We start from the raw sequence: 218,958 nt of genomic DNA, 5'->3' as shown, positions 1-218,958 counted from the left end.
GTTTAGTAGCATGTTGCTCTACCTGGCTTTACTGGGTAGACAGGTTTCACGCAGTCGAGGAGAAAAATCAGACTTCGTTAGAAGTCCCACGTTAGTAACCCCCGGCTAACATCAAAGAAACCGACCTCGTAGAGGTCGCATGTAAGTAATTATTGAAAAATAATACCACCACCATGATCAAAGCAGCCGTCATCGACAACGGCATCGTCGGGCTCCGCGAGAGCTACCTCGATCAGCCGCACGTGCAGTACGATTTCCTGCCCACCCATCAGGCCACCGCGCCGGACTTCAGCCCCTACGACCTGCTCGTCGTGCCCAACGGCACCGATCAGGTGGCCATGTACCGCTGGCGGGAAGCTGTACAACGCTTTCTGAATCAGGGGAAAACCCTCTTTTGCTTCGACGGATGGTTTACCCACTGGCTGCCCGGCAGTCAGTGGGTGGCGGACAACAGCAAAAAGACCATCGATATCCGCTACACCCTGAAAGCCGACCGCTACGGGCTGTTTGAAGGCGTGGACCTCGACCACTTCATCTTCTCCAACGGCATCAGCGGCTGGTGGGCCTGCGGCTACATTCAGCCTGCTCCCCAGGCGGAAGTAGTGGTTGCCGATACCTGGGGGCGCTGCATTATGCTGCTCGATGAGCAGACCACGCCGGGCACGATCTTCGCCACCGCCAGCGGCCCGCTGGGCGATTACGCTTACGGTACCACCGACGATACAGGCTCTATGGAAGGCCTGACCCGGCTGTACCACAATTTACTCACCAAACTCATCAAAACACCAGTATTATGATAGGATTACTCTTCAACGGCGTCTGGTCACAGTACGCTTTCGCGAAAGCGGGAAAATACCAGCACCTGTACCGGCTGCTGTACATTCACGACCTCACGGAAGCCTCCCTGCAGGGCCTCAAAGCCATCGCCGTGCCCTTTCAGTCCAATCAGGCGGCGATTCGGGAGCGCAAAGGCCTCATTTACGACTTCCTGAAACAGGGCGGAAAGGTTTTCGTGGCAGGCGACAGCTCCGCCGACTGGCTCGATGCGCAGTGGGAGGACCGCCCGGTCAATAACTACTGGTGGGTAAAAGACCCTAACAATCCGCCCGTATCCCAAACCGACTACAGCCATCCGGTCTACGAAGGGTTGAGTGCCCGCCACGCCTGCTGGCACACCCACGGCGTATACACCCGCATACCGGAGCACGCCCGCATCGTACAGACCAATGGCAAGGGCGAGGTCATCTCCTGGGAAACGAACCACTACGGCGGAACCCTTTTCGTGACCACCCTCGACCCGATTGTGGAGCACGGTATTCAACAAATTACCCATCTCGATCATTACGTCGACAAGCTCACCGAATGGCTGTGCGGCGTGAAGCCGGTGGGTCGGTTTGAGATGCAGGCGGCGGATTATGGCGTAGCCTGGGAGAATTGAATTAATGGAAAATCAGGTCGTGGTGCAATTCGATATGCTTTTCGCCCCAGTCGAATAGTGCTTTAAGCAGCGGCAGTACGCTTTGGCCATACTCAGTGAGTTGGTATTTGGAAACCCCTTCGCTAGTCTTGTGGACAAGTTCGTGCAGTTCGAGTTCCCGCAAAGATCGGGTGAGCATTTTCTCGGAGATTTCCGGAATGCTGCGCTTGAGCTCGCTGTATCGGGAAGCCCCTTTTGCCAGCTCAGCCACGATCAGCAGTTTCCATTTTCCGCCAAGGACTTCCATAGCGCAGCGGATGCCGCAGTAGTTGAGCGGCCGGCCCTGATCATCGGTGATAGAGAGGTCGACCGGATATTTTGATTTGAATTGTTTTTTCATGACAGGAACGTTTGCAATAAAATTAATAAATCTGACTGGCAGCCCCCCTGTTGTATCACGGACTTTTTTGTCCGTGCGCATCGCTTGTCTGTTGATGCTACTGGCCCTAGCTTGCAGTTTTCAAACCAATCACAACAGCGTTATGAAAACCATAGCATTTTTTGGAGCTACAGGCATGTTAGGGCAGCCGGTAGCCAATGAACTCGCACTACAGGGATTTGAAGTCCGCGCCCTGTTGCGTGACCCTTCCAAGGCAGAAGGGCAATTACATCCTGACATTCGTATCCTAAAAGGCGACTTGAAAGACAAAGCTGCCGTAAACCGCACACTTGAAGGAAGCGACCTGGCCTACATTAGCCTGTCGGTAGACCCCGCCACCGGGCGCAAAGATTATCAGCCAGAGCGGGAAGGCGTACAAGCCCTGCTGCAGGCTGCTGGCAAGCATTCTATCAAGGGGGTCGGTTATTTGTCTTCCCTGGTACAGAGGTACCAAGGCATGCAAGGATTCGACTGGTGGGCATTTGAACTAAAAAACCAAACAGTCCGCCGTATCCGGGAGAGCGGCCTGCCGTATCTGTTGTTCTATCCTTCAACCTTCATGGAAAACTTCGACCAAGGCAATTATCGGCAGGGAAACCGGATCACCCTTGCGGGAAAATCAGAACATCCCATGCATTTCATCGCCGGGCGGGATTATGCCCGACAGGTGAGCCAGGCATTCCGACAGTTTGAGGGCCAAAGCAGGGAATACGTCATACAGGGCCCACAGGCCTACACCGCTGATGAAGCCGCAGCGATTTTCACCCAGTATTTTGAGCGGGAGCAGCTTAGTATTAGCAAGCTGCCTTACGGTTTACTCGGCTTCTTGGGTAATTTTACCAATACCTTTAACTACGGCGCGAAAATCGTAAAGGCATTGAACCGTTACCCGGAAAAATTTGAAGCAGCTGAAACCTGGAATGCGCTGGGCAAGCCGCAGATTACGCTGCGAGCGTATGCTCAGGCTGGTGGGGCAGCTGCATGGAACAAGCCGGCGGCAGTACCGGACCAAAAAACAGAATAATAAAATGATGTCCAGAACAATTACTTTTTGCGTAAGCCTATTGTTGCTATGGCTATTGGCTGGATGCACCGCAGAGCAGGCGGGGGAGCCGGAGCAAAACCTCTCCAAAATGAGCTGGGAAGCCATCGAAGCCGAAGCCAAAGGCGCCACCCTGACTCACATGATGTGGACCGGCGACCCCCTCATCAACGACTACATGCAGAACTACTTGAAGCCGGAGGTGAAGGAGCGCTACGGCATCGAGCTCAACATCGTAAGCGGGCAGGGTTCGACCATCGTACAGACGATGATGGCAGAGCTGCAGGCCGGCAAAACCGAGAGCGAAGTAGATATGATGTGGATCAACGGGGAGACCTTCTATCAGCTGCGGCAGATCAAAGGGCTGCATGGCCCATGGACGGAGCAACTGCCCAATGCGCAGTACATTGATCTGGACAATCCCTTTATTGGCGTCGACTTTCAGCAGCCGGTGGACGGGTACGAATGTCCCTGGGGCAACGTGCAGATGGCCATCATTTACGATACCCTGCGCACGCCCAATCCACCGCAGGACCGGCAGGAGTTGCTGGCTTATGCCAAAAAGCATCCCGGCACCTTTACTATCGACACCCGTTTTACGGGGCTGACCTTCCTCAAAGCCCTGCTGATTGATATTGCGGGCGGGGGGGAGGCGCTGGCTGGCGACTTCGACGAAACCAAATACGGTCAGTACGCCCCGCAGCTGTGGGACTACCTGCGCGAGCTCAAGCCTTACCTTTGGAAGGAAGGGCAGTCCTTCCCGGAAGGCGTAGCGCCCATGCATCAAATGTTTGCCAATGGCGAGCTGCACTTCACCATGAGCAATAACGACTGCGAAGTGGACAACAAAGTACTGCAGGGCGTCTTCCCGGAGAGCGCCCGCGGCTATGTCTGGGAGCCGGGTACCATTCAAAATTCCCATTACCTGGGCATTGTCAAACACTCGGGCAACAAAGCTGCTGCCATGGTGGTCGCTAATTTCATGATCTCTCCGGAGGCGCAGTACCGCAAGATGGACCCCGCCATCTGGGGCGACGGTACCGTGCTCAGCCTCGATAAACTGCCCGATGACTGGGCGGCCAAGTTCCGCAACCTCCCCAACCGGCAGTACGCGCCCGACCGGGAGGCTATTCAGGACAAAGCGCTGATGGAACTGGCACCCGAGTATATGATCCGCCTGGCAGAAGATTTTCGTAAGGAAATCATAGAAGGCTGATGCAGCAGCGGTGGGCAGCTTATGGAGGCAGAAGCCTGTTTGTCCTGCTTTCGGCCGTGCCGATTGTAGCGGGGGTGAGCTATGCCCTGCTCTACAGCCTCGGGCTGACGGGTGTCATGGCAGAAGGCTTCACCCTGGCCCACTGGCAGGAGATACTGGGCGATGCGGCATTCTGGCGCACCCTGGGCTTCAGCTTGTATGTGGCGGCAGTGAGTATCCTGATTGCGCTGGGGTTGTCTCTGGCGCTGGTGCTCCGCTCGCCTCAGGCTTTCACGAAGGGAGAGCTGTCGTTTTTCATCTACCTGCCGCTGAGCATACCGGCGATTGTGATGGCATTTTTCATCTTCCAGCTGCTGGGCAAAGGTGGCTGGCTGTCGCGGGTGTCGCATCAGCTGGGGCTCATCAGCGCGCTGGAGCAGTTTCCGGACTGGGTGAATGACAATTATGGCATCGGCATCATCGTGGCGCATGTGATCATGGCGACGCCCTTTTTTACTATTTTCTTCGCCAATCTGTACGAAAATGAGCGGCTGGGGGAGTACCTCCACCTGGCGGCTACGCTTGGCGCGAAAAAATGGCAGCGCGTCTTCCGGGTGGCGTTACCGGTACTGTTGCGGCGGGGGCTGGCTACGGTGTTTTTGTACTTTATGTTCGTCATGGGCAGCTACGAAATCCCACTGCTGGTCGGCAGCCAATCGGTGCAGATGGTATCGGTGCGGACCATTCAGCGGCTGCAGCGCTACAACCTGGGCGATATCCCGGAAGCCTATGCCATCAGCGTGGCTTACACTGTGCTGGTGGTGGCCCTGCTAAGCGGATTGCTTTGGTACAACCGGAAACAAATGGGCCGCGCATGAGCAGAATGACCAAAGTAGTGCTGATCGGGCTAATCCTGTTTCCCTTTGCTTTTCTGCTGATGCTGTCGGTAGGGCGGCAGTGGCTTTACCCGGCGGTCTTGCCGCAGCAGTGGTCGCTGAGCAACTGGCAGCTGGTACTGGGCGGCAGCGAAGGCTTAGGCAACAGTGTGCTGCTTTCTGTGTTATTATCGCTAAGTGTGGCTACGCTGTCCACGGGGCTGAGTTTTTGGGTGAGCCGGCACATCGCCTACCACCCGAAGCGGGAAGCCTGGCTGAGCCTGGCGTATTTCCCGTACGTCTTCGCGCCGGTCATCCTGGCGGCCTGCCTGCAGTTCTTTTTCATAGTGGCGGGGCTGTACGGGACCTTTTGGGGCGTGCTGCTGGCGCAATTATTCATCACCTTTCCCTACGGTGTGATCTTCTTCAGCAGTTTCTGGAATGAGCGGCTGCGCAGTATGGAAGAACTGGTAAAAACGCTCGGCGGCAGTACCCTTCAGGCTTACGCCAAAGTGCTGGTGCCGGTGGCAAGAGGTGCGCTGATGACCTGCTTTTTTCAGCTGTTTCTCATCTCCTGGTTCGAGTACGGGCTCACCAATCTGATCGGGGTGGGGAAGGTGCCAACGCTGACGCTGCGGGTCTTTCAGTACGTCAATGAAGCCAACATCTTCCTGGCGGCCCTGGCTAGCTGCCTGCTGATATTACCACCGGTGGCGCTATTGTGGCTGAACCGGGCGGTGGTCTTCCGGGAACGTATCGCGCCCTAGGTGCGAAACGTGGGTAGAACAAAATGCATATGCATATCGCGCCGTAGGTGCGAAATGTAGGTAAACGCGCCTTTAGGTGCGAAACGTGGGTAGAACAAAATGCACATGCATATCGCGCCGTAGGTGCGAAATGTAGGTAAAACAAAATGCAAAAAGCATATCGCGCCTTTAGGTGCGAAACATGGGTAAACAACAGCAAATGCTGAACATAAAAAACATCAACAAAAAATACAAAGGAGAAGCCGTCCTGCAAGACCTCAGCTTCACCCTGAGGGCGCACGAAATGCTCAGCATCCTCGGGCGCTCCGGCAGCGGCAAAACCACCCTGCTCAAGGTGCTGGCAGGCCTGGAAACCGCCGACCGCGGCCAGCTGCTGCTCGACGCACAGGACCTGTCGCCCGTGCCCGCCAATCAGCGGGGGATTGTGTACCTTTATCAGGAGGCGCTCCTGTTCCCGCACCTGAACGTGTTTGAGAACATCGCCTTCGGGCTGCGGCTGCGGCACCGCCCGGAAACCGAAATCAAGAAAAAAGTAAACGCACTGCTGGAACGGCTCGAACTGCCGGAGCAAGCCCGCAAAATGCCTGAACAACTGTCGGGTGGGCAGCGGCAGCGCGTAGCCTTCGGGCGGGCGCTGATCATCGAGCCGCGGGTGCTGCTGCTGGACGAGCCCTTCGGGGCCCTCGATACAGAGACCCGCCGCAGCATGCAGCAACTGCTTAAGCGGGTGGCTAAAGACCTCGGCCTGACCGCCATCTTCGTCACCCACGACCTGAAGGAAGCCATGCTCATGGGCGACCGTCTCGGCATGATGCAAGGCGGACAATTAAAAATATACGGCAGCCGCGCCGAATTTATCGCGGACGAATCCACCGGTGCCCGGGAAGAGGCCCGGTTTTGGACAGATCTCCATGATTTAAAACTGACAAAATGAAAGTAGACTTCAATCATTGCGAATCTTTATACTGGGTCTTTACCCAATTGTGCAACGACGAGTGCGACCATTGTTACAACGATTCCGGCCCCTACGGTGCCCGCATCAGCGAGGAAGAGTGCATGATGATCATCGATAACCTGCCGGAGCGCATCGACCGTATCATCCTTTCCGGTGGAGAGCCTATTGCGGACCGAAAAAAGCTGTACAACATCCTGGATGCTTTGCGCGAACGCTACACCGATCAGGGCACCCAAATCATGCTGCAAACCAACGGCGACCTGCTGACCGAAGAAATCCTGGACATCCTCATCGAAAAGGGCGTAACCCGCTTCGACATCGCGAGCATCGACCGTTTCCACAAAAAGGCCGGCGCCCGGCTGATGGAGTTGGCTGAGCTGTTCGAATCCCGGGGCGTCAACGGGGAGGACAAAGACCCGCTGGTGGATAAACAAAACTACCTGCACGGCCATCCGCTGAGCTGGGGTGCCTGGGGCGCTACCGATGACATGTGGCTGGGCGGTAACTGGGCCCGTGGCCGTGCAATGGAAAAAGACATCTGGAAGCGCGACCCGGAGCACAATTTCTGCACCATCCTCTCCGGTGCCCGCAACTTCCTGGGCGGCTACGAGGATATCCCGCAGGAAATCAGCATTCAGCTGTGGCGGATCAACCCCTGTTGCCCGGGAACGAAATTCCCCATGGGCGATGCCCGGAAGGAAAAAGTAGCCGATGTGCTGGCGCGCATGGCAGAGCACCCCGTTTTCAAAAAGCTTAACGAAGGCGACCCCTGGCGCATGGGCGAACACCTGGGCGTAACAGAGGCCGAAGCCAAAGCTCGTACCCGGGAGCTGGAAAACATCTGTCTGTACTGCGATGCCTTCTTCAATGACCACCTTCAGGATATGAACCCGGATACCTTCGTGGAGTTGCCGGTGGTAAAAGTGTAAACGAACATCTGCTGCTCGCCTGCCTTTCACCATTAAAAGCAATTATGAAAGTACTTATTATTGGAGCGAACGGGCAAATCGGCACACAGCTGGTAGATAAACTTAAAGACAGCCAACACGAGCCGGTGCCCATGGTGCGGAAAGAAGAAGATGTGAATACCTTTAAAGAAAAGGGGACGAATCCGGTACTAGCCGATCTGGAAAAAGACATTGGACACGCCTTTCAGGGTATAGACGCTGTGGTGTTTACTGCAGGCTCTGGTGCCGATACCGGGGAGGAAAAAACCGAACTGGTAGACAAGAAGGGTGCCGTCAAAGCCATTAACGAAGCCAAGTCCAAAGGCATCGACCGGTTCGTTATGGTCAGCGCCTTCGGTGCCGACTTTGAGCCGAAGGAATGGCCCGACTCCATGAAGCACTACTACGAAGCCAAGGCTGCCGCCGACAACCACCTCATATCCTCCGGGCTGAACTACACCATCCTCAAGCCGGGTCGCCTGACCAACGACAGCGGGAAGGGCAAGGTAGACATCGGCGAGCGTACGCAGGAGCGCATGGGTGAAATCCCCCGCGAAGATGTGGCTACCACCATACGGGAAATACTGGACCGCCCGAATACCTATCGGGGCTCTTATGAGATGCTGGAGGGAGAGCAGCCGATTGAGCAGGCGGTGGAGCGGATTTAGGGGCTTGCAGAGATTTTGGAAAAGTCCTTATCTTCGTGAAAAGTAATCAACGTTGATGCGGTACTTCAATACTTCAGGTCCGAATAACCCTCAACAACATTTCACTGTAGAAAGGAAAGCGACTATTCAAAAAGTCAGCACTATCACCGCTAATCAACCGGGTCTGGTTAATGGCTTCGCAGCTAAATTGGTGGAGTTTTTTCCGGATCGCCCGGTATTGGATGAGGCTGCTTATTTGGAGGTGGAAGATTGGTATCTCACCGAATCGATAGACAAGAACTTTGAAAATATTCACAACAAGGCAAAAGAAGAGCGCAGGCTTGTAGAGCGTTTACTATTTACTGAGGATAAAATCCCATTTAAAATTGACCGGCCGAGTATTAAGTACTTACACACTAACGGCTTGATAAGAAAAGATGAAGACGGATTCGTAACCTTTTGGGTGCCTTTTTACAAAAAGCGCCTGTACGATGCCTTCTATCCCTACACCAACGGGGAGCAAAAGCGTATCACCCGATCCATTATGCCCCGGAGTACTTCACCCCGGAGGGCGGATTGAACTTTGAAAAGCTAATCGCTGCCTACAAGGCCTACGTCAAACGCCGTGGTTTTGCCCCTTTCCGGGAAAAAGATGCCGACGGCAACTATAAATCCATCCGGGAAGCGGCATTGATTTACAGTTTTGAGACCTACATTCATGCTATCGTCGAGGAGCTGGGCGGTAAAATTTACCGGGAAGCCGATACCGGGCTTGGTAAAAGCGATATGATCATCAATATCCGGGGGCAGGAATTTGTCATTGAGACGAAGGTCTACTACAGCCCCGGAAAGTTTGAATCCGGCAAACGGCAGTTGGCCTACTACTTTCAAAGCCTCGGCCTCACTACCGGGCTGTACCTCGTCTTTTGCCCCAATAATATTGCCTACCCGGACATTGTGCGCGAGGGGCAGGAAGACTTTGACGGCACGACCATTCAGGCTTACATTATCCCGTACGATGAGGAGCGCTGGGATTGATTTATAATGAAAAACGGACCGCATATTGCTATACGGTCCGGGGGTTCAGTTGAAATAAGGGGGAGTAATCTCTTTACTGATCATTAACCTTTACCAGTCGTATCGTTCGGTCCCGGCCGCCATCGTTCAGGTGAAGGAAGTAGTAGCCGTTGGGCAAGTGGCTGAGGTTCAGGGACTCTTGTAGTGCCGCACTGTTGGTTTGAGGATAAATACGGGTCAACCGGACTTTTCCAATGACATCGACCACGGTTAGGGTACATGAAGCGCCGTTTTTGATATCCGCATTGACCGTTACCACATCATAAACGGGGTTCGGAAAAGCCTGGAATTGAACATCGGAAATTACAGGCGCTTCCTGCATTGGGCTAACTGCTGCAATCTGGCTTGTCGGCTCCGGCGTGTCAGGCGTGGTCAACGCCAGGTTCGGAATCGTAGCATTGGTGTTATTGAAGGCAACGAAAGCAACGGATTCGTCCATATGCCAGCGCTCGCTATCTGAAATCTGGTCTTCATCTACCGATAAGTCAAAAGCATGGTTGCCGAAAGGCGCTGCGCCGTAGAGGACCGGCCAGTGCCCGTCGCCTCCTTTAATGCCCGCTACACTGAGGACGGCTCCATTGGGGGCAGGTACGGAAGTGTTATAAGTGTCTCCGGCGTTTTGTCCACCGATGATTGCCGCTCCTACTCCAGCCTCAAGCATAATACCGCTAAGGTTGTACTGCCCGGCTTCCATAAGGATGTAGCCGATGGTCTCCACTGCCCGGTCCGTGATGGTATCGGCAGCGACATGCTTACCCAATGCATAATTGTCAGGTTCAGCTGGGTTGCTGGAATGGTTGCCCCTTGATGCCCAGAATACCGACCAACGGGTATCGTTTTCACTCATGACCTGCCCCAGCAGTACCGGCTGTGTATATTGCTGTTCCATTTCGCGCTCCTCTTTGGCTGACCACCAATTGCCGGAATGGGCGGTTTCCAGTGCGCTCGCGAACCCGGCTTCCATCGTAACGCCATCGTGCGCAGCCTGGTACTTGCCGGCCTGCACTGCCACAAAGTGGACATCGTAGAGGCTGTCGGTAGTGCCGCCTGGGTTCTGGACTTTCAGCTCAAAGGTGTTTCCGCTGGCGTTGCGTACCCGGGGTACGACAGGGGCGTAATCATAACCAGGTAGTTGTACGGTGGCGACTACGACCATATCCTCAAAACTCCGGTTGAGGGTAACCGTCTGCCAGGTATCTGAAACGCCAGTGATTAAGCCCGTTTCTATTGGCATCGTGGTGGCATCGCCTACATTTGGGTCGCAGGCATCAGGAATGCCATCGTTATCGGTGTCGATATTGTCATCTCCATTTTCGCAAATGTCATCCCAGTTGCAGACGCCATCGCCATCGCTGTCCATAGGGATGCCTGTACAGCCGCAGCCCTCAGTGTATACATCGAGGATCGTACAGGCAATGCCGTCGTCACAGGGCCGGCCAATCAGGTTGTCGTTACAGTCGTCGCAGGCATCGGGTAGGCCATCTTCATCTTCGTCAGCCAGATCGTCAAAGCCGGGGCACACATCTTCCGCATCGCAAATACCATCCATATCAGCATCGTATCGGCAAATGCGGTCTTCGAAGGCGAGGTAGGCAATCTGTTCGGTGGTATGTCCCCGCTCTGTATCATGGATTTGATCTTCATCGGCTACCATTCGGATCAGGCCGGGCTCTATGGGCTGTTCTCCAAAGAGGACCGGCCAATAGCCGTTGCCACCGTCCATGCCAGCAGCACTCAGCACCGCGCCCCGGATTTCAGGATTGTTCAGGTCATAGGTGTAGCCATTGTTGTTGGGGCCACGGACGATGTCACTGCCCAGCCCGGCTTCCAGTATCCGGTTGCGGACCTGATAGGAACCGGCTTCGATGATGAGGAAGCCGATCATTTCATCTGTTCGGGTGGTGTGGTAATCTTCTCCTTTGTGTTTGCCGGCGGACAGGTTATTCATTTCCGGAGGATGGGCGGAATGATTGCCCCTGGAGGACCAGAATACGGACCAGGCATCATTCTCGCTCGTCATCACCTGTCCCAGCACGACCGGATTTTCATAATACTGCCGGAAAGTCCGTTGCTCCCGGTTACTCCACCAGTTGGAAGCATCCGCTGTTTTCGTGGCGGGCTCCAGACGGGCTTCCATTTTGATGCCGTCGTGCTTAGTAGCGTAAGTACCAGCTTCCGCCACTACGTAGTAAACAGCATAGGAGGCAGGAGTCGTCCCTCCAGGGTTCTGAATCCTTAGCTCAAAACTGTTGCCCTGTGCATTCCGGATGCGGGTAACCACCGGCAAGTCGGTTTTCTGTATCAGGTGCGCGGTGGCAATGACTACCATAGAATCGTAAGTTTCGGTCAGGGTAATCGTCTGCCAGTTTTCCGTTACAGAAGGGGCGATGCCGGTTTCCAGGGGGAAATCAGCAGCAGTGCCTACGTGCGGGTCGCAAAGGTCAGGAATCTGATCTCCATCTTCATCAATCACCCGGCCACCGCAATTGCAGTCCCGGTCCAATACATCATCAAGGGTACAGGGATCGCCGTCATCACAAGGGGTGCCACTGTCGGCACAGCCATCACAAATGGAAACCACCATCCGGTCGAGGTTCGGGCCCCAGCCGTCTACCGGTCGCAGCGTGACTTCATGCATACCGGCTGATAAAGTCTGTGGAAGTGTTATTTCCTGCCAGTCTTCCCAATCGGCGGTTTCCGGGAACGAAAGAGCGGGGACAACGACTTCTCCATCTATGGCTAGCTGCAGGAACCGGTCGCGGTTGTTGGACGTGTACCGGAAGGTGAATTGGTATTCCCCAGTGGTACTGGTCTCGATTGGGAGGAGGATAAACTCAGCAGTATCGTTGGTGTAGTCGACAAACCCATCTCCGTAGAAATGCGGAATATGGTTGCGCACAGTAATATTGCCCTCCAGGAAACTTTCTGCTTCATAAGCCAGATTTCTGCAGGGATCTATGCCATCAGGTATGCCATCTCCATCCGAATCGAGTGCGACGCCTTTACAATTACAGTTATTGTCGAATTGGTCGTTGACGGTGTACACGTTTTGGTCATCGCACGCTGCTCCTGCACCGGGGCAGTCGCAGGCCAGGCTTCCTGTGCCCGATAAGACCGGCCAGGAGGAGATATGCAATGCTGCCGTACCATTATTAGCCTGCAGGCTGTTGAAAGCGGTGTGGCTTGCATCAAAGCTGATTGCCGGGGCGCTCCCCTGCTGTTTGACGTCAAAGCAAACCGTACCAATGGTGACTGAAGGAGCTTCGTCCATCTCCACACAGGGTGGCATGGCAGCGTTGAGCAGTAAGGTAAGGCTGAATTGGCCGGGGTGGGAATAGGCATCGTATTCGTGAGCGGACCAGGGGCTCATCGTACCATCCAGGCAGTCTTGTCCTCCGTTGTAAGCCAGAGGCTCATAGCTGTGGAAAGCCAGCGCTTCTGCATTATAAGTCATCAGTAGGGAAGAGGTGCCCATCCTGACCGGCGCTCCGCTATCGGATGCCAGGATAATATCGGTGCAATACCGGTAAAGGTTACAGTCTTTAGAAGCTTCGAGCTTCAGGGCAATACTTTGGGCAAGGAGCTGGCCACTGGTGAAAAGACTGAATACCAGCGGCAAAATATAGGTGATCGTTCTTTTCATCGTTCGGTTATTTTAATTGGCCCAGTTTGCTGCGGTTGCCGCGCCAGAGCTGGAAATCATTGGCATCAATCTGACCATCAGCATTCAGGTCATGGTTGTCGTAATGGGCGGGCTGTCCCTGTTGGGTTGTCCAGAGATTGTAGTCCTGATTGTTGATGACGTGATTGTGGTCGGCATCGCCACTGCGCATGGCCCATACCTGTCCGGTGATTTTGAGCTGCCGGTCACCGAGGGCTCGGTTTTCGCTAGTTGTGAAATCATACTGGAAGTTCGGGCTGTCTGTGGGAATAGGCTCGGCAGAAACCACCGCAAGATGGTTGCGGTGGAAAACAGCCAGGTGATAGGTGCCGTCGGGGACTTCGTCGAAGGAGATGCCTGGCGTACCGTTGGTTCCCATCAACTGCCCATCGGCGCGAAGGAGGAAAGCCTTCCGTGCTACGGTATAGGCCAGGTTATTGGCGCTGCGCAACTCAACCAGCACCCAGTCAACGGTATCTTCCGGCCAGGTTATTACGGTTTCGGTGCCTTCATAGTTAAAGGGAGCAGCGCTGTAGGGCTGAGTGGATGGCAATGCATTCTGATCCAGCAGTTGGGTATGCATTTGCTGTAGCTGCGGATCGTAGAAGCCTTCGAGGAAAAGGCGCACTCGTATGCAGGCGCAGGTCACCGGTGGCTGCGGACTATAGTAGCAGGAGTCAGGCACCAGATTGCTTTCATTGATCAAATTGGGCCGGTTGGAAATGTATTCCTGCCGCTTGAAGGTGCTGCTAAGTGAATCGTCATTGGCTCCAAGCCAGTCCTGAAGCACAGTAGAGAACACCTGCCTGTAGTCGTACTGAATCTGTTCGGGATTAGGCGCACCGGGATTGTCCTGATCGCTAAGGTTGATATTGTTGCCGATTACGCCACCGTCCACGCCCCGGCCGATGAGGAACATGGAACTAAGGGTACCGTGGTCGGTGCCTCGGCTGCCGTTTTGAATGATTTTGCGGCCAAATTCTGAGAAAATCACAGTCAGCACCTTGTTGTCGAGGCCCATGTTTTGGATATCTTCCTGGAACGCCGCTACGGATTCGCTCAGGTCACCGAGGAGGTTGGCGTGCGTGCCCTCTGTATTATTGTTGTACTGCACCATGTTATTGTGGTTGTCCCAGCCACCTTTGCTGGCCATATAGATTTTGGTGCGGCTGCCCCCAGCCATCATCCGGGCAATGGTTTTGAGCTGATTGCCCAGGGAGCTGTTGGGGTAGTCTGCCGAATTGGTGCCGTTGTTGAAGGTGTCTGAAATCCGGGAGGCGTAGACATTCACGCTGTTACTGATGGTCTGTATGTGGTTCAGTATGCCGCCGTGGTCTGTATCGGGAATGTCCATAATGGGTGCCCCGCCCAGGGAGGAAATCATGATGTAAAACCCGGAAGGATCCTGCCCGGAGAGGTTGATCTCCAGGCGGTGCTCAGCGGCAGAGTGGAAGCCGGTAGAGATGGTATTGCCAAATAGGAGGGCCAGGGGGTCCGGCTCACCGTCAAAGGGCGTACCGTTGTAGCCCGGGTAGCGATCTTCCAGGAACCGGGCCATCCAGCCGCTTTTTTCATTTTGCAGTGCGCCACCGCTGCCGGTCAGCCAGTTCTCTGTGGATTTGAAGTGGGAACGGTTGGGCTGATCATAGCCAACCCCCTGTACCATCGTCAGTAAGCCATCATCGTACAGGTTTTTAAAGGCCGAAAGGCGGGGGTGAAGCCCCAGAGCCTGATCGTCGCTGAGGCTGTCGTCCAGGGTGATCAGGCTTTGTTCCGGCAAGTGAATGGAGGGGCGGAATTGAGTATAGGCTGAAAATTGGGACAGGGGCACGGCTGTGTTGAAGATATCATTGGCACCGTTGAGGAATATGATGACGACACTGCGGTCAGTCACTTCACAGGGGTTCGGCAGAAAGGGCGTGGTCGAGGCGATTCCGCTCAGGGGCATCGCACCGGCCAGGAGAGGGTACATGCCCAGTGCTGCCGATTGTTGAAGGAAATTTCTTCTGTTCATGATTTCGGTGTTGGTCGGTTTTAGAAAGATTGGAATTCCGGTGAGCCCACGACGGCTTCAAAGAGGTCGGTGAGGGCCACTTTGACGGATTCTTCGTTGCCAGACTGCAGATAGCCCTGCCATTCAAACATCCAGTTGATGGGGCTGAGGTCGCCCAGCAGTTTTTGTAAGAAATAGTCAAACCGTTGGCCTTGTGGCATTTCGGGCAGCGTTAGCTCTAAAAATTGCCGGACCAGTTCCCCGGCATACTCCTGATTGGCGAAATTGTCCCGGAAGAAAGGGACGAGGTCGACCTGAAACGGAATATCCCGGTTGTTCTGAACCGTCTTGCCTTCCAGTAGCGCATAGGGCAGCCGAAACCGGTAGGCGATGGTGGACTGATCAAACCAGAATTTACTGTAATTGGGCGCTTTAAAGAAACCCGGATAGCCTTCTACAGAGAGGGGATAGAAGGTGAAACCGATGTGCTCCAGGTGGTTGTACAAAAAGCGCTGAGCGGTGGTGTCGTAATGCTCCACGTTTTCATTGAGCACTCCCATTTTATTGGCATCAAAGAGGTTGATGGCGCCGAGGACATAATCCAGCGGGCTTTTCAGTTTGCCACCGATCACTTCATCCTTTGCATTGCTATCATCTTCATCGTAGAAATGACGGCTGCAAAGTAGGGTTTTTAAGGTGTTTTCGATATGATAACCCTCATTGTAGAGTTGGTCTGCCAGTGGCGCTATGATGTCCTGCTCAGCTTCCTCATTGATGGTATCCTTTACAAAAAAGTGGTAGAGTCGGCGTACGTAAGCCCGTGCGGTCTCCGGTTGGTTGAAGACCATGTCCACGAAGTCCTGCAACTCCCGGAACATATCCGCCTCATCGGTTGCCCCGGTGATGGTTTGATTCCCAAAAGCAGCGGAAAAGGTTTTGAAGCCAGGGTGGTGGCGGTTGTAGATGGCCCGCCCGGTAGCCAGCCCCGTTTCCGGGTCTTTATTTTCGAAGCCTTCATCATCGAAACCGGTGAGGACACGGGCAGCCTGCTTGATATCTTCTTCAGTGTAGTTGGTGTAATCGCCGGTACCCTGCACAGGCCCTTTAAGGATGGTGAAAAGCTCCAGGAACTCCCGGGCGTAATTTTCGTTAGGGCTGTCGCGCCGGTTGTTGTTGTTATTGAGGTAGCGCAGCATTTTATTGTCGAGGGTGACCTTGTACGCCAGCGTTTTTACATTGCCTGTGGCGTACATTTGGAACAGCCTGAACAGGTCAAATTCAGACCAGTCGCGGTCCTGCTCTGTTACGAAAATACTGTGCCAGAACAGTGCCATTTTATGCCGCACTGATGGGTCATGGAGCATTTCATTAGCCACCCAAAGCCATACAGCACGCCGCTTTCTACCCATAAAGGTATCCGGTCCACTACTGTAGGGGCCTGTGGTTAGCCAGGGCGTTGTGCTGTCCATCCAGTTGATAGGCCCTTCGGGATGCACGAGGGGAGGGATAGCCAGGAGGGTTTCTACTGCTTCCGTTGCGGTCATGCTGGCAAAGGCGTTAATCCGCGCTTTGGAACTCGCAAAGGACGCCCGCCGGAGCAAATGGGCAGCAAGCCTGTTACCGAGAAGCCCCGGCCTGGGACTTAGATTCGCCATAGTTCAAATGGTTGTATAAGTATATAAATATGCTATCGTATTCATTGCATTGAAAAGGTCCCCCAACACGGGAATGGTCACAGTATAGATAGATACTGCGGGAGATGCCTGTAGAAGTAGGTTCAGGCATAACCCTCTCAACCGTATGATGGCAGAACTGTAAATAATTTTTGTAGTAGGATTGCGAAGTGCTTGCTTAACGCAGGTTGTTGAGCTTTTGGCAGGACGTGCTGAAGGGAAATAAAAGTCCGTTACCCCTTTCCATGTCAATATTAATGATATTTGAGTTTTTATTCAATTATCCCCGGAGGTTTTTCAGAATTAATTAATGCTTAGCTTTGTGAAAAAAAGGGTGTTATGTTCAGAAAGTCTGTTTTTTTGCTGTTCGCTATTGCTGCTTTCTTGGGGTGCGATACGGATGAACAAGCTGCTGCTGCTTATCAGCTCGGTGAGGTAGATATGAAGGTGACCGGGGCTCCTGAAGCTCTGCCGCACTTCGAAAAGGGGCTGCTGTTGCTGCATAGCTTCGAATACGAAGATGCCCGTGCGGCTTTTCAGAAAGCACAGGAAGCGGATGAGGATTTTGCGATGGCCTACTGGGGCGAAGCGATGACCTACAATCAGCCGATTTGGCACCGGCAACAAGCGGAAAAAGGGCGAAGTGCGATGGAACGGCTGGGCAAAAACCTGGATAAGCGACTGGCTAAAGCAGGGACTGACCTGGAAAAGGACCTGATCCGTTCCCTGAATGTGCTGTATGGAGAAGGGGAGAAGGCGGACCGCGATCAGGCTTACGCTGAATTTATGAGCGAACTGTACGAAAAGTACCCGGGGCAGCAGGAAGTGGCTGCATTTTACGCGTTGTCCCTGCTGGGCAGTGTGCAGGCTGGCCGGGATAAGGCGGTCTTTGAGAAAGGCGCCGGTATTGCGCAGAGCATTATCCGCGAAAACCCATCTCACCCGGGTGCGCTGCACTACCTTATTCATTCCTACGATGATCCGGCTCACGCCCGTCTGGCACTTGATGCCGCCAATAGCTATTCCAAGGTTGCCCCCGATGCTGCACACGCCCTGCATATGCCTTCTCATATTTATGTAGCAATGGGCATGTGGGACGAAGTTATTACCTCGAATATTGCCTCCTACGACGCGAGCGTGGAGCGTATGAAAGCAAAGGGGCTGGACAACGATGCCCGGAGTTACCATGCGTTCCACTGGTTGCAGTATGGTTATTTGCAAAAGGGGAATTTTGATAAAGCAGAAGAAATCCTGACGGAAATGGTTGGCTATACAACAGAGTTGCCTTCGGTTACGGCCCGGTCGTACCTGATTCGCATGCTGGGCAACTTTCTGGTAGAGACAGGCAATTGGGACCACCCGCTGGCCGCAACCGAAGTGGAACTGAACGACCTGAATGTTAGCCATCAGGCGGTCGGGTATTTTCTGAAGGGGTATCAGGCTTACCGGCAGAACGATGAAATGCTGTTGGCTGGCTTCATTGACACACTGGCGGACAAGCGGCAGCAGGCAACCATTATTATGGCTACCGGGGGAGCTCCTATGTGCAGCACGAGCAGCGCCTGGGGCAGTGCCAATAAAGTGGAGGTCAAACAGGCTGAGGTGATGGAGCTGGAGCTGAAGGCATTGCTTTGGCGTCTGAGGGGAGATGAGAAGAAAGCTGAAAAGTATATGGTCAGAGCGGTCAATACGCAGCACAATATTGACTACAGCTACGGACCACCGGAGATTGTATACCCCGCTTACGAATTTTTTGCCGATTACCTGATGGAGAAGAAATCCTATGCTAAAGCGCTGAAAATGTACGAAATGGCTCAGGAAAGAGGACCCGGCCGCGCGCTGGCCGTCAATGGCGCACAAAAAGCTAAGGCTGCCTTGTAAAAAAAAACAGCCGCCCACATCACGAATGATGCAGACGACCGGTTGGGGGGAATCAGTTCTTTGTTCTTATGGGTAGATACCCTGAGTTTAGGATTCGTTGCCTGACTTATAAATAGCATTAATCGGAGTGCTGGAATTAGGAAGATCGTCCTGATTCACAAGGAAAATACTTGTGCCCCTGAGGAAGGCATAAATGGCGGTCAGGTTGATCAGGTCCTCGCTGTCTTTCTGGCGGTTTTTGTGCAGTTCGACTTTACCGCTTTTAGGGTTGAAAGCACCCCATCGTTTTTGTCCTTCCGCTACAAATAAGGTTTCCACCTCGCCTTTGTAGGCACGGGGCAGGATTTCAAATACAGATGAAGAGGCGAGCTCTTTGTCGTCATAATCGCCAAAACCTTCCATTTTCCGATCTTTCTGGTTGTGGTGGAAGTCGCGAATGATTTCCAGTGCCTGCTTATGCATCTGCTGATGAGACAGCTGCTCCGGCGTACCGCTGATGTGGACCGGTGCGATGTCTGTATAGTCACTGGTTTCTTTATAGATAGGCGCTATTTGGTCGGTCGTTGCCAAAACGACAGGGGCGTTGGCCTCCTCCAATATAGCCTGCACGCCCTGGTCCACCTGATAACAGTACCTTTTGTACTGCTTAAGGCGATGGTCATGCCCCATTTCATCCCCTTCGAAAATGGTGGTATCAAAGGCAGCAGCGCCCCGGTTCATTTGTACGTTGCGCATTTCGGTATCCATTTCCAAAGCAGCTTCCATGTTTTCGGGGAGTTGCTCATCAGCAGGTACAGGTTGTATGGAGTTGGCGTCGCCGCGGTACAGACCAGCTTCTGATTCACCCAGCGCCAGGACGTAGAATTCGTTGGCCGTACTCATTTCGCTGATTAATGGCAACAGGTAAAACCGCTGGTCCACAATCAATCGGGGCGATACCTGGCGATTGAGTTCCAGCGCTTCGAAGGTTTCCGGACCGATGAACAGGGCATAGCTGGATTCAAGCTGCTGCCAGCGCTCTGCCTCATTGAGCAGTTCGTAGCCATTGAACAGGTGGGCCCGGGCATTTTTATCTGACATACCGTTTTGCATTAGCCGGTCGGCAGCATCGTTAAGCATTTTTTTCAGAAAAGAACGGCTTTCCACACCCTGCTCAGAAGGATACCCCGGTACATAGATGCTTACGCAGTGAGGAGTATTGACTTGAGCAAGTGTATGAAAGGTTTGTCGGTTTAGCATATCAAGATTTTTTTTACTGATTTCACTGTTAGAACATGGGGTTTGATTTCCATGTTCAGTAATTGACAGTTCAAAATTATTGGAAATCAATTGATTAACACGTCAATCGCTACATGCAGCCTAAAACACTCCTCCAGTCCATTACCGCGCCCTTTCGACAATTTATCCGTAATGATTCTTCAAGTGGAATTTTGCTTATTCTGTCCACGGTGGTCGCTTTGGTATGGGCCAACTCTCCTCTGGCTCCTGCCTACTTTGATTTATGGGACACGCCGGTAAGCATTTCCATTGGGGAAGACAGCTTCTCCAAGCCGTTGCTGCTATGGGTGAATGACGGGTTGATGGCCATTTTCTTCTTTACGATAGGGCTGGAAATAAAAAAGGAAGTGATTGACGGTGAATTGTCTACGCCACGTAAAGCCGCATTGCCGTTGCTGGCTGCTGTGGGCGGTATGGCCGTACCGGTCGGCCTGTTCTTTTTGCTTCAGGACGCTGGCCCGGGCATGAAAGGCTGGGGTATTCCTATGGCGACAGATATTGCCTTCTCTATTGGCATACTTTCTTTGCTGGGTAGCCGGGTACCTTTGGGTATGAAGGTATTTCTGACTGCCTTTGCTATTGTAGATGACCTGGGTGCTATTTTTGTCATTACCGTCTTTTATTCTCACGAAGTTCACTGGGGCGCGTTGGCAATGTCGGGCGGTATCCTGGCATTTTTGTTTTTGTGCAATCACACGTTTAGCATCAAACGCAACTGGGTATACCTGCTGGGCGGTCTGGGGGTATGGTACTACATGTTTAAGTCAGGTATCCATCCGACTATAGCCGGAGTGCTGGTAGCTATGGCAGTGCCTGCTACCAATAAGCTTCGTGCCCGCCGGTTTGCGAGCCGTATTGAAGATTTTCTGGATGAGTTCAGGATGGAGAAAGCCGATGGGGGAGGGCCATTTATACCCGACCCCGAGTTGCATCAGTTGCAGGACTTGAGAAACCGGGCCCGCTCTGTGCTCCCCCCTCTGCAGCGGCTGGAGTATCAGCTCAATGATTTTGTAGCCTTCTTTGTGATGCCACTTTTTGCGCTGGCTAATGCCGGAATAAAAATCGGTGGGAGCGGTGAGGTCTTCAGTCAGCCCCTGTTTGTGAATATTGCAGTCGCGCTGCTTTTTGGAAAAGTCATTGGTATTGTCCTCTTTTCATGGCTTGCCGTAAAGCTAAGGATTGCCGACTTGCCCCTGCGAACCGGATGGGTGCAGATGGTTGGGCTGGGCTTGCTGGGCGGAATTGGTTTCACAATGGCACTTTTTATAGCCAACCTCGCTCTTGATATGCCTGCACTGCTGGCTCAGTCTAAGCTGGGTATACTAATCGGCTCCTTTGTGGCAGGGACATCAGGCTATCTGCTCCTGCATTACACACTTCGGGAACCGCTTGAGGAAGAACTGGAGTCCGTTGCGGCATCAGATCAGGAGGAAACGGTCTGATCTGTTCCCGTTTTTTCCTTACATTTGGCGCGTTAACCAACCCGCCAAATACTAAGCCTATGCAAGCTGTACAAGACTATATTCAGGAAAACAAGGACCGCTTTCTGGACGAGCTTCTGGAACTATTGCGGATTCCTTCCGTAAGTGCAGATCCCGCCTATAAAGAGGAGGTACTGAAGACGGCAGATTTCGTAGCCGAAAGCCTTCGGAAGGCAGGTGCCGATAGCGTGGAGGTTTGCCCGACCGCCGGTTATCCTATCGTATATGCGGAGAAAACGATTGATCCCGCAAAACCCACTGTACTCATTTACGGGCACTACGATGTGCAACCGCCCGACCCCATGGAACTTTGGGAGTCCCCGCCCTTCGAGCCTGTCATCAAAAAGACGGAAGCACACCCGGACGGTGCCATTTACGCTCGGGGTGCCTGTGATGACAAAGGGCAGTTTTTTATGCATGTCAAAGCCTTTGAGGCGATGATGGCACAGGACGCTTTGCCTTGCAACATTAAGTTTATGATAGAGGGCGAAGAGGAAGTAGGCTCTGCTAATCTCGGAATCTTCTGCCGGGAAAACCAGGAAAAACTTAAGTGCGACACCATACTGATTTCAGACACCTCCATCATCGCTAACGATGTACCCTCGATTACAGTTGGGCTCCGTGGCCTGAGCTACCTCGAAGTGGAAGTAGTAGGCCCCAACCGAGACCTGCACTCTGGCGTCTACGGTGGTGGCGTAGCCAATCCTATCAATGTCCTCTGCGATATGGTCAGCTCCCTGATGGACGACCGTAAGCACATTACCATTCCCGGATTTTATGACGATGTAGTGGAACTGTCGGAGGCGGAGCGCAAAAAGCTCAATGAGGCTCCATTTGATTTGGAAAAATATAAGAAAGACCTGGCAATCGGGGATGTACAGGGCGAAGCGGGCTATACGCCATTGGAGCGCGTATCCATCCGCCCGACCCTGGATGTCAACGGCATTTGGGGCGGATACATCGGAGAAGGCGCCAAGACGGTACTGCCTTCCAAAGCCAATGCTAAAATCAGCATGCGCCTGGTGCCAAATCAGGACCCGGAAAAAATCACGCAGTTGTTCAAACAGCACTTTGAAAGCATCGCTCCGGCTTCCGTGAAAGTTACCGTAACACCCCACCACGGCGGCGAGCCAGCCGTGACGCCAACCGATACACCGGAGTATAAGGCGGCTTCCAAAGCAATGGAAGAAGCATTCGGCAAAACGCCAATCCCTACCCGGGAAGGCGGCAGTATCCCTATTGTAGCCTTGTTTGAGCAGGTGTTGGATGCAAAGAGTGTCCTGATGGGCTTTGGGCTCAACAGCGATGCCATTCACTCGCCCAATGAGCACTACGGGCTGTTTAATTTTTACAAGGGAATTGAGACGATTCCTTTATTTTTTGCGCACTACGCGGATTTGAAGTAGAGCGTTACGGCATAGACCAAACGGTGGAGTAATCCCAAAGGGTTACTCCACTTTTGTGATTTTAGCCTCCTTATCCTGTTCCTTCTTATAATCTTCAAGTTCTTTGAGATCGGTTTTTTCCCAGAACCCCACGCCGGTAATAACTGCGGCACGGGAAACGATATGAGCAGCCAGCGGAGAAATTAGGAAGATGAAAAAGAGAATGGCAAAAATCTCAATAAAGATCATCGTATCGTTGTAGTGGATGCCAACGCCCAGCAAAATCAGCAAAACGCCTAAAACCACGGCTTTCGTACTGGCAGAATTGCGGATGTAGAAGTCCGGGAATTTAACCATGCCAATACTGGCAATGAGCATAAAGATGGAGCCGGCAAGCATAAATGCGGCACTGAACAGATCATTGATCATAATTCTTAGATTTTTCCCGTTTTTGAACCAGGTAATAAGCAAAAGTCATAGTGCCCACGAAAGCAATCAGCGACATGATGAGGGCCACGTTCAAATAGGCTTTCTCCTCAGAGAGTACGGAATAAATTGCCAGCACGGCAAGAAGGTTGGCCGAGAATACATCAAGAGATATCACCCGGTCAGGTAGGCTCGGCCCTTTGAAAAACCGCACCAGCGTTAGTATTGTACTGATACTGATGATGGCGATGGCGATGTAAGCTGCAGTGGTGAAAAGGCTCATGCTTGGTTCGGATTTCTGGTGATTTTCAAGATTCTTTTCTCAAAACCCTCTTTAATCTGCCGCTTCACGCTTTCAGTATCTCCTGCCTTTACATAGACCTCATGTACATAGAGGGTTTTCCGGTCTTTGGAGACATCAATACTCAGGGTGCCCGGTGTCAGGGTAATGAAGTTGGCCAGCAAAGTGATTTCAAAATCGGTTTTAGCCTCCAGGGGGATGGCAATCACGGCAGGCTGCATATGGTCCTGTGGGGTGAGCACCTCGTAAGCGACGCGCAGGGAAGCGGTGAGAAGTTCTTTTAGGTAAAAGAGGACGAGGGAGCCGATTAGTCGTGACCTGTGGAAGGAATGCTCGCTTAAAAAATAGGTGAGCAGCCAAATCAAGGCATTCCAGCCGGCAAATAACAGCAGGGTTGCAAATCCATTGCCGGGAATAGCGGGATAGATGGCTTGGGTAAACCAGGTCATCAGAACAGCGACGAGTAGGTTGATGAGTATGACCATGCATTCTATTATTTGAGTACAGCATTAATGTAGGAATCCGGGTTGAGCAATTGCTCAGCGGTTTGCTCCGAAAAAGAGATCAAAAAATCAGGATAAAAGCTGATGCCCAGCGTACAAAGGGTCAGAAAAACCGAAGCCAGCAAGAGGCAGTAGTAACGGCGGAAGAGCGTTCGCCCATCAAGTTGAGGTGGATTGCTATCGGATTCAGGTGTTGCAGACCAGAATACGGATACCCAGATTTTACTCATGGAAAAGAGGGTCAACAGCCCAACCAGAAGAGATACCGCAACGATAAGGTATGCTTCAGACGCCAAGCCCGCCTTAGCCAGTATGAACTTACCCCAGAAACCGGAAAGGGGAGGAATGCCTGCCAGCGAAAAGGCAGAAACGGCAAACAGAACCGTAACAAAGGGGTAGCGGTCATACACCCCTCCCAGTTTCCTTAAAGCGTAATGGCCATTGGTGATTTTGACAATGCCGCTGATCAAAAACAAGTTGGTTTTGACCAAAATATGGTGGATAATGTAAAAGATGGAACCGGCAATAGCCAGCGGGGTGAACAGGGCCAGCCCCATAATCATATAACCGATTTGGCTGACAATATGGAAAGAAAGGATTTTTTTGAAATTGCGCTGCGCAATGGCCCCCAATACCCCAAAAAACATCGTAAGTCCGGCCAGGACGAGCAGTACGGAATGCGTGGCAGGCACATCGTAAGTGTAGAGCAGGGTGAAAAACCGAATCAGGGCGTACACCCCGACTTTGGTCAGCAATCCAGCCATCAGCCCAACCACTGAGATTGGAGGCGTGGGATAGGAGGCAGGCAGCCAGGAAAAAAACGGGAACAGAGCTGCTTTGATTCCAAACCCGGTAAGAAAAAACACGGCAGAGACCGTAATCAGCTCCTGATTGGGGTGCTGAGCAATCGCTACGGACAGATCAGCCATGTTTAGGGTGCCCGTCAATTTATACAGAATTGCCGACCCGGTAAGCAGGAAGCCCGAAGATATGAAGCTCAGGGTGACGTACTTGACGGCGCCCTCCAGCTGTTTTTTGCTGTTGCCCAAAACGATCAGTACGAAGGAAGCCACCAGCATGACTTCAAACCAAACATAGAGGTTGAAAATATCCCCTGTCAGAAAAGAGCCGCAAACGCCAAACATCATCACGAGCAAAACTGGATAAAAGCCCTTTTTTTTGCGCGCTGCCGATATGTCCTGCAATGAATACAAAATGATGGCAAAGGCGACCACGGCAGAAATAAGCACCATTCCCGCAGCCAGTAAGTCCGCAACGAGCGTAATACCAAAAGGAGCGGGCCAGTTGCCGATCTGTATGACCTGAATACCGTTTCGGTACACTTCCATAAACAGACCTGCCGCTGCTGCCAGGTACAGGAACCCTGCGACTATCGCAATAGCTGCCTGAACCTTCGCCCGATTCCAGGAGAAAATGCAAAAGATGAACGCCGCGAGCAGCACCCACAGCGGGAAGAGCAATAAGGTGGGGATGGTATCGGTCACTTTATTTTATCAGTTGTATTGAGTTCATCCAAATCTTCCGTCCCAACTTCCTCGTATACTTTTTTTAACAGCACAATCACGAACAATTGCACGCCAATACTTATCACAATGGCGGTCAGGGTTAATGCCTGTGGCAAAGGATCTGCAAGTTGGTCCACAGCTACTTTTGCTTCAGAAAGCAGTGGGGGCGCATTTTTGGTCACCCCTCCAACAGTGAAGAGGAAAAAAGTGGTGGCATAGCCAAACAGTATGACCCCGATGATCAGCTTGAAAAAGCTTTTCTGGAACATCAGAAACAGGCTCGCTGAAAATAAAACGCCAATAATCAGGGGTATAATCAGATTCATAAGTTGTTATTCCTCAGTGAGTAAAAAAGTAATTTGCAGGACTACGCCAAAGACAACCAGCAAAACGCCAAAGTCAAAAAAAATGGGTGTGCCAATTTTGCCCACCAGAGGCAATTTCTGGGTTACCCAGGCCGAAGTCAGGTAGGGCTCGCCCTTCAGCACAGCGAAAAACCCGCTGAGGAGCGCCATGAGCAGTCCAAGCGCCGCCAGCATTAAAGGTTTTACCCTAAATACCTGTCTGGTCCGCTCATACCCAAAGACCATAGCGTGCAGCATGAAGGGGATGGAAGCAATCAGCCCGGCTATGAATCCGCCGCCTGGTTTATCGTGGCCCCTGAAAAACATGTAGAGGGCAAAACTGATAAACAAAGGAGTCAGTGCGCGTAGTAGGGTCGCCAGAATCAGGGTCTTCATGCTTTTTTGTTATTGGGTTTGAACTTCAGCAGTGCAATAATTCCAATCATCGTTACTGTAAGCACCGTAATTTCGCCCAGGGTATCGAGGGCACGAAAATCCACCAGGATCACATTCACCGCATTCTGACCTTTACCCTTGGATATGCTTTGCTCAAGAAAATAGGCTTTTGAACCCGTATTTTTTTCCTGTAGTAGCATCACATAAGCCGTAATTGCCATCATCGCCCCAAACAAGATCGCCATAGGCAGGTATTTCAAGCGGGCAATGGATGTTTCGAGGGTATAGGAAGGCAGCCGGTGAATAATTAGGATCAGTAATATCAGCGTGAGGGTTTCGGCCAGGAATTGGGTGATGGCCACATCTGGTGCGCTGAACAAAGTATACGCCAACGCGATACTGTACCCAATAATGCCAAAAGTCGCCGTGACAATCAGTTTGGACCTGACCCGGAAAAGAAAGCCTGTAGCAAGAGCAATCAAAGCTAAAATGACAAGCTCGTAAATCTGCAAGCCCTCCAGTAGCGGGGCAGCCGATAAAGACTGGAAAACCTGACCATGAACCATTGCAGCTAAAAGCAGGATGGAGAAGGTGACGATAACGGTCGCAATATACTTTCTGAGGTAGCCATTTTGAATTTCGCCTGTTGTGTACTGCGCAACGGACTCACTGCCGGCAATGACCTGATCGTACAAAAAATCAGCGGAAGCCCAAGACGGTTTTCGGGCCCGCCTCAGCCAGTTGCGGAGGAAGTACAGACCTACACCCGTGAGCAAAGTGGCTAAGCTCAGGAGGAACACCAGATTGAACCCATGCCATAGTTTTAGTTTCATAGAGGGGGCAAAATCATGGATGCTGGCAGCCGACCATTTGAGCAGGGGCGCTATAGTCCATCCCGGAGCAATACCCGTCAGCAGGCTTATTGCTGCCAATAGGAGCGGAGGGAAAATAAGCATCAAATGACCCTCCCTTATAGTGTGATCCTGAAGCTTGCCGGTTTTGAAAAATGCGTTGTAGAGAATGTCTACGCTCACTGCAGTGAAGAGCGCACCGGCCAAAAACAATAGCACCAGGTAAACCATTGCAAAAGGATCGGCAGTGTGGTAAAGCGCATCGTACAAAAGTTCTTTTCCCACAAAACCCAGCAAAGGCAGCACGCCAGCCATTGAGGCCAGCGCCAGGGCTACCGTCGTTGCCGTTACCGGCATCTTCCGGCCCAGGTCTGATAGCTGCGAAATCCGCCTCGTGCCCGTTTGGTGGTCGATATTGCCGGCGGCCATAAACAGGGCGCACTTGTACATGGCGTGAGCCAGAACATACACCATCGCTGCATTAACCGCTGCTTCTCCACCCAGCCCGATCATCATAAACAGAATACCCAGGGCGCTGATGGTCGTGTAGGCAAGGATGCGCTTGAGATCATCCTCCTGAAAAGCTTTCAGTGCGCCCCAGATCATGGTCAGTGCCCCGGCAGCTCCAAGCAGATGGTGCCAGAGGGGGGCTTCCTGAAATAAGGGATTGAGCCGGAAAATGAGGTAAACGCCTGCTTTGACCATCGTTGCGGAATGCAGGTAGGCACTTACCGGGGTGGGCGCAGCCATGGCATTGGGCAACCAGAAATGAAAAGGGAACTGAGCGGACTTGGTGAGGGCTCCTACCGCGATGAGGATAATGGCAGCAGATTGCAATCCACTGCTAGCCACCACTTCAGGCTGGGATAGTATTTCCGTTAAATTATACCCGCTGCCGGTGGCGATTTCCAAGAGAATCAAACCCGCCATCAGGGCCAGTCCTCCACCGGCTGTAATCAGCAGCGCCTGCCTTGCGGACCTCCTGGAGTCTTCCTCTTTATGCTTGAAGCCAATGAGCAGGAAGGAGCTGAGGCTGGTGAGTTCCCAAAATACAAACAGCCCGATCAGGTTGGCGGAGAGGACAAGACCAAGCATGGAGCCGGAGAATAACAGCAGATAACCTGCAAACCGGTTGATTTGAGGGCTGTCTTTCATGTACCGGTGAGCGTACAAAAAGATCAGCAACCCAAAAACTGTGACCAGAAGGGCAAAAAACAGGCTAAGCCCATCAACGAGGAAAGTAAGTTGAATATTGAGGGTATCCACCCAGATTACTTCCTGCACGATGGTTGCTCCATCAAGCACCGGTCCTAACAGGGAGCCAAAGTAGGCGATGATCCCCAAAAAAAGCAAAGAGACGAAAGACAGCACAATATTTCGGTGCCTGTCATAAAAAAGAGCAGACAGGAAGCCAGCAATAATTACCGCCAGGATGCAAGATAGAATGGTCATATAGTTTGGTATACATAACTATAGCGCATGCTATGGGGCAGATGTTCTAATTGGAGCCTTGTTAATAGTTGCCGGGTTGCTTTTCGGATGCTTATGCTGCTGTCGGGGCGGCAACGGTGTTTTCGACAAAGTACATTTCGACCTCCCCAATCCCTTTAGCTGGAACTTTTCCACGAGGCGTACAGGAAAACGTATCGCTAATCCTGTCATAAGTCGCCTGAGAAATATTGACCCTTCCTGCTTCCCCTTTGGATTCCAGGCGGGCGGCCAGGTTGACGGTATCCCCCCAGATGTCGTAAGCGAATTTTCGGGCACCTACTACTCCTGCCACTACCGGTCCGGTATGCAAACCGATGCGCGCTCCGGAAAAGGGCAGGTCTTTTTGTTGCTTCAGCCATTCCTGCATAGCCAGAGCTGCCTTGACTGCCCGCTGGGCATCATCCGGGTTGGATTCCGGTACCCCGGCGGCGGCCATGTAAGCGTCACCAATGGTCTTAATTTTTTCGATGCCATGCGCCTCCGCTATTTCATCAAAGGCTTTGAAGCAACGGTCGAGGGCTTCCACCAATTCGGCAGGGGTGAGGTCCTTGGAAATCCGGCTGAAGTCCTTGAAGTCCGAGAAAAGTACCGTGGCCTCCTCATAATGCCGGGCTGTGGCCTGACCATCGGTTTTGAGTTCCTGGGCAACGGATGCCGGCAGGATGTTCAGCAGTAGCTCTTCTGAGCGCTTCCGTTCGGTATCGATGATGTGGTTTTTTCGGCGGGAGTTGAGGTACAGCCAGGTCAGAATAAGAGCAATGAGGATAATGGCTCCAGCTACAATGCGGCTGCGGTTGCGTTGGGTACGCTGAAGCTGTAGCTGGGCTTCCTGTGATTGCAGTTGTTGTTCCTGTCGGATGACCATTATGGAATCCTCTAGCCGGGCCAGGGAAATAGAGTCGATGGTTTGTTGCTGGCGGGCGAGTAGCAATTCCTGACGTGCCTGTTCATCGGTGAGGGTTTGCACCTCTTTTTCATAAGCCTCCCGTTCTTTTTTGAGGGAGAGGATGGAATCACCAACGGCACGCATGACATCGAGCCTGCGCTGTTTAAGCTGCTCCAGAGTGGGGCGCTGTTCTGCCACGCCACCGGGCTGTATGGGCATTTTCGGTTGGTTGTTCAGCCGGCGGGCCAATTGCTGGTATCGCAGCTGTAAGGTGTCATTGGGGGCTTTCTCGAGAAGCTGTTCAGCTGCCTTCATCGCCCTTTTGACCTTCATTTTGTCCCGCCAGTTGAGAGAACTGGCGGTCTGTTTGCCAAAAAAAGCCTCAGCCTGCAGCAGCCGGGCCTCGGTTTGAATCGCCAGATCGTCTGCTTTACGGCCACTGTGGAAGGCCTGTTCCGCAACTTTTGCAGCATCTTCGTAGCGTTCGCGCCCGAGCAATTCGCGTGATAATTCCAGTTGAGCGTTCCCCTGGCCAGTGACAGCCGATGAAAAAAGCGCCAATAGTCCTAGAGTTAGGAGTATCATTCTCATAATAAGGTACTTTTTGCCAAGGGAGGATCCGACTAAACCCAAATATAAGGTTTCTGTATGATTTAAGCACATTTTGATGCACAATGTCTTGCCCCATGAATATGGGGTTTAGATTTCGTGACAGGGGGGCTATATTTGTAATCGTTAGAGTTAGTCAGTAATTTGAACACAACCACCTGGTTATAAATCTTCCTTCCTTTTTAAACAAGAAGCGTGTTTAAATGAGGGCTTCCCTCGATCCTCTCTGGGAAGCCCTCTATTTTGGAAGGGAAACTAATCCTCAGTGCCCGTTTTCTTGGGCATTGGACCCAAAAGTTTCGAAGGGCTTTCGGCGTATGCTGAGAGCCCTTACTCTTTTTACCAACAATCGCAATGCAAAGATGGTGCATTTGCTGATTTTTGTTAAATTTGAGCTTGTCCCGAAACAAATTGTTAGTTCATGAATATGCCCGCCGCTCAGGATGCGCTCAAAAAATACTTTGGTTACGATACGTTCCGCCCTATGCAGGCCGATATCATTGAGCAGGTGTTTGCCGGTAAAGACAGCCTGGTGCTAATGCCTACGGGCGGGGGCAAGTCCATTTGCTATCAGGTGCCTGCAGTGACGCTCCCGGGGACCGCCGTAGTGGTCTCTCCCCTTATTTCTCTAATGAAGGATCAGGTGGAAGCACTACGGGCCAATGGTGTACAGGCGGCCTTTCTCAACAGTTCACTCGGTGAAGCGGATCAGCGGGCCGTGGAGGATCAGTTTTTTAACGGTGAACTACAGTTGCTTTACGTTTCTCCGGAAAAGCTGACTTCCCGGGATTTTCTGCCGCTGCTGAAACGCGCGAAAGTGAGCCTGTTTGCCATTGATGAGGCCCACTGTATCTCTTCCTGGGGGCATGACTTCCGGCCGGAGTACACCCGCATGAAGTTCCTCAAACAGGAGTTCCGGGAAACGCCTATACTTGCACTTACCGCAACCGCTGATAAACTCACCCGGAAAGACATTTTGCGGCAGCTCAATTTGCCAGACCCGCGGGTATTTATTTCATCTTTTGACCGACCTAATCTCAGCCTCGAGGTCCGCCCTGGGCAGCGCCGCCGCGAGCAAATCCTGCGTTTTATCGGCAAACGCCCGAATGAGTCTGGTATCATCTACTGCCTGAGCCGCAAGGGGACCGAACAACTGGCGGAAAAACTTCAGGCCGCCGGCATCACGGCTGATTATTACCACGCGGGCCTTTCCCCCGAGGAGCGGGATGCGGTGCAGGAGGCTTTTATCAACGACAATACACCGGTTATTTGTGCTACGGTGGCCTTTGGGATGGGCATTGATAAGTCCAATGTGCGATGGGTCATCCACTACAACCTGCCTAAAAATATCGAAAGTTACTATCAGGAGATCGGCCGGGCCGGGCGCGATGGCGCAAAGTCGGATACCGTGCTTTTCTACAGCTACAACGATGTCGCTCTGATGGAGGACATCCTCAAGCAAAACGACAGCGATCAGGTGGACCTTAAACTGGCGAAGCTGGACCGTATGCGGCAATTTGCGGAAGCGGTAGGCTGCCGGCGGCGTATCCTCCTCAGCTACTTTGGGGAGGAAACCACGGAGGACTGCGGGAACTGCGATATCTGCCGGAACCCGCCGAAGACCATAGATGGGACGGAGATTGCCCAAAAGGCACTGTCTGCAATCTACCGGTTGCGGCAACAGGTGGGCATGACGCTGGCAATTGACGTGCTGCGCGGCAGCGGGAAGAAGGAAATCTTTGAACGCGGCTACCAAAACATCAAAACCTACGGTGCCGGCCGTGATATCCCCTTTCTGGAATGGCAGCACTACATGTTGCAACTGCTGAATTATGGCTACATCGAGATTGCCCACGATGAGCATGGCGTGCTGAAACTGACCCCGGCGAGCAACCGGGTGCTCTTCGAAGGAGAAAAAGTGCCATTGGTGCGTTTCGCTACGGTTAAAGAACGGCAGGAAGCCGAAAAAGCACAAGCCAAAGCAAAAGCCACCGAGCGGCAGGGAGTACGGGATGAGCTGTTTGAAAAACTCCGGCAATTGCGGCGTCAGCTGGCGCAGGAACGGGGTGTGCCGCCCTACATCATCTTCAGCGATAAAACCCTGGAGGAGATGGCAGCCGTGCGGCCTATGACGGATGATGAAATGAAGCGCATCAGCGGGGTGGGGGAGCGCAAACTGCACCTCTACGGCAACTACTTTATTGATGCCATCATTGAGCATGTGGGGCCGGCGGCGAGCCGTGGCAAGTCCTCTACCTATCAAATCACCCACGATATGTACCAACGGGGGCTAAGCGTATCCGAAATTGCACAGAAACGGCAATTGACCGAAACGACGGTCTATTCCCATCTGGCCATCCTATTTGAGAAAGGGCAGGACATTAACCTGCACGAACTCGTGACGCCCTCAGAGGTCGATCAGGTGGTGAAATCTTTGCGGTACCTTCAGGAGCCTTATAAACTGAAGGATGTCTTTGAATATTTGGACGAACAAATTCCTTATCATAAAATCCGGCTGGCGCTGGCTTACGCAAAGCGGGAGGCTTAGCCCGGGGTTTTTAATTTTCGCGCAATGAAAAAAATATTTCTCTTTGCTGCCCTGTTGCTGACAGGGGTTTCTCTAACTAAGGCTCAGTCCGATTTCCGCCCGGGCATGGTTTGGATGGAAGAAGGTGACACTCTGTATGGCAGGATTGATTACCGGGGGGACCTCTCTCTGGGGCAAGCGTGCCACTTCAAAGGTAGTGCGGATGCCACCGAACAGGTCTTTTCACCCCTGGATATCAAAGGCTACCGGTTTGAGGACGACCGGTTGTTTGTTGCTGAACAACTGGAAGAGAAAAAGGCTTTTCTGGAGTGCCTGGTTAACGGGGCGATGGAAGTGTATTACCATCGGGATGAAGCCGACTCTAATCAGTATTATTTCCGCAAGACCGGTGATACACTTGTGCACTTGCCATATGTGGAGGAAATCCGGTATTTCGACCGAAATCAGATTGAGGGCGCACCGGAAATTAGAGCGGACTATCTTTTCCGTTCGAAGAAGCATATCGGGTTGCTGAAGTTTCATTTGCAGGATGCTCCGGAACTGCAGGAGCAGATCTCAAAAATAGAGAAGCCCAGCCACCAATCATTGGTACGGTTGGCCAAACGCTACCATCAGCTTACAGCGGAGCCGGGACAGCCCTTAATTATCTACAGAAATGTCCCGCCTTTTTTCAAGCCTTTGCTAGGGGCTGGGCTTGGACTGATGCAGTTTTCTAATACGCCGGCTGTCGCGGATCAGGGGCATTTGGTCTACGGTGCTGATCTGTTTTTGGTCATGCCCAGGGTGCACGAACGCATCTTTTTCCGCCTTGGGGTGCAGCAAGCCAACCGGCAGCTGGCGGATGAAAATGAAACGGACACTTTTACTTCCTATAATGTGGAAGTCGGCTATATGCTGCCGGAGACATTTCGGATACGTCCGTACGCTTCCATTAGTCTGCTAAAGCCGGCCTATTCGGCAGGGGCGTGGGCCCAAATTGCCGGGCCATTCTATGCCGGGCTGCACGGTAATGCCACGTTTTACTTTGGTAGCTTCCGGTGGTTCCCCACCGACTTGTTTTATTATTCCCTATCTGCTAGTGTAGGGTATCAGTTTTGAGTAACTGCTGAAATTTTGTTGGGATAATCAGTGATAATCCCATCCACGCCCAGGCCAATCAGCGCTTTCATGGCGGTGGTGTCGTTGACGGTCCACGGAATAATGGTCATACCCAGATCGTGCACGGTATCTACGACGTTGCCGGTGACCATTTTGTAATAGGGGCTGTAGATGTCCAGGGTGTAGCCCAGTGCGTCGAGGTTCACCTGAACGCCGTTGGGGTTTTCAACCAGCAGGGCCGTGGTGACGGCAGGGTCAAGCCGGTGCAATTCCTGTAGGGGGCGTACATCGAAAGATTGCACACAGGTTTGTGTTTTTATACCCAGGCCCTCTATTTCCTGCAAAACCAGGCGGGCAAAGGTCAGCGGGCGGGGCGCTTTGACGTTATCGTAAGCCGGGTCGTGCTTGATTTCGATGTTGTAGCGGGGCTTGTGGCGGTTGTGCTCAGCACAGTAAGCATTGACGGCTTGTACCACCTCGCTAAGCAGGGGCTTGTGTGCCGGCGTGGGGGTTTGCTCCGGAAAGCGTTCGTTCCCGCGGGTACCGCAATCGTAGGCTTTGATCTGAGCGTAGGGCATTTGAAAGAGCAGCAGCTCCTCTTCCTCCGCTTCCGTTACGGGGCGCCCGTCCGGATGGCTGCAAATGTGGTGGGACATCCACGGCTCATGGGTCACCACCAGCAGGCTGTCCTGACTTACCGCAAGGTCGAGCTCCAGCGTTTTCACCTGAGGAAATTCCAGTGCTTTGAGGAAGGCGGGCACTGTATTTTCCGGCAACAGCCCGCGGGCACCCCGGTGGCCCTGCCAGTCGAAATCAGCAGCTTGTTCAGCAGTCATATCTTGTTGAGTTGAAGGCGCTGAGCAGGCTGAAAGCCCGAGCAGCAGGAGAAGGAAATAAAATTGGCGCATGGTGCATAGGTTTGGGTCAAAGATAAGGAATCCAACTACACTGCTTAGGGTGTAGATCACATTGGAGCAGAACAATTATCTGAATCCGAATGATTCAACCTCAATCTCAATTTACTGGAAAGATCTACCATCGTTATGATGTTTTTCCTCGAAAAAATAATTTGATCTGGTTCAGCAATTTGTAGGTGAAGGCTTATCTTTAGCGCATTGTTAAACCAGGCGCTATAGTTCTGTATCTACCTGCTTTTGAAATTGAAATTTTCCGCATTTCTCAGAAAGTACTTAAGATAGAAGTAGAGCGCATATCTTCACTTAATTGAATAAGATGACGACTAGATTTTACCTATGCTTCGCGGTATGCTTTACCGCTACCGTTGCAATGGCGCAGCCTCAGTTGGTTGCAGATTTTAACCCCGGCACCGCAGATGGGATGACAGACTCCCTGGGCTATGAAGGGGTCTACCTGGATGACAACCGGATGATCCTTGCTGTGATTGACCCCGATTTCGGTACGGAATTAGGGATTCTGGAAAACGGAGAGCTGTCCCTGCTTAAAGACATAAACCCTGGTGATGAAAGCTCTGATCCCCAGTATTTTGTACGGTATAACGGCAAAGTTTACTTTTCAGTGGCGGATGATGGTCAGGTCCTTGCTTCGCTTTGGTCTACAGATGGGACGGAAGAAGGGACCGTTAAGGAATATTCTTTGTCGGGTAGTGCAGCGCCGATCTCTAATCTTGTAGTGACGGATGGAGGAGCGTTGCTTTTCAAGCGAGCTAGCAGACTTTATGCGACTTCCGATGGAGAAAATTTTGAAGAATTACTGACCAACGTCCCGTTTTTTGATGTTGATGGTGGTGGCGCTGGCAATGCGCAATACACCAAATACCAAAATGGATTTGCTTTTTTTGATAGCCCTACAGGTCCTCCTTACGAAGTTCATCTTTGGTATTATGAGTCTGGTAGTCTGGAAGTCTTATATACTTTCGAGGAGTCTGTCATAGGTGCTTTTTCAACTGCCTACGGGCTTGGAGTGATAGATGGAGGTTTAGTCTTTTCTATCGGTGGAGATAATAGAGGTACTTACGTTTATGAAGAAGGTTCAGGAGAGATAACCCAGGTTTTATCTTTTCCCTGTGACCGTTTTTTAAGAGCCGATGGTGTAAGTATGGTTGGGTTCCGTGAAGGCATTGCATTCTACCGCTTTTCCGCCAGCCCGGCCGAGGCCACGGTTTTATTTGATGAGCAGCCCCTTCTGCCTTTTCTGCTTAATGGAACCCCATACCCTCACATTGGAGCTAATGGAAAGCTTGTTTTTTTAGGGCAGTCTACATTTTTTACCGAAAAAGACCTTTACATGACGGATGGAACAGTACCAGGGACCGTTAAGCTGGGTGATCTTCCCTTGAACGGCATGATCTGGCAAATGCTGGCCAGAGGCCGTTATGTGTTTGTAGTGGTTTATAATAACGAAAATAACCCCGTATCCATTTACGTAGCAGATACCGAAGCTGTCACCGTTACAGAGCTTTATCAGTTTCCTGAAAGTACCGGGCTTGAAGGGTCGATTTTATTGACTGGTTTCCAGGATGGTAAGCTGTACTTTAACCTGAGCACTGATGAGACAGTAGGGCGGGAGCTTTATTCTCTTGAAACCGGTCTGGTGGTAGCTGAAGAGTCGGTCCCAGTCCCCTCAGCATCATTTGGACTGGAGTTTGCCGACCGTCAATTTGCCATCAAAGCAGAAGGCATGAAGCCCGCTCGCGTCAACGCCTACGATGTACAGGGGCGCTTGCTCCGCAGCTATGATACCCACACGAATGCCTGGCTGCCGGAGGTCATTCACGCTGGTATGGTGCTCTACGAGGTGGAAGTAGAGGGGCTGCGGCAGACCTGGAAGCGGATTGGCCTGCAATAGATGCATGACAGGGCTGTACTGTCTTTGGTGCAGCCCTTTACCTTTTGCTTTTCCCGGAAAAACGTATTTTCACCATCAAAAATGCGAACCTTCCTTTTGCCGCTTGTGCTCTTGTGCCCCTTACTGCTATTCGCACAGGCTTCCATTCCCCGCCTTTCCCAAATAGATGTACAGCATTACACCTTTCAGCTGGAGCTGAGTGATGAGCACGACACCATTCAGGGCAGTGCCTTGATGGATATCCGGTTTTTGCAGGCATTGGATACCCTGGTGCTGGACCTGGTTGCAGAGGAGGCCGGGCAGGGGGGCATGCAGGTCCTGGAAGTGAAGGAAGGAGGCGAGCCTTTGAGCTACCGGCATGAAGGGGCTCAGTTGCTTATTGCGCTGAGCAGCCCGGCAGCGGCAGGTTCCACCCGGCAATTTGCCGTTCGGTACAAAGGTGTTCCGGCTGACGGGCTTATCATCGCCCAAAACAAGTACGGTGACCGGACCTTCTTTGGCGACAACTGGCCGAATCGCGCCCATCACTACCTGCCTTGCGTGGACCACCCTTCAGATAAGGCGACGGTGGCTTTTGTGATTATCGCGCCGGACCATTATCAGGTGGTGGGTTCTGGTTTGCAGTTGGAAGAGCTTAACCTTGACCAGGAAACCAAGCTTACTTTCTGGCGGATAGACACGCCCATTCCTACTAAAGTGGCGGTCTTTGGAGCAGCGCAGTTTGCGGTGAGCCGGGCCGGTGAAGTTGCCGGTATACCCGTTAGCAGCTGGGTTTACCCCGAAAACCGGACGGAAGGCTACCAAGATTACGCGCAGGCTACAGATGTTTTACAGTTTTTTATCGACTCCATCGGGCCCTATTCCTACCCAAAACTGGCCAATGTACAGTCCAAAACCCGCTACGGAGGGATGGAGAATGCCAGTAATATCTTCTACTTTGAAAATTCCGTGACCGGTGGGCAGGACCACGAAGACCTCATCGCCCACGAAGTGGCCCATCAGTGGTTTGGCAACAGCGTGACGGAAGGCAACTGGCACCACATCTGGCTGAGCGAAGGCTTTGCGACCTACGGCGCTAACCTTTACATCGAACACAAGTACGGCCGGGATGCCATGGCCAAGCGGCTGATTACCGAGCGTCAGCAAGTCCTGCAGTTTGCCCGTCAGTCCAACCGCCCAGTAATTGATACCCTCATCACCAACTGGAACCGCCTGCTGAATGCCAATGCCTATCAGAAAGGCAACTGGGTGCTGCACATGCTGCGGCATAAGGTGGGCGAGCGGGCATTTTGGTCGGGCCTGCGCGCCTATTACAAAGCCTACCAAAACGGCAATGCCCTGACCCGCGATTTTCAGGAGGTGATGGAAATCGCCAGCGGGCAGGATTTAGACGGCTTCTTTTATGAGTGGCTTTATCAGCCCGGCGTGCCGGAAATTGGAGTGAGCTGGTCGTGGAGCAAAAAGGAAGGCCTGCAACTAGACATCGGGCAATTGCGCAGCGATGCAACCTATACTTTTCCCCTGGATATTGCGGCGGAAGCCCCCGATGGCACCCGTCAAACCTGGACCGTAAATATTGATCAGGAACAGCAGACGGTGACCCTGCCCTGCGACTTTGAGCCCAACCGGCTTTGGCTGGACCCGGATACCTGGCTGCTTTTTAGCGCTGAACTGAAGCGGATGAAAAATTAATTTGCATTTTTATGCCTCCAAAACGGGAACCATGAAAAAAACGGCCATCTTACTGATTCACTGCCCGGACCAAACCGGCCTTGTCGCGGCAGTCACCGACTTTCTGCACCGCAACAACGGGAACGTCATCTCTCTGGACCAGCACGTTGACCGGCAGGCGGGGCGCTTTTTTATGCGGGTAGAGTGGGAGCTGGAGGGTTTTAATATCCCTGCCGAAAAAATTGATGAGTATTTCGGCACCCTGATAGGGCAAAAATACCAAATGGAATGGCAGGTACACCTAAGCGCGCATAAACCACGAATGGCCATTTTCGTTTCCAAAATGTCGCACTGTTTGTATGATATCCTTCAGCGTTGCATGAGCGGGGAGTGGGAAGTGGAAATCCCGGTAATCGTCAGCAACCATGAGAACCTGCGCTACATTGCAGAGCGTTTTGAAATTCCCTTCGAGGTTTTCCCCATCACAAAAACCAATAAGGCGGAGCAGGAACAGCGGGAGATTGAGCTAATGCGTAAGCTGGATATTGACTTCATCGTCCTGGCCCGCTATATGCAAATTTTGTCCGACGACTTTGTGGCCGCTTTCCCGAATCAGGTTATTAATATCCACCATTCTTTTCTTCCTGCTTTCAAGGGTGCGAAGCCTTACCACTCTGCCTTCAACCGGGGGGTGAAAGTGATTGGGGCAACGAGCCATTATGTTACTGCAGATTTGGACGAGGGGCCGATTATCGAGCAAGATGTCCGCCGGATTTCTCATAAAGACACCATTCAGGACCTGATCCGTATCGGGAAGGACCTGGAGAAGGTCGTCCTGGCCCGGGCCATTTGGCTGGAGATTCAGCATAAGATTTTGCCGTATCAGAATAAGACGATTGTGTTTGATTAAAGGATTGATCTTACTGATGCCGCTAATCCTGGCAAAACGGTGCCGTCCCACAAGCATGCCCCGCTCTTATGCCCTTGCTCGAAATCCGTGCAAATCTGCGTAATCCGTCCAATCCGTGTTCCCAACCAAACTACTCAATCAAAGGTACCCCCAAATAAACCTTAATCTCCGGAGAAAGCCGCACCCGTATTTTCACCACAAGCGGGTCATTGAGGTTCGCCAGCGTCCGCCGGTGCAGGTTGTAAGTGGTACGAATGGTGGTAAAGACAGAGACAAGCGCCGCATTCTTACGTGTCTCCTGAATGATAGCTTCCAGGCGTTCCGGGCGGAAGTCCTCGTGCCGGCCTACCATTTCGACTTCCAGGGCAGGGCTCAGGGCCACGCTCAGGGCAAAGCTGCGGATTTCCAGACCGTAAATTTCCAGTTTAGGGAAGACCGTTAGCCATTCCTCAATCAGTTGAAAGCTTTTTTCTTTGGCGCCTTCCCCAAATTGTGCAGCTTGCTCGCGCAAGGCCTCCGTAGCATCATTTATCGCTTGCTTGAATTTATCGATCATGGCAGGTCGGACGGTTGGTGAAAGGGCAATTTAGAAATTAGAGCGTTCTTCCGGTCTGTTTTTCTCTGAACCTTACCGATTTTTAGATAAATCGTTGTTGTTGGCTTTCCGCAGTTGGCGATAGGCCAAGCCTAAGGCATCCGGGAGGTCTCCGGCGATCAGGGACTCCTCGCTTTCCCGCTGCAAGGCACAGTCGCCAGCCAGACCGTGCAAAAAGACGCCCAGCAGGGCCGCCGCTTCCGGTGTGTAGCTTTGAGCCAGCAGTCCGGTGAGTATACCCGCCAAAACATCTCCGGTGCCGCCGGTAGCCATGCCAGCGTTGCCAGTACTGTTGAAGTACGAACGTCCATCGGGGAGGGCGACACAAGTGTGCGCGCCTTTGAGCACAATGATAACGCCGAGCTCCCGGGCTTTTTGGATTTGGAGTTCGTGTCGTTTAAAGTGATTGGGGGTAGGGCCAAACAAGCGCTCGAATTCTTTGGGGTGGGGCGTGAGGATGCTCTGGGCAGGAAGTGCTTTCAGTAGGTCCGGCTGGGCACCGATAATATTAAGGGCATCTGCATCGAGGACGAGTGGCTGGTCAGCCTGGGCAACGAGTTGGGCCAATGCCTTTTGCGTAAGCGTGCCCTGCCCAAGCCCGCAGCCTACGCCTATCGCCTGATAAGGATGGAGTTCCGGGACTTCTGTGAATTGCAGCTCATGTTCATCCAGGCTGACCATGGCTTCCGGCAAGGCTGTTTGGACGATATTATAGCTGATTTTGGGCACGTGCAGCGTCACCAACCCTGCACCCGACCGCAATGCACCCCGCGCAGCCAACAAAGCAGCACCCATTTTGCCATAGCTGCCCATAATGAGCAGGGCATGGCCGTGGGTACCTTTGTGGGAAAATTTGGCTCTTGGGCGCAACAGCTTTTTGGCTATCTCTTCCGTCAGGTAAAAGTTAGGGGTCTCAGCCTGCGCGATGGCTTTGGGATGCAGCCCGATTGACCGGACCGTCCAGGCACCCACCCGCTCTGCATTTTCCGGGAAAAAGAACGCCAGCTTGGGCAGCTCAAAGGAAAAGGTACGGTGTGCTTGAAAGGCAACCCCTTCGGTTGATTGATCAGCATAGACGCCAGACGGAATATCAATGGCTACTCTTTCCACCTTTAGACCATTCAGGTGTTGGAGCAGATCGCCCCAGTACCCTTCCACCGGACGGTTGAGCCCCGAACCAAACAAGGCATCAATAATCAGTGCCCCTTCCGGCAATTCCGGCATTGGGTCCCCTTTGGTAATTGGATAAGCTTCGATAGCGCCATGACCGGGCAGCCGCTTCAGGTTGGCTTCGAAGTCCTCAGATCGGTTGGGGCTGATCTGGCAGGTATGCACCGTCACATCGTAGCCGGAGTGATGGAGCAGCCGTGCCGCCACAAGGCCGTCCCCGGCATTATTGCCAATACCGCAAATGATATTTACTGGCTGTTGTTGGTCCGGATAAGTTTGAATGAGCCATCGGGTAAAGCAGGCCGCCGCCCGCTCCATAAGCTCCAGGGAGGAAATCGGTTCGTGTTTTATGGTATATGCGTCGAGTTTCCGAATTTGAGCAGCAGAACAGATTTTCATAAAATGTATTTCATTTGGAAAAGCAACAGTTTTTCGAAGGGCTCAAAGTAATTGAGCTGGCAAGTGTGCTCGCGGGCCCTGCGGTCGGTATGTTTTTCGCCGAGCTGGGTGCAGAAGTTATCAAGGTCGAAAATGCCCGGACCGGTGGCGATGTCACCCGACACTGGAAGCTGCCCACAGAGCCAGCCGAAGCAGATTACTCCGCCTACTATTGTAGCGTAAATTACAAAAAAAATGTTCGAATGCTCGACCTGTCTGAACTGGAAGACCGGTCAGAAGTGCTACAGCTAATTGCGGGTGCTGATATCGTCGTAAGTAATTTTAAACGGGCCTCCGCTCAAAGGCTGGGCATGGATTATGAGACTTTGGCCCAGCACAATCCCCGGTTGATTTATGCGCAGTTGGATGCTTTTGGAGCAGATGAACCCCTGCCGGCTTTTGATGTGGTATTGCAGGCGGAGGCGGGTTTTTTGTATATGAATGGTGAGCCCGGACGCGACCCGGTCAAAATGCCCGTTGCCCTCATTGATATCCTGGCCGCCCATCAGCTTAAAGAAGCGGTGCTTATGGCACTGCTGCACCGCTACCGTACCGGAGAGGGGAGTTTTGTGTCCACTTCACTCCTCGATGCCGCCATTGCCTCGCTGGCCAATCAGGCTACCAACTGGCTCATGGAGGGGCACATTCCGCAACCTATGGGCATGCAGCACCCGAATATTGCACCCTATGGGGATATCTTCTACGGCAGTGATGGCAAACCTTTGGTCATCGCAGCCGGTACGGAAGGGCAGTTTTTGAAACTCTGCCAATGCCTTGGATGCCCCGAGCTGCCGGAAGATGAGCGCTTTGCCGACAACAAAAGCCGGGTCAGGTACCGCAGCGTGCTTTGCGATCGGCTGCGCCCCGCATTCGGACTAGAAGACCGGTCCACATGGATGGCAAAACTGGGGGAAGCCGGGGTGCCGGTGGGCAGCATACGCAACATGCAGGAAGTGTTTGGACGGGAACGGGCCAACAGTTTGGTCCTGGAAGAATCAATGGCAGATGGGCGTATCAGCCGGCGGGTAGCCACTGCGGCCTTTGAGTGGAAGCCTGCGGGCTGATCTCACAAGGATGAACATCTCGAGGCTGCCCCCGTTCAAAGACTGAACAAACCAAACTTGTACCTTGAACGACTTTAATGCCTCGCTGGAAGCTTTTTGGAACACTTTAGAAGGATGGCTGGAAGGGTTGATCGCTAATTTGCCTAACATCATTTTGGCTGTACTTGTACTGGTCGCCTCCATTTTTTTATCCCGTTTCGTAAAGAAATATGCTGGTAAGGTGGTGTCCAGGTTTTCCCGAAATCAGACCATCAATGGGCTTTTAGCCAACATCATCACCTCCGGTTTTTTAATTGTGATGCTCTTTATCGTCTTGGGGATTCTTGGGCTTGACCGGGCATTAACCTCCCTGCTGGCGGGTGCCGGCGTGGTAGGCCTTGCAGTTGGTTTAGCCGTTCAGGAACCACTTATGAACTTGTTTTCGGGTATCCTGATGTCAACCAAGTCTCTTTACAATGTGGGGGACCTGATTGAAACCAACGGTTACTTTGGCAAGATCAAGAAAGTAAACCTGCGCTCGACCATACTAGAGCAGTTGAGTGGAGAAGAGGTGCTCCTGCCTAATAAAAGCATCATTCAAAACCCTTTAACTAACTATACCGTATCTGGTCGTCGCCGGTTAGCGCTGAGCTGCGGCATTTCCTATGGGGAGGACCTCGAGAAAGTACGCTCGGTGACCGTGAAAGCGGTAGAAGATAACGTAGATTACGACGAGCGTTTCCCAGTAGAATTTTACTACGATGGTTACGGGGATAGTTCCATCAACTTCATTGTACGCTTTTGGCTGGCCGACATCACACAGAAAGGCTTACTGGCTGCACAGAGTGAATCTGTAATTGCCATTAAGAAAGCCTTTGACCAGAATGATATCATGATTCCATTCCCGATCCGGACACTGGATTTCGGTATCAAGGGAGGTGAAAAATTGAATACGATGCTGAAGGCATCCGCTATGAATGGTAAGGAATAACCTTACCGGACCTCTTCAGTGACTCGCTTTCTCCATCACAAAAAAAACAACAATCAAATTATGGCTAACAATCAAGATAAACCCTGGAATAAAAAACGATACGATGCCAATACGCATGCCTCAGGCATAGCTTTGGTTAACAACCTTATGATGCGCAATAAAGATGCGGAAGAACGCTACCGGGAAGCAGCCGCGGTAGCAACTGATGAGAGTCTGGTGCAATACCTGGAAAGCCTCGCTCGCTACCGGAACAGCCTCTATGAGCCGCTTTTTGAGTGGATGAATGCATTGCCACCCACGCCTATGCCCATCAGCAAGCAGTCCCGCTCCTACTTGTACGAGCACTGGGGCGATTTCCGGGAGGCTCTGCTGCTCAACAATAAATCTAAGGTTGTAGAATTCTGCGAGGATAGTGAAAAGAAAATTTCCAGAGCCTACCGCGAAGCCGTTGCCCAAACTGGCGTGCCAAAGGACATCAACGAATTTCTAAACAAACAGCTGCAGCACATCCTTGAAGTGCGCCGAAAAGTAGAACGCATGGAGACCGTACCTATGCTTCACGATAATGACTTTTAACCCCCTATTTCAGGTCTGACAGAAATAATTATCTTAGCCGGGAACAATTCCTGGTATGGAGAAGATCGTATATCCGCTGCTATACTACCCTATCAATGAAGACATCCTGCTTGGACAGCTGGTCGGCACGGATATAGAAGCGGTGGGCAGCAGCCTGACGGGCCTCAAAAAGACTTTGCTGTCTTACCTGCAAAAGCAGTACAAAAAATACGACGATTACCCGCCCTCTGAAATTCAATCGCCCCGTCTGAAAATGGTGGAGCTACAAGTACGCCCTTCCTACAGATCGAGGGGGGGCGTATTTCCATTGCCGGACACACTGAAAATCCGCCTGCCTATTGTCTACGGAGCCGTGGAAGACGGACATTACGAATGTCACATCCCTACTTTTCGCGAAAATTTTTTCTACTACGAGCCCAAACAGTTTGATGCGTTAGTACATCACGCGAGCCTAACCTTGCTCAATCAGGCCACCCCGGAAAAGCTCTACCGCCTGATGCGCTATCCTAAGCCCATCCTGGACCAGGTGGAGCTCCGGGTCAACTACGAAAGAGATTACTTCTGGGGAGGCTGGAGCCACGAGCGGACCTATGAGGTGCTCAACCGTCTGGCAGAACCTTATCCGCCTACGAAGAGTCAGCAGCGGAGCCTCAGCGCACTGCCCGATGCCGCATGGGAACGGGAAGAAGCGGTTACTCAGGCCATGGACAAAATCGTGGGTACCCGGTCCAATGTACTTGTTGTCGGCCGGTCCGGCACCGGAAAAAGCGCGGTGCTCACAGCGGCACTCAAACGCATCAGTAATCAGTCGCGCAAACAACAGCTTGGGTACACCTTCTGGCGCATTATGCCGCAACGCATTACCGCAAGCGCTAAATACCTTGGGGAATGGGAGGAAACGGTAGAAACCCTGGTGGAAGAGCTTAGCATGGCAAATGGCATCATCTGGGTGGAACAGATGGTGCAGTTGCTGCAAACCGGTGGCGAAGGGCCGGAGGACAGCGTAGCTGCATTTCTGATGAACTTCCTGCAACAGGGGAAGCTTCATATGGTAGGAGAAGCCACGCCTCAGGAGCTGGAAAGCATGCGCAGGCTGCTGCCAGGTTTTGCCGAAGCTTTTCAGGTTATTGAAATTGAGGAACTGAGTGAGCAGCAGGTCAGTAAAGTAATGGATGAGCTGGCTAATTATGCCGCGCAAAACCTGAAAGTGGACATTTTGCCAGAGGCCCGGGTGTTAGCTTACCGCCTGCTGTTACGCTATCACCCCTACGCCAGTTTTCCAGGCAAGGCCGTTAATTTCCTGGGGCAATCTCTGAATGAAGCCCGGTCAAGGCAGGAGCGGCAGATTGGAAAAGCCGAAGTCATACGGAATTTCATTCAGCAGACGGGCTTGCCGGAGCTGTTCCTTCGGGATGAGCTGCCACTCGATCTGGAAGCGCTCCGGAGCCATTTTGAAGCCCGGATTATCGGCCAGCCTCAAGCCGTGGACGCGCTGACCCGGGTAGTCAAAATCTTCAAAGCCGGTTTGAATAATCCCCACCGTCCTATTGCCTCCTTCCTGTTTGCCGGACCTACCGGCGTGGGAAAAACAGCAAGCGTTAAAGCTCTTTCTGAGTACTTCTTCGGCAAAGGCCAACGGAAATCACCTCTGATCCGTATTGATATGAGTGAATTCCAGCATCCGGAGCAGCTGGTGCGCTTAATTGGTGCCGGCCGGCAACCCGGTCAATTGGTTAAAGAGGTCCGGGAGCGCCCCTTCTCCGTACTGTTGCTGGATGAGGTGGAAAAAGCGGACCTTTCTATCTTTGATGCGCTGCTCGGGCTGCTCGATGAAGGGGTGCTCGTGGATGCCTACGGCCGGGAGACCAATTTCCGGAATACAATTGTCATCATGACCTCCAACCTCGGCACCAGCAACCGCTCGGTACCTGGCTTTGGGGATAAAAATCCCGACGCGGCAGCATACCGCTCAGCAGTAGAGCGCCACTTCCGTCCGGAATTCGTCAATCGTATCGATGAACTGGTGGTCTTTGAGTCACTGAAAGCCAATGATATTCTCAAAATCACTGAAAAGGAACTGGAAAGCCTTAAAAGCCGGGAAGGATTCCAAAAAACCGGACTGGAGGTGCAGTTTGAAGAGCAACTGGTCCGTCACCTCGCCAGTATTGGTTTTGATGAGCGCTATGGCGCACGGCCGCTGCAGCGGGCTTTGGAAGACCATGTGGTCATGCCGGTGGCCAGATGGATGCTTAAAAATCCTGTAAACAACCCCGGCCGGTTGATCATCGGCTGGTCTGATCGTCAGCAGCTTACCCTAAATTACCAGCCAAAAAAATAACTTATGCCCTGGATTTTGCTACAAGGTGCGATCTTGCTGGGGTTTCCTTTCCTGAGCCGCAGGCTTGTACGCCGTGGGCTGTTACCAGATTGGCTGAGCCCCGTGGTACTGTGCTATGCGGTTGGCATCCTCCTGAAGAATACTGGCCTTTTTCCGCTCAACGAGCCGTTCTCAACTACCGCTACGGAGGTCGGGATTTTGTTTGCTATTCCACTTTTGCTTTATGCCACCGACCTGAAGCGCTGGCTGTCCCATGCAGGCAGCAGTTTGCTGAGCTTTGGGCTTTGTGTGCTGAGTGGTGTTGTGGCGACGGTTGCCGCAGCCTACTGGTTTTTGGATGATCTACCGGATACCTGGCGGCTGGCGGGCATGCTGGCTGGGATTTATACCGGAGGCACTCCAAATATGCAGGCTATTGGACTAGCGCTGAATGCACCACAGGAAACCATTATTCTGGTTAACGCCGCAGACGTGCTGCTGGGAGGGGTGTACCTGTTGCTGCTGACTTCGGTGGTGCCCAAGTGGCTGAAAGCGGTACTGCCTGGTTTTCAGAACGCCATTACAGGAGCAGTTGATGAAACAGAAACAGACCCTTACTATTCGTTCAACTACAAGCATGCCATTCGTGCGATAGGCCTGACGATCCTGGTGATAGGCAGCGCTTTGGGGCTTACCTGGCTGGTGTATGGCCGATTAGATCAACTGGCGTTCCTCATCCTTATGCTGACGAGCCTAAGCCTGGCGGCGTCCTTTATACCCACCGTCAGGAACTTGGAAAACACCTTTGAGACCGGCGAATACTTTCTACTGATTTTTTGCGTGGCTCTGGGCATGCTGGCTGATTTCCAAAGTATCCTGGACAAGGGGCTTGGCATCGTGCAATTCACAGCAGTAGCCCTGATGGGCACCATCTTCTTGCATCTGCTCCTGGCCCGGCTTTTCCACATTGACCGGGATACCTTTCTTTTTACATCCGTAGCTGCCATCTATGGCCCTCCGTTTATCGGTCAGATCGCCAGTATCACCGGCAACCGGCAGCTGATCCTTTCCGGTATCGCTATGGGGTTGCTGGGCTACGCCATTGGCAATTACCTGGGCATCGGGCTGGCTTATCTTTTGCAGTGGCTATTGTAGCCTTACACATCGTAATTCAGCACCGGAGCCAGCCAGCGCTCGGCATCCTCTACGGACATTCCTTTGCGGCTTGCGTAGTCCTCCACCTGATCTTTGCTGATCTGTCCGAGGCCAAAGTACTTCGATTCAGGATGAGCGAAGTAGTAACCACTCACAGAGGCGGCCGGGTACATGGCGTAGGATTCGGTCAGTTGGATACCGATATTTTCCTCCACCTTCAGAAGTTCCCAAATGGTTCCCTTTTCAGTATGCTCCGGACAGGCCGGGTAGCCGGGGGCAGGGCGGATGCCTTTATATTTTTCTTCGATCAGGGCTTCATTATCCAGGTTCTCTGACTGATCATAGCCCCAGAATTCCTTGCGTACCCGCTGATGCAACCTCTCCGCCAGGGCCTCTGCAAGCCGGTCGGCCAGCGCTTTAAGCATGATGGCGTGGTAGTCATCGTGCTCCGCTTCGAAGCGTTTGATGTGGGGTTCGATCCCAAAGCCTGCCGTGACGGCAAAAGCACCGATGTAGTCGGGCCCGTCTTCCGCCTTTCGGATATAGTCTGAGAGGCTAAGATTGGGCTGGCCGGGCGCTTTTTGGCGCTGCTGTCGCAAAAAATGAAGTACGGTTTGCTGCGCTTTCCGGTCCTCATTAGTAAACACAGCTACAGATTCTTCACCCACCGCATTCGCAGGGAACAGCCCAAATACAGCTTTAGCAGTCAGCCACTTTTCGTCGATAATCTGGCGGAGCATGCTGCGGGCATCGTTGTACAGTTTTTGAGCTTCAGTACCGACCACCTCATCTTCCAAAATAGCCGGGAACTTGCCTTTGAGCTGCCAGCTGCTGAAGAATGGCGTCCAGTCGATATACTCAGTTAAATCTTCAAGATTGTAATCTTCGATCACCTGCAAGCCAGGCTGTGCAGGCTTAACGGCAGGTGTGGCGGTCCAATCCAGCTCCAACCGGTGCGCTCTCGCTTTTTTGAGGGTATGGTACTTTTTGTTGGATTTCCGGTTGCCGCGCAGTTCACGTACCCGTTCGTAGTCCTTGCGGATGTCCAGCACGTAGTTGCTGCGCTGACTTTCATTTTCGTTGAGCAAATTGCTCACTACTGATACGCTCCGGGATGCATCAAGCACGTGTACAACGGGGCCGGAGTACTGCGGTTCCACTTTTACGGCGGTGTGGGTTTTGGAAGTCGTCGCCCCGCCAATCAGTAGTGGTACGGTAAAGCCCTGCCGCTCCATCTCTTTGGCCACATGCACCATTTCATCAAGCGAAGGTGTAATCAGGCCGCTCAGACCGATAATGTCTGCGCCGATTTCTTTTGCTTTGGCGAGTATTTTGTCCGCCGGGACCATCACGCCCATGTCGATGATATCATAATTGTTGCAGCCTAGCACTACGCCGACGATATTTTTACCGATATCGTGTACATCGCCTTTGACGGTAGCGAGCAGGACTTTGCCTTTGCTGCTGTCTTCGCCCGCTGCTTTTTGAGCTTCGATATAGGGCGTAAGATAAGCCACGGCTTTCTTCATCACCCGGGCGCTTTTCACCACCTGCGGCAGAAACATCTTGCCTTCCCCAAAGAGGTCGCCCACTACATTCATGCCATCCATCAGCGGGCCTTCGATCACATCAAGAGGTGAAGGCAGTTGCTGCCGGGCTTCCTCGGCATCAGCTTCGATATGGTCTGTAATACCGCGCACGAGGGCATGTTTGATGCGCTCCTGCAAGGGGGCTTCCCGCCATGCGGTATCCTTTTTGAAGGTACGGCCTCCGTCCCCCTTAACGCTTTCAGCAAATTCAGTTAGGCGTTCGGTGGCGTCTTCCCGCCGGTTGAAGAGTACGTCTTCCACCCGTTCCAGCAAATCGCCGGGGATCTCATCATAGACTTCAATCATGCCGGCATTCACAATGCCCATATCCATGCCCGCCTTGATGGCGTGGTAGAGAAATGCGGCATGCATGGCTTCCCGGACAACGTTGTTGCCCCGGAAGGAGAAGCTGATGTTGCTGACACCGCCGCTAACCTTGGCGCCCGGGCATCGCTCCTTAATCTGCCGGGTCGCTTCGATAAAGTTGATGGCGTATTCGTTATGGGCTTCAATGCCTGTGGCTACTGCGAAAATATTTGGGTCGAAGATGATGTCCTGTGGACGGAAGCCTACCTGTTGGGTAAGGATGTTGTAGGCCCGCTCACAGATATCGACCTTACGCTTGATGGTGTCAGCCTGCCCTTCTTCATCAAAAGCCATGACGACCGTAGCCGCACCATAGCGCCGAACAGTTTTCGCCTGTTGAATAAAGGCTTCTTCTCCTTCCTTCAGGGAGATGGAATTGACCACGCACTTGCCCTGAACGCACTTAAGCCCTGCTTCGATGACAGAGAACTTGGAAGAGTCAATCATGATGGGCAGCTTGGCAATATCGGGCTCAGCCATCACCAGGTTGAGAAAGTCCGTCATCGCTTTTTCAGAATCCAGAAGCCCTTCATCCATATTGATGTCAATAATCTGTGCGCCTCCTTCCACCTGATGCTGGGCTACGGAAAGGGCTTCGTCGTAGGCACCTGACTTGATCAGGCGTGCGAATTTGCGGGAGCCGGTGACGTTGGTCCGTTCCCCCACATTGACGAAGTTGGTCTCGGGGCGGATGATGAGTGGCTCCAGCCCGCTAAGCAGGGTGTATTCCGGCGATGGGGAAACCTTACGCGGTTGTAAGCCTTCTACCGCTTCTGCCATCAATTGGATGTGTTCGGGCGTGGTCCCGCAGCACCCCCCAATGATGTTAACGAAGCCACTGTCTGCGAAATCCCGGATGTAGTTCCGCATTTCTTCGGGCTCCTGATCGTACTCTCCGAATTCATTAGGCAAACCAGCATTGGGATAAGCACTAATGTAGCAGTCTGCGATATCGGAAAGCGCCTCGATATGGGGGCGCATTTCCTGTGCACCCAGCGCACAGTTGAGCCCCACGCTGAGCAGTGGCATATGGCTGACGGAAATCCAGAACGCTTCAGCAGTTTGACCGGACAGGGTACGCCCGCTGGCATCAGTAATCGTGCCCGATACCATGATGGGCAGTTCCTTGCCCTGTTCCTCATGTAACAGGTCAATGGCAAAAAGCGCAGCTTTGGCATTGAGGGTGTCGAAGACGGTCTCAATCAGGAAGAGGTCGGCACCACCATCCATCAGGCCTTTGGCCTGTTCGTAGTAGTTGTCGCGCAGTTCGTCAAAGGTGACCGCCCGGTAGCCCGGGTCATTGACATCCGGCGACAGGGAGGCGGTCCGGTTGGTAGGGCCCATTGCACCAGCAACAAAGCGGGGGCGGTCTGGATTTTTGGCTGTGAATTCATCGGCCGCTCTTCGGGCAGCCTGCGCCGCCTTGAGGTTGATCTCGTAGGCGTATTCCTCCATGCCATAGTCAGCCTGTGCGATACGGGTGCCGCTGAAGGTGTTGGTTTCAATGATATCCGCCCCGGCTTCCAGGTAGGCTTTGTGGATAGCCTCCACGATTTGGGGCTGCGTGATGGATAGAATATCGTTGTTGCCCTGAATATCCTGAGGCCAGTCTGCAAACTCCTCACCACGGTAGTCCGCTTCACCGAGTTGGTATTGCTGAATCATAGTGCCCATGGCACCATCAATGACTAAAATTCTTTGCTTAAGTATATCGCGAATCGACATGGGTGCGTTGTGTTTTGATAGATTGGTCACAAAGAAGGATAACAAATACCCCAATTTGTGGTTGCCAAAGTTAGTATATATTGGAATTTGCCCAAAATTGATTAGTTTAGACATTGGGCATATTCAGGGCTGTCAGATTGGCACGATAAGGCCTTTAAGATGTACCTTTGCAGGTGCGCGTCAGACTCGGCCGCACGGCTACAGCAAAAAGCAGCAGATATGGAAATGGATATAGGCAATTATATCAGTTCACTTCTTTACAAAAATAAGACAGTAGCCCTGCCTGGGCTGGGGAGTTTCGAAGCGGCCTATCAGCCTGCTGTAATCGATCAGGTACAGGGCGAGCTGCATCCTCCGGGCAAGACCGTTGCCTTCAATGCCAACCTGGTAAGCGATGACGGCTTGCTGTCGGGCATGCTTCAGGAGCAGTACGGCTTGTCGCCAAAGGATGCCACTCAAACGCTGGAGGGTTACGTCAATGAAGTGAAAGAAGCCATCGGGCGCAGAGAAATCGTTGTTTTCCCTAAAGTGGGGCGTTTGTATCAGGATTATGAGAATAACCTGCAGTTCCTGCCGGATGGCAATAATTACGACGTGGATTCCTACGGCCTGCCTACGGTCAGCTTTTACCCCGTTGCCCGTTCCGCCCGACCGCAGCCGGTGAAAGAACGCCCGAAAAAATCCACTGTTAATGCCGGTCCTCCAAATGCAGCCCAGGCTACCAATAATGGCTTGATAGCGGCTATTGCGGCAGCAACTGTGGTGGTAAGCGTAGCGGTATATTTTCTGATTTTTGGAGCGGGGCAGGGACAGGAGCAGGCCATGCAGACGGTTCCTACTTCCCGCGTGAATGTGCGCCCGGGCGATGACACGGCTGCTAAGGCTATTCCGGAAGAGGAGGCTCCTGCAGAAACGGAAGCACAGGCAGAATCACCTGCTGATGATGCTGAAGGGGCTGATACTGAACGCCCGACGCCAGTGCCCGGACAGCAGTCATATGTCATCATCGTTGGGGTCTTTGGCAATCCCGATAACGTAAAGCAGCTCATAGACGATATCTACGATGCCGGGTACGAACCTTACACGGAGAAGGCGGGCAAGCTGACCAAAGTGGGCGTGCAGCGGACTTACCGATCCGAAGCTGAGATTGAAGCCGCAATTAAAGATGTGCGTAAGCGGTTTACGGAAGATGCCAAGCTTTATCGCTGGTAGATAAAAAACTGGATGCCAGCCTTTAATAGGCCACTGGCATCCAATTTTTTAATGCCCTGCCGGCGCAACAACTGCCGCGTCTCCGGTCTGTTCCTCTTTGACCATAAGCCAGGCCAGGGCAGAAATGCCAAGCGTCACGCCGCATACCACAAAGGTGATACTCTTGTTTTCGGCATTGCCAATCAGCTGGCCCACGCCCAGACTGGCGACTAGCTGCGGCAGAACCACCGACAGGTTGAACAGCCCCATGTAAAGCCCCATTTTAGCCTGGTCCACTTTTTGCGACATGATAGCAAAGGGCAGGCTCACGGTAGCTGCCCAGCCAACGCCCGCCACGCCCATCAGCACATAAATCAGGGTTGGGCTGATACCCGGCACCAAAAAGCTGAAGTACCCAACCGCCATCACAGCAATACAGGCAAAGTGTACTTTAACGCGCCCAAATTTGTCGGCCATGGGCTCCAGAACAGTTGCAGGCAGGATGGCAGCAACCGCATTAAGGACCAGGAAAGCAATTGAGACCACCCGACCCATTTCGATTTTAATATCTTCAGGAATCACATCGCCCGCTCTGAAGCCGTACACATCGTGCTGCACGTAGGAAAACATGTAGACAAACATGGTTTGCACCCCAATCCAGGTGAAGGAATGAGCTGCCAGTACTTTCTGAAAACCAATCAGCCCCGCCTCTGATTTACGCTTCCCGGTTTCACTCTTGAGCAGGGCTTGTATCATCACCACCGCAGTAAGCGCCAGGCAGAAGCCCTCCACAAAACCTGGCTCCCGGTCAATATCCATTATCCGTAAAGTCATGGCATAAATGGCATAGACCAGAAATCCCCAAAGGGGCCGTATGGCATTCAGCGTTTCCGAAAGGGAAAAGCCTGGTTTCTTTTCGTTTTCCTCTTCCGCTCCGGAACTCTTAAGTACCCGGGGCTCTTCTATAAAAAAGACGGGCAGTACCGAAAGGATGAGCACCAGGCCAGCTCCGAAATAGATGAGTACGAAGTTGTTCCAAATGGCACCTACGGCATAAGCCAGTACGCCGAATGTACCCGAAATGGTCTGCATCCAGGTGTAGCCTTTGGTGCGTTCTTTGCCCTCGGGGGTAACATCTGCAATGATGGAGCGTGTAGGATTAAAGCTCACATTGATGGCCAGATCAAGGGTTAGCGCTACAATAATAGCAATGCCCAGTATGGACTCCATCCCCATTGCATCTGAAATGACCCCGATATTAGGCAACGCCAGAAGCATAAGTGCCGCCAGTACACCGCCAATGAGAATAAACGGGCGCCGCCGCCCATTCAAAAACCACACATTATCACTGATTACACCGATGAGGACCTGTCCGATAATGCCCGCTATGGGGCCGGCAGCCCAAACCAGTCCAATGTCCTCTATTTCCAGGTGGTACTGAGTGCTGAGAATCCAGCTTAGGGCCGAAATCTGTACCGAAAGGGCAAAGCCCATCGCGGTGGCGGGGAGGCTGAGGTTGACATAGAAGAAGTTCGTCAACCGCTTTTGCATGTCCAGCATAGTTCGCTAGTTTTTTGTTTGTTATCAGAAGGTTACTGGTAAAGCACCATGGCGGTTCTGCCCGGGATCTGCAGCACACCTCCTTCAATGGTGCCGAGCCCTTCCGGGCTTACCTGTCCGCCATCCACGGCAATAGTCCAGGCTCCTTCCGGGATGTTGACACTCTGATAGTCTTCATTGCCGTTGAGGACGACAACAATATTGGACCAGTCGTCTCCATTAGCTCCGTCGGCAATCTGATAGGCGATCAGATTACTGCTTTCGCCTGTATCCAGAAAGGCCAAATGCTTCTTCACTTCAGCCGTGGTCCGCATCCGGAATGCCGGGTGGGCTTTACGCAGCGCTATGAGCCCTTTAACGTAGTCGTTGACGCCAGCGTACTGTGCTTTGCGCGGCCAATCCATCTGATTAATGCTGTCTGCAGATTCGAAGGAGTTTTCCACGCCATCCTTGGTGCGCAGAAATTCTGTGCCCGCGTGCAGAAAAGCTGTCCCCTGAGAAGTCAGTACCGTAGCGAGGGCAAGCTTGTGCATTTTGATGCGTTCTTCCTCGCTGGCATCAGGGCAGGACAATGCCAGCCGGTCCCAGAGGGTGTGGTTGTCGTGACAGGAGACATAAGTCATCGTCTGTGTGGGGTGAGCCGCCCAGGGGTTGTCCGAATAGGCCACTTTTTGATAATCCACCTGTGGGTGTGCCGTGGAGGCTACGATACCGAACTTGACGTCTTCTTCCCGTCCGGGCTTACCGCTGACAAAACCTTTTTCTTCATGTTCAAAAACGCTACCCTTTAGCCCGTCCCGGATATCATCGCTGAAAGCGGCTACATCCGGCATCTGAGCGACTTTAGCTTTTAAGGCCCGGCGGGATAACGGCAGGGGGCTGTCCCCGGCCGTCCAGCCTTCGCCGTAAACGATGATGCTGGGGTCGATATCGGCAAGGGCTTCCGTGACCTCGTTCATGGTTTCAATATCATGAATGGCCATAAGGTCGAACCGAAAACCGTCCATATGGTACTCTTCTGTCCAGTATTTTACACTTTCCACGATGAACTTCCGGACCATAGCCCGCTCGGAGGCAGTTTCGTTGCCGCAGCCGGAGGCATTGGAAAAGCTGCCATCTTCATTGTGGCGGTAGTAATAGCCGGGCACAAGTTCGTTGAACAGGGAATTCTCCGTGAAGCCGGTGTGGTTGTAGACAACATCCAGCACCACCCTTATGCCTTTATTATGGAGGGCTTGCACCATGGTTTTGAACTCCCGGATACGGGAAGCCCCATCGGCAGGGTCCATGGAATAGCTGCCTTCCGGCACGTTATAGTTTTGAGGGTCATAACCCCAGTTATAGCGTCGTTCTCCTTCCGGCTTGCTTTCATCAATAGATCGGAAGTCGAAAGCAGGGAGAATATGGACATGGGTAACCCCAAGATCAGCGATATGGTCCAGGCCGGTGGGCGTACCATCCGGCGTGGTGGCCCCAGTCTCCGCCAGCCCGAGAAACTTCCCTTTGTGGGTAATGCCGGACTCAGGGTGGATGGATACATCACGGATGTGCAGTTCGTAAACTACGGCATCGGTGATAGCATCAAAGGGCGGTCGTTTGTCTTGGCTCCAGCCTTCTGGGTTGGTGGCATTGAGGTCGATCACCTGCCCGCGTATGCCATTAGTGCCTACGGCTTTGGTATAAGGGCCGGGCACCGGCTCCCGCCAGTTGTCCTTTACCTTGACCTGGTAAGCGTAGAAGGTACCCAGGAGGTCCTCTTTGAATGAGGCCGTCCAGGTGCCTTGTTCTGCAGGCTCCATTTCGGTGGTACGGATGGGTTCTCCGCCCAGCGGCTGACTGTAAAAATGGAGGCGTACGGCCTGAGCAGCGGGCGACCACAATCGGAAGCCGGACGACTCAGGCGTGTAAGTCAGCCCAAGGTCATTACCGGTATAAACCGGGTAATCATCATAAGAATCGTACTGTGGGGGCTGATAGCCCTCGGATTGGCAGGAGGCCACGATCATACTGGTTGCAATTAGGATCAAAAATGAACGGAGCATGGATTCAGTTTTGTCCTAAAAATAGATAAACTTGGCTGATCAGGGCATAAGAAAATTAAGTCTTTAAGAAAATTCCTGGCCGGGCATTAATGCACCATCAGCAATAGGGGCCCATTCTCTACGGTGCCCAGTGCTGACCGCCTGGCCCAACCGGGCGTATCAGAAACAGGCTGGGGCAGCATTTTTTCGCTGGGTAACTGAGCAGTAGCGGTAGCAGCAACATCGGCTTCTCCTTCTTTAGGCGCTTTTAGCTGATCATCGGCTGTAAATACCGCCAGAGCGGTATCGGCTACGATCTGCGTTACTTTTTTGAACCATATGGAATCATGGGCTTCCCATGCCATAGCTGGTGTTTGAGCGTAAACCGGGCCAAAGCGGACGAACTGCCCCATGAGGACCATACAGGCGGCAATGGCTGCGGCTTGCCAAAAGGGCATGGTGATGGTATGCAGCGGGATGTTGCGGCGCTGATGCTTTTGCCGGAAGGCCTTCATCAGATTAGCTTTAAGGGATGGCGGCGGAGTAGGCGCCTCTCCCAGTGACTTGCCGGAAAGAACGACCTGACGGAGCTGTTCGTACTCCTGTTGCCCGCAGGATTGGGCAACCTGATCGCGCTCGGCTTTGGTCAGTTCCTCATAATTTTTTGCAGCCAGTAAGGCTTCGATATTGTTGGTCAATGGCTCCATAACTATGCGTTTGGGCCCAGCACGCAGCTGAGCAGTTCGTTCAATTTTTTAAGACTGTAGTGCAGGCGTGACTTGACGGTGCCAGGCGGGCAGTCCACAATTTCACTGATTTCCTGCACCGTTAAACCTTCCTGGTAGCGCAGCAAAAAGCACTCCCGATGGTGGGGGCGCAGGGACTGCACTGCTTTCTCAATATAGGTTTTGCGCACCTCCGCGTCAAGATCTGGCAGTACTGCCGTGGAAACTGGCGTATGATTGGCATCGTGCAGGGAGGCTTGCAGTGGCTGTTTAGCTTTTCTGCGGTACTCATTCTTAACCAGGTTGCCAGCCACGGCATAGAACCAGGTGGAAAACCGGCGCCCGGTGTCGAAAGCCTCCGGCTGTTCAATAATTTTGAGAAAAAGCTCCTGTGTGAAATCGTGTGCCATTTCTGCCGATTGCCCCAGCATGCGGTAAAAGTACCGGTACATGCGCTGACTGTAGCGGTCGTACAGGGCGTTGAAGGCAGACTCCTGCCCCTGCTGTATCCGTTGCATCAGCTGTTCATCGGTGGGTATAGCCTTAGATTGCTTCTGATCGGGCATTTCGTGCCTGTGTTTGGTAGGGAATACACGCCTTTTGTACAGGCGTTCAAAAAAATCGGAAAAAAATTGTTATATCGAACTTCCATCCGGGATCATCGAAAATATACTGTGGTTTTCCGGCAATTTCTTTTAATTTGTAGCAACAGTAAAAAACTTTCGACTAAATGCAAAAAGACCTGAAATCGCTTTTTGGCGATCACCATGGGCTGGATGAAAGAAGTGTAAGCGCTCTGACCCGCGCTTTGGCTAATGAAAACCTCCCAGGCTTCGATTATATTGAGTTCAAACAGGCACTAGCCCGGCTACGCGAAATGGACATGGATGAGCCGACGGCTTTCCGTTCCGCCTACGCAACGGCCTCCACCATGGGGCTGACCAAGGAAAAACTCCTGAAAACGGCCCTGCATTATAAAAAGGTGCTGGACAATGAAAACGAGCACTTTGAGGAGTCGCTTAAACGGCAAATGGAGCAGCGCGTCAAAGCCAAGATGCAGGAGGTGGAGAAGATGAAGAAGCAGGTGGCGGAGTTTCAGGGCAAAATTGAAGAGCTGGAAAACAAAATCAAGAGCCTGGAAGCTAAAATCAAACAGGGGGAGCAGACCATTGCCTCTGCAGATGAGGACATTCAGGCTGCCAAAGACAAATTGCTTTCTACCAAAGATGCTTTCCAGCATGCCCTTCAGAGTATTTCCAATGAGATACAGAAGGACATTGAAAGCATGGAGTCGTACCTTTAATTTTTTTGACAAAACCATACCGATATAACTATGGCAACATCATCGCCAAATTTTGATCAATCTGAATTCAAGCAGAAGTCCTTCTGGAAGCGTCCGGAAGGCGTAACCGGTGCGATTTTCCTGGGTGCCCTGATCCTGGGTGGCGGTTACTTGCTGGCCGTCAATATGGCTGCTATTCTGGCACTGGTCCAAAATACGCTTTACCTGGCTATCCTGCTGGCCGTGCTGGCAGCGGTCGTCTACATGGTCCTGGACCCCCGCATGCGCAACCTCATCTGGTACATGTACAAGAGCGTGATGCGCAAGGTCACTGGGGTTTTTGTACAGGTCGACCCCATTGGTATTTTGAAGAGCTACGTGGAGGATCTATCCAACAACCTGGTCAAAATGCGGAAGCAAATCGGCATACTCCGTGGCCAAATGCGTAAACTGCAAACCCTGGTGGAGGAGAATACCCGCACCATCGAGGAGCAGATGAAAATGGCAAGTGCTGCAAAGGAGAAAGGCATGGACAGTCAGGTCGTCCTGGCGACCCGAAAAGCAGCCCGTTTGAGGGACAGCAATGAAAAGTATACGTCCCTACTCAACCGTATGGATGTGATGTACCGCATCCTGAAAAAAATGCACCAGAATTCTGAGATTTTGCTGGAGGATACCAAAGATCAGGTGCAGCTTAAAGAGCAGGAGCGCAAAGCCATCCGTACTTCCCACTCGGCTATGAAGTCTGCCATGAGCGTCATGTCGGGCGATCCGGACAAGCGGGCGATGTTTGATGCGGCCATGGAGGCTATCACCGACGATGTGGCCAATAAGGTGGGCGAAATGGAGCGTTTCATGGAAATGTCCTCCAACGTAATGAACTCCATCGACCTGCAGCAGGGTATCTTCGAAGATGAAGGGCTGAAAATGCTCGAACAATGGGAAAAGGAAAGTACCCTTATGCTGATGGATGGCGATTCTTCCAGCTCTGATACGCTAAACCTTGATTTGCCTGTGGCGGAGCCGGAGCAGCAGAAGCGGAGCGGCAGCAGCAAGGAGGGATATGATACCTTTTTTGATTAGTTTGGATTAGGCGGGGCTTCTCATCGGCTGCCGTAGCTATCAACTCAGCGAAGGTATGCCCAGAACCGCCTGATTTGTACCGTTTAAAGTTAGGGCATGCTGGCCCGCTTTCGCTTAGCTGTAGCGGACAGGGCAAAGCCTACCCTAACTGTTTTTCACTTACCGAACCACCACCCGCTGCGCACTAAAGTGATGCCCGTCACTGAGCTGCAGCCAGTAAACGCCCGTGGGAAAATTGCCTACAGGTATACGGAGGCTGCCCATAGTGGAGTCATGCTGCCCACTCCATACTGGTTGCCCTTTCACATTATACAAGCGCAGTTCAAGCTGCATGGGCTGGCAATCACCAAAGCGGATGGTGAATTCTTCCTGTGCCGGATTGGGCGAAAGGAAGTAACTGCACGGGAGTTCATGCAGGTGCTCTGCATCCGTAATTATAACATTACTGGCAATGGCTTCACCACTATGCATGGGTTCTGCCATCACAGCAGCGGTAGCAATGACGGCTTTTACTGCATCCGCCATAAAAGCGAAGTTAAGGGTGCCAATCGTATCTGAAGGCTCATGGTAATGCGGGTTGCGGAAATCTGCACCATCGGTAAGCATTAGTGCAGGGATGTTGGCTTCCCAGAAAGAACCATGATCACTGCGCAGCAGGTCAGGCACAAGCAGTGGATTAACAACACTCAGCCCAATCACCCGTAGCTCCGGTACATAAGTTGCTGCTGCTGTGTTGAAGGCATTATACAAGGCATTCCCAAAACCTGGCCCCACATTGATTAGAAAATTGCCCCGGTTGGCATCAGACTGTACTTCGGCTGCCGCTTCCGGAAAGACCAGCTCAAAACCAGGCGGAAAATCCTGGCTGTCAGGTACATCGCTGTAGTAGCCGATCATTTCCATATTGAGTACGCCTTCGATGGCTTCGTTCCCGGACAGGTGCTCCACATAATACATACTGCCGTCCAGCCCGGTTTCCTCAAAGTCAAAGCCAATGAACCGAAGGCTTTTCCGAAAATGATAATGCGAAAGGATGCGGGCAGCTTCGAGTACGCCCACTGTGGCCGTCCCATTATCGTCAGCTCCAGGAGAGTCGCTGACGGTATCATAATGCCCGTCGATGATGATCACGTTGCTGCTCTGCGTTTGCCCCCAATGATCGCCTATGATATTCTGCCCGGTAGTACCAAGATTGGGGAAGTTTTGCTGGAAGGTCTCCAATCCGTACTCCAGAAAAGCCTGCTCCAGGGTATCGCGGCAGCGGTTCAGATTATCTGAATTCGTAATGTAGTGCCGGATGCCAGCAATATGCTCCATGCGGGTTCGCAAAAATTGGCTGTCTACCTGCGCGACCAGGTCTTGAATAGGGATGTCATAGCCATCATCGGCAATGATTTTAAAGTCATACGTATCGCTGTTGCCGATTTCACCTGCGTAGTTCCAGGTCATCTGCAAGCCCTCACCCGGAGCAACCGGAAAACCAATAGCACCGGACACATTCTCTGCATGGATACTGAAGTTAGAGCTACCTGCCGGAGCAGCGCGCAGGAAGACTTCGAGCTCGGTGTCTTCAGCGTCTGCCAAATCGTACGTAATGGTCAAAGTCTGTGTTTCCTGGTTGAGGTCTACGGACTGTATCGTAAGCTGAGGAGGCTGGTTTTGAGCGCCAATGCAGATACTGCCTAAGCTCAGTGCCAGAACGAGAAAGTACTTTCCTGTTATCATATTCGGGGTTAGATTGATAAAAAGATGAAAATACGGTATTTGTCCTCCACTCACAAGCGCGGGATTGATTGTGATGGGATTATTGGATTGGGTCGTCACTGATTTGTTTGGAGGGCAGGTACACGGATTGGACGGATTACACAGATTTGCACGGATTCCCGGGATGGCCCTCCAGCGGGGCGGGTCTCGTTGGCAGGTCAATGTTATCAGCCAGTCAACCTAAGAAAATAGTGCAGTGGCAGGAAGAAAAAAAGAGAGCCCCATGCAGAAGCTCCCTTAAATTTCTTTGAGCCTTATTCAAAGCGCATCACTGTACGACCAAATTTCTGGAAAAAACACCATTGCTATTCCCACCCTGTACCTGATAAACGCCGGAAGGAAGCCCTCGCAAAGGAATAGGGCGGGGAGCTGTGGTGGGCTCCAGCAGGGTAGGAGGGGCCTGCCAAATCACACGCCCGTATGCATCTACCAGCTTCAGGAAACGGAGTGAATGTGGGAGCTTTAGATAGCACTGTCCGCTTGCCGGGTTGGGGAATAGCCGGGCAGGGAGGGTTGACAATTGACGAACGCTGCTAAGTTTAGTGGTGTCATCCGCAATGATGATCGTAGCTGTATCCGGGACCATGGGTATACGCTTGAAGTTGTTGTCAATAAGCAACACACTGTCTATGCGCAAGCGGAAGGTGTCTACGGTCAGACCGACTATAATGTCTTCGATAATAATGCTAAACTCAGCCACCTGTCCGCTACCGCTGATGGTGGTTTGATTAGTACGGGTCAGGGCCAGTTCAGCGAGGCCGGACACTTCATCTTTGTCAAAAACATCCTCTATCTCCGCGCCATCTGCATTGATCCAGGAGTTGTCCAGGTCGTCATATTCAAAACCAGTGGTGGGCTCTACTAAATCGGAATCGTAGCTCATGGCAAGGGCAATGCCATAAAAGTTCTCCAGTGGCTGGCTCAAATTGCCGAGGCTAAGGCCAATGTCAATGGTAGCTCCGGCTTCTACGAGTGTGGCACTTGGCGTCAACGTGACTTCGGGGGCACCGATACCCGGTGCAGCATTGGAATAGCCATCAGCCGTGGTGGATGGCAGGGAAATGCCAAAGTTAGGGATGAGTGCGTTGGTGATATCATCATCTTCAATCTCACCGTCTCCATCCGCATCTGCGTACCCGTAATCGGTGCCATCTGCAAAAGTTTGCCCCCAAAGTTCAAAGGGCTGAGCTTCCCAGTTGGTGGTGGCATCGTCTCGTTCGGGGCCTAAAGCACCATGGGCAATGCCGATGTAAAGTACATCCACGGCATTCACCACACCGTTGTTGTTCGCATCGCCCGGCCACATTTCCTGGGCCGTCAGGGTAGAAAAGTAAGTGGCAAAAAATAGCGCGATCAAAGGGATTTGAGATTTCATATAGCTGTTTATTCGTTTCTTATGCTGCAAACTTAGGGGCAATTTGTTATTAGGTCAATTACAAAATTAGGAATTTGTCAACGCTGGGTGTGTGATGTAGTTCGCAAAGGTACCTGAAAGTACTGTTTTTGCAGTTTGTATGAGGGCTAAGTTTATCTGTTTTTGTATTTTGTCAAAAAAAGAGACTGGGTAAAATGCAAAAAAACAAGCTGATTATTGCGTTAAGGAAGCTTAAACCGGAAGAAATAGCCGCTTTTCGGGATTTTGTCGCTTCTCCGTTTTACAATAAAAGAACGGCATTGCTTGGCCTGCTGGACTACCTGATGGGCTTTGCACCGAGCTTTTCAGGAAGCGGGATCAGCAAGCAGAAAGTGTATCAGGCCATTTTCCCGGAGGAGCCCTACGACGATAAACAACTGCGCTACCACCTTAGCTGGTTGAACAAGTTGCTGGAACAATTTTGGCTCGTTCAGCAACAAGCTGCCGGGGAAGAGCGCAACCTTTCCACGCTCATGGAGATACTATCGGAGCGGGGCCTGGAAAAACACTACCGGCAGCAGGACCGCAAGCTACAGCAACTGCTCGATGGTGTGGAAGCCCCCGATGCTTCCCATTTCAGGCACCGGCAGGAGTGGGCGGAAACCCGGGAGCGGCATTTTCAGCGGCAACGCCTGCGCCGGTTCAATGAAGACTTACAGGAGGCTGCTGATGCGCTGGACCGGTACTACTTTCTGGAAAAAATGAAGTATGCCTGTGCGATGCTTGACCGGCAGGCGATTCTTCAGGGTGCTTACAACGTCAATATTACGCCGGAATGGCTGGAATATGTTAAAGACCAGGGTTACTTCGGGCTGCCACTGCTAAAGTTATATGTGGATATTTTCAGGGCACTATCGGATGAAGAACAGGAGTACCATTTTGATGCGCTTCTGGAAGAGCTCGACAGTATTTCAAAAGCCGTACCTGTTGACCGGCTGCGAGAGATTTATTTTATGGCCATCAACTACTGCGCCCGTAAAATCAGGCAGGGGCAGGAACGCTACGTGGAGCAGGCCCTCAACCTCTACACCAAAGGCATTGAGCGGCGAATTCTGATGGAACAGGACAATCTTTCGCCCTGGACGTTCACGAATGTCGTTAAGCTGGCACTGCGGCTCAAGCGCTACCAATGGATCGAGCAGTTTATTGCGCAGAAGGGAAAGCTCCTCCCGGAAGCTTTTCAGGAAAATGCCCTGCACTACAATTATGCCGAGCTTTATTACTATACCAAGTCTTACGGGCAGGCACAGGAGCACCTCATGCAGGTGGCCTATTCTGATCTTAACTACTACCTCGGCGCGCGCACGATGCTGGCTAAAATCTACTACGAACAAGATGAAGAGGAAGCCTTACTTTCCCTTATTGCCGCCTTCACCATTTTTCTAAAGCGGAACAGGCAGGTGTCCAATGCGATAAAAGAGACCTTCCTGAATTTTTGCGATTTGCTCTATCAGTTGGTGCGGCGGGAAGGCAAAAAGCTGGAAGGTTTGGAAAAGCGGATTGCCGATACAGCGCTGCTCACCGATCGGGCGTGGCTCCTGAAAGCCTGGCAGCAAAAAACAGGAAAAGCCCCGGAGCATTAGCGCCCCGGAGCTTTTCAAAGATTGTTGTAAAGTAAGTTACTGTACAGCTTGGGCTGCATTGATGGTTCCCCATCCAAAGTTGCCGTCCCGTGCAGGGTAATTGGACGAAGCATTCATCAGGCGCTGCATCACCTGGCTCCTGCTTTGGTTCGGGTTGGTGGCCCAAACCAAGGCTGCAATACCAGCCGTTGTTGCGGTAGCGGCTGAAGACCCACCGACATACGCCGGCTGACTGCCACTCATAGCCAGGGTGAGTGAAGTACGGCTGGTGTTGGAAGCGCGCTGCATGACCGCTACGAAGTCGACCTCGGGCCCTTCATGGCAGGTATGACACCGCTGATTCATATTGTCCCGAATTCCGGTAACGGCTACGGTCTGAGCCATATTTGCCGGGAAGATCACGCCCCACCAGCTCGTCCAGCTCAGCGAAGTGCCCGCTGCTGCGAAGATCAGCTTCCCGCGGTTGAAGGCATAAAAGATACCATCCGCAACGGTGCTGCTGTAGAATACATCACCGATCGACATGCTGATAATTTTTACGGCACCGTCATTGCCGGAGATCACCAGCGCATCCCGGACGCCATCCTTTTCGCTGCCGGAGTTGATGATGACATCGGTGGTGGCCCGGAAGGCTTTTAGGTTGCAGTTGTAAGCAGCACCGAGCGTAGAGCCTGTGGTACTGCGGGGGGCTGCGATCAGCCCGGCCATTTGGGTGCCGTGCCCGCAGGCATCATCAGGACCGTCATTGGAAGCCCACCACCACCAGCCACTGACGTGCGTGCCCAGGCGCTCCAGGCTGCGCCCGGAAGAGAAGCCGGAATTGAACTCATTGCCCAGCTTGCTTTGGTTGGGAGAGGTGCCTGTATCAATAAGGGCTACCTTAATTCCGGAACCAGTACTGGTAGACCATGCGCCAGGTACGTTCATGCTTGGGTGGCTGAAATTCCAGGGGACTTTGGCACTTGGCGATACTGTGCTGAAGTCAGCAGAGGGGAGGCTGCTGGCCGGGCTGTACCCACAGCCACTGTCGCTGCGGCGGTCAATCTCGCCCATGGTGTAGCTCATTGGCTCGATGTAGCGCACTTCCGGCATCTGGCGAAGCTTTTCGATGATTTCCTGGTTGAAAATGCGCACATCAAGTGTGGGCAGGTACGCTTCGTCCAGGTTGAGGAAAAGGTCTTCGGCTTTGGCGTTCAGATCAGGGTAGGCAGCGTTCGTTGCTTCGACTACAAATGTGATGAGCTGCTCTTTGACCGCCGACCATTCTTCCGATGCGAGGTCTATGTCATGGATGCGTTCCTCGATACGCTCAAATCCTGCAGGCTGATAACCGAGCGACATAACGGAGTCTGAGCGGACGGAAGCGCTCCAGATCATGCGGTCCGACGCATCCTTCCAGTAGTAAACGGTATTGGTGGCTAACAGGGTCTCCTCGATGATTTGGTCCATTTCAGCTTTGGTCATCGGGCCATCCTGATGGGCCTTCTCGGGCGTTGCGAGCTCCGTTTTGGAACAGGTCATCAAGGCGAAAGCGACAAGCGCCAGCAGTAATAGGTTGCTAAATTTCATAGGAATCGTAGATAGTTTGGTTAGTAATGGATGTTCGTTGCTATAAATAAAGCTAAACGGATAAGCAGTGCTTAACCGAACAGGTCTGTTCAGGAAATCTAGGTAGATACTATCCGAAGTGCCGGGTGGCTAATGTAAAATAAAAGTAAAGCGGCTTGGCTGTTGCTGAACTTTCATTCTTTTTCAGCGGAAAAATAGTGATAAAAATTTGTTGAGCAAAGGAAAAGAAATAATTCTTTCGCCAAGCTACAGGATGTTCACCCTGTCACTTATTTTGTGCAAAATTGTAACACTTACCAAAAAGCTTGCGTAAACATCAACAACATTCAAGCAAACGCCCTGTGACTTTGGGCAACATCATAAGTCTTAAAAACCAATTCCAAACACCATTTAAGTATGAGAAAAGTATTGTTCTGCCTGGGTCTGCTCTTCGTAGCATCTTTACAGCTGCAGGCGCAGACTGACCCCAACAAAAACGCCTTTTCGGCCAAAGTGCTGTTCCTGGATTACGGGACACCCAATGACGTTGACGACCAAAATATTACTAACGGCCTGGAACTGACCTATATCCGGGAGCTGCTCCCCTGGCTGAATTTTGCTATCCCGGCGAAGGTGGGGGTGATTGATGTGGACAACGATATCAACAACCGTACCTTTTTTAGTATTGATGGCGTGCTGCAGTTGCAGTACAAAAAATCAGATACCGCTTTTATTACCCCTTACCTGATGGGCGGCGGAGGTATTACCCTGGAGGAGGAACTGGGCAGCAATGTTCAGATTCCGGTGGGGGCTGGCTTCAATTTTAAAGTCGGCACGCGTTCCTATATCAACCTGCAGGGCGAATATCGGATTTCACAGGAAGAGAACCGAAACAACATTCAGCTTGGCGTAGGCTATTTGCATAAGCTCGGCCGGATGGATGCTGATGGCGATGGGGTTGTAGATAACCTGGATAAATGCCCGCGCGATGCCGGAAGCCCGGAAACCGATGGCTGTCCGGATACCGATCTGGACGGTGTGGCGGATATTGAGGACAAATGCCCCGCCCGGCCCGGCAAAAAGCGGTTCAAAGGCTGCCCGGATACTGATGATGACGGTATCATGGACGATGAGGACAAATGCCCCGAAGTGGCAGGGCTGGAAAGCCTGATGGGCTGCCCGGATTCAGATCAGGATGGTATCACAGATGCGGAAGACGATTGCCCGCAAGTGAAAGGTACGGCTTCTGCTAATGGTTGCCCGGACCGCGATGGTGATGGCGTGGCGGACGCTAAGGACCAATGCCCGGATCAGGCTGGCACTGCTGAGAACAATGGCTGTCCGTTCAAAGACCGGGATAATGATGGCGTGGCGGATAGTCTGGACGAATGCCCGGATGAGCCCGGTACAGAAGCGGCTAAGGGCTGCCCGGACCGCGATGGTGATGGTGTGGGCGATGCCAAAGACCGCTGCCCGGATGATGCCGGTGATATGGAAGGCTGCCCGGATACAGATGGCGATGGCGTACACGATGGCAAAGATGCTTGTATTGACCAGCCAGGCACTGCTGAAAACAAAGGCTGCCCTGAGCTCAATGAGGAGGAGCAGGAGGTGCTGAGTTTCGCTATGCGCGCCGTTCAGTTTGAAACCGGTAAGGCCCGCCTCAAGGAGGAATCCAAAGAAGTGCTGGATCAGATTGTGAAAATCATGCAGCGCTACCCGGGCTATGCCCTTGCCATTAATGGCCACACCGATAATGTAGGGGATGCCGAAAACAACAAGATCCTGTCTGAAGACCGGGCACGTGCCTGCTATGCTTACCTGGTCAGCGAAGGGATTTCACCAAAACGGATCTCCTTCCAGGGCTTTGGGGAGGAACAACCGATCGCAACCAATGATACGCGTTCGGGCCGGAGCCTGAACCGCCGGGTGGAATTCAATTTGTACATTGAGTAAGGGGACTTCTCCAAACGGCCTGGCCTAAAAAATGAAACGGGCTGTTACCAATCCGGTAGCAGCCCGTTTCTGTTCTCCCTCGCGGGAGGTCAAACCATTATTGCTTTATAAAGCGTACCGTCTTCTGCGCCCCGTCAGCAAAAAGGCGCAGGAAGTAGATGCCTGGCTGCAGGTCTTCTGTTGGGACATCAAAAGTATGGTCACCGGACGGGATCTGGCCGAAGTTCAGGCGCTGAATCGTTTGCCCGAGCGCATTGGTGACCTCGGCTTGCAGGTTTAGGCTTTCCTGAGCCTTAAAGCTCATTGTGGCCGTATTGCGTACCGGATTCGGGAAAAACCGGAAACTACCCAGCTGAAGTTCTTCTACATTGGAAAAAGGTGTACCAACGAGCTGAAACCAGAAGTCACCGGGCAGGTCGCCTCCGGTCAAACGGGTGGAAACGCGCATAAGGTATTCCGTAGGTTCGCCGGGGAAGTTTTCCAGAGGCACTTCGAGAAAAGTATTGTCAAAATCCTCTGTTTCAATACAGAAGTAAGGGCCATCCACAGGATCAGCTTGTACACCGCAGGTCTCGAACAGGTCGATGATAAACTCGGCGTTTGTCGTGGTCTTATTGAAGCGCAGGGTCAGCTCTGTATTCTCACCCGAATTAAAGGTATACCATACATCGCGGAAGTCGCCGTCATTATTGCAAATCGGTGTGGCAAACTGTGGCTGCCCGGTAGAGAGCTTATTGGTGCCCTCAAAGATAAAATCAAAGTTGTCGGCTTGCTCCTGAGAGATCACAAAGGCGTCCAATGCATTGGCGCAGTCGTCGTTCGCAGGCGGTACAACGGGCTCGATCCGCTTGATGAGCACTGAACCTGCACCTCGGTCACCGGAAGACCAGCCGCCCAGGCGGAACAGGTAGCTTTGTCCCTGCTCCACGTTGAATAAGGCACGGGAAGTGAAGCCTCCACAGGGAGCGCCACTATCGGCATTCTCATCGTCACCACACCCCACCAGAGAACTGGTATCCGGAGGGCAGGTGGTAGACTGGTAGACGGCAAGGCGGGAATCAAAGGTTGCGGTACCGCAGGTGGAAAACTCAAGCCCACCGGTATACGTCGCTGTCCAGGAGTACCAGATGTCATTGTAGACAAATTCTTCATTCGGCTCAAAACAAGACTGAGGGACCTCGTGCTGAGGCAGCCCCGTTGAAGCTTCCACGGTATTGAACTGAAGCACGATGGAGTCTTGTGGGCCCAGGTCAAGCGGTGTGGCGTTCTCGCACTCGTCGTTGGGCGGTCCGGTGACAGGCATGGTTTCCTCTATGGTGAAGGTGCCGGTGCCTTCCGCGCCCGGACTTTCCGAGCCCCAGCCACCGATTTGGATGATGTAAACCGAGCCTTCTTCAACTTCCCAGGTTACGGTCGACCCTAAATCTGAGCATGGCTCTCCATCCGGGGTTACGCCATCTTCATTGCAGGCAATTACATCATCGGGAGAAGGGGGACAGGATGTTCCCGCATAAATGACAACATTGGCATCATAATTTGCTGTGCCGCAATTATTAAATCCTGCCAGCCCGGTAAAGTCAGCGGTGTAGATGAACCAGACATCGTTGTAAAGCGAATCAGAACTGCTGCTGCCACCCGCAGGGCAGGTTGCAGGATAAGCTCCTGAGTCACCTGTTGTGGCATCAACGGTTGTGAAATCATGGGTGCCGCTGCTGATTGGAATGGCATTTTCGCACTCATCATTTACCGGTTGGGCAAATGCTGGAAGGCTGAAGGCTGTAAATGCTAACAGAGCCAGTAGTAAATGTAGACTTTTTTGCATTAGATAGACGATTTGGTGATTGAATGCTAATCTTGATTGCCACAAATTAAAAAAAATCAAAAAGAATCCACCGCTTTGTTCAAATCGATCTCTGGTTCATCCTACGATTTCCATCCTGCCGCCAAATAAAATATGTCGGCGGGGAGGTTACATTGAGTTCACAATTTGATAACAAAAGCCTTACTTCGATTTGACCTGTACTTAACACCCCGGGGTGATCTTTGCTGTCATTAAGCCAAATTTCGATCACTAAATCTTTTTCAAACATGAAGAAAGTAGTACTTTCTTTGCTGCTCAGCAGCATGTGTGCACTCTTTGTCAGTGCTCAGGAAACCATCTTTTCTGAAGAAATTGAAATCCCGGAAGGTTACGTTATTGACAACCTTCTGATGCCTCCTTCTCCACTCTCTCTTCAAGTCCTTTTTGTGGGCGGTGTTGACCTGGTACAAACTACCCCTACTTACGGTTACGAAGCGGGTGTGGCTTACGCCAAGGAGTGGCATGACTTTATCGGTTTTACGCCGGATGAGACTGGTGAATCACTGGGTTGGGTTTCTGTCAACCACGAAATGATCTACCAGGACAACCGCATCGGTGACGGTGGTGGTATGACCGTATTCCGTGTTGAGCGCGACCAGGTTTCCGGTCAGCTGGAAGTAGTGGAGCAGGAACTGGAAGACGGCCGTAAAGGTGAGTTCTTCAACGTAGACTTTGTTAACACAGTTGGTGAAACCGGTATGAACTGCGGTGGTATCAGCTCTATCGTTGACGGCCGTATCTGGACCGCTGAGGAGTGGTTCCGTAGCAACAACGGCTCTATTTACAACGGTGGATTCTCTTCTCCTACCAGCTCTGGTGGCTATCCTAAGTCTCCGGGCGGTTCGGAAAACCAGGGTGTACGTGACACTTCCACTTATCTGATCTCTTCTGACATTGAAGGTTTCGATGGGTTGGAAGTACCTAAGTACGAGAACTTCAACTGGATGGTTGAAATCGACCCACGTCAGGCGAAGGCTGTACGCAAGCAGTACAACTGGGGCCGTCAGGGCTTTGAAGGTGGCGTAGTTGCTGCTGACAATCAGACGGTTTACCTCGGTGTGGATGCAACGCCTGCTTTCTGGGCGAAGTTCGTAGCTGATGAGCCAGGTGACTTCACAAAAGGCAAGACTTACATTTACAAGCACGATGCTCCTGAAAAGTGGCTCGAAGTAGACAACACTGACCCTGAGAAAATGCTGAACTTTGCTGATCAGGCAGTTGAACTGGGTGGTACGATGTACAACCGCGTTGAGTGGGTAGCCATCGATGCAACCAGCGGTAAAATCTACTGGACTGAAACAGGCCGTGACCGTCCGGGCTCTCGCTGGGCTGACGAAAACGCAGCAGGTGCTGTGCACGACCCCTATCACATCAACCGTGCGATTGAGAAGGGCATCGACAGCCCTAACTCTTCTGAGTATCCTGACTACTACGGCCGCGTATGGGTTTATGACCCAGCTATCGATTCCAACTACGTATTCCTGGAAGGTGGACCGGACTGGGACGAAGAAACCAGCCCATCCGAAGCAGACTACTTCACCAAGCACCTGTCTAACCCTGATGGCCTGAACGTCATGATGATTGATGGCCAGCCATTCCTGGTAATCTGCGAAGACCTTAATGGTACTTCCTATGGCCGTATGCCTGCAGGTATCAGCAACCGTACCTGTGAACTGTGGCTGCTTGACCTTAGCATTGAGCAACCAACTGTTGACGACCTGATCCGTATCACAGCTGTGCCACGTGGTGCAGAAATCACTGGTGCAATGCCTACACCTGACGGTAAGTCACTGCTGGTGAACTCTCAGCACCCGAACTCTAACAACCCATTCCCATTCAACCACTCGCTGACTTTCGCGATCCATGGTTTTGATGAGGTAACGGTTACAAGCCTGGAGGAGCCTCAGTTTGAGTCTACCAGCCAGCTGCAGATCTTCCCGAACCCAACTACACGTACCGTATACCTGAGCGAAATGACTGACCTTGCTGTGTACAACGCAGAAGGCCAGCGCCTGAAGGTATTCCGCAACACCAATCAGATTGACGTTTCTAACCTGCCTGCGGGCATGTACTTCCTGCAAACTGCAGAAGGCGAAACGAAGAAGCTGATCGTTAAGTAATTATTGATCTCTCCTTTTTAATCCTCAAAGGTGGCATGCCCGAAAATTTGGGTGTGCCGCCTTTGCAGGTTTTGCATTAGTACCACAACACACCAACCATTTCAGACCATGAAAGCGACACTTACCGGCTTGCTCTACCTTACGCTTTTGCTAATGGCCACCCACTTCATCAGTTTCGTGCCCCCAAAGGCATACACTGCTGCTGAGGCACTGCGCAATGTACGTGCTGAATTTCAAACCGCTCTTACCAAACTAGACGAGACCGCGGCGGCGTATGAGGCCACTGCGAATGCCTTCGTGCGGGGGGAAGCCAACGCTGAAGCGCTTCAAAAAGTACATTCCCAGACCCGGCTTGCCTACAAGTCTCTTGAGTTTTTACTGGAATACAATGACCGGGAAGCCGTCAAAAAGTACCTCAACGGCCCGCCATTGCTTAGTGTGGAGCCCAAGGTACCGGAAGTCCGCATCATCGAACCGGTAGGCTTGCAGGTGCTGGACGAACTGGTCTACGGAGAAAATCCGCAAGCGGAGCAGGAAGAAATCCTGCGCCTGGTCCGCCAATTCAACAAAGATTTTAGCAAAGTGAAAGCCTTTCAGGAAGGCGTAGTGTTGCAACACCGCTTTGTTTTTGAAGCCTTTCGGTATCAGTTGGTCCGCATCTTTACGCTGGGGCTGACCGGATTTGACACGCCGGGCTCAGGGGCAGCCCTGCCGGAAGCCAGGCAGTCTCTGGAGGGCGCAGCAAAGGCGCTGATGGCTTATTTCCCGCTTTTAGAGCAGATTGATGCTCAACTGGCCACCGACTGCCGCCTGGAGCTCGGATCGGCTATCGCAGCCTTGTCTCAGCCTGCTGATTTCAATGACTTCCGCCGGCTACAATTTCTAAAAAAACACCTAAACCCACTGCTAAAGCTTTCCCTGGAAGCACAAAAAACCCTGGAGGTAGAACTCCTCAGCGAAATTACAGATCGTCCGCAGGCCTGGAATTACGAAGCAGATAACCTGTTCTCAGATGAATTTCTAAACCCCAGTTATTATACTAACCTGAGTGATGTGGCGCAAAGCGAAGAACGCATAGCCCTTGGGCGGATGTTGTTCTACGACCCCATCCTTTCTGCCAACAACGAGCGTTCCTGTGCCTCCTGCCACCATCCGGATAAAGCCTTTACCGATGGGCTGCCCCGGAGCATGGCCCTCAATGGCGAGGGCAGCATTCAGCGCAATGCCCCAACTTTGATCAACAGCGTCTACGCCGAACATTATTTCTACGATCTGCGGGAGCCGAACCTGGAACGTCAAGTCAAGCATGTGGTGCGGGACGAAAAGGAATTCAATACCGACTTCCTGGACATTGTAGAAAAGCTCAAGCAAAGCGGGGAGTATCGCTCGCTTTTTGCCAGTGCCTACCCGGAACATCCGCAGTATCAGATTTCAAAATGGTCGATCTCCAATGCCCTGGCTTGTTATGTTGCCGATTTGCGCTCTTTCAATAGCCCCTTCGATCAGTACGTACGGGGGGAGCGGGAAGCGATTGCAGCTGAAGTAGAGCGTGGGTTTGACCTGTTCATGGGCAAAGCCAACTGTGGAACTTGCCATTTTGCACCAGCATTCAACGGGACCGTTCCTCCATACTTTCAGGAAAGCGAGTCGGAAGTGCTGGGTGTGCCTGCCGCTGCGCATGGTCCGGACAGCCTTACTCTAGACCCCGACCCTGGACGTTTTGCCAGCTACAAGCCCATTGACCAAACGCCTTTTTACCTGCATTCCTTCAAAACGGTGACCGTGCGCAATGCCGCACTGACTGCGCCCTACATGCACAATGGTGTTTACCACAGCCTGGAAGAAGTCGTGGACTTTTATAATAAAGGAGGTGGTGCAGGCATGGGCATAGAAGTCCCGTATCAAACCCTGCCGGATACACCCCTGGAGCTTTCAGAGCAGGAAGTGCAGGATTTGGTTGCCTTTATGGAGGCACTGACCGATACTACCGGGATGACGGCTGTCCCAGCGCAGCTGCCCGCTTTTGAAACTCATCCTGAGTGGAACAAAAGACGGGTAGGAGGTACCTATTGATCTACTTCGGCGGGAATAATACCGGCAATCGGAAAGACCGGTCATGCTCCGGTAGGCCGCTGGCATTAGAGCGCTGGAACACCAGATAGCCCCGTTCGTCATCGGGCGCATCATCGTAGGTGAGCGTCAGCTCGAAGGGCACAAAGTCAGAAGTCATCCAACGGCCCTGGGCTTCGGCTACGCCCCGGGCAAGGATTTTCCCGTTCCTGTCCTCCAGGACGACCGGGAAATCGCCTTCGAAGTACCATTGCCCACGGGCTTCTCCCTCCACCTTGAGGGGAGAAGAAATATCCATATTGGGCAGTGGTTTTTCGATTTTTAACAGGTCGCCAATCGGCCGCTGATTGTCATTTGGAGGAGGGGAGGAAGAAGGTGGTGGAGTGGACCGCTCGCGTTCTCCGGGTATTGGAGCAGTGGCGGTATCCAGAGGCGCTTTTGTTGCTTCGTTCCTGGTTTCGATGTTGCCACAGCTGCTAAGCAAAAATAAGGGAAAGATCAGGGATAACAGACGTTTCATGTTTCCAATGGTTTTGGTTTTGATGTGTTGTGCATGCAGAATGTTCATTTTCGTAGCTTTACGCCATGGAAAAATGGCAGCAGTTGTGGAAAGTGCCGGGCTATCGCTGGCCGGTCTTGTTTTTTGCGGCTTACTTTGTGCTTGGACTGGCGTTGTACGGTGACTATGGCATGTCGTGGGATGAAGCCCTGCAACGGCAGCACGGCTTTGTTTCCGCAGAGTATGTCAATCAGCAGTTCCACCTGACGGATAAACAGTACGACTGGCGGCAATTGCACGAATATATGTACCGCTACCACGGGGTGTGGTTTACCCTGCCCATGGCCTGGCTGGAGGAAGCCTGGGATTTGACTTCTTTCCGGCAGCAGTTCCGGATGCGGCACCTGGCTGTTTTCCTGCTGTATTGGGGAGCCGGGATCGTATTTTTCAGAATATTGCTCCGCCGTTTTGCCAACTGGAGGTGGGCACTGCTGGGCGCGGCGTTTTGGGTGCTCAGCCCGCGCTTCTTCGCGCATGCCTTTTTCAATCCTAAAGACCTGCCTTTCCTCTCTTTGTTTGTGATCAGCACCTGGACGCTTTTCCGGCTGTGGTTGCGCCCGGGCATTGGCACGGCCCTGCTGCATGCGCTGGCTTGTGGTATGCTGATCGGTATGCGGATCATCGGTATGCTGATGCCGGTGATGACGGTTTTCCTGTTTGCCGCCGATGTGCTCCTGGGTAAATCAGGGACCCGCCCGCTTTGGTGGAAGCGGATCATTGGGCTGGGCGTCTTCGGGTCAATGGCTTACTGGGCTATGGTGGTGTTTTGGCCTTTTCTTTGGCCTGACCCTCAACTACAGTTTTTGGAAGCTTTTGAAATCATGTCCCAATACGGCTGGGGCGGAAAGGTCCTCTTTCAGGGGCAGTTCTACGCCGGCCCGGAAATCCCATGGTACTACATTCCAGTATGGATTGGCATTTCCACCCCCTTGCTTTTTCTTTTGCTTTCTTTAACCGGTACTTTAGGTTTATTGCCCCGCGCCTGGCAGCATTTGCGAAAGGGCTCCATTGGGATTTGGGCTGCTGCGGAAGATCGGAAAGACTGGGCCAGCCTGGGGCTGATTATCGCACCTGTTCTCGCAATTATCGTTTTAGAATCGGTGGTTTATGACGGGTGGCGGCACCTGTTTTTTGTGTATCCCAGTTTGCTGTATTTAGCTGTATTGGGTACAAAGGTGGTTTGGGAATGGACGGCAAAGCAGGCGTGGTGGCGGCGTGGGCTTATTGCGGGGTTAAGCCTGCAAGGAGGGTATCTGCTGATTTGGATGGCGGTGAATCATCCGCACCAAAACGTTTTCTTCAATGCGCTGGCTTGGGGCAATCAACTCGGGCAGTATGACCTCGATTACTGGGGTACATCTTACAAACAAGGCTTTGAAGCATTGGCTAAGCTGGATGATAGACCGGTGATCAGCGTAGCTTACCAGTCTTATCCCGCCACGCTTAATTACGAATACCTGCACCCCGAGCTTCGGGCTCGTTTTGAGCTCACCGAAGACCCGGCACAGGCTGATTACTTCCTGTCGGACTATCGGGTTTGGCGATCAGGGCTGGATCAGGCTTTAAACCGGGAAGGGCCTTATAGTGGGGAGGAGGTTCATGCGATCTACGCCGGAGCGACTAAGATTCTGGGCATTTACCGCTTGCGCAAAAACTGACGGTACAGCAGCTCTACTTTTTTATCTTTCATAGGGCCGCGGTGCAATAACATCCGGTTGCGGAAACGCAGTGGTTCCTGTTGTGATAATTTAATGGCCATAGCGCCCGGAAAAGCAGGGTTTTGCATGCTGTTTTGCTTGCGCAATATCCAACCCTGAAACTGAGGCAGTTCCTCAGGCTCGCACATCATCACTACCGAAGTCTGCTCCGGCAGCAGCGCATTGAAGTTGCCGCTTGCCCGTACCCATCCGCCGGCTTCCACTGCGGTGGTTTGTGGGGTTACGGTTCCGTTGCCGTTGGAGAAAGTGAGTGGGTTGGTGGTGTTCAGCCGTACGGAAAACCCACCATAGCCTTTCTTGTCCTCCGAGCCGCCGATGCGGATACCCGGTGCCATTGCGGTAAGCTGAATATCAAAGTCCAGCAGGCGTACATCCTGGCCTTTTTGCCGGATATATATGCGGACAGCCTCCCGAACCAGTGTGTCCGGTACACCCTGTGGTGCATCCGGTCCGGCCATCCAGTAAACGATGGCCTCTATGCTTGCCCGCTTACGGCGGGCCTGGGTTTCCAGTACTTTGACCTCCCAGCGGATGCCCTCGCACAGCCAGGGGTCGCCCACCCGTACGTCACCCGCAAAGAGCTGATGCCAGGTCCAGAAAACACCCCGGTGGTGGCGATGGTCTTCCGGGAAGTCCTGGGTAAGCAGCGCACCGCCCAATCCATAAACCGGATGGAGGTAATTGGAGCGTGGATAGGCATCGGCATAGGCCAGCGTGCCGGTCTGATAGGCAAAGCAAAGCTGTTCACCATAGTAGAGGGTCAGCGCATCCAGGTCCCGCCGGAATTCGAAGGGCTGAGCGTTTAGGTAGCCAATGAAAGTAAGCCCTAACACCAAGATCGGGAGTCTCATAAATCAAGTTTTTATGGAAGTTAATCAATGTGCGGGTCAAGTAAGCACTCGCTTCTAACCCGTAACGCGCCGCATAAGTGCTTCCAAAGGCCCTCTTTTGTACTTCTTTCGCCAACTGTGGGAGAACCATACGAGCAGGACACTGAAGGCCATAGCATAACCAAAAGCAAATCCAGTAGAGAAGGACTGCTCCAGCCGCCCGAATAATAGCTCAATAGCAACCATACCGATTACCACGTGGAAAAAGTAGTTGCTGAGGGCAAGCTGACCCGTGCTGACCAGGTATCTTATCCATTTTGCCTCCGGGTACAAAAAGCAGACCTGCACGGAAACAGTAATTAGAAAAACAGATAAGCCACCCGCCGAGAACATATAAAAAAGAGTGGGCGGCATAGGGCCGGTGCCTAACAGGCTGTTTAATGCTTCCGCCTCTGGGGCCGGAAAATAGCCGGTTCGTGATTGCAAAAAAGCAGACAAGCCGGTAAAAACAATAAAAGTAAGCAATGCCCCTATCCAAAGGCGGGTACGCTTCTTTTGATCTCTAAGGTTTATTCTGCCTACCCATATGCCAGTCAGCAGAAAGGCTACCCACGGAAAAACGGGATGAAAGCCATTAAAGAACAGATGTCTCAAAAAACCCGAGGGGGTAAAGAAGTCCTGGTATTCGAGTGTCGACCAGTCCCAGCCGGCCTCATAATCAAGTATTATCAGTAAGCCCATGTAACCCAATGGGATAAGCAGTGAAATCCACTGCAGGATACGGGTGGAGGCAGAAAGCAAAAGCACCCCGATAGTCATATAGACCCCGTAATAGTGTAGGATGTCAGCTGGCCAGATGAAGTAGTAGCTTAGCCCGGTCACAAACAGGAAAAGTGCTCGTTTGAGTAAGTCTGATTTGACCTTGGTTAGCTTTTCAGGGCTGTTTTTGCGCTTGGCGCTTTCGTACATCAGGGTCATGCCAACGCCGGCCAATGCCACGAAAAGAGCAGCGGCTTTACCAGAAAATAAGTCCAACGCCTGATAGAGAATACTATCGCTTTCCGCTACCATGACCGTTTTGAAATTCACGATGATCATCCCGATGATTGCGATGCCGCGTGCAAAATCGTAGCCGAGTATCCTGTCATTGTTGATTGCCATTAAAATAGAAATGTACGCTGAGGTGTGGTAATTTGATGCATAAGCCAGAGCTAAAGGTATTTAATTTTTGTTAAGCCTCGGTTATCCCGGATTTTTGAGCCTCACTCCGTCAGGGCTGCCGCTTCGCCCGCCGGGTGACAAAACTTTTCTTGCAAAGCAGTGCAAAATCCCCTTATCTTTACAGCATGAAGCAACTGTGGGCTATACCTTTACTGCTGTTGGTGCTGTCGCAAGTGGCGTTTCTGCCTGCTGTGACAGTCTGGCTGTCGTATAACCAAGCCTACATTGCCAGCGAGCTCTGCGAAAACCGCTTTGAGCCCGAGCTCATGTGCAGCGGGCGCTGCTATGTGCAAGAGGTTACAAGTGCGGCAATAGGTCAGGAGCAGGACAGCGAACAAGCGCCAGTCGTTGAAGATCAGCGCACCGGTTTGTCGCCTTTTTTACCGGCTCACTACGTCCTTTCTGTGGAGCGCGATCTCTACACTCTCAACCCCCTGCCGCCGGCAACAGCGCTGCGGCCACAACTGCTCTCCTCCGGGGTTTTTCATCCTCCACGGGCCTAGTGCCCCTACGCTCTGTGAGGCATTTCTGCCTCCTCATGTACGCTCCCAACGGGTAGGCCGGTCTGCATTGACTGCCTGTGGCGATCTTCAGACGTGTGCCTCCCGTACAGGCGTAAGCTTCTAATTTTAAACTTACATTCATGTTATTCCGATCTATTGGGATTGGGGTGCTGCTGCTATTGGCTTCACCCGTTTGGGGCTGTGATGCATGTGGTTGTAGCATGTCGCCTTCCTATGCCGCTTTAATGCCGAGCCTCGGTGGGCACTTCGTGGGGTTCTGGTGGCAGCATCAGCACTACCGGACCTTCGCGGACCCAGCTTTTGATGCCGGTGCGCGCCCACAGGATGAATACTTCAATACCCTGGAGATTCGTGGAAGGTGGGAAATCCACCCTCGTTTGCAGGCCACTGTAATGCTCCCTTATGCTTATCATTTGCGGCAGGATGCCAATGGGCCACGAACAGTCAGTGGCCTGGGCGATGTGACTGGGCTGCTCAGCTATACTTTTTTTGATAATAGCGATAGCCTGCAACAGAAAGTCAGGCACCGGGTCGTAGCGGGCATAGGTGGTAAAGCACCAACGGGAGCGTTTCAGCAACCTGCCGCCAACGAGGTGGTGAACCCTAACTTTCAGGTTGGGACGGGCAGCTGGGACGCTTTGTTCAACCTCAATTACACTGCACGGAGCGGACGGTCCGGGCTGTTGCTCGATGCCACCTACCGTCTTAATGGCGCTGGTGAGAATGGCTATCAGTTTGGCAACCGCTTTGCCGGGCTGTTGAGCCTCTTTCGGGTGGAGCAGATTGGTGGCGTCAGCGTGATGCCTAATCTGGGGCTCTACTATGAGCAGGCCGACTGGGACATTGAGAATGGCTACTACCGCACTTATACCGGTGGAGAAGCTTGGCTGGCCAATGCCGGCGCCGAGGTGTTCTGGCAGCGCTACAATCTGGGGGTGACTTACAGCCTGCCCCTGCAGCAGGATTGGAATACCGGACTGGTGGAGGCCCGCTCAAGGGTGGCGCTTCACCTCAATTACTTTTTTTGACGAAATGTGAAAACTAACCTGGCTTCCGGTTTTTATGATCGCCTTTACAGGCTGTCAGAAGGAAGCAATTATTGACACGGTAGAACCAGACATTCACATTCTGGCACCCACAGCAGGCGCTGTCCTGTCGGTGGAGGATGTGATGCCTGTAGAAGTGGATTTCTCCGAAAACCTTGGGCTGCACACCTACTTTATCTGGCTTATTGCCGAGGATGGTATGCCCACTTTAGTGGAAAAGCAGCACTTGCACGCACTGCGCCATGAGGTACGCCTGGAGTTTCCACTCAACGACCTGGAGCCCGGCACTTACGAGCTTCAGGTAACAGCTGATGATCATGACCAGAACACGACAAATGCTGCTGTTACGGTCCATCTGCAATAAGACTTAAAACAACTTCTAATAACTTTAAATAAAAATTGACCAATGACAAAATCCAAATTTTCCACCCTAGCGCTGCTCGCGGTCTTTGCACTTGCGTTTTCAGCTTGTGACAATGATGACGAAACACCTGGTATTCAGGAGGGCACCGTGAATATGATGTTTGAGTACACCGTTGATGGTGCTGCTTTTGATACGACGCAGGTGTATGATATCAATGGTACCTCCGTACGATTCACCCTTGCTAATTTTTACGTAGGCGGTATCGAGCTGATGCCCGAAGAAGGCGACGCGATTCCCGTAGAAGGCAAGTACTTGCTGGTGACGCCGGAAGCAGGCATGCAGGAAGTGACCACGGTCCCTGCCGGGCATTACCACATGGTGAACTTCTTTGTGGGCGTAGACCCTGCCATCAACAGTCAGTCTGAAGACGACTTCACTTCCCGTGATGCCGATGACCCGCTTGCTATTCAGTTTCCGGCTATGCACTGGAACTGGAACTCCGGCTACCGCTTCCTGCGCGTGGACGGAGAAGTGGATACGGATGGAGATGGTGTGATGGATGACTCAATGATTTTTCACTTGGGTACGGATAATATGTTGCAGAATGTAAGCCTCGTCGCCCACAAAGACGTAGAAAAAGGTAGTAATATGCTACACATGGAATTTGACGTAGCGAAGCTGTTTGAGGGCATTGACTTGTCTTCAGATTATCAAACCCACACCATGAATAATCCTGAACTGGCTGCGGCTGTGCGGGACAACATCCCGGCTGCGATCAGTATGATGCACTAAAACGGAAGGGTTGTCTGCGGAGAGCGGGCAACCCTAAATTTTCGATTATGCGGTATTTCTCATTCCTTTTATTGCTCTTGTTTTTTGCTTCCTGCGAAAAGGAGCCGGCCTCTCCGGTCGACACCACGCCTTACGTTTTGGAATTACCGCCGCACTTCCCGTATCCGGGTATCCCGGAAGACAATCAATTGACTGAAGCCCGGGTTACACTGGGCAAAAAGCTGTTTTTTGAGCCTGCACTGTCGGTAGATTCCAGCATTACCTGCGGCTCTTGTCATAAACAATCGCTTGCCTTTGCCGATGAACTGCCCATTAGCCCCGGTGTGCGCGGGCGGCTGGGCTTTAGAAACTCGCCGACACTGGCTAATCTGGCCTATCTCACCAAAGTCAATAAGGATGGAGGTGTGCCTAAGCTCGACATTCAGGCGTTGGTGCCCATCGAAGACCATGCCGAGATGGACCTGCCGATCCTTCATGCTGCTGAGCGCCTTAATACGGATCCGGAATATGCGGATGCTTTCCAACGAGCTTACGGCGAGCCAGCCAATCCATTTACCATCACTCGGGCACTTGGAGCTTTCCAGCGCACCCTCATTAGTGCCAACAGCACTTACGATCAGTACCTCATGGGCGAAGCCAGCCTCAATGCTGCTGCGGAGCGTGGCCGCCAACTGTTTTTCAGCGATGCAACCAACTGCAGCAGTTGCCACGGAGGCTTCAATTTTACGGAAAATGGCTTTTTCAACAATGGGCTGTACGAAACCTATGAAGACTGGGGCCGCCGCCGCGTCACGGGGCTGCCCGAAGATGATGGCGTCTTTCGCGCGCCTACTTTGCGCAACATAGCCCTCACCGCGCCTTATATGCACGATGGGAGCCTGCCTGATTTGCAAGCCGTGCTGGAGCACTACAACACCGGTGGCACAACCCACCCAAACAAAGACCACCGCATTCGCCCACTGGGCCTTTCTGCCGAACAACTGGCTGATCTGGAAGCCTTTTTGCATACCCTTACCGATACTTCCTTTTTGACAGACCAGCGATTTAAGCCCTAATTGAAATCACACATTGGGGTACACTTCTTCCCGTCCGATGTAGCGAAAATCGCCTTCGGGCGTTAGGGTACGCTTTCCCATCGTGCCCTAACTTGTACTGAGGTGAGGGTACGCTTTCCCATCGTGCCCTAACTTGTACTAAGGTTAGGGCAGACTTTCCCAGTATGCCCTAACTTTAACGAATAGGAATCATACTTTAGAGTATACCCTTCTCTGTCCGCTGTAGCGAAGCGAAACCGGGCCATCATGCCCTAACTTGTACTGAGGTTAGGGCAGACTTTCCCAGTATGCCCTAACTTAAACCACGTATAATCTTCAAAATTTCCCCTGCGCAGCCCCAGGACACCGTAAAGCCCGCACCACCGTGCCCGTAATTATGGAAAATAGGCTGTCCAGGCTCCTGCTCACACCGGATGGCTGGCCGTTTGGGGCGCAATCCTGCGGCAGCATTGATCAACTTAGGCTGGGTAAGGGAAGGCTGCAATTGAGCGCAGCGCCGGAGGATAATTTGAGTGTCTTCCGGAGAAGTCGTGTTGTTGTAATCATGCTCATAGTCGGTTCCCCCAAGGATCGTATCCCCGCCGCGTTGGATCACATAGGCCAGCTTGCCTTTGTCCATCGAGTCCACCATAGACCGGGTGCCGGGTACATTTTCCACTTTTACGACTTGCCCGCGAATGGGGTAGACCGATTCATCCTGACATAATTCCCGTGCCCCAAGCCCGGCACAGTTGACGATGAGATCTGCTTCCCGGGCCAGGTCGGTCAGGTGATGTACGGTTTCTTGTTGGAATAATCCACCCGCTTTCAGAAAACGGCTTTGCAGGTAGGGGAGGTAGACGGGGGTTTCTGCGAGGGGGACTTTGGCAAGATACCCCATTTCATATCCCGGCGACAGTTCTTTGGATTTTGCCAGGCGCACGGCACCTTCAGGCAGTTCTTCCCGCCAGCTGTTATCGAGCCCCGGGCGGGTGAGGACCAGGAAATCGGTCATGCTTACCCCGGTGGCTGGTGTTTGCGCCAGCTGCTCAAAAACCCGGTAGGACTCTGCACTCCAGCGATTGGCAGCATGGACTGGCGCTACGGCATAGGGGAACCAAATGGCGGCGGCTACAGCGGAGGTCGTGGCACCGGGCAGATCTTGTGTGTAAATGGTGACTGCGTAGCCCGCCTCCTGCAAGGTTACAGCGGTGGTCAGGCCCGAAACACCCGCTCCGACAACGATGGCCCGCCTCATTTCTCCATCGCTTTGCCCTGAAACCAGCTGATGCCGGGGAAAACCGGGTTGCCAGCCGCCCGCCGAAAGGAGACCACCTGGCCGACGTGCCAAAGTGCATCTGCAATGGGGCCGTTGAGCTGAAACCAAAAGGGGACAGTGGATTGTACGCCCTCTCGCTCAAAGATCAGGTCAAAGCGCTCCATGTTATTGGTATTGGCTTCCCGGAACTGATCGCTTGCCGCTTTAAGGTTTTCCAAAGTGGCTCGCCTAAGGTTTGCAAAGTTTTCGGGAGCGGCTGGTGCCGGGCGTTTATTGGGCAGCTGAAAGGCGCTGTTGTAGACCATTGCTGAAAGACCGTGGATGTGGGTCAGTGTTTCCATAGTAGTGCGTCCATCCTGGCTGGGCTTGTACAGCAGGTCTTTTTCGGTTAGCCCTTCGGTTGCCCAGTAGTAACGGAAGCCCAGCCCGTCAATCATTCGGGCAACAGCGGTACTGCTGGTGTAGGATTCCGGAGCCTCAGGGATTTGCCGGTAGGGTAGGGTGTCGCTGGACATAGTGGATTGGGTTTGGGCGGTGGTGGCCAAGAATAAAAGCAAGATGCTTAGTAGAAAAGGATAAGGCTGCATGCGTAAGTTTTTTCTGTTGTCAAGGTTATCGGCTGCTTACGGTAGTTGGAATGCAGGGAGGTCGTCCCTTAAGTCATAGGCGAAGCCATTTACAACTGCATAGTCATACCGCCCGTTTTTTTCGAGCAGAAAACTGGGATTACCGTATTGGTAAAGGGAATTATTAGGTTGTTTGCCCGGCGCAATCAGGGCTACCGGCCACTGTGCGGAGGTGCGGTCGGGTGGGCGATTGGTGACCGGGAAGTCCGTATAACCCTGAGCAAGCAGCCCCCGGATATCCTTTTGGCGCAGGGTACCAACATCGGGGAGGGCCTGGGGGAACAGCTTGCCTGGCACGATGGTATAACCTGTGGCATCCAGTTCTTCGTAACCGTGATAAGTGGAGAGGTCGCCCAGGTCGCTAATGCTGCCCCGCAGGTAATAGGCACGGGCATCGTCAACATCAATTTCCCGGTGCCGCCATGCCAGGTCAGTCACAAAGGGCTGATCCTCGTACATACGGGTAGCGTTGCGGAGGATGAAGTCATAAAAAGCCCCGCTGTCGTTGTAGGGGATATCTTCGTAAGCTTCCTGTGGCCAGCTTTCAAAGCCGCCATTGGCGATCGCCTGGAACGCCGTAAGCAGGATGGTAAAGTGCAACTGCCGCAAATACTGCTTTTCTTGGTCTTCTTTTAGCCCGCCGCTTTCAATAAGAATGGTGTTGGTGCCCCATTTCTGCATATTATCGCCAAAGGCCCGGGGCTCGAAGGTGTCATCGTACCGGCCCGTCATGCCCGGGATGTACTGTTGCAGCACCTCATCCATCAAAACAATGAGCTGCATGGCATTCGCACGGCCCTCGTTGATGTCTTTTTCAGCATTGAAGGCAGGAGCAAGGAAGGACACCGAGGCTGTTTTCGGGCTGTCCCCGGCGGCATAATAGCGGTTTTTATCGTGCAGGTTGAAGCCCCAGACCGGTTGTGTTCGGTCACGGGCAGCTTTCAGGATTTTGGACTCCGGGCTTTGCAGGCGAAGGGCATCCCGGTTGAGGTCGATATCGAGCACATTCCGCCTTTGGTAGCGCTCTGCGCCATCCGGGTTGAGCATGGGGATAAAGTGCAGGGTCAGTTCTGAGGTAATCCGGTTCCTCAAACTATCGAAACCATCACCACTGGCTTTGAAAAAATTGAAAATGTCCATAATAGCCATGGTAGCGGTGGGCTCGTCACCGTGCATTTGCGACCAAAGCAAGACCGGCACCGGCCCGCTCCCGATACGTACTTCGTAGATAGCCCGACCTTCCAGAGAGCTTCCGAGTTTTTCCACTTCAAAATCGTCAGGCAGGTCATTGATCAGCGGCTCGATGTCCGCATGTTTGAAGCGCAGGTCCTTAATAACGGGTTCCCGGTATTGTTCAAACGCCTCGTGCAGTTGTGCGGCCAGCGGAGGCGCTTCGGGGCGGGTTATGGCCTGGGTTAGGGAATCGCCTTCGCCAAGGAGCGGGGTATCGAGTTCTTCGGGGGCAATCTGGCAGCCTGCGGCCCAAAGCATTGCGAGCAGGCAGAAAGGTAGAAGGTGTTTCATGGATAAAATTTTAGGCTTGCCGACAAAATAGGGATTCTTGGTTGATAGTGCGGGGGCATTTCTGTATCTTATAGGCATTACGTCATAAAACATTAAATCGTCAAGCTATGAAAATCCGGGCGGCTTCGGGACAATTGCTTCAGTCTGGTACTGTGCAACAATCCGGCAGTCCTTTGAATGTCAGTACTTTGCCTAAAGGATGGTATGTACTGACGGTGCTTCTGCCAGACGGGCAGCAACGCCCCCTGCCTTTTATCAAGCAATAAGTAGGCTCATAAACCACGCCTTCAATCCAAAATTCACTCAAAATGAAAAATATACTACTCCTATTTCTATCCATCTTTTTTGGGGTATCGCTCAATGCCGCTTCCATCCGGGGCGGAGAAATTACCTTTCAGCAAACCGCGCCTCTAACGCTGGAGGCGGAGCTCCACCTCTACATTCAGGCTAATGCCACGGCTACCGTACCGGATTCTGTTACTTTGTGCTGGGGAGACGGAGCCTGTTCAACTGCTTGGGTTACCAATGGTATAGATGCCGATAATGATGGGCTGCCCGATGGGGAACAATTAACGCCGGTTCAATTCCTGGGCGTCTATCGGGTAGCCCACACGTATGAGGACGCTGGGCAATACACCCTTTCGGTCAACGAGCCCAACCGGGTGATCTCTATGAATGGAGGACTTGAGCCTTTTCCGTTTTATGTTGAGTCGCTGGCTACAGTCACCGAGTCGGATGCGCCCCACTATAGCCCGGTGTTTTACGAGCCTGCCATGCTGGACCGCAGTGCCTTAGGGCAGGTGTTCACGCACCTATCGGCTGCTTTTGACCGCGATGGGGATGCGTTGGTACATCAGCTGCTAATCCCAAAGTCAGAAGCAGGCACTATCCCGGGTTATCAGGAGCCTGCGTCGATCAACCCTGGCCCCAATAATCAGTTGATGATAGATGCAGAGACCGGTCTGCTTGTCTGGGACGCCCCACAGCGGCCTGGCCGGTATTTAATCAACATCATGGTCAGCACCTACCGGGATGGTGCGCTTTGGGAGCAAGTAACCCGTGATATGCTGATTGAGGTCGAAGAAATGATGGCGCTTCCTCCCGCCCTTACCCTTTCGGAAGAGTCCGCATTGCAGGAAGTGCAGGTGGGCGATATGGTAGAATTGGAGGCGGTGGCCCAAAGCATCCCTTTCGGGGGGGAGGTGGAGCTGACCGCAGCGGGCGGTCTGCTGGCCTTTTTCAATACCCCGGCGGTTTTTGATACCACGACTGGCCCTCAGCCACTCGAAGCCTTCTCCTGGATGGTGGAGCCGGAGGATGACAGAGCCGCGCCCTACCTTATCGGGTTTAAAGCTAAAGACCTTAGCAGTGGGCTGTCGACATTCATCCCCGTGCAATTCCAGGTGGTGGAAGAGCTGACCGGGGTGGTTGATGAGGGAAGATCAGTTCCGCTGCGTGTTTTCCCCAACCCAGCAATTGAAATATTGCAGGTTGAAGCGAAGGTGTTCAGTATCCCTGTCCGCTACGAAGTGTATAATGCGAATGGTGCAATGATCACTTCCGGGCAGTGGGCAACCTTCCCCGCTCAGCTCAATGTACAGCAGTTTCCGGGCGGTGTCTACCAGCTAAGGGTATGGGGTGCAGAAGGTCAGGGCGTGCAACGCTTCATTGTCGCCGGAAAGTAGCTATATTGCCGGTTCAAAAAGCAAACTATGGCTTCGGCAATTTCAGAACTGGCAGATTTTCCGGTACAGACGAACATCACCGTACAGTGGGGCGAGATGGACGCTGCCAACCACGTCAATAATGTAGTTTACCTGCGGTGGTTTGAGCATGCGCGTGTGGTGTACCTCGACCGGCTGAATTACCCGGTCGTACTGGAGCAGGAGGGGCTGCCGGGCGTAATCCTGGCAAAGCAAGACTGTAAATACTTGTTCCCGGTCCGCTATCCGGATACGATTACGATGGGGATCAAGGTTACGGAAATGAGTGAGGACCGATTTGTGATGCATTGCAAAATGTACAGTCAGAAGTATCAGCGTCTGGTGGCGATTGCGAATGCCACAATCGTTACGTACGACTATGTGAAGCAGTCGAAGGCGCCTGTTCCGGAAAGCCTTCGTCGGGGCATACAGGCTATAGAACAACAAGTATGAAAGCGACACCGATTTTAATCGTTGGGGCAGGGCCGGCCGGGTTAGCCATTGCCGGCCGGTTGCGCTACAGGGGGCTTGATTTTGACCTGATTGAGCAAAGCCAGGAAGTCGGGCACGCCTGGCACCACCACTACGAACGGGTGCACCTGCATACCGTGAAGGAATTTTCCCACTTGCCCCATCTTCCTTTTCCAGAGGAGTATCCGCAGTACGTCTCCCGTCAGCAGTTGGTAGATTACCTGGAAAGCTATGCCGCCCATTTCAAAATTGCGCCCCACTTTGGGCACAGCCTGGAGCGGGTAAGCCGGGAAGGCGATCACTGGGTCGCGGCCTGTGCAAATGGGGCTCACTTTAAAGCGGAGCATGTCGTCTTCGCCACCGGGGTCAACCGAGTGCCCAACCGCCCGCATTTTGACGATCAGGAAGATTTTTCGGGCACTATTCTTCACAGCAAGGATTACCGCAATCCGGAGCCCTTCAGGGAGGCAACTGTCCTGGTCGCAGGCATGGGCAATACCGGTGCGGAAATAGCGCTGGACCTGAGCGAAGCAGGTATTCCAACCTTGCTATCCGTCAGAGGCCCGGTCAATATTGTGCCCCGCGATTTCCTGGGGCGCCCCACTCAAAAGACGGCCTTCACTCTTGCAAAGCTGCCTGCGCCTATTGGCGACTGGATTGGCAAGCAGGTACAGGGGCTGGCATTTGGAGACCTGCGTCCCTACGGGCTCAAGCCTTCCGCTATGCCGCCTGCGCGTCAGTTGCGGGAGACGGGCAAAACGCCGGTCATTGATATCGGCACAGTAGCCGCTATCAAAGCCGGTAAAATCAAAGTGGTGCCTGAACTAAAGGCCTTCACCCCAGATGGCGCCATTTTTGAGGACGGGAGTGAGCATCGCTTTACTCATGTCATCCTGGCCACCGGCTATCACGCCCGCCTCGAAGCCTTCCTTCCGCATAGCGAGTCCTTGTTCAATGCGGATCACCTGCCCAAAAGCTGTATAGGGGAGGGACCGCACAAGGGGCTCTACTTCCTCGGGTTTGACAATTATCAGCCCGGAGGAATACTGGGCGTAGTGTACCGGGACTCAGCGCGTATTGCAGAGGCGATACAGGCGCGGTTAACGATTAGTGGTTCGTAACACTTTTACTGTAGAACTGCCAGCCGGCGTATTGACCTTCAGCAGGTAAAAACCAGAGGGGTAAGGGCTCATTTTCAGTTCCGTTGTTGGTCCGGCTGCGATTTGTTCAAACAAGATCTGTCCGTTCGTATTCATTAGTTGTAAGGTGGCTCCGGATGGGAGTTCCCGCAGGTACAGGATATTGCTCACCGGATTGGGAAACACCCTTAGGTTCCAGTCCGGAGTGAAGGCAGAAGTATTGGAGATAAGTTCACGGTAACCCAGGAAGAAAATCGCCCCGGCAACGGTAGCTGGTTGTATGCATTCGGTATGGTTGAGGGTTGTGCCGGCATCCACAGCAAGGACATCCGGTGCGCCATTGGCATTCATGACCGAATCGGTGAGGATACTGTTGGTAAACGCCACCTGATCATCTGCGGTACAGTAGTACAGCCGGGTTGGTGCCTGTGGTGCCCAGTCGTATACATCGTTGGCTTCCAGCGCTTGGAGGATAGGGTGGTCGCTATTCTCATCCTCCAGAGCAGTGAGCAGGGAGTCCTGCAGCATGTAGCGCGGAATGGGCGCCCCTTCGTTGGTGGTCAGCAAGTCGATGAGGGTGCTGTTCAGGGTACTGAGGGTGATAGCGCCCTGATAAAACTGTTCAATCGGCTCAGCATAGGGCGGCTTGAAGTATGCTTCCACGCTGTCAAAAAGCCCATAGGCCTCGTTATAGGAAAGGGCGGTATAAGCCAGGTAGCCCTGATAAAAGTAGGGCTCGTCACTGAGCAGGGCACTGCGCATCGCTCCGGAGATACTGTAGGGGCCGGACATAGGGGCGGAGGCAGTGACTGTGAATTCATCGGTGTAGTTCGCTTCCAGTTCGCGGTGGACGGCCGCCGCAGCGTGCCCACCCTGAGAGTATCCGGTGACAAACAGCTGATCATTCAGTGCTGGCCCTTCGCTTTCGCAAAATGCACGTGCTGCAAAGAGCATATCAATACCCGCTGAAGCCTCCGTATCGGCATGTACATAAGGATGGAAGCCCCGGGAATCGCCAAGCCCCAGGAAATCCGGGGCAGCAGCAACATAGCCTAGTCCGCCCCAGGCGGCGGCGAGTTCCCAGCCGCCGGCCAGATTAGAGGGCACATCGGTTTTACTGTCTACGGTACCATGCATGTAGCACAGCAGCGGGTATTGAAATTCGGCTTCCCGCACCGGCAGAACGATCAGTCCGGAGGCCGTATCCGTGACGCCATTAATATCGGGTGTCGTGTACCGGATTTTGTAGTATTCAATGCCGTTTTGCATTAAAAAACCGTATTGTGCCTGCATTTGTACCAGGGTTTGGCTGCCTTTGAATTCAAAATCGACGAGGTCCTGTGCCGGCGCAGCCTGACTAATAAGGAGTAGAGCGGTGAGGCATAGGTATTTCAAGTAGTGGTTGAAGGTGTTCATACAGGCTGATTTTGAGGTGATGGGTTTGACCATGTTAAAATATAACTTTTCTGGCGACTTTTCTCATCTTGATATTTCAATATTTTGAGGTTATTTTTGAAGGAGCATCCGACTAAGATGAGCGATTAGCAACAATAACCTATACCGACGATAAAGTGGTTTGCCACGGCAAACCACTTTATCGTCGGTATAAACGCTGGAAAGGGGCTTACGCCTGTCCTGACAAGCTACGCTTCTTCACTGGCCGATGTCGCAAACCACTTTGTTGGCAGCAATCAAGATAAATAGAAATGAAAGAAATCAAAATTAGAGGTAATAGATTCTTCTATGAAGATATAAATCCTGAAAAAGAAGAAGTAGTACTATTGGTGCATGGACACCCTTTTGATCATAGTATGTGGAAATATCAATATGAAGAACTTAATAACTTTAGATTAATCCTTCCAGATTTAAAAGGTTACGGAAAATCCGACTATGATTTTGATAAGATTTACATAGAAGAACAAGCCTTGGATTTAGCAATTCTTTTAGACGAATTAAAAATAGAAAAAGTCCATTTAATTGGATTGTCAATGGGTGGGCAAATAATAGTGGAGTTTCACAGATTATTTCCAATAAGAGTCCAATCTTTAATTATATGTGCGAGTTTACCAAATGCAGAAACAGAAGAAAGCTATAAAAGCAGGTTGAGACTTGCGGATGAAATTAGTGAAATAGGAATGCTTGAATACACAAAAAGAGATATTCATAAATATATAAACCTTAATGAAATAGAAGCTACGTCAGAAGTTTATATTCATTTATTTAAAATGATGTCTGAGACAAAAAAAGAGGGTGCTATTGCATCACATAGGGGGCGAGCTGAGAGAAGAAATAACTTAGATTACCTAAAGAAAATAAAAACACCAACATTAGTAATTGCAGGTGAAATGGACTTTTTCTTTAAGGCGGAAGAGGTTGAAAAAATTGCCAATGAAATAACTGATGCTGAATTTAAATTAGTAAAGAAATCAGGACATCTTCCAAATATGGAAAAACCTCAAGAATTTAATAAGTTAATCAAGGACTTTTACGGTAAATAAAAGACTGTTGGCAGCGCCACATACACAAGACCGTTAAGCGTCTACATTCTCGGTGTTGCGGAGCGATCCGCCGATGAAGTCATGGAGGCACTTGATCAAAAAGAATTTGGCACAAAATCAAAAGTTATGAGCACGCTTGAGCAATTATTGGAAAAGGGGCGAAAGGAAGGGCGACAGCAGGGTCAGGAAGTAGGGAAGCAAAAAGCCCGGGTTTTTAATTTACTGAAAACATCCACCCGCTTCCCGCAGATGAGCGCTGTGGATTTGGCTGATATTACGGAATTAGAGGCCGAAAAGGTTATCGGGTTATTTGATCAATTAGCTGCTCCCGGTCAGCCGGAGCTCTTGGGCTATATTCAGGCGCAGTTCCTACCTGAAATTAAACTAAGCACCGAAGAATCCACAAAGTTAAACCAACTTGTTGCGGATTTGCTCGACTCCCGCAGATAAATTAAGAGAAGCGGGGTTGCTGTAGCATCTTCTCAATTTGGGTAGTTTAAACAACAGGGCCTTCAATCATTGCTGATTGAAGGCCCTGTTGTTTAAGGACTTTTTAAACTATGTTTAAGCCGCCAGTTGCCGCTCGTACTGATTGTTGCCCAATTTGTACAACATCCGGAAGTGGCTGCGCAGGGCGGCCAGGAAAGTAGGATGCTCATAGTAGGGGATGCCATACTCCTCTGCTGTCGCTTTAACGATCGGTGCGATATCCGGATAGTGGATATGGCAGATATTTGGGAAAAGATGGTGTTCCACCTGATGGTTGAGCCCGCCGATGAACCAGGCGAAAAGGTGGCGCCCGTTTGCGAAATTGGCTGTAGTCTTGAGCTGATGAACGGCCCAACTGTTTTCCACGCTGCCGTGCTCATCTGTTTTGAAAAAGTGGGTCTCCTCCAGTACATGAGCGCCCTGGAAAACCAGTGCCAGGAACAATCCCGAGATGAAGTGCATCATGAGGAAACACAGAAGGGTTTGCCACCATGCAAGCGGTAAGATCATAATTGGAAGGACCAGCGTGATGGCTACGTAAGCAATTTTCAAAAGGACGACATGCATCATTGCACTGCCATAGGAAACACCCTGCGCTTCCAGTAGCCCGCGCTTGTGGTAATCCCGGGTTTGCATGAAGTCTTTGGCAACCAGCCAGAAGATCGTCATCATCCCATAAAGGATGGGCGCATAGATGATTTGAAACCGGTAAAAGGGCTTGTGCTCTTGGTCTGGTGAAAGGCGGAAAATGCCTTTATCGATATCTTCATCATGCTCATGCACATTAGTATAAGAATGATGCAGCACATTGTGCTGAATTTTCCAGTTGATGTGATAGCCGCCAACGAAGTTGAGGATGCCGCCAAGTGCGCTGTTAACCTTAGGATTGGGAGAGTAGGCACCGTGATTGGCATCGTGCATAACGGAGAAACCAATACCTGACATACCAAGCGCCATGAGTACCCACATAAGGACGATTGCCCAGGTAGCCTGGATTAGTCCGGATAGCATAAGGAGTAATGGTATAGCGTAAAGGGATACCATAAACACCGTCTTAAAGACCATACGGCCATCGCCGTATTTGGTAATGCCTTTGTCGGAAAAATGTTGGTTAACACGCTTGCGAAGGACCTGAAAAAATTCGGGCTGATCGTCCTTGTTGAAACGAACAGTAGAAGAAGTTGCCATAAAAGTCGTTTTGTCTGATGATATTTAATCACTCAAGGTAAGGCAGCCGTAGTAGGAATCCGAAAGATAGTCCAAAAAACTTTGAAACAGAGGCATAGATTTACGTAAATCAGACATGAAATATAATTCGGCCCGCTTATCCGCCGGGCGATTCGGCCAAAACTGTAGCGAACCTCGCCAAGTTGCAAGCCGTTTTAACTTAAACAAAACCAAAATCATGCGATTACTCATCTCCTTATTGGTTAACGGCCTTTTAGTTTACCTCTGCGCTGAAATCCTGTCGGGCGTTGGAATAGACGGCTACTTTGATGCCGTTATCGTGGCGCTTTTGCTCGGTATGGTCAACTTCTTTGTGAAGCCGGTGCTTACCCTGCTCACCTTGCCAATTACTATACTGACCCTGGGCCTGTTCCTGCTTGTGATCAACGGCGCTATGGTGCTCCTGGTCGATTGGATGCTTGACGGCTTTTATGTCGATGGTTGGGTATGGGCGATCGTCTTCGCGCTCGTGATGTCCTTTTTCAACCTGTTCGTCGGTCAGTTTTCCGTTAAGGAAGAGCGGAAGTAATTGCTTTTCCGGAAAGATACGGTTAACTTATCAGCAACTAATTCCATCATTATGAGAGCTTTCCTGGCATTTTTAGCATTTATTGCCGTTATCAATCCAATCCTGGCACAGTCCGAGCAATACTGCAACAGTGACTTCGGATTCTGCCTGGAATACCCCGGGCGTTTCTCTATGCTGACGGCAAAGGGGGCGACCGATGAGCCTGCCTTATTCGTGGCAGATGAAGGGCAAACGAAAATCGAGATAGCGGGTCATGCCAATGCAGCGCACTGGAGCCTTGAGGACATCTACTATATGAACTTTGAGGACTACCTGCGGCAAAACCCTGACCTGAATATTATCGAAGAAAAATTTGGGGAAAGCCAGTTCGAAGTACTGTATGAGGAAAACGGTCAGCTTCACTACTTTCGGGTACAACAACGCCCCGGCCAGTACATCAAGCTATCCGTTATGCTGCCTGCTGAAAGGCGGTCGGAACTGGCTGAACTGAGTGCGCAATTGTCGGTTCAGACGCCTAACCCTTAAGCCATGCAGGATTTACTTACCGGTTACCTCTTGCCCATCGCGCTAATGCTGGTCATCTGGCTGGTGCTCATGAATGTCGGCAAACGCAAGCGCCGGAATCAAAGAGACCGGAGGCGTTTCTAAATTAATCGCTGCGCCGCCTGCCCCGTTTGGGCTCTTTGATCACATAGCGCACCATGAGGCTGGCGGATACGTTGGTGACCGGCAGATCGTACTTTCGGTTGGCTCGCCGCTGCTGTTCCGGGAGCGAAGGGTCCTCTATCTCTATTGTACCCAAATCTGCGATTAAAAAGTTAGGGATGACCTTAGCGTCGATCATCAGGCGTTTAGTGGGTTGGAAGGACAAGACAGGAATCAGGCTAAGGTCGATGGTAAACATATGCCCTCTGGTACTTAAAGGCCCAGGACCCAAAGATATCGTGCGATGGGCGTAGAAAGTCGATTCGAGCCCGGCGGATAGTCCAAACCGGAAATTAGGGTAGTCTCTCCGGCGTTCTCCGAAGTATTTACCTACTTCATATCGGACCCCGGCAGCACCGCTGCGCTCTTCAATACCCTGGCTATGGATGGGGACTTCGTTGCCTTCATCATCAATAACCGATACCAGAAATTGATGAGAGGATTGGGTTAGTGATAGCCTGGTTAGCGAGAAATCCTGAAATAAGCCATTTTCATTCCAAATTTGAAAGCTGGCTCCCAATCCAATCAGGTTGCTTGGTGGGTGGTAGGTACCGTTTTCCACAAACTCATAGGAATTACCCTCTACAAGGACAAAGGTGCCTGAATTTCTCGTAATGAAATTCAATATCGTATATTCAAAATCCTTTATGTAACTTTTTCGGAAGCTGTAGGGCCTCAAAGGAGGGGTATAATTGAAGTTGGTAGATACCGTGAGGGTGTTCCCACCCCGCCGCTGTGCCTGACTTTGCAGTGGCATAAGGCAAATGCCCAAAAGTAGAAGTACAGGAATGAGAGGATGGATTGAGAAAGCACTCGAATAACAGAGGTTCATGATTTTAATGTTCTTTGTTTGCAGAGATACCGACAAAGATAGAATTTTTGGGCCAACCATTTTTCCAAATTCCCGTTTGGTTTTTATCCAGTTGACCATCAATTGCTTACCTATGAAAATGCCAGCCCTGTTTTCTGCACTCCTGTTGACCGCAAGCCTAATGGCGCAGCGCCCGGTCATTGATGATTTCACCATCAGTGGAGATACCTACCGTACCGACAATGATTGCTTTCGGTTGACCGAGGAGCGGGACTATTCCTCCGGCTCCATCTGGTACCGTCGCCCCATCAGCCTGAACGAGCCTTTTTCCATCGAGCTGAGCGTATATCTGGGCTGCAAGGACGATACGGGTGCCGATGGGATGGTCTTCATTTTTGCACCCAGCGCCAACCTGACAGGCTGGAGGGGAGAAGGCATTGGCTTTGCCGGGCTGCGGCCTTCTATTGGCATCGAGATTGACACCTGGCTGAATGAGCACCTGCTGGATCCAGTGGAAGACCATGTGGCAATCATGGCCAATGGCAGGGTAGGGCACTTCAATAATCTGGCCGGGCCAAAGCCTATTCTCAATATCGAAGACTGCGAGCAGCACAAACTGGCAGTGCGCTGGTCCCCGGCAGAGCAACGATTGTCTGTGGAAATTGACCGCCGGGAAGTCATAGCTGCGGAAGTCGATTTGAAAAATGCCATTTTCCAGGGCAATGACGTCGTATATTGGGGCGTGAGCGCAGCCACCGGGCGTTACAATAATTACCACGAGGTGTGCTTTGACCGCTTATCGTGGTTGCCAGTGGAGGAGGTTGGGCCGGTGTACCGGGGGAAGTAGCATGAGCTGGAATGCTCGCATCATTCGATAGCCAATACTTTGAGTCGATCTACCGCTAATGGCTTTTTACCATTGGATTGCCAGAACTGGATTTCCAGCTGATCATTGTCCCTATTCGGCACCGGTACATCAAGATAAAGAGTCTTCGTGCTGTTAGGCGGCAGCAGCCGAAACAGGCGCAGGAAGCGCGTCTGTATTTCTTCATCACCCTTTTTGAACTTCACCATAAGCTGTGCCATGAGCCAGTATTCCCATTCTTTTTCCTGGCAGCGGAAGTCTCCCTCCACTCTTATCCAGTGGGTATTGATTTCACTGGCGGGTATGTGTATAGGGGGCGAAAATTGGGTGTCCTCCGACAGGCAGAGAGACCGGTCCCCTTCTATTGGGGGAATGGGGCAGTTATGGGCCAGGCTATCCGATTCGAAATCCAGATAGGCGAGCGATTTGATAATATTGGGCGTTCCGGAATAAAGCTCTTTGGTATCCAACAGCTTGATGGTTTCCTCGGGTACTTCGCTGCGCAGAAAAATGGCTTTTAAGTAAGGCAGGGTCATCTGTTCTGTTACGAATAATCCTCCCTTGTGGGCCTGATGGGTCAGCCAGACGTTGTAATAGATGCAACCGAGGCCAAAGGTGATTATTCCGATTTTTAATGCACGTTGCTTCCATGCCGACTGTATCAATGCAGCCATTGGAAAGGCAAGGACGGCGTAGGACTGTACCATCGCCCGTTGCCCTAAGCTGCCACCGTACCACCAAATATCCCATGCGAAGGTGATGTAAATAAAAAGGCAGGTAAAAATGGCTATTGCGGGGAAAAGGAGGCGTTGTTTTCGCCAAAGCGCTATAATACCGACAAGCGAGAGGATCATAGTGGGAGAATAAATCAGCCAGCCTCCCTTGCCACTAAAAAAGCCCTGCCAGAGGTGCGGGCGCAGCCAGCTGAACCCCTGATCCTGATAGCTGTACACGAGCCATTCTCCTGCCACATATTTCCAGTAAATCAACTGGATACTGCCAAGGATAGCTACGCCTAATCCGGCAAGCAGAAGAAACTTCAGCCCTCTGCGGTTGCTTAGGAAGAATTGAAGCCGCTCAGGCAAGGGCTTGCTGCCTTCCAGCCCCCAGAGCAGCGGAATCAGTACTGCAATGATTTCCGTAGGCCGGGTGAGTGCCATTAGCCCAACGGTTGCCCCAATGCACCAGGCACGCCAGGAAGCCGGGCGTTCGTAAAACCGGATAGACTGCCAGATGAGCAGGGCATAGAGCGAGAATAGCCAGTTATGGGTCATAGCGTTATCGATGGCGCTGTAATTCAGGTAGTTGGTTGCTGCCACGATCAATACCAATGTGAGGGCGGTTGCCGTATCGCTAAAGTAACGCAGCAAGCTTTTCCTCAGGTAAAACAACCCCAGAAAAGCCATCAACAGGCTGCCGAAACTAATCGCCATCTGATAGGGGCGGGAGAAACCATCCGCCGGATACCCGGAAAAAGTGGCGACGCTATGGGCAATGGCAAAGAAGGGCAAATACTGTAAGGCCATACCTGCCGAGTACTTCATGACCCGGTTGCCGCTTTCATGATCGTACGCCTGATAGCCCCCACTTGACATTTCGTACTGCTGTACTATGCTATCACGGAATTCGACCTTGCGGAGGTCTTTGTATATGAATAAGGCAGGCAGGTAAAAATAGTACCCGGAAACATCCCAGCTGATGGTGGCTTCTGTTTTGGCCATCTGCCACTTGGGATAGTAGGCATGGGTGCCTAAAATAAATGCGATACAGAAAAGTAAGGCAAAAAAAGAGCGATTTTGGGGCTTCGGAGCGGTCATTTGGCTACAAATTGTACTTCAAAATACAATAAATTGCCCGAAAACCGTCTTTCCAGTTGATCTTTTTGCCCTCAGCATAGGTACGGCCGTAGTAAGAAATGCCCACCTCATAGATGCGGATGCCGGGTATGCGGGCAATCTTAGCGGTGACCTCCGGCTCAAAGCCAAAGCGCTGTTCTTTCAGCTTCAGGCTTTGGATGGTCTCCCGGCGGAAGAGCTTGTAGCAGGTCTCCATGTCCGTGAGGTTGAGGTTGGTCATGGCATTCGACAGGAAGGTCAGGAATTTATTGCCAATAGAGTGCCAGAAAAACAAAATGCGGTGCGGCTTGCCACCCATGAACCGGGAACCATACACAACATCAGCCACTTCGTCCAGTACCGGCTTTAGCAGAATATTGTATTCCTCCGGATCGTACTCCAGGTCAGCATCCTGAATGATGATGTAATCGCCAGTGGCTTCCCGAATGCCGGTATGCAGGGCGGCGCCTTTGCCCTTGTTCACTTCGTGCTTGTAGTACTGAATGTTGAAATCGGGATTTTCCTGCTGATAGCGCTGAATGGCTGCCTCGGTATCATCAGTGGAGCAATCGTTGACGATAATGATTTCCTTCTGAAGGTCCCCGCTGAGCACCACAGCCCGGACTTTATCGAGTATAAAATGGATGGTCGGCCCTTCATTGTAGGCTGGGATGACAATAGACAGGGTTTTGCTCATGCACGTGGATTGTATGTCGCTTTTTGTTGGTTACTATGAGGTGACAAAGGTAAAAAAAGCTGCTTAGATGAGCGGCGGGCATATTGGTCCCCTGTTGGCAAAAGCCAATTCTTGCATAAAATGAGCACCTAAAGCACAGTCAGGCTATTGCTCCGCGAAACGACCAATGTCTACGGATTCATCCAGCGCGTTGCCATTGGTCAGATGAGCTGCCAAATGATGCGCCCAGTAGGGGCCAAGAGAAGCCCCCTTTGTGCCTAGACCGTTAAAGATCGCAAGGGCAGGGAATTCAGGGTGTTGCCCCAGGAACGGGCGACGGTCTTTGACCGTTGGGCGGACGGCTGCCCGGTGCTCAATCACCTCAAAGGGCAGGCTTAAGACATCTTTTAGCCGTTGTTCGAGGTAATCCCGGCCCCGGGAAGTGGGCTGATCATCGTCAAACTTCCAGTCGTAGGTAGAGCCGATCCAGTAAAGCCCGGGATCTGCAAGGGGCACGATAAATACCCGGTGTTTTAGGATTTTCTCAAAATCAGCTCCCGGGATGCGCACGATGAGCACTTCGCCTTTTGCTCCGCCGAAGGGAAGATAGCTGAAATAAGGATTCTGACTGCCCAGGTGCCCTTCCGCAAAAAGGAGCTTTGAAGCAGAAACTACGTTTTTGTAAGTGGCTTGCTCCGGCGTCAAGGTAAGCTGACTGTAGTCGAAATGGTCCTCCAGCAGCGCGTCTTTTGATTTCAGGTACTTGCGGTAAGCCCCGGTCAGGCGGGCCAGATCGGTTTGTCCGGACTGCGTGACCTCTCCATAGCTGTAGGCGAGTACGGTCTTAGTGGCATATTGGTCGAGCACGGGCTGATCGAGCATGTAGGGGGTGTAGCCAGGGTCTCCTGTACGGGAAAGCCAATCGTTTTCTTCCCCCTGATTGAACAGGGTGCGAATGATATTCCGCTCATGGAAAATTGGAATATTGAGCTGAGCCTCCAACTGCCGGTAGGTGCACACAGCAAATGGGATGAGGTCATCTACCCGCCAGGACTTGACGTATCGCCTCCCCGTGATGGGATTGATAATGCCTGCCGCCACCTGAGATGCTGCGTTAGGGCTGTACTGATCGATGACAAAAACGGATTTTCCTGCTGCCTCCAGAAAGTGCGCCAACAGGGTGCCTGCAATGCCTTGCCCCACGATGATGAAGTCTGCGTGTTTCATACCATCCTTAACAAAAAAGCGGCAGTGGGGTTGTCAGAAGCGGTTCAGCAAATGGAGCGACAAAGGGAGGTGTTTTTCCAACATTTTTTATGGGCATAGGTTATTACCGGTACAAATACTGAAGCATGAGCCTATCACTGCAGGTGCAACGCGCACTCGCTTTCGTTTTTCTCTTTTTTGCTTTTTCTGCCGCTGCACAGGAAAAATACGTGCTAAGCGGCTACGTGAAAGATGCAGCCACCGGTGAAACGCTGATTGGCGCGGCGGTTGCGGTGGCCGATTCAGCAGGGCTGGGTACGGTCACCAATGCCTATGGTTTTTACTCTTTAGAATTACCGGCAGGCACGCACCGGCTGCGCTTTTCCTACGTGGGCTACGCAGGGGAGGAGGCAACGGTAACCCTCAATGAAGCGAAGCGCCTGAATGTGGAGCTGACTGAAGAAAGTGTGGAGCTGCAGGAGGTCGTCGTCAAAGCTCGTCCGGATGACGCCAATGTCAAAAGTACCGAAATGGGTACGGTGGGCTTGCAGATGGACAATGTGAAAAAGCTGCCGGCGCTTATGGGCGAAGTGGATGTGCTGAAGACCATTCAATTGTTGCCCGGCGTGCTGTCGGCAGGGGAGGGGAATGCGGGGTTCTACGTCCGGGGTGGCGGGCCGGATCAAAACCTGGTCCTGCTGGATGAGGCTGTGGTCTACAATCCAGGGCATTTACTGGGCTTCTTTTCAGTATTCAATGCGGATGCCATCAAGAATACCACGCTGATCAAAGGGGGCATGCCCGCACAGTACGGTGGCCGGCTTTCCTCGGTGGTCGATATACAAATGAAAGAAGGCAATGACCGGGAATATGCTATGGAAGGTGGCATCGGACTTGTGGCTTCCCGGGTGACCTTCGAAGGTCCGATCGTGGAGGAGCGCAGCAGCTTTATCGTCTCTGCCCGGCGGACCTACGCTCTTGATCTGGCTCAGCCTTTCCTTAACAATACTTCCTTTGCAGGGACCAACTATTATTTTTACGACCTCAATGCCAAAGCTAATTATCGGTTTAGCGATGAGGACCGGCTGTATTTCAGCACCTACTTTGGCAGAGACGTGCTGCAGTTCCGGAGCAATGCCCGTGACTTCAATTTCGATATGCCCTATGGCAATGCAACGGCCACCTTGCGCTGGAACCACCTGTTTAGCGATAAGCTGTTTATGAATGTTTCTGCCATCTACAATGACTACGACTTCGGCTTTAGCGGCGGGCAGGGCGACTTTAGGATAGGGCTGGAATCCGGTGTGCGCGACTGGAATGGAAAGGTGGACTTTGAATACTTTCCAAACCCTAAACATCATCTGAGGTTCGGCGCGAACTACACCTACCACCGGCTGACCCCAAGCCTGGCTACGGCAACGAACGGAGAGGAAGTTTTTGGCAATGAAGGAGAAATCCGCTATGCTCATGAAAGTGCGGTCTACCTTGCAGACGAAATGAAAATCGGATCAGGTATTCGCCTGAATGCCGGTCTCCGTGTTTCTGCCTTTACGCAACTTGGCCCTTACACCTCAAAACAAGACAGCACCGAGTATGCTGCCGGGGAGCCGGTGAAGACTTACATAGGGGTGGAGCCCCGGCTGGCGGCTACCTTTTACCTCAATGCTGTATCGTCCCTAAAGGCTGGGGTAACGGTGGCGAATCAGTACCTGCATTTGGTCAGCAACTCCACAAGTACTTTGCCCACTGATATTTGGATGCCCAGCTCGGAAATTATCAAGCCTCAAATTGGCGTACAGTACGCGTTGGGGTATTTCCGCAATTTCGAGGACAACCGCTACGAAGCATCCGTGGAAATTTACTACCGCGACTTGTACAACCAGATTGACTTCCGGGAAAACTACGTGGATGATGTCGCCAATGATCTGGAAGAGGAATTCGTGTTTGGGCAGGGCAGGGCCTATGGGCTGGAGCTTTTCCTGCAAAAAAAGAAGGGGCGCTTTACAGGGTGGATTGGCTATACCTTGTCGCGCACCGAGCGCATCTTCCCGGATATCAACAACGGCAACCCTTATCCGGCGATCTACGACCGGCGGCATGACCTTTCGGTGGTGGCGAATTACACCCTCAGTAAAAAGTGGGAATTTGGTGGGGCATTCATCTTCGGTACGGGCAATGCCTACACCCCGGTGCAACGGTTGTACTTCATCGATCAGTTTCCGGTGCAGGAGTATGGCCCGCGCAACAGTGCCCGCCTGCAGGACTACCATCGCGTGGATTTCTCGGCGACTTACACCCCTAAGCCAGACTCCAAAGCTCGATTCCGGTCCAGCTGGAACTTCTCGGTTTACAATGCCTACAGCCGGCAGAATCCATTTTTCATTTACTACGATTTTGAGTCGGACCCTAATGCTGGTACTGCAGCAGCACGTGCCTACCAGGTTTCGCTTTTTCCGGTGATTCCCTCGGTAACGTGGAATTTTTCCTGGCGGTAGAGGGCTGGCATACTGAAGCCGCTGATCTGACTGAAACCACTGATCTTTGCAACCCAGTGCCGCCCCACAAACATGCTCCGCTCTTATGCCCCTGCTCGAAATCAGTGAAAATCTGCGCAATCCGTCTAATCTGTGTTCCCTCGCGCCACACATGACACTGGTACACTGATGACACTGATCAAACTGATCTCACTGATCTGCTGTACTGGTCCCGCCCCGCTGGAGGGCCATCCCAGGAATCCGTGCAAATCCGCGCAATCCGTCCAATCAGTGTTCCAACTCCCCACGCACGGCAATAGTACACTGATGACGCTGATCTATCCCACCAAGGCTTGCCTCACTGAAGCGCCCTTTAAAAATCAACCAAACTCCCATCCCCGATACCCAATCCGCCCGATTTTTCTATTTTTGTACCCAACCACGAAAAGCCACCAAGCTCAACTACATGTCTAACATCGCCATTTTTCCAGGTTCCTTCGACCCCATCACCATTGGTCATGTTGACCTTATTAAGCGGGCCCTGCCGCTTTACGATAAAATCATTGTCGCTATCGGCGTCAACAGCCAGAAAAAGTACCTTTTTTCTCTGGAGGAAAGGCTGGAGTGGCTCCGGAAAGTCTTTGCAGATGAGCCCAAGGTGGAAGTCGGGCATTTCTCCGGCCTCACGGCGCACTACGCCCGGCAGATTGGTGCGCGGTACCTGCTGCGGGGTTTGCGTAATGCCTCTGATTTTGATTACGAAAAGACGATTTCCCAACTGAATAACATCGTCGGCGAAGGGATAGAAACTATTTTTCTGATCAGCCAGCCGGCTTACTCCCATATTAGCTCCACAATCGTACGGGAAATTATTATTGGCGGGGGAGATGCAACGCCCTTCGTGCCCGAGGCGCTGCGGGAGCGCTTTAAGTCTACTTGAGCTCTTTACGGGCGATGAGTGGGGTTTTGGGATTGACAATCATTTTCTCCTCGCGGGGTAAAAGCACTACATCCATATCCTCCAGGGGGATTTGGCCCAGTAAAGGTTTATTGTCTCCAGGCAGCAAGACCGCTCTGGTGGTTGTAGCCCGGTTTTCAAATTGGATATCAATGGGCCCATGATTGGATACTTTTCCTGTTGCCCATTCGCCAATTCGAAGACTTGTTCATCAATAATCGGTAAGCCAAGCTGTTCTTTGATGGTTTCATTAATAGCGAGGTGGTACGCGCCACTATCGACCAAAATGCTAAGCTCAAGGCTTCTGATATCCGCTCTGTCCATTGCTTTGGCATCTGCCAGAACGACATCCCGGGTGTTAATAAGCCTTATTGTTGCATAAATTTTTCTCATAGCACAAATTGCAGAAGACTTCCAAAACAATCAATCCTCCCCGTCCACGTGCACGACCTGATCCTCTTCCAGCAGTGGCATGAGCTTGTAACGGAGGTAGAGCTGAGTGGTTGCCAGGACATCCTTCTCACAGTAAAAGGAAATACGCCGCAGGTCCTTGTCTTCCCAGTACACCCGGCCTACCTGTGAGCCATCGATGTCATCTTTGGGAGATGGGAAGCCCAGCACACCTGCCAGCAATTTCAGAGAGGTGAAGTTCTTACGGTCGCCGAAAGACCACATGTCCATGGTGTCAATGATGTGCTTGGTTTCCCAGGGTTTCTTGCCTGATAAATCAAACGGAGCAGGCAGAGGCAAGCGGTTGATGATGAGCCGACGGCAGATGTAGGGGATGTCAAACTCTTTGGCGTTGTGCCCGCAGAAGCCGAATTTATTGGGATCGTTGTAGTATTTGAAGACCATCTGTGAGAACCCCTGCAGGAGCTCGGCTTCATTTTCACTGGCAAAGGACTTGAGCCGGATTTTGAGTTTTTTTTCTGCTTTGTCGCGGTGGACGACACCTACTGAGATGCAAACGATTTTTCCAAACTCCGCAAAAATGCCGGCCTTTTCCGTGTAAGCTTCAGCTACCTCCTCTTCCGTTAACGGCTCGGTTTGGCCGCGCGCCAGCTGATTGGCTTTGATAGTCCAGAGTGCTTTGAGGTCGTCACCCAGGCTGTCGAAATTCGGTTTGCCGGAAACGGTTTCGATATCCAGGAAAAGAATGTTGGCTATATCAGGCATAGGAGATGCGGTTTTCGACAAAAATAAAATAAATACTGCTACCAAATCCTATTGGGAGCGATATGGGGGCATATCTGTTTGGCGATTTGTAATAAAATTTCGATTTTAACGCCCGCTTCTGAATAATTATTCAGCAGCGCATTGTCTACAAAATTATGATACAAGGTGGAGTAACCCAAAAGTGGGTGCCTGGCCTTTAAAACCAAAACTTATGCTTCGTTCAAAAATTGGGGGCATTGGTTCCTACGTGCCCGATAAAGTGGTAACCAATGACGATTTAACCAAAGTCATGGATACGAGTGATGAGTGGATTCAGGAACGGACCGGCATTAAAGAGCGCCGGTATGGCACTAAACACGAAGAAACCACGACCACGATGGGCGCCCGCGCCGCTGAGATTGCCATCGAACGGGCAGGGATCAGTAAGGAAGATATAGATTTTATCATTTTTGCCACCCTCAGCCCGGACTACTATTTCCCTGGCTGTGGCGTTTTGCTGCAACGCGAGTTGGGTATCACTAATACCGAGATTGGCGCGCTGGACATCCGGAATCAGTGCAGTGGGTTTGTGTACGGGTTATCCGTAGCGGACCAGTTTGTGAAGACAGGCATGTACAAAAACGTACTGCTGGTAGGCGCAGAAATGCACTCTATGGGCTTGGATTTTAGCACAGAGGGCCGTGGTGTGACCGTCATTTTTGGCGATGGTGCCGGTGCGGTTGTGCTACAACCCACCGAAGAGGAAGGTCAGGGGGTGCTACAGACCTGCCTGCACTCGGATGGTACCTATGCAGAAAAACTGGCGTTTATTAACCCTGGTTCCCACGGAGGTTATCACAAAAAGCATACCGGTGAGGAAGTTGATTACGGCTATTCCGATGCTGAATTTGGTGAGATTTTCCTAAACCAGCACATGCTCGACAACGATCAGATTTACCCGAATATGGAAGGGCAGTTCGTATTCAAAATGGCCGTACAGAAATTCCCTCAGGTCATCATGGAGGCCCTGGAAAAAGCGGGCCTGAAGAAAGAAGACATCAATATGCTCGTACCGCATCAGGCCAACCTTCGGATTAGCCAGTTCGTGCAGAAGCGTTTGGGGCTCAAGGATGAGCAAGTTTGGAATAACATTCAAAAATATGGCAACACCACTGCAGCCTCTGTGCCCATCGCGCTTTGCGAAGCATGGGAGTCCGGCGCTGTCAAGGATGGTGACCTGGTGTGCCTGGCTGCTTTTGGCAGTGGTTTCACCTGGGGCGCAGCCTTAATAAGGTGGTAAGCCCTGGCTCTAAGCGGCAGGAATACCCAAACGGGAGGTTTCACAACCATATGCTGGGCATTCCCTGCCAAATTTTGTAAGTTAGCTGCTCATCTTCTATTCACGGAAGTTGTATTAACTTTTTCATAGCACATTAATTTTGGTCCCCGTTCATTGCAGCGGGGATTTTTTGTTGGCTTCCCTGGCTTTTTATCTCTGCGGGGGGTGCAGGAATATTGTGGATAAGCTGTCTGTAAAAGACAATACGGAGAGCCCAAAAACAGTTTTCACTACCAAATCAACTAATGAGGAAAATGAAGGAAAAGGTGTTATTGTTCTGCCTGGGCTTTTTGCTGACCGGTGCGTCTGTACTACAGGCACAGGAGGAGCCGGTGGCCACGGAAGCCGAGTACGACAAAGCTTATGAGCGGCGCATTCAGCAGGAGTACCTTTACGGAGTATACATTCCCAAGGACCTGAGCGACGCTATCGTTCAACTGAATAAACTTGCGGACCAGGAGTCGCTCCAAAAGTTTCGCATGGCAGAGGAGGAGGAAGCCGTTCGCAAGCTACACTTTAGCCTCGGGCGGTGGATTATCCACAACTGGGGCTTTTACGGGGGCTCCCGTCTTTCGGTGGCCCTCAAAGACATGGGCCTGCACCATCCTGATGACATGGCGCGGCTCATCATCCGATCTATGCACCGAAGCTTGAATAAAAAACCAATAGAAGTAAAAGCACAGGTCACCGCTTTACAGGAAGCCCGGGAAGCAGAGCGGAAAAAACGAATGGAATCCGCAGAAATCCTATACGAAGAAAAACGGCAGCTGAATCGGGATTCAGTGGAGCTTCGTAAACAACGATAGTCTTAGCGCTTATTTGAGAAAGGCCCGGATGTGCGCCACTACCTCATCCGCACATTCCCACTGAATGAAGTGCCCGCACTTAGACACAAAGAAAAGCCTGGCGTTGGGGAGTTGGGCGGCTCCCTCCCGGGCCACCTTTTCAGTGGTAAGGCCTGGGTTAATCATTTTGTTGGGAATAAGGGCATCTTCTTTTCCATATAAGATTAAGGTGGGGAGCTCCAAGTCCGGGAGGCGGTCGAAAACCGGGTGGTCAAGCATGCCGAGGACACACCTGGGGATCATATTGCAATACTGGTCGTAAGCTTCCGGGTCGGCTCTTAGTGCCATTCGTTCATCGATCATGAACTGCGCATCGGCCGGAAACTGATGGAAATTGGCGTGGAAATTACGCTCAATCTGATTTACAGGGGTAGCGCGCAACAAAGCCGGCTTGTAGAAGGCCCGCAGCCATTCCCGTGCCGCCGAGTTGAAACGCTCAAAACCGGCCGGGGCCAGCAAAATGAGCTTTGAAAAATGCTCCTGAGCCTGTAGTGTTGTGAAAATGCTGGTTTGGCCGCCCATGGAATGCCCGATCAGGACCGGCTGCCGGAGCTTCAGCGCCTCCTTGAACTGCAAAAGGGTTTCGGCAAAGAATGGAATATCAAAAGGATAGTCGCCTTTGTCAGACAGCCCGTACCCTGGCAGGTCGAGCGCAATGCAGCGATAATCAGCTGACAGCTGCGGAATAACCTTGTCCCAGGCTTTCAAATTGCTGCCCAGCCCATGCACCATCAGCAAGGTTGTACGCCCTTTTCCCCGGTCCGTGTAGTGAACCTTTGTACCGTTGGGCAAGTCTGCAAATCGGTGCCATTCTGAAGCTTGTGCCGAAGCCATTCCTGATGAGGTTGCGGATGAAATGGGGGAGGGCGAAACTACACTTTGTTGCGGACTTTTCGGGTGTACAGCCGCTTTTTTACCTGCTTTTGGCCGCAGCCAGAGGTATACCAATCCGCCAACGAGCAGTGAAGCCAGTATAGCAAAGGTCACGGCTACCGCTGGATTTCGAACTTCGGCCTGCATATACCAGCCAATGCGCCCGTAGTAGACGCCAAAGTGGACGAGTACAGCGGTCAGGCTCGCTGCTACCGGTGCCTGACGGGGGACTTCCTTCAGGAAAATGCCCATCAATACAGGTACAAAAGCCGCAGAGAAATAGGCATAGACCCCATTCTGAGCAAAAATACCCACACTCAGGCTTGGGTTGATCAGCTGCTCATAGGAAAGGCCTATAGAAACAGCAGCAAGGGCCACAATGACTATTTTATTGATAGCAACAAGCCGCTTTGCTTTGGCATGCCCTGCACCCAGCTTATGGCCGAGCACCGGGTCAATAATATCTGACGTTATGGTTGAAGATAAAGACTGAATAAGGCCTTCCAGCGTTGAGAGACCGGCAGAAATTAGCCCAAGGATGACTACCAGCCCCACCATTACAGGAAATTCCGTAACCACGTAGGTCGGGATGATACCATCCATGCTGATGGGTGCTCCATCGGCGGTAAGGTCCGGAAAACGAAGGCGGGCGTAGAGCCCGGCCAGTACAACCGAAAAAAACAAAGTCTCCACCAAGATGCCGGTGAGCAGGTACCGGTTGACATCGCGCTCGTCTTTGAGCAGTAGTGATTTTGTGATGATATGAGGTTGGCATACGATAGCAATACCAACAATCAGGGAGCAAAAAACAATCTCAAAGTAGTCCCGGAACAGAAAACTCTCCGGATTGACCGGCGACGCCAACAGTGGGTCTACCGCAGCAAGCTTATCCAGGAATCCTTTGACCCCATCGCTGAAGTGCTCATACCCGGACCCTAGTAGGATAAAGGCCACGATCGTCATCAGGACTGCCTGAATGGTATTGGTGTAGACCATAGAGTTGGCCCCGCCAAACATCATGTATCCAAAGACAAACACGACCAGCCCGATGAGGACGTATAGCTCTTCCGCATTCAGGGCTTTGGCCAGAACTTTGGTCAGGCCAACACAAATCAACACAATAAAGGTGATGAGCAACAGCGACAGGAACCCGAAAAACAGGGCATATTGCTTACTGCCATAGCGCTTGCCGATCCACTGCGCCATAGTGAGCGCTTTTACCGTAGCGCCGTGCTTACGGAAGCTTTTGGTGAGCACAATGAGCGAGAGGTAAATGCCGATGGGCATCACCAGTCCAAATGCCAGCAGTCCACTCAGGCCATACAAGGCAATAAAACCGGGGTTGATAATAAAGGTTGCAGCGCTTGTCATCGAAGCGGCGAGGGACAGCCCGACGACCACGGGGGAAAACTGAATTGAGCCAAGGGCATAGTCTGCTATTGAGGCCGTCTGCATTGCGCCGCGGATGACAAAGAATAGAATAGCTGCGCCGTAGAGGGCGAGCAGGCCTGCGGTGGCCCATACTAGTTCCTGTGAAGCCATTTATTGAGTGCTAATTTTCTTTGATGAAAATAGCAGAAAACCAATGAAAAGCAGGTCAGTTCCTGGTTTTATAATTAAAAATACGGGGTGGACTTAAGTATGTTTATTAGAAACTTTGAGTGATGCCATCGTGGATGAGCACTGCATAAGCTAGTGTATGCAATGGTTTTGCAGGAAGAGCTTTTTGCATAGTGATGGGGTTGACCAATTGGCAGGATGATGAAAATCAGCAGCAAACGACTTTTAAAAAGATATAGATATCTATATATTTGTATTCGAAAAAGAAAGCGTAAAACCTTTACACCAAAAATCTCAGGTATTATGACAACAGACAAGAAGAATATTGCATTGGTAACTGGAGCCACAGGCGGGCTGGGTACCGACATGGTCAAGCAGTTAATGGACGACGGTTACGTTGTAGCAGCCAATTACCGAAGCCCCAATAAAGCGGAAGTATGGAAGGCAGAAATGGAAGCAGCAGGCTATAAGCCCCAACTGTTTCAGGCGGATGTCTCTGATTTTGCACAGGTTGGCAATATGATAGAGCAAATTGAGGCAGAACTGGGCACCGTTGACATTCTGGTCAATAATGCCGGTATTACCCGGGACGGAGCCTTTAAAAAGATGAGCCCTGAAAACTGGGATGCAGTTATGAAAGCCAATTTGTACAGCGTCTTTAACTGCTGCAGGCACGTCATCAACCCTATGATTGAGCAGGGGTATGGCCGTATCATCAATATTTCTTCTGTGAACGGGCAACGCGCTCAGTTTGGGCAGTGCAACTACGCTGCAGCCAAGGCGGGCATGCATGGTTTTACGAAAACGTTGGCGATAGAAGTGGCCCGAAAAGGCGTAACGGTAAATACCATTTCTCCGGGTTATATTGCTACGGATATGGTCATGGCAGTGGATGAGTCGGTACGCGAAAAAATTGTCAAGGGCATCCCGATCGGCCGTCTTGGCGGTACTTATGAAATTGCCCACCTGGTCTCTTTTCTGGCATCAAAAGATGCCGCCTTTATCACAGGGGCCAATTACGCCATCAACGGTGGCCAGCACGTTTACTGATTTGAAAAGATTAATCCCCCTTATCCATTTTTGCGTCTGACAGCATTAGGCCATTGCTGCCTGCACTGTAGCGGCGGCTTTGTTTGACCTGATGTAGACGAAGCCAGTGGTTGGTTTGCGCTTACCACTGGCTTTTTGATTGGGGCATTAAGCGAATTTCTTGCACCGGATGCAGACTACAAATCCCCGATCTGATTCTGCCAGCTGCAAGGATGCTCCGATGCGCTCCGCCCGCATTCGGATATTAGATAACCCTTGCCCTGTTTTGGTGGAAGTGAGTCGCTCCTGGATCATTGTATTTGCTGCTCCAGGTATGTTCCCGGCCTGCCTGAGGCTTTCTTCCGAGGTACGTTGTTTTCGGATTTCCTTTCCGTTATCTTCTATATTCATCACAAAATCCTGTCCTTCGTTATGCAGATGGATTTGCACTTCTGTTGCCCAGGAATGCTTGCCGATGTTGTTGATGGCTTCCTTGAAAATAAAATAGAGGTTTTGCCTGAGGTCCACTTTAAGCCTGCTGTTGGCTTCAAGATGATCAACTTTAAAACGATAATCGATATGCTGTGGAGCCAGGATTTCTGCGGCATGTTCCTGCATTCTGGTCAAGAGGTCATCAAATTTGTCTCTCCGGGAGTCAATAGACCAGATGACATCACTCATTTTTGACATGGCGGTACGGCTGACTTCACCAATCCACTTTAGGTCTTTTTGGTTTTCATCATCCTGGGTTTTAAACTGCAGGATGTCTGTCCGCACAGCAATGCTGGCAAGCAGTCCGCTCACTTCATCGTGCAAATCGCTTGAAAGCTTGGTCCGCATGCGCTCCATCTCCAATCGGCGATTAAGCCGATACTGGAAAAACCAATACAGGAAAAGAAAAAATACTAGTGCACCAGAAATAATGGCAGCATAAGTTTTATACCACGGCGGATTGACGTGTATGGGGATCTTCAGTGCTTCGTTGCTCCAGTTGCCATTTGCATCAGCCCCTTTGACATGCAGCAGGTAATCACCGGCGGGCAAATTGTAATAATTGCTGGTGTTATCTCTACCTTGGTATATATAGCCTTTATCAATGCCTTCCAGCCACGTTTTAAACTGATTGCGGCGCGGAGTGGTATAGTTGGGCAAGGTATATTGAAAGGTGAATTGGGTATCGTCTGGGCCGATAACAAATGTTTGGTCTGTATTCAGGCTGCTAATCCTTCGGATCATGCTATCCTGATCGTTATTGTAACGAGAGAAGAAAGTGAGCACTGGAGTCGGAGTCTTGACTTCCCTTACCAGGTCTTCCGTTCTGAAAATATTCATGCCATTTACGCCACCCAGGTAAATATTGCCAAGGAGGTCGGTGTAGAAAGAATGCCGGTTAAATTCATCGTTGCTAAGCCCGTCCTCCTTATAAAAATTCCGGAAAGTCTGCTGGACCGGATCAAAGTAGGACAAGCCATTGTAGGTGCTGATCCAGTATTTGCCTTCAGGGGTGGGCACAAACCCGCAAACAATATTACTGGCCAGCGCATCCTGCTGGTTATAGTGCTTCCAATTATTGGTTTTGGGGTCAAAAATATTGAATCCATTGGTTGTTCCCAGCCATAACCGGCGCTGCTCGTCCTCATGAATGGCGTAGATGATGTTGCTCCCCAGTTGATTATCATTGCCTCTGCCGACCTGATAAGACCGCGTTTGCCGCGTATTCGGATTAATGGAGTAGAGCCCGTTTTCGGTGCCGATCCAGAGGGTACCGTCGTAGGCTTCCAAGATGTATCGGGGGGTGGCTTCACTTAGTGGGTTGCTGCTTTCCCAGTCATAGTATGCTTCGAATAGCTCGGCAGTTGGGTCGAAAGAAACGAGCAGGCCACTGGGGCTGTCCGGTTCGGCAATCAGCCAGATCGTCCCGCTTCTGGAGATGGTGAAAGCCGTGAATTTGTGGTCAAACAGATAGGTGCGCACCATACAGGTTGTGCGGTCATACCGGAGCAGCCGCCCGTTCCGCCCGTTGATGCAGGAAAGCCCCCAGATATAGCCATCATTACCAATCTCGATGTTCCGCCCGCAAGACAAGGTCACCTGTTCTCCGGTTTGCTCGTCAATCATTTGCAACGTGTCGAGTTCAAACGTTTGAGGATTGAAGCGGTACCAGGCGTCCACTTCCCGGGCAAAGTAGACCTCATCGGTACCATTGCCGGTAATCCCTCTCATGATCGCTCCCCGTTGGTCTGAGCCAATCCGGTCTGCCAATAGCTTTCGGATTTTGAATTGTTGGTTTTGAACGATCTTCAAGCCAGTGTCAATGCCGATTATAAGGTTCTCAAAGAAGTCGTCGCTAGCTGCGTTGACAATGTATAGGCTTGTGCTCAGCAAGTGACTAAAATCAAATTGCTTCCCATCAGGGCGAATACAGGTAAGGCCTTCCAGAGGGAAGCCACTACTGGTGTTTCCGGAATTGGCCAGGAGCAGATTCCCGCTTAAGTCTTCCCAGATTCGGGTGTAGCGCTTTTTTGTGGGAAGCTGGTCCGCATATTCCAGCCTTTGTTCATCAGGCAGGTAATGATACATTCCAAGCTGTCCCCTTAGCGCATACCATACTTTGCCATTGATATCTTGATGGAAGATAGCAGCAAGGCCAGGATAGGTGCCTCCTTCACCGGGCGCTTCAAGGTCTTCTTTTTGGATATGCGTCAGCAGATGCCCCTTCGCACTGAAATGGCGCAGGCCATTGTGGCTGTCGTTTAGCAAAAAAGTGCCATCCCGGAGTGGAAGCAGGGATAAATGGGGAATGTGTTCTTCCTGGTGAACGGGGATTTGGAATAACTCTGCAAATTTTTGTCCGTCCTCGTAGGCATAAATACTAAAGTGCGTATTGCTCAGCGAGATGGCGTAGATATTCCCGTTGGGATCTACCGCGATATCCCGTGGAGTTCCATGAATGTCATTGTCTGGCAGCAAGCGCACCGTGGTCCGTTCGTGTGTACTCGGATCAAGAAGGTCGAAAAGTGCGTAACTGCTGTAGAAAGTGATGACAAGCCGCCCTTCCCGGTCCAAAGAAAGTTCACGGATATTGGCATCTGATATTTTATAGGGGCTGGAAGGGGTATTGCTGAAGGTGACGAAGTCGTAGCCGTCAAATCGGTTCAATCCATTACTGGTACCGATCCAGATCATCCCATCTGGCGACTTTACGATCTCAGATATCATGCGGTCTGAGAGCCCGTCATTGAGGGAATAATACTCCTCGGGCAAGGTAGACTGGGCAATGAGACCGCTACCGGCGAAGTGCAAAACGCTCAACAATAAGATCGTGCATAAAGGTTTAAACCTGATTACAAGAAGCATTAAGCAAAACGTAGTTTATAATGTACTACATAATTCGTTAAATATAGTCAATAATATTGAATCGGAAGACGCTGAGCGGTGCAGGTTACTCAAAAGGTCTCAAATTTCACCATTCATGCGCTTTCGGATGACCTCTGCTTTACTGTTTACGTGCAGGCGTTTGTATATCTTTTTGATGTGGTCTCTCACCGTCTCGACTGAAATGCCAAGCTCCGCGCCGACCATTTTATAGCTCAGCCCACTCACCAAGCCATCTACAATTTGTAACTGACGGTCCGTTAATATCGGAGTGGCCTTGCTTTGTGACTGGCGTTGCGTAGCGAAGTGATCAATAACTTTGCGGGCAATGGAAGGCGACATAAAAGCCCCGCCGTTGGCAACGGTTTGTATGGCATCCCGGATGGTAGTCAGGGATTCCCGTTTGATGAGGTAGGAATCTGCCCCTGCCTGCAGCGCCCGGAAGATCTTATCGGGGTCTTCAAAGGAGGACCACATGATGATATCCACCGTTTGGTACCGCTCTTTAAGCAATGTTATCCCTTCGAGCCCGGACATGCCACCAGGAAGGCTGATATCCAATAATAAAATATCGAGTGGGGTTGCTGCGGCAACAGATTCTACGAAAGCCTCAACAGAAGCAGCACTGCCCTGTAATTCAAAGCCAGGGAGGTTGGAGAAAAACTGATCAATGTTTTTTCTCAGAATGGGTTCGTCTTCAATGATGCCCAGGTTAATGTTTTTCATACTATTTGTTTATGTTGGTTGTTCTGTCCCCGGGACTGTAGGCCTCTCAAAGATACGCAATATCAGATGATATCAATGCTCCTGTCAAAGATATACTAGCTCAGTTGGCTTCTTGCGGAGGACAATAATTGATACTGCCGTACAGTATTTTCGTTTGTCCTGTGAAGCAGTGCACAGAACTTCTCTTCCTCAATGCTCAATTTGCAGCTCAAACGCCTGATCCCATTCCGATAGCATTTTATAATTCAAATCTTCAAAAATGAACCTGAGGCGTACAATCTTTATGCTCTTCCTCTCAGGAGCTGCACTTACTGTTAATGCACAGAAAGACATCGCGGTGCAGTACAATACCTGGTACATGTATTTTGGCAACCACCGCCTGAGCGACAAGCTTGGCCTGCACACCGAGTACCAATGGCGGCGGCACGAATGGATCGAATCCTGGCAGCAATCCCTGATGCGGGTGGGGCTTGATTACTATGTGACGGAAAACAGTATGCTCACGTCAGGCTACGGCTGGATTGAAAGTTTTCCCTATGGAGAACAACCGATTGCTGCTACTTTTACAGAGCACCGTATCTGGCAACAGTGGGTGATAAATCAAAGGGTAAGGCGGCTCTATGTAAATCATCGCTATCGCCTGGAGCAGCGTTTTCTGGAACAGCCTGGAACGGATGATTACGTGTTCCGGCAGAGAGCCCGCTACCGGTTGATGACCATACTCCCCATTGGGCACCGTGACCTGACCGATCATTCTTTTTTCCTATCGGCGTATGCAGAGCCGTTTATTAGTTTTGGAAAAGGAGTAGGCGCAAATATCCTTGGTCAAAACCGCTTGTACCTGGCCCTGGGTTACCGGGTAAACCCGCAGGTGAACTTTCAGCTGGGCTATCTTAATCAGTACGTGATAAAGGCAGATGGAAAGCGGCACGAGCGGAATCATGACCTACAAATAGGCCTAACTTATAATCTTGACCTGCGCCGGTAAGAAGGTACTAAAACTTATACTTGATCTGAGCACCAACAGAGGTTCGGGTCTGTCCGTCAATCTGCTCGTTGCCTGACCCAAAGGTGTCCTGGTTTTTCCAGAATGTCTGCGCAATCCGGCCTTCAATGGTCAGGTTGCGGATGCCCCGGTACCGTAGATTGAAGTAAAAGCGGCTGCCCCGGTTGTAATAAGCGGGGATGGAAAAGGTATAGAGAAGATTGTTCTCAAAAGAGTAAAAGCGGGACTGAAACCCATCTGTGTCGAAAAGTGCATAGCGGGTAGTGAAGGAGAAGGGGAATGCCGTGGGGCGGTAGAGCACATCCTGGTAAATGGCAAAACCGTTTTGGCGGTTGTTGATTTCATTATCGGTATATCCGACATCAATGCGGCTGCGCAGTTCCAACTCTTTGGTTACCTTTTTGGCCACATGCAAACGAGCCTGGAAAATATGGCGGTCGAGAGTGAAGTCATTTTTGCCTTCTATCTTATTGATATTCTGTGCTTTGTGTTCTTCCCGGATTTCGACGTAAACTTCCAGATCGCGCTTGAGGTAGTACGTGAGCCGTCCGCGGTATTCATAACCGGTGGAGGGGGCATCAACGGTGAAGCGCAGCCAGGGGTGGCGCCAGGTATCGAAGTAGGCGCTCAGCCGCCAGTTTTTGTGGGGGCGGACTTCCATGCCCAAATACACGCCGGTTTCGTTTTGTGCACCGAAGGTTTCGCCAAAGGCGTTCGCATTGAGCGCCTGATAGTTGCGGGGGTAATGCCGGACCAGCAGTGCGAGATCGACCTTCCGGTCAAGCCCCATGAGCAAGCCATTTACCGTGGCGATGGCGCCGTTTGCGGATCGGGCGGTTTCTCCAAAGAAGTTGAAGTTCTGAAAGATAAAGCTATAGTCGAGGCTGAGGTTATAAAGGTTGTTGCCGGTGAAGTCAAACTGATTGTTGGGCGTGGGGCGAAATTGGGTCAGGTCAGCATCCAGCTCTTCATAAAGCGCATTGGCGGCAATATGCCCGTAGCGGTTGTGCCATTTCACCTGCCCGCCAATGGTGGTTTGGCCAATGGCGCCTTCATCTGCAATTTCATTGGGAGTCCGGTGAAGGCCATCGAGGTCCAGGGAGCTGGCTTGCCGGACCTGATCCTCCAGGTCGGTGGTGTCCGATTCGAGAAGGTTGGCGCTCCGGCGGCGGTAGGACCCCAGGGCGGTGACTTCAATGTGGTCGCCGAAAGCCAGTGTGGCCGCTGCCCCTCGCTGGAAATTGGACTCATTTACGGAAGTGTAGGGGCGCAGGGTACGTGAAGTCCGCTTGATGTTCATTACCAGTGAGCTTTTCCCATAACCGAAACCGCTATAGAGAATCAATCCCTGCCCAAAGCTGACCGCATAGTCGCCAAGGGCAATGGCTTTAATGCGCTTATTGTAGTCTTTCAGGAAAATATGCGCAGAATAAAAGTCAAATCCGTAGGGATTGCTGCCTTTAAAAAATTCTTCGCCCCGGTCTTTTTCAGCTGTGAATCCATAGCTCAGCCGGTTGCTGTAAGCATGCTTGTAGCGCATGTAGAACTGATTGGGGTCGCCAACATATCGGGAGCCGGTCTCGTCCTGCCCGAGTGGCGTATACCCCCGCTGATCTTCAAGAATACGGAACCACCGCAGGTAGAGTTCGTTGCGGCCCTCGCGCACCATTTGCCCGATTGGCGTTTGATAATCGTCGAGGTCACCACCGACCCGCACAAAGGGCAACAGTCGGCGTATGGTTTGGAGGTCAAGGCTGGGGACCGCCTGTAATTCGTAAATAGAGATGAAATCTCCGGCGGTTTGCCGGTATTTAAGGATTTCGAGGATTTGAATATCGGATAGCAGGTTGAGGTCCTGCAACTGCCCCTCGGTGATGGTATTTAGGTTGATGGGATTTTCGCGGTAAAACTCAAGTTCTTCAAAGATGGTGTTGAAGTCAAAGGTGCCTTCGCTTTCTGTATTCTGAAGGAAATCCTCAATGACCTGCTGGTCTGGGTCGGTAGGCTGCACAAGGGAATCGACTTGCGCACCGGCAAAGAAATACAGGCCATTAAGCAGTAGTAGCAGTAGGGGTGAACGCATGTCGTGCTTGGTTATGGCCTAAAGATATGGATTTCAGTTTGGTTAGTAGGCGGGTTGAGCCCTTCAATTTAGAAAGGGGGGGCTACCGGGCAGCCGCTTCCCGGGCTGTTCATTTGAAGAAGCGATAAACAGGGCAGCTGGCAGCGCTTTGCTTCAGCTGGCGGTGTACAACTAAAAACCCGCAAAAGCGTTAGGAAAAAGAGCAAATCACCCGAAAGCACAATGATAAAAACAACGATGGAGCGCCTCACTTCCCGATGCCCAATTTACGATACCGTACAGCAGCTGCTGCATTCGGAGTGCGGTATCCGTTCTGCCGAAGAATATGCTGGTACGGAGAAAAAAGCCGTGGTTTTAGACATTGGCAAATACCAGGCCCGCATCTATCGGTCTGCTCTTGAGTTGCCCGCAGAATGGGACAAACTGGCAGGAGGAGGCCGGGTTTTCCTAAGCCGCAATTATCTTCTTGCCTGGGAAGAGGCGCTTCCTGGAAGAATGCAAATTGCCTATGTTGTCATGGAGCATTTGGGCAAAGCCCTGGGCATTGCAGCCTTGCAGGTCATAGACTTTCGAGTTAGCGATGCGCTGCCACGCTGGTCATGGCTTAATGTTGGGGTACGTGTGCTGGTTTGCGGGGCGGCACAGGTTTCAGGGCCCTTTGGGTTTGCGTTCGCACCAGAGATTAAAGCAGAAGAACAGTCGCATTTGCTTCAGCATGTATTGGAGCGTATGCGCAAGCGGTTAAATGCCCGGGCCATCCTGGTAAAGGACCTGCCGGCATCAGCGCACCAGGTGTTACAGAGCGGGCTGGGGGCAAAGGGCTACGTGCCTTTCCATTTTGAGCCTAATATGATCGTGGAGGTGGATCCAGGCTGGCACACCCAGGAGGACTTTCTGGAAGCGATGACCAGCAAGTACCGGGTGCGGGCGCGGCGGGCGTTCCGAAAGGGGGAAAGCCTGGGCTGCCGGTCGCTGACTCTGGCAGACCTATATGGTTATCAGGAGCGTATGCACGAACTTTATAGTGCAGTTGCTGACCGAGCCGATTTCAGCTTGGTGCGTTTGCAGCCGGGCTATTTCTCAAGGCTCAAGTCGGCCTTCGGAGCTTCCTTCAAAGTTATCGGTTATTTTGATGGGGATGAACTGGTTGGGTTCTGCTCGGTGTTGCGTAGTGGGGGGACTGCAGAAGTCCACTTTCTGGGCTTTGACGAAGCTTATAATGAATCTGCACAGCTGTACCTCAACATGCTGCTGGCTTGTATTCGGACGGGTATCGAAGATTTTGGCAGCCGTCAAATTGTCCTCGGCCGTACCGCAACGGTTATTAAAAGTTCAGTAGGCGGGTGCCCGGAACCTCAAAAGGTTTGGTTAAAGCATGCTAACCCTTTTGTGCAGACACTGCTGCCGCGCATTGTAGCCTTTCTGCAGCCACCTGCTGAAAATATGCAAGTACTCCGTCATCCTTTCGGAACGGATTAGTGCCTGGGCTAAAAAATTGTTTGCCCCCACTTTCAACCTCAGTTGCCTTCCTGTTCTTTTGAACCCTGCTCTTCCTCTGACTTAGCCTTAGCAGAATGCTCTTGCAGTTCTTCCAGCAATCCAAGAACCTTCGCACGCTTTTCCCAGTTTTTACGGGCCAGTAACTGCATGTCCTCGATGTTGTCTTGCTCGTCTACGATTTCGATGCCCAGCAGGGTTTCAATCACGTCTTCCATAGTTACGATCCCTGCCATACCGCCGAACTCGTCCACCACAAGCGCGATGTGCTCCCGCTTTTCCATCAGCTGATTGAAAAGGTCAGGCAAAGGCACTTGCTCATTGATGATGAGAATCTCCCGCATAATGTCCCGCAACGGCGCTTCCCCATTGTCCTTGATGATACTACTCAGGATTTCATCTTTGAGGACGAAGCCGTTGATATGATCTTTGGACTCGGCAAAAACGGGAATGCGGGAAAACTGTAGCTTTTCGTTTTTGTCATAGAACTCCTGTATGGTCCGTTCCTGATTGGCTGCTTTGACAACAGTACGTGGCGTCATCACATCCTTGGTGCGGATGGTATTGAGGCGCAGCAGGTTGTGGATAATCCTCGATTCATTGCTTCGGAAAATGCCCTCTTTTTCACCAATCTCCGCCATAGCGGAAAAGTCTGCCCGGCTGAGCACGCTCTTGTCTTTATCCTTTTTCATGGACTTGGTGATGAACTGGCTGAGCCAGACCAGCGGGTATAGTGCGTAGATTACAAAATTGAGCGAATTGACCGTGAAGCCAGATAGCCGCTTCCAGTTATTGGCACCCAATGTTTTTGGAATAATTTCAGACAGGATTAGGATGGCAAGCGTCATGGCTGCCCCCACAAACGCTTCCACTGAGAAAGGCAGCTCAAAACCGGCAAGTACCATATTTTGATCACCGTATATTTTACCAGCCTGGGAGCCTACGCCAATAGCGCCAACGGTGTGGGCGATCGTATTGAGGGTGAGGATGGCGGACAAAGGCCGGTCAATGTCCTCCTTAAAGCTCTTCAGTAATTGCCCGGTTTTGGTACCTTGCTTGTAGGTCACCTCCACAAAGGAAGGGGTAATGCTCAGCAACACTGCTTCCCATATGGAACACAGGAAGGAGAAGAGGATAGACATTGCAAAGAATAGCAGCAGCATATATAGGATTCAGATAATTTGGTCAAAAATAAGTAAACATCCTTTCGATAAATAAAAATGGGCTATTCCTTTTCAGAAACAGCCCATTTTTCGACAACCCCTCACTTATTTTAGTTCAAATAAATCCGCTGATAAGGGACGAGGACTTCGTTTTTTTCCAGATTATTGATTTCCCGAAGGCGCTGTACGGTAGTGCCGTAGGTGCGGGCTATATTGAACAGGGAGTCTCCTTCCTTTACAATATAGACTGTACGCACCTGGTTTTGCTGTTGTTGAGGCACGTAGGCGTCATAGCTCTGTGGTGTATTTCCGCCCTTGGCGGTATAGTCGGGGTTGTTGTAGGCAGGCGGCTGCTCGCGGCTGTAAGAAGCCGGTGGCGGACTTTGTACGGAAGAGCGGTTGAGAAAATACGGCGTATTGCGTAGTTCTTCTTCCGAGCTTCGGCTACCCAATTGATCATTTGAAAACGTTTCGCTTGCTGTGCTGCCGGTTTGTGGTTCCCTAGGAGCCACGGTATTGTAGGATTGAGGCAGTGTGCCTTTTGACTGCCAGTTATTGTTGGATGGCGTTGGAGCAGCCATCGCATTGATGCGGGGTTGTGCCTGCTGGTAAGCCGACGGGGCGTCATCCGGGCAGTTGCAATGGTCAATTTTGATTTGCTGCCCGACTTTCACCATTTCATTCGGGTTCAGCCCGTTCATTTGACGGAACCGGGATTCGGTATAGCCATAGCGGAGTGCAAGGGAAGCAACGGTTTCACCTGCCCGGACAATGTGAAATTTGTCAGCCGTGTTGCTGGCAGCAGGCTGATTTGCACTGTAGCGGGCTGTGGGGCGTGATTGTGCCTGCCCGCCCTTTGCTGTTAAGGCTTCCGATTGTGCAGTAGCAACTGTACTGGCTGCTACCTGTAGTGTTTCGCCTGGGTAAATGGTGTTGTTGGATTTGTTGTTCCAAGCTTTGACCTGGTCGACCGTCACGCCGTAATTTTTGGCAATACGGTAGAGTGTTTCACCTTTTTTGACTTTGTGGGCTTGGGGCTTTTGAACTACCGCCTTAGGCGTCGTATCAACGTTCGCAAGCGGGTCCCGGGGGCGGGTGTAGGCTTCAGCGCCATAAGAGTCCGGTGTTCCGCCTTTTGCCGTCACATCTCCCTGTGCAGCACGGGCAGCGAACGCCTCTTCGGCAGGAGCCGCTTCATCCTCCGTGTAATCGCCATCGCAAACGCGGCGAAGGTGGCGCTCCAGTTTTCTGCCATTCACTTTCTCCAGGCGCAGGGTATTATTCAGGGCGTCCTCGGCATTGATGCCGCTGCGCTCTTCCACAATGCCTACTTCCGGTACCAGTACAATGTCCGCATGTGGGTTGCCGTCAAATTCTGCATACTGGTGGAAAAGGTAAGCCCCGGAACATTCATTTTCCAGTTTGCCTTCAAAAAAGACCTCTGCTCTGGGATTGTTATAAGCAATGTTCTCACCGATTGTGCCCATTTTGCGGTCAAACTGGAAGCGGTACTTTGGCGAGTCATAAAGGATCACGTTATCGTTGATCAACAGGCGTGCAGCGAAGTTGATCGGTGAAATGAAGTAGCGGCTGCCTTTGCGTACCACCATATGCACTTCATCAATATTGCTGTTGATGGCATTGACCAGCTGTTCGTCAAACACCGCGTTGTTGCAGCGGATGAACTGCGCCGGCATAAAGTCTTGTGGCGTTTGGCTTTCTGCTCCTACCTCCAGGATGATTTTCTCTCCGGGCATTGTACTCACCTGATACATAATATAAGGTGACTGATCACCTGCATTCTGGTAAGCGTATTCCAGCCGGTCCATGCAGGCATCATCATACAAAATGTAAAGATTAGCAGCAGAGACAGCAGCATTGATCGCCAACACAGCGAACAGCGTAAGGATAGTGGTTCTCATATGATTGAATTTGGCTCACCGCGCGGCCCAATTTTTTGTTTGGCCGCAGACCGGTCAATTTACGCACTCAATGTAAGTGAAATCGGCAACAATTGCAAGTTTCCGGTTTTTGTACCAATTTGTTTCCCAGTGTTTAACGGTGTTTTTGTCCGGAATATTATGAGGAAAGGGCTATTCGATGGGTGAATAGCGTTTTGGCTCGTCCGTTGTGCTAGGAGGGGATTTGCCGGCCGTCTACAATTCCGATATCAACCGCATAGAGGATCAGTTCTGAAGCACTGCTGAGGTTGAGCTTCTTCATGATGTTCTTTCGGTGAGTATAAATGGTGTGGGTGCTGAGGTTGAGCTCGCTCGCTATTTCCTTGGCAATCAGCCCACGGGCGATAAGCCGGACAATCTCTATTTCGCGCGGGCTTAATGGAGTCGGGCCGCAGCTGACCGATTCCCGCTCAGCGGGTTTTTGTTGCTGTTCTGGGAAGCTCTTTTCTAAAAGATAGTCGAGCACACGGGTGCAAAATAACTTTTCTCCTTTTGCCGTGGCTTTTATGGCGTCAAAGACCTCCTCCTCGCCACAGCCTTTGGTAAGAAACCCATTGACGCCGAGCTGAAGGACCTTGTAAATTCGTTCCTTTTCATCATCATCGCTCATGACCATGATGCGCACGTTTGGATGGTGCTCCTTAAGGCGGTTGATGGTGGATATAGAAAAAGACCCATCCTGATCGTAGTCCAGAATAACGACATCGGGTTGAAGCGCGGAGAGTTTTTGGCGCAGGTCCTCCTCATTGCTCGCTTCCCCGACAACCTGAAAGCGGTCATCCTGTGATACAAGATGGCGGAGACCTGCCCGGATAAGGTGCTGTGCGTCAGCGATTACAATGGAAATAGCGTTCATGCTCTTGTTTGTCCTGTCTTTGCGCTAAATTAGGGTGTAAGCGTGAACAGAACAAATTTATTTAGACTTAGTTCAGATTAGTGCGTTGAGAATAAGTTTGTTTTAGCGCGCTTCATCCCGGCGTTGCACCTCAAGGAAGACCTCATGGCCAGCTCTGGGCTTAATGCTCTCCGTTGAGGGTGCAAGCTGTAGTACATCAAAATACTTTTTAAACAAAGAGCGGTAGTTTTCTTCCCGGCCTCCAAAGGGCGGGCCGCCCCGTTCCAGTGGGTGGGTAAAAAGCAGCCCGGCAAGTTTTCCGCCTGGTCTAAGCAACTTGTGGGCCTGCCGGGCATAGTCCTCCCGCCTGCCCGGATCAATAGCGCAAAAGAAGGTCTGCTCAAGAATCAGGTCCACTTCAAGGTCCAGCGCAAAAAAATCTTCAAGGAGTAATTGCGCTTTGGGGAAGTCTGGCGCTTTCGCTTCCAGGATTTCAAAGGCTGAGGGCGCCCAGTCGCACACGAAGACATTACGATATCCCTGTTGATACAGCCATACCGCTTCGTAGGCATGGCCGGCACCAGGGATCAGAATGCGGTCAGTTGGTTCCGTGTGCTGCTGAAGGTAACGAACGAGCGGGGGCGAAGGGTAGCCAATGTCCCAGGGCGTATTGTGGTCGTGGTATCGGCCCTCCCAGTAGTTGGCGTCAAGCGTTGGCATTAGTCCTGGTATTGGTTGTCGGCAGCGTAATCGGTTTCCGGTTCGGGGTAGGCAGATTCGACTTCCTTGAAGCGCACACGGAGGTTGTACCGGCTGTTGATACCCTTTATGACGGGGTCAAACATCGTATTCATTAGGTCGATGGCCTGAGACTTGGCATCGTCCATGATGTCGCTTTCCAGGGCTTCCCGGCGAAACTCCCGGCGCAGCACATCGAAGTTTTTGTTGAGGTCCACGCTTTGAACTTCCCGCATCCACCCAATATCAAGCTTGTCAATTTTAGGGAAAACCTCGTGAGAAAGGATGACTGGCTCAGGCAGCGTAATGGTGACGAGCCCCTGTTTGGCATTGAGTCCTATGTCAAAATACTCATTGAGCCTAAAGCCAACCTTAAGTATACTGATGGCTGACACCTCAATGTCAGAAGAGGAGACCGAGAACCCCAGAAAACGAGTCTGCAGATTCTTGTTAAGCCCTTTTTTGTCGCGGACTTCCATGGTGGCGAGTTCGGCAATGACCCGTTCCACTTTTTCCTGCAACAGCCCTCTGGAGCGGCTGAAGTCTTGTACAGCAGCCCTTTCTTCCAGCCGTTTGAGCATGGGATTGAGGGCTTCCTGCATGGCTACGCCACAGGGCGTATTGACTTCCTGGCCTTTGGCATAAATGCTTTGCCCTTTTACCGGTACCAGGGTGGTGATGACCTGGGTAACGAGGAAGCAGGTGTATTTGCCGGCGACTTCCCGGAGGGCTTCGATGGCACTGCCGCCTTCATTCTCATACCAGGTCTCGTACAGCTGGCTGGTGGTATCCCGGAGCTGGATGAAATCATTAAAATAAAGCCCTCTCAAATAGGGGTGGTGTTTTTCGTATTCGTCCTGCAGGCGGCTGAGGTCCTCGTCGTTCAGGTTCATGCGCCGGCCTACGTGCTGCAGGATGCTCATATTGACGTCATACACCAGTTCATCGAAACCCCGGCGGTTGTTGTTCGGGTCGGAAAGGACGGACAGCGCCCGCTCTTCATCAATGGGCATTCGGAAATCAGAAGGCACGTAGTTGACCTGGTATTCTTTGGGTACGCTCGTATAGCCGGGCGGTGCCACAAATTTGCGGAACAGCAGTACGCCAACAATACACACAATAAGAATCACCAATAGCGCACGGAGCATATTGCGTGACCGACTGCCTGAAGAAGGATAATCGTTGTTTCTGGCCATAGTGGTTTTCAATTCAGGTTTGAGACGGCAAGCCCTGCCCGCCGTCACGCCGTTTCATATCTGAAAAACGTAAAGATGAGAACAAATGTGCGGAATTTGAGCTGTTTGGAGCAGGAAATCAAGGTGGTTCGGTGTTATAATTCCGTTGGGGAAACCAAATACCTGGGGTTCGCAGGATGGAATCTGAATAACTCAGGTGTGGTTCCAGGGAATGGAGCATGTTTAAATCAGTGGGCTTTAAGTAGTACTTCAACTACTCAGAGGGCGCATTCGACCATTCAGCATGAGGTTTCAAAAAACCTAAAGGCTTGTGTCCTCAATTATTTTTACTTTTGGGAGAGGGTGATTTTGCGTTTTTCAGAAAATTTGTCGTGAAAAGGAATCTGCTGATGTATGAAAAAGAGTATCGTGTTTTTGGGGCTGCTGAGCTTGAGCGGGCTGCTTGAGGCACAGGAGGGTTATTGGACCAACTATATCAATCCAACTTGGTTTGGGGAAATAGTGGAATACGAGACGCAACTTTTCATCCCGTCAGATGGAGGCCTGATAGAGGTAAACCTGGAGACGGGCGCTCATCGGCGTTGGTCTGAGGTGGATGGGCTAAGCAGTTCCTACATATCCTCTGCTGCTATTCATCCACAGACAGGGGATATCTACGCTGCAGGTCGGTACGGTGGGCTAGATGTACGAAGGGCTGGAACATCAATGTGGGAAAATATTCCCCTGCCTAATTCCCCATCAAATGATTTAGACATTTATGCACTCACCATGGATGCTTCGGGTGGGCTATGGGTGGGAACCCAATGGGGGATGCAGTATCTGAAGAATGGCGTTTGGGATCCTGATCATTCAGCCTGTCATTATTCCGGGAAAGTTTATGATGTTGAAATAACAGATTCCGGTGAGGTATATCTGATGGGAAAAGGGCTTTACAAAATTGCTGATGGTGAATGTGATTACCTTGGAGGGCCCAGAGACAGTACAGGCGTTATGGTGTTTGAGCACAATCAGAAATCAATTTTCATCGATGATGACGGAACGCTTTGGTGTGCGATACCTGACAGAGGCAAAATAGTAACTTATAAAGATGGCGAGTGGGGCCCGGTGATGGCTTACAATACTGAACCTTTGGGTTCGATGGTTTCCTTTTTTGAAATGCCGGAAGGCGAAATAGAGTTTGTCGCTCACGGTGAGGCTTGGTACGAATGGAGTGAAGAAAGCTGGAAGCCTAAACCTGAGCCTGTTTTCACCAATCAGCCAGAAACAGGCATTATCCTTTCGTCAGGTGAACGTGTGGCGCTTGCCAATCCATACCTGATTTGGGAGAGTGGAGACTCCCTACGCTGTCTGAAATATCTGTTTAGGAACTATGTAGAAGGTTTTATCAATAGTAAGGATGGGCATCTTTGGATGTACGACCTTGAAAAGCTCTACAATCCGGTAACTGCTGAAATTATTCCCTATCCGGAGGGTGTTTACCTGAGAGGATCAATGGGGCGTGGAACAGCAAAATTTACCGATGACGGCAGTTTATGGGTACTTCATGACAAAGTTATATACCGTTACCAGCAGCAGGAATGGACACGTTTCGATTCTACCAATAGCATCCTTCCTGGTGCCAGCCAGCAGTGGGGGCATCTCCACACCCTGCCTCAGGGTAGAATTGGGGTATTCCAGGGGCAGGAAAAAGGAGCTTATATCTTTGACGGATTGGATTGGCAGCATCATCCTGACCGGATATTGCCGGACTATAAATACAATGGATTGGCAGAAACGCCTTTCGGACTATGGTTTTTGGTGGATGCTGGATCAGGTGCTAACGTGTCTGCAATATGGGAACCCGGAAACCTAAGTTTGAACATGAGCCCTCTGCAGGCAAATACTGGTATTTTCAGGCTTGTATACGATCCATACAGAGAGCGTTTGTGGGGTGTCGCCTCTCGTTCTTTGCACTACTTTGATGGAGAAAATTGGCAGGAATATGACCTTTCGCTAATAAATGGAGGTCAGTATGTTCGGATTTTTGACATTGCATTCGGTTCTGAATTTATCGCCCTGGGTACTAATGATGGCCTTTTTATTCGATACAAGGATAACTGGGAGCAGTATAATTATGCTAACAGCCCTATGCACAACCATAATCCGGAAAATATTGGCATAGACCCATCAGGAGGAATTTGGATAACATATTGGTATGATTGGGCTTATCGTCCCGCATCCGTTGATCATTTCCAGCGTTTAGACCTCCCGGTGACCGAAGCTGAGACAATTACTAACCCGGATCAACTCACCGTGGTAGGCAATCCCCTGCAAAATGGACAGCTCGTACTGCGAGGGCCACAGGCATTCAGCAGGGATGTCAGCTTGCAGGTTTTTGACGCTACCGGGCGTTTGGTACCCGTACAGCCGGCCAGCATAGTGGGCGGATTTTTGCGCGCCCGGGTTCAGGGTTTAGCTGCCGGGTGGTATGTAGCGGTGGTGGAGGATGGCGGGCAGCGGTTTACCGCTCCCTTCGTGGTGCCCCAGTAACTTCTGCCGACAGCGTTCTGATCCGTCTCAAAACAAGCGCAAACCAAATGGCTAACACCACTACCCCCAGGGCCGGAAGGTAAGGAAAGCCCTGGGCAACAACTGGCAAAACAGCAAGCAGTGCCAGGTGGCGGAAAAACTCTAATGGGATATAGCCCCTTTTTTGCTCGAGAACCCTGCCGTGCGTGAGAATGGAAAGGAGTATGACGCCTGTGATCAAGCCGATTTGGAAGGGCGCAAGGCTTTCCCTAAAGCTTATCATGTAAACAAAAAGAAAGGCAGTTGTCACACTATTGACCAGAACGTAAATGCCAATAGGCAGCGGGAGCACAGGCTTGAATTTTACCCGTTGGCCCTCCTCGTCCACCTCGTACTCGGGCGCTTCGTATTGAAGCCCTTCCGGCAGCCATCTGGGGTGGGCAAAGAATACCCGTATTTTCTCCTGCCACTTTCGGGCTCTAGCGGCTAGCCGGAATAGGTATTTCCAGTAAAAAAGGTGGGCCTTGAAAGGGTCTGTACTACGAAAGCCGGAGGTTATTCCGAATTTGACGGGCTCCTGTTCTGGTTGGTAGGTGCCAAAAATCCGGTCCCAGATGATGAATATCCCGCCGTAGTTGGTGTCCAGGTAGGCATCATTATAGGCATGGTGGACCCGGTGGTTGGAGGGCGTAACCAGGAACTTTTCCAGTACGCCCCAGTTTTTGACCAGTCGGGTATGCACCAACATTTGGTAGAACCCTATAATGGCGATCGCAACCGTTACCGCAGCCGGGTCAAAACCAATAAGCGGGACTATGGACCAGAAAGGGGTGCGGAATATAACCGCAAAGGCGGAAACCCGAAATACGGTGGTCAGGTTGAGCTCTTCACTTTGATGGTGCACGATATGTGCCGCCCACATGAAGTTGATCTCATGGCTTAGCCGGTGAAACCAATACCCCGCTAAATCGGCGCAAAAAACCAGTAAAACAAAGGTTAATGCTGTGTTGGGAATAGAAAAAAGCGCGAAATGATCATGAACAAAGGTGAAGACAAAGAATGAAATAATGATCCAGAAGAAGTCGAAGAGCCGCTCCAATAGCCCGCAGCAGAGGTTGACCACTACATCAGAGAGGTTGTAATAATCTTTGCCTTGCCGGTGCGCAAGTATCCATTCCACCGCTACCATTATGAAGAGCAAAGGGATGAGAAAAGCGATAAATCCTAGTTTTTCCATTTTTCGATTGGTTTGAAAGCGCCTTTTTAGCCCTTTAAAATACAGTTTTCCCGGTTAAATTCCGGTACGAATTATAGATGACCTTGGGAATGACTTACCCCTATGATCATATTGGGTTTAAAATCAAGAATTTGATGCACGCCCCGATAGATTAAAAATAGGCAAATGGCCATTAACAGATGGCTGATGTCGTGATGGTTGAAATAGGTATGAAAAGATAATTTGGTGTTGTAGGTTACAGCAGGCAGTAAGGAAAATAGCAAGGCAATAATGATCGCTCTGCTGCCCGGGTGCCGCGTGCGCAGATAATGGTAAACTTGGAGGGGCAGCACTATCCCTACCAGTCCAATGGCAGCCTGTGCCTGGGTAGCCAAAAAAGACTGAGTGGTGAGGATAAGCGCCCAGAACGCCAGGTATTTAACCAAAGTGCCTCTGAAAGTCCATTGAAACACCCTTGAAGGGATTTCCCTCCGGACGAAGAACAGCGTGCCCCATTCCATCAAAAGTATCCCGGTGGCGCTAAATGCCCAGCCTACCATCTTCCACTCGAAGCTGAACAGGTAAAGAAAGGCATGACCGATAAAGGCAGCACAAGTGGTGGCAATACCGGTGCAAAGGAAATAGTACCGGAAATATTGGTACATCTTTCCTTTTCCCTCCAATTTGCTTAGCCGGTAAAAGGCATAGAAACAAACGAGCGCAGTGATAAAGTCCGTCAGTGAGGTGACGGGCTCCAGAATTTGAACGCCGTAGAGTGTTATCGGTGGAGAGTCTCCCATGTCGTATTGCAGTCTTGCAGTTGCCGAATAAGGCCCTGTTGCGTAAAATAAATCATTTATAAGCTTACTTCCTCATCTTGCGTAATGATCCATCCAATAAAAAAGGTCCAAATATTCATAAAACCGGCTTTCCCGCTCTTCAAGGCCTGCATTTTGTATGGCCGACCGCCAACCCGTCAGCGTTTTCAAGTGCTCACGGGATCTGGTGGCATTTAGGAGCTGCTGTAAATGCTGCAGGAAAAGCTCCGTACTTTCAGGGTAAAAGCCGGTATGGCTTCTGCGAAAAGATTGCAAAAGGTAGGGGAGGAGCTCAACGTGCTCCAGGTCGAAATGGATCATCAACTGCAGCAGGCGGGCAAAGTGGTAGAGTTCTTCGAGCGTTTTTTTGCGGTACCGGTCCAGGAACAGGTTGATCGTAGACTGGGCATCGTCTGCCGTACCATCCAGCCACTGGCAGAGGGCAAGCAGGTAGAGTAGCGACTGCTGATTGGGGTAGGAGAGGCGCAGGGTATGGTGCTCAAGCCTGGGCATCAATTCATCAGCCAACTGTCGGCCCCGGCCGTAAGCTTTTCGGACGACCAGCATATTTGCTTCGAGCAAGGTACTGCGCTCTTCAATGCGCGGGGTAATACCTTGCAGCCGCTTAAAGGCGTGTTGTTTGGGCAGTTGGCGGAGCTGCCTGAGGCCTTCCTCCAGCTTGCCCCAATTCTGAAGCTGGAAAAGGTCAATGAGCAAGTTTTGGAGAACCGTCAGGTAGCTGGCAGGGTAGCGCTCTTTCAGAAAAGGCGCTTCCTGGAAAAGCTGTAGCAGGGCCTGGTTTTGGGCAAAGGCAGCGGCTGGCTCTGCATTCATAAAATGATAGGTGGAAAGTGCGCGCCGGGCATCAAGCTGAGTGGTCCACTCAGGGGCCTGTAGGGCTTCCCGGAAAGCGGGCCGCCCCATTATAGGGATCGGGCTGTGCCCCTCCTGATTCCCCTGAGCACGGATTTTCTGCAAATGTTGCAGAGCTGCCTCAAGGCTTGCGATGGCTGCTTCTCCCGCCAGGTCGAGCGCAGTTAGGGCAATGGTCCAGTCCTTTTGGAGTGCATTCAGTGTTTGCCGTGCGCCAGGCTGGTTTAGGCGCTTTTCCAAAAGGGCTTTGCGCAGCAGCAGGCATTCGGTTTGTAAGGCGGTCAACTGATGCCCTTCAATCAGCTTCCGTGCTTTGCGCAGGCGTTTTTCAGCTTGGTCAACCAGATCCTTTTCCAACAGAATGCGGGTTTGCTGTAGCAGGCGGCGCCCCTTCTCCAGGTCGTGGTCCTGCCGGTGGTGATAGGAAAGGGCTTGCATCAACTGCTCGTATAACTGACGCTTGATCACTGCAAAGTGCGGCTTCTCTAATCCAGTAGCCTCACGCGCAGCAGCTTCGTCAAACCGGTCTTGCCTACGTAAAATCTCAAAGAGCTCATAGTACCCCATCTTGCGCTGATCGGTATGCCGGTGCGCTAAATGATGGAAAGTACGTTGCTCCGCCGGTGTCAGCACATGTACTAATTGGTAGAGATCAGGCTGGATAGATTTCATTGAAGTCTTAATTTAAGAACTTAAAACGCCTGCAATAAATGAATTTCTGATCAATTTCTGAGAATTAGAGTTTTAATTTATGGCTCCCTTTCCGTTTGCAGCTCCGGGTAATTCCTGCCATTTTTGAATCAAAAGAAAAACACATGAAATATCTAAAGACTTTTTTGATGCTTTTTGTCCTGGCCTGCACGGCAAACGGGCAAGATGTACAATGGGAGAGTTTCCTGCAGGCTGAACGGGCAGGGCACCCCTTGGCAACTGAAGACCGTGTATGGATCCCCACCTCAGCGGGGCTGCTGGAGTACGAGCCGTTGACATCCTCTGTAACTACTCATAATAAAGTCACCGCCGGCCTGGTTTCCAATACCATAGAAGCTGTGGCACAGCACCCGCTGACAAGTGACCTTTACATAGGCACCTACGATCTGGCGCTCATGGTCCGTCCGCAGGGCAGTACCACCTGGGAGCACCTGCCCTATCCTGAAAGTTTCAATACCGGTCAGGGGGAAGTGCCGCTTTTGTATTGCATGGCTTTTGATGAAGCTGGCGTGCTTTGGGTAGGAACCAATATTGGCTTACTGAGCTACAACAACGGTACCTGGTCACGCTGGGAAAATACAGATAGCCCGCTTTACGGTGCAGTCTGGGGGCTGGACTTTTCCCAGGACGGCCACTTGCTGATTGCCAGTCATGGCGCGTTCCGCAAGGAGGGCGAAGAACTAGTGCTGCTCAGCCCTGATGAGCAGGAGGTTGAAGAACCTTTCTTTGCCTACGGTGGCAGCGCTATTTATGAAGCACAGGACGGGCAGCTTTGGTTCTTCACGGACCTGGGGGTTGTTGGTGCATACGATGGTGAAAACTGGAACCATGTCACCCATGTCCCTCAACTCAATATCTTCGGGGCTTCCATTTCCATCACGGAGCCTGAACCGGGAGCACTGCGGGTATTAGCCCCCAATCGGGCACAGTTTTTATGGGATGGGGAGACTTGGTCGCAGCTAGGCGATTACCCGGACTGGGAAGGAGTCCTTTGCCAGTTTGACATGCCGGATGGGGCGCTCCTTACCATTAGCAGGGAAGAATTGCAAATGGAGGGAAGCACCACACTTGCTTATAGCAACTATCCATTTGCAGGCCCCCTTTTCCAGTTTAGGAATGAGCTCAATGGCCAACTCTGGGGCAAAGCCCAGAGCAGCTCCGTCATGAACATGGCAACAGAAGCAGAGCTAACCATCGGGGATGCGCAGGGAGCGCCCCTGTCTTTCAGCCGATACACCTTCGCTACTGATGGGTCGTTTTGGTGCACTGCTGGCCCTTCAGTCGTGCATCAGTCCGGATCGGAGGTGACGGTGTATGACCCGGCAGACAGCCCCTTCCCTGAGGTTTATGGTTGGGAGTTGTACCCAGGATTGTCAGGTCCGGAGGTATGGATAACGACCTATGAAGATGGCTTGTACCGCTTTACGGAGGGCGAGTGGGAGCAACAGGCGCACCCGGTCTTCGAAGAGCGCTACATAAGTGATATTGCTGTAGTGCCGGGCGGGATATGGGCCACGCTGATAGGCGGCGGAGAAGTTGATGTCGCGTTTTGGGATGGCTCCGAACTGGTCCTGTTGGAACAGGGCGATCAGGGCTATGAGGATGTGCCGGTCAGTGACCTGAAGTACGACGTGGCGACCGGACGGCTTTGGGCGCTGGGCTACAACAGCCTTCAGTATCTGGAGGATGGCGCCTGGTATCCATACGAGTTGCCTTTTGGCCCCTCAGAGAACCGATTCTTCCGGGAACTCTTAATACAGGATGGCCGGAAAGTCATATGGGACGATGCACAAGTGGCTGTGGAAACGCAGGGCGAATGGGCACTATACAATTCGATAAACAGCCCTATGGACAACCTTCGCCTTACGGCAGTCGGACTGGACGCTAATGGTGTGCTCTGGCTGTCCCACAGTCACCGCCCAATAGCAGAGCGCGTACAACTGGAAAGCCTTACTACAGTTAAACCACAACCCGTAAGCGCAAATCAATCACTTCTCGTTATTGGTAACCCGGTAAGTAATGGCCGTTTGATGCTGGAAGCACCCGTCACGCTCAGCCAGGCCGCGCAGTTGCGGTTATTCGATCAGTCCGGTAAGCTGTTGAAGACAACGGGCCTGGAGGTTAGCGAGGCCGTTGTGGAAGCAAATGTCAGTACCCTTGTCGGAGGCTGGTATCTTGCGGTCGTCATGGACGGAGGGCAGCAGTACGTGGCACCGTTTGTGGTGGTCAAATAACATAAGATTAACCTGCCCGCCCGGACGATTAGCCGGGCGGACAGGTTGCTTCGGATAAACCGGGGCTAGCGTCCCTACTTAAGCCCCTTGAACTTAATGCCCAGGTCCAGCTTCATATCCGGATTTTTGAGGTCTTCCTGGGGAATCTCGATGACTACAGTCTCCTTGTCCACGCGGGTGGCGTATTCAGAATTCAGCTTTTTCTTCACCTTGCCGGGAAAGTGGATCGTCAGGCGGTAAGGCTCATCACCTAGCATGCCTTCCACCATCTGCATTTGCTGCTTGTCTTCATCGCTCATATCGCCCATGTCCTGGCCGCGGCGGGAAACGTTCAGGGTTTTGCCAGACAGCGCGAATTGCGTTTGGGCACCCAGTACATCCTCAATCATTTCGCTTTGTCCGCCCATAGCTGCATTATCGCGCATGCCCATCATAGTTTCCATGAAGTTGCCTCCCTGCTCAAATTCTGCAATATCGTCAAAGGTGTTGATGGTGGTGATTTTGAATAGAGATTCTGATCTTTTGACCTGCATACGTAGTTGGATATTCGTCATCTCCCGGAACATCTTAAGGTTCGCTTCTTTCTCCGCTTCCGTGATGCCTGCCTCTTTTACATTGATCGACTGAAGGCTATCCATCAGCATGTCCAAATCCTTCCCCTCCTTTTCGAGCTCCCGCGCAATCATGTCTGAAAAACGGATCAGCGTATCAACGGACTCAGATTGCAATAGACCTTCCATCATCTTTGTAAAAGGGTCTTCCTCTTCACCTTCTTCTTCAGACTCGCTGTTGAGCCCCATGAGAATAAAAGGATAAATACCGCTCAGGTCCATGGTGGATTCGTACCGCCCGCTGCCATCGGCTTCAATCCAGAGTTCCTCTTCATTGCTGGAGCAAGAGGTAAGCATGGCGGCTACGGCAACCGCTAGAAAATAAAACAACTGTTTCATCAGATTTTTGAATTTTCGGGATGAAATGATGCTCAAAGATAGGCATTATATTGACCCGGCTGTGCTTACCAGTTGTAAAAACCGAATAGCTGGTCTATCTATTGTGGTAGGAATTCTTTGATCTCAGAGTAAGAATCAGGATATTTGGGAAAACTAGAAAACAAACAAAACAGCGAAAATATGGAGACCCTCCTGGCTAACGCCCAACAGCATTTCAAAAAGACCTATCAGGACTTGCAGCACTTATTGCAGCTTTTGCAGGATGTGCTCAAGGAGAGTGGGGAAGCCCAGCTCGCAGAGCAGATTCCGTGGATTGGTCAGGCGGGCGTGCCGGATGAACTGACCACCCGTCACCTGCAATTGTACTCCCTGGTTTTTCAATTAATGAGCATGGCGGAGATCAATACCGCTGTTCAGCACCGGCGCCGGGCGGAAGACGAATCCGGAGATCCGGAGCCCGGGCTTTGGGTGGAAGCTTTCCGCCGCCTGCAGGAGGCCGGTGTCTCAAAGGAGGAAGCCCTCAGAGCCTTACGGCAAATTTCGGTGGAGCCGGTGTTGACCGCTCACCCCACAGAAGCGAAGCGGACTACTGTATTGGAGCACCACCGGGAGCTTTACCTCTTGCTGGTACAGCGCGAAAACCAGATGTACAACACCCGGGAGCGGGAAGAGCTGAATCTGGAAATCAAAGAGAACTTGTACCGACTCTGGAAAACAGGCGAAATTTATTTGGAAAAGCCGGATGTGACCTCCGAGCTCCGAAATGTGATGCACTACCTGTTGGAAGTTTTCCCGGATTTGATTCAGATACTGGACCGCAGGCTGGAAAAGGCGGGCGAGTCCTTCGGGATTGCCCCAGGCACACTAGCCCGGGCTCACGCCTACCCGAAAATCTCCTTTGGGGACTGGGTGGGCGGTGACCGCGACGGGCACCCTCTGGTCACTGCCGATGTGACGCAGCACACCTTGCTGCGCCTTCGCCTGAATGCCTTCGTGGCCATACGCCGCAAACTGGCGCGCCTGGTCCGTCATTTGAGCTTTGCCTGTCAGATCGAAGAGCTAATTCCCGAGGCACAGGAGCGCATCCGGGAAATGGTGGAAGAGTTAGGGGAAAAAACCGGTGAGGAAGCCCTGGACCGCAATAAGGGGGAGGCCTTTCGGCAAATGGCCAACCTTATGCTGGTGAAGCTGCCGGTGGATACGCAGCGGGGCCATGCCGTTCAGCTGTCCGAACGCCCGGGTTGTTATTTTCACAGTGAAGACCTGGTGAAAGACCTGACGATGCTTCAGCGGGCTTTGGATGCCCACGGTGCCACCACAGTCGCATACCGGGAAGTGGTGGTCGTAAAGCGGGTGGTGGAAACCCTTGGCTTTCACCTGGCAGCATTAGACATTCGTCAGAACAGTGCTTTTCATGATCACGCAGTGTCTCAGTTCCTCAAAGCCGCATTAGTCCCGGATACGGATTTTGGCAGCTGGTCAGAACAAAAGCGCCTGGAGTTCCTCAGCCGGGAACTGGAGTCCGCCCGGCCCTTTACCCATCCTGATGCCGAACTGGAAGACAATGCCCGTGCAGTAGCGGAATGTTATCGTACCCTAAAGTCGCATACCGAAAAATATGGCATCAACTGCCTGGGGTCATTTATTGTCAGCATGACCCGTTCAGTCTCTGATTTGCTGGTGGTCTACTTGCTTGCCCGGGAAGCCGGGCTGACGGAAATGACGGAGGAAGGCCTGGTTTGTACAGTGCCGGTAGTGCCCCTGCTGGAAACCGTAGATGACCTGGAGCGGGGACCGGAAATCCTGCGCAATTTTCTGGAACACCCTTTCACAACCCGCTCTATGCGTTACCTCATGAAGACCCGGCATTGGGAAAAACCCCGTCAGCAAGTCATGGTGGGCTACAGCGACAGCAATAAAGACGGGGGGATTATGGCAAGTCAGTGGTACCTGTACAAAGCGCAGCAGCGGCTTTCCCGTGCCGGAGCGGAAATGGGAGTGGATGTCCTGTTTTTTCATGGCAAAGGCGGATCTATCAGCCGAGGGTCAGGTCCAACCGCCGCTTTCCTTAATGCCTTACCCTGTGGTACGCTGAACAGCCGCATACGGCTTACCGAACAGGGAGAGACCATTGCCCAGAAGTATGCCTACAAACTCAACGCCGCCTATAACCTGGAGTTACTGGTAGCCGGCACCTTTGCCCGTACGGTACTGGACCGGCAGGAACCCTGTGAGGGGCATCCAATGGAAGCCATCCTGGAGCGCCTGGCACAGGACAGCCGGGAGCACTATGCGGCTTTGCTTCATACCGATGGTTTTATCCCTTTCTTCCGGCAGGCCACTCCGATCGATGCCATCGAATCCAGTAAAATCGGCTCCCGTCCGGCTAAGCGGACCGGGGCGAGCACGCTGGCAGATTTGCGGGCCATCCCCTGGGTGTTTGCATGGGGGCAGTCGCGTTACCATATGACGAGCTGGTACGGGCTGGGTACTGCCCTGCAGTCCCTGGAAAAGGAAAAACCAGAAGCTTACACGGCATTAAAAGGACAATGCGGGGAAGAACCTTTCCTCAAATATGTCCTGCAAAATGTAGACAACAGCGTTGGGGAAGTGGACGAAAGCATCATGGCAGCCTATGCGGCATTGGTGGAGGATGAGTCGATACGCGAACGTTTCCTCAAAATGTTCCGGGAGGAGCTGTCGCTGGTCCGGCAGCAACTGGATCAACTGCTGGGTGGCGATTACGAATCCCGTCACCCCCGCCGTGCCAGTTCTAATGAGATGCGCTCGGTTGTGCTTCAACCACTCCACCGCCATCAGATTGCCTTACTGGAGCGCTGGCGGGCGGAAAAAGCCAGGGGCGCTAAGCAGGCCGCGCACACGCAAATGGAGTTGATGCTGACGATCAATGCTATTGCTGGTGCTATTGGCACCACCGGCTAATCATCAGACCCGGAATCCAAAGGTATGCTTTGAACTTAGCTGGCTTTCGGATTCCGGGTTCTTATCATTGCCGGATGATTCTGAATTCTGTGCGCCGGTTTTCCTGGTGCATCCATTCCGGGCAGTCTACACCATCAGAGCAATCATTGGTCAGCAAAGCCTCCCCGTAACCAACAGGGATCAGGCGTGCCCGGTCAATACCTTCGCTCGTCAGGTACCGGACAATGGCATTGGCCCGGCGCTGACTGAGTTCTTCGTTGGTCACCGCATTGCCATTCGCATCGGTGTGAGAAGAGATTTCGACTACCAGACTGGGGTTTTTAAGCAGCAGGTCACGGAGTTTGAGCAATTCACTGACTGAACCCGGTTGAACGCTTGAACGGCCGACATCGTAGTAGACATTGAGTTTGTAAGCCAAGGCAGTAGAGGTATCTCTGCTGCTCGGGCGGCTAGGCTCAAAATTTTCGAACAAGTCTGCTTTGGTTTTTCCCGCTTCCTGATCATCCGGGCTTTCAGCGAAGGTCATAGAGTCAGCAGGGGAGGAGACCGGCATGGCATTGCTCCGAGGCTGCAAAAACAGATTGATATACTGCTCCCGGTTGGGGCCAGTGGCGCAGACAGACTGTTGCGTGATATGCTCGTAGCCTTCTAGGATGGCAGTAATATTGTAGCAGCATTCATTTTGCAATTCCAAGGTGAACCGCCCTTGCCCATTCGCATATACAAGATCAGAAGAAGCACAAGCGCCATCTGACTCCAGTTTAATTTTTACGCCTTCCAGTGGCCGGCCGGAAGTCCGGTCAAATACTACGCCTTTAAGGGATTGCGGTATATCTGGTTGTAGAGCGATGGCGAGGAACAAGGTGTCGGCACCGTTTGGTACATCGTCCGGGCAAATATCGACCGATTTCGGGAAAAAGCCTTCCTGCCATCCGGTAAGGGTGGTGCAGGATGGGACCCGGAGCACGATTCGGCCATTTGCGTTGGTTTGCAAGGTGTCACTATTTTGGGTGTCGATTAACGCGGCATGTGGTACAGGCATGCCATTGGTAAGATCAAGGACATCAATCGCGGCAATCCGGCCACTACGCCGGAAAAAGTAGATATCGTCGCCCCCGGCTCCACCCTGCCGGTTGGAGGTGAAGTAGCCACTTTCAGTTGCGTCCATCATGGCAAGCCCAAAGTCATCGGCTGCCGAATTGAATGGCGCGCCCAGGTTTTCCGGGCGCTGCCAGGTGCCGTCCTTGCCTTCGCGGGTCACAAATAAATCCAACATGCCTAAGCCCAGCAAGCCGTTAGAAGAAAAGTACAAGTCACCGGTGGGGCTGACATAGGGGTACAGTTCATCACCAGGAGTGTTGATAACCGGTCCGAGATTGATCGGGCGGCCCCAGGCTCCATTGATACGCACACTGACGTAGATATCGATCCCCCCGTATCCGCCGGGCATGTCGGATGCAAAAAACAACCGGTCTCCTTCCGGGCTGAGGGCAGGGAAGGCGACAGCGTATTCGTCACTACAGAAAGTCAGCGGGTAAAGGGCGCTCCAGGTCCCCTGTGGCAGCAGGCGCCCGGTCCGAATCTCTAGCTTTTTGCGCGCCTGGCTCTCGGGGCGGGTGCGGGTAAAAAAGATCTCATCCCCGCTTGCATTGAAGGTAGCCGGGCCCTCGTGCAGGTTTTGCGGGGTTTCAACATCAAAAGGTTTAGGCGTTCCATAAACCATGGTATCCGCTGCGGTAAGGCTAACCTGGTATAAATGAGCCAGGTACTGCCCCTCCAGCTGATAGCGGTCGCTTGTAAATACCAGCCCGCTGCGGTAAAGGACAGGCGAAAAATCGTTGCTGGGCGCATTGAAAGGGAGGTGGACTACCTCTACCTGGCCTTTTGACTTGTTTTTGAGCGATTGATATTTATCGCAAGCGTTGAGCAGGTCAGGTTTGCGGGGGTCAAAGGGGCGTTGTTCCAGGTAGATGTTGAACCACCTGATAGCCGTCTCACATTTACCGCTGTGCAATAGCGCATAGCCATACTTGAGCTGGTGTACCGGTTGGCATTCTTCCATGGGCATCACCAATGCGAACCAATTTGCTGCCGAGTGGTAGTCTCCTATGCCGTAGTAAGCTTCTGCCAGGTTGATTTTCGCATGAGGTACATCCTGCCGCTGCAGCACCTGATGGTAAAGGGGGATGGCGGCTTCCAGCTTGCCTTCAGAGAAATAGGAATCTGCTTTGCTTAGGCGGGAACTCTGCCCCTGCATGGAAGGCAGGGATAGTAAAAACACCGCAATGAGGGGCCAAAATTTCATAGCAATTGTGTTAAATCGGTTGTTGTCCAGGCATACGAAAATTAAAGCATGCCCATGTGTCCTAAAACCTTTTCCGGCCCAGACGCTTATCTGAAAGCAGCGGAAAAGATTATCTTGTCCGGGTTAGATAGCTGGATTTACAATGGTAGTTCAGGATTGTAAATCATTAAATCCAAACAATTGTACGAATTCTTCTACATTTGGTTGCAAAAACAAAGGGTGAATAAGAGCGTATGAAACAAATTAGTGGAATTTATATATACCCCGTTAAAAGCCTGGGAGGGGTTCAGCTCAGCGAATCTGCCGTTGGCCCGCACGGGCTGGCTTATGACCGTCAGTGGATGGTTGTTGATATGAAGGGCATGTTTGTCACTCAGCGCAAAGTCCCGAAGATGGCTTTGATACAGCCAGTTTTGCAGGAGGGGCGGTTAGTACTGGCGCACCGCCGGGACCCAGAGGATTTTGTAGCGACTCCACTAAGTGGACCGGAGCAAGCCATTGATGTTTCTGTTCAGGTTTGGGAAGACACTGTTAATGCGAAGCTTTGCAAGGAAGCAGTAAATGAGTGGCTAAGTGATCAGCTGGGGACTTTTTGCCGGTTGGTTTACCTGCCGCTGCCCAATGCCCGACCGCTTGCTGAAAAATACGGCCGCCCCGGGGAGGCGACCCTTTTCGCGGACAGCTGCCCCTTGCTCATCACCGGTGAAGCCGCCTTGCAGGACCTGAACAGCCATCTTGCAACTCCTGTGGCTATGGACCGGTTCCGGCCCAACCTGGTTTTCACCGGGGGCACCGCATTTGAAGAAGATGATTGGTCATCCTTCACCATTTCAGATGTGCCCTTCAGGGGTATTCGTAAATGCACCCGGTGCAAGGTGATCAATACAGACCAAACCACTGCAACTGTATATCAGGAACCCCTGGCAACACTGGCTACGTACCGCCGTGATGCACAGGGGGTGAATTTTGGGCTGCATGCTACTTTAAGGGAAGGGCAGGGCGCCGCACTAATCCGGCTTGGAGACCAGGTTACCGCCTAACCTCATTCGTGCCTTTGCCTTCTTCATGGTCCCGGAGCGCTTGCTTATGGAGCGTTTCGCGCAGCGGGGAGCCACTTAGGATGTTTTCCGCTTCCTTATAAAAAGTATCGAGGTATCGAAGCACTTCTGCACGGCTCTGCCGGTCAAGCAGTTTGAAATTGTCGATCTCTTTTTCCATTTCCATGCGTTTGAACAGGAAATGCTGCAGCGTGGAGGACAGCATCGCGCTGTCTACCTTATTACCCAGGAAAACTCTTTGCTTCACGGATACAAGCCCGTAGTCTGAGTTGGGAATCGCATAAGAGGGATCAACAAAACCTGCAAAATCGAAATCATAAGGCACCGGAATAACGCCCGTGCCAGTGTAGGGACGGACCATTTTGACGTTGCGCATCATCCCCGTGTTGTAGTCTGCATTGCCAATCATGTACTGAAAAACAGACATGATGTGCTCTTCCTTTAGGGCGAGCTCATTGGCGGGGACATTGATACACTCTTCGCATTCCTTACCGCCGGCACGGTGCGCCATCTCATCCGTATCTTCAAGGATAAACCCGTAGCGCCTGATTTTGCTAATCCGGTTTTTACTATCGATATAGTCAATCCGGACCAACTGTACCCGGTAGCTTTTATCGGAAATGATGTTATAGAGGCGGTAGGCCAGATATTCCCGTGCAACGTTCTCTCTGGATGCAAACTTGTCATCCATACAATGTGTGACGAGCTTAAGCTTGTCATACTCCGCGATATAGCCACGCTCCATTAGCCGGTCTTTGGAAAAGTTGAGCTTAATAGGCGGGAAATCGCATACATTCCGGCGGAATTTGCCACGGGGCTTGAGCTTCATGTCATGCTGCTCCAATCTGCCCTGCGCATTCTCAAAAGAGAAAATGGCATGCTGGTAATCATCCTTTTTCCGGTTATCTATAAGGTAAGAGAGGTCTGTCTCAATGGTGACCTCTAATATTTCCGATGAATACAGGGCATCAAAAATAGTTTGCTTATCTTGAGCAAAACCCAATGTGCTGAGCCCTATTATCGCCATTAAAGTGGACAAAAGCCGATTTATCATAGTTCATTTTCGGTTGAGTGAAAAAATGGCGTTCTGTTTTCTAAATTAACAGGGCAAAGCTACAGTGGTTCCAAATAAAATTCCACTTTTGCCCGATTAATTCTATGTTAACAGAATAATCGATCGCTTGATTTGATCAATTGATGTATAATTTGATTAAGGTCGGGAAAGGGACTATGGATTGACAAAGTATGAAGAAACGACAAAATATTAATTTTGCGCCTATCTATTACTTAGGGCTGTGGTTAGCCCTTTTTACCCTGTTGGAGTCCTGCCGGGTGCAACAATTACCCCCACCGGAGAATGCCACTGCCCGAAATATCATTTTTTTAATTGGCGATGGTATGGGGCTGGGTCACATCTCAGCTGCTTTATACGCTAATGATAACAGCCTGAACCTCGAACAGTTCACCCACATCGGCTTTCAAAAAACTTATTCTGCTAACGATTTGATTACGGATTCTGCTGCCGGTGCAACGGCTTTTGCCTGCGGTGTGAAAACCTATAACGGCGCGATCGGCCTGACCGTAGATTCTGCAGCTTGTGAAACGATTTTAGAAGAGTTGCAGGAGCAAGGCTATGCAACGGGTCTTATCGCCACCGCTACGATTGTGCACGCCACACCAGCTGCTTTTGCTGCCCATCAGCCCATCCGGGTGTTTTATGAAGAAATTGCCGAAGACCTTGCTGCTTCTGGTATCGATTACCTGGTCGGGGGAGGAAAGCGCTACTTCGACCGGCGCGAAAAAGACGAACGGGACCTGATCCGGGAAATGGAGGGCAAGAACTACTATGTGACCAATTATCTGGAGCATGAGTTGAAAGACCTGGTGCCCAGCCCGATGAGCCGGTTTTGTTATTTTGCAGCGGATAAGCACCCCCTGACCAAAGCCGCCGGGCGGGACTATCTCCCAAGAGCCATATCCATGGGCGTCAGTTACCTGGGGAGGCGCAGCAGTGCAGGGTTCTTTCTAATGGCAGAGGGCTCCATGATAGACTGGGGAGGCCATTCCAATGATGGCGGGCTGGTCATCGAAGAAACCAAAGATTTTGACCGGGCAGTGAAGGAAGCTCTGAATTTCGCAAGGCGTGATGGGGAAACCCTGGTCATCGTCACCGCAGACCACGAATCCGGCGGCATGGCGCTTAATCCTGGGTCCTCTTTTGAGTCGGTAAATGCAAGCTTCACCACCAATGGCCATACTGCTGCTATGGTGCCGGTTTTTGCCTACGGTCCTGGTGCGGAACTTTTCGAGGGCATTTATGAAAATACGGAAATCTATTATAAAATGAGACAAGCGTTGGGCTTACCGGAAAAGACGGTAGCCGCGAGCAAATAATTTGTACTACTGCACCCTAATTCATTGACCATGAACTTTTTAAAGAAACTTCTTCTTCTGGCAGCCCTCCTGCTGTCGGCATTCACTCCTGAGCTTTGGGCTCAATCCTCCTCAGATTTCGCCCCCGCCCTTTACGAGGGGCTGGAATGGCGCAATATCGGACCGTTTCGGGGCGGGCGGAGCTGCGCCGTGACGGGCGTGCCCGGTCAGCCCAATCTGTTTTACTTTGGAAGCACCGGCGGCGGCGTCTGGAAGACCAAAGACGGAGGGCAGACCTGGGCGAATATTTCCGATGGTTACTTTGGCGGCTCCGTTGGCGCGGTGGCGGTCAGCACTTACGATCCTAACGTGATTTACGTGGGTGGAGGAGAAAAGACGGTGCGCGGTAATGTTTCCTTTGGCTACGGCATTTGGAAAAGCGTGGACGGCGGCAAAACCTGGGAACAAAAAGGGCTCGAAAAATCGCGCCACATTGGGCGTATCCGCATACATCCCCGCAATCCGGATATTGCCTACGCGGCAGTGATGGGCGACTTGTTCAAAAGCGCAGAGGACCGGGGCGTATACCGTACCATTGATGGTGGGGATACCTGGGAGCGTGTCCTTTTTGCTAATGCGGATGCCGGGGCGGTAGACCTTTTACTTGACCCTGCCAATCCACGGGTGGTTTATGCGTCTACCTGGCGTATCCGGCGCACCCCCTACAGCCTGGAGAGCGGTGGCGAAGGCTCTGCCCTTTGGAAAAGTACAGACAGTGGCACAACTTGGGAAAACCTTTCCGAAAAGGAAGGCTTCCCGGAAGGGCCGCTGGGCATTATTGGCATTGCGGTGTCACCAGTGAATGCAGAAAGAGTGTGGGCACTGGTGGAAGCAAAAGATGGGGGCGTGTTGCGCTCGGAAGACGGAGGGGAAACCTGGTCGCGCATCAACGACAGCCGCTCGCTGCGGCAGCGGGCCTGGTATTATACGCGCATCTATGCGGACCCACAGGATGAGGACGTGGTGTATGTAATGAACGTCCGCTACCATAAATCCAAAGATGGCGGGCGCACTTTTAAAGCCTATGCTGCACCTCATGGCGACCACCATGATTTATGGATTGCTCCTGAAGACCCCGACCGCATGATTATTGGCGATGATGGTGGGGCGCAGGTGACTTTTGACGGGGGCGAAAACTGGACAACCTACCACAATCAACCTGCCGCACAGTTTTACCGGGTCACTACGGATAATGACTTCCCCTATCGTATCTATGCCGCACAACAGGACAATTCGACCATACGGATCCGCCACCGTACAGACGGCAGCAGCATAGGGGAGTCGGACTGGGAATCTACAGCCGGTGGAGAGAGTGCCCATATTGCGGTGGACCCTACCGATAACGAAATCGTATTTGGCGGCAGCTACGGCGGCTACCTGACCATGAAGAACCACCGAACTGGTGAGCGCCGGGCGGTCAATGTCTGGCCGGATAATCCGATGGGGTATGGTGCAGAAGGTATGAAGTACCGGTTTCAATGGAACTTCCCATTGTTTTTCTCGCCTCATAATCCGGATAAACTATATGCAGCTTCCAACCACCTGCACGTCAGTACCAATGGCGGGCAAAGCTGGGAAGTGATCAGTCCGGACCTGACCCGCAACGATTCCACCAAGCTGGGGCCGTCAGGAGGGCCCATTACCAAAGACAACACAGGTGTCGAATACTATTGTACCATTTTTGCTGCTACCGAATCACCCTACGAAAGGGGGCTCATCTGGACCGGATCAGACGATGGGCTGGTGCACCTGTCCCGAGATGGCGGACAAAACTGGGACAACATCACCCCAAAGGATTTCCCGGAATGGCTTATGGTCAACAGTATCGACCCCGATCCCTTCAACCCCGGAGCTGCCTTTATAGCCGGCACCCGTTACAAGCTGGGCGATTATCAGCCTTACCTGTACCACGTAACGGATTATGGCGCTAACTGGCGGCTCATGGTAGACGGCATTGCAGAGGAGCACTTCACCCGGGTTGTCCGGGCAGATCCGGACCGAAAGGGGTTACTATATGCCGGGACCGAAAGCGGCATGTACCTTTCTTTTGATAATGGCGGTTCCTGGGCGCGCTTTCAGCTCAACCTGCCAATTGTGCCCATTACGGACCTCGCTGTAAAGGAGCAGAATCTAATTGCTGCCACACAGGGCCGCAGCCTTTGGATGATCGATGACCTGACGCCCCTGCACCAGCTTACGCCTGAGATGGATACAACTACAGTTCATCTTTTTGAGCCTATTGAAAGCTACCTGATGGATGGCGGGCAGCGCAAAAACCTAAAAACGGCCGGTACCAATCACCCCGGAGGCGTAATGGTGCACTTCTTCCTTCCGGAAAGGGTAGTAGCCGATTCTCAAACGGTGGCTCTGGCTTTTTATGAGGAGTCGGGTAAGCATATTCGCACTTTTTCAACGGATGCCAAAGAAAAAGAAGACCAACTGGAGGTGGAAGCCGGTGCCAACACATTCAACTGGAATTTGCGCTACCCCAAAGCAAAAGAGGTGGAGGGCATGATTCTTTGGTGGGCAGGATTGAGTGGCCCGGAAGCGGTGCCTGGTTACTATACCGTCCGGCTGATGACGCATCAGGATACCCTGGAGCAGCCCTGGCAGTTGAAAAAAGATCCACGCATTTCTTCCACCGTCAGTGATCTGCAGGCCCGCTTTGATTTCATGCAATCGGTCAATGAAAAAGTCTCTGAGGCCCATCAGGCGATCACGGATATCCGGGAAGTGCGCAAGCAAATGCAGCCGTTTATGCAGCGCTGGAAAGGGCAGGAGGAATATAAGAGCCTGCTTATGGAGGCAGAAGCCATAGATTCTGTAATGACAGAAGTAGAGACGGCTCTATACCAAACCAAAAACCGGAGCCGGCAGGACCCGTTAAACTTCCCCATAAAGCTGACTAACAAGCTGGCACATATCAATGCACTGGTTGGTTCGGGTGACTTCCCACCTACTGATCAGGACCGGGAAGTAAAGGAAACGCTAACCCGGCAGATCGATGAGCAGTTGGACCGGTTTTACGCCTTGAAAAAGGAGGCAATTCCTGCTTTCAATAAAGCGGTAAAGGCCCGGGCTGTAGACGTTATCCTGCTGAAGGAAAGCGATTAAGGGTTTTGTTCATTCTTTTTGTTTGGTCCGGGGATGTATTGCCAAAATAAAAAGGTGTGAAATCTTGAGTTTTAAGTTGGTTTGTTTGGATAGAATTTGTACATTTCTAAGGCAAATTCGATTCTTTCACAAAATGACAGAGCCATGCATATAACGTATGATGAGCTGCGGGAGATCAAGCACCGTCTCCCAACCGGAAGCGTAAAAAGGATTGCCACCGAATTGGGGCTCCAGGAACAAACGGTCCGGAATTACTTTGGTGCAAAGAAATTTGAGAATGGGGATATTGTTGATGCCCACATTCAACCTGGCCCGAATGGCGGGATTGTCAACCTTGAAAGTACTGCCATCCTTGATGCCGCAAGGCGTATCCTTGGAGAGGAAGAAGTGTTGAGTTAGATAGAACTGGAGATTATAGCATTGCAAAACAACGAAAGCGCCTCTATCCGCAACAGGGTAGGGGCGCTTTTAATTTTACGAGTCAAAGGTGATCAGCTCTTCAGGCGGGAAAGCCACCGTAGTGCTTGCCCGTCTCCCATTCGTGCAGCGGCAGGTGTTCAGGTTGCCGCAAGTCGCTATTCACCACTTTACCGATGAAAAGTACGTGGTCACCATCCGTTTTCACCTGTTCAGCAAGTTCACATTCCAGGTAGCCGATGCCGCGGTCAAGTATGGGGGCTTCCGTTGCAGTTCCATTGAGAAAGTCATAGCCATTGATGGTTTGATCCTTTCGGATAACACTGTCTTTTGCGAAATCGTCTACAAGTGCTTTATCATCTTTGCCCAAGATATTTAGGGCGAAGGACCCGGCTTTGGGAATGGTTTCGTTCAGGTCGGAATCCTTGGCTACAGCGATCGTGACCATTGGAGGCTCAAAGCTGCTCTGCATGGCCCAACTGATGGTCCCCGCTGCAATATAATCGCGGTCACGGGTAGATAATTCCTGCCGGTCTGCCCGGGTAGTGACAACGTGAAAGCCATAAGTGATTTTTTCCAGCACATCTTCTTTTGCGCGTATGGTATCCATAAATTTTTCATTTTGATTACATCTTGTTAACGGAAGTAACCAAATCCGTGTTCGATTTGGCACACTGTCCTTGGTCAGCCCCTTAAATTCCAAGCTTTTGCCTGTTTCTGACCGTCAGAACTACCTGTTTTTTTGTATTTAATTTTTACCTTTGGACCGCTAAAAAAGCCTCAGGGCTTCTCGAAAAATAAAATACACAACTTGTTTTGTGCAACGTTGGGGCGAAAGCTTTTTGAAAGTAGTGTATTTTATTTTTGTCCCACTACTTAGGGAATTACAGTCACCAACTAATAAAAACTGAATAATAGAATATGAGCGGATCAAAAATCACCATTGAAAATGGAAAACTAAACGTACCTAACGATCCCATCCTGCCTTTCATCGAAGGAGATGGCATCGGTCCTGATATTTGGGCGGCTTCTGAGCGCGTACTGGACGCAGCTGTTGAGAAAGCTTACGGGGGCGAACGCAAAATCCACTGGAAGGAAGTGCTGGCTGGTCAGAAAGCGTTTGACCAAACCGGCGAATGGCTGCCTCAGGATACCCTGGACGCCATCAAAGAATACCTCGTGGCCATCAAAGGCCCGCTGACGACTCCGGTAGGTGGTGGTATCCGCTCCCTGAACGTGGCCCTGCGGCAGAAGCTGGACCTGTTTGCCTGTGTACGCCCGGTGCGTTGGTTCACTGGCGTGCCATCTCCGGTAAAAAACCCTGGCGCGATTGACATGGTCATCTTCCGGGAAAATACCGAAGATATCTACGCCGGTATTGAATACCTCAACGGTACGCCGGAAGCAGAGAAAGTCAAGAAGTTCCTTATGGAAGAGATGGGCGTGACACAGATTCGCTTCCCGGATTCTGTTTCTCTGGGGGTCAAGCCAGTTTCAGTAGAAGGTACAGAACGCCTGGTCCGTGCCGCGATTGACTACGCGCTGGATCAGAAGCTGCCTTCCGTAACCCTCGTGCACAAAGGCAACATCATGAAGTTTACCGAAGGTAAATTCAAAGACTGGGGTTACGAAATGGCAGAGCGGGAGTACGGCGACAAGGTCTTCACCTGGGCTCAGTATGACCGCATCGTTGCGGAGCAAGGCAAAGACGCGGCTAACAAGGCTCAAAAAGAAGCCCTTGACAAAGGGGCACTGCTCATCAAGGACTCCATCGCGGATGCCTTCCTGCAGCAAATCCTGACCCGCCCGGCGGAATATTCAGTCATTGCAACCCTTAATCTCAATGGCGACTACGTTTCTGATGCCCTTGCCGCACAGGTAGGTGGTATCGGGATTGCGCCAGGTGCGAATATCAATTATACTACGGGCCGTGCGATCTTCGAAGCGACCCACGGTACCGCGCCAAAGTACGCTGGCCTTGACAAAGTCAACCCAAGCTCGGTTATCCTTTCCGGCGAAATGATGCTACGCTACATGGGCTGGAACGAAGCTGCTGACCTCGTTGTGAAAGGCGTTGAAGGCGCCATCGCAGGCAAGCGCGTAACTTATGACTTTGAGCGTTTGATGGAAGGGGCGACCCTGCTGAAGTGTTCTGAGTTTGGTACAGAGATTATTGAGAATATGTAATTTGAGCTCCTGCGCCTGATGCAGGCAGCTGAAAACAGATACGGGCGGTGCTTTTCAGAAGAAAGGTGCCGCCCTTGTTTTTATCAGTCCGTCTTCGTTTGCCCCGGTCCAAAATCGCCACCTGAGTAAATCGGTGTCTTTTTTTCCTCTCCGGCTGGGAAAACCTTTCTTGTGTCCGAGCCAGGTATTGACTGTGAAGCCGCGAATTGAAAGGCGATCCCCGAGTTTCCAGCTCGGGTCTGAATGGTATGATTGCTGCCATGAGGCACTATTCAAACTAAAAAAGCGCTACCCCGGAATTGCTCCGGAGCAGCGCTTTCTTAATTCTGTGATAAGAACAACGCGCTTAGCGTACCACGTTGAACTTCATCGTCTTCGTACCCTGCTCCGTGCTCAGGCGTACCAGGTAAGTACCTGCAGCCAGTTTGCTGGTTGGGATTTGTACCGTTTCGTTGGTCAGGCCATCTTCGTACTCAAAGAGGTTGATGACGCGGCCGTCGAGGTCCGCAACGACCAGCATAGCCGGAGAGTTGCCATCCAGATCAAAACGTACATTCAGCTGATCATTTACAGCGACTGGGTTCGGGAAGATGTTCATGGAAGCTTCGGGCAGTTCGATGTCATCATTAGTCGTTGCCAGGGCAATACGCATCCGTACTACCGAAGTTGTTTCGGGGCCAAAGCCACCGAGGAACCACTCAGAAGTACGCACGACAGTTGCGATCTGGAAGTACATGAAGTCATCGTTGGTACCAGAGAATACATCCGTAGACTGATCTGCCCATTCAGACACAACGATATAGCGGGCACCAGGCTCAAGTGGAATGGGGTTGCCATCGAGGTCCGTCAGTGGTGCTGAGATGAGCTCGCCTTCTTCATCATCTTCGAAAGTGTGGAAGCTAAAGCCAATTTGAAGCAAATCTTCAGTATCAATGCTAGTATCGAAGTTATCGAAGTTAGCATCTACGTTATCTGCAACCTTGTACAGGAATAGGGTCGTGTTTTCTCCGCCCATAGGCCCATCTGCTGCATTCTTGGTACCGCCGAAGAAAACCTCACTAGTCACAAACTGCTCAGTGGCGATAGAACTCATCTGGTAGAGGTTGCCCATCTGGTAATCGGCCTGATTGCCAGGGCGGGTACCGCTTTCGAGTGCAGGCTCTTTAGCGAAAAGGTTAGAAGAAACCCGGAAGTTGTCCTGCTTGCTGTTGTTGAGCGGGTTGAAGTCCTCAGTGTCTTGTGCATACACATCGTACCGCACCACATATTCACCGAGTGTCAGATCTTCTGGTATGAAAGAGTTTGGCAATTGAAGGGTAGAATCCCGGTAGAAAGGAGGGAATTCTGCAACGACCAGGCTGTCTTCCCACACCAGTTCTGTTTGCGTGTCTGTAACGCGCTCCAGGATGCTGGCTTTTACAACCACATTGTTGACGATCTCCTTACCAAAGTTGCTGATGTCCACCTCGAAACCAAAGGTGTCTGTTGCAATTTGGGAAACTGGCGTGGAGAAGCTGGCTGGTGGGTAGAAAAAGTCGCCCATCTCCAGCTCCTGGTCCATCGGCGTGATGACCTGAATGTCATCAATCAGCCAGTAGTAATAACGGCCATTCCAGGTGAAACGGATTTGCACATGAGGCTGCCCTCCCGCTACTTCGCTGATATTTACTAGTTCCAGGTCGGTTGCTCCACTGCTACCATTGCCAGTTACTTCCGGATTAATAGGGAAGTCCACCCAAGTATTGCCGGTATCCACGGATACTTCCAGGATGGTAGAAACGGCATTTGCATTAGCCCGAGCAGACTGATTGAATGCCAGGTACAAAGTGTCAAAGCCGACACAGCTGAAGGGTGGAGAAGTCAGGCTGCCAGAGTGCGTACCTGGGAATGGCCCTTGGCCCACGCCAACACCTCCGCCATCGTACACATCGGAATTGTACATGGCTGCACCATTGGATACGGTAGGGGACTGAATGGTCCCTCCTGCGCCCCAAAACAAGGCATCCAGCTCTTCGCCATCAACCATTGCAGCTTCTGCTGTGCCATCCGCAGACCACTGCCAGATTGCACCCTCAGGGTTGCCTGGGCTAATGGTCCAGGTATCGGGAATGCCACCATCAAAATCTTCCTGGAATAAAGTGTCAGACTGTGCTGTGCCACTAAAAGCAACTAGGCATAGCGCCAGCAAAGGGAGTAGTGATTTTTTCATAAATAGTTGATCGATTAATATTGAATTGAAAAGATTCGTTCTTACGCTTGGTGGTGGGGTTGTGTGTGGGGTAGTCTCTCAGCGACGCAGATGGACGCTGTTGGTTATAAATGAAAGACGATACCAGAAGGCATATAGTTGCCAAACTGCTCCGGAAGATAAAGGATTGTCATCCGGAAGCACTTTTTTGTTTTTTTGGCGGTAAAATTAGGATAATTAGCTTCTGATTCAGTTGTCGTAGCTTCCTCCCAGGGATGAATGGTTATGCAGAAAAGGAAGTGCCGCAGCCACAGGTATCTGTTGCGTTGGGATTGTTAAAGGAGAAGCCTCGGTTGTTTAGCCCTTCTTCCCAGTCGATTTCCATTCCAAGGAGGTAAATTCCATGGGCTTTTTCCATTAGGATTTTAATGCCGGACACCTCATATACCTGATCGTTCTCTTTGGGTAGGTCAAAGCCAAGTTTGTAGGAAAAGCCGGAGCAGCCTCCGCCTTTGACGCCTACGCGCAGCCCATGGTCTTCAGAGATGTTCTGATCTTTTTTGATTTGGTTAAGCGCTTTGATAGCGCCTTCGGTCAACGCAATGGGTGCCTGCTTTACTTTAACATCGCTCATATCGGGATAAGCTATTTTAAGTTAATGGTTAATCTGCGCAGCAAATCTAAGTGCTACGCGATAATTTACCAAACGTAACAACCAGGTGTCAGGTTTGGTTTGAAAACAGTTTGCCCTTAATTTTTCCAGGCGCCGGGGTAGGGTTTCCAGGCAACCAGGATAATTCCTGTGCGTTTTTTCGAATAAGGTCCTTAGTTTTGCAGCCCGGCCAGTTGGCTTGCTAATCAAAATGGCAGGCAGTCGGAGACTATCCTGAATACTCAATATAAATTGAACCTATGGAAATCCTCTTGGAGATCATCAAGCTCACTATACCCGGACTGCTGACGTTTCTGGCAGCCTATTTTGTGCTAAAAACCTATATGGAAAACCAGCAAAAGCTCCAGCATCTCAAAATACAGCAGGAACAACAGAAATCTTCCCTTCCCCTCCGTTTGCAGGCTTATGAGCGCTTGTCCCTTTTCTGTGAGCGAATTTCCCTGCCCAACTTATTGCTGCGGGTCCGCAAGCCGGGCATGTCCAATGGTGAACTTCGGGTGTCCTTGCTGTTGGCGGTTCAGCAGGAGTATGAGCACAATATCACCCAGCAGGTCTACGTCTCCTCCCAACTCTGGGAAATCATCAAGTTCGCCCGGGATGAGTCCGTTAATGCCATTTCCATTATCGCGGAGAAAACAGATACTAAATCTGATGCGAAGGAACTGGCCGGCATGTTGTTCAATTACGTCAATCAGCAGGAAGTCATGGCTGTGGAAAAAGCCCTGCTTGCCATTAAAAAGGAAGCCGCAACCCGATTGTAGCGCCTGTTTTGTTTAAGCTATAACCCATTGGTATTCAACAAAACAGAAAAAACATCAAATCCCTTTGAAGGAATTTTTATTTCTGATGAATTGATCATATATTGATGGTATATTTGAAAATAGATCATCCTTTAGCTTCCCTGCATTAGCTATAAACAAACAAAAACATTGGGAACCTCACTGATGAATCCATTTTTCGTATTTCACAGATTAGTTTAACAACGCCTCAGCTGCCATAATTAAACCCATCAATTATGGATGCATCTAACCAAACTCAACTGTTGCTTTGCGCACTCAGGCACTTTGGAATTGCCGTGGAGCAGCGTAAAGACAAAGAATTCCTGTTACCCGGGAAGGTTCGAATTACGATTGAGCCCGATGGTGCTTTTCAACTTCACCGGAATAGTCAGCCTCTTGGCCGTTTTTCTGACGTGGTCCGCTTGTGCACCACCGTGCAGGAAAAAGCGATGCTGAAAAATCAATAGTTCTCCCGCTCATTCTGCGTTCTACAGGGGGTAAAGTGCCTTGCGCAACTGAGCCGGCACGCCCGCATAGACCAGCAATAAAAACTCTTCAGCCGTAATATCTGCCGCATTTGCAAAACCTGACCGCAGATCTGTGATTGTATACGTGGCATCATACAGCCGGATAACCCGGTGCGCAGACTCCGGATCCTGACGCCCATTTAAAGTCACTCTGATAGGAATGGGGGTGCGGTTGGCGGTGTAGAACAGGTGGATGCCAGACTCTCCTTCCAACAAAGCTCTCAGCCCGTAACCTTCAATTTCAATATCATTGCCATCATCCTGGGTGGGGGAAAGGTCCAGCAATTGAAGTAGCTTTTCATAAAGGTTCAATAAGAAATCAACCTCGGTTTGCCCCATCCCGATAATGCAGGACTGCACATTCAGCCGGAGTTTGCCGGGAGGCTTGATGAGTACTGCGCGCTGTTGCATTTGCAGGATGGCAACGGTCAAAAAGTGGTTGAGGAACTCGGTGCGCAGGCTGTCAAACTGCACGTTGGCGTATTGGTAAGCGTCACTGATCTCGCGTATGCCTTCCTGTTGAAAGAGTTTGTCCTTAAAATTTTCCCGTATGCCTTTAGTCGACCAGTCGCTGCGGGGCACCATGTTCACCGCTTTCAGGCGGAGCGGAATTGCGGGGCCGATCTTGTAGTAACGGTCCCGGAACGCCAGGCTGATGTTATTTATGGCTTCCTTCGCTTCAACCACCTTCGACTTAAAGTGGTGGTACTCCCAGTCGAGCTGCCCGGCCGATTGCCCGTCGATGTAGACAATCGGGCCATCTTCCTGGTTCGCGGCTTCGTAGGCTTCGAGTTCCTCCAGCATCAGGTCGAGGGTGCGAATCAGCCGACGGTAAAACCCCCTGCCTTTGGTTTCTTCCGGCAACGCTGGCATCCATTCCTCCTCGAGTGGCTCAACAAACGCTAGCGGTGTAATCTTTGGGTGGAGCTGCCCGTCCTTTAGGATGATATCCATCAGGATGGGGTGGTCGGAATGGGTGTTGATCAGCTGTTCGGCCGAAAGCGCTGTAAGGTCGCGTTCAATTTGCCGTTTTAGCGCCCGCCCGCCCATGCGTGGGTCGAAGCCCCGCTGGGACACCCATTCCAGTGCATCCTGACTGATGTTGAGGATGGTGGCCCGGCGCACGAATCCATCCCGTTTCAGGAGTTCCTTGATCTGAATCCGGGCGATGCCAAGGATATGTTCCGGCCTGAGCGGGTTGAAAACGATCGTATGATCAATGCGGTTGATGAACTCCGGCCGAAACTGTTGCTCCATGGCCCGCCGGTAGGCATGTGCCTGAGACTGGTCCGAGTGGGTGAACCCCAGCTGCGTGCCGGCTTCCCGCGCCCCGACATTAGAGGTCATGATGATGATCGTATTCGTAAAGTCAATCGTCCGCCCGAGGCTATCGGTCAGCCGGCCATCATCGAGCAATTGGAGGAGCAGGTCTCGTACCAGGGGATGGGCTTTCTCAATCTCATCGAGCAGTACGATGCTGAACGGACGGTAGCGCACTGCACCGGTCAGTTGCCCCTCCGGATTGTAATAGTCGCCGATCAGGCGCTGAAGGCTGCTGCTGTCGATGTATTCATTCATGTCGAACCGCAACAACTGCTTTTCGCTGCCCATCAGGTAGTTGCAGAGGACTTTCGCTGCCTGTGTTTTTCCTACGCCCGTAGGCCCGATGAACAAAAACGAGGACAAAGGGCGCCTGGGGTGGTTGAGTTTGGCTTTTACCAGGTGGACAACATCAGCCAGGGCGCGCACCGCTTCCGGCTGCCCAACGAGCTGTTGCCCCAGCGTTCCCTGAATGGCTTCCGGATTTAAGGGTTCGGCAGCATCAAATATATGCTCCTGCAGGCCACTGAAGTTGCGGAATTCCTCCCGTACCTCTGGCGCATCCACAATGCCATACCGGTGCTTGACGGCTAGTTGTTCCAGCAGCCTTATTACACTGCCGGGCAAGGGTTTGTTGCGCAGGTAATTGCGCTGAATGGTGAGCAGTTGCTCTATGGCCTGAATCTTGATTTGATTGTCATTATTTCGCTCCAGTTGCCGCCGTTTTTCAATGATGATTTGAACGGCTTTTTCCATATCGGGCTCCTCTACGCGGACCACCCGGAACAGATTGCTGAAGCGCCGGCCTTTTTCTTGCAGGGTCTTCCATTCCTCAGGCGTTGCGATGAGTATGAGGTGCAGTTGCCGTTTTTCGAGGTAGGGGCGCAGCACATCGCTAAGGGTCATGTCATTCTGTGCCGATTTGCCGATACGAAGCAGCGCGATAGGGTTGTCGATCAGCAATTTATCACTGTCGCCCTTTTTTTCGGCAGGTTGCATGATGAACTCAATGATGGCTTCCAGTCGCTTTTGCCACATGCCTACAATACTCATGCCCGCAATGAGTCGGGTAGGGTCAATATGCCATAGGCGCTGATGCCTTCCTTTTGTCTTTTCGTAGTAGCCGGACTCGTAACGCCATACAGCTTCCTGCACGATGGTATGCTTGCCGACCCCATCCGGCCCGACAATGGCGATAGGTGTTTGTGCCGGTTGGTACATGAGTTGGTAAAGCTGTTGTACCCGCTCTTCCTGATGGTAGGCCCGGTTGAGTTCGGAGGGGTAAAGCGCATTTAAGTCCTGCCCGGTCTTTTCGGCTTCCACGGCACCATCAAACGAGGTGTCGTCCAGCAAACTGCTGAGAAACCAGTTGTTGGCCGGCGCATCAAAGGAAAAGGGCGTGGCAGCGATATTGACCGTCACGTCTATTTCTGTCAGAAAGTCCTTATCTCCGCAAAAATAGTTCTGAGGGGAAAAATCTTCCTGTTCCTCCTTTTTGATTTGCTTCAACAGTTTTCGAATGACCCGGCGGCAAGCCTGTTCAAACTCTGTATGCGATTTGGCATCCGAGATGTACATGTAGTTGTTCAGGGTAGGCAGAACTACGAAGTTCATCTTCTGTAGGGTGAAAACAGCAACCGGGTACTGCCCGGCGATGAACTGCCGGTCAACGGTGAACTCGTGCCGGAACTGAAAGTACCGAACCTCAGGCCGGAACATCATCCAAAGCAGCTGAAGCGCGTTCTCCCGGTCGAGGCTGAAGCCCTTGAACTGGTTCTTTATCTCCTTTTGGTATTGCACAACGGCGTGCTCGTATCTGCGGTGTGTAGTTAAGGGATAATCCAGGAACAAAGGGCGCAGGCTGTAGTGGCGCTTCCCGTTTAGTTCGAGATCGCTGACCAGAGTAGGGACTTGGAGCTTGACGTTGGCCATGAAATTATTACGAGGTGAAGCGCCAATATAAGCCTTTTACGGAAATGGCTTGGCATCGTTTTGGCTGAAGCCTCAATTCAATTTTGTTGAATGCCACCGGCACTTTAACAATCAGTATGGCCTCGGGCGAGCTGTATTTTGACCGAAATGACAAGCATCTGGCAAAAAGGTAACTTGGCGGCCTATCTTCAATTATCTGCCGAAACATAAAAACAGGCGCTCTGTTGGTTTGGGTGAATGATGATAAATCTCCAACCTTAAAAAAGCAATCCATGAAGAAGTTGTACATGGTGAGCCTTGCACTGCTATTGGCGTGTCTGAGCTTTGCCCAAACTGCTAACGTTCAAATCATCCACAACTCGCCTACGCCGGGTACCGATACCGGCCCTACTGTCGACATTTATGTCAATGACGCGCTATTACCGGAACTTACAGGTGTGCCTTACCGGGCTGCAACCGCTTTCCTCGAAGTACCGGCTGGTGCAGATATTGAGGTTGATGTCGCGGTCTCGCCCAGTAATTCCGCTGATGATGCCATTGCCACGTTCCCGCTGGGGGCGTTGGAAGAGGGCGTCAACTACACGGTAATTGCTACTGGCGTGGTAGGCGATATGGATACGCCCTTCGACCTGGCCGTCAATGCCAACGCCAGAACAGAAGCCGAAATGATGGGCATGGTAGACCTTAATGTATACCATGGTTCCACCAATGCACCCGCTGTAGATGTAGATGCCCGGACTGTCGGCACACTTGTCCCCGGTCTGGAGTATGGTAACTTTACAGACTACCTTTCTGTGGAACCGCAGACCTACTACCTGGATGTCCGTGCCGCCGGCAATCCGGATATCGTGGCGACCTTTGAAGCGGATCTGAGCACCCTCGGCGGAGGTGCTGCCACTGTTTTTGCATCCGGTTTACTGGGTGCCACGCCTGAATTTGGCCTGTTCGCTGCCTTGCCGGATGGGACGGTTCTTGAATTGCCTGCTGCGTCCGTTGCGCGCCTGCAAGTGATCCACAACTCCCCAAGCCCCACTGTAGATATCTACGCGAACGGTGGGCTGCTATTGGACAACTTTGCCTTCCGCACGGCTTCCGAGTTCATCTTCGTAGATGCCGGTGTGGAAATCAACATCGGCGTGGCGCTGGACAACAGCACCTCCGTAGCCGATACCCTGGTGAACTTCCCTGTGACTTTTGAGAATGGAAAAACCTATGTTGTGGCTGCCGATGGTATTGTCGGTGATACCGATTTCCCCTTCACCCTGCATGTGAATGACATGGGGCAGGAAGCTGCCAGTGATGCGGAGTCTGTGGCCTTTGCTACCCTCCATGGCTCGCCGGGTGCGCCCAATGTGGATGTGGATATCCGCACGGTAGGCACGATTGTCGAAGACCTGCCTTACGGTTCTTACACCGGCTATCTGGAAGCCGAGCCGGGGCTGTATTACCTTGATGTACGTGCAGCCGGCAGCCCGGATATTGTAGCGACCTTCGAAGCTGACCTGAGTGGTCTGGGTGGAGGTGCGGCAACAGTGTTTGCTTCTGGCATTTTGGGTGGTGACCCTGCGTTTGGTTTGTTCGCCGCACTGCCGGATGGTAACGTGGTTGAGCTGCCTGCGACAGCTGTTGCGCGCCTGCAGGTGATCCACAACTCCCCAAGCCCTACTGTCGATGTTTATGCGAATGGTGGGCTGCTGCTGGATGACTTTGCGTTCCGTACAGCGTCTGAATTCATCTTTGTAGATGCCGGTGTGGAAATCAATATTGGTGTAGCGCTGGACAACAGCACCTCAGTAGCCGATACCCTGGTGAACTTCCCTGTGACTTTTGAGAATGGAAAGACCTACGTTGTTGCAGCTGATGGTATTGTCGGGGATACTGATTTTCCCTTCACTCTGCATGTGAATGACATGGGGCAGGAAGCCGCCAGCGATACGGAGACTGTGGCGTTTGCCGCACTGCATGGCTCACCGGGTGCGCCGAATGTCGATATAGATATCCGCACGGTAGGTAACATTATCGAGGATTTGCCATATGGTTCCTACACCGGCTACCTAGAAGCCGAGCCCGGCCTGTACTACCTTGATGTACGCGCTGCTGGCAGCCCTGATATTGTTGCGACATTCGAAGCGGACCTGAGTGGTTTGGGCGGAGGCGCTGCTACGGTATTTGCTTCCGGTATTTTGGGCGGTGAACCTGCCTTTGGCCTGTTTGCTGCACTGCCGGATGGTACCGTTGTCGAATTCCCGGCAACTGCCGTGGCACGCGTGCAAATCATTCACAACTCACCGAGCCCAACCGTAGACATTTATGCGAATGGCAGCCTCTTGCTGGACGACTTTGCATTCCAGACGGCTACTCCATTCGAAACCCTGCCAGCCGAGACGATGATCAATATTGGTGTGGCGCTCAGCGACAGTGAATCTGTAGAAGACACACTGGTCAACATCCCGGTTATGTTTGAGAACGGAGAAACCTATGTTGTCTTTGCCAATGGCATCGTTGGTGATGCTGATAATCCTTTCGGCCTTGCAGTCAGCGCCATGGGTCAGGAAGCAAGCACAGACCCTGAAACCCTTCAGGTGATGGCCTTCCATGGTTCCCCTGGTGCACCAGCTGTGGATATTAATGATTCTGGTGATGCTCCTTTCATCACGGGACTGGCTTACGGAGCATTTACCGAAGGCTATCTTGATCTGGCCGGTATTCAGTATTTCCTCGAAGTACGCCCGGCAGGTGCGGATGACCTGGTTGGTACTTTTATTCAGAACCTGACTGGTACGGAAGGGCTCGCTGCTGTTGTCTTTGCCTCAGGTATTGTTGGTGGCGATCCTGGCTTTAACCTGCTGACAGTGCTGCCAAATGGGGAAGTGATTCCATTCACACCAGCGGCTCGTGTACAAATCATCCATAATTCACCGGCGGCAGCTGCTGCAAGTGTAGACCTTTGGGTAAACAATGCCGTGAAAATCGAGGAAGACCTGGACTTCCAAACAGCCACAAGCGCAACGACTTACTACCCGACCCGTACGCCGCTTACGATTGGCGTAGCGCCTGCAGACAGCGATGAGCCTGGTGATATCTTGTTCAATGTAACGGAGCCTGTTGTGTTTGAAGACGGAAAGTTCAACATCATCATCGCCAACGGTATTCCCGGTGATGCAGACAATCCGTTCGAGCTTGTACAAAACACAGAAGGGGTACTGTTTTCAGAAGACCCAGCTCAGGTGGATGTAACCGTATTCCATGGTTCACCGGGTGCACCGGCAGTAGATGTTACGGCACGCGACCTGGGTGCTGAGCTGGTTAGCGATCTGGCTTATGGTAACTTCTCCGGCGTACTGCCAATTGATCCGGAAACTTACTACCTGGAAATCACACCCGGAGACAGCGATGCCCTCGTTGCAACTTTCGAATCAGAAATTCCGGAAGGTCTTGCAGGCTTTGGCGTAACCGTAGTTGCTTCCGGTCTGCTGGGCGATGAGCCGCCTTTCGATCTGATTGCCTTCTCTCCACTGGGAGATGCCGTGCGCTTTACGCCGGTAGCACAAGTGCAGGTGATTCACAACTCTGCTGATCCTACCGTGGATGTCTATGCCAACGGAGATCTGCTACTTAATGATTTTGCCTACCGTACCGCAACGCCATTCGTTGACCTGCCAACCCGTACGGATATTGACCTGGCAGTAGCTGGTGAGAATAGCAACTCTGCGGATGATGCGATTGCGACATTTGAGGATATCCGTTTTAATGATGGTCAAAAGTATGTCGTCATGGCAACCGGCCTGGTTGGCAATGCTGATACACCGTTTGACCTGGCGGTATTCGATATGGCACAAACTGCGGCAGCTGATGAAGGCGTAGACCTGCTGCTGTACCACGGTTCCACCGATGCACCTGATGTTGATGTTACGGTTCAAAGCACTGTTGGCGTACTGTTTGACGATGTGGCCTACGGAGATTATCAGGGCTATGTGAATGTGCCGGCGGCCACTTATCAGCTGAATGTTACGCCTGCTGACGACAACAACACCGCAGTGAAAGCCTACGAGGCAGACCTCACCGGACTGGACGGCGGCGCAGCAACGGTATTTGCGACTGGCTTCCTGGGTGAAGCCGACGGCCCAACGGCATTTGGAGTATGGGTAGCCTTACCTGACGGCACCACTTTCCCACTCGGCGAGCTGACAAGCACAAGGGAAGTGGATGCGGCCTTTGACGAGTTCCTGATTGCACCGAATCCGGTACGCACTCAGGCGACGGTTCAATTCAGCATCAATGAGCCACTGCAGGTGACTGAAGAAATTCGCAGCCTTACCGGACAAGTGGTATATGCCAGCGATTTGGGCACACAGGTAGCGGGTCAGCATAACCGTACTGTAGAGGTGAGTGCACTGCCTGCTGGTATGTACACCTACAATCTGGTCACTCCACTGGGTACAATTACCCGCCGCCTGGTAGTGGTGAAATAGATTGAAAAATTATCTGAAGACTATTTTTTATAGTTGATTGGATTGCGCCCTGTCGGGAATAACGGCAGGGCGCATTTTTGTATACAAAACCGACTTTTTTAGAAAAAATGTACCTTAAGGGGCATTTCAACGTATAGAACTAAATTGAAAATGCGCTATTTGTTTATCTTTAATGACTTTAACCAGTTAATTGCCGAATGGCGGAGGAAATAACGAATCCCACAACGCGAAATTATAAATTCCGGGAACTGAAAGTTTACGCTTCCACGGAGTGGCTTGCCGATAACAAAAAAAAGTATCGGCAGGTGTTCGACCGGTATGAGACCACTTACATTTACGCGGAGCTCTCCTTTCACAACAAGCTTTTTGATGTCAAAGACTGGGAGGTGGACGTGGAGCTTCGTTGCTACGCCATGAAGAAGAATTCCAAGCTGCTCTGTTCTCTGCCGTTCCGCCGTAAGGTAAGCAAGTACGACCACCTTATGTTTATACGCGAAGGGTGGGGCAATAAGACCGAAGGGGCATTCTGGAAAAAAGGCACGTACTTCTGGGAAGCTTGGATTGAAGGGGAGAAGGTCGCGACCAAGTACTTCTATGTGGAAGAGGCTGGCCGGGATGCCCTGCCGGGCGAGAACCCTTACCTGGAAGTGCAGTCTCTGAAGTTGTACGAAGGGCCTTATGATGATGTGATTGAAGATGAGCGGCTGTACTACGAGACGTTCAGCAGTGAGGAGACCCGTTATATTTATGTGGAGATTGTGCTGCGCAACCTGTTCCAGGAAAAATCCTGGCACTGTGAGTTGTTTACCAAGTTTTATAACGATGCCCGTGAGCTGAAGGGGCAGGTGGTCCGCCTGCAGCGTATTGACAAGCGGGATGACCTCATCCGGATTACGGCTGGTTGGGGTTCTAATGTCAAAGGCTCCTGGCGCCGCGACCGCTATACTGCCGAGTTGGTCTTCATGGATAAGCTCTTGGCTGTCATCCCGTTTGAAGTAGCAGAAGATTTTGAGGAGGGTACTTCCGGTGTGCTCTTGCCCAACCGGCATTCTTCCGTGCTTTTTGCGCCTGATGAGTCTCTGAATAAGACCTTCGAAGAGGTAATGAGCAACCTGACCAATCTGATCGGGTTGGAGGCTATTAAAAAACAGGTAAAAGACCATGCCCGGTATATTCAGTTTCTGCAATTGCGCAAGGACCGTGGGTTTGAGGAAAAGGAACGGATCAACGTTCACTCGGTATTCATTGGCAACCCTGGCACCGGCAAGACAACCGTCGCTCAGATGATGGGGCTGCTCTACAAGAAAATGGGGCTGCTCTCCAAAGGGCATGTGCACGAGGTAGACCGGGTGGACCTGGTGGGAGAATACATCGGGCAAACCGCCCCCAAGGTCAAGGAAGCGATTGAGAAAGCGCGCGGTGGCGTTCTCTTTATTGACGAGGCCTATGCACTTGCCCGTTCGAATGATGACAGCAAGGACTTTGGCCGGGAGGTAATCGAAATCCTGGTGAAGGAAATGTCGGGCGAAAGCGGTAAGGACTTTGCCGTTATCGTGGCGGGCTATCCGAAAGAAATGAAGCACTTCCTGGATTCCAATCCAGGGCTGAAGAGCCGTTTCAAGCTTTACTTCGAATTCCCTGACTACCTGCCGCAGGAGTTGTCGCTGATTGCTGAGGTCGCTGCGGACAACAAAGGCGTGAAACTGCACCCTGCAGCTAAAGAGAAAATTGACGAGCTGATCATCAGTGCATTCCGGACGCGTGACCGGTCATTCGGTAATGCCCGCTTTGTCTATGACCTCATTGAAAAATCAAAAATCAATCTGGGGCTGAGGGTCATGTCCAAAGAAGACCCCAAGACGTTGCCTGCGGAGGAACTGGCTTTGGTCGAATACGATGATGTCGCCAAAATTGAAGTCAAGCCCCGCATTCAACTCCCCAATATTCCGGTGGACGAGCCCCTGCTTCGAGAATCCCTCAACGAGCTGCAGCGGCTGGTGGGCATGGACAATATCAAGGAGCAAATTAATGAACTGGTCCGCCTTGTCCGCTTTTACCGGGAGACGAATCGCGATGTGCTGAATAGCTTCTTCCTGCATACCGTATTTATCGGTAATCCGGGGACGGGTAAGACGACGGTAGCCCGCATTCTGACCAAGATTTACAAAGCCCTCGGCGTACTGGAGCGGGGCCATATGATTGAGACGGACCGGCAGGGGCTGGTGGCCGGGCACGTTGGGCAGACCGCCATCAAAACTGCTGAGCGCATTGATGAAGCAATGGGCGGTGTCTTGTTTATTGACGAAGCCTATGCCTTATCGATTAGCCGCGGCGGAAGTGATTTTGGCGATGAAGCCATTCAGACCTTGCTTAAACGTATGGAAGACCACCGGGGACGCTTCTTCGTATTCGTGGCGGGCTATCCGGACAATATGGAAGCCTTCCTGAAGGCCAATCCGGGGCTGAATTCCCGCTTCGACAAGATCCTTAAATTTGAGGACTATAATCCAAAGGAACTGCACCGCATTGCTTTGCAGATGCTGAGCGAAGAAAGTGTGGTGCCTTCACCGGAAGCCGAGGAACACCTGAGGAGTTACCTGACCTTTCTCTACGACTACCGGGACAAATACTTTGGCAATGCCCGCACTGTGCGCAATGTAGTCAATGAAGCTATCAAGAACCACAACCTGCGTTTAGCTGCCCTATCACCTGAGGTGCGGGCCAATACTCCGCCTAATTTGCTGACCTACGAAGATGTGGAGCCTTTCAAACTTGATAAGAGCAGCTTTGTTTTCAATAAGAAGTCCATCGGCTTTAAGCGTGGGGAAGGATAGGCGCTATTGTTGTCCCTACTTCTTTCTCTGGCGCGTTGACTTGCATTTTTACCGGGTATAGGGTAAATAGTGCATGGGCTCAGGCATAAGCTTCACTTTGAGTTAACATTAATCTCCGATATTGCAGAACACTAGATTCAGCGCAGCCATCCAAAAATAAAAAATAAGCGATACATCCATGCTAAACCAACAAAATCCCACCCAAACCCAAGCCTGGAAAAAACTGGAAGCCCACTTTGAACAGGCCCGAGATGCACAAATGAAGCAACTCTTTGCTGATGATCCGGACCGTTTCAACCGGTTTTCGATTCAGTTTGAGGATATTCTGGTGGACTTTTCTAAAAACCGGATCACCGACGAGACCCTTCAGTTGCTGCTTGAGTTAGCCAAAGAGTGCAAGCTGCAGGATGCCATTGAGCAGATGTTTACCGGCGCACCGATCAATGAAACGGAGGGCCGGTCCGTACTGCACATTGCCCTGCGCAACCGCACCAATCTGCCCATTATGGTAGACGGGAAGGACGTCATGCCTGAGGTCAATGAGGTACTGGGCCGTATGGAAACCTTCGCCAATCAGATGGTGAGTGGGGAAAGGCTGGGGTTTACGGGCAAGCCGCTGCGCACGATTGTCAATATCGGCATCGGAGGATCCGACCTTGGTGCAGTGATGGTCACTGAAGCGCTGAAGCCCTACTGGAAGCCGGGTATGCAGGTACACTTTGTGTCCAACGTCGATGGCACCCACATGGCAGAGACCCTGAAGCAGTGCGATCCGGAGACGACACTCTTTATGATTGCCTCCAAGACTTTCACTACTCAGGAAACGATGACGAATGCCCGCACGGCGCGCTCGTGGTTCCTGGAAGCCGCAGGCAATGAAGAAGAAGTGGCAAAACACTTCGTAGCGATTTCCACGAATGCGGATGGCGTGAAGGATTTTGGTATCGCGCCAGAGAATATGTTTGGTTTCTGGGACTGGGTCGGCGGCCGCTACAGCCTGACTTCTGCAATTGGGCTGCCCATAGCCTGTACTATTGGTTTTGATCATTTCCGGCAACTGCTGGAGGGCTTCCACTCGATGGACCTTCACTTCCGGGAAACCGAGCTGGACAAAAATCTGCCAGTGCTGTTGGCGTTGATTGGGATTTGGTACAACAACTTTTTTGGAGCAGAGTCGGAAGCGATTTTACCATATGACCAGTACCTCCACCGCTTCCCGGCCTATTTCCAGCAAGGCAATATGGAAAGCAATGGTAAATATGTGGACCGAAGTGGGCAGCCTGTGGATTATCAGACCGGGCCGATTATCTGGGGTGAGCCTGGGACCAACGGACAGCATGCGTTCTACCAGCTCATCCATCAGGGTACGAAGCTGATCCCCTGCGATTTTATTGCACCAGCTATTTCCCATAATCCTATCGGAGACCATCATGCCAAGCTCTTGTCTAACTTCTTTGCCCAGACGGAAGCCCTGATGATGGGCAAATCCGAAAATGAGGTCAGCGCAGAGTTGGAAGCAGAGGGGAAGACTCCTTCTGAAATTGAGCAGCTGTTGCCATTCAAAGTTTTTGAAGGCAATCGCCCCACTAATTCTATTTTGCTCAAAAAATTAACGCCGCGTAGTTTGGGAAGTCTTATCGCGCTGTACGAGCATAAGATTTTCACGCAAGGCATCATCTGGAATATTTTCAGCTTTGATCAATGGGGCGTGGAGCTCGGCAAGCAGCTGGCTAAGAAAATCCTTCCCGAGCTGGATGGGGCCGAGGATGTCAGCAGTCATGATGCCTCCACCAACGGGCTGATCAATGCCTGGAAAGAAATGCGCGAATAATCGGGAGTCGATTTATCCTTTTACGGTGCAGCATATGCTGCGTGCTGAGACTGAATGACCTGTTGGTTTTTCTGCGCTACGACGCTTGCCGGTGCTGCACCGATAGAAATCGGGTCAAACTGTTTGGCAATTCTGGCTCAATCCAATAGTCAATTTGGCAAGAAATGCTATATTCGTTTCGAACCAGGACGTAAGCATTTCTATGGATAAGCATTACAAGATGGCTGTATTAGGCCCTATTCCCTTTGACCACATTACCACGAGCAAAAACCGGGTGATTGAAAAGTACGGATGCGCCACGCATACCGCAATTGGGGCTGCTGCTCTGCTGGGTCAGCAGGGTGAAGTGGTGCCCGTTACGCATGTCCGAAAGAGAGACGAGCCACAGGTAAAGGCATTGCTGGAGCGGTATTCCAATATCAGCACAGAAGGCGTCTACGCCCATTTAGATCAGGGAGACGTCATTCAGCTTCGGTTTGTAGATCAGAACAACCGTCTGGAGAAGCAAACGGCGTTTATGCCGCCCATCCGGCCGGAAGATGTGGAGCCCTTTCTGGACAGTGATGTATTTGTAGGCGTTCCAATTTCTGATTATGAAGTGCCATTGGAAACCCTGCGGTTCATCAAGGAAAACCGGAAGCCGGATGCGCTGACCATCTTCGATGCGCACGGACCAACCACAGCGGTAACAACTCAGGGGGACCGGGTACGCCGCTTCTGGATAGAGCGTGACCTGTGGCTGCCGTATATCGATATTCTGAAAATGAATATTGAGGAGGCGGGGTGCAGCTGGTTCAGCAAAGAGTATAAGCCAGAAGACCTTCAGCAACCTTATCAAGACCTGTCCGAAAAAGATATGGCGGATTTCGCTCAGCACAGCCTTGAACGAGGCGTGAAAGCAGTAATCATTACCCTCGACTCCAGAGGTTGTATGGTGTACTCCATGCCCGGCGGGCAGTTTAAAGCTGAATTTGTCCCTTCTATCCCGGTAGCTGAAGTCATTGATACCACGGGCTGTGGCGATTCCTTCGCAGGAGGGCTGGCTTACGGTCTGCTGCGCGATCGGATGGATTACGTGCGGGCAGCGCAGTTTGCCAATGCGCTGGGGGCTATGCGGACACAGGGTACCACTTTTGAGGTATTCAAGTCGCTGCCTGATACGGAAGCGATGCTGCGGCAGCACTACGAAGCGAATGCGCGCCTATGAACCTGGCAAAACAGATGCTGCACTACCTGGCTGATGCCTGTGGGGTAGACCACCCAAAACAGCAGCATTTTTTGCTGGCCGTGAGTGGAGGGGAAGACTCGGTGGTCATGGCGCACTTATTTGCGCAAACTGGCTTGTCTTTCGGCATAGGGCATTGCAATTTCCAGCTACGCGGCAAAGCTGCTGATGAGGATGCCGCATTTGTGGAGGGCCTGGCCCGGCAGCTCGATTGCCCGTTCCACCAAACCACTTTCGATACGGTCGCTGTTGCAGAACAATCATCTGTTTCCGTACAAATGGCGGCCCGGGAGCTGAGGTACGAATGGCTGGAGGTCATCCGGGAAACCTCAGGGTATGACTATATAGCCACGGCTCATCACCTCACCGACGCTGTAGAGACACAGATCTTTCATCTGGTTCGGGGCACAGGCCTGAGGGGGCTGTTGGGTATCCCTCCGCGCAATGGGCAGGTGGTCCGGCCCCTGTTGTTCGCTAGTCAGTCTGCACTATCCGATTATCAGGAGACTCAGGGTTTGGCTTACAGGGAAGATTCCAGCAATGCGGAAACCAAGTACACCCGCAATTTTATTCGCCACCGTGTCCTGCCAGCCTTCCGGGAGCTTAACCCAAGATTGGAGCAGTCGCTGGGGGAGAACATGCAGCGGTTTCGGGAGTCGCTTTTCCTGATGGAACAAATGCTGAACCGGATTGAAGAAGCTGCCAAAACTCAGGATGGCGACCGAATATTATATCAGTTGGATGCACTCAAAGCTTTTGCTCCGGCTTTGCCCACTGTGCTCTTTGAGTTGTTGTCGCCCTTTGGCTTGAACACCACACAGGCGAATGACCTTGCCTCTGCAATCCACGAAGGGCAACCGGGCAAGATTTTTATAACCCCAACCCACGAGATAGCGCTGGCCGCGGAGGTGTTGGAAGTCGTAGCTAAAAGGGAAACAGGGCCACAGTCACTGATTATTGATAGGGACGCGGAACAGCTGCCGTTTCCCGGCGGATACCTGTATTTCCAGTTGTTGGAAAAGGTGCCGGAGACCTTCTCTGCAGACTCCAAAATAGCCTACTTCGACTTCGAAACACTGGCATTTCCGCTGACCCTGCGCAAATGGCAGGCAGGCGATCATTTCCAGCCCTTTGGGATGGGCGGGAAGCACCAGAAAATTCAGGATTACTTTAGCAACCATAAATTCACCCGGGCGGAGAAAGCCGCTACCTGGATTTTGGTGGATGCAAATGGTAGCATACTGTGGTTGGTTGGGCACCGGAGCAATCATGCCAACCGGGTACGTTCCTCGACACGGCAATGCCTGAAGGTGAGCGTTCTAACGGATTAAAGCTTGTCTTTAAAGCGCTCAATTTTTCGTCGGTCCCGTTTGGTAGGCCGACCGGCACCCTTGTCACGGAATTCGGTTTTGCCCTTGCCTACAAACCACTCGTTGTACTTGTTGAGTTCTTCCTCAGGTGTCAGATCTTCGTAGCAGGTTTGGGCGATAGGCGCACCTACGCGCTTGCGAATTAGGTCCACCGCCTTATACTGTAAGTTGAAACCATTTTTCTTGACGGTAAGTTGGTCGCCCCGCTGAATCAGCTGAGAGGGCTTAGCCACTGAATTATTAACCTGAACCTTACCGGATTTGCAGGCATCTGTGGCCTGAGTGCGCGACTTGAAAATCCGGACGCTCCACAGCCACTTGTCTACACGTACTTTCTCAATATTCGACATAGATTCCTCAGTTAAATCGGCAGAGGCGGGTATTGCATGTTCAATGCCTCTAGTCGTTCAACTAACGTTTTGACCACGATATAGTTCCGGTACCAGCGCTTGTCTACCGGCACGATCGTCCAGGGGATACGGCTCTCATTGATGGCGTACTCGTAGTACTTCCGGTAGGTATCCCAGTGCTCGCGCTCCTTCCAGTCATTGGGGTTGTGTTTCCAGTGCTTTTCGGGCTCGTCAATGCGCTCTTGTAGTTCTTCCTTTTGCTGTTCGTAGGACAGGTGGAGATAGAATTTGAAGATGTGGGTATTGTTGTCAAAGGCGAGAAGCTCCTCAAAGGCGTTAATGGCAGCCATACGCCGGTGGGCGTGTTCATCATCAATCCAGCCATGCACTCTTTGAATGAGAATGTCTTCGTAGTGCGACCGGTTGAAGACCTGAATCATGCCCTTGGGGGGTACCTGCTTGTGGACCCGCCAGAGGAAATCGTGGGCGAGCTCTTCATCGGTAGGCTTTTTGAAGCTGTATACGTTTAGGCCATGCGGATGGCAATCTTTGAAGGTGTGCTTCACTGCGCCATCCTTTCCACTGGCATCCATGCCCTGAAAGATGACCAACACGCTGTGTTTTTGCTCAGCATACAGGACTTTTTGCAGGTCGCCCAGGCGTTCCTGTAGTTCTTTCGTCTTATCTTCGATGTCGTCCCGGTCCAGGTCGTCGGGCGGTGTTGTAGGGATTTCGCTTAGTCTGATCATGAACTGAGTGTTTATCGCTCCGGCATGAAAAGCCAGAGCAGCACATATACCAATAAGCCAGGAAAAGCTGCACTTAACACAGAAAGCAGCACATAAAAAAGGCGCACATTCGTAGGGTCCCAGCTGTAGTAGTCGGCAATGCCTGCACAAACGCCTCCTATGACGGCCTGGTCTTTCCGCTTCATTAATTTTCGGTTGGGCATATGGCTTGTTAAGTTTTAAGAATGGGTAAGATAGGCAGTTCCTGCAAAAAAGAAAAGCCCTGCGGTACAAGGCTTTTGGCGTTTAATTTTCCTGAGCTTCTTTGAGCTGAGCTTTAGCGTCGCGCCGAAGGACGCGCTGTACGGCATAAAACTCCCGGTGCGAAGGAATATAACCTCCACGTTTCCAGTGCTCGATCATACGTTGAGCGTCCTCTGGAGTGAGCTTTTTCAGTGGAGCTTCCTCTAGGATTTCCATATTGTAATTAGTGGTATTTTGAGTGTCCAGAGAAGGGTGGGGGGCTCTTCTTTTCTCTTGCTTTTGTTGTTGTTGATGCGTTAATCCGTATACGATAGCGACCATCAAACCCGCTATTCCTGCTACGAGGTATTCCATTAAAAAGTTAATTTATGTCATCGATAATCAACAATAGAACGTAATATGGCGGCGATATGTTTTGCTTACTGTTTTGATTATGAATGGATTGTGCTTTGCTAACGACGGCTGAACCACTTAAAGGTATAGGGGAAAGGGTTATCGGCATCGGCTTCGTGCGGTTCTTGTTGGGTCAACTCCCAGTCTTCAGCACTGAACGCTGGAAAGAAGGCATCTCCGTTTTCGACCTGTGTGTGAATGTCCGTAAGGATCAGCTCGTCGGCATAGGGTAGGGCCTGCCGGTAGATTTCTCCGCCCCCAAGCACGCAGAGCCGGGGCACTTGCTTTTGCCGGGCCAGGGCTATACCTTCTTCCATACTGTGGGCAACTGCTCCACCGGGGCCGGCTTTGTAATTTTCCCGCCGTGTGATGACCACAAATTGTTTATCCTTAAAAATGGTAGTGCCCTGATTGGACTCGTAGGATTTCCGGCCAGACAGGAGGAAACAGCCTTCGATTTCGTTTAGGAAAAAAGCTTCATCTGCGGGCATAGACCAGGGCAGTCCTCCATCTTTACCGATAACCCCGTTCTCTGAACGGGCAGCTATTATTACGATTTTCATGATTTTTTTCGTTTTCGGTCCAGCCAAATGTACAAGCCGTAGAGGAGTATTCCAATACCGCCCAGCCAGTAAAGCCCGGTTTTGAGTTGGTCCAGGTCCCGGGTGAAGTAGGCGATCCCCAATGCCAGTGGTGTGATGCCTGCAAGGGTAGCCAGCAAATAGGGCACAAAGCGCATCCCCAATAAACCGGCAATAATACTGATGGCATCTGTGGACAGGAAAGGGGAGAGGCGAAACAGTACCACTGTCCCAAAACCATATTCTTCCAGGGCTTCAGAAATTTCCTCCTCTTTTTCCTTCCCTATAAAACGCTCCCGGGCCTGCGCTCCAAACACCCGGCCAATCCAATACCCAATGCCCGAAGCCACAGTGACGGCGACTATAGAAATAATCACACCCCAAACCGGTCCGTAGCCAATTGTCGCTACAACCATAGGCAGCCAGCTGGGGAAGATGATTAGGAACATTTGCAGGACCATGAACAAAATGATGGCGATGGGGCCCCATATCCCGAACTGTTCAAACCATTTTGCCAGTGCGGCTTCATCACCCGCCTTCGCCAGCCGGAATCCCTCATTGACGGTTTGCTGTACTGAAGGTGAGGCAAAGTAAAGCACGACCAGGCTGCCTAGTAGCAACAGGGTGAGAAAGGAGGCGGTAACTTGTGTTCTTTTCAAAGGCTTTTATGTAAAAAAAGCGCTCGTCGTTGTTGATGTTCGAAGGAGGGCAAAATGAAAACGGGCAGATGCTCCGGAGAACACCTGCCCGTATCTGTCAGGCGATAAGACATCGCCTAATCAAAATGACTTACTCAAAGGAGTATTCGCCAGTCAGCACGTTGAAACGTACCGTGTAATTACCCGCGGTAACGGGGATATTCGGTCCATCCTGTGTGCCGATGCCACTTGGGAAATCACCAGCTCCCCAGTTTACGCCCCAGTCATTATTCAGGCGGAATTTGGCCTCACCATCCGTCAGTTCGATATTCACGGTTTGAACGGAAGGCTCGGCAGGATCAGGCATCATATCTGTATCTGCGTCCCAGCCATCAGGCGTGGAGTCACCAATGATGCCAACTGAAGCTGCCTCAAAGCTGTATTCACCTGTTTCAGGGTTGAACGTTACCTGGTAGAGGCCAAAGGTAACCGGGATGTTAGGCCCGTCCTGTGTACCGGTGCCACTTGGGAAGTCAGTAGCGCCCCAGTTGACAGCCCAGTCGTTATCAGCGCGAAACTTCGCTTCACCGTCCAGCAGGCCGATGAGGATGGAGTAGGTACCGTCACCGTTGTCTGTCATAGGCGTTTCTGCATCCCAGCCACCGGGTGTAGCGTCGCCAATGATACCAATGGACTCAAATCCGCCACCGCCACCAGTGCCCAGGAATTCCATAGTGTACTCCAGGGTAGCGTCGTTGAAGGTGATTTTGTAAATGCCAGGGTCGCCCATGAACATAGTGTTGTTGCCAAACTCTTCGGCTACACCATCACCATCTGCATCACCGAAGTTTTTGCCCATGAAGTTGGGCATTTCAGCAAATTTGAACTCATCGCCTTCTGCCAGTTCCACTTCAGCCAGTTCCCAGGTGTTGTCGCCCGTGAGCTGGAAGCGGAATTCGTCCCCGTCAAAGTTGTTGAAGGTACCGAGCAGGTAAAGACCGGAGAGGTTGGTGGCAAACTCAACAGCCGGACGTACCGTGTACTCCAGGGTTTCGTCGTTGAAGGTTACGGTCACTTCACCGGAATAACCACAAGCGGTATTGCCGTTGCCGCCGCTGAGGTTACTTTCCATGAAGTTGTTGCAATCGGTGTCGCCCCAGTCCTCATCACACCAGTCCAGGCAGTTTTTGAATTTCCACTCGTCGCCGAGCAGGTCAATACCTGAAATTTCCCAGGTGTGGTCCGCGACGAGGGTCATCGCATCACCGCCCCATCCATTGAAGCCACCGGCAATCCACATTTCATCATGGTTGGCCGCGAACGGCAGCAGCGAAATTTCAAAGGACGTGCTTCGGTTGGTGGTCTGCCCCTTAGCATCCGAAACCGTGATATTCATATTGTAGATGCCTGCGCCAAGCTGTTCGGCAGGCACTGCAAAATCGGCACCAGGCACCACGATACTGTCGCGGGTACCTGTCACTGCCTGAGTGGCATCGGCAAGGGTGTTGCCAAATTCATCCAGCAGCTGCACAGAGATTTCGGAAAGAGGCGAAGACTCACCATCTGCCACGATGACTTTCAGGTCGAAGTTGCCAACTACAATCTTGCTGTTGTTGGCCGGAGTGATGGAAACAATACCGGGCGCGAAGTCCGTCAACGCTTCCACGTCGATCTCATCCTTGGTACAGCTAAAGGCAACGAGCCCCGCCAAAACCAGGATGGAAGATATTTTAAGAAAATTTTTCATGTCTTAATCTGATTGAAAATTTGATAAATTTTCGAATGGTCCGGGGCTGCAAGTGCAGCCCCGGATTGTTTTTTAGTAGCCTGGGTTTTGGTCCAGGCTTGGATTGGCCAGCAACTCTTCCGCTGGAATAGGGTAGAGGTTGCGGAATTCAGCCGTAGTTTGTCCTTCGGCTATCCCTCCTTTCCATGCCCATACCCCTTCTTCTGTGTACTTACCGAAACGGATCAAATCTGTGCGCCGGTGACCTTCCCAGTACAACTCACGAGCCCGCTCATCCAAAATGAAGTCAAGGTTCAGATCAGCTTCTGAAATATTGCCCGCTTCATTATCATAAGCACGCAGGCGTAGTTGATTGATTAAGGTTGTTGCAGTGGCCAGGTCACCGTTGGTAGCGCCCCGAAGTACAGCCTCTGCATACATTAGGTGTACGTCTGCAAAGCGGAATAAGGGATAATCCGTATCTACGAATGTAACACTGCTTCCTGCAACTCCATCAGAAGTGATATTCTGATATTTTGGAGAAGCATACCCATTGGTGAATTCATCCAGCGCTTCGATCGCCTTGGTTTGACCTTCTGTGAAGAAGATGGCACGTTCATCAATGTTGCCTGTTTCATCCGGGTATAAGTCCACCAGTGAAGGTGTGGTTCTCAGACCGCCCCAAGCACCAGATACTCCATACTCTGTATCAGTCATTGCACCGCCAAGAGCCGCATGTACAAGGTAGGTTGTTCCACCAAAAGTCTGAGTAGCTTCACCGTCAAAATTGACAGCAAAGATGATCTCTGGTGAGGTGTGATTATCGGCCAGGAAGTTGTGCTGATAGTTTTCAGCAAGCGAGTAAGTTCCTGATTCGATAATTTTATTGCAAGCCTCGACACACTCATTGTAGGCTGCCCGGCCGCTGTATACCTCAGCGTTCAAGTACAATTTTGCCTGAAGCATCCACAGTGCTGCGCGGTCTGCGCGGCCGTAAGGAGCTGTGCCCGGATCGAGCATATCGGCTTCGATTATTTGAAGCTCATCGACCAGGAAGGTATAAATATCGGCTGCACTAGCTTGTGAAGGTGCACTACCACCTACCAACTGATCCTCTGTGTAGAAGGGGATGTTGCGGAACAAGTCAATACCGTGCCAGTAGCTAAGGGCACGGAGGAAGCGAGCTTCAGCGCGGAATGCAGGCATTTGGGCACGTACTTCCTCACTTACGCCACGTTCTTCGAGCTTCTCAGGGGTAGATTCCCTCAAGAACTCATTTGCTAGAGAAACCTGGAAGAAAACCCGGGAGTACATAGCTCTCACGAATTGATTGTTACTTCCCCATTGCTGTGTAACAATATCGGGAAGACCTTCGTCATTCCAGCCGATTACGGCCTCGTCAGTAGGCAAAGTCTGCAATTGCCAGTACTGGCGCAAGTAACTGGAAAAACCTTCATCCGGAATAGTTTTGATATCCGGGTTGCCTGCAGGCCCTTGCTGCCCGGTTACGGCCAAACCAGCATAAAGCCGTGCTAAAAAACGCTGGTAGGCATCCTCCTCACCGAAGAAAACATCAGGGATGAGGTCGTTGCGTGGAGTAACATCCAAATCAGTACAGGCAGACATAGCCAGCACCAGCGCAACTAATGATATATTAATGATCTTTCTCATGGATCAAGTTCTTTTTAATCAAAAAATTAAAGACCAAGGCTTACACCAAAAATGAAACCAACTGGCCGTGGATAAGGCGCGTTGTCAATGCCGTCAACTCCTACTTCAGGGTCCAGTCCACTGTATTCCGTGAATACGAGTGGGTTGGTAGCTGTGACATAAGCACGCAAGCTACTAATGCCGCGCTTTGGCAGGAACGTGTAACCAAGCGTGATGTTATCCAGGCGCATGAACGAAGCATCCTCTATGTAATAGTCTGAGAAGTACTGTGGGTTCTCAAATTGAGTTACCAAAGCTGATTCATGCAGGTTGCTTACAAAGCCAGGCAGGACTCCAATTCTGTCGAAGTGCCCCCGGTTTGATGCGTTGTTGTTGTAAATATAATTACCTACTGCTCCACGAATCGTCAGCGCGAGGTCAAAACCTTTATAACTCATATTTGAGGTCAGGCCATAAATGATATCGGGAGCTGGTGACTTGAAAATACGGCGGTCCAGCTCGTTAATAATGCCATCACCGTTTTGGTCTACGTACATTTGAATGTCATCTGCTGCAGATACCGGAGTGCCATCGTCATTGAGTACGTGCTCGTAAACGAAAAAGGCATTGATTTCTTCATCTTCCCGGATCAGCTGAATGTTATTGCCCACTGCACCAGCAATGCCTCCCCGTGGAATACCAGCAGATCCACCAATATTACCCAGATCGATTACTCTGGTTCGGTTATAGGCTACGTTACCATTCAGGTCCCAGTTAAAGTCCTTTCCTGCTACGGCTACAGCGTTCAGGCTAAGCTCCACACCACTGTTTTCGACTTCACCCACGTTTGTAGTGATCCTATCGGTGAGGTTGGTACCGGCGGGCACGTTAACCTCAATAAGAAGCTCATTGGTCCGCTGTACATAGTATTCGAGTGAACCGCTAATCCGCCCATTGGCAAAGCCGAATTCAAGACCGGCATTGATGGAAGTCGTTTCTTCCCACTGCAACCCGCTATCATAGGCATTTGGGCGTGCCGTGCTGACGAAAATCGGGTTTCCATCGTTATCTACACCGATCTGATATTGTGCACGTTGGTCACTGAATGTATACTGAGGTATATATAGATAATCAGCAATCTCCTGATTACCCACTACGCCGTAACTTACACGGAATTTCAGGTCGGAGAAAATATTATTCAGTGAACTTGCCCAGTCTTCCTGAAGCACCCGCCAGGCCACAGCTGCAGATGGGAACAACCCCCAGCGGCTTTCCGGGCCGAAGCGGGTGGAACCGTCACGGCGAAGGGTTGCTGTCAGCACGTAGCGCTCGTCAAAGCTGTAAATCGCACGGCCCCAGAAGGAGATCAGGCGGTTTTCGAAAATACTGTTGAAAGGGAAAGTCTCTTCTGCCTGATCCGGACCGTTTACTCCAAACTGATTAGTCGAAAGGTCCTGAGCGGTGAATCCGGTATACTCTTCGGTAAAGTCTTGATACGAATAACCCAATGTGAGATTCAGCCGGCTTCTTTCTGCCAGTTGCCGCTGGAACTTTAAGTAAGCATCAAAAAGGTAATTAGTCCGGGTATAATCCTCCAGGTTGACCAAACCAGCAAAATCAGATCCAGTAATTGTATTAGTGTAGGTTGTAGGTTCAAAGCGGTTTCGGCTACCTTGGTTTACATCAAAGCCAACCGTTGTTTTGAACGACAATCCCTCAACGAGGTCATCCAGTTTGTATTCCAGGTCAAGGTTGCCAAGGGTACGGAAAGATTGGCCCTGGTCCTGACGCTGTTCAATTGCAGAAACCGGGTTACGTGGTGCCAACGGATTGCCATACTCATTATAGCCGGCGAAAGCTTCATTGGCAGGGTCAAAAACTGGCTGTGTAGGGTCGAAGTCCCATGCTGCACCTATGCCCGGATCAAAAATATCTTTTGTTCTGGCGCCACGAACATTTGTATTTAAGATCAGCTTGTCATCAAAGAATTTGTGGTTGTAGTTCATACCAAAGCTCACACGCTCTGTTTCAGAGGTACGTACAATACCTTCCAAATTTTGATATCCGGCAGAGATACGGTAGCCACTGTTCTGACCACCACCACTAATGCTAAGGTTGTGGCTTTGACCATAGGCAGTACGGAGCACTTCGTCAAACCAGTTGGTGTTAGCGTTGCCCAATAAATCAAGGCGGTTTGGCTCTGCAAAGGTAACTACTCTGCGGAAGTTGTCGGCATCAAGCATGCCAGGTTCGCCACGAATTTCGTTCATGGTAACATACCCGTCATAATTAACTTGAGGGCGGCTGCCAGCCTCTCCTTTCTTGGTCGTAATAACAATAACACCGTTCGCACCCCGTGAACCGTAGATTGCTGTCGCAGAGGCATCTTTTAGTATAGTGAAAGACTCAATGTCGTTAGGATTGAGAAAGTTCAGTGGATTTCTTCCACCTGCGAAACCTTCATTGTCGATGGGAATGCCATCAATAACGTAAAGCGGCTCGTTACTGGCGTTGATGGATGTACCACCCCGGATACGAATGGCGGATCCACCACCTGGGGAACCATCGCCTGGTGAAATTTGTACACCTGCCACTTTACCTGAAATCAGTTGTTCAGGCGAAACAATGGCACCGCGGTTAAAGTCTTTCGTTTCTACTTTCGCGACTACCCCGGTCGCATCTTCCTTGCGCACCGAGCCATAACCGATGACCACCACTTCCTCCAACACTTCGGCATCTTCGCCCAGTTGGAAGTCAAGCGTAACGGTTTCTCCGTCTCTTACGGTAATGGTTTTAGTAAGGTCTCCGTATCCAGTATAGGATGCCCGGAGTTGCTGTTCGCCGGCCGGCACATTTTCGAGGACGTAGTTACCGTCAAAGTCGGTAGCCGTTCCCCGGCTGCTGCCCACCAGCAGAATGGTAGCCCCGATCAGGGCCTCGCCATTTTCGTCGATCGCTTGGCCTTGTACTGTACCCTGAGCATACCCCTGTTGGACCAGGAGCAGCGCAGCTGCCAATGCCACGACCAATCGCAGAATGTTTTTCATAAGAGCTACAATTTAATTTTGGTTGTATGGTAAGTTTAGATTACCCGTGTCAATTTTAGTGTACACTTTACACTAATTCAATAGTTTGAGTGGTAGGCGTAAATCTCTGAAAACTTGGTATTTGTTGTTTTTTAGTAACAGTAAGCAGTGGGGGTTAATGTAGTTTTTATACCAAGTCCTTCGGCAAATATATCCCTTGATTCGTAATTGCCCTATTTAATTTTGGAATAAATTTGAGCAAAACCCGACTTTCGTGAACCATTTGCTAAGTTTTCTGATTACAATTGATTGTTTGTTTCGATAACCACAAAAGAAATCAACTTGCCTGTGGTGTACGATGATCTTCGTCACCCTTTGGCTTTTTCCACTTTGATCTTTATCATTTGAGTTGAACGCAGGGGCAGGCAGGGGCCCGCCACGCTCTCGGAGGGGCGACCATACAGCAAGCACGGAGACCATGCTTTGGGATACAACAGTCCTGTCGGCGAGAATTAAACCGCGGGGTCAACCTTTAGCCGGTCAATCATTTTGTTCAATTCGATAAAACAGCGCCCGGTCAGCACGGCATCTTCCAGCGCGTTGTGCTCTTCGGTTTCACGCTCCAGATTGAAATAAGCGGCAATAGCGGTGAGGCTTTGGCGCTCCGGCACGGCTTCTCCGGCGGCTTTGAAAATTGGGAACAGCGCGTGGGTCAGGGACTGCATGTCCAGCATGTGGTAGCTGAAGGGCCAGCGGCGGTTGATGATGCCGTAGGCGGCGCGCAGGAAAGCGAAGTCATTGACGATGCCCAAGCCCGAAATCATAGTGTGCCGCAGCGCCCGGCTGTTATCAAAGGGGTCCGGCTTGAGCTTTCTCAGCCCCAGCATCCAGGCTTCAAATTCAGGCAGGACATCATCCAGCATAGGCGCATCCTTTAACTGTTCAAGGCTGATGCCGTGGACTTCTTCGGAGGGTTTAGAGAACGCTTCCTCGTTTTCCGGGTATACGTAGGATTGATACCTGCCCAGTTCCATCCAGTTATCGGTGTAAAGCACCGCACCGATTTCGATAACATCGTGATAGCTCGGGTCGTCGCCCGACATTTCGAGGTCAATTACCAAATATTCCATATTGAGGTTTGTTGGGCTAAAATAAGGGATTTTTGCCGCTTTGAAAGCATACCTGAGGCGATTGGAGGAAAAATTTTGAGAACTATATATGGCAGGCTGATTTGTAAACGCTAATTTTGCATGCATTCTGAAGCAGGGAGGCCAGATTAAGGCAGACCTGCTTTATTGATTCAAATTTAAATTGCAGATAATGGGACGCGCATTTGAATACCGTAAAGAGCGGAAAATGAAGCGCTGGGCCAATATGGCCAAGACTTTCACGCGTATCGGCCGGGAGATTGCTATCGCTGTTAAGGAGGGTGGGGCGGACCCTGAGTACAACCCCCGCCTGCGTCTGGCTATACAGAATGCCAAGACGGCTAATATGCCTAAGGCTAACGTCGAAAATGCCATCAAAAAGGCGACTTCAAAGGATGCAGAAAACTACGAAGAGCTGGTTTACGAAGGGTATGCCCCACACGGTGTAGCCCTCATGGTGGAAACGGCAACGGACAACCCCACCCGCACCGTAGCCAGTGTCCGCCACATCTTCTCCAAGTACGGGGGCAACCTGAGTACCTCCGGCTCGGTTGACTACATGTTCTCCCGCAAGGCCAACTTCAAAGTCAAAGCCGAAGGGCAGGACAAGGAGGAACTGGAGCTGGACCTCATTGATTTTGGCCTGGAAGAACTGAAGCAGGAAGAAGATAAAATTGTCCTGGTCTGCGCTTTTGAAGATTACGGCAACCTCCAGAAAGGTATCGAAGAATTCGGGCTGGAAGTGACGGAGTCAGAACTGGTCCGCATTCCCAGTCATTATAAAGAGCTTACAGACAGCGAAGTAGAGGATGTCATTAAGCTAATCGAAATCATGGAAGACGATGACGATGTCAACGCGGTCTTCCACAACATGAAAGAAGACTAATGGAATTTTACAAAATCAACCGCACGGCACTTGTCGTGAAGCCCAAGCCAGCTCTGATCGAGTGGGCCAATGAAGTTTTTCCGGAACAGCCCCTTGATTACGCTGATATGGACCAGCACGATGAAGCGGATATTTTTCTGTTGCCAGATTTCGAAGATGTGGAGGATATCCTTTCTCATCTTAAAGCCAATGTGGAGGACCTGCTCAGTGTTCTGCTGGAAGGCTGGAGCCTGGACGAGAACGATTGGCCGGAGACCCTGGACTGGGCGCTGTTTGAGCGGTTTTACGACTACCATATTGAAACGATGGTGACGGATACCATCGAGGAGGATTAAAAAACGGGCTGGGTTCAGCCTGCTGCATACTTCAGGAACATACAGGGCTCTTTAGGGAGCTGGCAACTATTTTGGGTTAATGACGGATCGAGCAAGGGTTTGGGCTAGCCGCAAGGGGCTAACTGTTTTATTTTGTTGTGTTTTCAGCAGCTTAGCTATAGGGCAGGCGTCAGAAGGGCTGGATATCCGTTCTGCTGCAACGCCCATACGGCTGGACGGGGTGCTGGATGAAGCAGCCTGGGAAAATGCCGGGGTGGCGACTGATTTCTACCAAAACTTCCCGTTTGATACCTCCTACGCTGAACTGGATACGGAAGTCCGTGTCACCTTCGATGAGACAGCCCTGTACATTGGTGCGGTCATTTATCAGTCACAGGAAGATTACATCGTCACCTCCCTGCGCCGGGACTTTGAACTTGGCCCTTCTGATGAATTCGCTGTCAATATTGATCCCTTCCAGGATAAAATCAATGGTTTCCATTTCGCTGTTACACCTTTGAATGTGCGCCGGGAGGGCCTCATCGATAACGGCAACAGTATTTCCACCGACTGGGATAATAAATGGTACGCCGAGGTGTCCAATCACCCGGAGTACTGGGTGGTGGAAATGGCGATCCCTTTCAAAACACTGCGTTACAAACGATCTGAAGGGGCCAATCAGTGGCGGATTAACTTCAGCCGGATTTCTGTCAGGCAAAACGAACGTTCCACCTGGAATCCGGTGCCCCGGCAGTTTGGGATCAACAACCTGGCCTTCACCTTGCCCATGCGCTGGGCCACGCCACCGCCGAGCCCGGGCTTAAACGTTTCGCTTATCCCGTACGCTATTGCGGGTGTGGAGCGGGATGAAGAATTCCGGTTGCCTGCAGAGCGCAACTTTAATGCCGGTGGGGACGCCAAGATTGCCATTACCCCCTCCCTGAACCTCGACCTGACCTTTAATCCTGATTTCAGTCAGGTGGAAGTAGACCAGCAGCTGACCAACCTGAGCCGTTTTGAGCTCTTCTTTCCGGAACGGCGGCAGTTTTTTCTCGAAAATGAGGACTTGTTTGGCAAGTTTGGTTTCCCCAGCAGCCGCCCTTTCTTCAGCCGCAGGATTGGCCTGGCTCAGGGCACGCTTCGGCGTACCACAACCGATGGGGACGAGATCGAAGTGCAGCGCAGCTTCAACGTGCCGATTCTGGCGGGCGCCCGGCTCAGCGGTAAGCTGGACAATAACTGGCGGGTGGGCTTGCTGAATATGCAAACGGACGCTGTCTCTGATGCTGATCTCGCGCCTGCCAACTATTCCGTCGGTGTGCTGCAGCGAAAGGTCTTTGACCGGTCCTTCGTCGGTGCCATTTTTACCAACAAAGTGAACTACCGGCCTGACGGTGCGGGCGGTTATGAAGTCGACCCTGATGCTTTCAACCGGGTGGCAGGGCTGGAATACAATCTTTTTTCGAAGGATAACAAATGGGAAGCCGAAGCTTTCTACCACCGCTCTTTTACGAGTGATAATAATGTGGATGCGCAGGCTGCCGCCCTTTTTGTGGGCCATTATTTGCGCAACTGGCGGATCTTTTTTCCAACCCACTACATTGGGCGCAACCACGAAGCCGAGATGGGCTTTGTACCGCGCCGGGGCTTCCTGTCCACCTCACCGGGCATCACCCATTTGATCTTTCCGAAAAAGAAGTGGTGGGCGGAGCGGGTCATCGCTTTTGGGCTCAGCGCAAGGACAGAGTTTATTTTTAATCAACCGGACTATCAACTGACCGACCGGGAGCTGAGCGCAGGCGCATTTGTGGAATTTCCAGGGCAAAGCGAGCTTAGCCTGGACTATACAGAGAATTATACTTTCCTGTTCTTCCCATTTGACCCTACCAACACAGGGGGCGTAGAACTGCCGGAAGGGACAGATTATACTTATCCTACCCTTAACTTGAGCTACAGCTCGGATGTGCGCAAGGACTTTTACTATGGTGTGGAGGGCAGTTACGGGCGATACTTCAACGGGGATTTTTCCCGCCTTCGGTTTCAGTTGAACTACCGCTGGCAGCCTTTGGGTATCCTGGCACTGGATGCTACGTACACGGATATTCAATTGCCCCGCCCCTATAACGATGCCGGTATCTGGCTGGTGGGGCCACGGGCGGAGCTTTCCTTTTCCAGGAGTGTTTTCTTCAGTGTCTTTTTGCAGTACAACACTCAGGCTGACAACGTCAACATCAATACCCGTTTGCAGTGGCGCTTTAAGCCCGTATCGGATATCTTTCTGGTGTACACCGACAACTATTTTTCCGACCAGTTTCTGGCGAATCCGCGCGGTAAAAACCGGGCGATTGTGCTCAAAGCCACCTACTGGCTCAATTTGTAGCCGATTGGGTTTCGAGTTTCCAGCCTTCCGGGCGGGTATGTTTCCAGCGGCGGTGGCTCCACAGCCAGTATTCAGGCTTTTGGCGGATTTCCTCTTCCAGCAGCCGGGTGTGGGCTTCTGAAATGGCACCTGCGGGCAGGCTGGACGGGTCCTCAGAGATGACTTTGAACCGGACTTCATAATAGCCCCGCTTTACCTTATCGATGTAGCCAAACACAACGGGGTAGTTGTACTTTCGGGCGTAGGCCTCCGTGCCGAAAAGCACCGCTGTATCCTGGTTTAGAAACTCCGTCCAGTACGCCCGATTGGGATTGGAAGGGGCCTGGTCGGTGGCAAAGAGAATGATGCTTACCCCATGATCAGCCTCAAAGAACTCCCGGGTTTTACGGATGGAAACCATGTCCATCCCGAAACGACTTCGAGAGCCTGTGATTTTCTGATTGAAGAATTGGTCTTTCAGCGGTTTGTAAAGGCCCACAACCCGGTGTTTAATATACATAGGCATAGCTGTGGCGGTCATTTCCCAGTTGTTGTAGTGGCCGGCACAAAGGATTACGGGCTGCTGTTTTTCAAAAAAGGGATCAAGGACTTCCGGATTGACAATGACGCCCCGTTGTTTGATTTCTGCCTCCGGGATACTAAAGCAGCGCACTGCTTCCACCACAAGGTCGCACAAATGCCGGTAGTACTCCCGGGCGGTCCGGTCAATCTCTTCTGCTGATTTTTCCGGGAAGGATCGTTCCAGGTTGCCCAGGATCACTTTTTTGCGGAAGCCAAAAACCCGGAACAGCAGCCAGGAGAGGGCATCAGAAAAACGGTGCATTACGGGCAAAGGCACGTACGAGAGGGGCTTGATCAGCAAGTAAAACAGGATTATGTTCATATTATTCATCGATTCGTTAATGCCAGCCGTGCGATGAGCAGACTTTCAGTGGCGGCACAAAGGTAATATTAAACCATATACTGCGTTTTGCTTCAGGTTGCCTAACTTTGCGCCGAAAATGTAGAAAACCATACCATGAGCAGAAGCTACCTACTATCGCTTGCTTTGATTTTGCTGGGCTTTGCCGGAAAGGCACAGGAAGAGAATCTGGAGGTGATCCGGAGTACGGCCCTACCGTGGGGCAGCCCGGTCAAAAATATATTTGTTGATACCGATAATACCAAATGGGTGGCCAACACCCGGATTATTCAAAAAGTCAGTGGTGCCCGTTCTGCAGACCCTATCACGCTTCAGCCCGGAGAAATGGGCCTGTTCCAGTTTTCAGGCGGCAATGCCGACATCCGCTGGCAGCGGCAGGAGCTCACGGAAGCGATCGGGGATATCATAGACGAAGACAACTACATCACTGCCGCTTTTTACGATGAGGTCAATCAGGATATCTGGCTGGGTACTAGCCTGACCGGCGCCTACCGCCTGAAAAAAGAAAATGGCAAGTTGGTTTTCAAAGAGCAGTTGTCGATGGACAACACCAAACTGAGGTCCAACTTCGTTCATGAAATCGCTAAGGACGGGCCTGGCCGTATTTGGATTGCTACCAATGATGGCGCTTTGGTCGGCCGGGATGGCAAATGGGACCTGATTGAGAAGGGGCTAATCATTGAGTCTGTTGCTGTGGCGAATGGGGAAGTCTGGCTGATGGGCGACGGGCTGGTTGGAAAAGTAGACCGCAAGGACCGTTGGGAGCTTATCGATATCCCAACCGACGCAGTGGAAGGCAGCATCACCGATATTGCATTGGATGCGAAAGGCAGGCTCTGGATTGCTTCCCGCATCATTGCCTCCTACGACCCGACCAGTGGGGAAACCAGCACTTTTGGAGGAGCGGAAGAATATACCAGTGAATTTGCCAATTACCTGGCCGTTGACCTGGACGGTGCAGTCTGGATTGGTACAGAAGACAAAGGTGTCTACGTTATTCAAAAAGGCTCGTCTCTGGTTGCTACCGTAGAGCTTGTCAGCCCGGTCACCTGCAATGGGAATGGCTCAGATGGTGCCCTGCGGGTAAAAGTAACCGGCGGTGCTCCACCTTACACCTTCAACTGGAGCGGCAATGCAACAGGTGACAGCCCCGACCGTCTTACGCCAGGTACTTACCGCCTGACCATCACGGATACCAAGGGCAACAGCCGTTTGACGGATATCAGTGTCCCGGACCGCAGGGTTACCCTTCGGGCAGAGGCCCGCAGTGAGGTCAGTAGTGCTGGTGCTGCCGACGGGCAGGCAGAAGCAAGAACCACGGGAGGCATGCCCCCCTATAAATATGCCTGGGACAATGGAGAGACAACACCCATCGCCATGCAGTTGTCAGAAGGCGCACATACGGTGACCGTGACGGACCGGCAGGGCTGTGAAGTGTCAGCTGTGGTCAATATTTCGCGTACCCTTGAGGAATTGGCCGTTCAAATTGAGCAGGTTAAGCCCATCAAATGTCAGGGTAATAAAAGTGCTGTGCTGAAAGTAAATGCAGAAGGCGGCGCCAAGCCTTACACGTACAAGTGGAGTGCAGCCGATGCGCCCACCCTTCAGCTGACCGGACTGCTTGCCGGCGATTACGGCGTTACGGTTACGGATGCGAATGGTACGGTTGCATCAGCAACTTATACGGTGGAGGAGCCCTCCGCTTTTCAGGTACAAGCTCAAGTCACACAGCCGGCTTCTGCTAATGGCAGCGATGGCACCGCAGAGGTGGAAGCGTCCGGAGGCGTGCCCCCTTATCAGTTTGCGTGGAGCAGCGGTGGTAATGCTGCAGCGGTGACTGGTTTGCCTGCGGGTAAACATACCGTTACCGTAACGGATGCCAACGGATGTGCCACTACCGCCGAGGTGACCGTGAGCGAAGACATTCTGCCCTTATCGCTGAACATTAGTCAGGACGCTACTATTGATTGCCAGGGTGCCGCAGCCGGCGCGCTTTCCGCCAAAGTTACGGGCGGCAAAAGCCCCTTTACTTACACCTGGAGTAACGGTGGTGCAGGAGAAGTCCTCAGCGGCCTGACCGCCGGAGCCTATACCCTGACCGTTACGGATGCAACGGGAACTGCCGCTGAGGCTTCTTTTACCATCGAAGAACCAGCCGCTTTAAAAGCCCGTGCAGTTCAGGTGACACCTGCGAATACCGGCGCTTCCGATGGGGCTGCAAAAGCAGAGGTTAGCGGAGGTGTTACGCCTTATGCTTATTTGTGGACCAACGGTGCCAGTACAGCCGAAATTGAGCGCCTGTCCTCTGGTGCCTACACCGTTACCGTAACCGATGGCAACGGCTGTCAGGCAACAGCCAAAGTAGAAGTCACAGAAGATATCGCTCCCCTTCAGGTGCAGTTGGAGATGAGTCAGCCCGTAAGCTGTACAGAAGGCGCTGATGGGCAACTCACGGCAGTAGTGGACGGCGGCAAAGGCCCCTTCGCTTACGCCTGGTCGAATGGCAGCACATCCGAAAAACAATTAAAAGCCCTCCCGGCGGGCACCTATAGCCTGACGGTAACTGATGTAGTAGGCAATACCTCAAACGCCACCGTCGAAGTGACGGCACCGCCCAAGCTTAAAGTCGGTGTGGAAGTTACTGGAGAAGCCAGTCCGGGCCAGGCAGACGGGCGTGCGGTGGTAAGCGCTTCCGGTGGAAATGGAGGCTACGAATACCTCTGGAGCAGTGGCGAAATCAGTGCTGAGGCTACCAAGTTGCCGGCCGGTATGCAAACCGTAACGGTTACAGATTCGAAAGGGTGCACGTCTTCCATTTCGGTGGAGATGATAGAGGATATTTTACCGCTTCAGGTCACTATAGCTCCTGACGCTTCCATTACCTGCGCCGGAGCAGCGGATGGCGCTCTGGTGGCTTCCTTGAAAGGCGGCAAAGGGCCTTACCGTTACACCTGGAGCAACGGCAGCACTACAGAAACCCTTGCGGAGCTGAGCGCAGGATCGTACGCCCTAACCGTCACAGATGCACAAGGGACGACCGCGGAAGCTACCCTTTCGCTTGCTGCCCCCGAGCCCATACAGGCAACAGCCACTGCTGTACAGCCCGCCAGTACCAATAATGCAGATGGTATAGCCAAGGTCAGTGCCACCGGTGGTACGCCGCCTTATACCTATGCATGGAGTACGGGGGCATCCACAGAAGTGGCAGAGTCCCTTCCACCGGCTGATCATACAGTGACCATTACGGATGCCAATGGGTGCACCACTACCGCTACGGTGGGCATTACTGAAAACATCCTACCCCTGCAAGTATCGCTTACGGAGACAGGTCCTGTTCGTTGTAATGGAGCAGCGACGGGTGCCATTGCCAGCGAGGTCACAGGCGGCAAGTCTCCATTCAATTATGCATGGAGCGGCGGGCAGAACGGGCCGGAAGCAAGCCAACTCACTGCCGGAGATTATTCACTTACCGTAACAGATGCAGCCGGCACTACCGCTACCGCCACGCTTTCGATTGGCGAACCGGCAGCTTTATCGGTTGAAGTAGTAATCATTCAGCCCGCTAGCACGAATGCTTCAGATGGCAAAGCTAAGGCTTCCGGAAAGGGGGGCACCCCACCTTATTCCTATGATTGGAGTACCGAAGTCTACGCCGACCTGGCGGATAACCTGCCACCGGGCAACCACACTGTAACCATTACGGATGCCAATGGTTGCACCGCAGAGGAAAGCGTGGAGATTACTGAAAACATTCTACCCCTGGCTTTAAATTTGGAAGTCTCCGCTCCCATAAGCTGTAAGGGTGGGGTAGGCGCTCTGAATGCCGCCATCACCGGTGGAAAGCCACCGTTTGCCTATGCCTGGAGCAATGGCGCCACAGAGCCCCAGGCAGCAGGTTTATCCGCTGGGGCTTACCAGCTCACACTCACTGATGCGGCAGGAACAACGGTAGAGGCCGAAACAACTCTGACAGAGCCGGCAGCGCTTTCCGCGAAAGCCACAGCGGTGCAGCCAGCCAGCACGAACAATAGCGATGGCGTTGCCAAGGTAACTGCGACCGGAGGTACTGCTCCTTATACCTACGCCTGGAGCACAGGAAGTACGGAGGGACAGGCAGCCGGACTGCCACCGGCTACCCATCAGGTAACCATTACGGATGCCAGGGGCTGTACGGCTGAGGCGTCGGTTGTGATTTCCGAGAATATCCTCCCACTGGAAGTGGAATTGTCCGCAACCCAACCCATTTCCTGCAGCAGCGCTTCGGATGGTGCCGTACAAGCAGCTGTCAGCGGAGGCAAACCACCTTACACCATCACCTGGAGTGATGAAAGCACCGCTGGTGAAAACCGTACGGGACTAGGCGCGGGCAGCTACGAGGTGACGGTGACCGATGAGGCGGGGAACGAAAAAACAGCCGCTGTTTCTCTGTCCGCACCAGAGCCTCTCACTGCTGAACTGGGACGCGTAGAGCCTGCATTCAGCGATACCAGTGAAGATGGGAAGGCAGAAGCAAGTGGGAACGGAGGTACACCGCCTTACAAAATCAGCTGGGACAACGGGGCTGCGGGCCCTAAAGTGGAAAACCTTGGCCTTGGGCAGCATAGTGTCACCGTTACAGATGCCAACGGCTGCATAGCAAGTGCTGACTTTGAAATCACGGAAAGAGTACTGAAGGAACTGACCAGCGCCGTGAGCAGTGGCCAGACGATTCAGATGCAAAAGCTGCAGTTCGAAGCGGACAGTTCCACGATTCAGGAATCGGTGAAGCCCTTGCTGAACGAGATTTACATTTTCCTCAAAGACAATCCTTCCATCGTGGTGGAAATCGGCGGGCATACGAATAACCTGCCTCCGGACGAGTATTGCGATCAGTTGTCCACTGCTCGTGCCCGCGCTGTGGCGGAGTATATGGTAGCTAAAGGGATCCCTTCAGACCGGGTGTTCTACAAAGGGTATGGGAAACGGAAACCCTTGTTTTCCAACCGAACAGAAGACGGCCGAAGGCGGAACCAACGGGTGGAAATTAAGATATTGAGATTATAGAGCATGGGGCGGTGCCTGGTAACGGTGCCGCCTCTTTTATGTGTACTTTTTGAATTTGGGTTTCACCTTACCCATTGCCCAGCTCCACCGCCCGGTCAAGCGCGGCCTGTGCGCCTGCAATAATGTCATCACGGACCAGGTTCTTATCGTAGGAAGCCAGGGCGGCTTCTGTGGTGCCCCCCCTGGAACAAACCTTCTCAATCCACTCTTCGCAAGTGAAATCTGTCTTGTTAAAGAGTTCTATAGCGCCCCGGAACGTCTGGCTGACCAATAGTTCTGCCTCAGAGTAAGAAAAGCCCATATTACGGGCGGCATCCATCATGGATTTCATGAAAAACCAGACGTAAGCCGGCCCACTGCCAGATATTGCAGTAGCCGCATCAATGGCTTCTTCCTTTTCTACGTAGACAGTTTTGCCAGTGGTGTTCAGGAGGTTTTGGACCATGACGAGCTCTATCCGGGTGACTGCATCAGAAGACGTAAAGGCGGTCATGCCCATGCCAATCTGTGCAGGCAGGTTGGGCATGGCCCGGATCACCTTCTCCGCGCCCAAACTACCGGAGATGGTCGAAAGCTTCACACCGGCCATTATAGATAGAAAGACCTGTTGCGGGTCAATAAGTGGTTTGATGTGCTCAAACAACACAGATGAGTCCTGCGGCTTTACTGCAAAAATGACAAGGTCAGACTGCTGGATACAATCCTCAGCTCTGCCGTAAACGGTACCGATGTCTCTTTTGGCCAGCTCTGCCGCTTTTTGAGGCGATTTTTCCAGAATCATCATGTCCTCCTTACTGGCGATGTGAGATCGCAGGAAGCTTTGGGCATAAGTCAGCCCCATATTGCCGCCGCCAATGATCAGTATTTTCATAAAGTTGAATTTTTCAAAGGTGCTCCGGATGAGGCGTAAAGCTACAATTTACCAGGAATAAGCAGAAATTTTCATTTCGATGTTGCAACTTTGATTATAAGCACCTATATTTGTGCCAATCAAAGTTTAAACATTAACAAGGGTAGCGTTGTTACCCTTTCCATAAAAAACAATCAAACCAAACCATTATGAAAAAGGCAAGTATTTTCTCTGTGCTGCTGGCAGCGGTAGCGATGATCGGCATGAGCTTTACTAATCCCGTTGAAGGCGAAAAAGAACGCCGCACAGTAAGCGTGGCGGAAAGCAACATCGTATGGAACGGCTACAAAGTGACCGGCTCCCACACCGGCAACATTCAGCTGAAGTCTGGGGAGTTGGAATTCGACGGCGATATGCTAACTGGTGGCAGTTTTGTGATCGATATGACCTCCATGACGAATAACGACCTTGAAGGGGAATGGAAGGAAAAACTTATGGGCCACTTGAAGTCTGACGACTTTTTCAGTGTGGACAAGTTTCCAACTGCTTCATTCAACATTACTCAGGTGGTATCTCGGGGCAAGCCAGGCGAGTACAAAATTGTTGGTGACCTGACCATAAAAGGCATTACCAAGGAAATTAAGTTCCAGGCCAACGTGGAAGATATGGGCGACAAGGCGAAAGCAGTGGCAGAAGTTGTAGTGGACCGCTCTGAATTCAATGTTCGTTATGGCTCAGGAAGCTTCTTTGACAACCTGGGTGATAAGACCATCTACGACGAGTTTGACCTACAGGTTAACCTGGTGGTGAACAAGTAATCAGATCAGAAATGATCGTCAGTCAGGAAGGGGAGTAGCAAGCGCTGCTTCCCTTTCTTCGTAGATAGCGCAGCTGAAATAAAAAGTAGCGCCTTTCCCTTCTTCTGAGGACAGCCCGATTTGGCCATCCTCTTCCTCAATGATTTTCTTGCAGATCGCAAGGCCAATGCCGGTGCCTGGAAATTCCCGGCTGGTATGCAGGCGCTGGAATATTTTGAAGATCTTTTCCTGATACTGCGGGTGAATACCGATGCCATTATCCTCAACGTAGATATAGGGCTTGCCCTTCTCTTCCCTGGCCCCAACACGGACCATCAAATCGTGGTCTGGATGCCGGAACTTCGAGGCATTGGAAAGGAGGTGATAAAAAAGCAACTGCCCGTTTCGGGTGTTGATCCAGATATTGTAGCTCGGGGCAAGAAGGCTCACCTGTCCTTCTTTCTGAAGGTCCGGTATTTGTGCGATGGCATGTTCAACCAGGTCTTTAACGGTATTCCAGCTTCTTTGCTCAGCGTATGCGGTAATTTGGGAATAAGCCTGCAAGTCGTCGATAAGCCGCTCCAGTTGCTGGGTCCCATTTACTGCAAAGTCAATAAACTCCAGCTCTTCCTGGTTCAGCTTGTCATAGGCACGGCGGCGCAGCAGCTGCACGAAGCTGGAAATATTGCGCAGGGGCGATTTGAGGTCGTGGGCGGCTACATAAGCAAACTGATTGAGCTCTTGATTGGAGCGCCGGAGCCTAACGTTGGAAGCTTCCAGCGCTTGGTTTTGCTCCTTTAGGGCTTTGGTTTTTTCTTTTACCAGCTGATTGAGCTCCCGGTTTTTAGCCCTGCGGTTGAAGCTTTGAAGGATATTCAGCATAACTGCCAAAGCGCCAATGAACAATAGCCAGTAAAATGGAGGGGACTGGGTGAACGGGCGGTTGATCTTGAAATGGAAAGGGGTAGGAAGGTAGCTGATTTGTCCTTTGTCCGTCAGCGCCCTCAGCTCAAAAGTATAGCTCCCGGGCTGCAGGCCTGCGTACCTTGCCTCTGGTGTTTTCGTAGAAGCCCATTCCTCGTTCAGTCCTTTGAGCCGGTACTGAAAGGTAATGGTCTGCCGGTCCTGGAAATTCAGGGAGGCGAACCTGAATTGGATATTGTTCTCATCAGGAGCTAAACTGGCTACAGTGGCCTTGACGAGCATGGTGTCATTAACCTGAGGCGGGTAAAGCACCAGCTTAGGGGACTGTGACGCATTAATGATTTCGCTGGGCTTGAAGTACATCACTCCCTCATTGGTGGCAATGAATACCTGCTCCCGCCAGAGGGCGATATCATTGATACTGTTAGAGAGCAAACCGTCAGACTTGCTGTAGGTTACGAGCTGGGCGCTGCCCCCATCATAAGAGGGGGCAATCCAATTGGTTAGCCCCTTGTTTGTTCCAATCCAAAGGTCTCCTTGCTGGTCCTGGTAAAGGACATTAATAAAGTCACTGGCCAAGAGGCTATCCTGATTGAGTATCCGATACTGGTTGTCTTTGATCAGGATCAGTCCTTCTCCTCGGGTGCTGGCACAAACCGTGCTGTCGGCCAGAATCTCAAGGTCAGTGATCTGAGTAGAGAATATGGGGTGGCGGTTTTTCCAAAAAATGGTATCCGTCGGGGTGATTTGCATTAAGCCTTCGGCAATAGTATGTGCCCAGATTGTTCCACTATGGTCTACTGTACTGGCGTAGGACCGGCCAGGGATAACAATCTTGATTTTAACCGCTTTTTTATTGAGCATCTCCCATGGAGCAGTCATTTTGTCTATTTGGGCAAGGTCAGCTGCTGCTATCCTTCGAATGCCTTTATGACTGGAAATAATGAGGTCTCCATTGAGGCCAATATTCAGGTTTTTGATAGCCTCTTGCAGGAGGAGCTGTTCCCTATCCTGGCTGTAGTGAATCAAGCCGATGTCTGTAGCCAGAAAATAATGCCCGGGAATGGGCATGACAATTTTTAGAATCCGGTTGGTGATAAAAAATCCAGGTTGGTCTGCGAGGGTTTTCCGGCCTGTCACTGCCACCATACCGGTGTTGCTGGGTGTGAAGAATTCAAGGGTATTGCTACGGTTGCCGGTGATCAGATACTGATCGGTAGCCAGTATGCTGTTGATGGTATTCTCGGCTAACCCGTTTGCTTTGCGCACTACCTGTATTGCGCTGGCTTGACGGGGCAAAAAGTAGAGCCCATTCCCAAGTGTGGCAATCCAGGCATTGCCCTCTTTGTCCAATAGAACACTGGATGGTTGCTGGCCTTTTAAAAGTGTTTGCCGGTAAATAGCCGCAGTATCTCCCTGAATGGCATAAACTTCAACACCATTTCTCGGCTGTATAATCCAGAGATTATCGTCTTTCAACCGAATATGGCTATTGAGGTCCCGCCCCCGAATCAATTCCCTCTCCGTCCCGGTTTCCGTATCGATGACCAACACATTGCCATTAAAGTGGCAATAAAGCAAAGAGCCTTTGGAGGCATAGTAGAAGTAAAAGACCTCATCCTTTGGCTCCCCAACTTCGAAGTGCTTGTTGACTTGATTGCCGGCTATTTGTAGCAGCTCTGTTTTGTAACCTTTCTTTTTTCTGACCATCCAGGGCTTGCCTTGATGTTCGAAGACCCAATAATAGGTACTGTCCCCCCGGAGGAGGCCCGGGTTAACAGGTAGAGGTTCCAAGTCGTCATTGAGCCTGAAAAGATCATTTGACCGGCTTACCCAAAGCGCACTGTCCGCCTTTACGAACTGATGGTCAATGTAGGAAGAAAAGGTGGTGGATGATATAGGAGCTAAATGGACCTTATAGTCTGAGGTGAGGTAGGAGAGTGGTCCCAACGTGTTTACCCAAAGCCTGTGGTCCACATAATCGGTGCCAATCACATCATTACTGGGCAGTCCGTCCTTGGTGGTGAGGGTATGAAATTCATAGCCATCAAAGTAGGAGAGGCCAACATCAGTGGAGACCCAAATAAAGCCAGAACTGTCTTGCTCCACGCCATAAATGACCTTGGAAGGCAGGCCGTCTTGAATATCAAAATGCACAAGTTGCTCCTCACTGACCTGGCCGTGTAGAAGGTAGCTGTTCGAAAATAGCGCAAAAAAAAGAACACACCTGAGCAGGCAATCACCCTTTTTTAGCTTAGACATGATTCGTTCCGGTCAATGACTCTGAAATTCAGAGCGAAAAGCTAATAAAAAATAGGGAAACTCAGGCTTCAGAAGCTTCCAAATAGTGACAGGGCAATGTTGTGGTTTAAGGGAGTTTTTTGATTGGCTGTTGCTGAAAGGTCCGTCAATGGGGCGCTAAAATTCAGCGCGGTGAAAATATTGTTACTAAACTTAAATCGTAAACCAGCTGTCCAGCCTGCATTCCAGCGGCTTAACCCTACCGTCGATTGGGAGCGGTTCGTCAGGTGGAGGGCGGCAAGGTTTTCCTCGTTTCCGTCCATTCCGCCACTATTGTCCGGGGCTCCTGTGCTTGTCCAGACATCTGCCTGCCGTGCACCGGTGAGGTACGCCATGAAAAAACCACCTTCCATCCCTAGTCTTGGGGTGATTTGATAGCCAGCCCGGATTGCTGTATTTGTGAAGTGTACTGTTTCAACTGCTCGGGTTAAGTCGACCAAAGCGGGATTATTGGAGAAGCGGCTGTTGGAAAGCGCGAACTGCCTTTCCTCCAGTTGCTGGTCCGCGCTGAACCGGAGGTAGCTCATGCTAAGGCGGCTGTACCATCTTGATCCTTTAGGCTCCCAGCCGAGAAAAACACCTGCTTCATACCCTGTGGTGCCTTGTTCCGGACCGTAGCGCCCGCTTACGAAAAGCCCGGGCTGCCAGGGAGACTTAGCGGTTTGGCTAATAACCTTAGGCTGTTCGGGCAGCGACGGAAGGCTTTGATTTTCCAACGGAGCAGGGCGGAGTGCTGCCAGAGTGTTCAGAGGGGGAATAGCGGTAAGGGTAGGGGAGAGCGTAAGTGTTTTTTCCTGCTTTATGGATGTCGTTGCACTTGCTGTCTGTGTCTCCTGAGCCGCAGCATTAGACTCAGCCTGCTTCGCAGGTCGGGCAATTGGGGAAGTTTGCAAAGCGGCATATGGGTCATCAGGTGCTACTGCCGTTAGGGGAGTATGGCTTGCAATTGGCGCTGAGGCCTCCGCACCGGCAAGGGGAGTTTCCTGTGTTGCCACTGAGCGTTCCGGGTATTGAGCTGCCGTTGCCCCTGCGGAAGGAACCGGCAACTGCCCGATCACTGTCCGTTGATCGGCATAATCTTTTAGCAGCCAACCTGTACCAATACCGATGGCCAGCAGCGCTGCACCCCACCATACCCATACAAACGGGCGGCGCTGTTGAACGGGCATTTCCTGGTCCAGCATTTGCCGCATGCCTGACCAGCCCTCTTCCACCCAATCCGGGTTAATATCCGGTGTAAAATTATCCTGCATGGTTGTAATGCGTTCTGATTAATTGTTTCAGTTTTTGCCTGGCATTGGAAAGGTGCCATTTTGAGGTGCCGGTGCTGATCCCCAACTGCTTTCCAATTTCCACGTGCGTGTATCCTTCAATAGCATAGAGGTAAAAAACTTCTCTCGTGGCATCCGGCAAATAAGATACCAGCTTGAGAATATCCTCCAGGTATAACTGGCTTAGCGCATTATCAGGTGCAGGTCCGTCCCGGTCTTCCAGATCGAGAAAATGTACCTGATTGTTGTGCTTTTTGAAGTGATCAGACAGGCTATGGAAAACCAGCCTCCTGATCCAGCCTTCCAGTGACCCGTTGAAGGAGTACTTTTCCAGCTTTTTAAACACCCTTAGGAACCCTGTATTCAGGATTTCAAGGGCAACGGATTTATCCTGGGTATATCGCAGGCACATCCGCATCATACTGTTGAAGTACTTGCGGTAGAGCATCTCCTGAGCAAGCCGCCTGTTTTTCAGGCAGCCTTCCACCAGCTCTTCATCGGTATATGCGGATGCGTCCTTTGCCATATTAAAATTGGTTCTTAGACAAATCTCGTGATTTAGAGTCAAGCCAAAAAGGAAATCAACGCTCCCGTTGGTTGCTTTTGCTTCCCTTTTCGACTTGACCACGAGATTTGTCCAAGAAGGCTAAAATTTAACTCCAACTTGCAGTTGTATACGCCGGAACTTCCATTCCTGCGTAGTCTGCCGGTCTCCCCACCACCAGCCAAAATGGTCAAATGTTGACTGTGCAGCCTGAAACTGATAGCCCAGGCTTAGCAACAGGCATAGTTCCTGACGGATGGGGACTTCCAGGCCCAGCGCCCCGTGGGCATTAAACCCACCCTTGGCATCAACCAGCAGGGTCTCATCGTCCCTACGGTTAAGCGCCGCCCCGTAACCGGCTGCCAACTGCAAATACGGCTGTACACCAGTTTGGGAAGGGTCATAAAGCTTGCAAACCGCCCAAAAGGGGAAGTAGCTGTAGCCACTGTTGAACTGATAGCTTTGTGCCCCTATTCCTCCGCCTATCCCAAGATAACGTTTTATCCGGTAGGTGCCAATGTATTGCAGGGAGGCACCGGCTTGTATTTCTGAATCTGAGGAGCCAATCAGGCTACCGTAGTGCACTTCATGCGCCCATCCGGGCTGAAAGGTGCTCTCGGTGGCTTGCTGTGCCTTACCTATGCCTGGAAGGAGCAGCACTATAGCTGAAAATGCGGCAAACGTCCATGTTGTTACGTGCTTTACCATACTACAGCGATAATAAGTTGCTCAATCGTCGCGGCGCTTCCGGGTTGGTAATATCGTACTGATATAAGCCATCCTCCCCGATAACAATGGCTAAGCCGCCCTGCAGCGTAATGATATCATACGCCTGGAATCCAGTCATTTTTCCAATCTGCTCGTTGCCCACCGTTGCGGGGTCGGTTGCATCAAAAATCTTTACGCCCTGTTTGTTCTCACAGATGTATAAGGCGTTATTCAGCTTGGACAAGCCATGTGGGTTGTGCATGCTGAAGCTTTTGATCAGTACCGGGTCCGTGAGGTTGGTGACATCGACTACATCGAGCTGATTGGTAAAAGTCTCACACTCCGTGCCGTTCCGGAGCGTCACGTAGGCAATATTCCCATCTACAAATACAGGGTCGCAAGCTGTTGCGTGGCGAAATACCGATAGCTGCTCCGGCGCAGTGGGCACGCTGTTGTCAAAAATGTACATACCGTCGGCAGCACCAATGAATAGCTTGTCTCCGTAAGGGAAAATGGTCTCAATACCCCAGCCTATATCGACGACATTGATCTTTTCTGGCTCTGGGGTAGCGGATAAGCCAAATACATGCAACCGGTGTTCATCTACCACATAAAGGTGGTCCTGGGCGAGGGTGAATCTGGCCATTGAGCCTCCAACGCCCACATCCTGCGCCTGCCCGGCGGATTCATTTGCGAAATCCTGTGCCACGCCGCCTGCCGCCACATCGACGAACAAAGTGCCGTCTCTCCAAAAAGAATTCCCCGTATATGAATCGCAGTCTACTTCCTCAGTCATTGGTACTTCCTCATACCGGACCAGATAGCCCATTTCCGCATCAAAGCTATGGCTGGGGATGGCTTCTTCGGTCCGTCCGGCAAAAACCGGGCTGCTAGGATTGGTAATGTCAATGGCGACCAGGTCAACGTAGTTGTCGGCGTAGATCATATTGCCACGGACTGCCATATCTACATTGCCCGGAATATTCAGAAACCCAAAGGGCTGTGGTGCCTCCGGATTGCTGTTGTCGATCAGGTGTATGCCTGCACCACGCTCATTAATCAGGAGCATATCCTGGTAAACATAAATTTTACCGGGATTTTCCAGATCTCTGGGCGCTTCAAATTCAGTAGCATGGCGGAAGTCAGCGGGTTTCACATAGACTGGCTCGTAAGCCTGAAAGGTGGTGGTGGCTTCGCAAGTATCCTGTATACAGGAAGGCAAAGCCAGCGCAAGGCTGAGCAGCCCCATCAGATAATAGAAAGTCGGGATCGTTTTCATAAAGTTAAATTTGTGAAAAGTTTAGAAATGATCTATTCCCGATGACTTCTCACAAAGCCAGACGTTGGAAAAAGCCGGGAGGGTTGGGTTAAAGCCTTATATTTGTGTAAAAAAGATGAGGCAAATCATTCTGGCTACATTCATTTGGATCGCTTTCGGGATAACGGCACTGGCTCAGGTGACTTTCAATATCACGAGCGTGCCAGCCAATACGCCGGAGGGCGCAGTCCTTTATGCGGCAGGCAACTTCAATGGCTGGGAGGAGGGCAACCCGGATTATGCCTTTAGTGAAGTAGCCGATGGGACTTACACCTTAACTTTTGAGCCAGATCCGGGTACCCTGATGTTCAAGTTTACCCGGGGCAGCTGGGCAACTGTGGAGGGCAATGCGGATGGCGGTTTTCTGCCCAACCGGACCCTGGAGTATGATGGAGGGCAACTGGAAGTCGATCTGGCAATTGCATCTTGGGAAGGGGACAGCCCGGGCAGTTCTACCGCTGCGGATAACGTTTCCGTGGTGGCGGAAGACTTTTACATGCCTCAGCTGGACCGCAATCGCCGCATTTGGGTCTATTTGCCACCAGATTACACGACTTCCACAACGGACTATCCGGTTCTTTACATGCACGATGGGCAGAATCTCTTCGATGCAGCTACCGCTGCTTTTGGTGAGTGGGAAGTGGATGAATCTCTCAACGCCTTGTTCCAAAATGGGGATGACGGCGTAATCGTGGTAGGCATTGACAACGGCGGCGCTGCCCGGTTGGATGAGTATAGCCCATGGGTGAACCCCAGCTACGGTGGCGGAGAGGGCGATGCCTATGTAGATTTCATTGTGGAGACGCTGAAGCCCTATATAGACGATAACTACCGGACGTTGCCGGGGCGGGACCACACAGGGATTATGGGATCAAGCATGGGCGGGCTGATTTCGCTCTATGCAGCGATGGAGCATCAGGACGTGTTTAGCAAAGCAGGCATTTTCTCTGCTTCTTTTTGGTTTGCCGAAGCGTGCTATGATCATGTCAGCAGTCAGGGTAAGCAGGAGGATATGCGTATTTATATGATTGCCGGTGCTCAGGAAGGCGCTAACGGGCAGCAGGTAGCGGATATGCTGGCCATGGAGCAGGTACTTTTGGACGCCGGTTTTGAAGAGAGTGAAGTTATTGCAGCAGGGCACCCGGACGGAACACATTCTGAATGGTACTGGAAACGGGAATTCCCGGCTGCCTACGAGTGGTTGTTTGCCAATGTAAACACTGAGGTCCAAGAAGAGGCCTCGGGTTTCATGAAAAGAGTGGAGGTGTTTCCCAACCCAGGCGGAGATACGGTATATATTGTACTGCCTGAAGAAAAGCCTGATCTGAAGTGCAGGGTTTTTACAGCTGAGGGCAAACTAGTAAGGCTCATTCAGCCCGATGGTCGGAGAATGAGCCTTGCCGGATTGCCGCCTGCTGCCTACTTGATCGGCTTTTACCTGAAAAGCGGTCAATGTATAGGTATGAAGCGCCTAATGGTACAAAAGTAAGTTCTTGGATTGCAGTTATCCATGTTTTGGGAATACGGCAGGTCCGGGAAGCGTTACTCTTCAGCCTCTACTTCGTAACCACCGATAACTTCATACAGACCATCTTTTACGCGCTTTTCGAATTCTTTTCGAGGCACGGGCATTTTTCTATTTAAAGTCGTCAGATGTACGGTAACGGTTTTGGACGTTTCCTTGAGTACTTTGACTTTGATGCTGCGATCTATCATAATTGCTGTCGATTAAAATGTTGAAGAAAGTAGTTGTCCGGTAAGTTCGATTAATCGGCTACCGTCTTATGGTCAAATAAAGGCGCACCTAGATGTTAATCAAGGTCGCATTGATGTCATGTTGCTTAACCAGCCGGTCGGCGAAGGCGCGGTGGCCATGCGGCGTGAAGAGGAAGAACTTTCCCTCTTTGATGGAGGCCAGTCGGTCAAGCAGTTTCCATTTGGTGATAAGGTCTTGTTTTTGGTCTGATTTCATTGCGATTTCAAAGTAGCATTTGTTGCCCCGCATCACCGCGGTGATATCAGGAGTGATATAAGACTCTTCCTCATCGGGAGAGGACGGCGGCTGCTTAAAAGACGTGGGTTTTTCAATCTCCTCGTCTTCTACATTGGCTTTCACTTTAGAGTAACCCCTTTGTTTGACCCAGGTAATAGCCTTTTCGTAAACTTTTTCATCTTTTTCAGACGTAACCATATCATGGAGGCTTTTAATGATGGAACAATTTCTAGTTGCGCCTCCCTGGATAAAACCAGGGAAGAAGCGTGATGTGCGATAGAATTAGCAAAACTTTATATGGATCCGAGGCTGGTATGCAGTTGTATTATACTGTATGCCAGGTTCGCAGGTTTCTATAAAGCAGACCAATTTAAAGGCTGTAGCCAAAGATAAATACCAGTTTGTAACCTCCTGATGCTTGGAATACAGAAGGCAACCAGTTGTATCTCTGACCAGAAAAACCTTGCATGAAACTTGAACTTTGCTTTCTATCCGGGCAGATCAGGAAGCTAGAGCAGCAGGCATGGAATTGTCCACGAATTTTTTGCCATCCCACTTACCGAGCCACTCAATTTCTTTTCCTGCTTTCTGATACTTCTTAAAAGTAATGATAGCAGCATCCTTTGACTTTCTGAAAATGGTAATATTGTTGGGGACAGATTTTATCGTAAAGTAATATTTGCCTTTACCCATTGCAAAGTTCTTACGCAATTTCATAGTAATAGTTTAGTGAAAAAATAGAATGAATCTTAAACGGCCGGATACTAAATCAACCGGACTCTACGAGCTTCTAGCCCCTTGTCGCTGGCTTCCACCTCGAAGGCAACTTCATCGCCTTTTGAAATTTTGTCTTCCAGACTGGTGACGTGGACGAACACATCTCTGTCCATGTTTTCAGGCTCTATGAAGCCATAGCCGCGCTTGCGGTTAAAAAACTTGACTTTGCCTTTTTTTTCAAATGATTCGTCCTCTCCAGTGAAGTAGTTCACAACTTTCTTTAACCACATGGTATTCTTGGTTTTATACTGCAGGTTTCATGAATTCAGGATTCAAAATTTCATACAGCCCCAACTCTTTCCGGTGCAGAAAAGTTAATCTGGGTAGCTGGATTTGGCAATGCTGATCGAGAAAGAGCAATGTGACGTATTTTGCGCCGGCTTCAATAACTTGTACCCTGCGGGTTTTAATTTTTGCCATGAAATTTTTTTCCTGGTTAATGTGTTTTCCTGTTTTGGATGTAGCAGCGCAGATTTTCCGGAACTTATCAGGGGGCCTCTGCCATCAAAAATAATCGCTTCGAACGGTTATTCGAGTGAATTGATTATCAGATGATTAGAGGAAAAATGCAAGAAAACCCAAATTTTACACAAACTTTTAAACAACTTGCTACATTATTAGAAACGGCTTTCCCGAATAAATAGTTCAATTCCGGGAAGAAAGGGGTGTTATTGCCCTGTTCCTTGCGGGTCAACAAAGTGCTGATGTTTACAATATTCCTTCTTATTGCGGCTTATATCGTTTACCGGGCGGTCCGGCAAATCCTTAGGGTATATGAATGCCCGTCGGATGAGGTACTCACTGCCTTCTGGCGTGGAAAATTAAGACCGGGCAGCGAGCCCCATCGTCAGCTAATCACCCACCTGGGCACCTGCGAAAAGTGTCAGGAGCGGCTGCACCTGCTTCGGCAGGGGCTGCCGTTGGAAGACCACCTCATCGATAAGGGCCAGGACTAGAACAAGCCAGAAATCACGCCTTCGTCATCAATATCAATATTTAATGCAGCAGGGGCCGCAGGCAGGCCCGGCATGCGCATCATATTTCCGCTAAGAGGTACCAGAAAGCCTGCACCGGCAGCTATCTCAATGCCCCGGATGTGCAGGGTGAAGCCTTTCGGGCGGCCTGTTAGTTTGGGGTCGTCCGACAAAGATTTTTGTGTTTTGGCGATACAAACCGGCAAGCCTTCCAGCTCCAGTTTTCGGATTCGCCGTAAATCGCGCTCTGCTTCCCGGCTGTAGGCTACATCAGCAGCGCCGTAGATTTTTGTGGCAATGGCCTTTATTTTTTCCTTTACGGGCATACCCCACTCGTACATGGGCTTGAACTGGGTATTGCCGCTTTCGGCAAGTTCCACAACGGCTTCTGCCAATGCGCGGGTCCCTTCGCCTCCATGGGCCCAGCCATCTGAGCGGGCTACTTTTACGCCTTTCTGTGCGCAGGCAGCTTCGACAGCGGCAAGTTCTTCCTCGCTGTCGTAGACAAACCGGTTGATGGCTACCACAACTGGCAGGCCGAATTGCTGTAGGTTTTCCAGGTGCTTCTCCAGATTGGGCAAGCCCTTTTTAACCGCTTCCGGATTGGGGTGCTTCAGATCATCCAGGCTGATGCCTCCGTGGTACTTTAATGCCCGTATGGTTGCGACAAGCACTGCTGCTTTGGGCGATAACCCTGCGCTTTGGCATTTGATGTCCAGGAATTTCTCAGCGCCCAGGTCTGCTCCGAAGCCAGCTTCGGTGACCGCATAGTCCGCCAGGCTGAGCCCCATTCGGGTCGCCATAACGGAGTTGGTCCCCTGTGCGATATTAGCAAAAGGGCCACCGTGGAGGATTGCAGGTACGCCTTCCAGCGCCTGAACCAAATTGGGCTTGATGGCATCTTTGAGCAGCGCGGCCATCGCGCCCTGTGCGCCAAGATCACGGGCATAAACCGGCTTACGGTCATAGGTGAAGCCAACGAATATATTGCCGAGGCGCGTCTTTAAATCAGTTCGGTTCTCGCATAGGCACAGAATCGCCATGATTTCTGAAGCCGCAGTGATATCAAAGCCGGTCTCCCGGGGCAGCCCGTTGCCGGTGCCGCCCAGCCCAACGATAACTTGCCGGAGAGCCCGGTCGTTCATGTCCATTACCCGCTTCCAGAGGACGGTCCGGGGATCAATGCCCAAGTTATTTTGCTTACTCTGAATGTTGTTGTCGATGAGTGCGGCCAGTAGATTATGGGCCTTCTCAATAGCACTAAAGTCGCCGGTAAAGTGGAGATTGATGTCCTCCATGGGCAGGACTTGCGACTGCCCACCGCCGGCAGCACCTCCTTTGATGCCGAAAACCGGGCCCAGGGAGGGCTCCCGAAGCACCACCACCGTTTTCTTCCCGATCTTTTGCAGCCCCTGGCTCAATCCAATGGACACAGTCGTTTTGCCTTCACCAGCGGGTGTTGGGGAAATGGCCGTCACCAGGATAAGGTTGCTTTGCCTGGCTTTTTCTGCATCAATTAGGGAGAGGGGGAGTTTGGCTTTGTGGTGGCCATAGCGTTCCAGGCTGCCTTCGGGCACACCCAGTTTGGCGGCAATCGCTCCAATATCCTGAAGGGTTGCCTGCTGAGCAATTTCAATGTCTCTATTCATGTGTGGTTTTATCTGGTTTGGTATTGGTTAAGTCTTGCCTATTTCAAGGGTAGGCATAATCACCTTTAGTTCTGGCTAATTCAATGATTATTATCAGGCATTAGGCAAAAAACAGGTAATTGGTTAACTATTTGTAAGCTCTTTGCTAATTAACTGTGATCTTTTATTAAAAAAATTAAAAAAGTGAAACAAAAGCCGGCTTATCAAGTTAAATTTACCAGAGTTTTTTCATACTAATTTATTTGCTGAACCGCATTCTTGTCTGAATGCGGTTTTTTTATTTCCCGGAGTCTGGATTTTCCCGCATGCTTACGACCCGTTGCGGAAGCCCAAAGTCAATCCCAGAGGCCTTAAAGCGTATCACCAGGCGCTCCATGACATCGCACCCCATGGCGAAGGCACTTGCATTATCTTCTGCCCATAGGTAGGCACGCAGACGCAGCCCGCTTTCTCCCAAATCAATGACCCGGATTCTGACCATAGGCACGCCTTCCGCTTTTTCTTCCTGCGAGCGGTTGTCCAACAGATTGGGGTGTGCCATAGCTTCTTCGGTAAGTATGGACTTCGCCAACTCAAGATCGGTATCATAGCTTAGCGAAAGCTCCAGCCACTTGCAGATCGAGTCATCCCCAAAGTCGGAATTAATGATGACTTCCTCGCTGATCACCGAATTAGGGATAAGGATACGCCGGTTCTCAAAATCCCGGATCACCACGTGCCTCAGGCTAATGTCTTCCACTACGCCCTGCAGGCCCGACTGAAATTTGAGCCGGTCATTGACCCGGAAAGGCTTGAAAATGATGATGAAGACCCCGCTGATGATGTTGGCCAGGGCATGTTGGGAAGCAAAGCCAACGGCTACCGCCAAAATGCCTGCACCAGCCAGCAATGAATTGGCAATAGCACGCATATTGGGCATGGTATAGACCGCCCAGCTGAATCCTATAATGTAAATGAGCCCCGTGATAGCATGCCGCAGAAAAATATAATTGGTCGGATCATTTCTGATGATAATGGTCGACTTTTTCAGGAACCGCCGGAAAAGCCAGCTGAAAACAGCAGCGAGCACAATGGTGGCAGCGATGATCCCTAAAAACAGCGCATACGGTTTGAGTTGCTCCATTACGAAAGCATAATTTCATCCAGTAAGGCCTGATCGTCATCCAGTGACTTGAAGAGGCGGGTACGGAATTTATTTTTGGAATTAAACAGCTGTATCGCAATTTTATCAATCGCGATCATGGACAATACCGTTTGGATGTAGGCGTCCACCAGATCATCCAAGCCTATTCCAAGCTTGTTGAAATCTCTGCGGTCCATAAGTAGTAGCCGGTTGGTGTCGGAGCCCCAGCTGTTGGAGCCTTCTTTGATGGAAAGGTTAGTGCCGAGCATCGACCAGGAATCGGTGCCATCCTCTATGTGGTTGGCGAGCGGCTTGGCAGCACGGCGGGCGTAAATGGACAGCGGGCGTATCCCGTCAGCGGTGTAGCTGACCATCATGCGGATATCAGCCACATAGGCATTGCCTTTACTGCTGGGTACGGTGCCGATGTGGTAAAGCTTCCCCTTGCTGCTCGTGGAGCTCCAGTTATAGTTGCCGATGAGCGACTGTACGATGAAGCGGGAGTATTTGAAGTCCTGCTTCATGAAATCTTCCAGCTCCTGCTCATTTACAATGGTGTAGACCCCCTGTCCGGCGTTGCTATATGGGTTTTTGACCACAGCCTGCCCGCCCAGCTTAGCTACCCATATGGGCACTTCCTCCAGGCTGACATCCCATATGGTCTCGGGAGTGAGGATTTCCAGCCCGGCTTGTTCCAGTTCTGCATTGAAGAGGTCGTAGGCTTTGGAGGCCAGCATTTTATTGCGCCCGCCGGCCAGGCAAGCGACGATCGGGTTGAAAATCTGCGTTTTGCTCATTACCGGCAGCCGGTTCCAGGGGCTTTGGGTAAGGTAGCGGAAGGCCATTCTGATTTTATGCCATTCCCCATCGGTACCGAGCACGTACATGACCCCGTCTTTGAAGCGTACGGCCGGGTCTTCGTCAGTATTGTAATAAGTCACGGTATGTACGGGCTCCTGGAAAACATCAGCCATAGCCTTGGCATAGCCAATTGCCTCCATAGGATTCTTATCATAAACCACTGCCAGCTCACCTGAAGGGCCCCGGCGGGACTTGGTCAGGGGTTTGAAGGTCCGTTCCATCAACAAGCGGTAGCCGCCCTGCTCCTGATTGTCGTCGAGCAGCGGCATAGACTTTTGGCCGGAGGGGCAGGAGTTGTTCTCAATGACCACCATTTGGCGTTTGCCTTTTTCGCTCGTCACGTGCATGAGGTCAGCACCCGCCCAGACGAAATATCGGGGTTTGTATTTGAGTAGGCTGCGCAGCGTATCCGGGCTCACCATAGGGTGGAGGTGGCAGTACCGTTTAATGATGCGTTCCTGGCTCAGGTTGAGAAAAAAAGAGATCATGGGATGGATGGTAGCGTTCAGGGCCTTAGCGTACCAGTGGTCTTCCGGTTCGAATTGTCCGGGTTGGAATAGTTGGGACTTCATGCGTTGTACTTTTCCGTTTTTGCGGGTAAGGTATGGTTTTCAAAATGGGATAAACAAGCTACCCGGCGTTATTTTTTTGTAAACGGGCTGCTTTGCCTAATGTTGGTTGGGTGCACTGCAATTACCGGCCCTTCCTCCAGGTCCATCATGGCATTGAACAGTGCGAGCTTTTCGAACTTGTATAGGTCCGTAACGAAAATATCCGCCATGGAGATGCGGTTCTGCTCCAGCAACTGTGCCCGCCTTGTGCCTTGGAGCATTGGTTGTTTCGGCGTCAGCCAGCGGATGCCATCCCAGAGGGCAATATTGGCGTAGGAGGTATCGGTGAGCAAGCCATGCTTAACGAACAGGACATCATCAGTAGCGCCACGTTCTGCAAAAGCAGCATTGATCAGGCTCCGGTCTTCGTACTTGCAGGCGTAGTCGATGTGGTCAGCCTTGGTTAAGGTTAGCCGTTGCACGGGGCGTATAGAATAGGGTGTAAATTCGACTTCTTCGATGTTTTCCCGATAGCGCACCCGGCACTTGTAGCGCCCTTTTCGGTGCGATTTAGGAATTAGAATGTGCTGTAGTTCAGGAAAGGTCGTCCAGCCAAGGGCATGTGCGCTGCGCCGGACGCGCTCCTGGTGAAATGCTAGCCCCTTCAGTCGCCCATCCTGACAACAAATGGTTTCGAGCAGGCAGGGTTTCATAACAACGGCGCAGTTGCATTGGCAAAAGGCAAATAGGCTTTTTGAAGCAGTTCCTCGTACTCAGCTTGCATCCGGCTGCGGGCGGTAATCCCTCCGCCACTTTTGAAGACCAGCCCATCGGGGGTGGCTTCTACAAAACGGATCATCACACCGCTGTCTACCGTTTGCCCATCGTAAATGCCGCATACACCGGTGTAATACCCACGGTCCTGCCCTTCCGCAGACCGGATGATTTCCACCGTCTTCTGCTTTGGTGCCCCGCTGATGGAGCCGGCCGGCAGTAGTTTGAAAAACAGGTCGCCCAGATGCTGATGGAAATCGACCGGCAGCTGCCCTTCAATCTCGGTGCTGGTCTGCAACAGGCTCCCGGTATGGGTGGTAATAGCCTCTACGTAGCGGTAGCGCTTAACCCGTACTTTTTTTGCCACCATGCTCAAGTCGTTGCGGATGAGATCGACGATCGTGGCATGTTCCGCCCGCTCTTTTTCATTGCTTAGCAATTGTTGTTCGGCACCAGGCAGTGTAGCGTCAATCGTGCCCTTCATAGGAAAGGAAGCGATGCGCCCGCCCTGGCTGATGCGCACAAAAGGCTCCGGAGAGAAGCAGGTAAACTGCCCCTTCATCCAAATCCGGTAACGCGCCCGGCTGAGCAGGAAGATATCGTGCAGGCTCAGGTTGGTGTCAATGGCTGTGGGGAATGCCAGGTTTAGCAAATAGGTATTGCCGTCGTGCAAAGCTTGCTGCACCTGTTCGAATGCGGCGGCATACCTTGCAATCGATACCGGATGGCGTTCGAAGTAAAAGTCTGTAGCAGAAGGCTTTCCCTGATCATTCCGGTGATGGTGAATGGCAAACTGCAACTGCGCCGGGTCTATGGCATCAAGGGGCAGCACAATGGGCCGTTGCATTTCAAAGTCGATCAGAAAAAGAAAAGGCCGGCGGTCTTTACCCAAGTCATTCATACTTTGCTGAGCGGTCAGCCGGTCGGTAGTTATGGTCATAATTCGGATTGGGTTCCTTTACTTAGACGGTTGTGCCAGCCATAGTAACACGACAGGGCAGATAGAGTTGAAATGTACACTTTTTCCTATTTTCGCTCCAAAAGAATATGACCCGAGCGGAACTCAGTGCCCAAATCCGGCAAAAGCAATCCTACCTGTGCGTTGGCCTCGATGCTGACATCGACCGCCTGCCCCGCCACTTGCTGGACAAAGATGACCCAGTTTTTGAATTCAACAAAGCCATTATTGACGCGACCCAAGATTTGTGCGTAGCCTACAAGCCCAACCTGGCTTTTTACGAGGCATTGGGCAGTAATGGGTGGGAAAGCCTCCGCAAGACCCTGGAATACATCCCTGATGAGCACTTCACGATTGCCGATGCCAAGCGGGGCGATATTGGCAATACCTCCCGCCTTTATGCACAGGCATTTTTCGGGGAGATGGGCTTTGATGCGGTTACGGTAGCCCCTTACATGGGCGTGGATTCTGTAAAACCGTTTCTGGAGTTTGAAGGCAAATGGGTGATCCTTTTAGCGCTGACCTCCAATAAGGGGAGTCAGGATTTCCAATTCGATAAGCAGGAAAACGGCCAGCCTCTGTATGAGAAGGTCATGCGAAAGGCGCAGGAATGGGGTACGCCCGGCAATCTGATGTACGTCGTTGGGGCCACCCACCCGGAGAAGTTTAAGGAAATCCGGGAAATTGCTCCGGACCACTTTCTGCTTGTGCCCGGTGTCGGTGCACAGGGCGGCGATCTTGAAGCCCTGACCCGCCACGGTGCCAATGCGGATGTGGGGCTGCTGGTCAATTCTTCCCGGGGCATCATTTTCGCCGGGGAAGGGGAGGACTTTGCAGAAAAAGCAAGGAGTGCCGCTCAAGCCCTGCAAACATCTATGGCTGCATTGCTTCAAAACCTATAGTTTATGCTCACCGGAATCCCGTTGCTGCTGGCGATTATTGCAGCCATTGTACTGATTATTGTGCTGTCTGCCCGGTTGGGCGTGCATCCCCTGCTTAGCCTTTTGAGCGCTACTTTGTTTCTGGGGCTGGCGGCCGGTATGCCACTCTCTGGCCTAATTACGGCTATTAACGAAGGCTTTGGTGGACTGATGGGCTACATCGGGCTTATCGTGGTGTTCGGGAGTATCATCGGGTATATTCTGGAGAAATCGGGGGCTGCCCACCGGCTGGCGATTGCGCTGCTCAGTAGCGTAGGGAAGGGTCGCCCTGCTCTGACGATGTCAGCTATTGGAGCGATAACCAGCATCCCGGTATTTTGTGACAGCGGGTTCATCATCCTTTCCGGGCTGAATGACGCGGTCGCCCGGCAGTCGGGCGTTAAAAAAGGCGTGCTGGCGCTTTCCCTCTCTGCGGGGCTCTATACCACCCACACCCTAGTGCCCCCTACTCCGGGCCCAATCGCCGCCGCCGGTAACCTCGGCGCTGCGGATTATCTCGGCACGATTATGCTGCTTGGACTGCTGGTGGCCCTGCCTACGATGCTGGTCGCGGTATTCCTGGCTAAGCGGCTGGGGCAGCGGCTGGAACTGCCGGAGCTGGTAAAGGAAGCCCCTGAGACAGATACTTTGCCTTCCCTGGGGCGCTCCGTTTTGCCCATACTGCTCCCGATTTTGCTCATCGCAGCGGGTTCCGTCCTCAAACTGCTGGGGTACGATGGTCCAGGCACGTCCGTACTGCTGTTTCTCAGCCACCCGCTCATCGCCCTCATGCTGGGCACGGTGGCAGCCCTGTGGCTAATGCCCAAATGGGATAGCGCCCATCTCAGCGGCTGGATAGGAGAGGGCATCAAACTGGCAGGCCCTATTCTCATTATTACGGGTGCGGGCGGTGCTTTTGGGGGCGTTCTGAAAGCCACACCGGTAGCGGAGCTGGTGGAAGGCAGCCTGGGCAGTGGCGGTTATGCCGGAGCAGGTGTGCTGGTGGTTGCTTTTTTGATTGCGGCGTTTTTGAAAACGGCGCAGGGCTCCTCCACCAATGCGCTGGTGATTACCTCCTCTCTGCTGGCACCGGTCGCCTTACAACTCGGGATGGAGAGCCCGGTGGAACTGTCGCTGCTGGTGCTGTCGATCGGCGGTGGCGCAATGACGGTCTCTCATGCCAACGACAGTTACTTTTGGGTGGTCACGCAGTTTAGCGGCATGGAAATGCGGGAGGCGTACCGGAGTTTTACGCTGGTGACGGCGGCTCAGGGGGCGACGGTTTTGGTGGGGGTGTTGGTGTTGTATTGGGTTTTGGGATGAGGGGGGGCACGCAAAGTGCGCAAAGGAGGGTACGCAAAGGAGCGCAAAGTGAGGCTCGGAGATGTCTAACCGATAAATATGATTGTCACAACCTCAGCGCCCCAAAAGCGTGTATTTTTGTTTAAAAATATTTGACCTATGCGGTACCTATGGCTTAGCTTACTGACCCCTATTTTTTATATCCAGGCGATTGCACAGCCTTACGTGGAAGGCGGGCAGACCCGTCACCGCTTTGCGCAGTTGCTGGTCGGGGCGGACGCGGTATTCTTTCCGGCATCAGGGCAGACTTTCGCGCTGGATGGAGACGGCAGCTTGTCGGATTTTACGCCCAATGCAGCCCTTGTCCCGCGCATCAATATCGCGGGGACACACTTTTGGGGGCACGCTAATTTTTACATTTCCATACCCGTTGCGAATGTGCTGGACAACAGTGTGCCATTTGGTGGGGATTATACCTTTAATCCCGGCGTTGAAACCGGGCTGCGGGTGTACCCCTGGCGTATTGAGGAAAAGAAATTCCGGCCTTTCGTTGGTACTGCCTTCGCGGTCAGCGACTGGCAGCAGAACACCAATTTGGGCTCGGGAGCATTCGCGCATCAAACGCGTTTTCCACTACAGCTGGGGCTGACCTATCAGCGGAAGCATTTGCTGTTTGAATTGGGAGCCGGGCAGTTTTTGAATAGCCAAACGGACTACTACGTTAATCTAAATGATGCCGTTGATATTGAACTCCCCTCCACTTACTTCTGGCTGGGCTGCAACTGGCAGATTGAGACCACCCTCAGCGCAGAGCCCAATTGGGAAATCGGGAAAACGGCGGCTGCGGTGGAGCGCCTGGCGGAAAAGCGTGCCCTGAGTGGCTGGTCGGTCGCTGTAGGCCCCTCATCTGCCTTTGTAGTAGGCAATTCTCCCCGCAATGAAAAGTTGTACCCGGCCATAGGCGATCACAGCGGTGCGGCGATCTTTCCGGAATTCGGGTTGGGCTACTACCACTATCCCTGGGATGCCCACCTGAACCTGGCTTTCCGGGCGAACCGGTCGGAGCGTTCGGCTTACGGCTCCGCTCAGGTCCTGCAACGCCGGGCCTTAACACTCGAAGCCTATAAATTCCTCTTCGATTACCACGGCTTTGTGCCGTTTATTGGGCCCCACCTCAGCCGTGAGTGGCTCAGTTTGGAGGAAACGGTGCAGCGGTCTACGCCTTATGAGGGCAGCGAAGTACAATGGGTGCCGGGCGTGACCTTCGGCTGGGATATCCGCCCCAATCAGCTGCAGGGCTTTATCCTGCGCACCAATTTGCGGTATACGCCAACTCAAAATATAGGACCTGAGGGCGGAGTCTCCTTCCGGCAGCTGGAGTTCAACTTCATTCAGCTGGTGCTTTATCCCGGCCGGATAAAGCGGATGCAGCGGGCATTGCGATGATTGGAAATAACGGGTCTTTCGTATATTGTACCGTTGGTTGTCAGGAATAAAAAACAACAGGGCAATGGAAGGACAGCATTCCTATCGAATCAAAGAGCTAAATATTGAAAGCTTCCCAAAAGGGCAGATTAGCGAAGCGTGGTTGCACATCATTAACAATGGGATTGGTGAGCCGGTCCGGATACCCATCATTATTGCCAAGGGCAAGGAAGACGGTCCGGTACTTGGGCTGAATGCCGCCCTGCACGGCAATGAGCTGAACGGCATCCCGGTCATCCAAAAGCTCATCAACGACTTAAATCTGGATGAACTCAGGGGGACAATTGTGGGCGTACTCGTCGCAAATGTCCCCGGGCTGTTGCTGGAGCAAAGGGCTTTCAACGATGGTGTCGACCTCAACCGGATCAGCCCGGGCAAGCGCGATGGTACCCAAAGCGAGCTGTATGTCTACCGGCTTTTTGAAAGGATCGTCAAGAAATTTGACTACCTGATCGATTTGCATACCGCAAGTTTCGGGCGTGTGAACACCTACTACATCCGCGCTGATATGTCTGATAAAATGAGCTCAAGGATGGCAAGGCTGCAGAATCCCGAGATCATTCTCAACCATACTCCAATCGGCATAACGTTAAGGGGGCGGGCCGCGATCCATGGCATAAAGACCATCACCATAGAGTTGCGAGATCCTCATTTATTTCAACGGGATGTGATCAACGACAGCCTTACAGGCGTCAGAAACATACTCTACGACCTGAAGATGCTGCCCGGTGAAATCCTTTGCCCTGCTGATGACATCACCCTATGCGAGTCTTCCTACTGGCTGTACACCGATGAAGGAGGGATCCTTAATGTCTTCCCGCAGCTCGGGCAGCAATTAAAGAAGGGCGATAAAATTGCCGCCGTCAAAACCATTTTTGGAAAAACCGTCAAGGAATACTTTTGCCCTGAAGATGGGGTTGTCATTGGGAAGAGCGTCAATCCCATCAACCAATCCGGCAGCAGGATTTTGCATTTAGGTATTAATACGAAGAAGATACCTTGCATTACTGCGCAGGAGTTGGATCATCAGTAATGAAAGTTACTAAATATCGCTGGATATGGTCATAAATCACAGCGCTTTCACCCGCTCTGCCTTATCCAGGAATGCCGGGTCAAAAGTGATGCCGAGCCCTGGCGCATCCGGCACACTGATCCTGCCTTCACTGGGCTGCAGGCTCACGCTGCTCTCTATCGGGATGCCATCTTCGTTCCCTTTAAATTCCTGGTAGGGGCCAATATTGGGTACGAATGACGCAAAGTGCATCATGTAGAGGAAGCCGAGCCCGTCACCGGAGATGTGTGGCGTACAGGGCTTGCCCACAATTTTGGCCATTTTGGCAACTTTAGCGGATCGGACTAAGCCACCGAAAAAGAGCAGGTCTGGCTGGACGACCTGCAGGGCATCTTCGGTAAGGAACCACATGAAACGGCGCATGCTAGCCTCTTCTTCTCCACCCGCTACCGGCACGTTCAGGGCATCGGCTACGGCTTTGGTTTCGTCGTAGTAGTCAAAGGGGCAGGGCTCCTCAAAAAAATCGGTGCCGTGCGCTTCCAGTAGGCGCCCAATTTCAATAGCCGTGGGCACATCGAAGCTTCCATTGGCATCAGTATAGATGGTGGCATCACTGCCCAGGGTTTTCCGCACCAGCGGAATGAGCGCTTTGTCGCGGGCCATGCTTTCATCGGTGTAATGCATGCGGGCACCCAGGCGATACTTCACGGCTTTGGCACCGGAGGCTTCCACGAGCCCCAGCAAGTGCTCCATTTCTGCTTCCGGGGCATTGCCCCGTCGGCCACTTGCGTAATAAATATCGACTTCATACCGCACCCGGCCTCCCAGCAGCGTGCTGATGGGCACGCCCCCGGCTTTCCCCAGCATGTCCAGTACCGCAATCTCAACATAAGCCACAGCGACCCAAAGTGCGAGCCCCTGCCATTTGTAGTTGAGCTTTTTGAGGTATAAATCGTCCAGCAGTTCATCCCATTTGCGGGCATCTTTGCCTTTGAGAATGGGCGCCACCATTTCGTAAATGATCGGGTAAAGCCGCTCGGCATATTTAGGCTTCATTGCAGCGATGCCTTCCACTCCGCTCTTGGAACGGGCACGCAGGAAGAAGTGCTCCCCATTGCGGTACACACCAATATCGCTGATGGGTACCGGATTGGGAATGTGCTGATGCTGAACGATAGGTTCCCGCTCAATAGCCTGGAATTGCTCAAGTAGATCATTGCGGTCCGGGGCAATGTGGGGGGCTTGCTGAAATCCAAAGGAGCCACCAAGCAGGGCGGAAGCGCCAATGGCTTTTTTTAGAAAAGATCGTCTGGGCTGCATTGCTGCGGTATTGGATTGATTCGTCAATAGGAATATCAACAAATGCAGGCGTAACCCTCTACCACTCCACTGCTTCCGTCTGCACAGGGATGCGCTTCAGGTGTGGCTTTTTGTTCAGGTAGCGCTGTATGAGGCGCGTGGTTTCCGGATTGCCGGCGTAGGGTGTAATGGCATCCCGGAGGTTATCCATGCTGCCATTCAGCCCTTCCTCATCGAGGTACCCAAAGCCTTGGTAATTGCCATTTTCAACCAGAATGACTGCCAATTCTCCAGGCTCCCTGCCTTCATCCAGCAGGAAAAAGTCTTCTTCGAATACCGTGGAAAGCACTTCTCTGGCTGCCATGGCCCGCTCATTGTAATCTTCCACTGATTCCTGTTCGGCACAGGCACCGTGGCACTGCTTGATGTGGTAGTGAAAGCAGGGCCCGCTGTTGCCGGGCTGTAGTTTGCAAAGCCGGGCACACAGCTCAAAGGCTTCCCGGACGCGGTTGAGGTGGTTGCGGGCGTGGGCAAATTTGGGATACTCCGAAATGACCTGCAGGGTTTTCCGGCGGGCAGCATTTGCCTGCGTGGCCTCATAGCAAATGTATCCGGCCTCATCCATAAAGGTATGCACCAGATAAGGGAAGCGCCGCACCCGCTGTGCCCGGTTGATGGGCGGGTGGAGGCGTTTGATCTCGTGGCTTTCCAGCAAAAGGGCCACCAGCTCGCTGCCGGTAATTTCGTAGGAAATATCGTGCACATGCCGTTGCAGCTTCCCCGCTTTCTCTGTTTTGTCGGCGAAGTGCTCGGCAATGCGTTTTTTGATGTTGATGCTCTTGCCTACGTAAACCACTTCTCCCTGAGCGTTGTGCAGGTAGTACACTCCGCATTCCTCAGGCAGGGCATGCATCTTTTCCATATCGAAGGACTTGGGCAGCAGGGATTCTTTGATGCCCAGGTTGACCATGTCCACGACTTGCTTTTGATTGTCTTCTTCTGCCAGGATGCGGCGCAGCAGCTCGGCTGTGGCGAGGGCGTCATCCAGTGCGCGGTGGCGGGCATCGGCTTTCCAGCCCATCCATTTGATGAGGTTGCCCAGGCTGTAGGATGGCAGCCCCGGGAAAGCTTTGCGGCTCAGGCGGACCGTGCACAGGTTCCTCCGGGAATAGGTGTAGCCGAGCCGTTTGAACTCCTCCCTCAGGAAGCTGTAGTCAAAGCGCACATTATGGGCTACGAAAATGGCACCTTCCGTCATTTCCACTATCTTTCGGGCTACTTCGTAGAATTTGGGCGCGTCTTGCACCATTTCCTGCGTAATGCCCGTTAGTTGTGTGATGCCGTAGGGGACGTAGCACTCGGGGTTGACCAAAGAACTGTAGGTGTCGAGGACTTGCTGCCCATCGTGAAGGACAATGCCCACTTCAATGATCTTGTGGCGGGAAGCCCGGCCTCCGGTAGTCTCCAGGTCGACAATCGCGTAACGCTTGGGTTGCATAGTTTAATCTCCGTCAGTAAAAACAATATGTTGTGAAGTTAAAAATTTTGTTTGCAATACTGGGCTTTTTGCCACTAAATTGTGCAAAAAGTGTGTCAGAAAAGGCGGTTCAGCCGGTTGATATACCATCGGCTGTGGACATCGATAGCACGCTCGTTCTCGGCGCAGCGCGTATGGATGCCTATTTGCCGGACTTGCAGAAAGCCAAAGGCGTGGGGCTGGTCGTCAACCCCACCTCGATGGTGGGCAGCACGCATCTGGTGGATACGCTCCTGGCTCAGGGCGTCAACGTCCGACAAATTTTCGCACCGGAACATGGCTTCCGGGGCACGGCTGATGCCGGAGAGACGGTGACGGATGGCAAAGACAAACAAACCGGGCTGCCCATCATTTCCCTCTACGGCGACAATAAAAAGCCGAAACCTTCCCAGCTGCAAGGCCTGGATGTCGTGGTATTCGATATTCAGGATGTGGGGGTGCGCTTTTACACCTACATTTCCACCCTGCATTACGTCATGGAGGCCTGTGCGGAACAAGGCATCAAAGTCCTCGTCCTCGACCGCCCCAACCCAAACGGGCATTACGTGGACGGCCCAATCCTTGACCCGGATTTCAAGTCCTTTGTAGGCATGCACCGGGTGCCGGTTGTACACGGCCTGACGGTTGCGGAATATGCCAAAATGGTCAATGGCGAAGGCTGGCTAAAAGGTGGCATCAAATGTGAACTGGAAGTGGTGCCCTGCCTGAACTACACCCATTCCACACCCTACGAATTGCCGGTAAAGCCCAGCCCGAACCTGCCCAACAACCGCTCCATTTACCTTTATCCGTCGCTCTGTTTTTTTGAAGGCACGGTGGTCAGCGTAGGGCGGGGGACGAACACCCAATTCCAGGTCTATGGCCATCCCGACGCCACCATTGGCGATTACTACTTCACGCCGGAGCCCATGCCGGGCGCCAAATACCCCAAACTGGAAGGCAAGCGCTGCCGCGGCTTTTCTCTGGCCACCACTGCACCTGAGCACATTCGACAGCAAGGCTACCTGAACCTCGACTACCTCGTTGATTTCTATCAAGCCCACCCGGATAAGGCGAACTTCTTTTTGGAGACCCTCTTTATCGACAAGCTGGCGGGCACAGATGCCTTGCGCAAAGCCATTATCGCCGGTCAATCGGCGGAGGAAATCCGGGCCTCCTGGGCAGAAGGGCTGACGGCTTACCGGGAGATGCGGGAGGGGTATTTGCTGTATCCCTGACTTCGCAGCGTGTTAGGGTGCGCATTCCCTTCGCGCCCTAACTTTGCAGCTTGTTGTTAGGGTGCGCATTCCCTTCGCGCTCTCACTTCAGCTCGGTGCTCCTGTCGTATCCCGGTTTTACCGGGATCCGGCAGGTTTCCATGGCAGAAGCTGGAGCAGAGCGCTTGGCAATTTCCGGGTTTAAGCTCTACCCCAGCAGTAAAGCCCTCCTATTGTGTCCCGGTTTTACCTGTATCCGGCAGGTTCTACCTGGGAAAGCTGAGGCAGAGCGCTTGGGAAGGACCAGGCTCAAGCTCTACCCCAGCAGCTCAGTGTTCCTGTCGTAGAGCTTACCTCGCGGTTACTTTACCGGTATCCGGCAGATTTCCTGGCAAAACCGTGTAACCGGCAAACGGATAGCTATTCATGCCTTTCAGTTTTCTGCTCCCGAAGTGTTAAAAATTAGGAGCTTCTGTTTTTTTTTGCATCTTATATGGTACATTGTTTAAGCTATGAAAAAACCTCTCTTGCCAACTATGTCCATCAAAATTTTGAGTGTGATTTCTTTTTTCCTCCGTGTAGGTGTTTGCCTGGTAGCGCATGCTCTAATGATTCAGCATATATCCGCTCAAAACCTGGTACCGAATCCGTCCTTTGAGCTTGTAATTGATGATCCGGAATTCAGGCCAACAGGGGTCAATAGTTCTGTAGACTGGTTCAAATTGCTGTTTACGACAGAGTTTTTTCATCGGTCTTATGCCGCTGTTGCCAGTGTGCCGGCTAATCAACGTGGATTTCAGGACCCTTATATGGGAGATGGATATGCAGGTATGATTGTTTATCCTTTGGATGTCCGGGAGTTTCTTGCAGTGCAGTTGACAGCGCCATTGGAGCCGGGAGAGGTTTATACCCTAACCTTTCAGGTTAGTCTCTTGGAGCGGTCAAAGTTTCGGACTGATGATTTTGGGGCTATGCTGTTGCACAACCGACCTGAACAGGACAGCTTGAGCAAGTACCATTATTCGGTAAAAAACCTTGAAGGCCGCGTTCTTTCGGATACTTCCGGATGGATGGAAATCCGGGGGCAGTACCTGGCTGAGGGTGGTGAAGAATACTTGCTTATTGGCAATCTATACGATCAGGCACGTACCACTTTTGAGGAAACAGGGGTTGGGAATGCTTTGCCCTGGGCTTACTATTATGTAGATCAGGTCGTGTTGGAACAATGCGGAGAAACAGGCAGCTCTGTCACCCAATTGCCTCCAAAAGATACTGTGATTTGCGATAGTGGCAGTGCAATGCTCGAAGGGTTGCCTGATGCAGATGGTTATTACTGGGTTGGGGAAGGTACCGAACCTGTGCTGCAAACCCGGAGGCCAGGAAGGTATACGCTCAATCATTACTATGGATGTGATATCCTCCAGCAGTCTTTTACCGTTGAAACCGATGGGTGTTTCTGTGATATAACCTTTCCTTCTCCCAGCCGGCTGCCTGCCGAATTAGGTCCTTTACCTTCCCGAAATGTGGAAAGTTACACCCTTGAACTCTTCAATGCCGCCGGGCAGAAAGTCTGGTCAGGCGATCAGGAAAGCCTGAGCCAGACAAAGCTTTCTTTGGCTGCGGGCATTTATTTCTGGCGCGCAAGGCTTGACTGCTTCAGGGAGTTGGATCAACTGCCGTTTCAGCGTACCACGAGCGGGCGCATATTATTTGTGGATTAGGGCTAGGGGTGAGGAGGTTTGCAGGGCTATAAGGCTATTGTGCTGATCTAAATTTTTGACGGAGCATCTATCCGGTCTTGGTTTTCCCTTTGCGAGGAGGCTGTGAGGTTTAGCTTCCTTTCGCCTTCCAGCTAAAACGGGCGAGCTCCCAACATTGTTTTTCTCCACCCAATTCTGTATCTTACCACCCATTCACTAACCGCTAAAAACGGACCTCATGTTTACACACACACACACACACACACACACACACATTCCATCCGCCGAAGCCAACAGGCGAAGGAGGACACACATTCTGCGCACGACATTCTGTTAAGTTTCTTTTTTTCATGCTCATGATAACAGGCTTGTACACCGCAACCGGGCAAGACTACGTCACTTATGGTTTGTATGGGAAGTATGATGAAGACCCCAAGAGCTATTTCCTGCGCGTTCAGTTTAATTTTATAGATGCAGATGCACCTAATGAAGATGCTGCATGGTGGACAGTAGAGGGGTATGACCTGGCGGACGAAGCTCAAAAAGGGCTGGATAACCTCAATCAGGCTTTTAACCCGCATGGAATATTTTTCCTGGCAGACGAGCCAACGACGGATTGTGCTACGCCAGCTACCTATCGTACTTATTTTGATTTGCAAAACCCACAGGGGTTAAGTGTTTTGGAGCTGATCAGGGGGGAATATCAAACGGAAAACGAGGTTAAACGGGCTTTAAATATTTACGTAAGCAGCGATCAAGGCCCAACGGGGGGCTGGGCATTTCAGGTGCCTAGCAATCATGTGGCGCTCAATGGCAACGAAGATGGTGAGTTAGCCACCAACACCACGACAGCGGTGCACGAAGTGGGCCATGCACTAGGCCTACTTCACACCTTCGCCGGTGAGGATAATGGTGAATGCAATGAAGGGGTTGTCCCTGCACCAGCAGGAAACTGCCTGGATGAACAAGATTTTTGCTATTGCTGTGGCGATTACGTTTGTGATACGGACTATGATCTGAATGAGGATTTTGAGCTTGACCCTACAGATTGCACTGGTGCCGAATCTATACCACCGAGTGTACGCCGCAATTACATGAACTACATATCTCCGGATAAATGCCGAAATGCGTTTACGGAACAGCAAGGGTTAAGGATGAAAATGTATTTGCGGGAGCTGAAGGATTACTATTCGGATGACGTATTGGAAAAAATCCAACTACAGGAAGCCGCCTACCCCGGCACGGCCCCTTCCGGTGTAACAGGTAATCTTACAGTAGAATCAGAGGTGCTTGAAATACTGTCGCCCCTGCAAATGCTGCCTGGCGCAACCATTACCGTGAAAACTGGTGCAGCCCTCCACATTAAAAGCACCCTGACGAGTGCCTGCGATGAGATGTGGCAGGGAATAAAAGTAGAGTCAGGAGGTATCGTCAAAGTTTTTGGGCAGGGCGTTATTGAACATGCCGTATGCGGGATAGATGTAGTCGGGAATAGCTCTGAGGTGAGTATTCTAGGGGGTACTCTTATGAATAATACGATAGGCTTGCGCGTAGATGCGGATGATGCGATTGAGACGAGCAATCAGGTCTTTTTTGCCAACTTTGAGCTCAATGACCAGTATAAAGGTGCTTCTGATGAACGGCCCTATTTCATGGTCTTGCGCGGCAACCGGGGCACCCGGATCAGGTACACCACTTTTGCAGATGAGCGGACAGCTGATTGTTCTGCCCCAAGTGGGGCCTGCCCAAAACGTGCCATTGGTATTGATGCCCGGGAAGCTGGGTTTTTGTGCCGGGCGAACACTACTTTTTCTAAACTATATCAAGGTATCCGGGTATCCAACCTGAGCATACAGCAGGGCAGCTTTGCAGTCAGTAATTGCACGTTTTCCAAAAATACAAAGGGCATAGTTTCTAGGTTTTGCAGTAGTTTCGAAATTCAGGACAATCTTTTTGAGATGGATTCGGACGAACATCCCACCTATTTTAATGCTGAACTGCCCATTGATAAATCCTGCATCGAAATTTTTGGGGCAGCGCAGGGCTTTACCGTTTCGGGCAATACCTTTGTCCTTTTTGGAGAAGAACTGAGCAAGGACTGCCGCTACTACGGTACCATCTGTACGGTTACCGGACATGGGCTGGACAATGAAATCATCAATAATGACTACGTTTCGATGGAGGTTGGAAACGCCGCCCGGTTTAATAATGGCAACGAAGAAAACGGTCTGGTTTACCTCTGCAACGACTTTCTGGCAGAGCCGCCGGGCTTTGCCCCGGGCCCTGAGAACTGTGTGGACATACTGATTGAGCCCGGAGGGACGATTAGAAAGGAGCAGCATGGTCGTAACCAAGTTGGAGATGTTACACCTGCTGGCAATATTTTCGCCTCCTCCATCAGTAATCAAAGCGGGGTGGGGCAGAATAATTCGTATGAAGTTATTTATTATTTCAAACCCGGAGCGCCATCTCAGAATCCAGGCCCTTCACCTGGAGTTACGCTATCTATTCCAGAAGTACAAGAGGTTTACTGCGGCCCTGCCCCCTGCTCCCCGCCCTGCCCGCAAGACCCCATCATAATCAAAGCTCGTTTTGAAGGCGCTGGGTTCCGGCGGGATAGCCTTCTGGAAGTAGCTTCCGGGCTGTCAGGAGCTCAAAAAGAGGAAGCGGAGCGGCAAAGCCGGTTATTTGAGCAGGAGCGCCGGCGGGCTGCCGGGCAAATCCTTCGATATTATGCCTTGGATACGGTAGCGGTAGAAGCAGACTCTATCCGGCAGTGGCTGGAAAACACCCGGACCTTTGGCAGCCTGTACCTGCTGGCCAGGGAGGAATTCTTTTTCGGAGACATGCCGTTTTTCCAGGTGCTTTGGGCGCGCATCCCACAATTGGTAGCCCTGACCCCTTATCAGTCAGGAACTTATAGCAGCCTTTCTGCACTCTTTTCGGCTCTGTTCCCTTATGTGTCCGAAGGGGGTGACCTGTCCAATATGCCAAAACCTTTGGTCGAAGCGTTGTATAATTTTACCACGCACTGCAACGAAGCGGGCTTTCTCGCTGTGGAACTCTTGCGGCGCAATGGGGTAGAAGCAGCGGTACAGTGCAACAGCCAAAGCCCGGCAATGGCTCAAAAAAATAGCGGAGGTCCCCAGGCAGAGGAGCTGCGCCACAGGCAGGACCGCATGAATGCTGCATTTTTCCCCAACCCCACGCAGGGCACCCTACAGGTCGTCCTTCCGGAAGGGGCTGATCAGGCCTCCCTGATACTTTACAACCTACAGGGGCAACCTGCCTTCAAGTCCCTGCTTACCGGGCAGCGTACCACCCTGCAATTGCCAGTGCCAGCGGGCATCTACTGGGCACGCCTGCAAATAGTCGGGCAGCAGCCGGTGCATCACAAAATCATTGTATCACGCTAAACAAGCCTGCCATGAAGTTAGTGAC

Annotated in this window: 169 protein-coding genes; 82 read left to right on the top strand and 87 right to left on the bottom strand. The window is 51.7% G+C overall.

Annotated features, from left to right (window positions below; genetic code table 11):
• Positions 1 to 173 precede the first annotated feature (173 nt).
• Both MRY86_RS14565 and MRY86_RS14560 read left to right on the top strand, forming a co-directional pair.
• Positions 174 to 797, top strand: a complete 624-nt coding sequence (locus MRY86_RS14565; RefSeq protein WP_293570321.1) for a hypothetical protein — start codon at positions 174 to 176, stop codon at positions 795 to 797.
• Entirely contained in the window at positions 794 to 1,438 is a 645-nt protein-coding gene (locus MRY86_RS14560; RefSeq protein WP_293570322.1) for a hypothetical protein, read from the top strand. Before MRY86_RS14565 ends, MRY86_RS14560 begins: the two co-directional genes overlap by 4 nt.
• Before the next feature lies 1 nt (position 1,439).
• On the opposite strand, the gene MRY86_RS14555 is transcribed toward MRY86_RS14560, so the two are convergent.
• The gene (locus MRY86_RS14555; protein WP_293570323.1) at positions 1,440 to 1,817 is read right to left on the bottom strand and encodes a helix-turn-helix domain-containing protein; all 378 of its coding nucleotides are present in this window, start codon (positions 1,815 to 1,817) and stop codon (positions 1,440 to 1,442) included.
• A 142-nt stretch (positions 1,818 to 1,959) separates the two neighbouring features.
• Here MRY86_RS14555 and MRY86_RS14550 point away from each other — a divergent pair, with 142 nt between their 5' ends.
• The 9 genes from MRY86_RS14550 (at position 1,960) to MRY86_RS14510 (ending at position 9,322) form a co-directional block, all read left to right on the top strand.
• Positions 1,960 to 2,880, top strand: coding sequence for an NmrA family NAD(P)-binding protein (locus tag MRY86_RS14550; RefSeq protein ID WP_293570324.1), 921 nt, complete (start codon positions 1,960 to 1,962; stop codon positions 2,878 to 2,880).
• A 4-nt stretch (positions 2,881 to 2,884) separates the two neighbouring features.
• Positions 2,885 to 4,114 carry an ABC transporter substrate-binding protein gene (locus tag MRY86_RS14545; protein WP_293570325.1) on the top strand — a complete coding sequence of 410 codons (1,230 nt, stop codon included), beginning with the start codon at positions 2,885 to 2,887 and terminating at the stop codon, positions 4,112 to 4,114.
• Positions 4,114 to 4,971 carry an ABC transporter permease subunit gene (locus MRY86_RS14540; RefSeq protein ID WP_293571582.1) on the top strand — a complete coding sequence of 286 codons (858 nt, stop codon included), beginning with the start codon at positions 4,114 to 4,116 and terminating at the stop codon, positions 4,969 to 4,971. Before MRY86_RS14545 ends, MRY86_RS14540 begins: the two co-directional genes overlap by 1 nt.
• Positions 4,968 to 5,735, top strand: a complete 768-nt coding sequence (locus MRY86_RS14535) for an ABC transporter permease subunit (RefSeq protein WP_293570327.1) — start codon at positions 4,968 to 4,970, stop codon at positions 5,733 to 5,735. The genes MRY86_RS14540 and MRY86_RS14535 overlap by 4 nt, the downstream gene beginning before the upstream one ends.
• A 199-nt stretch (positions 5,736 to 5,934) precedes the next feature.
• Positions 5,935 to 6,669 (top strand): ABC transporter ATP-binding protein, encoded by a 735-nt coding sequence (locus MRY86_RS14530; protein WP_293570328.1) that lies wholly within the window; start codon positions 5,935 to 5,937, stop codon positions 6,667 to 6,669.
• Positions 6,666 to 7,619 (top strand): radical SAM protein, encoded by a 954-nt coding sequence (locus MRY86_RS14525; RefSeq protein ID WP_293570329.1) that lies wholly within the window; start codon positions 6,666 to 6,668, stop codon positions 7,617 to 7,619. The genes MRY86_RS14530 and MRY86_RS14525 overlap by 4 nt, the downstream gene beginning before the upstream one ends.
• 44 nt (positions 7,620 to 7,663) lie before the next feature.
• Entirely contained in the window at positions 7,664 to 8,305 is a 642-nt protein-coding gene (locus MRY86_RS14520; RefSeq protein WP_293570330.1) for an SDR family oxidoreductase, read from the top strand.
• 55 nt (positions 8,306 to 8,360) lie between these two features.
• Entirely contained in the window at positions 8,361 to 8,864 is a 504-nt protein-coding gene (locus tag MRY86_RS14515; RefSeq protein ID WP_293570331.1) for a hypothetical protein, read from the top strand.
• The gene (locus MRY86_RS14510; protein ID WP_293570332.1) at positions 8,861 to 9,322 is read left to right on the top strand and encodes a hypothetical protein; all 462 of its coding nucleotides are present in this window, start codon (positions 8,861 to 8,863) and stop codon (positions 9,320 to 9,322) included. Before MRY86_RS14515 ends, MRY86_RS14510 begins: the two co-directional genes overlap by 4 nt.
• 73 nt (positions 9,323 to 9,395) lie before the next feature.
• Here the strand turns inward: MRY86_RS14510 and MRY86_RS14505 are convergent, their stop codons facing one another.
• From MRY86_RS14505 to MRY86_RS14495, 3 genes are read right to left on the bottom strand one after another with little or no spacing between them, the layout of a single operon-like run.
• Positions 9,396 to 13,004, bottom strand: coding sequence for a T9SS type A sorting domain-containing protein (locus MRY86_RS14505; RefSeq protein WP_293571580.1), 3,609 nt, complete (start codon positions 13,002 to 13,004; stop codon positions 9,396 to 9,398).
• A gap of 7 nt (positions 13,005 to 13,011) precedes the next feature.
• On the bottom strand, positions 13,012 to 15,036 hold the full coding sequence (locus MRY86_RS14500) for a DUF1501 domain-containing protein (RefSeq protein ID WP_293564053.1): 2,025 nt from the start codon (positions 15,034 to 15,036) through the stop codon (positions 13,012 to 13,014).
• 20 nt (positions 15,037 to 15,056) lie between these two features.
• Positions 15,057 to 16,670 (bottom strand): DUF1800 family protein, encoded by a 1,614-nt coding sequence (locus MRY86_RS14495; protein ID WP_293564054.1) that lies wholly within the window; start codon positions 16,668 to 16,670, stop codon positions 15,057 to 15,059.
• A gap of 357 nt (positions 16,671 to 17,027) precedes the next feature.
• Between MRY86_RS14495 and MRY86_RS14490 the strand changes: the two genes are divergently transcribed.
• On the top strand, positions 17,028 to 18,569 hold the full coding sequence (locus tag MRY86_RS14490) for a hypothetical protein (protein WP_293564056.1): 1,542 nt from the start codon (positions 17,028 to 17,030) through the stop codon (positions 18,567 to 18,569).
• 87 nt (positions 18,570 to 18,656) lie between these two features.
• On the opposite strand, the gene MRY86_RS14485 is transcribed toward MRY86_RS14490, so the two are convergent.
• Positions 18,657 to 19,808, bottom strand: a complete 1,152-nt coding sequence (locus MRY86_RS14485) for a hypothetical protein (protein WP_293564058.1) — start codon at positions 19,806 to 19,808, stop codon at positions 18,657 to 18,659.
• A gap of 113 nt (positions 19,809 to 19,921) precedes the next feature.
• Between MRY86_RS14485 and nhaA the strand changes: the two genes are divergently transcribed.
• Both nhaA and MRY86_RS14475 read left to right on the top strand, forming a co-directional pair.
• A complete protein-coding gene (nhaA, locus tag MRY86_RS14480; protein ID WP_293564060.1) occupies positions 19,922 to 21,289 on the top strand; it encodes a Na+/H+ antiporter NhaA in 1,368 nt (455 codons plus the stop codon).
• 59 nt (positions 21,290 to 21,348) lie between these two features.
• Entirely contained in the window at positions 21,349 to 22,734 is a 1,386-nt protein-coding gene (locus MRY86_RS14475) for a dipeptidase (RefSeq protein ID WP_293564061.1), read from the top strand.
• A 42-nt stretch (positions 22,735 to 22,776) separates the two neighbouring features.
• Here the strand turns inward: MRY86_RS14475 and mnhG are convergent, their stop codons facing one another.
• The 8 genes from mnhG to MRY86_RS14435 all read right to left on the bottom strand — a co-directional run bounded on the left by mnhG (position 22,777) and on the right by MRY86_RS14435 (position 30,028).
• Positions 22,777 to 23,142, bottom strand: coding sequence for a monovalent cation/H(+) antiporter subunit G (gene mnhG, locus MRY86_RS14470; protein WP_293564062.1), 366 nt, complete (start codon positions 23,140 to 23,142; stop codon positions 22,777 to 22,779).
• Positions 23,132 to 23,422 (bottom strand): monovalent cation/H+ antiporter complex subunit F, encoded by a 291-nt coding sequence (locus MRY86_RS14465; RefSeq protein WP_293564063.1) that lies wholly within the window; start codon positions 23,420 to 23,422, stop codon positions 23,132 to 23,134. Before MRY86_RS14465 ends, mnhG begins: the two co-directional genes overlap by 11 nt.
• Positions 23,419 to 23,925: a Na+/H+ antiporter subunit E gene (locus tag MRY86_RS14460; RefSeq protein ID WP_293564064.1), complete on the bottom strand. Its 507-nt coding sequence runs from the start codon at positions 23,923 to 23,925 to the stop codon at positions 23,419 to 23,421. Before MRY86_RS14460 ends, MRY86_RS14465 begins: the two co-directional genes overlap by 4 nt.
• 8 nt (positions 23,926 to 23,933) lie before the next feature.
• Positions 23,934 to 25,448 (bottom strand): proton-conducting transporter membrane subunit, encoded by a 1,515-nt coding sequence (locus tag MRY86_RS14455; RefSeq protein WP_293564065.1) that lies wholly within the window; start codon positions 25,446 to 25,448, stop codon positions 23,934 to 23,936.
• Positions 25,445 to 25,795 (bottom strand): NADH-quinone oxidoreductase subunit K, encoded by a 351-nt coding sequence (locus MRY86_RS14450; protein WP_293564066.1) that lies wholly within the window; start codon positions 25,793 to 25,795, stop codon positions 25,445 to 25,447. Before MRY86_RS14450 ends, MRY86_RS14455 begins: the two co-directional genes overlap by 4 nt.
• A gap of 6 nt (positions 25,796 to 25,801) precedes the next feature.
• Complete coding sequence (locus MRY86_RS14445; protein ID WP_293564067.1) at positions 25,802 to 26,209, bottom strand: MnhB domain-containing protein; 408 nt, start codon at positions 26,207 to 26,209, stop codon at positions 25,802 to 25,804.
• Positions 26,206 to 28,512 carry a hydrogen gas-evolving membrane-bound hydrogenase subunit E gene (gene mbhE, locus MRY86_RS14440; RefSeq protein WP_293571578.1) on the bottom strand — a complete coding sequence of 769 codons (2,307 nt, stop codon included), beginning with the start codon at positions 28,510 to 28,512 and terminating at the stop codon, positions 26,206 to 26,208. Before mbhE ends, MRY86_RS14445 begins: the two co-directional genes overlap by 4 nt.
• Before the next feature lie 91 nt (positions 28,513 to 28,603).
• Positions 28,604 to 30,028, bottom strand: coding sequence for an adenylate/guanylate cyclase domain-containing protein (locus MRY86_RS14435; RefSeq protein ID WP_293566901.1), 1,425 nt, complete (start codon positions 30,026 to 30,028; stop codon positions 28,604 to 28,606).
• A 439-nt stretch (positions 30,029 to 30,467) separates the two neighbouring features.
• On the opposite strand from MRY86_RS14435, the gene recQ reads away from it, so the two are divergent.
• Together recQ and MRY86_RS14425 are read left to right on the top strand one after the other, a co-directional pair.
• Positions 30,468 to 32,594: a DNA helicase RecQ gene (recQ, locus tag MRY86_RS14430; RefSeq protein WP_293566902.1), complete on the top strand. Its 2,127-nt coding sequence runs from the start codon at positions 30,468 to 30,470 to the stop codon at positions 32,592 to 32,594.
• A gap of 24 nt (positions 32,595 to 32,618) precedes the next feature.
• Entirely contained in the window at positions 32,619 to 33,692 is a 1,074-nt protein-coding gene (locus MRY86_RS14425; protein ID WP_293566903.1) for a hypothetical protein, read from the top strand.
• Here MRY86_RS14425 and MRY86_RS14420 read toward each other — a convergent pair.
• The gene (locus MRY86_RS14420; RefSeq protein WP_293566904.1) at positions 33,683 to 34,600 is read right to left on the bottom strand and encodes a glycerophosphodiester phosphodiesterase family protein; all 918 of its coding nucleotides are present in this window, start codon (positions 34,598 to 34,600) and stop codon (positions 33,683 to 33,685) included. The two genes, MRY86_RS14425 and MRY86_RS14420, sit on opposite strands and share 10 nt — an antisense overlap.
• 325 nt (positions 34,601 to 34,925) lie before the next feature.
• Between MRY86_RS14420 and MRY86_RS14415 the strand changes: the two genes are divergently transcribed.
• The 3 genes from MRY86_RS14415 to purU all read left to right on the top strand — a co-directional run bounded on the left by MRY86_RS14415 (position 34,926) and on the right by purU (position 39,099).
• A complete protein-coding gene (locus MRY86_RS14415; protein WP_293566905.1) occupies positions 34,926 to 36,518 on the top strand; it encodes a hypothetical protein in 1,593 nt (530 codons plus the stop codon).
• Between the two features lie 81 nt (positions 36,519 to 36,599).
• The gene (locus MRY86_RS14410) at positions 36,600 to 38,210 is read left to right on the top strand and encodes a M1 family metallopeptidase (RefSeq protein WP_293566906.1); all 1,611 of its coding nucleotides are present in this window, start codon (positions 36,600 to 36,602) and stop codon (positions 38,208 to 38,210) included.
• 31 nt (positions 38,211 to 38,241) lie between these two features.
• Positions 38,242 to 39,099 (top strand): formyltetrahydrofolate deformylase, encoded by an 858-nt coding sequence (gene purU, locus MRY86_RS14405; RefSeq protein WP_293566907.1) that lies wholly within the window; start codon positions 38,242 to 38,244, stop codon positions 39,097 to 39,099.
• Between the two features lie 130 nt (positions 39,100 to 39,229).
• On the opposite strand, the gene MRY86_RS14400 is transcribed toward purU, so the two are convergent.
• Both MRY86_RS14400 and MRY86_RS14395 read right to left on the bottom strand, forming a co-directional pair.
• The gene (locus tag MRY86_RS14400; RefSeq protein WP_293566908.1) at positions 39,230 to 39,655 is read right to left on the bottom strand and encodes a hypothetical protein; all 426 of its coding nucleotides are present in this window, start codon (positions 39,653 to 39,655) and stop codon (positions 39,230 to 39,232) included.
• A 72-nt stretch (positions 39,656 to 39,727) separates the two neighbouring features.
• Positions 39,728 to 41,263 (bottom strand): NAD(P)H-hydrate dehydratase, encoded by a 1,536-nt coding sequence (locus tag MRY86_RS14395; protein WP_293566909.1) that lies wholly within the window; start codon positions 41,261 to 41,263, stop codon positions 39,728 to 39,730.
• Between the two features lie 14 nt (positions 41,264 to 41,277).
• On the opposite strand from MRY86_RS14395, the gene MRY86_RS14390 reads away from it, so the two are divergent.
• From MRY86_RS14390 to MRY86_RS14370, 5 genes are all read left to right on the top strand, one after another.
• Positions 41,278 to 42,366, top strand: a complete 1,089-nt coding sequence (locus MRY86_RS14390) for a CoA transferase (RefSeq protein ID WP_293571576.1) — start codon at positions 41,278 to 41,280, stop codon at positions 42,364 to 42,366.
• 64 nt (positions 42,367 to 42,430) lie between these two features.
• Positions 42,431 to 43,336: a mechanosensitive ion channel family protein gene (locus MRY86_RS14385; protein ID WP_293564144.1), complete on the top strand. Its 906-nt coding sequence runs from the start codon at positions 42,431 to 42,433 to the stop codon at positions 43,334 to 43,336.
• A gap of 60 nt (positions 43,337 to 43,396) precedes the next feature.
• Positions 43,397 to 43,912: a PA2169 family four-helix-bundle protein gene (locus MRY86_RS14380; protein ID WP_293564143.1), complete on the top strand. Its 516-nt coding sequence runs from the start codon at positions 43,397 to 43,399 to the stop codon at positions 43,910 to 43,912.
• 55 nt (positions 43,913 to 43,967) lie between these two features.
• Positions 43,968 to 46,250, top strand: a complete 2,283-nt coding sequence (locus tag MRY86_RS14375; protein WP_293564142.1) for an AAA family ATPase — start codon at positions 43,968 to 43,970, stop codon at positions 46,248 to 46,250.
• A gap of 3 nt (positions 46,251 to 46,253) precedes the next feature.
• The gene (locus tag MRY86_RS14370; protein ID WP_293564141.1) at positions 46,254 to 47,384 is read left to right on the top strand and encodes a DUF819 family protein; all 1,131 of its coding nucleotides are present in this window, start codon (positions 46,254 to 46,256) and stop codon (positions 47,382 to 47,384) included.
• Between the two features lie 2 nt (positions 47,385 to 47,386).
• On the opposite strand, the gene metH is transcribed toward MRY86_RS14370, so the two are convergent.
• Positions 47,387 to 51,064 (bottom strand): methionine synthase, encoded by a 3,678-nt coding sequence (gene metH, locus MRY86_RS14365; RefSeq protein ID WP_293564140.1) that lies wholly within the window; start codon positions 51,062 to 51,064, stop codon positions 47,387 to 47,389.
• Between the two features lie 219 nt (positions 51,065 to 51,283).
• On the opposite strand from metH, the gene MRY86_RS14360 reads away from it, so the two are divergent.
• Positions 51,284 to 52,276, top strand: a complete 993-nt coding sequence (locus MRY86_RS14360) for an SPOR domain-containing protein (protein ID WP_293564139.1) — start codon at positions 51,284 to 51,286, stop codon at positions 52,274 to 52,276.
• 48 nt (positions 52,277 to 52,324) lie between these two features.
• Here the strand turns inward: MRY86_RS14360 and MRY86_RS14355 are convergent, their stop codons facing one another.
• The 4 genes from MRY86_RS14355 to MRY86_RS14340 form a co-directional block, all read right to left on the bottom strand.
• Positions 52,325 to 53,815: an MFS transporter gene (locus MRY86_RS14355; RefSeq protein WP_293564138.1), complete on the bottom strand. Its 1,491-nt coding sequence runs from the start codon at positions 53,813 to 53,815 to the stop codon at positions 52,325 to 52,327.
• A gap of 32 nt (positions 53,816 to 53,847) precedes the next feature.
• The gene (gene pulA, locus MRY86_RS14350; protein ID WP_363325375.1) at positions 53,848 to 55,821 is read right to left on the bottom strand and encodes a type I pullulanase; all 1,974 of its coding nucleotides are present in this window, start codon (positions 55,819 to 55,821) and stop codon (positions 53,848 to 53,850) included.
• 122 nt (positions 55,822 to 55,943) lie between these two features.
• Positions 55,944 to 56,543, bottom strand: a complete 600-nt coding sequence (locus MRY86_RS14345) for a hypothetical protein (protein WP_293564136.1) — start codon at positions 56,541 to 56,543, stop codon at positions 55,944 to 55,946.
• Positions 56,544 to 56,545: 2 nt separating this feature from the next.
• Positions 56,546 to 57,127 carry an RNA polymerase sigma factor gene (locus MRY86_RS14340; protein ID WP_293564135.1) on the bottom strand — a complete coding sequence of 194 codons (582 nt, stop codon included), beginning with the start codon at positions 57,125 to 57,127 and terminating at the stop codon, positions 56,546 to 56,548.
• 164 nt (positions 57,128 to 57,291) lie between these two features.
• On the opposite strand from MRY86_RS14340, the gene MRY86_RS14335 reads away from it, so the two are divergent.
• Positions 57,292 to 57,864, top strand: a complete 573-nt coding sequence (locus MRY86_RS14335) for a hypothetical protein (RefSeq protein WP_293564134.1) — start codon at positions 57,292 to 57,294, stop codon at positions 57,862 to 57,864.
• A gap of 30 nt (positions 57,865 to 57,894) precedes the next feature.
• Positions 57,895 to 58,926, top strand: a complete 1,032-nt coding sequence (locus tag MRY86_RS14330) for a hypothetical protein (protein ID WP_293564133.1) — start codon at positions 57,895 to 57,897, stop codon at positions 58,924 to 58,926.
• Positions 58,927 to 59,085: 159 nt separating this feature from the next.
• On the opposite strand, the gene MRY86_RS14325 is transcribed toward MRY86_RS14330, so the two are convergent.
• Together MRY86_RS14325 and MRY86_RS14320 are read right to left on the bottom strand one after the other, a co-directional pair.
• On the bottom strand, positions 59,086 to 60,651 hold the full coding sequence (locus MRY86_RS14325; protein WP_293564132.1) for a M28 family peptidase: 1,566 nt from the start codon (positions 60,649 to 60,651) through the stop codon (positions 59,086 to 59,088).
• Between the two features lie 307 nt (positions 60,652 to 60,958).
• Entirely contained in the window at positions 60,959 to 62,065 is a 1,107-nt protein-coding gene (locus MRY86_RS14320) for a hypothetical protein (protein WP_293564131.1), read from the bottom strand.
• Positions 62,066 to 62,259: 194 nt separating this feature from the next.
• On the opposite strand from MRY86_RS14320, the gene MRY86_RS14315 reads away from it, so the two are divergent.
• Positions 62,260 to 63,687, top strand: coding sequence for a hypothetical protein (locus MRY86_RS14315; protein ID WP_293564130.1), 1,428 nt, complete (start codon positions 62,260 to 62,262; stop codon positions 63,685 to 63,687).
• Between the two features lie 36 nt (positions 63,688 to 63,723).
• Here the strand turns inward: MRY86_RS14315 and MRY86_RS14310 are convergent, their stop codons facing one another.
• A complete protein-coding gene (locus tag MRY86_RS14310; protein ID WP_293564129.1) occupies positions 63,724 to 65,256 on the bottom strand; it encodes a S8 family serine peptidase in 1,533 nt (510 codons plus the stop codon).
• Positions 65,257 to 65,652: 396 nt separating this feature from the next.
• Here MRY86_RS14310 and MRY86_RS14305 point away from each other — a divergent pair, with 396 nt between their 5' ends.
• Entirely contained in the window at positions 65,653 to 67,191 is a 1,539-nt protein-coding gene (locus MRY86_RS14305; protein WP_293564128.1) for an OmpA family protein, read from the top strand.
• A gap of 97 nt (positions 67,192 to 67,288) precedes the next feature.
• Here MRY86_RS14305 and MRY86_RS14300 read toward each other — a convergent pair whose 3' ends face one another.
• Complete coding sequence (locus tag MRY86_RS14300; RefSeq protein WP_293564127.1) at positions 67,289 to 69,013, bottom strand: T9SS type A sorting domain-containing protein; 1,725 nt, start codon at positions 69,011 to 69,013, stop codon at positions 67,289 to 67,291.
• Positions 69,014 to 69,279: 266 nt separating this feature from the next.
• Here MRY86_RS14300 and MRY86_RS14295 point away from each other — a divergent pair, with 266 nt between their 5' ends.
• Entirely contained in the window at positions 69,280 to 71,172 is a 1,893-nt protein-coding gene (locus tag MRY86_RS14295) for an alkaline phosphatase PhoX (protein WP_293564028.1), read from the top strand.
• A gap of 108 nt (positions 71,173 to 71,280) precedes the next feature.
• A complete protein-coding gene (locus MRY86_RS14290; RefSeq protein WP_293564029.1) occupies positions 71,281 to 73,245 on the top strand; it encodes a cytochrome c peroxidase in 1,965 nt (654 codons plus the stop codon).
• Between the two features lies 1 nt (position 73,246).
• Here MRY86_RS14290 and MRY86_RS14285 read toward each other — a convergent pair whose 3' ends face one another.
• Positions 73,247 to 73,762, bottom strand: coding sequence for a Gmad2 immunoglobulin-like domain-containing protein (locus tag MRY86_RS14285; RefSeq protein ID WP_293564030.1), 516 nt, complete (start codon positions 73,760 to 73,762; stop codon positions 73,247 to 73,249).
• 65 nt (positions 73,763 to 73,827) lie between these two features.
• Between MRY86_RS14285 and MRY86_RS14280 the strand changes: the two genes are divergently transcribed.
• Positions 73,828 to 75,459, top strand: coding sequence for a hypothetical protein (locus tag MRY86_RS14280; protein WP_293564031.1), 1,632 nt, complete (start codon positions 73,828 to 73,830; stop codon positions 75,457 to 75,459).
• Here the strand turns inward: MRY86_RS14280 and MRY86_RS14275 are convergent.
• Positions 75,438 to 76,370 (bottom strand): DUF6807 family protein, encoded by a 933-nt coding sequence (locus tag MRY86_RS14275; RefSeq protein ID WP_293564032.1) that lies wholly within the window; start codon positions 76,368 to 76,370, stop codon positions 75,438 to 75,440. The two genes, MRY86_RS14280 and MRY86_RS14275, sit on opposite strands and share 22 nt — an antisense overlap.
• A gap of 54 nt (positions 76,371 to 76,424) precedes the next feature.
• Positions 76,425 to 77,510: a DUF418 domain-containing protein gene (locus MRY86_RS14270; RefSeq protein ID WP_293571574.1), complete on the bottom strand. Its 1,086-nt coding sequence runs from the start codon at positions 77,508 to 77,510 to the stop codon at positions 76,425 to 76,427.
• Between the two features lie 185 nt (positions 77,511 to 77,695).
• Between MRY86_RS14270 and MRY86_RS14265 the strand changes: the two genes are divergently transcribed.
• The 5 genes from MRY86_RS14265 (at position 77,696) to MRY86_RS14245 (ending at position 81,351) form a co-directional block, all read left to right on the top strand.
• Positions 77,696 to 78,073, top strand: a complete 378-nt coding sequence (locus MRY86_RS14265) for a hypothetical protein (RefSeq protein ID WP_293569523.1) — start codon at positions 77,696 to 77,698, stop codon at positions 78,071 to 78,073.
• A 140-nt stretch (positions 78,074 to 78,213) separates the two neighbouring features.
• Positions 78,214 to 79,122 (top strand): hypothetical protein, encoded by a 909-nt coding sequence (locus tag MRY86_RS14260; RefSeq protein ID WP_293569521.1) that lies wholly within the window; start codon positions 78,214 to 78,216, stop codon positions 79,120 to 79,122.
• Positions 79,123 to 79,156: 34 nt separating this feature from the next.
• The gene (locus tag MRY86_RS14255; RefSeq protein ID WP_293569519.1) at positions 79,157 to 79,504 is read left to right on the top strand and encodes a hypothetical protein; all 348 of its coding nucleotides are present in this window, start codon (positions 79,157 to 79,159) and stop codon (positions 79,502 to 79,504) included.
• Between the two features lie 42 nt (positions 79,505 to 79,546).
• Entirely contained in the window at positions 79,547 to 80,296 is a 750-nt protein-coding gene (locus MRY86_RS14250) for an MbnP family protein (RefSeq protein WP_293569517.1), read from the top strand.
• Positions 80,297 to 80,343: 47 nt separating this feature from the next.
• Positions 80,344 to 81,351, top strand: a complete 1,008-nt coding sequence (locus MRY86_RS14245) for a cytochrome c peroxidase (protein WP_293569515.1) — start codon at positions 80,344 to 80,346, stop codon at positions 81,349 to 81,351.
• Between the two features lie 292 nt (positions 81,352 to 81,643).
• Here the strand turns inward: MRY86_RS14245 and MRY86_RS14240 are convergent, their stop codons facing one another.
• From MRY86_RS14240 to MRY86_RS14230, 3 genes are all read right to left on the bottom strand, one after another.
• The gene (locus MRY86_RS14240; RefSeq protein WP_293569513.1) at positions 81,644 to 82,588 is read right to left on the bottom strand and encodes an FAD-dependent oxidoreductase; all 945 of its coding nucleotides are present in this window, start codon (positions 82,586 to 82,588) and stop codon (positions 81,644 to 81,646) included.
• A complete protein-coding gene (locus tag MRY86_RS14235; RefSeq protein WP_293569512.1) occupies positions 82,585 to 83,124 on the bottom strand; it encodes a hypothetical protein in 540 nt (179 codons plus the stop codon). Before MRY86_RS14235 ends, MRY86_RS14240 begins: the two co-directional genes overlap by 4 nt.
• A 108-nt stretch (positions 83,125 to 83,232) precedes the next feature.
• Complete coding sequence (locus MRY86_RS14230; RefSeq protein ID WP_293569510.1) at positions 83,233 to 84,759, bottom strand: M14 family zinc carboxypeptidase; 1,527 nt, start codon at positions 84,757 to 84,759, stop codon at positions 83,233 to 83,235.
• Between the two features lie 107 nt (positions 84,760 to 84,866).
• Here MRY86_RS14230 and MRY86_RS14225 point away from each other — a divergent pair, with 107 nt between their 5' ends.
• From MRY86_RS14225 to MRY86_RS14210, 4 genes are read left to right on the top strand one after another with little or no spacing between them, the layout of a single operon-like run.
• The gene (locus tag MRY86_RS14225) at positions 84,867 to 85,025 is read left to right on the top strand and encodes a T9SS type A sorting domain-containing protein (protein WP_293569509.1); all 159 of its coding nucleotides are present in this window, start codon (positions 84,867 to 84,869) and stop codon (positions 85,023 to 85,025) included.
• 42 nt (positions 85,026 to 85,067) lie between these two features.
• Positions 85,068 to 86,444, top strand: coding sequence for a T9SS type A sorting domain-containing protein (locus MRY86_RS14220; protein ID WP_293569507.1), 1,377 nt, complete (start codon positions 85,068 to 85,070; stop codon positions 86,442 to 86,444).
• Between the two features lie 27 nt (positions 86,445 to 86,471).
• Positions 86,472 to 86,915 (top strand): acyl-CoA thioesterase, encoded by a 444-nt coding sequence (locus MRY86_RS14215; protein ID WP_293569505.1) that lies wholly within the window; start codon positions 86,472 to 86,474, stop codon positions 86,913 to 86,915.
• Entirely contained in the window at positions 86,912 to 88,054 is a 1,143-nt protein-coding gene (locus MRY86_RS14210) for an NAD(P)/FAD-dependent oxidoreductase (protein ID WP_293569503.1), read from the top strand. Before MRY86_RS14215 ends, MRY86_RS14210 begins: the two co-directional genes overlap by 4 nt.
• Here MRY86_RS14210 and MRY86_RS14205 read toward each other — a convergent pair.
• A complete protein-coding gene (locus tag MRY86_RS14205; protein WP_293569502.1) occupies positions 88,034 to 89,488 on the bottom strand; it encodes a T9SS type A sorting domain-containing protein in 1,455 nt (484 codons plus the stop codon). The two genes, MRY86_RS14210 and MRY86_RS14205, sit on opposite strands and share 21 nt — an antisense overlap.
• 290 nt (positions 89,489 to 89,778) lie before the next feature.
• Here MRY86_RS14205 and MRY86_RS14200 point away from each other — a divergent pair, with 290 nt between their 5' ends.
• Positions 89,779 to 90,570 (top strand): alpha/beta hydrolase, encoded by a 792-nt coding sequence (locus MRY86_RS14200; RefSeq protein ID WP_293569500.1) that lies wholly within the window; start codon positions 89,779 to 89,781, stop codon positions 90,568 to 90,570.
• A gap of 126 nt (positions 90,571 to 90,696) precedes the next feature.
• The gene (locus tag MRY86_RS14195) at positions 90,697 to 91,020 is read left to right on the top strand and encodes a hypothetical protein (RefSeq protein WP_293569498.1); all 324 of its coding nucleotides are present in this window, start codon (positions 90,697 to 90,699) and stop codon (positions 91,018 to 91,020) included.
• A gap of 114 nt (positions 91,021 to 91,134) precedes the next feature.
• Here MRY86_RS14195 and MRY86_RS14190 read toward each other — a convergent pair whose 3' ends face one another.
• The gene (locus MRY86_RS14190; protein ID WP_293569496.1) at positions 91,135 to 92,247 is read right to left on the bottom strand and encodes an acyl-CoA desaturase; all 1,113 of its coding nucleotides are present in this window, start codon (positions 92,245 to 92,247) and stop codon (positions 91,135 to 91,137) included.
• Positions 92,248 to 92,464: 217 nt separating this feature from the next.
• Between MRY86_RS14190 and MRY86_RS14185 the strand changes: the two genes are divergently transcribed.
• Together MRY86_RS14185 and MRY86_RS14180 are read left to right on the top strand one after the other, a co-directional pair.
• A complete protein-coding gene (locus MRY86_RS14185) occupies positions 92,465 to 92,815 on the top strand; it encodes a phage holin family protein (RefSeq protein ID WP_282778590.1) in 351 nt (116 codons plus the stop codon).
• A gap of 51 nt (positions 92,816 to 92,866) precedes the next feature.
• Positions 92,867 to 93,340, top strand: coding sequence for a hypothetical protein (locus tag MRY86_RS14180; RefSeq protein ID WP_293569494.1), 474 nt, complete (start codon positions 92,867 to 92,869; stop codon positions 93,338 to 93,340).
• Between the two features lie 124 nt (positions 93,341 to 93,464).
• Here the strand turns inward: MRY86_RS14180 and MRY86_RS14175 are convergent, their stop codons facing one another.
• Positions 93,465 to 94,352, bottom strand: coding sequence for a hypothetical protein (locus MRY86_RS14175; protein WP_293569492.1), 888 nt, complete (start codon positions 94,350 to 94,352; stop codon positions 93,465 to 93,467).
• A 112-nt stretch (positions 94,353 to 94,464) separates the two neighbouring features.
• Here MRY86_RS14175 and MRY86_RS14170 point away from each other — a divergent pair, with 112 nt between their 5' ends.
• Entirely contained in the window at positions 94,465 to 95,178 is a 714-nt protein-coding gene (locus MRY86_RS14170; protein ID WP_293569490.1) for an L-type lectin-domain containing protein, read from the top strand.
• Positions 95,179 to 95,198: 20 nt separating this feature from the next.
• On the opposite strand, the gene MRY86_RS14165 is transcribed toward MRY86_RS14170, so the two are convergent.
• From MRY86_RS14165 to MRY86_RS14155, 3 genes are all read right to left on the bottom strand, one after another.
• Positions 95,199 to 97,013, bottom strand: coding sequence for a glycosyltransferase family 39 protein (locus MRY86_RS14165; RefSeq protein WP_293569488.1), 1,815 nt, complete (start codon positions 97,011 to 97,013; stop codon positions 95,199 to 95,201).
• 4 nt (positions 97,014 to 97,017) lie between these two features.
• The gene (locus MRY86_RS14160; protein ID WP_293569486.1) at positions 97,018 to 97,728 is read right to left on the bottom strand and encodes a glycosyltransferase family 2 protein; all 711 of its coding nucleotides are present in this window, start codon (positions 97,726 to 97,728) and stop codon (positions 97,018 to 97,020) included.
• Positions 97,729 to 97,872: 144 nt separating this feature from the next.
• Positions 97,873 to 98,934, bottom strand: a complete 1,062-nt coding sequence (locus MRY86_RS14155; protein ID WP_293569485.1) for an FAD-dependent oxidoreductase — start codon at positions 98,932 to 98,934, stop codon at positions 97,873 to 97,875.
• A gap of 125 nt (positions 98,935 to 99,059) precedes the next feature.
• On the opposite strand from MRY86_RS14155, the gene MRY86_RS14150 reads away from it, so the two are divergent.
• Together MRY86_RS14150 and coaD are read left to right on the top strand one after the other, a co-directional pair.
• Complete coding sequence (locus tag MRY86_RS14150; protein WP_293569484.1) at positions 99,060 to 101,408, top strand: TonB-dependent receptor; 2,349 nt, start codon at positions 99,060 to 99,062, stop codon at positions 101,406 to 101,408.
• A 445-nt stretch (positions 101,409 to 101,853) separates the two neighbouring features.
• The gene (coaD, locus tag MRY86_RS14145) at positions 101,854 to 102,327 is read left to right on the top strand and encodes a pantetheine-phosphate adenylyltransferase (RefSeq protein ID WP_293569483.1); all 474 of its coding nucleotides are present in this window, start codon (positions 101,854 to 101,856) and stop codon (positions 102,325 to 102,327) included.
• Positions 102,328 to 102,393: 66 nt separating this feature from the next.
• Here the strand turns inward: coaD and MRY86_RS14140 are convergent, their stop codons facing one another.
• Both MRY86_RS14140 and MRY86_RS14135 read right to left on the bottom strand, forming a co-directional pair.
• Complete coding sequence (locus tag MRY86_RS14140; RefSeq protein ID WP_293569481.1) at positions 102,394 to 102,738, bottom strand: hypothetical protein; 345 nt, start codon at positions 102,736 to 102,738, stop codon at positions 102,394 to 102,396.
• A gap of 30 nt (positions 102,739 to 102,768) precedes the next feature.
• The gene (locus MRY86_RS14135; RefSeq protein ID WP_293569479.1) at positions 102,769 to 103,521 is read right to left on the bottom strand and encodes a 3'-5' exonuclease; all 753 of its coding nucleotides are present in this window, start codon (positions 103,519 to 103,521) and stop codon (positions 102,769 to 102,771) included.
• A 211-nt stretch (positions 103,522 to 103,732) separates the two neighbouring features.
• Here MRY86_RS14135 and MRY86_RS14130 point away from each other — a divergent pair, with 211 nt between their 5' ends.
• Positions 103,733 to 104,800, top strand: a complete 1,068-nt coding sequence (locus MRY86_RS14130) for a beta-ketoacyl-ACP synthase III (RefSeq protein WP_293569477.1) — start codon at positions 103,733 to 103,735, stop codon at positions 104,798 to 104,800.
• 284 nt (positions 104,801 to 105,084) lie between these two features.
• Entirely contained in the window at positions 105,085 to 105,645 is a 561-nt protein-coding gene (locus tag MRY86_RS14125; RefSeq protein ID WP_293571572.1) for a DUF6794 domain-containing protein, read from the top strand.
• Between the two features lie 9 nt (positions 105,646 to 105,654).
• Here MRY86_RS14125 and MRY86_RS14120 read toward each other — a convergent pair whose 3' ends face one another.
• Complete coding sequence (locus MRY86_RS14120; RefSeq protein WP_293569473.1) at positions 105,655 to 108,099, bottom strand: alpha/beta fold hydrolase; 2,445 nt, start codon at positions 108,097 to 108,099, stop codon at positions 105,655 to 105,657.
• Between the two features lie 321 nt (positions 108,100 to 108,420).
• On the opposite strand from MRY86_RS14120, the gene phbB reads away from it, so the two are divergent.
• Positions 108,421 to 109,167 (top strand): acetoacetyl-CoA reductase, encoded by a 747-nt coding sequence (phbB, locus tag MRY86_RS14115; protein WP_293569471.1) that lies wholly within the window; start codon positions 108,421 to 108,423, stop codon positions 109,165 to 109,167.
• Positions 109,168 to 109,314: 147 nt separating this feature from the next.
• Here phbB and MRY86_RS14110 read toward each other — a convergent pair whose 3' ends face one another.
• Positions 109,315 to 112,503: a two-component regulator propeller domain-containing protein gene (locus tag MRY86_RS14110; RefSeq protein ID WP_293569469.1), complete on the bottom strand. Its 3,189-nt coding sequence runs from the start codon at positions 112,501 to 112,503 to the stop codon at positions 109,315 to 109,317.
• A 99-nt stretch (positions 112,504 to 112,602) separates the two neighbouring features.
• Positions 112,603 to 113,247 (bottom strand): response regulator transcription factor, encoded by a 645-nt coding sequence (locus tag MRY86_RS14105; protein ID WP_293569468.1) that lies wholly within the window; start codon positions 113,245 to 113,247, stop codon positions 112,603 to 112,605.
• 259 nt (positions 113,248 to 113,506) lie between these two features.
• Between MRY86_RS14105 and MRY86_RS14100 the strand changes: the two genes are divergently transcribed.
• Entirely contained in the window at positions 113,507 to 114,235 is a 729-nt protein-coding gene (locus MRY86_RS14100; protein ID WP_293571570.1) for a DUF2490 domain-containing protein, read from the top strand.
• Between the two features lie 7 nt (positions 114,236 to 114,242).
• Here MRY86_RS14100 and MRY86_RS14095 read toward each other — a convergent pair whose 3' ends face one another.
• On the bottom strand, positions 114,243 to 116,336 hold the full coding sequence (locus MRY86_RS14095) for a helix-hairpin-helix domain-containing protein (RefSeq protein ID WP_293566468.1): 2,094 nt from the start codon (positions 116,334 to 116,336) through the stop codon (positions 114,243 to 114,245).
• A 222-nt stretch (positions 116,337 to 116,558) separates the two neighbouring features.
• Here MRY86_RS14095 and MRY86_RS14090 point away from each other — a divergent pair, with 222 nt between their 5' ends.
• Positions 116,559 to 117,815 (top strand): GNAT family N-acetyltransferase, encoded by a 1,257-nt coding sequence (locus MRY86_RS14090; protein ID WP_293566467.1) that lies wholly within the window; start codon positions 116,559 to 116,561, stop codon positions 117,813 to 117,815.
• Between the two features lie 38 nt (positions 117,816 to 117,853).
• On the opposite strand, the gene MRY86_RS14085 is transcribed toward MRY86_RS14090, so the two are convergent.
• The 5 genes from MRY86_RS14085 to MRY86_RS14065 all read right to left on the bottom strand — a co-directional run bounded on the left by MRY86_RS14085 (position 117,854) and on the right by MRY86_RS14065 (position 123,726).
• On the bottom strand, positions 117,854 to 118,996 hold the full coding sequence (locus tag MRY86_RS14085; RefSeq protein WP_293571568.1) for a hemolysin family protein: 1,143 nt from the start codon (positions 118,994 to 118,996) through the stop codon (positions 117,854 to 117,856).
• Positions 118,997 to 119,106: 110 nt separating this feature from the next.
• Positions 119,107 to 120,918, bottom strand: coding sequence for a LysM peptidoglycan-binding domain-containing protein (locus tag MRY86_RS14080; protein ID WP_293567049.1), 1,812 nt, complete (start codon positions 120,916 to 120,918; stop codon positions 119,107 to 119,109).
• 211 nt (positions 120,919 to 121,129) lie between these two features.
• A complete protein-coding gene (locus tag MRY86_RS14075; protein ID WP_293567050.1) occupies positions 121,130 to 121,813 on the bottom strand; it encodes a response regulator transcription factor in 684 nt (227 codons plus the stop codon).
• 102 nt (positions 121,814 to 121,915) lie between these two features.
• Positions 121,916 to 122,512: a methyltransferase domain-containing protein gene (locus MRY86_RS14070; protein ID WP_293567051.1), complete on the bottom strand. Its 597-nt coding sequence runs from the start codon at positions 122,510 to 122,512 to the stop codon at positions 121,916 to 121,918.
• On the bottom strand, positions 122,512 to 123,726 hold the full coding sequence (locus tag MRY86_RS14065; protein ID WP_293567052.1) for a DUF4230 domain-containing protein: 1,215 nt from the start codon (positions 123,724 to 123,726) through the stop codon (positions 122,512 to 122,514). Before MRY86_RS14065 ends, MRY86_RS14070 begins: the two co-directional genes overlap by 1 nt.
• A 393-nt stretch (positions 123,727 to 124,119) precedes the next feature.
• Between MRY86_RS14065 and MRY86_RS14060 the strand changes: the two genes are divergently transcribed.
• Positions 124,120 to 126,255, top strand: a complete 2,136-nt coding sequence (locus MRY86_RS14060; RefSeq protein WP_293571566.1) for a T9SS type A sorting domain-containing protein — start codon at positions 124,120 to 124,122, stop codon at positions 126,253 to 126,255.
• On the opposite strand, the gene MRY86_RS14055 is transcribed toward MRY86_RS14060, so the two are convergent.
• The 3 genes from MRY86_RS14055 to MRY86_RS14045 all read right to left on the bottom strand — a co-directional run bounded on the left by MRY86_RS14055 (position 126,227) and on the right by MRY86_RS14045 (position 129,813).
• Positions 126,227 to 127,471, bottom strand: a complete 1,245-nt coding sequence (locus MRY86_RS14055) for a sterol desaturase family protein (RefSeq protein ID WP_293567054.1) — start codon at positions 127,469 to 127,471, stop codon at positions 126,227 to 126,229. The two genes, MRY86_RS14060 and MRY86_RS14055, sit on opposite strands and share 29 nt — an antisense overlap.
• A 71-nt stretch (positions 127,472 to 127,542) precedes the next feature.
• Positions 127,543 to 128,250: a hypothetical protein gene (locus MRY86_RS14050; RefSeq protein ID WP_293567055.1), complete on the bottom strand. Its 708-nt coding sequence runs from the start codon at positions 128,248 to 128,250 to the stop codon at positions 127,543 to 127,545.
• 72 nt (positions 128,251 to 128,322) lie between these two features.
• Entirely contained in the window at positions 128,323 to 129,813 is a 1,491-nt protein-coding gene (locus MRY86_RS14045; protein WP_293567056.1) for a hypothetical protein, read from the bottom strand.
• A 143-nt stretch (positions 129,814 to 129,956) separates the two neighbouring features.
• Between MRY86_RS14045 and MRY86_RS14040 the strand changes: the two genes are divergently transcribed.
• Complete coding sequence (locus MRY86_RS14040; RefSeq protein ID WP_293567057.1) at positions 129,957 to 132,086, top strand: hypothetical protein; 2,130 nt, start codon at positions 129,957 to 129,959, stop codon at positions 132,084 to 132,086.
• Positions 132,087 to 132,160: 74 nt separating this feature from the next.
• Here the strand turns inward: MRY86_RS14040 and MRY86_RS14035 are convergent, their stop codons facing one another.
• Positions 132,161 to 133,036, bottom strand: coding sequence for a hypothetical protein (locus MRY86_RS14035; RefSeq protein ID WP_293567058.1), 876 nt, complete (start codon positions 133,034 to 133,036; stop codon positions 132,161 to 132,163).
• Positions 133,037 to 133,216: 180 nt separating this feature from the next.
• On the opposite strand from MRY86_RS14035, the gene MRY86_RS14030 reads away from it, so the two are divergent.
• Positions 133,217 to 135,979, top strand: a complete 2,763-nt coding sequence (locus tag MRY86_RS14030; protein ID WP_293567059.1) for a phosphoenolpyruvate carboxylase — start codon at positions 133,217 to 133,219, stop codon at positions 135,977 to 135,979.
• Positions 135,980 to 136,043: 64 nt separating this feature from the next.
• On the opposite strand, the gene MRY86_RS14025 is transcribed toward MRY86_RS14030, so the two are convergent.
• The gene (locus tag MRY86_RS14025; protein WP_293571565.1) at positions 136,044 to 138,284 is read right to left on the bottom strand and encodes an OmpA family protein; all 2,241 of its coding nucleotides are present in this window, start codon (positions 138,282 to 138,284) and stop codon (positions 136,044 to 136,046) included.
• Positions 138,285 to 138,517: 233 nt separating this feature from the next.
• Here MRY86_RS14025 and MRY86_RS14020 point away from each other — a divergent pair, with 233 nt between their 5' ends.
• Positions 138,518 to 139,324: an MOSC N-terminal beta barrel domain-containing protein gene (locus MRY86_RS14020; RefSeq protein ID WP_293566681.1), complete on the top strand. Its 807-nt coding sequence runs from the start codon at positions 138,518 to 138,520 to the stop codon at positions 139,322 to 139,324.
• Here MRY86_RS14020 and MRY86_RS14015 read toward each other — a convergent pair.
• Positions 139,314 to 140,396: a hypothetical protein gene (locus MRY86_RS14015; protein ID WP_293566680.1), complete on the bottom strand. Its 1,083-nt coding sequence runs from the start codon at positions 140,394 to 140,396 to the stop codon at positions 139,314 to 139,316. The two genes, MRY86_RS14020 and MRY86_RS14015, sit on opposite strands and share 11 nt — an antisense overlap.
• Before the next feature lie 191 nt (positions 140,397 to 140,587).
• Here MRY86_RS14015 and MRY86_RS14010 point away from each other — a divergent pair, with 191 nt between their 5' ends.
• The 3 genes from MRY86_RS14010 (at position 140,588) to MRY86_RS14000 (ending at position 145,288) form a co-directional block, all read left to right on the top strand.
• Positions 140,588 to 141,736, top strand: coding sequence for an alkaline phosphatase (locus MRY86_RS14010; protein ID WP_293566679.1), 1,149 nt, complete (start codon positions 140,588 to 140,590; stop codon positions 141,734 to 141,736).
• Between the two features lie 30 nt (positions 141,737 to 141,766).
• Positions 141,767 to 144,889 carry a glycosyl hydrolase gene (locus tag MRY86_RS14005; protein WP_293566678.1) on the top strand — a complete coding sequence of 1,041 codons (3,123 nt, stop codon included), beginning with the start codon at positions 141,767 to 141,769 and terminating at the stop codon, positions 144,887 to 144,889.
• A gap of 144 nt (positions 144,890 to 145,033) precedes the next feature.
• Positions 145,034 to 145,288 carry a DNA-binding protein gene (locus MRY86_RS14000; RefSeq protein WP_293566677.1) on the top strand — a complete coding sequence of 85 codons (255 nt, stop codon included), beginning with the start codon at positions 145,034 to 145,036 and terminating at the stop codon, positions 145,286 to 145,288.
• A gap of 100 nt (positions 145,289 to 145,388) precedes the next feature.
• On the opposite strand, the gene MRY86_RS13995 is transcribed toward MRY86_RS14000, so the two are convergent.
• Entirely contained in the window at positions 145,389 to 145,916 is a 528-nt protein-coding gene (locus tag MRY86_RS13995; protein ID WP_293566676.1) for a flavin reductase family protein, read from the bottom strand.
• A gap of 311 nt (positions 145,917 to 146,227) precedes the next feature.
• Between MRY86_RS13995 and icd the strand changes: the two genes are divergently transcribed.
• The gene (gene icd, locus MRY86_RS13990; RefSeq protein WP_293566675.1) at positions 146,228 to 147,493 is read left to right on the top strand and encodes an NADP-dependent isocitrate dehydrogenase; all 1,266 of its coding nucleotides are present in this window, start codon (positions 146,228 to 146,230) and stop codon (positions 147,491 to 147,493) included.
• 346 nt (positions 147,494 to 147,839) lie between these two features.
• On the opposite strand, the gene MRY86_RS13985 is transcribed toward icd, so the two are convergent.
• Together MRY86_RS13985 and MRY86_RS13980 are read right to left on the bottom strand one after the other, a co-directional pair.
• Positions 147,840 to 149,702, bottom strand: a complete 1,863-nt coding sequence (locus tag MRY86_RS13985; RefSeq protein WP_293566674.1) for a T9SS type A sorting domain-containing protein — start codon at positions 149,700 to 149,702, stop codon at positions 147,840 to 147,842.
• Between the two features lie 262 nt (positions 149,703 to 149,964).
• Positions 149,965 to 150,315: an iron-sulfur cluster assembly accessory protein gene (locus tag MRY86_RS13980; RefSeq protein WP_293566673.1), complete on the bottom strand. Its 351-nt coding sequence runs from the start codon at positions 150,313 to 150,315 to the stop codon at positions 149,965 to 149,967.
• A 278-nt stretch (positions 150,316 to 150,593) separates the two neighbouring features.
• On the opposite strand from MRY86_RS13980, the gene MRY86_RS13975 reads away from it, so the two are divergent.
• Together MRY86_RS13975 and MRY86_RS13970 are read left to right on the top strand one after the other, a co-directional pair.
• On the top strand, positions 150,594 to 151,115 hold the full coding sequence (locus MRY86_RS13975; protein WP_293566672.1) for a hypothetical protein: 522 nt from the start codon (positions 150,594 to 150,596) through the stop codon (positions 151,113 to 151,115).
• A gap of 254 nt (positions 151,116 to 151,369) precedes the next feature.
• A complete protein-coding gene (locus tag MRY86_RS13970) occupies positions 151,370 to 151,600 on the top strand; it encodes a hypothetical protein (RefSeq protein ID WP_293566671.1) in 231 nt (76 codons plus the stop codon).
• 21 nt (positions 151,601 to 151,621) lie between these two features.
• On the opposite strand, the gene MRY86_RS13965 is transcribed toward MRY86_RS13970, so the two are convergent.
• The gene (locus tag MRY86_RS13965; RefSeq protein ID WP_293566670.1) at positions 151,622 to 154,912 is read right to left on the bottom strand and encodes an AAA family ATPase; all 3,291 of its coding nucleotides are present in this window, start codon (positions 154,910 to 154,912) and stop codon (positions 151,622 to 151,624) included.
• Positions 154,913 to 155,184: 272 nt separating this feature from the next.
• Between MRY86_RS13965 and MRY86_RS13960 the strand changes: the two genes are divergently transcribed.
• The 5 genes from MRY86_RS13960 to tilS all read left to right on the top strand — a co-directional run bounded on the left by MRY86_RS13960 (position 155,185) and on the right by tilS (position 166,605).
• On the top strand, positions 155,185 to 159,384 hold the full coding sequence (locus MRY86_RS13960; protein ID WP_293566669.1) for a DUF4397 domain-containing protein: 4,200 nt from the start codon (positions 155,185 to 155,187) through the stop codon (positions 159,382 to 159,384).
• A 197-nt stretch (positions 159,385 to 159,581) separates the two neighbouring features.
• On the top strand, positions 159,582 to 162,218 hold the full coding sequence (locus tag MRY86_RS13955; protein WP_293566668.1) for an AAA family ATPase: 2,637 nt from the start codon (positions 159,582 to 159,584) through the stop codon (positions 162,216 to 162,218).
• A 178-nt stretch (positions 162,219 to 162,396) separates the two neighbouring features.
• The gene (gene pgi / locus MRY86_RS13950; protein ID WP_293566667.1) at positions 162,397 to 164,049 is read left to right on the top strand and encodes a glucose-6-phosphate isomerase; all 1,653 of its coding nucleotides are present in this window, start codon (positions 162,397 to 162,399) and stop codon (positions 164,047 to 164,049) included.
• A gap of 202 nt (positions 164,050 to 164,251) precedes the next feature.
• The gene (locus tag MRY86_RS13945) at positions 164,252 to 165,256 is read left to right on the top strand and encodes a carbohydrate kinase family protein (RefSeq protein ID WP_293571563.1); all 1,005 of its coding nucleotides are present in this window, start codon (positions 164,252 to 164,254) and stop codon (positions 165,254 to 165,256) included.
• The gene (gene tilS / locus MRY86_RS13940; protein WP_293566665.1) at positions 165,253 to 166,605 is read left to right on the top strand and encodes a tRNA lysidine(34) synthetase TilS; all 1,353 of its coding nucleotides are present in this window, start codon (positions 165,253 to 165,255) and stop codon (positions 166,603 to 166,605) included. Before MRY86_RS13945 ends, tilS begins: the two co-directional genes overlap by 4 nt.
• Here tilS and MRY86_RS13935 read toward each other — a convergent pair.
• The 10 genes from MRY86_RS13935 to MRY86_RS13890 form a co-directional block, all read right to left on the bottom strand.
• Positions 166,602 to 166,994: an RNA-binding S4 domain-containing protein gene (locus tag MRY86_RS13935; protein ID WP_293566664.1), complete on the bottom strand. Its 393-nt coding sequence runs from the start codon at positions 166,992 to 166,994 to the stop codon at positions 166,602 to 166,604. The genes tilS and MRY86_RS13935 overlap by 4 nt on opposite strands.
• A gap of 11 nt (positions 166,995 to 167,005) precedes the next feature.
• Entirely contained in the window at positions 167,006 to 167,743 is a 738-nt protein-coding gene (locus MRY86_RS13930; protein WP_293571561.1) for a PPK2 family polyphosphate kinase, read from the bottom strand.
• A gap of 11 nt (positions 167,744 to 167,754) precedes the next feature.
• On the bottom strand, positions 167,755 to 167,928 hold the full coding sequence (locus MRY86_RS13925; protein ID WP_293564221.1) for a PspC domain-containing protein: 174 nt from the start codon (positions 167,926 to 167,928) through the stop codon (positions 167,755 to 167,757).
• 100 nt (positions 167,929 to 168,028) lie between these two features.
• Positions 168,029 to 168,340: a hypothetical protein gene (locus MRY86_RS13920; RefSeq protein WP_293564223.1), complete on the bottom strand. Its 312-nt coding sequence runs from the start codon at positions 168,338 to 168,340 to the stop codon at positions 168,029 to 168,031.
• Between the two features lie 98 nt (positions 168,341 to 168,438).
• Entirely contained in the window at positions 168,439 to 168,942 is a 504-nt protein-coding gene (locus MRY86_RS13915; RefSeq protein ID WP_293564225.1) for a dihydrofolate reductase, read from the bottom strand.
• On the bottom strand, positions 168,939 to 169,619 hold the full coding sequence (locus MRY86_RS13910) for a VTT domain-containing protein (protein WP_293564227.1): 681 nt from the start codon (positions 169,617 to 169,619) through the stop codon (positions 168,939 to 168,941). The genes MRY86_RS13915 and MRY86_RS13910 overlap by 4 nt, the downstream gene beginning before the upstream one ends.
• A 130-nt stretch (positions 169,620 to 169,749) precedes the next feature.
• Entirely contained in the window at positions 169,750 to 171,345 is a 1,596-nt protein-coding gene (locus MRY86_RS13905) for a hypothetical protein (protein WP_293564229.1), read from the bottom strand.
• Positions 171,346 to 171,417: 72 nt separating this feature from the next.
• Positions 171,418 to 172,995, bottom strand: a complete 1,578-nt coding sequence (locus tag MRY86_RS13900) for a RagB/SusD family nutrient uptake outer membrane protein (RefSeq protein ID WP_293564231.1) — start codon at positions 172,993 to 172,995, stop codon at positions 171,418 to 171,420.
• A 26-nt stretch (positions 172,996 to 173,021) separates the two neighbouring features.
• Positions 173,022 to 176,021 carry a TonB-dependent receptor gene (locus MRY86_RS13895; protein ID WP_293564233.1) on the bottom strand — a complete coding sequence of 1,000 codons (3,000 nt, stop codon included), beginning with the start codon at positions 176,019 to 176,021 and terminating at the stop codon, positions 173,022 to 173,024.
• Between the two features lie 491 nt (positions 176,022 to 176,512).
• Positions 176,513 to 177,130: a 3'-5' exonuclease gene (locus tag MRY86_RS13890; RefSeq protein WP_044225061.1), complete on the bottom strand. Its 618-nt coding sequence runs from the start codon at positions 177,128 to 177,130 to the stop codon at positions 176,513 to 176,515.
• Between the two features lie 190 nt (positions 177,131 to 177,320).
• Here MRY86_RS13890 and MRY86_RS13885 point away from each other — a divergent pair, with 190 nt between their 5' ends.
• The 3 genes from MRY86_RS13885 (at position 177,321) to MRY86_RS13875 (ending at position 180,728) form a co-directional block, all read left to right on the top strand.
• Positions 177,321 to 178,034: a YebC/PmpR family DNA-binding transcriptional regulator gene (locus tag MRY86_RS13885; RefSeq protein ID WP_293564237.1), complete on the top strand. Its 714-nt coding sequence runs from the start codon at positions 177,321 to 177,323 to the stop codon at positions 178,032 to 178,034.
• Positions 178,034 to 178,369 carry a hypothetical protein gene (locus tag MRY86_RS13880; protein ID WP_293564239.1) on the top strand — a complete coding sequence of 112 codons (336 nt, stop codon included), beginning with the start codon at positions 178,034 to 178,036 and terminating at the stop codon, positions 178,367 to 178,369. The genes MRY86_RS13885 and MRY86_RS13880 overlap by 1 nt, the downstream gene beginning before the upstream one ends.
• A gap of 79 nt (positions 178,370 to 178,448) precedes the next feature.
• On the top strand, positions 178,449 to 180,728 hold the full coding sequence (locus MRY86_RS13875) for a DUF5916 domain-containing protein (RefSeq protein WP_293564241.1): 2,280 nt from the start codon (positions 178,449 to 178,451) through the stop codon (positions 180,726 to 180,728).
• On the opposite strand, the gene MRY86_RS13870 is transcribed toward MRY86_RS13875, so the two are convergent.
• Positions 180,718 to 181,611, bottom strand: coding sequence for a hypothetical protein (locus tag MRY86_RS13870; protein WP_293564243.1), 894 nt, complete (start codon positions 181,609 to 181,611; stop codon positions 180,718 to 180,720). The genes MRY86_RS13875 and MRY86_RS13870 overlap by 11 nt on opposite strands.
• A 135-nt stretch (positions 181,612 to 181,746) precedes the next feature.
• Here MRY86_RS13870 and MRY86_RS13865 point away from each other — a divergent pair, with 135 nt between their 5' ends.
• The gene (locus tag MRY86_RS13865) at positions 181,747 to 186,693 is read left to right on the top strand and encodes an OmpA family protein (RefSeq protein ID WP_293564245.1); all 4,947 of its coding nucleotides are present in this window, start codon (positions 181,747 to 181,749) and stop codon (positions 186,691 to 186,693) included.
• A gap of 67 nt (positions 186,694 to 186,760) precedes the next feature.
• Here MRY86_RS13865 and proC read toward each other — a convergent pair whose 3' ends face one another.
• Positions 186,761 to 187,594 (bottom strand): pyrroline-5-carboxylate reductase, encoded by an 834-nt coding sequence (gene proC, locus MRY86_RS13860; protein WP_293564248.1) that lies wholly within the window; start codon positions 187,592 to 187,594, stop codon positions 186,761 to 186,763.
• A 158-nt stretch (positions 187,595 to 187,752) separates the two neighbouring features.
• Here proC and MRY86_RS13855 point away from each other — a divergent pair, with 158 nt between their 5' ends.
• A complete protein-coding gene (locus tag MRY86_RS13855) occupies positions 187,753 to 188,361 on the top strand; it encodes a YceI family protein (protein WP_363325377.1) in 609 nt (202 codons plus the stop codon).
• A gap of 18 nt (positions 188,362 to 188,379) precedes the next feature.
• Here the strand turns inward: MRY86_RS13855 and MRY86_RS13850 are convergent, their stop codons facing one another.
• The 5 genes from MRY86_RS13850 to MRY86_RS13830 all read right to left on the bottom strand — a co-directional run bounded on the left by MRY86_RS13850 (position 188,380) and on the right by MRY86_RS13830 (position 195,367).
• Complete coding sequence (locus MRY86_RS13850) at positions 188,380 to 191,526, bottom strand: ATP-binding protein (protein WP_293571559.1); 3,147 nt, start codon at positions 191,524 to 191,526, stop codon at positions 188,380 to 188,382.
• A gap of 68 nt (positions 191,527 to 191,594) precedes the next feature.
• Positions 191,595 to 192,818, bottom strand: a complete 1,224-nt coding sequence (locus tag MRY86_RS13845) for a hypothetical protein (protein ID WP_293564286.1) — start codon at positions 192,816 to 192,818, stop codon at positions 191,595 to 191,597.
• The gene (locus tag MRY86_RS13840; protein ID WP_293564288.1) at positions 192,808 to 193,362 is read right to left on the bottom strand and encodes a sigma-70 family RNA polymerase sigma factor; all 555 of its coding nucleotides are present in this window, start codon (positions 193,360 to 193,362) and stop codon (positions 192,808 to 192,810) included. The genes MRY86_RS13845 and MRY86_RS13840 overlap by 11 nt, the downstream gene beginning before the upstream one ends.
• A gap of 120 nt (positions 193,363 to 193,482) precedes the next feature.
• Positions 193,483 to 194,088: a hypothetical protein gene (locus tag MRY86_RS13835; protein ID WP_293571557.1), complete on the bottom strand. Its 606-nt coding sequence runs from the start codon at positions 194,086 to 194,088 to the stop codon at positions 193,483 to 193,485.
• Position 194,089: 1 nt separating this feature from the next.
• Entirely contained in the window at positions 194,090 to 195,367 is a 1,278-nt protein-coding gene (locus MRY86_RS13830; RefSeq protein WP_293563242.1) for a hypothetical protein, read from the bottom strand.
• 115 nt (positions 195,368 to 195,482) lie between these two features.
• On the opposite strand from MRY86_RS13830, the gene MRY86_RS13825 reads away from it, so the two are divergent.
• Positions 195,483 to 196,895, top strand: a complete 1,413-nt coding sequence (locus MRY86_RS13825; RefSeq protein WP_293563241.1) for an alpha/beta hydrolase-fold protein — start codon at positions 195,483 to 195,485, stop codon at positions 196,893 to 196,895.
• A 53-nt stretch (positions 196,896 to 196,948) separates the two neighbouring features.
• Here MRY86_RS13825 and MRY86_RS13820 read toward each other — a convergent pair whose 3' ends face one another.
• From MRY86_RS13820 to MRY86_RS13800, 5 genes are all read right to left on the bottom strand, one after another.
• The gene (locus MRY86_RS13820; protein ID WP_293563240.1) at positions 196,949 to 197,122 is read right to left on the bottom strand and encodes a hypothetical protein; all 174 of its coding nucleotides are present in this window, start codon (positions 197,120 to 197,122) and stop codon (positions 196,949 to 196,951) included.
• A gap of 88 nt (positions 197,123 to 197,210) precedes the next feature.
• A complete protein-coding gene (locus MRY86_RS13815) occupies positions 197,211 to 197,597 on the bottom strand; it encodes a hypothetical protein (protein WP_293563239.1) in 387 nt (128 codons plus the stop codon).
• 303 nt (positions 197,598 to 197,900) lie between these two features.
• On the bottom strand, positions 197,901 to 198,116 hold the full coding sequence (locus tag MRY86_RS13810) for a hypothetical protein (protein WP_293563238.1): 216 nt from the start codon (positions 198,114 to 198,116) through the stop codon (positions 197,901 to 197,903).
• A gap of 47 nt (positions 198,117 to 198,163) precedes the next feature.
• Entirely contained in the window at positions 198,164 to 198,406 is a 243-nt protein-coding gene (locus MRY86_RS13805; protein ID WP_293563237.1) for a cold-shock protein, read from the bottom strand.
• A gap of 13 nt (positions 198,407 to 198,419) precedes the next feature.
• The gene (locus MRY86_RS13800; RefSeq protein ID WP_293571556.1) at positions 198,420 to 198,596 is read right to left on the bottom strand and encodes a hypothetical protein; all 177 of its coding nucleotides are present in this window, start codon (positions 198,594 to 198,596) and stop codon (positions 198,420 to 198,422) included.
• A gap of 284 nt (positions 198,597 to 198,880) precedes the next feature.
• On the opposite strand from MRY86_RS13800, the gene MRY86_RS13795 reads away from it, so the two are divergent.
• Positions 198,881 to 199,132: a hypothetical protein gene (locus tag MRY86_RS13795; RefSeq protein WP_293563236.1), complete on the top strand. Its 252-nt coding sequence runs from the start codon at positions 198,881 to 198,883 to the stop codon at positions 199,130 to 199,132.
• Here MRY86_RS13795 and MRY86_RS13790 read toward each other — a convergent pair.
• The 5 genes from MRY86_RS13790 to MRY86_RS13770 all read right to left on the bottom strand — a co-directional run bounded on the left by MRY86_RS13790 (position 199,129) and on the right by MRY86_RS13770 (position 205,048).
• Entirely contained in the window at positions 199,129 to 200,799 is a 1,671-nt protein-coding gene (locus MRY86_RS13790; protein WP_293563235.1) for a formate--tetrahydrofolate ligase, read from the bottom strand. The genes MRY86_RS13795 and MRY86_RS13790 overlap by 4 nt on opposite strands.
• A gap of 277 nt (positions 200,800 to 201,076) precedes the next feature.
• Complete coding sequence (locus MRY86_RS13785; protein ID WP_293563234.1) at positions 201,077 to 201,922, bottom strand: mechanosensitive ion channel family protein; 846 nt, start codon at positions 201,920 to 201,922, stop codon at positions 201,077 to 201,079.
• Positions 201,922 to 203,355 (bottom strand): hypothetical protein, encoded by a 1,434-nt coding sequence (locus tag MRY86_RS13780; RefSeq protein ID WP_293563233.1) that lies wholly within the window; start codon positions 203,353 to 203,355, stop codon positions 201,922 to 201,924. The genes MRY86_RS13785 and MRY86_RS13780 overlap by 1 nt, the downstream gene beginning before the upstream one ends.
• 68 nt (positions 203,356 to 203,423) lie before the next feature.
• The gene (locus MRY86_RS13775) at positions 203,424 to 204,047 is read right to left on the bottom strand and encodes an aminotransferase class IV (RefSeq protein WP_293563232.1); all 624 of its coding nucleotides are present in this window, start codon (positions 204,045 to 204,047) and stop codon (positions 203,424 to 203,426) included.
• Entirely contained in the window at positions 204,044 to 205,048 is a 1,005-nt protein-coding gene (locus MRY86_RS13770; RefSeq protein WP_293563231.1) for an aminodeoxychorismate synthase component I, read from the bottom strand. The genes MRY86_RS13775 and MRY86_RS13770 overlap by 4 nt, the downstream gene beginning before the upstream one ends.
• Positions 205,049 to 205,155: 107 nt before the next feature.
• Here MRY86_RS13770 and pyrF point away from each other — a divergent pair, with 107 nt between their 5' ends.
• The 4 genes from pyrF to MRY86_RS13750 all read left to right on the top strand — a co-directional run bounded on the left by pyrF (position 205,156) and on the right by MRY86_RS13750 (position 209,806).
• The gene (gene pyrF / locus MRY86_RS13765; protein ID WP_293563230.1) at positions 205,156 to 205,968 is read left to right on the top strand and encodes an orotidine-5'-phosphate decarboxylase; all 813 of its coding nucleotides are present in this window, start codon (positions 205,156 to 205,158) and stop codon (positions 205,966 to 205,968) included.
• Between the two features lie 3 nt (positions 205,969 to 205,971).
• The gene (locus tag MRY86_RS13760; RefSeq protein ID WP_293571555.1) at positions 205,972 to 207,309 is read left to right on the top strand and encodes a GntP family permease; all 1,338 of its coding nucleotides are present in this window, start codon (positions 205,972 to 205,974) and stop codon (positions 207,307 to 207,309) included.
• Positions 207,310 to 207,447: 138 nt separating this feature from the next.
• The gene (locus MRY86_RS13755; protein WP_293563228.1) at positions 207,448 to 208,734 is read left to right on the top strand and encodes a hypothetical protein; all 1,287 of its coding nucleotides are present in this window, start codon (positions 207,448 to 207,450) and stop codon (positions 208,732 to 208,734) included.
• A gap of 64 nt (positions 208,735 to 208,798) precedes the next feature.
• A complete protein-coding gene (locus tag MRY86_RS13750; RefSeq protein WP_293563227.1) occupies positions 208,799 to 209,806 on the top strand; it encodes a succinylglutamate desuccinylase/aspartoacylase family protein in 1,008 nt (335 codons plus the stop codon).
• A 36-nt stretch (positions 209,807 to 209,842) separates the two neighbouring features.
• Here MRY86_RS13750 and MRY86_RS13745 read toward each other — a convergent pair whose 3' ends face one another.
• Positions 209,843 to 211,105, bottom strand: coding sequence for a mandelate racemase/muconate lactonizing enzyme family protein (locus MRY86_RS13745; protein WP_293563226.1), 1,263 nt, complete (start codon positions 211,103 to 211,105; stop codon positions 209,843 to 209,845).
• 58 nt (positions 211,106 to 211,163) lie between these two features.
• A complete protein-coding gene (locus MRY86_RS13740; RefSeq protein ID WP_293563225.1) occupies positions 211,164 to 212,582 on the bottom strand; it encodes an exonuclease domain-containing protein in 1,419 nt (472 codons plus the stop codon).
• Between the two features lie 32 nt (positions 212,583 to 212,614).
• Here MRY86_RS13740 and MRY86_RS13735 point away from each other — a divergent pair, with 32 nt between their 5' ends.
• The 3 genes from MRY86_RS13735 (at position 212,615) to MRY86_RS13725 (ending at position 218,933) form a co-directional block, all read left to right on the top strand.
• A complete protein-coding gene (locus MRY86_RS13735) occupies positions 212,615 to 213,838 on the top strand; it encodes a DUF1343 domain-containing protein (RefSeq protein WP_293563224.1) in 1,224 nt (407 codons plus the stop codon).
• Positions 213,839 to 214,353: 515 nt separating this feature from the next.
• On the top strand, positions 214,354 to 215,538 hold the full coding sequence (locus MRY86_RS13730) for a hypothetical protein (RefSeq protein WP_293563223.1): 1,185 nt from the start codon (positions 214,354 to 214,356) through the stop codon (positions 215,536 to 215,538).
• A 329-nt stretch (positions 215,539 to 215,867) separates the two neighbouring features.
• Complete coding sequence (locus MRY86_RS13725; RefSeq protein ID WP_293563222.1) at positions 215,868 to 218,933, top strand: zinc-dependent metalloprotease; 3,066 nt, start codon at positions 215,868 to 215,870, stop codon at positions 218,931 to 218,933.
• The last annotated feature ends 25 nt before the right edge of the window (positions 218,934 to 218,958 follow it).

Origin of the sequence: Phaeodactylibacter sp. (genome assembly GCF_022763345.1) — a bacterium.
Classification (GTDB): domain Bacteria; phylum Bacteroidota; class Bacteroidia; order Chitinophagales; family Saprospiraceae; genus Phaeodactylibacter.
Note: the sequence above shows the minus strand (reverse complement) of the source record. Positions and strands in the feature narration are given on the sequence as shown.

What these genes read in the sequence shown, in the direction of transcription:
- MRY86_RS13915 (WP_293564225.1), bottom strand. Translation starts at nt 168,942, where the DNA reads ATGAAAATCGTAATAATAGCTGCCCGTTCAGAGAACGGGGTTATCGGT.
- MRY86_RS14375 (WP_293564142.1), top strand. Translation starts at nt 43,968, where the DNA reads ATGGAGAAGATCGTATATCCGCTGCTATACTACCCTATCAATGAAGAC.
- MRY86_RS13960 (WP_293566669.1), top strand. Translation starts at nt 155,185, where the DNA reads ATGAAGAAGTTGTACATGGTGAGCCTTGCACTGCTATTGGCGTGTCTG.
- MRY86_RS14280 (WP_293564031.1), top strand. Translation starts at nt 73,828, where the DNA reads ATGGAAAAATGGCAGCAGTTGTGGAAAGTGCCGGGCTATCGCTGGCCG.
- MRY86_RS14125 (WP_293571572.1), top strand. Translation starts at nt 105,085, where the DNA reads ATGAGGAAAATGAAGGAAAAGGTGTTATTGTTCTGCCTGGGCTTTTTG.
- MRY86_RS14195 (WP_293569498.1), top strand. Translation starts at nt 90,697, where the DNA reads ATGAGCACGCTTGAGCAATTATTGGAAAAGGGGCGAAAGGAAGGGCGA.
- MRY86_RS14330 (WP_293564133.1), top strand. Translation starts at nt 57,895, where the DNA reads ATGGCAACATCATCGCCAAATTTTGATCAATCTGAATTCAAGCAGAAG.
- MRY86_RS14490 (WP_293564056.1), top strand. Translation starts at nt 17,028, where the DNA reads ATGTTCAGAAAGTCTGTTTTTTTGCTGTTCGCTATTGCTGCTTTCTTG.
- MRY86_RS13760 (WP_293571555.1), top strand. Translation starts at nt 205,972, where the DNA reads ATGCTCACCGGAATCCCGTTGCTGCTGGCGATTATTGCAGCCATTGTA.
- MRY86_RS14170 (WP_293569490.1), top strand. Translation starts at nt 94,465, where the DNA reads ATGAAAATGCCAGCCCTGTTTTCTGCACTCCTGTTGACCGCAAGCCTA.
- MRY86_RS14315 (WP_293564130.1), top strand. Translation starts at nt 62,260, where the DNA reads ATGCAAAAAAACAAGCTGATTATTGCGTTAAGGAAGCTTAAACCGGAA.
- MRY86_RS14450 (WP_293564066.1), bottom strand. Translation starts at nt 25,795, where the DNA reads ATGAATCTGATTATACCCCTGATTATTGGCGTTTTATTTTCAGCGAGC.
- MRY86_RS14060 (WP_293571566.1), top strand. Translation starts at nt 124,120, where the DNA reads ATGAAAAAGAGTATCGTGTTTTTGGGGCTGCTGAGCTTGAGCGGGCTG.
- MRY86_RS14015 (WP_293566680.1), bottom strand. Translation starts at nt 140,396, where the DNA reads ATGATAAATCGGCTTTTGTCCACTTTAATGGCGATAATAGGGCTCAGC.
- MRY86_RS14560 (WP_293570322.1), top strand. Translation starts at nt 794, where the DNA reads ATGATAGGATTACTCTTCAACGGCGTCTGGTCACAGTACGCTTTCGCG.
- MRY86_RS14515 (WP_293570331.1), top strand. Translation starts at nt 8,361, where the DNA reads ATGCGGTACTTCAATACTTCAGGTCCGAATAACCCTCAACAACATTTC.
- purU (WP_293566907.1), top strand. Translation starts at nt 38,242, where the DNA reads ATGAAAAAAACGGCCATCTTACTGATTCACTGCCCGGACCAAACCGGC.
- MRY86_RS14055 (WP_293567054.1), bottom strand. Translation starts at nt 127,471, where the DNA reads ATGGAAAAACTAGGATTTATCGCTTTTCTCATCCCTTTGCTCTTCATA.
- MRY86_RS14565 (WP_293570321.1), top strand. Translation starts at nt 174, where the DNA reads ATGATCAAAGCAGCCGTCATCGACAACGGCATCGTCGGGCTCCGCGAG.
- MRY86_RS13920 (WP_293564223.1), bottom strand. Translation starts at nt 168,340, where the DNA reads ATGGAATACCTCGTAGCAGGAATAGCGGGTTTGATGGTCGCTATCGTA.
- MRY86_RS14260 (WP_293569521.1), top strand. Translation starts at nt 78,214, where the DNA reads ATGTTATTCCGATCTATTGGGATTGGGGTGCTGCTGCTATTGGCTTCA.
- MRY86_RS13785 (WP_293563234.1), bottom strand. Translation starts at nt 201,922, where the DNA reads ATGGAGCAACTCAAACCGTATGCGCTGTTTTTAGGGATCATCGCTGCC.
- MRY86_RS14505 (WP_293571580.1), bottom strand. Translation starts at nt 13,004, where the DNA reads ATGAAAAGAACGATCACCTATATTTTGCCGCTGGTATTCAGTCTTTTC.
- MRY86_RS14380 (WP_293564143.1), top strand. Translation starts at nt 43,397, where the DNA reads ATGGCTAACAATCAAGATAAACCCTGGAATAAAAAACGATACGATGCC.
- MRY86_RS13855 (WP_363325377.1), top strand. Translation starts at nt 187,753, where the DNA reads ATGAAAAAGGCAAGTATTTTCTCTGTGCTGCTGGCAGCGGTAGCGATG.
- MRY86_RS14345 (WP_293564136.1), bottom strand. Translation starts at nt 56,543, where the DNA reads ATGGAGCCATTGACCAACAATATCGAAGCCTTACTGGCTGCAAAAAAT.
- MRY86_RS13840 (WP_293564288.1), bottom strand. Translation starts at nt 193,362, where the DNA reads ATGGCAAAGGACGCATCCGCATATACCGATGAAGAGCTGGTGGAAGGC.
- MRY86_RS14230 (WP_293569510.1), bottom strand. Translation starts at nt 84,759, where the DNA reads ATGAAACACCTTCTACCTTTCTGCCTGCTCGCAATGCTTTGGGCCGCA.
- MRY86_RS14310 (WP_293564129.1), bottom strand. Translation starts at nt 65,256, where the DNA reads ATGAAATTTAGCAACCTATTACTGCTGGCGCTTGTCGCTTTCGCCTTG.
- MRY86_RS14070 (WP_293567051.1), bottom strand. Translation starts at nt 122,512, where the DNA reads ATGCCAACGCTTGACGCCAACTACTGGGAGGGCCGATACCACGACCAC.
- MRY86_RS14320 (WP_293564131.1), bottom strand. Translation starts at nt 62,065, where the DNA reads ATGAAATCTCAAATCCCTTTGATCGCGCTATTTTTTGCCACTTACTTT.
- MRY86_RS13805 (WP_293563237.1), bottom strand. Translation starts at nt 198,406, where the DNA reads ATGTGGTTAAAGAAAGTTGTGAACTACTTCACTGGAGAGGACGAATCA.
- MRY86_RS14200 (WP_293569500.1), top strand. Translation starts at nt 89,779, where the DNA reads ATGAAAGAAATCAAAATTAGAGGTAATAGATTCTTCTATGAAGATATA.
- MRY86_RS13885 (WP_293564237.1), top strand. Translation starts at nt 177,321, where the DNA reads ATGGGACGCGCATTTGAATACCGTAAAGAGCGGAAAATGAAGCGCTGG.
- MRY86_RS13810 (WP_293563238.1), bottom strand. Translation starts at nt 198,116, where the DNA reads ATGAAATTGCGTAAGAACTTTGCAATGGGTAAAGGCAAATATTACTTT.
- metH (WP_293564140.1), bottom strand. Translation starts at nt 51,064, where the DNA reads ATGTCGATTCGCGATATACTTAAGCAAAGAATTTTAGTCATTGATGGT.
- MRY86_RS13970 (WP_293566671.1), top strand. Translation starts at nt 151,370, where the DNA reads ATGGATGCATCTAACCAAACTCAACTGTTGCTTTGCGCACTCAGGCAC.
- MRY86_RS13985 (WP_293566674.1), bottom strand. Translation starts at nt 149,702, where the DNA reads ATGAAAAAATCACTACTCCCTTTGCTGGCGCTATGCCTAGTTGCTTTT.
- MRY86_RS14535 (WP_293570327.1), top strand. Translation starts at nt 4,968, where the DNA reads ATGAGCAGAATGACCAAAGTAGTGCTGATCGGGCTAATCCTGTTTCCC.
- MRY86_RS14325 (WP_293564132.1), bottom strand. Translation starts at nt 60,651, where the DNA reads ATGATAACAGGAAAGTACTTTCTCGTTCTGGCACTGAGCTTAGGCAGT.
- MRY86_RS13930 (WP_293571561.1), bottom strand. Translation starts at nt 167,743, where the DNA reads ATGATCAGACTAAGCGAAATCCCTACAACACCGCCCGACGACCTGGAC.
- pgi (WP_293566667.1), top strand. Translation starts at nt 162,397, where the DNA reads ATGCTAAACCAACAAAATCCCACCCAAACCCAAGCCTGGAAAAAACTG.
- MRY86_RS13830 (WP_293563242.1), bottom strand. Translation starts at nt 195,367, where the DNA reads ATGAAAACGATCCCGACTTTCTATTATCTGATGGGGCTGCTCAGCCTT.
- MRY86_RS14435 (WP_293566901.1), bottom strand. Translation starts at nt 30,028, where the DNA reads ATGAGAATGATACTCCTAACTCTAGGACTATTGGCGCTTTTTTCATCG.
- MRY86_RS14550 (WP_293570324.1), top strand. Translation starts at nt 1,960, where the DNA reads ATGAAAACCATAGCATTTTTTGGAGCTACAGGCATGTTAGGGCAGCCG.
- MRY86_RS13725 (WP_293563222.1), top strand. Translation starts at nt 215,868, where the DNA reads ATGCTCATGATAACAGGCTTGTACACCGCAACCGGGCAAGACTACGTC.
- MRY86_RS13795 (WP_293563236.1), top strand. Translation starts at nt 198,881, where the DNA reads ATGTTTACAATATTCCTTCTTATTGCGGCTTATATCGTTTACCGGGCG.
- MRY86_RS14250 (WP_293569517.1), top strand. Translation starts at nt 79,547, where the DNA reads ATGACAAAATCCAAATTTTCCACCCTAGCGCTGCTCGCGGTCTTTGCA.
- MRY86_RS14010 (WP_293566679.1), top strand. Translation starts at nt 140,588, where the DNA reads ATGAAGAAACGACAAAATATTAATTTTGCGCCTATCTATTACTTAGGG.
- MRY86_RS13755 (WP_293563228.1), top strand. Translation starts at nt 207,448, where the DNA reads ATGCGGTACCTATGGCTTAGCTTACTGACCCCTATTTTTTATATCCAG.
- MRY86_RS13975 (WP_293566672.1), top strand. Translation starts at nt 150,594, where the DNA reads ATGGAAATCCTCTTGGAGATCATCAAGCTCACTATACCCGGACTGCTG.
- recQ (WP_293566902.1), top strand. Translation starts at nt 30,468, where the DNA reads ATGAATATGCCCGCCGCTCAGGATGCGCTCAAAAAATACTTTGGTTAC.
- MRY86_RS14140 (WP_293569481.1), bottom strand. Translation starts at nt 102,738, where the DNA reads ATGAGAAAAATTTATGCAACAATAAGGCTTATTAACACCCGGGATGTC.
- MRY86_RS14305 (WP_293564128.1), top strand. Translation starts at nt 65,653, where the DNA reads ATGAGAAAAGTATTGTTCTGCCTGGGTCTGCTCTTCGTAGCATCTTTA.
- MRY86_RS13745 (WP_293563226.1), bottom strand. Translation starts at nt 211,105, where the DNA reads ATGCAGCCCAGACGATCTTTTCTAAAAAAAGCCATTGGCGCTTCCGCC.
- MRY86_RS14300 (WP_293564127.1), bottom strand. Translation starts at nt 69,013, where the DNA reads ATGCAAAAAAGTCTACATTTACTACTGGCTCTGTTAGCATTTACAGCC.
- MRY86_RS14185 (WP_282778590.1), top strand. Translation starts at nt 92,465, where the DNA reads ATGCGATTACTCATCTCCTTATTGGTTAACGGCCTTTTAGTTTACCTC.
- MRY86_RS13870 (WP_293564243.1), bottom strand. Translation starts at nt 181,611, where the DNA reads ATGAACATAATCCTGTTTTACTTGCTGATCAAGCCCCTCTCGTACGTG.
- MRY86_RS14150 (WP_293569484.1), top strand. Translation starts at nt 99,060, where the DNA reads ATGAGCCTATCACTGCAGGTGCAACGCGCACTCGCTTTCGTTTTTCTC.
- MRY86_RS14220 (WP_293569507.1), top strand. Translation starts at nt 85,068, where the DNA reads ATGAAAAATATACTACTCCTATTTCTATCCATCTTTTTTGGGGTATCG.
- MRY86_RS14005 (WP_293566678.1), top strand. Translation starts at nt 141,767, where the DNA reads ATGAACTTTTTAAAGAAACTTCTTCTTCTGGCAGCCCTCCTGCTGTCG.
- MRY86_RS14095 (WP_293566468.1), bottom strand. Translation starts at nt 116,336, where the DNA reads ATGCGTTCACCCCTACTGCTACTACTGCTTAATGGCCTGTATTTCTTT.
- MRY86_RS14120 (WP_293569473.1), bottom strand. Translation starts at nt 108,099, where the DNA reads ATGGCTTCACAGGAACTAGTATGGGCCACCGCAGGCCTGCTCGCCCTC.
- MRY86_RS13945 (WP_293571563.1), top strand. Translation starts at nt 164,252, where the DNA reads ATGGATAAGCATTACAAGATGGCTGTATTAGGCCCTATTCCCTTTGAC.
- MRY86_RS13935 (WP_293566664.1), bottom strand. Translation starts at nt 166,994, where the DNA reads ATGTCGAATATTGAGAAAGTACGTGTAGACAAGTGGCTGTGGAGCGTC.
- MRY86_RS14270 (WP_293571574.1), bottom strand. Translation starts at nt 77,510, where the DNA reads ATGGCAATCAACAATGACAGGATACTCGGCTACGATTTTGCACGCGGC.
- nhaA (WP_293564060.1), top strand. Translation starts at nt 19,922, where the DNA reads ATGCAGCCTAAAACACTCCTCCAGTCCATTACCGCGCCCTTTCGACAA.
- icd (WP_293566675.1), top strand. Translation starts at nt 146,228, where the DNA reads ATGAGCGGATCAAAAATCACCATTGAAAATGGAAAACTAAACGTACCT.
- MRY86_RS14425 (WP_293566903.1), top strand. Translation starts at nt 32,619, where the DNA reads ATGAAAAAAATATTTCTCTTTGCTGCCCTGTTGCTGACAGGGGTTTCT.
- MRY86_RS13880 (WP_293564239.1), top strand. Translation starts at nt 178,034, where the DNA reads ATGGAATTTTACAAAATCAACCGCACGGCACTTGTCGTGAAGCCCAAG.
- MRY86_RS14540 (WP_293571582.1), top strand. Translation starts at nt 4,114, where the DNA reads ATGCAGCAGCGGTGGGCAGCTTATGGAGGCAGAAGCCTGTTTGTCCTG.
- MRY86_RS13835 (WP_293571557.1), bottom strand. Translation starts at nt 194,088, where the DNA reads ATGGTAAAGCACGTAACAACATGGACGTTTGCCGCATTTTCAGCTATA.
- MRY86_RS13740 (WP_293563225.1), bottom strand. Translation starts at nt 212,582, where the DNA reads ATGCAACCCAAGCGTTACGCGATTGTCGACCTGGAGACTACCGGAGGC.
- MRY86_RS14335 (WP_293564134.1), top strand. Translation starts at nt 57,292, where the DNA reads ATGCAAAAAGACCTGAAATCGCTTTTTGGCGATCACCATGGGCTGGAT.
- MRY86_RS14240 (WP_293569513.1), bottom strand. Translation starts at nt 82,588, where the DNA reads ATGAGGCGGGCCATCGTTGTCGGAGCGGGTGTTTCGGGCCTGACCACC.
- MRY86_RS13775 (WP_293563232.1), bottom strand. Translation starts at nt 204,047, where the DNA reads ATGAAACCCTGCCTGCTCGAAACCATTTGTTGTCAGGATGGGCGACTG.
- MRY86_RS13925 (WP_293564221.1), bottom strand. Translation starts at nt 167,928, where the DNA reads ATGAAGCGGAAAGACCAGGCCGTCATAGGAGGCGTTTGTGCAGGCATT.
- MRY86_RS14530 (WP_293570328.1), top strand. Translation starts at nt 5,935, where the DNA reads ATGCTGAACATAAAAAACATCAACAAAAAATACAAAGGAGAAGCCGTC.
- MRY86_RS14545 (WP_293570325.1), top strand. Translation starts at nt 2,885, where the DNA reads ATGATGTCCAGAACAATTACTTTTTGCGTAAGCCTATTGTTGCTATGG.
- MRY86_RS13895 (WP_293564233.1), bottom strand. Translation starts at nt 176,021, where the DNA reads ATGAAAAACATTCTGCGATTGGTCGTGGCATTGGCAGCTGCGCTGCTC.
- MRY86_RS13980 (WP_293566673.1), bottom strand. Translation starts at nt 150,315, where the DNA reads ATGAGCGATGTTAAAGTAAAGCAGGCACCCATTGCGTTGACCGAAGGC.
- mnhG (WP_293564062.1), bottom strand. Translation starts at nt 23,142, where the DNA reads ATGATCAATGATCTGTTCAGTGCCGCATTTATGCTTGCCGGCTCCATC.
- MRY86_RS14180 (WP_293569494.1), top strand. Translation starts at nt 92,867, where the DNA reads ATGAGAGCTTTCCTGGCATTTTTAGCATTTATTGCCGTTATCAATCCA.
- MRY86_RS13845 (WP_293564286.1), bottom strand. Translation starts at nt 192,818, where the DNA reads ATGCAGGATAATTTTACACCGGATATTAACCCGGATTGGGTGGAAGAG.
- MRY86_RS14100 (WP_293571570.1), top strand. Translation starts at nt 113,507, where the DNA reads ATGAACCTGAGGCGTACAATCTTTATGCTCTTCCTCTCAGGAGCTGCA.
- MRY86_RS14555 (WP_293570323.1), bottom strand. Translation starts at nt 1,817, where the DNA reads ATGAAAAAACAATTCAAATCAAAATATCCGGTCGACCTCTCTATCACC.
- MRY86_RS14035 (WP_293567058.1), bottom strand. Translation starts at nt 133,036, where the DNA reads ATGAAACAGTTGTTTTATTTTCTAGCGGTTGCCGTAGCCGCCATGCTT.
- MRY86_RS14460 (WP_293564064.1), bottom strand. Translation starts at nt 23,925, where the DNA reads ATGGTCATACTCATCAACCTACTCGTCGCTGTTCTGATGACCTGGTTT.
- MRY86_RS13770 (WP_293563231.1), bottom strand. Translation starts at nt 205,048, where the DNA reads ATGACCATAACTACCGACCGGCTGACCGCTCAGCAAAGTATGAATGAC.
- tilS (WP_293566665.1), top strand. Translation starts at nt 165,253, where the DNA reads ATGAACCTGGCAAAACAGATGCTGCACTACCTGGCTGATGCCTGTGGG.
- MRY86_RS14130 (WP_293569477.1), top strand. Translation starts at nt 103,733, where the DNA reads ATGCTTCGTTCAAAAATTGGGGGCATTGGTTCCTACGTGCCCGATAAA.
- MRY86_RS14110 (WP_293569469.1), bottom strand. Translation starts at nt 112,503, where the DNA reads ATGCTTCTTGTAATCAGGTTTAAACCTTTATGCACGATCTTATTGTTG.
- MRY86_RS14040 (WP_293567057.1), top strand. Translation starts at nt 129,957, where the DNA reads ATGAAATATCTAAAGACTTTTTTGATGCTTTTTGTCCTGGCCTGCACG.
- MRY86_RS14045 (WP_293567056.1), bottom strand. Translation starts at nt 129,813, where the DNA reads ATGAAATCTATCCAGCCTGATCTCTACCAATTAGTACATGTGCTGACA.
- MRY86_RS13815 (WP_293563239.1), bottom strand. Translation starts at nt 197,597, where the DNA reads ATGGTTACGTCTGAAAAAGATGAAAAAGTTTACGAAAAGGCTATTACC.
- MRY86_RS14225 (WP_293569509.1), top strand. Translation starts at nt 84,867, where the DNA reads ATGAAAATCCGGGCGGCTTCGGGACAATTGCTTCAGTCTGGTACTGTG.
- MRY86_RS14495 (WP_293564054.1), bottom strand. Translation starts at nt 16,670, where the DNA reads ATGGCGAATCTAAGTCCCAGGCCGGGGCTTCTCGGTAACAGGCTTGCT.
- MRY86_RS13955 (WP_293566668.1), top strand. Translation starts at nt 159,582, where the DNA reads ATGGCGGAGGAAATAACGAATCCCACAACGCGAAATTATAAATTCCGG.
- MRY86_RS14205 (WP_293569502.1), bottom strand. Translation starts at nt 89,488, where the DNA reads ATGAACACCTTCAACCACTACTTGAAATACCTATGCCTCACCGCTCTA.
- MRY86_RS14080 (WP_293567049.1), bottom strand. Translation starts at nt 120,918, where the DNA reads ATGAGAACCACTATCCTTACGCTGTTCGCTGTGTTGGCGATCAATGCT.
- MRY86_RS13905 (WP_293564229.1), bottom strand. Translation starts at nt 171,345, where the DNA reads ATGAAAAATTTTCTTAAAATATCTTCCATCCTGGTTTTGGCGGGGCTC.
- MRY86_RS14395 (WP_293566909.1), bottom strand. Translation starts at nt 41,263, where the DNA reads ATGAAAATCTGTTCTGCTGCTCAAATTCGGAAACTCGACGCATATACC.
- MRY86_RS14090 (WP_293566467.1), top strand. Translation starts at nt 116,559, where the DNA reads ATGATAAAAACAACGATGGAGCGCCTCACTTCCCGATGCCCAATTTAC.
- MRY86_RS14175 (WP_293569492.1), bottom strand. Translation starts at nt 94,352, where the DNA reads ATGAACCTCTGTTATTCGAGTGCTTTCTCAATCCATCCTCTCATTCCT.
- MRY86_RS14370 (WP_293564141.1), top strand. Translation starts at nt 46,254, where the DNA reads ATGCCCTGGATTTTGCTACAAGGTGCGATCTTGCTGGGGTTTCCTTTC.
- MRY86_RS14410 (WP_293566906.1), top strand. Translation starts at nt 36,600, where the DNA reads ATGCGAACCTTCCTTTTGCCGCTTGTGCTCTTGTGCCCCTTACTGCTA.
- MRY86_RS14075 (WP_293567050.1), bottom strand. Translation starts at nt 121,813, where the DNA reads ATGAACGCTATTTCCATTGTAATCGCTGACGCACAGCACCTTATCCGG.
- MRY86_RS14105 (WP_293569468.1), bottom strand. Translation starts at nt 113,247, where the DNA reads ATGAAAAACATTAACCTGGGCATCATTGAAGACGAACCCATTCTGAGA.
- MRY86_RS13900 (WP_293564231.1), bottom strand. Translation starts at nt 172,995, where the DNA reads ATGAGAAAGATCATTAATATATCATTAGTTGCGCTGGTGCTGGCTATG.
- MRY86_RS14265 (WP_293569523.1), top strand. Translation starts at nt 77,696, where the DNA reads ATGAAGCAACTGTGGGCTATACCTTTACTGCTGTTGGTGCTGTCGCAA.
- MRY86_RS13850 (WP_293571559.1), bottom strand. Translation starts at nt 191,526, where the DNA reads ATGTCTAAGCTAAAAAAGGGTGATTGCCTGCTCAGGTGTGTTCTTTTT.
- MRY86_RS14485 (WP_293564058.1), bottom strand. Translation starts at nt 19,808, where the DNA reads ATGCTAAACCGACAAACCTTTCATACACTTGCTCAAGTCAATACTCCT.
- MRY86_RS14420 (WP_293566904.1), bottom strand. Translation starts at nt 34,600, where the DNA reads ATGCGCCAATTTTATTTCCTTCTCCTGCTGCTCGGGCTTTCAGCCTGC.
- MRY86_RS14255 (WP_293569519.1), top strand. Translation starts at nt 79,157, where the DNA reads ATGATCGCCTTTACAGGCTGTCAGAAGGAAGCAATTATTGACACGGTA.
- MRY86_RS14520 (WP_293570330.1), top strand. Translation starts at nt 7,664, where the DNA reads ATGAAAGTACTTATTATTGGAGCGAACGGGCAAATCGGCACACAGCTG.
- MRY86_RS14360 (WP_293564139.1), top strand. Translation starts at nt 51,284, where the DNA reads ATGGAAATGGATATAGGCAATTATATCAGTTCACTTCTTTACAAAAAT.
- MRY86_RS14465 (WP_293564063.1), bottom strand. Translation starts at nt 23,422, where the DNA reads ATGAGCCTTTTCACCACTGCAGCTTACATCGCCATCGCCATCATCAGT.
- MRY86_RS14160 (WP_293569486.1), bottom strand. Translation starts at nt 97,728, where the DNA reads ATGAGCAAAACCCTGTCTATTGTCATCCCAGCCTACAATGAAGGGCCG.
- MRY86_RS13875 (WP_293564241.1), top strand. Translation starts at nt 178,449, where the DNA reads ATGACGGATCGAGCAAGGGTTTGGGCTAGCCGCAAGGGGCTAACTGTT.
- MRY86_RS14245 (WP_293569515.1), top strand. Translation starts at nt 80,344, where the DNA reads ATGCGGTATTTCTCATTCCTTTTATTGCTCTTGTTTTTTGCTTCCTGC.
- coaD (WP_293569483.1), top strand. Translation starts at nt 101,854, where the DNA reads ATGTCTAACATCGCCATTTTTCCAGGTTCCTTCGACCCCATCACCATT.
- MRY86_RS14445 (WP_293564067.1), bottom strand. Translation starts at nt 26,209, where the DNA reads ATGAAGACCCTGATTCTGGCGACCCTACTACGCGCACTGACTCCTTTG.
- MRY86_RS13800 (WP_293571556.1), bottom strand. Translation starts at nt 198,596, where the DNA reads ATGGCAAAAATTAAAACCCGCAGGGTACAAGTTATTGAAGCCGGCGCA.
- MRY86_RS14085 (WP_293571568.1), bottom strand. Translation starts at nt 118,996, where the DNA reads ATGCTGCTGCTATTCTTTGCAATGTCTATCCTCTTCTCCTTCCTGTGT.
- MRY86_RS14285 (WP_293564030.1), bottom strand. Translation starts at nt 73,762, where the DNA reads ATGAAACGTCTGTTATCCCTGATCTTTCCCTTATTTTTGCTTAGCAGC.
- MRY86_RS14135 (WP_293569479.1), bottom strand. Translation starts at nt 103,521, where the DNA reads ATGCCTGATATAGCCAACATTCTTTTCCTGGATATCGAAACCGTTTCC.
- MRY86_RS13995 (WP_293566676.1), bottom strand. Translation starts at nt 145,916, where the DNA reads ATGGATACCATACGCGCAAAAGAAGATGTGCTGGAAAAAATCACTTAT.
- MRY86_RS14050 (WP_293567055.1), bottom strand. Translation starts at nt 128,250, where the DNA reads ATGGGAGACTCTCCACCGATAACACTCTACGGCGTTCAAATTCTGGAG.
- MRY86_RS13780 (WP_293563233.1), bottom strand. Translation starts at nt 203,355, where the DNA reads ATGAAGTCCCAACTATTCCAACCCGGACAATTCGAACCGGAAGACCAC.
- MRY86_RS14275 (WP_293564032.1), bottom strand. Translation starts at nt 76,370, where the DNA reads ATGAGACTCCCGATCTTGGTGTTAGGGCTTACTTTCATTGGCTACCTA.
- MRY86_RS14355 (WP_293564138.1), bottom strand. Translation starts at nt 53,815, where the DNA reads ATGCTGGACATGCAAAAGCGGTTGACGAACTTCTTCTATGTCAACCTC.
- MRY86_RS14500 (WP_293564053.1), bottom strand. Translation starts at nt 15,036, where the DNA reads ATGAACAGAAGAAATTTCCTTCAACAATCGGCAGCACTGGGCATGTAC.
- MRY86_RS14340 (WP_293564135.1), bottom strand. Translation starts at nt 57,127, where the DNA reads ATGCCCGATCAGAAGCAATCTAAGGCTATACCCACCGATGAACAGCTG.
- MRY86_RS14210 (WP_293569503.1), top strand. Translation starts at nt 86,912, where the DNA reads ATGAAAGCGACACCGATTTTAATCGTTGGGGCAGGGCCGGCCGGGTTA.
- MRY86_RS13750 (WP_293563227.1), top strand. Translation starts at nt 208,799, where the DNA reads ATGGAAGGACAGCATTCCTATCGAATCAAAGAGCTAAATATTGAAAGC.
- MRY86_RS13790 (WP_293563235.1), bottom strand. Translation starts at nt 200,799, where the DNA reads ATGAATAGAGACATTGAAATTGCTCAGCAGGCAACCCTTCAGGATATT.
- MRY86_RS13825 (WP_293563241.1), top strand. Translation starts at nt 195,483, where the DNA reads ATGAGGCAAATCATTCTGGCTACATTCATTTGGATCGCTTTCGGGATA.
- MRY86_RS14400 (WP_293566908.1), bottom strand. Translation starts at nt 39,655, where the DNA reads ATGATCGATAAATTCAAGCAAGCGATAAATGATGCTACGGAGGCCTTG.
- phbB (WP_293569471.1), top strand. Translation starts at nt 108,421, where the DNA reads ATGACAACAGACAAGAAGAATATTGCATTGGTAACTGGAGCCACAGGC.
- pulA (WP_363325375.1), bottom strand. Translation starts at nt 55,821, where the DNA reads ATGATCGTGGCCTCCTGCCAATCCGAGGGCTATCAGCCCCCACAGTAC.
- MRY86_RS14190 (WP_293569496.1), bottom strand. Translation starts at nt 92,247, where the DNA reads ATGGCAACTTCTTCTACTGTTCGTTTCAACAAGGACGATCAGCCCGAA.
- MRY86_RS14000 (WP_293566677.1), top strand. Translation starts at nt 145,034, where the DNA reads ATGCATATAACGTATGATGAGCTGCGGGAGATCAAGCACCGTCTCCCA.
- mbhE (WP_293571578.1), bottom strand. Translation starts at nt 28,512, where the DNA reads ATGACCATTCTATCTTGCATCCTGGCGGTAATTATTGCTGGCTTCCTG.
- MRY86_RS14415 (WP_293566905.1), top strand. Translation starts at nt 34,926, where the DNA reads ATGACGACTAGATTTTACCTATGCTTCGCGGTATGCTTTACCGCTACC.
- MRY86_RS14235 (WP_293569512.1), bottom strand. Translation starts at nt 83,124, where the DNA reads ATGTCCAGCGACACCCTACCCTACCGGCAAATCCCTGAGGCTCCGGAA.
- MRY86_RS14065 (WP_293567052.1), bottom strand. Translation starts at nt 123,726, where the DNA reads ATGGCCAGAAACAACGATTATCCTTCTTCAGGCAGTCGGTCACGCAAT.
- MRY86_RS14165 (WP_293569488.1), bottom strand. Translation starts at nt 97,013, where the DNA reads ATGACCGCTCCGAAGCCCCAAAATCGCTCTTTTTTTGCCTTACTTTTC.
- MRY86_RS14295 (WP_293564028.1), top strand. Translation starts at nt 69,280, where the DNA reads ATGAAGAAAGTAGTACTTTCTTTGCTGCTCAGCAGCATGTGTGCACTC.
- MRY86_RS13890 (WP_044225061.1), bottom strand. Translation starts at nt 177,130, where the DNA reads ATGGAATATTTGGTAATTGACCTCGAAATGTCGGGCGACGACCCGAGC.
- MRY86_RS14525 (WP_293570329.1), top strand. Translation starts at nt 6,666, where the DNA reads ATGAAAGTAGACTTCAATCATTGCGAATCTTTATACTGGGTCTTTACC.
- MRY86_RS14020 (WP_293566681.1), top strand. Translation starts at nt 138,518, where the DNA reads ATGAAACAAATTAGTGGAATTTATATATACCCCGTTAAAAGCCTGGGA.
- pyrF (WP_293563230.1), top strand. Translation starts at nt 205,156, where the DNA reads ATGACCCGAGCGGAACTCAGTGCCCAAATCCGGCAAAAGCAATCCTAC.
- MRY86_RS14290 (WP_293564029.1), top strand. Translation starts at nt 71,281, where the DNA reads ATGAAAGCGACACTTACCGGCTTGCTCTACCTTACGCTTTTGCTAATG.
- MRY86_RS14215 (WP_293569505.1), top strand. Translation starts at nt 86,472, where the DNA reads ATGGCTTCGGCAATTTCAGAACTGGCAGATTTTCCGGTACAGACGAAC.
- MRY86_RS14475 (WP_293564061.1), top strand. Translation starts at nt 21,349, where the DNA reads ATGCAAGCTGTACAAGACTATATTCAGGAAAACAAGGACCGCTTTCTG.
- MRY86_RS13820 (WP_293563240.1), bottom strand. Translation starts at nt 197,122, where the DNA reads ATGATAGATCGCAGCATCAAAGTCAAAGTACTCAAGGAAACGTCCAAA.
- MRY86_RS13730 (WP_293563223.1), top strand. Translation starts at nt 214,354, where the DNA reads ATGTCCATCAAAATTTTGAGTGTGATTTCTTTTTTCCTCCGTGTAGGT.
- MRY86_RS14155 (WP_293569485.1), bottom strand. Translation starts at nt 98,934, where the DNA reads ATGAAACACGCAGACTTCATCATCGTGGGGCAAGGCATTGCAGGCACC.
- MRY86_RS13965 (WP_293566670.1), bottom strand. Translation starts at nt 154,912, where the DNA reads ATGGCCAACGTCAAGCTCCAAGTCCCTACTCTGGTCAGCGATCTCGAA.
- MRY86_RS14030 (WP_293567059.1), top strand. Translation starts at nt 133,217, where the DNA reads ATGGAGACCCTCCTGGCTAACGCCCAACAGCATTTCAAAAAGACCTAT.
- MRY86_RS14025 (WP_293571565.1), bottom strand. Translation starts at nt 138,284, where the DNA reads ATGAAATTTTGGCCCCTCATTGCGGTGTTTTTACTATCCCTGCCTTCC.
- MRY86_RS13865 (WP_293564245.1), top strand. Translation starts at nt 181,747, where the DNA reads ATGAGCAGAAGCTACCTACTATCGCTTGCTTTGATTTTGCTGGGCTTT.